The 222,994-nt window shown below is 62.5% G+C and carries 206 protein-coding genes, 4 tRNA genes, 1 rRNA gene, 1 other RNA gene and 3 pseudogenes; 117 read left to right on the forward strand and 98 right to left on the reverse strand.

The genetic code is table 11. From position 1 onward, the window contains the following. Nucleotides 1-89 (forward strand): 5S ribosomal RNA (gene rrf, locus EV686_RS19125); the annotation flags it as partial. Nucleotides 90-291: 202 nt separating this feature from the next. Here rrf and EV686_RS12205 read toward each other — a convergent pair. Next, nucleotides 292-1,119, reverse strand: coding sequence for an alpha/beta hydrolase (locus tag EV686_RS12205; protein ID WP_132477233.1), 828 nt, complete (start codon nucleotides 1,117-1,119; stop codon nucleotides 292-294). Between the two features lie 127 nt (nucleotides 1,120-1,246). Between EV686_RS12205 and EV686_RS12210 the strand changes: the two genes are divergently transcribed. From EV686_RS12210 to EV686_RS12250, 9 genes are all read left to right on the forward strand, one after another. Further along, the gene (locus EV686_RS12210) at nucleotides 1,247-2,341 is read left to right on the forward strand and encodes a FecCD family ABC transporter permease (RefSeq protein ID WP_377748224.1); all 1,095 of its coding nucleotides are present in this window, start codon (nucleotides 1,247-1,249) and stop codon (nucleotides 2,339-2,341) included. Between the two features lie 13 nt (nucleotides 2,342-2,354). Continuing rightward, a complete protein-coding gene (locus tag EV686_RS12215; protein WP_132477234.1) occupies nucleotides 2,355-3,140 on the forward strand; it encodes an ABC transporter ATP-binding protein in 786 nt (261 codons plus the stop codon). Between the two features lie 386 nt (nucleotides 3,141-3,526). Then, nucleotides 3,527-4,708: an ABC transporter substrate-binding protein gene (locus tag EV686_RS12220; RefSeq protein ID WP_132477235.1), complete on the forward strand. Its 1,182-nt coding sequence runs from the start codon at nucleotides 3,527-3,529 to the stop codon at nucleotides 4,706-4,708. Next, nucleotides 4,705-5,376: a 4'-phosphopantetheinyl transferase family protein gene (locus EV686_RS12225; protein ID WP_132477236.1), complete on the forward strand. Its 672-nt coding sequence runs from the start codon at nucleotides 4,705-4,707 to the stop codon at nucleotides 5,374-5,376. The genes EV686_RS12220 and EV686_RS12225 overlap by 4 nt, the downstream gene beginning before the upstream one ends. After that, nucleotides 5,366-7,042, forward strand: a complete 1,677-nt coding sequence (locus EV686_RS12230; RefSeq protein WP_207901762.1) for a (2,3-dihydroxybenzoyl)adenylate synthase — start codon at nucleotides 5,366-5,368, stop codon at nucleotides 7,040-7,042. Before EV686_RS12225 ends, EV686_RS12230 begins: the two co-directional genes overlap by 11 nt. Further along, the gene (locus EV686_RS12235) at nucleotides 7,039-7,293 is read left to right on the forward strand and encodes a phosphopantetheine-binding protein (RefSeq protein ID WP_243650879.1); all 255 of its coding nucleotides are present in this window, start codon (nucleotides 7,039-7,041) and stop codon (nucleotides 7,291-7,293) included. Before EV686_RS12230 ends, EV686_RS12235 begins: the two co-directional genes overlap by 4 nt. An 11-nt stretch (nucleotides 7,294-7,304) precedes the next feature. Continuing rightward, a complete protein-coding gene (locus tag EV686_RS12240; RefSeq protein WP_207901764.1) occupies nucleotides 7,305-11,276 on the forward strand; it encodes a non-ribosomal peptide synthetase in 3,972 nt (1,323 codons plus the stop codon). A 121-nt stretch (nucleotides 11,277-11,397) separates the two neighbouring features. Then, on the forward strand, nucleotides 11,398-12,798 hold the full coding sequence (locus EV686_RS12245) for a YncE family protein (protein ID WP_132477238.1): 1,401 nt from the start codon (nucleotides 11,398-11,400) through the stop codon (nucleotides 12,796-12,798). Between the two features lie 190 nt (nucleotides 12,799-12,988). Further along, nucleotides 12,989-13,354, forward strand: coding sequence for a DUF4870 family protein (locus EV686_RS12250; protein ID WP_132477239.1), 366 nt, complete (start codon nucleotides 12,989-12,991; stop codon nucleotides 13,352-13,354). A 141-nt stretch (nucleotides 13,355-13,495) separates the two neighbouring features. Here EV686_RS12250 and EV686_RS12255 read toward each other — a convergent pair whose 3' ends face one another. After that, on the reverse strand, nucleotides 13,496-13,768 hold the full coding sequence (locus EV686_RS12255) for an SWIB/MDM2 domain-containing protein (RefSeq protein ID WP_132477240.1): 273 nt from the start codon (nucleotides 13,766-13,768) through the stop codon (nucleotides 13,496-13,498). Between the two features lie 359 nt (nucleotides 13,769-14,127). Between EV686_RS12255 and pyrC the strand changes: the two genes are divergently transcribed. Then, the gene (gene pyrC, locus EV686_RS12260) at nucleotides 14,128-15,183 is read left to right on the forward strand and encodes a dihydroorotase (RefSeq protein ID WP_132477241.1); all 1,056 of its coding nucleotides are present in this window, start codon (nucleotides 14,128-14,130) and stop codon (nucleotides 15,181-15,183) included. 39 nt (nucleotides 15,184-15,222) lie between these two features. Here the strand turns inward: pyrC and EV686_RS12265 are convergent, their stop codons facing one another. After that, nucleotides 15,223-15,879, reverse strand: a complete 657-nt coding sequence (locus tag EV686_RS12265) for a DUF2238 domain-containing protein (protein WP_132477242.1) — start codon at nucleotides 15,877-15,879, stop codon at nucleotides 15,223-15,225. A 13-nt stretch (nucleotides 15,880-15,892) separates the two neighbouring features. Next, a complete protein-coding gene (locus EV686_RS12270) occupies nucleotides 15,893-17,692 on the reverse strand; it encodes an ATP-binding cassette domain-containing protein (RefSeq protein ID WP_132477243.1) in 1,800 nt (599 codons plus the stop codon). 77 nt (nucleotides 17,693-17,769) lie between these two features. On the opposite strand from EV686_RS12270, the gene rnpB reads away from it, so the two are divergent. The 16 genes from rnpB to lpxC all read left to right on the forward strand — a co-directional run bounded on the left by rnpB (nucleotide 17,770) and on the right by lpxC (nucleotide 36,648). Beyond that, an RNA gene (rnpB, locus tag EV686_RS12275) (RNase P RNA component class A) lies at nucleotides 17,770-18,165 on the forward strand. Between the two features lie 240 nt (nucleotides 18,166-18,405). Then, a complete protein-coding gene (mraZ, locus tag EV686_RS12280; RefSeq protein ID WP_132477244.1) occupies nucleotides 18,406-18,834 on the forward strand; it encodes a division/cell wall cluster transcriptional repressor MraZ in 429 nt (142 codons plus the stop codon). Nucleotides 18,835-18,841: 7 nt separating this feature from the next. Beyond that, a complete protein-coding gene (gene rsmH / locus EV686_RS12285) occupies nucleotides 18,842-19,915 on the forward strand; it encodes a 16S rRNA (cytosine(1402)-N(4))-methyltransferase RsmH (RefSeq protein WP_132477245.1) in 1,074 nt (357 codons plus the stop codon). A gap of 1 nt (nucleotide 19,916) precedes the next feature. Continuing rightward, nucleotides 19,917-20,213, forward strand: coding sequence for a cell division protein FtsL (ftsL, locus tag EV686_RS12290; protein WP_132477246.1), 297 nt, complete (start codon nucleotides 19,917-19,919; stop codon nucleotides 20,211-20,213). Then, entirely contained in the window at nucleotides 20,210-21,946 is a 1,737-nt protein-coding gene (locus EV686_RS12295) for a peptidoglycan D,D-transpeptidase FtsI family protein (RefSeq protein ID WP_132477247.1), read from the forward strand. The genes ftsL and EV686_RS12295 overlap by 4 nt, the downstream gene beginning before the upstream one ends. Then, entirely contained in the window at nucleotides 21,943-24,732 is a 2,790-nt protein-coding gene (murF, locus tag EV686_RS12300) for a bifunctional UDP-N-acetylmuramoyl-L-alanyl-D-glutamate--2,6-diaminopimelate ligase MurE/UDP-N-acetylmuramoyl-tripeptide--D-alanyl-D-alanine ligase MurF (protein ID WP_132477248.1), read from the forward strand. Before EV686_RS12295 ends, murF begins: the two co-directional genes overlap by 4 nt. A 3-nt stretch (nucleotides 24,733-24,735) precedes the next feature. Then, nucleotides 24,736-25,908: a phospho-N-acetylmuramoyl-pentapeptide-transferase gene (gene mraY, locus EV686_RS12305; RefSeq protein ID WP_132477249.1), complete on the forward strand. Its 1,173-nt coding sequence runs from the start codon at nucleotides 24,736-24,738 to the stop codon at nucleotides 25,906-25,908. After that, complete coding sequence (gene murD / locus EV686_RS12310) at nucleotides 25,905-27,431, forward strand: UDP-N-acetylmuramoyl-L-alanine--D-glutamate ligase (protein ID WP_132477250.1); 1,527 nt, start codon at nucleotides 25,905-25,907, stop codon at nucleotides 27,429-27,431. Before mraY ends, murD begins: the two co-directional genes overlap by 4 nt. Beyond that, the gene (gene ftsW, locus EV686_RS12315; RefSeq protein WP_132477251.1) at nucleotides 27,428-28,621 is read left to right on the forward strand and encodes a putative lipid II flippase FtsW; all 1,194 of its coding nucleotides are present in this window, start codon (nucleotides 27,428-27,430) and stop codon (nucleotides 28,619-28,621) included. Before murD ends, ftsW begins: the two co-directional genes overlap by 4 nt. Before the next feature lie 5 nt (nucleotides 28,622-28,626). Further along, nucleotides 28,627-29,706, forward strand: coding sequence for an undecaprenyldiphospho-muramoylpentapeptide beta-N-acetylglucosaminyltransferase (murG, locus tag EV686_RS12320; RefSeq protein ID WP_132477421.1), 1,080 nt, complete (start codon nucleotides 28,627-28,629; stop codon nucleotides 29,704-29,706). After that, nucleotides 29,703-31,109: a UDP-N-acetylmuramate--L-alanine ligase gene (murC, locus tag EV686_RS12325; protein ID WP_132477252.1), complete on the forward strand. Its 1,407-nt coding sequence runs from the start codon at nucleotides 29,703-29,705 to the stop codon at nucleotides 31,107-31,109. The genes murG and murC overlap by 4 nt, the downstream gene beginning before the upstream one ends. Then, the gene (locus EV686_RS12330; RefSeq protein WP_132477253.1) at nucleotides 31,106-32,068 is read left to right on the forward strand and encodes a D-alanine--D-alanine ligase; all 963 of its coding nucleotides are present in this window, start codon (nucleotides 31,106-31,108) and stop codon (nucleotides 32,066-32,068) included. Before murC ends, EV686_RS12330 begins: the two co-directional genes overlap by 4 nt. Nucleotides 32,069-32,071: 3 nt before the next feature. Further along, nucleotides 32,072-32,866, forward strand: a complete 795-nt coding sequence (locus EV686_RS12335; RefSeq protein ID WP_132477254.1) for a cell division protein FtsQ/DivIB — start codon at nucleotides 32,072-32,074, stop codon at nucleotides 32,864-32,866. Nucleotides 32,867-32,876: 10 nt separating this feature from the next. Continuing rightward, a complete protein-coding gene (gene ftsA / locus EV686_RS12340) occupies nucleotides 32,877-34,103 on the forward strand; it encodes a cell division protein FtsA (protein ID WP_132477255.1) in 1,227 nt (408 codons plus the stop codon). A 164-nt stretch (nucleotides 34,104-34,267) separates the two neighbouring features. Further along, entirely contained in the window at nucleotides 34,268-35,440 is a 1,173-nt protein-coding gene (ftsZ, locus tag EV686_RS12345) for a cell division protein FtsZ (protein WP_132477256.1), read from the forward strand. A 284-nt stretch (nucleotides 35,441-35,724) separates the two neighbouring features. Further along, entirely contained in the window at nucleotides 35,725-36,648 is a 924-nt protein-coding gene (gene lpxC / locus EV686_RS12350) for a UDP-3-O-acyl-N-acetylglucosamine deacetylase (protein WP_132477257.1), read from the forward strand. A 133-nt stretch (nucleotides 36,649-36,781) separates the two neighbouring features. On the opposite strand, the gene EV686_RS12355 is transcribed toward lpxC, so the two are convergent. The 4 genes from EV686_RS12355 to EV686_RS12370 form a co-directional block, all read right to left on the reverse strand. Then, nucleotides 36,782-38,221 (reverse strand): NAD-dependent succinate-semialdehyde dehydrogenase, encoded by a 1,440-nt coding sequence (locus EV686_RS12355; protein WP_132477258.1) that lies wholly within the window; start codon nucleotides 38,219-38,221, stop codon nucleotides 36,782-36,784. A gap of 106 nt (nucleotides 38,222-38,327) precedes the next feature. Continuing rightward, on the reverse strand, nucleotides 38,328-39,152 hold the full coding sequence (locus EV686_RS12360; protein ID WP_132477259.1) for an amidohydrolase family protein: 825 nt from the start codon (nucleotides 39,150-39,152) through the stop codon (nucleotides 38,328-38,330). 28 nt (nucleotides 39,153-39,180) lie between these two features. After that, complete coding sequence (locus EV686_RS12365) at nucleotides 39,181-40,179, reverse strand: NAD(P)-dependent oxidoreductase (RefSeq protein WP_132477260.1); 999 nt, start codon at nucleotides 40,177-40,179, stop codon at nucleotides 39,181-39,183. A gap of 28 nt (nucleotides 40,180-40,207) precedes the next feature. Next, on the reverse strand, nucleotides 40,208-41,254 hold the full coding sequence (locus EV686_RS12370) for a LacI family DNA-binding transcriptional regulator (protein WP_132477261.1): 1,047 nt from the start codon (nucleotides 41,252-41,254) through the stop codon (nucleotides 40,208-40,210). A 302-nt stretch (nucleotides 41,255-41,556) separates the two neighbouring features. Here EV686_RS12370 and EV686_RS12375 point away from each other — a divergent pair, with 302 nt between their 5' ends. The 3 genes from EV686_RS12375 to EV686_RS12385 all read left to right on the forward strand — a co-directional run bounded on the left by EV686_RS12375 (nucleotide 41,557) and on the right by EV686_RS12385 (nucleotide 44,384). After that, complete coding sequence (locus EV686_RS12375) at nucleotides 41,557-42,561, forward strand: TRAP transporter substrate-binding protein (protein ID WP_165972592.1); 1,005 nt, start codon at nucleotides 41,557-41,559, stop codon at nucleotides 42,559-42,561. A gap of 75 nt (nucleotides 42,562-42,636) precedes the next feature. Next, complete coding sequence (locus EV686_RS12380; protein WP_132477263.1) at nucleotides 42,637-43,098, forward strand: TRAP transporter small permease; 462 nt, start codon at nucleotides 42,637-42,639, stop codon at nucleotides 43,096-43,098. Next, complete coding sequence (locus EV686_RS12385) at nucleotides 43,095-44,384, forward strand: TRAP transporter large permease (protein WP_132477264.1); 1,290 nt, start codon at nucleotides 43,095-43,097, stop codon at nucleotides 44,382-44,384. Before EV686_RS12380 ends, EV686_RS12385 begins: the two co-directional genes overlap by 4 nt. Before the next feature lie 188 nt (nucleotides 44,385-44,572). Here the strand turns inward: EV686_RS12385 and EV686_RS12390 are convergent, their stop codons facing one another. Further along, on the reverse strand, nucleotides 44,573-45,049 hold the full coding sequence (locus tag EV686_RS12390) for a DciA family protein (protein WP_132477265.1): 477 nt from the start codon (nucleotides 45,047-45,049) through the stop codon (nucleotides 44,573-44,575). 244 nt (nucleotides 45,050-45,293) lie between these two features. Here EV686_RS12390 and secA point away from each other — a divergent pair, with 244 nt between their 5' ends. The 3 genes from secA to yaaA all read left to right on the forward strand — a co-directional run bounded on the left by secA (nucleotide 45,294) and on the right by yaaA (nucleotide 49,857). After that, the gene (secA, locus tag EV686_RS12395; protein WP_132477266.1) at nucleotides 45,294-48,023 is read left to right on the forward strand and encodes a preprotein translocase subunit SecA; all 2,730 of its coding nucleotides are present in this window, start codon (nucleotides 45,294-45,296) and stop codon (nucleotides 48,021-48,023) included. 145 nt (nucleotides 48,024-48,168) lie between these two features. After that, nucleotides 48,169-48,951, forward strand: coding sequence for a 3-hydroxybutyrate dehydrogenase (locus tag EV686_RS12400; protein WP_132477267.1), 783 nt, complete (start codon nucleotides 48,169-48,171; stop codon nucleotides 48,949-48,951). Nucleotides 48,952-49,086: 135 nt separating this feature from the next. Next, a complete protein-coding gene (yaaA, locus tag EV686_RS12405) occupies nucleotides 49,087-49,857 on the forward strand; it encodes a peroxide stress protein YaaA (protein ID WP_132477268.1) in 771 nt (256 codons plus the stop codon). 87 nt (nucleotides 49,858-49,944) lie between these two features. Here yaaA and EV686_RS12410 read toward each other — a convergent pair whose 3' ends face one another. Further along, nucleotides 49,945-52,209 carry an FUSC family protein gene (locus tag EV686_RS12410; RefSeq protein WP_132477269.1) on the reverse strand — a complete coding sequence of 755 codons (2,265 nt, stop codon included), beginning with the start codon at nucleotides 52,207-52,209 and terminating at the stop codon, nucleotides 49,945-49,947. Between the two features lie 528 nt (nucleotides 52,210-52,737). Here EV686_RS12410 and EV686_RS12415 point away from each other — a divergent pair. The 3 genes from EV686_RS12415 (at nucleotide 52,738) to ilvC (ending at nucleotide 56,094) form a co-directional block, all read left to right on the forward strand. Next, entirely contained in the window at nucleotides 52,738-54,456 is a 1,719-nt protein-coding gene (locus tag EV686_RS12415) for an acetolactate synthase 3 catalytic subunit (protein ID WP_132477270.1), read from the forward strand. 10 nt (nucleotides 54,457-54,466) lie between these two features. Continuing rightward, complete coding sequence (gene ilvN / locus EV686_RS12420; RefSeq protein WP_132477422.1) at nucleotides 54,467-54,958, forward strand: acetolactate synthase small subunit; 492 nt, start codon at nucleotides 54,467-54,469, stop codon at nucleotides 54,956-54,958. A 119-nt stretch (nucleotides 54,959-55,077) separates the two neighbouring features. Next, nucleotides 55,078-56,094, forward strand: a complete 1,017-nt coding sequence (gene ilvC / locus EV686_RS12425) for a ketol-acid reductoisomerase (protein WP_132477271.1) — start codon at nucleotides 55,078-55,080, stop codon at nucleotides 56,092-56,094. A 122-nt stretch (nucleotides 56,095-56,216) separates the two neighbouring features. Here ilvC and EV686_RS12430 read toward each other — a convergent pair whose 3' ends face one another. After that, entirely contained in the window at nucleotides 56,217-57,635 is a 1,419-nt protein-coding gene (locus tag EV686_RS12430; protein ID WP_132477272.1) for an MFS transporter, read from the reverse strand. 271 nt (nucleotides 57,636-57,906) lie between these two features. Between EV686_RS12430 and EV686_RS12435 the strand changes: the two genes are divergently transcribed. Further along, nucleotides 57,907-58,587, forward strand: a complete 681-nt coding sequence (locus EV686_RS12435; RefSeq protein ID WP_132477273.1) for a phosphatidylserine decarboxylase — start codon at nucleotides 57,907-57,909, stop codon at nucleotides 58,585-58,587. A 6-nt stretch (nucleotides 58,588-58,593) separates the two neighbouring features. Next, entirely contained in the window at nucleotides 58,594-59,385 is a 792-nt protein-coding gene (gene pssA, locus EV686_RS12440; RefSeq protein WP_132477274.1) for a CDP-diacylglycerol--serine O-phosphatidyltransferase, read from the forward strand. Between the two features lie 81 nt (nucleotides 59,386-59,466). Here pssA and EV686_RS12445 read toward each other — a convergent pair whose 3' ends face one another. Then, nucleotides 59,467-60,009 carry a hypothetical protein gene (locus EV686_RS12445; protein WP_243650880.1) on the reverse strand — a complete coding sequence of 181 codons (543 nt, stop codon included), beginning with the start codon at nucleotides 60,007-60,009 and terminating at the stop codon, nucleotides 59,467-59,469. A 165-nt stretch (nucleotides 60,010-60,174) separates the two neighbouring features. Here EV686_RS12445 and rpsO point away from each other — a divergent pair, with 165 nt between their 5' ends. Then, entirely contained in the window at nucleotides 60,175-60,444 is a 270-nt protein-coding gene (gene rpsO, locus EV686_RS12450) for a 30S ribosomal protein S15 (RefSeq protein WP_132477275.1), read from the forward strand. Nucleotides 60,445-60,619: 175 nt separating this feature from the next. Then, entirely contained in the window at nucleotides 60,620-62,758 is a 2,139-nt protein-coding gene (pnp, locus tag EV686_RS12455) for a polyribonucleotide nucleotidyltransferase (RefSeq protein WP_132477276.1), read from the forward strand. A gap of 115 nt (nucleotides 62,759-62,873) precedes the next feature. On the opposite strand, the gene EV686_RS12460 is transcribed toward pnp, so the two are convergent. From EV686_RS12460 to EV686_RS12465, 3 genes are all read right to left on the reverse strand, one after another. After that, on the reverse strand, nucleotides 62,874-63,305 hold the full coding sequence (locus tag EV686_RS12460; protein WP_132477277.1) for a hypothetical protein: 432 nt from the start codon (nucleotides 63,303-63,305) through the stop codon (nucleotides 62,874-62,876). Between the two features lie 103 nt (nucleotides 63,306-63,408). Beyond that, nucleotides 63,409-63,552 (reverse strand): hypothetical protein, encoded by a 144-nt coding sequence (locus tag EV686_RS18595; RefSeq protein WP_165972593.1) that lies wholly within the window; start codon nucleotides 63,550-63,552, stop codon nucleotides 63,409-63,411. A gap of 85 nt (nucleotides 63,553-63,637) precedes the next feature. Beyond that, complete coding sequence (locus EV686_RS12465) at nucleotides 63,638-64,450, reverse strand: AraC family transcriptional regulator (RefSeq protein ID WP_132477278.1); 813 nt, start codon at nucleotides 64,448-64,450, stop codon at nucleotides 63,638-63,640. Between the two features lie 275 nt (nucleotides 64,451-64,725). Here EV686_RS12465 and EV686_RS12470 point away from each other — a divergent pair, with 275 nt between their 5' ends. Continuing rightward, complete coding sequence (locus EV686_RS12470) at nucleotides 64,726-66,426, forward strand: 2-isopropylmalate synthase (protein ID WP_132477279.1); 1,701 nt, start codon at nucleotides 64,726-64,728, stop codon at nucleotides 66,424-66,426. On the opposite strand, the pseudogene EV686_RS12475 reads toward EV686_RS12470, so the two are convergent. After that, nucleotides 66,383-66,511: pseudogene (locus tag EV686_RS12475) on the reverse strand (helix-turn-helix domain-containing protein); the annotation flags it as partial. The gene EV686_RS12470 and the pseudogene EV686_RS12475 overlap by 44 nt on opposite strands. Before the next feature lie 87 nt (nucleotides 66,512-66,598). Here EV686_RS12475 and EV686_RS12480 point away from each other — a divergent pair. Continuing rightward, nucleotides 66,599-68,629, forward strand: a complete 2,031-nt coding sequence (locus EV686_RS12480; protein WP_132477280.1) for a DUF4139 domain-containing protein — start codon at nucleotides 66,599-66,601, stop codon at nucleotides 68,627-68,629. A 31-nt stretch (nucleotides 68,630-68,660) separates the two neighbouring features. Beyond that, nucleotides 68,661-69,611: a LysR family transcriptional regulator gene (locus tag EV686_RS12485; RefSeq protein ID WP_132477281.1), complete on the forward strand. Its 951-nt coding sequence runs from the start codon at nucleotides 68,661-68,663 to the stop codon at nucleotides 69,609-69,611. A gap of 45 nt (nucleotides 69,612-69,656) precedes the next feature. Here EV686_RS12485 and EV686_RS12490 read toward each other — a convergent pair whose 3' ends face one another. Together EV686_RS12490 and EV686_RS12495 are read right to left on the reverse strand one after the other, a co-directional pair. After that, nucleotides 69,657-70,778, reverse strand: coding sequence for an NAD/NADP octopine/nopaline dehydrogenase family protein (locus EV686_RS12490; protein ID WP_165972594.1), 1,122 nt, complete (start codon nucleotides 70,776-70,778; stop codon nucleotides 69,657-69,659). Between the two features lies 1 nt (nucleotide 70,779). Next, a complete protein-coding gene (locus EV686_RS12495; RefSeq protein WP_132477283.1) occupies nucleotides 70,780-71,760 on the reverse strand; it encodes a Bug family tripartite tricarboxylate transporter substrate binding protein in 981 nt (326 codons plus the stop codon). Nucleotides 71,761-71,928: 168 nt separating this feature from the next. Here EV686_RS12495 and EV686_RS19130 point away from each other — a divergent pair. Continuing rightward, nucleotides 71,929-72,051 (forward strand): annotated as a pseudogene (locus EV686_RS19130) (type II toxin-antitoxin system RelE/ParE family toxin); the annotation flags it as partial. 50 nt (nucleotides 72,052-72,101) lie between these two features. Here EV686_RS19130 and EV686_RS12505 read toward each other — a convergent pair. Further along, nucleotides 72,102-72,175 (reverse strand) — tRNA-Cys (locus tag EV686_RS12505). 189 nt (nucleotides 72,176-72,364) lie between these two features. Then, the gene (gene pstS / locus EV686_RS12510; RefSeq protein WP_132477284.1) at nucleotides 72,365-73,408 is read right to left on the reverse strand and encodes a phosphate ABC transporter substrate-binding protein PstS; all 1,044 of its coding nucleotides are present in this window, start codon (nucleotides 73,406-73,408) and stop codon (nucleotides 72,365-72,367) included. Between the two features lie 302 nt (nucleotides 73,409-73,710). Here pstS and ubiM point away from each other — a divergent pair, with 302 nt between their 5' ends. Then, the gene (ubiM, locus tag EV686_RS12515; RefSeq protein ID WP_132477285.1) at nucleotides 73,711-74,883 is read left to right on the forward strand and encodes a 5-demethoxyubiquinol-8 5-hydroxylase UbiM; all 1,173 of its coding nucleotides are present in this window, start codon (nucleotides 73,711-73,713) and stop codon (nucleotides 74,881-74,883) included. A 38-nt stretch (nucleotides 74,884-74,921) separates the two neighbouring features. Here ubiM and EV686_RS18600 read toward each other — a convergent pair whose 3' ends face one another. The 5 genes from EV686_RS18600 to EV686_RS12535 all read right to left on the reverse strand — a co-directional run bounded on the left by EV686_RS18600 (nucleotide 74,922) and on the right by EV686_RS12535 (nucleotide 80,322). Next, nucleotides 74,922-75,086 carry a hypothetical protein gene (locus EV686_RS18600; protein ID WP_165972595.1) on the reverse strand — a complete coding sequence of 55 codons (165 nt, stop codon included), beginning with the start codon at nucleotides 75,084-75,086 and terminating at the stop codon, nucleotides 74,922-74,924. Between the two features lie 64 nt (nucleotides 75,087-75,150). Continuing rightward, nucleotides 75,151-76,347, reverse strand: a complete 1,197-nt coding sequence (locus tag EV686_RS12520; RefSeq protein ID WP_132477286.1) for an MFS transporter — start codon at nucleotides 76,345-76,347, stop codon at nucleotides 75,151-75,153. 160 nt (nucleotides 76,348-76,507) lie between these two features. Then, nucleotides 76,508-77,221, reverse strand: coding sequence for a TerC family protein (locus EV686_RS12525; protein ID WP_132477287.1), 714 nt, complete (start codon nucleotides 77,219-77,221; stop codon nucleotides 76,508-76,510). A gap of 379 nt (nucleotides 77,222-77,600) precedes the next feature. Continuing rightward, nucleotides 77,601-78,164 (reverse strand): pseudouridine synthase, encoded by a 564-nt coding sequence (locus EV686_RS12530; protein WP_132477288.1) that lies wholly within the window; start codon nucleotides 78,162-78,164, stop codon nucleotides 77,601-77,603. A gap of 61 nt (nucleotides 78,165-78,225) precedes the next feature. Continuing rightward, nucleotides 78,226-80,322 (reverse strand): TonB-dependent receptor, encoded by a 2,097-nt coding sequence (locus EV686_RS12535; RefSeq protein WP_132477289.1) that lies wholly within the window; start codon nucleotides 80,320-80,322, stop codon nucleotides 78,226-78,228. A 285-nt stretch (nucleotides 80,323-80,607) separates the two neighbouring features. Between EV686_RS12535 and EV686_RS12540 the strand changes: the two genes are divergently transcribed. Continuing rightward, entirely contained in the window at nucleotides 80,608-83,055 is a 2,448-nt protein-coding gene (locus EV686_RS12540) for a membrane-bound PQQ-dependent dehydrogenase, glucose/quinate/shikimate family (protein WP_132477290.1), read from the forward strand. A 122-nt stretch (nucleotides 83,056-83,177) separates the two neighbouring features. Next, a complete protein-coding gene (locus tag EV686_RS12545) occupies nucleotides 83,178-83,558 on the forward strand; it encodes an RNA-binding S4 domain-containing protein (protein WP_132477291.1) in 381 nt (126 codons plus the stop codon). Between the two features lie 9 nt (nucleotides 83,559-83,567). Here EV686_RS12545 and EV686_RS12550 read toward each other — a convergent pair whose 3' ends face one another. Continuing rightward, nucleotides 83,568-83,768 carry a YgaP family membrane protein gene (locus EV686_RS12550; RefSeq protein WP_132477292.1) on the reverse strand — a complete coding sequence of 67 codons (201 nt, stop codon included), beginning with the start codon at nucleotides 83,766-83,768 and terminating at the stop codon, nucleotides 83,568-83,570. Between the two features lie 31 nt (nucleotides 83,769-83,799). Beyond that, nucleotides 83,800-84,132 carry an ArsR/SmtB family transcription factor gene (locus EV686_RS12555; protein ID WP_132477293.1) on the reverse strand — a complete coding sequence of 111 codons (333 nt, stop codon included), beginning with the start codon at nucleotides 84,130-84,132 and terminating at the stop codon, nucleotides 83,800-83,802. Between the two features lie 77 nt (nucleotides 84,133-84,209). Here EV686_RS12555 and EV686_RS12560 point away from each other — a divergent pair, with 77 nt between their 5' ends. From EV686_RS12560 to EV686_RS12575, 4 genes are all read left to right on the forward strand, one after another. Further along, the gene (locus tag EV686_RS12560) at nucleotides 84,210-85,106 is read left to right on the forward strand and encodes an MBL fold metallo-hydrolase (protein WP_132477294.1); all 897 of its coding nucleotides are present in this window, start codon (nucleotides 84,210-84,212) and stop codon (nucleotides 85,104-85,106) included. A gap of 213 nt (nucleotides 85,107-85,319) precedes the next feature. Beyond that, complete coding sequence (locus tag EV686_RS12565) at nucleotides 85,320-86,672, forward strand: NAD(P)/FAD-dependent oxidoreductase (RefSeq protein ID WP_132477295.1); 1,353 nt, start codon at nucleotides 85,320-85,322, stop codon at nucleotides 86,670-86,672. Nucleotides 86,673-86,687: 15 nt separating this feature from the next. After that, nucleotides 86,688-87,044, forward strand: coding sequence for a DUF5368 domain-containing protein (locus tag EV686_RS12570; protein WP_132477296.1), 357 nt, complete (start codon nucleotides 86,688-86,690; stop codon nucleotides 87,042-87,044). A 79-nt stretch (nucleotides 87,045-87,123) separates the two neighbouring features. Further along, nucleotides 87,124-88,026: an alpha/beta hydrolase gene (locus tag EV686_RS12575; protein WP_132477297.1), complete on the forward strand. Its 903-nt coding sequence runs from the start codon at nucleotides 87,124-87,126 to the stop codon at nucleotides 88,024-88,026. A 48-nt stretch (nucleotides 88,027-88,074) separates the two neighbouring features. On the opposite strand, the gene EV686_RS12580 is transcribed toward EV686_RS12575, so the two are convergent. The 5 genes from EV686_RS12580 to EV686_RS12600 all read right to left on the reverse strand — a co-directional run bounded on the left by EV686_RS12580 (nucleotide 88,075) and on the right by EV686_RS12600 (nucleotide 91,450). Then, nucleotides 88,075-88,323, reverse strand: a complete 249-nt coding sequence (locus EV686_RS12580; protein ID WP_132477298.1) for a DUF2789 domain-containing protein — start codon at nucleotides 88,321-88,323, stop codon at nucleotides 88,075-88,077. 148 nt (nucleotides 88,324-88,471) lie between these two features. Then, entirely contained in the window at nucleotides 88,472-88,792 is a 321-nt protein-coding gene (locus EV686_RS12585) for a heavy-metal-associated domain-containing protein (RefSeq protein WP_207901766.1), read from the reverse strand. Nucleotides 88,793-88,835: 43 nt separating this feature from the next. Beyond that, a complete protein-coding gene (locus EV686_RS12590) occupies nucleotides 88,836-89,210 on the reverse strand; it encodes a mercuric transporter MerT family protein (protein ID WP_132477299.1) in 375 nt (124 codons plus the stop codon). After that, a complete protein-coding gene (locus EV686_RS12595; protein ID WP_132477300.1) occupies nucleotides 89,182-90,318 on the reverse strand; it encodes a transglutaminase-like domain-containing protein in 1,137 nt (378 codons plus the stop codon). Before EV686_RS12595 ends, EV686_RS12590 begins: the two co-directional genes overlap by 29 nt. A gap of 223 nt (nucleotides 90,319-90,541) precedes the next feature. Beyond that, nucleotides 90,542-91,450, reverse strand: coding sequence for a LysR family transcriptional regulator (locus EV686_RS12600; protein WP_132477301.1), 909 nt, complete (start codon nucleotides 91,448-91,450; stop codon nucleotides 90,542-90,544). A gap of 175 nt (nucleotides 91,451-91,625) precedes the next feature. On the opposite strand from EV686_RS12600, the gene EV686_RS12605 reads away from it, so the two are divergent. The 5 genes from EV686_RS12605 to EV686_RS12625 all read left to right on the forward strand — a co-directional run bounded on the left by EV686_RS12605 (nucleotide 91,626) and on the right by EV686_RS12625 (nucleotide 97,566). Beyond that, the gene (locus EV686_RS12605) at nucleotides 91,626-93,368 is read left to right on the forward strand and encodes a PHA/PHB synthase family protein (RefSeq protein ID WP_132477302.1); all 1,743 of its coding nucleotides are present in this window, start codon (nucleotides 91,626-91,628) and stop codon (nucleotides 93,366-93,368) included. A 109-nt stretch (nucleotides 93,369-93,477) separates the two neighbouring features. After that, on the forward strand, nucleotides 93,478-93,933 hold the full coding sequence (locus tag EV686_RS12610; RefSeq protein ID WP_132477303.1) for a phasin family protein: 456 nt from the start codon (nucleotides 93,478-93,480) through the stop codon (nucleotides 93,931-93,933). Next, on the forward strand, nucleotides 93,933-94,679 hold the full coding sequence (gene phbB, locus EV686_RS12615; RefSeq protein ID WP_132477304.1) for an acetoacetyl-CoA reductase: 747 nt from the start codon (nucleotides 93,933-93,935) through the stop codon (nucleotides 94,677-94,679). Before EV686_RS12610 ends, phbB begins: the two co-directional genes overlap by 1 nt. A gap of 171 nt (nucleotides 94,680-94,850) precedes the next feature. Continuing rightward, entirely contained in the window at nucleotides 94,851-96,035 is a 1,185-nt protein-coding gene (locus tag EV686_RS12620; RefSeq protein WP_243650883.1) for an MFS transporter, read from the forward strand. A gap of 301 nt (nucleotides 96,036-96,336) precedes the next feature. Beyond that, complete coding sequence (locus tag EV686_RS12625) at nucleotides 96,337-97,566, forward strand: MFS transporter (protein WP_132477306.1); 1,230 nt, start codon at nucleotides 96,337-96,339, stop codon at nucleotides 97,564-97,566. On the opposite strand, the gene EV686_RS12630 is transcribed toward EV686_RS12625, so the two are convergent. From EV686_RS12630 to EV686_RS12645, 4 genes are all read right to left on the reverse strand, one after another. Continuing rightward, the gene (locus tag EV686_RS12630) at nucleotides 97,461-99,470 is read right to left on the reverse strand and encodes an LTA synthase family protein (RefSeq protein ID WP_132477307.1); all 2,010 of its coding nucleotides are present in this window, start codon (nucleotides 99,468-99,470) and stop codon (nucleotides 97,461-97,463) included. The two genes, EV686_RS12625 and EV686_RS12630, sit on opposite strands and share 106 nt — an antisense overlap. A gap of 337 nt (nucleotides 99,471-99,807) precedes the next feature. Further along, complete coding sequence (locus EV686_RS12635) at nucleotides 99,808-101,064, reverse strand: sensor histidine kinase (RefSeq protein WP_132477308.1); 1,257 nt, start codon at nucleotides 101,062-101,064, stop codon at nucleotides 99,808-99,810. After that, nucleotides 101,061-101,771 carry a response regulator transcription factor gene (locus EV686_RS12640; RefSeq protein ID WP_132477309.1) on the reverse strand — a complete coding sequence of 237 codons (711 nt, stop codon included), beginning with the start codon at nucleotides 101,769-101,771 and terminating at the stop codon, nucleotides 101,061-101,063. Before EV686_RS12640 ends, EV686_RS12635 begins: the two co-directional genes overlap by 4 nt. Before the next feature lie 97 nt (nucleotides 101,772-101,868). Then, nucleotides 101,869-102,246 carry a diacylglycerol kinase gene (locus tag EV686_RS12645; protein ID WP_132477310.1) on the reverse strand — a complete coding sequence of 126 codons (378 nt, stop codon included), beginning with the start codon at nucleotides 102,244-102,246 and terminating at the stop codon, nucleotides 101,869-101,871. A 206-nt stretch (nucleotides 102,247-102,452) separates the two neighbouring features. Between EV686_RS12645 and EV686_RS12650 the strand changes: the two genes are divergently transcribed. The 4 genes from EV686_RS12650 to EV686_RS12665 all read left to right on the forward strand — a co-directional run bounded on the left by EV686_RS12650 (nucleotide 102,453) and on the right by EV686_RS12665 (nucleotide 105,977). Beyond that, nucleotides 102,453-102,914 carry a GtrA family protein gene (locus EV686_RS12650; protein ID WP_132477311.1) on the forward strand — a complete coding sequence of 154 codons (462 nt, stop codon included), beginning with the start codon at nucleotides 102,453-102,455 and terminating at the stop codon, nucleotides 102,912-102,914. Beyond that, entirely contained in the window at nucleotides 102,898-103,929 is a 1,032-nt protein-coding gene (locus EV686_RS12655) for a glycosyltransferase family 2 protein (RefSeq protein WP_132477312.1), read from the forward strand. The genes EV686_RS12650 and EV686_RS12655 overlap by 17 nt, the downstream gene beginning before the upstream one ends. Then, a complete protein-coding gene (locus EV686_RS12660) occupies nucleotides 103,929-105,473 on the forward strand; it encodes an ArnT family glycosyltransferase (protein ID WP_132477313.1) in 1,545 nt (514 codons plus the stop codon). Before EV686_RS12655 ends, EV686_RS12660 begins: the two co-directional genes overlap by 1 nt. 153 nt (nucleotides 105,474-105,626) lie before the next feature. Further along, entirely contained in the window at nucleotides 105,627-105,977 is a 351-nt protein-coding gene (locus EV686_RS12665) for a glycine zipper 2TM domain-containing protein (RefSeq protein WP_132477314.1), read from the forward strand. On the opposite strand, the gene EV686_RS12670 is transcribed toward EV686_RS12665, so the two are convergent. From EV686_RS12670 to EV686_RS12690, 5 genes are read right to left on the reverse strand one after another with little or no spacing between them, the layout of a single operon-like run. Beyond that, complete coding sequence (locus EV686_RS12670; RefSeq protein WP_243650881.1) at nucleotides 105,910-106,407, reverse strand: Zn-ribbon domain-containing OB-fold protein; 498 nt, start codon at nucleotides 106,405-106,407, stop codon at nucleotides 105,910-105,912. The genes EV686_RS12665 and EV686_RS12670 overlap by 68 nt on opposite strands. Beyond that, complete coding sequence (locus EV686_RS12675; protein WP_132477315.1) at nucleotides 106,404-107,564, reverse strand: thiolase family protein; 1,161 nt, start codon at nucleotides 107,562-107,564, stop codon at nucleotides 106,404-106,406. The genes EV686_RS12670 and EV686_RS12675 overlap by 4 nt, the downstream gene beginning before the upstream one ends. Next, nucleotides 107,557-108,762, reverse strand: coding sequence for a CaiB/BaiF CoA transferase family protein (locus EV686_RS12680; RefSeq protein ID WP_132477316.1), 1,206 nt, complete (start codon nucleotides 108,760-108,762; stop codon nucleotides 107,557-107,559). The genes EV686_RS12675 and EV686_RS12680 overlap by 8 nt, the downstream gene beginning before the upstream one ends. Before the next feature lie 10 nt (nucleotides 108,763-108,772). Beyond that, the gene (locus tag EV686_RS12685) at nucleotides 108,773-109,759 is read right to left on the reverse strand and encodes a Bug family tripartite tricarboxylate transporter substrate binding protein (protein ID WP_132477317.1); all 987 of its coding nucleotides are present in this window, start codon (nucleotides 109,757-109,759) and stop codon (nucleotides 108,773-108,775) included. Nucleotides 109,760-109,781: 22 nt separating this feature from the next. Beyond that, on the reverse strand, nucleotides 109,782-110,579 hold the full coding sequence (locus EV686_RS12690; RefSeq protein WP_132477318.1) for an enoyl-CoA hydratase/isomerase family protein: 798 nt from the start codon (nucleotides 110,577-110,579) through the stop codon (nucleotides 109,782-109,784). A 127-nt stretch (nucleotides 110,580-110,706) separates the two neighbouring features. Between EV686_RS12690 and EV686_RS12695 the strand changes: the two genes are divergently transcribed. Further along, the gene (locus EV686_RS12695; RefSeq protein ID WP_165972597.1) at nucleotides 110,707-111,573 is read left to right on the forward strand and encodes a LysR family transcriptional regulator; all 867 of its coding nucleotides are present in this window, start codon (nucleotides 110,707-110,709) and stop codon (nucleotides 111,571-111,573) included. A 34-nt stretch (nucleotides 111,574-111,607) separates the two neighbouring features. Here the strand turns inward: EV686_RS12695 and EV686_RS12700 are convergent. From EV686_RS12700 to EV686_RS12715, 4 genes and pseudogenes are all read right to left on the reverse strand, one after another. Beyond that, nucleotides 111,608-112,246: pseudogene (locus tag EV686_RS12700) on the reverse strand (LysR substrate-binding domain-containing protein); the annotation flags it as partial. 95 nt (nucleotides 112,247-112,341) lie between these two features. After that, nucleotides 112,342-113,097, reverse strand: a complete 756-nt coding sequence (locus EV686_RS12705; RefSeq protein ID WP_132477320.1) for a 3'-5' exonuclease — start codon at nucleotides 113,095-113,097, stop codon at nucleotides 112,342-112,344. 10 nt (nucleotides 113,098-113,107) lie between these two features. Next, the gene (locus tag EV686_RS12710) at nucleotides 113,108-114,985 is read right to left on the reverse strand and encodes a DUF294 nucleotidyltransferase-like domain-containing protein (protein ID WP_132477321.1); all 1,878 of its coding nucleotides are present in this window, start codon (nucleotides 114,983-114,985) and stop codon (nucleotides 113,108-113,110) included. A 138-nt stretch (nucleotides 114,986-115,123) separates the two neighbouring features. Next, the gene (locus tag EV686_RS12715) at nucleotides 115,124-116,764 is read right to left on the reverse strand and encodes a BCCT family transporter (protein WP_132477322.1); all 1,641 of its coding nucleotides are present in this window, start codon (nucleotides 116,762-116,764) and stop codon (nucleotides 115,124-115,126) included. 237 nt (nucleotides 116,765-117,001) lie between these two features. Here EV686_RS12715 and EV686_RS12720 point away from each other — a divergent pair, with 237 nt between their 5' ends. From EV686_RS12720 to EV686_RS12730, 3 genes are read left to right on the forward strand one after another with little or no spacing between them, the layout of a single operon-like run. Further along, nucleotides 117,002-117,904: a DnaJ C-terminal domain-containing protein gene (locus EV686_RS12720; protein WP_132477323.1), complete on the forward strand. Its 903-nt coding sequence runs from the start codon at nucleotides 117,002-117,004 to the stop codon at nucleotides 117,902-117,904. Continuing rightward, nucleotides 117,901-118,176: a chaperone modulator CbpM gene (locus tag EV686_RS12725; RefSeq protein ID WP_207901768.1), complete on the forward strand. Its 276-nt coding sequence runs from the start codon at nucleotides 117,901-117,903 to the stop codon at nucleotides 118,174-118,176. Before EV686_RS12720 ends, EV686_RS12725 begins: the two co-directional genes overlap by 4 nt. Before the next feature lie 19 nt (nucleotides 118,177-118,195). Further along, nucleotides 118,196-119,098 carry a DMT family transporter gene (locus EV686_RS12730; protein ID WP_243650882.1) on the forward strand — a complete coding sequence of 301 codons (903 nt, stop codon included), beginning with the start codon at nucleotides 118,196-118,198 and terminating at the stop codon, nucleotides 119,096-119,098. Nucleotides 119,099-119,166: 68 nt separating this feature from the next. Here the strand turns inward: EV686_RS12730 and EV686_RS12735 are convergent, their stop codons facing one another. Then, a complete protein-coding gene (locus EV686_RS12735) occupies nucleotides 119,167-119,784 on the reverse strand; it encodes a hypothetical protein (RefSeq protein ID WP_132477324.1) in 618 nt (205 codons plus the stop codon). A 204-nt stretch (nucleotides 119,785-119,988) separates the two neighbouring features. Next, a complete protein-coding gene (locus EV686_RS12740; RefSeq protein ID WP_132477325.1) occupies nucleotides 119,989-124,719 on the reverse strand; it encodes a PAS domain S-box protein in 4,731 nt (1,576 codons plus the stop codon). A 278-nt stretch (nucleotides 124,720-124,997) separates the two neighbouring features. Between EV686_RS12740 and EV686_RS12745 the strand changes: the two genes are divergently transcribed. Continuing rightward, on the forward strand, nucleotides 124,998-125,678 hold the full coding sequence (locus EV686_RS12745) for a 7-cyano-7-deazaguanine/7-aminomethyl-7-deazaguanine transporter (protein ID WP_132477326.1): 681 nt from the start codon (nucleotides 124,998-125,000) through the stop codon (nucleotides 125,676-125,678). Nucleotides 125,679-125,697: 19 nt separating this feature from the next. Here the strand turns inward: EV686_RS12745 and EV686_RS12750 are convergent, their stop codons facing one another. The 9 genes from EV686_RS12750 to EV686_RS12790 form a co-directional block, all read right to left on the reverse strand. Then, nucleotides 125,698-126,555: a betaine/proline/choline family ABC transporter ATP-binding protein gene (locus tag EV686_RS12750; protein WP_132477327.1), complete on the reverse strand. Its 858-nt coding sequence runs from the start codon at nucleotides 126,553-126,555 to the stop codon at nucleotides 125,698-125,700. Next, complete coding sequence (locus EV686_RS19180) at nucleotides 126,552-128,516, reverse strand: glycine betaine ABC transporter substrate-binding protein (protein ID WP_132477328.1); 1,965 nt, start codon at nucleotides 128,514-128,516, stop codon at nucleotides 126,552-126,554. The genes EV686_RS12750 and EV686_RS19180 overlap by 4 nt, the downstream gene beginning before the upstream one ends. 147 nt (nucleotides 128,517-128,663) lie before the next feature. Next, nucleotides 128,664-129,047, reverse strand: a complete 384-nt coding sequence (locus EV686_RS12760; RefSeq protein WP_132477329.1) for a hypothetical protein — start codon at nucleotides 129,045-129,047, stop codon at nucleotides 128,664-128,666. 102 nt (nucleotides 129,048-129,149) lie between these two features. Beyond that, nucleotides 129,150-129,368 carry a hypothetical protein gene (locus tag EV686_RS12765; protein WP_132477330.1) on the reverse strand — a complete coding sequence of 73 codons (219 nt, stop codon included), beginning with the start codon at nucleotides 129,366-129,368 and terminating at the stop codon, nucleotides 129,150-129,152. Between the two features lie 142 nt (nucleotides 129,369-129,510). After that, nucleotides 129,511-130,389 (reverse strand): amidohydrolase family protein, encoded by an 879-nt coding sequence (locus EV686_RS12770; protein WP_132477331.1) that lies wholly within the window; start codon nucleotides 130,387-130,389, stop codon nucleotides 129,511-129,513. Then, the gene (locus EV686_RS12775) at nucleotides 130,386-131,438 is read right to left on the reverse strand and encodes an NAD(P)-dependent oxidoreductase (RefSeq protein ID WP_132477332.1); all 1,053 of its coding nucleotides are present in this window, start codon (nucleotides 131,436-131,438) and stop codon (nucleotides 130,386-130,388) included. The genes EV686_RS12770 and EV686_RS12775 overlap by 4 nt, the downstream gene beginning before the upstream one ends. A 6-nt stretch (nucleotides 131,439-131,444) precedes the next feature. Continuing rightward, nucleotides 131,445-132,434, reverse strand: coding sequence for a Bug family tripartite tricarboxylate transporter substrate binding protein (locus EV686_RS12780; RefSeq protein ID WP_132477333.1), 990 nt, complete (start codon nucleotides 132,432-132,434; stop codon nucleotides 131,445-131,447). A gap of 86 nt (nucleotides 132,435-132,520) precedes the next feature. Continuing rightward, nucleotides 132,521-133,219, reverse strand: coding sequence for an RraA family protein (locus EV686_RS12785; protein ID WP_132477334.1), 699 nt, complete (start codon nucleotides 133,217-133,219; stop codon nucleotides 132,521-132,523). Nucleotides 133,220-133,295: 76 nt separating this feature from the next. Then, nucleotides 133,296-134,264, reverse strand: a complete 969-nt coding sequence (locus EV686_RS12790; RefSeq protein WP_132477335.1) for a hydroxyacid dehydrogenase — start codon at nucleotides 134,262-134,264, stop codon at nucleotides 133,296-133,298. A gap of 107 nt (nucleotides 134,265-134,371) precedes the next feature. On the opposite strand from EV686_RS12790, the gene EV686_RS12795 reads away from it, so the two are divergent. From EV686_RS12795 to EV686_RS12805, 3 genes are all read left to right on the forward strand, one after another. Continuing rightward, on the forward strand, nucleotides 134,372-135,313 hold the full coding sequence (locus EV686_RS12795) for a LysR family transcriptional regulator (RefSeq protein WP_132477336.1): 942 nt from the start codon (nucleotides 134,372-134,374) through the stop codon (nucleotides 135,311-135,313). Nucleotides 135,314-135,421: 108 nt separating this feature from the next. Next, complete coding sequence (locus tag EV686_RS12800; RefSeq protein ID WP_132477337.1) at nucleotides 135,422-137,212, forward strand: SLC13 family permease; 1,791 nt, start codon at nucleotides 135,422-135,424, stop codon at nucleotides 137,210-137,212. Between the two features lie 215 nt (nucleotides 137,213-137,427). Further along, entirely contained in the window at nucleotides 137,428-138,072 is a 645-nt protein-coding gene (locus tag EV686_RS12805; protein ID WP_207901774.1) for a LysE family translocator, read from the forward strand. A 25-nt stretch (nucleotides 138,073-138,097) separates the two neighbouring features. On the opposite strand, the gene EV686_RS12810 is transcribed toward EV686_RS12805, so the two are convergent. The 3 genes from EV686_RS12810 to EV686_RS12820 all read right to left on the reverse strand — a co-directional run bounded on the left by EV686_RS12810 (nucleotide 138,098) and on the right by EV686_RS12820 (nucleotide 139,094). Beyond that, a complete protein-coding gene (locus tag EV686_RS12810) occupies nucleotides 138,098-138,634 on the reverse strand; it encodes an AAA family ATPase (protein ID WP_132477338.1) in 537 nt (178 codons plus the stop codon). Nucleotides 138,635-138,868: 234 nt separating this feature from the next. Next, a tRNA-Gly gene (locus EV686_RS12815) sits at nucleotides 138,869-138,944 on the reverse strand. A 74-nt stretch (nucleotides 138,945-139,018) separates the two neighbouring features. Beyond that, a tRNA-Gly gene (locus EV686_RS12820) sits at nucleotides 139,019-139,094 on the reverse strand. Between the two features lie 127 nt (nucleotides 139,095-139,221). Here EV686_RS12820 and murB point away from each other — a divergent pair. Continuing rightward, nucleotides 139,222-140,310 carry a UDP-N-acetylmuramate dehydrogenase gene (gene murB, locus EV686_RS12825; protein WP_132477339.1) on the forward strand — a complete coding sequence of 363 codons (1,089 nt, stop codon included), beginning with the start codon at nucleotides 139,222-139,224 and terminating at the stop codon, nucleotides 140,308-140,310. Between the two features lie 38 nt (nucleotides 140,311-140,348). Here the strand turns inward: murB and EV686_RS12830 are convergent, their stop codons facing one another. The 3 genes from EV686_RS12830 to EV686_RS12840 all read right to left on the reverse strand — a co-directional run bounded on the left by EV686_RS12830 (nucleotide 140,349) and on the right by EV686_RS12840 (nucleotide 142,699). Then, nucleotides 140,349-141,311: a zinc-binding dehydrogenase gene (locus tag EV686_RS12830; RefSeq protein WP_132477340.1), complete on the reverse strand. Its 963-nt coding sequence runs from the start codon at nucleotides 141,309-141,311 to the stop codon at nucleotides 140,349-140,351. A gap of 66 nt (nucleotides 141,312-141,377) precedes the next feature. After that, nucleotides 141,378-142,169: a 4-hydroxy-tetrahydrodipicolinate reductase gene (gene dapB / locus EV686_RS12835; protein WP_132477341.1), complete on the reverse strand. Its 792-nt coding sequence runs from the start codon at nucleotides 142,167-142,169 to the stop codon at nucleotides 141,378-141,380. A 23-nt stretch (nucleotides 142,170-142,192) separates the two neighbouring features. Beyond that, nucleotides 142,193-142,699, reverse strand: a complete 507-nt coding sequence (locus EV686_RS12840) for an outer membrane protein assembly factor BamE (protein ID WP_243650884.1) — start codon at nucleotides 142,697-142,699, stop codon at nucleotides 142,193-142,195. A gap of 188 nt (nucleotides 142,700-142,887) precedes the next feature. On the opposite strand from EV686_RS12840, the gene fur reads away from it, so the two are divergent. Beyond that, a complete protein-coding gene (gene fur / locus EV686_RS12845; RefSeq protein WP_132477343.1) occupies nucleotides 142,888-143,322 on the forward strand; it encodes a ferric iron uptake transcriptional regulator in 435 nt (144 codons plus the stop codon). A gap of 83 nt (nucleotides 143,323-143,405) precedes the next feature. On the opposite strand, the gene recN is transcribed toward fur, so the two are convergent. Beyond that, nucleotides 143,406-145,052 carry a DNA repair protein RecN gene (gene recN, locus EV686_RS12850; RefSeq protein ID WP_132477344.1) on the reverse strand — a complete coding sequence of 549 codons (1,647 nt, stop codon included), beginning with the start codon at nucleotides 145,050-145,052 and terminating at the stop codon, nucleotides 143,406-143,408. Between the two features lie 15 nt (nucleotides 145,053-145,067). After that, the gene (locus EV686_RS12855) at nucleotides 145,068-145,967 is read right to left on the reverse strand and encodes an NAD kinase (RefSeq protein WP_132477345.1); all 900 of its coding nucleotides are present in this window, start codon (nucleotides 145,965-145,967) and stop codon (nucleotides 145,068-145,070) included. Between the two features lie 117 nt (nucleotides 145,968-146,084). Here EV686_RS12855 and hrcA point away from each other — a divergent pair, with 117 nt between their 5' ends. The 7 genes from hrcA to EV686_RS12890 all read left to right on the forward strand — a co-directional run bounded on the left by hrcA (nucleotide 146,085) and on the right by EV686_RS12890 (nucleotide 153,055). Then, nucleotides 146,085-147,095 (forward strand): heat-inducible transcriptional repressor HrcA, encoded by a 1,011-nt coding sequence (hrcA, locus tag EV686_RS12860; RefSeq protein ID WP_132477346.1) that lies wholly within the window; start codon nucleotides 146,085-146,087, stop codon nucleotides 147,093-147,095. After that, nucleotides 147,092-148,147 (forward strand): ferrochelatase, encoded by a 1,056-nt coding sequence (hemH, locus tag EV686_RS12865; RefSeq protein WP_377748211.1) that lies wholly within the window; start codon nucleotides 147,092-147,094, stop codon nucleotides 148,145-148,147. The genes hrcA and hemH overlap by 4 nt, the downstream gene beginning before the upstream one ends. Before the next feature lie 96 nt (nucleotides 148,148-148,243). Further along, nucleotides 148,244-148,831, forward strand: a complete 588-nt coding sequence (gene grpE / locus EV686_RS12870) for a nucleotide exchange factor GrpE (protein WP_132477348.1) — start codon at nucleotides 148,244-148,246, stop codon at nucleotides 148,829-148,831. Nucleotides 148,832-148,951: 120 nt separating this feature from the next. After that, nucleotides 148,952-150,865, forward strand: coding sequence for a molecular chaperone DnaK (gene dnaK / locus EV686_RS12875; RefSeq protein ID WP_132477349.1), 1,914 nt, complete (start codon nucleotides 148,952-148,954; stop codon nucleotides 150,863-150,865). A gap of 109 nt (nucleotides 150,866-150,974) precedes the next feature. Then, nucleotides 150,975-152,096, forward strand: a complete 1,122-nt coding sequence (gene dnaJ / locus EV686_RS12880; protein WP_132477350.1) for a molecular chaperone DnaJ — start codon at nucleotides 150,975-150,977, stop codon at nucleotides 152,094-152,096. 262 nt (nucleotides 152,097-152,358) lie between these two features. Next, complete coding sequence (locus tag EV686_RS12885; RefSeq protein WP_132477351.1) at nucleotides 152,359-152,757, forward strand: type II toxin-antitoxin system RelE/ParE family toxin; 399 nt, start codon at nucleotides 152,359-152,361, stop codon at nucleotides 152,755-152,757. Next, entirely contained in the window at nucleotides 152,723-153,055 is a 333-nt protein-coding gene (locus EV686_RS12890; protein WP_132477352.1) for a helix-turn-helix domain-containing protein, read from the forward strand. The genes EV686_RS12885 and EV686_RS12890 overlap by 35 nt, the downstream gene beginning before the upstream one ends. 113 nt (nucleotides 153,056-153,168) lie before the next feature. Here the strand turns inward: EV686_RS12890 and EV686_RS12895 are convergent, their stop codons facing one another. Further along, entirely contained in the window at nucleotides 153,169-155,925 is a 2,757-nt protein-coding gene (locus EV686_RS12895; RefSeq protein ID WP_132477353.1) for a M16 family metallopeptidase, read from the reverse strand. Nucleotides 155,926-156,005: 80 nt separating this feature from the next. Then, entirely contained in the window at nucleotides 156,006-156,638 is a 633-nt protein-coding gene (locus tag EV686_RS12900) for a GNAT family N-acetyltransferase (RefSeq protein ID WP_132477354.1), read from the reverse strand. Nucleotides 156,639-156,774: 136 nt separating this feature from the next. On the opposite strand from EV686_RS12900, the gene EV686_RS12905 reads away from it, so the two are divergent. Further along, nucleotides 156,775-157,773 (forward strand): LLM class flavin-dependent oxidoreductase, encoded by a 999-nt coding sequence (locus EV686_RS12905; RefSeq protein WP_132477355.1) that lies wholly within the window; start codon nucleotides 156,775-156,777, stop codon nucleotides 157,771-157,773. Nucleotides 157,774-157,879: 106 nt separating this feature from the next. Here the strand turns inward: EV686_RS12905 and EV686_RS12910 are convergent, their stop codons facing one another. From EV686_RS12910 to EV686_RS12920, 4 genes are all read right to left on the reverse strand, one after another. Next, nucleotides 157,880-158,302 (reverse strand): DUF1841 family protein, encoded by a 423-nt coding sequence (locus EV686_RS12910; RefSeq protein ID WP_132477356.1) that lies wholly within the window; start codon nucleotides 158,300-158,302, stop codon nucleotides 157,880-157,882. A gap of 21 nt (nucleotides 158,303-158,323) precedes the next feature. Beyond that, nucleotides 158,324-158,674 carry a hypothetical protein gene (locus tag EV686_RS12915; RefSeq protein WP_132477357.1) on the reverse strand — a complete coding sequence of 117 codons (351 nt, stop codon included), beginning with the start codon at nucleotides 158,672-158,674 and terminating at the stop codon, nucleotides 158,324-158,326. 331 nt (nucleotides 158,675-159,005) lie between these two features. After that, nucleotides 159,006-159,179: a hypothetical protein gene (locus tag EV686_RS18605; RefSeq protein ID WP_165972598.1), complete on the reverse strand. Its 174-nt coding sequence runs from the start codon at nucleotides 159,177-159,179 to the stop codon at nucleotides 159,006-159,008. 215 nt (nucleotides 159,180-159,394) lie between these two features. Then, nucleotides 159,395-160,783, reverse strand: a complete 1,389-nt coding sequence (locus EV686_RS12920; RefSeq protein ID WP_132477430.1) for an aminotransferase-like domain-containing protein — start codon at nucleotides 160,781-160,783, stop codon at nucleotides 159,395-159,397. Nucleotides 160,784-160,969: 186 nt separating this feature from the next. Between EV686_RS12920 and EV686_RS12925 the strand changes: the two genes are divergently transcribed. Next, entirely contained in the window at nucleotides 160,970-161,830 is an 861-nt protein-coding gene (locus EV686_RS12925; RefSeq protein ID WP_132477358.1) for a DMT family transporter, read from the forward strand. A 115-nt stretch (nucleotides 161,831-161,945) separates the two neighbouring features. Continuing rightward, nucleotides 161,946-162,851: a DMT family transporter gene (locus EV686_RS12930; RefSeq protein ID WP_132477359.1), complete on the forward strand. Its 906-nt coding sequence runs from the start codon at nucleotides 161,946-161,948 to the stop codon at nucleotides 162,849-162,851. A gap of 23 nt (nucleotides 162,852-162,874) precedes the next feature. On the opposite strand, the gene EV686_RS12935 is transcribed toward EV686_RS12930, so the two are convergent. The 11 genes from EV686_RS12935 to EV686_RS12985 form a co-directional block, all read right to left on the reverse strand. Beyond that, complete coding sequence (locus EV686_RS12935) at nucleotides 162,875-163,684, reverse strand: class I SAM-dependent methyltransferase (protein WP_132477360.1); 810 nt, start codon at nucleotides 163,682-163,684, stop codon at nucleotides 162,875-162,877. A 1-nt stretch (nucleotide 163,685) separates the two neighbouring features. Continuing rightward, entirely contained in the window at nucleotides 163,686-163,838 is a 153-nt protein-coding gene (locus EV686_RS12940; protein WP_207901769.1) for a hypothetical protein, read from the reverse strand. A gap of 258 nt (nucleotides 163,839-164,096) precedes the next feature. Next, the gene (locus EV686_RS12945; RefSeq protein WP_132477361.1) at nucleotides 164,097-164,708 is read right to left on the reverse strand and encodes a superoxide dismutase; all 612 of its coding nucleotides are present in this window, start codon (nucleotides 164,706-164,708) and stop codon (nucleotides 164,097-164,099) included. A 316-nt stretch (nucleotides 164,709-165,024) separates the two neighbouring features. Then, nucleotides 165,025-166,191, reverse strand: coding sequence for a YncE family protein (locus EV686_RS12950; protein ID WP_132477362.1), 1,167 nt, complete (start codon nucleotides 166,189-166,191; stop codon nucleotides 165,025-165,027). Between the two features lie 14 nt (nucleotides 166,192-166,205). Next, nucleotides 166,206-168,731, reverse strand: coding sequence for a TonB-dependent siderophore receptor (locus EV686_RS12955; RefSeq protein ID WP_132477363.1), 2,526 nt, complete (start codon nucleotides 168,729-168,731; stop codon nucleotides 166,206-166,208). Between the two features lie 135 nt (nucleotides 168,732-168,866). Then, on the reverse strand, nucleotides 168,867-169,883 hold the full coding sequence (locus tag EV686_RS12960) for a FecR family protein (protein WP_132477364.1): 1,017 nt from the start codon (nucleotides 169,881-169,883) through the stop codon (nucleotides 168,867-168,869). Then, nucleotides 169,870-170,376 carry a sigma-70 family RNA polymerase sigma factor gene (locus EV686_RS12965; RefSeq protein WP_132477365.1) on the reverse strand — a complete coding sequence of 169 codons (507 nt, stop codon included), beginning with the start codon at nucleotides 170,374-170,376 and terminating at the stop codon, nucleotides 169,870-169,872. Before EV686_RS12965 ends, EV686_RS12960 begins: the two co-directional genes overlap by 14 nt. Nucleotides 170,377-170,496: 120 nt before the next feature. Continuing rightward, nucleotides 170,497-171,204: a hypothetical protein gene (locus EV686_RS12970; RefSeq protein ID WP_132477366.1), complete on the reverse strand. Its 708-nt coding sequence runs from the start codon at nucleotides 171,202-171,204 to the stop codon at nucleotides 170,497-170,499. Between the two features lie 104 nt (nucleotides 171,205-171,308). After that, nucleotides 171,309-172,745, reverse strand: a complete 1,437-nt coding sequence (locus tag EV686_RS12975; protein WP_132477367.1) for an FAD-binding oxidoreductase — start codon at nucleotides 172,743-172,745, stop codon at nucleotides 171,309-171,311. 18 nt (nucleotides 172,746-172,763) lie between these two features. After that, nucleotides 172,764-173,672, reverse strand: a complete 909-nt coding sequence (locus EV686_RS12980; protein WP_132477368.1) for a dihydrodipicolinate synthase family protein — start codon at nucleotides 173,670-173,672, stop codon at nucleotides 172,764-172,766. Nucleotides 173,673-173,867: 195 nt separating this feature from the next. Further along, complete coding sequence (locus tag EV686_RS12985) at nucleotides 173,868-174,923, reverse strand: LacI family DNA-binding transcriptional regulator (RefSeq protein WP_132477369.1); 1,056 nt, start codon at nucleotides 174,921-174,923, stop codon at nucleotides 173,868-173,870. 174 nt (nucleotides 174,924-175,097) lie between these two features. On the opposite strand from EV686_RS12985, the gene EV686_RS12990 reads away from it, so the two are divergent. Continuing rightward, nucleotides 175,098-175,916, forward strand: a complete 819-nt coding sequence (locus EV686_RS12990) for a sulfite exporter TauE/SafE family protein (RefSeq protein ID WP_132477370.1) — start codon at nucleotides 175,098-175,100, stop codon at nucleotides 175,914-175,916. A gap of 400 nt (nucleotides 175,917-176,316) precedes the next feature. On the opposite strand, the gene EV686_RS12995 is transcribed toward EV686_RS12990, so the two are convergent. Both EV686_RS12995 and trxB read right to left on the reverse strand, forming a co-directional pair. Then, the gene (locus EV686_RS12995; protein WP_132477371.1) at nucleotides 176,317-177,027 is read right to left on the reverse strand and encodes a Smr/MutS family protein; all 711 of its coding nucleotides are present in this window, start codon (nucleotides 177,025-177,027) and stop codon (nucleotides 176,317-176,319) included. Then, the gene (gene trxB, locus EV686_RS13000) at nucleotides 177,014-177,973 is read right to left on the reverse strand and encodes a thioredoxin-disulfide reductase (protein WP_132477372.1); all 960 of its coding nucleotides are present in this window, start codon (nucleotides 177,971-177,973) and stop codon (nucleotides 177,014-177,016) included. The genes EV686_RS12995 and trxB overlap by 14 nt, the downstream gene beginning before the upstream one ends. A 44-nt stretch (nucleotides 177,974-178,017) precedes the next feature. Here trxB and EV686_RS13005 point away from each other — a divergent pair, with 44 nt between their 5' ends. From EV686_RS13005 to serS, 4 genes are all read left to right on the forward strand, one after another. Then, complete coding sequence (locus EV686_RS13005) at nucleotides 178,018-180,375, forward strand: DNA translocase FtsK (protein WP_132477373.1); 2,358 nt, start codon at nucleotides 178,018-178,020, stop codon at nucleotides 180,373-180,375. Then, entirely contained in the window at nucleotides 180,365-180,985 is a 621-nt protein-coding gene (lolA, locus tag EV686_RS13010; protein WP_132477374.1) for an outer membrane lipoprotein chaperone LolA, read from the forward strand. Before EV686_RS13005 ends, lolA begins: the two co-directional genes overlap by 11 nt. Before the next feature lie 61 nt (nucleotides 180,986-181,046). Then, a complete protein-coding gene (locus EV686_RS13015) occupies nucleotides 181,047-182,411 on the forward strand; it encodes a replication-associated recombination protein A (protein ID WP_132477375.1) in 1,365 nt (454 codons plus the stop codon). Nucleotides 182,412-182,494: 83 nt separating this feature from the next. Then, nucleotides 182,495-183,832 (forward strand): serine--tRNA ligase, encoded by a 1,338-nt coding sequence (gene serS / locus EV686_RS13020; protein WP_132477376.1) that lies wholly within the window; start codon nucleotides 182,495-182,497, stop codon nucleotides 183,830-183,832. 167 nt (nucleotides 183,833-183,999) lie between these two features. Here serS and EV686_RS13025 read toward each other — a convergent pair whose 3' ends face one another. Further along, on the reverse strand, nucleotides 184,000-184,668 hold the full coding sequence (locus EV686_RS13025) for a GntR family transcriptional regulator (protein ID WP_132477377.1): 669 nt from the start codon (nucleotides 184,666-184,668) through the stop codon (nucleotides 184,000-184,002). Nucleotides 184,669-185,110: 442 nt separating this feature from the next. Here EV686_RS13025 and EV686_RS13030 point away from each other — a divergent pair, with 442 nt between their 5' ends. The 6 genes from EV686_RS13030 (at nucleotide 185,111) to EV686_RS13055 (ending at nucleotide 191,353) form a co-directional block, all read left to right on the forward strand. Continuing rightward, a complete protein-coding gene (locus EV686_RS13030; protein ID WP_132477378.1) occupies nucleotides 185,111-186,313 on the forward strand; it encodes a CaiB/BaiF CoA transferase family protein in 1,203 nt (400 codons plus the stop codon). After that, on the forward strand, nucleotides 186,303-187,088 hold the full coding sequence (locus EV686_RS13035) for an enoyl-CoA hydratase-related protein (RefSeq protein WP_132477379.1): 786 nt from the start codon (nucleotides 186,303-186,305) through the stop codon (nucleotides 187,086-187,088). Before EV686_RS13030 ends, EV686_RS13035 begins: the two co-directional genes overlap by 11 nt. Nucleotide 187,089: 1 nt before the next feature. Continuing rightward, nucleotides 187,090-188,256, forward strand: coding sequence for a mandelate racemase/muconate lactonizing enzyme family protein (locus tag EV686_RS13040; RefSeq protein ID WP_132477380.1), 1,167 nt, complete (start codon nucleotides 187,090-187,092; stop codon nucleotides 188,254-188,256). Between the two features lie 23 nt (nucleotides 188,257-188,279). After that, nucleotides 188,280-189,272 (forward strand): tripartite tricarboxylate transporter substrate binding protein, encoded by a 993-nt coding sequence (locus EV686_RS13045; RefSeq protein ID WP_132477381.1) that lies wholly within the window; start codon nucleotides 188,280-188,282, stop codon nucleotides 189,270-189,272. A gap of 64 nt (nucleotides 189,273-189,336) precedes the next feature. Then, a complete protein-coding gene (locus EV686_RS13050; RefSeq protein ID WP_132477382.1) occupies nucleotides 189,337-189,804 on the forward strand; it encodes a tripartite tricarboxylate transporter TctB family protein in 468 nt (155 codons plus the stop codon). Between the two features lie 46 nt (nucleotides 189,805-189,850). After that, nucleotides 189,851-191,353: a tripartite tricarboxylate transporter permease gene (locus EV686_RS13055; RefSeq protein ID WP_132477383.1), complete on the forward strand. Its 1,503-nt coding sequence runs from the start codon at nucleotides 189,851-189,853 to the stop codon at nucleotides 191,351-191,353. A gap of 94 nt (nucleotides 191,354-191,447) precedes the next feature. Here EV686_RS13055 and EV686_RS13060 read toward each other — a convergent pair whose 3' ends face one another. Next, on the reverse strand, nucleotides 191,448-192,377 hold the full coding sequence (locus tag EV686_RS13060) for an MASE1 domain-containing protein (protein ID WP_165972599.1): 930 nt from the start codon (nucleotides 192,375-192,377) through the stop codon (nucleotides 191,448-191,450). 350 nt (nucleotides 192,378-192,727) lie between these two features. On the opposite strand from EV686_RS13060, the gene EV686_RS13065 reads away from it, so the two are divergent. Beyond that, nucleotides 192,728-192,818 (forward strand) — tRNA-Ser (locus tag EV686_RS13065). 14 nt (nucleotides 192,819-192,832) lie between these two features. On the opposite strand, the gene EV686_RS13070 is transcribed toward EV686_RS13065, so the two are convergent. The 12 genes from EV686_RS13070 to EV686_RS13115 all read right to left on the reverse strand — a co-directional run bounded on the left by EV686_RS13070 (nucleotide 192,833) and on the right by EV686_RS13115 (nucleotide 200,774). Further along, nucleotides 192,833-193,903, reverse strand: a complete 1,071-nt coding sequence (locus EV686_RS13070; protein ID WP_132477385.1) for a tyrosine-type recombinase/integrase — start codon at nucleotides 193,901-193,903, stop codon at nucleotides 192,833-192,835. A gap of 214 nt (nucleotides 193,904-194,117) precedes the next feature. After that, entirely contained in the window at nucleotides 194,118-194,246 is a 129-nt protein-coding gene (locus tag EV686_RS18985; RefSeq protein ID WP_279389469.1) for a hypothetical protein, read from the reverse strand. Next, complete coding sequence (locus EV686_RS13075; RefSeq protein WP_132477386.1) at nucleotides 194,243-194,548, reverse strand: hypothetical protein; 306 nt, start codon at nucleotides 194,546-194,548, stop codon at nucleotides 194,243-194,245. Before EV686_RS13075 ends, EV686_RS18985 begins: the two co-directional genes overlap by 4 nt. Further along, a complete protein-coding gene (locus EV686_RS13080) occupies nucleotides 194,541-195,824 on the reverse strand; it encodes a ParB/RepB/Spo0J family partition protein (protein ID WP_132477387.1) in 1,284 nt (427 codons plus the stop codon). Before EV686_RS13080 ends, EV686_RS13075 begins: the two co-directional genes overlap by 8 nt. Further along, the gene (locus tag EV686_RS13085; protein ID WP_341539337.1) at nucleotides 195,814-197,178 is read right to left on the reverse strand and encodes an RNA-directed DNA polymerase; all 1,365 of its coding nucleotides are present in this window, start codon (nucleotides 197,176-197,178) and stop codon (nucleotides 195,814-195,816) included. The genes EV686_RS13080 and EV686_RS13085 overlap by 11 nt, the downstream gene beginning before the upstream one ends. Before the next feature lie 5 nt (nucleotides 197,179-197,183). After that, on the reverse strand, nucleotides 197,184-197,540 hold the full coding sequence (locus EV686_RS13090; protein WP_132477388.1) for a four helix bundle protein: 357 nt from the start codon (nucleotides 197,538-197,540) through the stop codon (nucleotides 197,184-197,186). Nucleotides 197,541-197,574: 34 nt separating this feature from the next. Next, the gene (locus EV686_RS13095) at nucleotides 197,575-198,171 is read right to left on the reverse strand and encodes an Lcl C-terminal domain-containing protein (protein WP_132477389.1); all 597 of its coding nucleotides are present in this window, start codon (nucleotides 198,169-198,171) and stop codon (nucleotides 197,575-197,577) included. Between the two features lies 1 nt (nucleotide 198,172). Continuing rightward, nucleotides 198,173-198,832: a deoxynucleotide monophosphate kinase family protein gene (locus EV686_RS13100; RefSeq protein WP_132477390.1), complete on the reverse strand. Its 660-nt coding sequence runs from the start codon at nucleotides 198,830-198,832 to the stop codon at nucleotides 198,173-198,175. A gap of 7 nt (nucleotides 198,833-198,839) precedes the next feature. Continuing rightward, nucleotides 198,840-199,034, reverse strand: a complete 195-nt coding sequence (locus tag EV686_RS13105) for a hypothetical protein (protein WP_132477391.1) — start codon at nucleotides 199,032-199,034, stop codon at nucleotides 198,840-198,842. Between the two features lies 1 nt (nucleotide 199,035). Next, on the reverse strand, nucleotides 199,036-199,191 hold the full coding sequence (locus EV686_RS18610) for a hypothetical protein (RefSeq protein WP_165972600.1): 156 nt from the start codon (nucleotides 199,189-199,191) through the stop codon (nucleotides 199,036-199,038). 24 nt (nucleotides 199,192-199,215) lie between these two features. Further along, a complete protein-coding gene (locus EV686_RS13110; RefSeq protein ID WP_132477392.1) occupies nucleotides 199,216-199,707 on the reverse strand; it encodes an Lcl C-terminal domain-containing protein in 492 nt (163 codons plus the stop codon). Between the two features lie 338 nt (nucleotides 199,708-200,045). Then, nucleotides 200,046-200,774: a S24 family peptidase gene (locus tag EV686_RS13115; protein ID WP_132477393.1), complete on the reverse strand. Its 729-nt coding sequence runs from the start codon at nucleotides 200,772-200,774 to the stop codon at nucleotides 200,046-200,048. 575 nt (nucleotides 200,775-201,349) lie between these two features. Between EV686_RS13115 and EV686_RS13120 the strand changes: the two genes are divergently transcribed. The 21 genes from EV686_RS13120 to EV686_RS13215 all read left to right on the forward strand — a co-directional run bounded on the left by EV686_RS13120 (nucleotide 201,350) and on the right by EV686_RS13215 (nucleotide 217,826). Further along, nucleotides 201,350-201,667 carry a DNA-binding protein gene (locus EV686_RS13120; RefSeq protein WP_132477394.1) on the forward strand — a complete coding sequence of 106 codons (318 nt, stop codon included), beginning with the start codon at nucleotides 201,350-201,352 and terminating at the stop codon, nucleotides 201,665-201,667. 797 nt (nucleotides 201,668-202,464) lie between these two features. Beyond that, nucleotides 202,465-204,342 (forward strand): virulence-associated E family protein, encoded by a 1,878-nt coding sequence (locus EV686_RS13125; protein WP_165972602.1) that lies wholly within the window; start codon nucleotides 202,465-202,467, stop codon nucleotides 204,340-204,342. A 330-nt stretch (nucleotides 204,343-204,672) separates the two neighbouring features. Then, entirely contained in the window at nucleotides 204,673-204,867 is a 195-nt protein-coding gene (locus EV686_RS13130) for a hypothetical protein (protein WP_132477396.1), read from the forward strand. Beyond that, the gene (locus EV686_RS13135; RefSeq protein WP_165972603.1) at nucleotides 204,851-205,225 is read left to right on the forward strand and encodes a sigma-70 family RNA polymerase sigma factor; all 375 of its coding nucleotides are present in this window, start codon (nucleotides 204,851-204,853) and stop codon (nucleotides 205,223-205,225) included. Before EV686_RS13130 ends, EV686_RS13135 begins: the two co-directional genes overlap by 17 nt. A 184-nt stretch (nucleotides 205,226-205,409) precedes the next feature. Beyond that, nucleotides 205,410-205,805 carry an HNH endonuclease gene (locus EV686_RS13140; protein WP_132477398.1) on the forward strand — a complete coding sequence of 132 codons (396 nt, stop codon included), beginning with the start codon at nucleotides 205,410-205,412 and terminating at the stop codon, nucleotides 205,803-205,805. Nucleotides 205,806-205,893: 88 nt separating this feature from the next. Continuing rightward, a complete protein-coding gene (locus EV686_RS13145; protein WP_132477399.1) occupies nucleotides 205,894-206,397 on the forward strand; it encodes a P27 family phage terminase small subunit in 504 nt (167 codons plus the stop codon). Beyond that, complete coding sequence (locus EV686_RS13150) at nucleotides 206,394-208,079, forward strand: terminase large subunit (protein ID WP_132477400.1); 1,686 nt, start codon at nucleotides 206,394-206,396, stop codon at nucleotides 208,077-208,079. The genes EV686_RS13145 and EV686_RS13150 overlap by 4 nt, the downstream gene beginning before the upstream one ends. Next, nucleotides 208,076-209,374, forward strand: coding sequence for a phage portal protein (locus EV686_RS13155; RefSeq protein WP_132477401.1), 1,299 nt, complete (start codon nucleotides 208,076-208,078; stop codon nucleotides 209,372-209,374). The genes EV686_RS13150 and EV686_RS13155 overlap by 4 nt, the downstream gene beginning before the upstream one ends. An 11-nt stretch (nucleotides 209,375-209,385) precedes the next feature. Further along, nucleotides 209,386-210,261 (forward strand): head maturation protease, ClpP-related, encoded by an 876-nt coding sequence (locus EV686_RS13160; protein WP_132477402.1) that lies wholly within the window; start codon nucleotides 209,386-209,388, stop codon nucleotides 210,259-210,261. A 2-nt stretch (nucleotides 210,262-210,263) separates the two neighbouring features. Next, nucleotides 210,264-211,472 carry a phage major capsid protein gene (locus EV686_RS13165; protein ID WP_132477403.1) on the forward strand — a complete coding sequence of 403 codons (1,209 nt, stop codon included), beginning with the start codon at nucleotides 210,264-210,266 and terminating at the stop codon, nucleotides 211,470-211,472. 77 nt (nucleotides 211,473-211,549) lie between these two features. Further along, on the forward strand, nucleotides 211,550-211,777 hold the full coding sequence (locus tag EV686_RS13170; RefSeq protein ID WP_132477404.1) for a DUF7302 family protein: 228 nt from the start codon (nucleotides 211,550-211,552) through the stop codon (nucleotides 211,775-211,777). A 2-nt stretch (nucleotides 211,778-211,779) separates the two neighbouring features. After that, entirely contained in the window at nucleotides 211,780-212,067 is a 288-nt protein-coding gene (locus tag EV686_RS13175) for a head-tail connector protein (RefSeq protein ID WP_132477405.1), read from the forward strand. Next, the gene (locus EV686_RS13180; protein WP_132477406.1) at nucleotides 212,067-212,441 is read left to right on the forward strand and encodes a head-tail adaptor protein; all 375 of its coding nucleotides are present in this window, start codon (nucleotides 212,067-212,069) and stop codon (nucleotides 212,439-212,441) included. The genes EV686_RS13175 and EV686_RS13180 overlap by 1 nt, the downstream gene beginning before the upstream one ends. A 47-nt stretch (nucleotides 212,442-212,488) precedes the next feature. Beyond that, nucleotides 212,489-212,641: a hypothetical protein gene (locus EV686_RS18620; RefSeq protein ID WP_165972604.1), complete on the forward strand. Its 153-nt coding sequence runs from the start codon at nucleotides 212,489-212,491 to the stop codon at nucleotides 212,639-212,641. A 2-nt stretch (nucleotides 212,642-212,643) separates the two neighbouring features. After that, entirely contained in the window at nucleotides 212,644-213,156 is a 513-nt protein-coding gene (locus EV686_RS13185) for an HK97-gp10 family putative phage morphogenesis protein (RefSeq protein WP_132477407.1), read from the forward strand. Beyond that, nucleotides 213,156-213,521, forward strand: coding sequence for a DUF3168 domain-containing protein (locus EV686_RS13190; RefSeq protein ID WP_132477408.1), 366 nt, complete (start codon nucleotides 213,156-213,158; stop codon nucleotides 213,519-213,521). Before EV686_RS13185 ends, EV686_RS13190 begins: the two co-directional genes overlap by 1 nt. Nucleotides 213,522-213,581: 60 nt before the next feature. After that, nucleotides 213,582-214,052, forward strand: a complete 471-nt coding sequence (locus tag EV686_RS13195) for a phage tail tube protein (RefSeq protein ID WP_132477409.1) — start codon at nucleotides 213,582-213,584, stop codon at nucleotides 214,050-214,052. 9 nt (nucleotides 214,053-214,061) lie between these two features. Continuing rightward, nucleotides 214,062-214,421: a hypothetical protein gene (locus tag EV686_RS13200; RefSeq protein WP_132477410.1), complete on the forward strand. Its 360-nt coding sequence runs from the start codon at nucleotides 214,062-214,064 to the stop codon at nucleotides 214,419-214,421. Nucleotides 214,422-214,468: 47 nt separating this feature from the next. Further along, nucleotides 214,469-214,699 carry a phage tail assembly protein T gene (locus tag EV686_RS13205; RefSeq protein ID WP_132477411.1) on the forward strand — a complete coding sequence of 77 codons (231 nt, stop codon included), beginning with the start codon at nucleotides 214,469-214,471 and terminating at the stop codon, nucleotides 214,697-214,699. Between the two features lie 458 nt (nucleotides 214,700-215,157). Further along, entirely contained in the window at nucleotides 215,158-217,485 is a 2,328-nt protein-coding gene (locus tag EV686_RS18625; RefSeq protein ID WP_165972605.1) for a phage tail tape measure protein, read from the forward strand. Next, nucleotides 217,485-217,826: a phage tail protein gene (locus EV686_RS13215; protein WP_132477412.1), complete on the forward strand. Its 342-nt coding sequence runs from the start codon at nucleotides 217,485-217,487 to the stop codon at nucleotides 217,824-217,826. Before EV686_RS18625 ends, EV686_RS13215 begins: the two co-directional genes overlap by 1 nt. Here EV686_RS13215 and EV686_RS13220 read toward each other — a convergent pair whose 3' ends face one another. After that, complete coding sequence (locus EV686_RS13220; protein ID WP_132477413.1) at nucleotides 217,827-218,372, reverse strand: hypothetical protein; 546 nt, start codon at nucleotides 218,370-218,372, stop codon at nucleotides 217,827-217,829. 115 nt (nucleotides 218,373-218,487) lie between these two features. Between EV686_RS13220 and EV686_RS13225 the strand changes: the two genes are divergently transcribed. The 4 genes from EV686_RS13225 to EV686_RS13240 form a co-directional block, all read left to right on the forward strand. Beyond that, complete coding sequence (locus tag EV686_RS13225) at nucleotides 218,488-219,219, forward strand: phage minor tail protein L (protein WP_132477414.1); 732 nt, start codon at nucleotides 218,488-218,490, stop codon at nucleotides 219,217-219,219. After that, nucleotides 219,219-220,001: a C40 family peptidase gene (locus EV686_RS13230; protein WP_132477415.1), complete on the forward strand. Its 783-nt coding sequence runs from the start codon at nucleotides 219,219-219,221 to the stop codon at nucleotides 219,999-220,001. Before EV686_RS13225 ends, EV686_RS13230 begins: the two co-directional genes overlap by 1 nt. Further along, nucleotides 219,998-220,660: a tail assembly protein gene (locus EV686_RS13235; RefSeq protein ID WP_132477416.1), complete on the forward strand. Its 663-nt coding sequence runs from the start codon at nucleotides 219,998-220,000 to the stop codon at nucleotides 220,658-220,660. Before EV686_RS13230 ends, EV686_RS13235 begins: the two co-directional genes overlap by 4 nt. After that, nucleotides 220,657-222,994, forward strand: a 2,338-nt coding sequence (locus EV686_RS13240; RefSeq protein ID WP_132477417.1) for a TipJ family phage tail tip protein, incomplete at its 3' end; no start/stop codon positions are given. The genes EV686_RS13235 and EV686_RS13240, both read left to right, overlap by 4 nt.

The raw sequence follows: 222,994 nt of genomic DNA on the forward strand, positions 1-222,994 counted from the left end.
CCACTCCTTCCCATCCCGAACAGGACAGTGAAACGCCTTCGCGCCGATGATAGTGGACGGACGTCTGTGAAAGTAGGTCATCGTCAGGCTCTTATCCTAAACACCCCCGCAAGATCTCTCTTGCGGGGGTGTTTGCTTTTTACCGACAAGAAAACATAAAACCCATTACGCAAAAACGCGTGGCATGCGCTCTGAGAAAGCGAGGCCAGTCCAAACAGGCGCTACAGGCGCCCCCGTATTGAGGCGAGGAAGCTCCCGACTTCAGGCGGGAGTGACTCACACAGCGGAATCCTACGCATTGCGCAGCATCTGCATCAGCCCGTAATGCAGCGCCAGCGGCCATGCGGACCGGTGGGACTGCCCCGGCAGTACCTGGAAGCCGACCTCGAGACCGGGCTTGCTGGACAGTAGTCGAGCGACTTCGCGGTTGCCGGCTATCATGGCGCGTTGCGCACGCACGCGCTCCAGCTCGGCCAGATTCGGCCGTTGCTGCCGGACTTCCAGCGGATTGACGGCCTGCTCGTATTCACCGACGGTGATCAGCAGTTCGCGTCGGGGCGTATCCGCGGGCGGATCATAGGAAAGCGCGGTGCGCTGCAGGTAGCGTTCTCCCCACCAGACCGAGGGGCTGGATGCGATAAAGGACGAGAACAACGGTGTATTGCCGAACAGCGCATATAGCGTGAACAGCCCGCCCAGGGAATGGCCGGCCAGAGTGACACGGGTTTTGTCGAAAACCGCCCGGCTTTCGATGGCGTCAATCAGCATATTTTGCAGAAAATGCAGGAACTGCGGTGCGCCGCCCTGATCTGCCTCGGGCGGGCAGGCTGCGTCTGCTGGCGAGTTGGCCGGTGCCGTATTGCCATGTGGTGTGTAGTCCAGGCGGCGGCGGCTGGCTCCGGGATAATCAACGCTGACCAGAACCGCATCATTGATATAGCCAGGCGGCTGGCAGGCGGCGTGATAGCGGACCTGGGCCATGGCGATGTCGAAGCCTTCCGCACCCAGCAATATGACTAATGGCCAGCCTGAAGACGGCGGCGTGCCTTGCGGCGCGGACATCCGGATGCGATAGGGCGCCATACCGGATGGATGCAGGGTGAAGTCTTCCAGATGCATACGGCAATCATTTACAGAAACATGAGATAATCGCCCATCATAATTCGGCTCTGCCGATCCTGTCGACAATCGTGATTTTTGATTGCATGCCGGGAGCGGCTAGGGTGTTCTTTTGCGAAACACACTCTTGCAACAGCAATCCGACTCCGTACACGAAAAAGAACAGCCGGCGGCGCAAACCTCGGCCAGCGTGCTCACTCCGGAAGCCTATCGCGCCATCCTGCTGCGCAGGTGGATGTGGATTCTCGGACTGCTTGCCGTCATAGCGGTTTCCATCCTGATCGACTTCACGCTGGGGCCTTCCGGCCTGCCGCTGCGCGAATTGCTCGCTACCTTGCTGAATCCCGGTGACGCCGATCCCACCACGCGCGTCATCGTATGGGATATTCGTCTGCCCTATGCGCTGATGGCCATGGCCGTCGGCATGGCGCTGGGGCTGGCCGGGGCGGAGATGCAGACCATCCTGAACAATCCCCTGGCCAGTCCGTTCACGCTGGGCCTGTCTTCGGCGGCTGCATTCGGCGCCTCCCTGGTCATTGTGCTGGACATCGGCATTCCCGGCCTGCCTGTGGAGTGGATGGTGGCGGGCAATGCATTCCTGTTCTCCCTGCTGTCCGCCATGATGCTGCATGCCGTGGCGCGCTGGGGGCAGATGGATGCCTCAGGCGTCGTGCTGTTCGGCATTGCGCTGGTGTTTTCCTTCAACGCGCTGGTTTCCCTGGTGCAGTTCGTGGCCAGCGCCGAGGCGCTGCAGGGCCTGGTGTTCTGGACCATGGGCAGCCTGTCGCGCGCGACCTGGCTCAAGCTCGGCGCCCTGCTGCTGGCGTTCGCCATCATCATGCCGATGTCCATGCGCGACTCGTGGCGCCTGACGGCGATCCGGCTGGGCGAGGATAGGGCGGCAAGCTTCGGCGTCAATGTCAGGCGCGTCCGCCTGCGCGCGCTGGTGCGCATCAGCTTCCTGTCGGCGCTGGCGGTTTCCTTCGTGGGCACTATCGGCTTCATCGGCCTGGTCGCGCCGCACATCGCGCGCGGCCTGTTCGGCGAAGACCATCGCTTCTACCTGCCAGGCAGCGCGCTGGTCGGCGGCGTCATTCTGTCGCTGGCCTCGATCGCTTCCAAGAATATCGTGCCCGGCATCATCATCCCAGTCGGCATCGTGACTTCGCTGGTCGGCATTCCATTCTTCCTTGCGGTGGTGTTCCGCCGCCAACTGCGCTAGGGGGGATGGGAACATGCTGCAGCTCAGCCACCTGAGAGTCGCCTATGGCGACAAGACCATCATCGAGGATCTGTCGGCAAGCGATCTGAATCCGGGGCAACTGATCGCCCTGCTGGGTCCCAACGGCAGCGGGAAGTCGACGCTGCTCAAGGCGGTCGCCGGGCTGATACCGGTGCGCAAAGGCTCCGTGGTCCTGGATGGCCGCGATCTGACCCGCGCCAGTTTCGAGGCCAGGGCGGAGCACGTCGTTTATCTGCCGCAAACCTTGCCTGCCGCCACGCATCTGCGCGTGTTCGAGTCGGTGCTGGTGGCGGCCAATGCCTCGCGCCTGGGCGGCCGCGCCACCGAGGCCGAGATCGAGCGCGTCAATGAGGTGCTGGAGCGCATCGGCATCGCGCACCTGGCATTGCGTTCCCTCGGGCACTTGTCGGGCGGGCAGCGCCAGCTCGTCGGCCTGGCGCAGGCCCTGATCCGCCGGCCCAGGCTGTTGCTGCTGGACGAGCCGCTGTCGGCGCTGGACCTCAACTTCCAGTTCCACGTCATGGATCTGCTGCGGCAGGAAACGCAGCAGCATCAGATGATCACGATCGTGGTGCTGCACGACCTGAATGTCGCCTTGCGCCACACGGACCGCACGCTGCTGCTGCGCTCGGGCAATCTGGTAGCTAACGGGGCGCCGCTGGACGTCATCACGCCCGAATCGCTGGCGTCGGTGTACGGCGTATGCGCGCGCGTGGAGCATTGCTCGCGGGGCAGGCCGCTCATCATGCTGGACGGCCTGGTCCAGTCCGTGCACTGACCACGCGCCAAAGCGCAAGCCTCATCGTTCACGACGAGGTCAAGCGAGGCCAGCCCTTACAGGCGCCGCAGGCGCCCCCGTATTGTGACGAGGAAGCTCCCGACTTCAGGCGGGAGTGACTCACCGCATATCCGGGGGCTTGTCCGCCGCGCCTCGCGGCTTGCATGCGCCTGGGTTCCGCTTGTTTCGCCTGATTACAAGCAGATGCCCGGGGCCGAGTTACCTGTTAAAATGAGAATGCAACCCATTTGTGAATTGCGTGCGATTTGATTCAGCCAGCGTATGTGAGCACTTTGAAGCGTTGTTTCCATTGTTTGCAGCCACTCGCGCATGTTTTGCCGCCGTGGCTGCCCGAGAGCAGCCGCGCTAGGCGGCAATGGTTTTTCATGGCACGCAGATTCATCCATTTCGCGTTTTTCCTGGTATTGAGCCTGTGCGCCGGCATCGCCGGCGCGGCGCGGCAGCCCATCGTCCTGACGGATGTCGCCGGCCGCACGATAACGCTCAAGGCGCCGGCCACCCGCGTGGTGCTGGCGCAGGCGCGGCACTTCCCGGTGCTGGCGCTGCTCCATCCGGATCCCGTGTCCATCCTGGCAGGCTGGTCCGACGAGTTCAAGACTTCGTTCACGAACGACTACGAGCAGTATCGCAAGGTATTCCCCGCGATTGCCAGGATCCCCGTCGTGGGGCGGCATACGCCCGATACCTTCTCCGTGGAAAGCACGCTGGGCCTGAGGCCCGACCTTGTGCTGCTGACTTCCGCGTTTGCCGGCATAGGTCCGGGCATGAAGCCGGAAGACTCCCCCCTGATCCGCGCCTTCGAGTCCGCGGGCGTGCCCGTGGCGGTCATCGACTTCTTCATGGACCCCCTGAAAAATACCGAGATCAGCCTCGATCTGCTGGGCAAGGCGCTCGGTCGCGAAGAGCGGGCCCAGTCCGTGCTGGCCATCTACCGCGAACGCATGGCGCGCATCCGCTCGCGCCTGGACGCGAGTCCCAAGGAGCGTCCCCCGGTATTCGTGCATGCGCATGCCGGCAGCACCGACTGCTGCAACTCGCCGGGCGTGGGAACCTTCAACGACATGATCACGTTCGCGGGCGGCCACAATATCGGCTCGGACGTCATCCGCAACGCCACTGGTCAAATAGGGTTCGAATACATCAACAGCCGCAATCCCGTCGTCTATGTGGCCACGGGCACGGGCGGCGCCAAGCGCACGCGTTCGGGGCTGTCCATCGGCGCGGGAGTCGACGAGCAGACGGCGCGTGACAGCCTGCGCAAGGTGGTTGCCTCGCAAGGCCTGGGCGCGCTTGCCGCCGTGCGTTCCGGCAATGCACACGGTATCTGGCATGGCTTCAACGATTCTCCATTGCACGTCGTCTTCATCGAGGCGCTGGCGCACTGGATTGATCCCGAGCTTTTCCACGACGTGTCCGCGCAGCAGACATTGGACGAACTGAATGCGTTCCTGCCCATTCCCATGCAGGGCACCTTCATGGTGTCGCTCAGCGAGTCCCCGGGTCGTGGTTCCCAATCGGACAAGGCGGCGGAGGCGGCCACGCAATGATCGAACTGACCTTGCTGCGCACGGATGTTTCCGACGGCGTGGCCGATGGCTGCCTGGCCGACCTGACGCAGGATGAACGCAATGCCTTTGCGGGTATGCGCCGCGAGGCGGACCGGCGCAGCCGTGTCGTGACGCGCGCCGTGCTGCGGCGGACGCTTGGGCGCAAGCTCGGCTGCGGGCCGGCCGATGTGCCGCTTTCGCATCTGCCTGGTGGCAAGCCCGTGCTGGATGAGGAGGGCGGCCGGGCCTGGCACTTCAATGTGTCGCACAGCGGAAATATCGCGCTGCTTGCGGTCGCCGACAATCCTGTCGGCGTGGATGTGGAAACACGGATGCATGGCGATCCGGTTGCGATGGCGCGGCAGTTCTTTTGCGCGCAGGAGCAGGAGCGCGTGGCCGGCGCCCGGGATGCAGGCGAGGCATTCCTGGCGATCTGGACGGCGAAGGAAGCCGTCGTGAAAATGACCGGGCACGGCCTGCGCATCGATCCCCGGCGCTTTTGCGTGCCGCATGCGGACACCGCATTCCAGCCCTTGCCGCCGCCATATCCCGTTGCCGAGTGGCAGGATTGCCGGGTGGCCAGTCCGTCGCTGGCTGACTGCAGCATGGCGGTCAGCGTGATGGGCGCCCCGATACAAGAATTGAGAGTCGAGCATTATGAGCACTGACGCATTGATCCCTGTCGTCCAGCAATGGCCGGACGATTTCGCCAAACGCTATCGCGAAGCCGGCTACTGGCGCGGCGAAACCTTCGGCGCCATGCTGCGCGAGCGCGCCGCAAAGTATGCGAACCGCATTGCTCTGGTGGACGACAAGACGCGCTGGACCTATGCCGAACTGGATGCCAGGGCGGATGCCGTTGCCGCCGGCCTGCTGGCCGCCGGGCTGAAGAAAGGTGACCGCGTCGTCGTGCACCTGCCCAATATCGCCGAATTCTACGAAGTCGTGTTCGGCCTGTTCCGGGCGGGCATCCTGCCGGTGTATTGCCTGCTGGCGCACCGCATCACCGAGGTCGAGAATGCGGCCGCCGTTTCCCAGGCGGCCGGCTACATCATGGCGGGCCGCCGCGACGATTTCGATTTCAATGGCCTGGCGCGCGAGCTGCAGTCGCGGCTGCCGGCGGTAAAGCATGTCATCACAGTAGAGCCTCGCGAACAGGCCGATCCGGCCTTCACTGCGCTCGATGATCTGAAGGCCGATGGCAAGGGCCAGCCGCTGCCGGACGACCACGCGCCGACCCTCCCGTCGGATGCCGCGTTCCTGCAACTGTCGGGCGGCAGCACGGGCCTGTCCAAGCTGATTCCGCGCACGCACGACGACTATATCTACAGCGTACGCGAAAGCGCGAATATCTGCGGACTGCACGAGGACAGCGTCTATCTCGTGGCGCTGCCGGCCGCGCACAATTTTCCCATGAGCTCACCCGGCGCGCTGGGCGCATTCTATGCCGGCGCGCGCGTCGTGCTGTCGCAGTCGCCCAGCCCCGAGCATGTGTTCGCCGTCATCGAGCGTGAGCGCGTTACCATGACCGGCCTGGTGCCGCCGCTATTGCTGGTATGGCTGCAGGCCGCGGCCGGCAAGCCTTCGCACGATATCTCCAGCCTGGAAGTCATACAGGTCGGCGGCGCCAAGCTGACGCCCGAAATCGCGCGAAGGGTCAAACCCGTGCTGGGCGTGAAGCTGCAGCAGGTGTTCGGCATGGCCGAAGGGCTGGTCAACTACACGCGCCTCGATGATCCGGACGACATCGTCATCAACACGCAGGGCCGGCCCATCAGCCCCGACGACGAGGTGCTGGTCGTGGATGACCAGGGCAATCCCGTACCGGAAGGCGAGCCGGGCAACCTGCTGACGCGCGGTCCCTATACGATTCGCGCCTACCACAACAATCCGTCGGCCAACGCCCGTTCCTTCACCGAGGACGGCTTCTACCGCACCGGCGACATCGTCAGGCGTTCGCCCGAAGGCTACCTGACGGTGCAGGGGAGGGCCAACGATCATATCAACCGCGCCGGCGAGAAGATTTCCGCCGAGGAAATCGAGGATCACCTGCTGGCCCATCCGCAGGTGTTCGACGCCGCCGTGGTATCCATCCCCGACGAATATCTCGGCGAACGCAGCTGCGCGTTCATCATTCCCAACGGGGAAAAACCGAAAGCCATGGAGATCAAGCGCTGGATACGTTCGCGCGGCCTGGCCGAATTCAAGGTTCCCGACCAGGTGGTTTTCGTGGAGCAGTTCAGCGAGACCGCGGTCGGGAAGATCAGCCGCAAAGAGCTGCGCGCCAAGCTGAGCGCGCAATTGCAGGCGGCTTCCAACGGAGAACAACAATGAGCAGCGATAGCCCGATCACCCTGGACAGCATGCGGCGCGACGTCGCACGCATCCTGCATGAGGACCCCGACGAGGTCCCGCTGGACGAAAGCCTGATCGAGTTCGGCCTGGACTCCATCCGCGCCATGGCGCTGGCCGCGCGGTGGCGCGAGGCGGGGGCGGAGGTCGAATTTTCCGAAATGGCGCAGAAGCCCGAACTGGGCTATTGGTGGGAACTGGTACAGCAGGCCCTTGCGCGGCGCGGGGCATGAGCGGAGTCGACATGCGTCTGGAAGATGGTTGCGTGCTGCCCCTGACGGATGCCCAGGCGGGGCTGTGGTTCGCGCAAAAGCTGGATCCGGTCAACCCGGTGTTCAATACCGGGCAGTACACCGAGATTCGTGGCGGCCTGGATGTGGATGCGTTCCGCCGGGCCGTGGACGAGACCATGGCGGAGTCGCAAATGCTGGCCGTGCGCGTGTTCGAGCGCGACAGCGTGCCGCATCTGCAGTACGACAGCCGGCTTTGCCCCCGGTTGCAGGTCGTGGATCTGCGCGCAAGCGAAGATCCCGTAGGCGAAGCGCAGGCGCGCATGCGCGCGGACCTGGCGCAGCCGGCCGGCCTGGAACAGGGGCTAGGCGTGCAGGAAATCCTGTACGTGCTCGGCGATGCGCATTATTACTGGTTCCAGCGCATCCATCATATCGCCATCGACAGCTACGGCATGTCGCTGATCGACGGCAGGGTGGCGCAGCGCTACCGGCAGATCCTGGAAGGAAGCCAGGACAGCCACGGCGCGCTGGCGCCGCTGAGGCTGCTCATGGACGATGAGCAGGCCTATGCCGAATCAGAGCGCATGGCGCGCGACCGCGAATACTGGATGGAGGCGTTCAGCGGCATCGAGGCCGTGCACAGCCTGTCCGACGGCGTGGCGCTGACCGCGCACGAATTCCATCAGCAGTCGGTCAGCCTGGGGGACGAGGCCAGCGGGCTGCTGCGGCAGCGGGAGGCGTCGTCGGGCGTATCCTGGCCGGACATCCTGTTGCTGTTGTGCGCGGCCTATGTGGGCCGGCTGACGGGTCAGGAGGGTGCCGTCCTGGGCGTGCCCTATATGGGCAGGATGGGCAGCGCGGCGGCGCGCACGCCCTCTATGATGATGAATATCATGCCGGTGCATCTGCCGGTGGATGAAACGGCGGCGCTGGACGATGTGCTGGTCCAGTCCGCCAGGCTGCTGCGCAAGGCCAGGCGGCATGGCAGGTATCGTGGCGAACGCCTGCGGCGCGACCTGGGCCTGCTGGGAGGCAATCGTCGCCTGCATGGACCGCTGGTCAATATCCTGCCCTTCCTGTCCGACGAATCGGTGTTTCCCGGAGCGAAGGCGCGCACGCATGTGATGTGCGCCGGACCGGTCGACGACATGACTTTCACGTTCCGCGCGGATGCGGCTGGCAACGGCCTGCTGCTGATCGTCGAGGCCAACCCGGCCCTGTACAGCGAGGAGGACGTGGCTGCGCACATGCGCCGGTTGCAGGCGTTCCTGCCGGCGGCGCTGGCCGGCAACAGCCTGCGCCATGTGCCGACGCTGACACCGCAGGAGCACGAGCATTGGGTCCATGCCGTCAACGATACGGCGGCCGATGTGCCGCGCACCACGCTGGTGGCATTGATCGACAAGATGATGAAGGCCCGGCCCGAGGCCGTGGCGCTGGAGTTCGGCAATCAGGTGCTGAGCTATGCCGAACTGGACCGCCGGGTCGATGCGCTGACGGCGCTGCTGCAGGGCCGTGGCGTGGGCCGGGGGGATTTCGTGGCGGTCGCCATTCCCCGTTCCGTCGAACTGATCGTTGCCTTGCTGGGCATACAGCGCGCCGGCGCGGCCTATCTGCCGCTGGATACCGGAAATCCGGCATCGCGCCTGGCCGTGATCCTGTCTTCGGCCGAGCCTCGCGCCGTGCTTGCGGTCGGCGAAACCCTGGGCTGCCTGCCGGAGTTCCATACCGTGCTGTGCCTGGACGAGCCGGACCTGGAGGCCGAGGCGGCGTCGCAGGCACCGTTCGCCGATGCCGGCGTGCAGCCGGAGGATCCCGCCTATCTGCTGTATACCTCCGGCTCGACGGGAACGCCCAAGGGCGTGGTGATCGAGCACGATGCCATCGTCAATCGCCTGGAGTGGATGCGCCGGCATTACGGCATCGGTCCCGGCGACCGCATTCTGCAGAAAACGCCGGCGACATTCGATGTTTCCGTGTGGGAGTTCTTCCTGCCGTTCCTGTCAGGCGCCACGCTGGTCGTGGCGCCGCCCGAGGCGCACAGGGATCCCGCATGGCTGGCGCGCATCCTGTGCGAAAGCCGCATCACGACGCTGCATTTCGTGCCGTCGATGCTGGCGGCGTTCCTGGAAGAGCCCACGGCGGCCAATGCACGGCCCGCGCGCGTATTCTGCAGTGGCGAAGAACTGACGCCCGCATTGCGCGACCGCTTCCACCAGATACTGGATGCGGAGCTGCACAATCTGTACGGGCCGACCGAGGCGGCAGTGGACGTCACGTACTGGCCCGCATCGCGGACGGATCAATCGCAGCCCGTGCCCATTGGCTTTCCGGTCTGGAATACCCGCATGTATGTGCTGGACAAGTATCTCAGGCCTGTTCCCGCCGGTATTCCGGGCAACCTGTACATTGCCGGACGGCAATTGGCGCGCGGCTATCTGGGCCGGCCGGACCTGACCCGGCAGCGCTTTGTGCCCGATCCTTTCGTGGGCGGCGGGGCGCGCATGTACGATACGGGCGATATCGCCCGCTGGCGCGCCGACGGAGCGCTGGAGTACATGGGGCGCTCGGACCATCAAGTGAAGATCCGCGGCCAGCGCGTCGAACTCGGCGAGATAGAGGCGGCGCTGGCCGCCGCTCCCGGCGTCGGCCGGCTGGCCGTGCTGGTGCGGGAAGACCGCCCAGGCGACCAGCAGGTGGTGGCTTATGTGGTGCCGGCCGCGGGAGCAGGGCTGGATCACGAGGTGCTGCGGAATCACATGGCGGCGCGCCTGCCCGACTACATGACCCCTTCGGCCTTCGTCGAGCTGCCGGCATTGCCGGTAACGGCCAACGGCAAGCTCGACAGGAAAGCACTGCCCGCGCCGGTGCGCCTGACGCACCAGGGGCGCATGCCGTCCGAAGGCTCCGAGCAGAAGCTGGCTGCGCTGTTCGCCGAGGTGCTCGGGTTGCGTGAGGCGGTCTCCGCCGATGACGATTTCTTCTCGCTTGGCGGGCATTCCTTGCTGGCGGCAAGGCTGGCCAGCCGCATACGCGAAGCGTTCGCGCTGGATGGGCTCAGCCTGGGCGCGGTGTTCGAGCACTCGACGGTGGCCAGGCTGGCACGGCACCTGGATGCCATGGCCTCGCAGCCGGGGCAGGTCTTGCAGGACTCCGCCAACGATGGAGGGTTCGGCGCTGTCGTCAAGCTGCGCGAGGGAGATGCATCGCTGCCGGCACTGTTCTGCGTCCATCCGGCGGGCGGGCTGTCGTGGTGCTATGGCGCGCTGGCGCGCAGCCTGGAGCCGGGGCGTATTGTCTACGGACTGCAGGCGCGCAGCCTGCATGCCGCATCCGAGGCCAATCCGTGGCCCGGCGGGCTGGATGCGATGGCCGAAGATTATGCCGATCGCTTGCTGGAACTGCAGCCCGAAGGGCCGTATCACCTGGCTGGCTGGTCGGTCGGCGGCATCATCGCGCATGCCATGGCGGTCGAGCTGCAGCGTCGCGGGCACGCGGTGGGCGTGCTGGCCATGCTGGACGCTTATCCCAGCGATTGCTGGCGTTCGCAGCCCGAGCCTGCGCCGGACGCCGTGTACAAGGCGCTGCTGCACATCGCCGGATACGACCCGCTTGCGCTGAACGATGTCCCATTGAACCGCGATGGCGTGGTGGAGTTCCTGCGGCGCAGCGGACACCCGCTGGGAGAACTGCCGGACGCCCAGCTCGATGGCGTGATCGGCACGGTGGATGCGAACAACCGCATGGTGCGCAAGCACCGCCACGGCGCGTTTGCCGGGGATGTCCTGTATTTCCGGGCGGCGCTGGATCACCAGGGGCAGAACCTGTTCGCCCATCACTGGGCCCCATACGTCAGGGAGATCGAGGAGCACGCGGTGGCTTCGCTGCATGCGCATCTGACCGGCCTGGCCGCGCTTGCGCAAATCATGCCTGTGCTAAACGCCCATTTGCTGCAGGCGGATGTTGCCGCCGAGGAGGTGTGAGCCGGTCATGCATGTCCATTTCCCGCCTTCGGGCCCATCATTGTCCTGTAGTCCGCTGTCCGTCGCCTTCCGTTCCGGTTTGCCGGGCAGCGCGCCGCTTATTCCTTGAATTGGAGAATCCATGAAAACCCAGAAAAAATACATTTCTGCAGGGCGTTCCGTGTTTCGCCAGGCAGCGGGCGCCGTTGCCATGCTGTCGGTCTCAGCCTCGCTGGCCTTCGCTGCTCCCGTCTTCGACCAGTCCGTCCTGAATTTCCAGGGCCAGGTGTTTTCCCAGGGAGCGCTGCCGGGCGCCGAAGCCGAGGTCAGGGGGCGCGCCTTCATTCCCGGGCAGAAGGTGACACTGAGCCGTGGAGGCGTCGTGCTGAATGACGGCCAGCCTTTCGCCGTCGACGAGAAAGGCGAGTTCTCCGGCAAGATCGCTGTCCCCGCCGACTCTGTGCCGGGCGTTCATCCCGTGGTGGTGCAGGCATCCGGCCCGTCGGCGGCTGTCATCCTGGACCTGAAAATTTCGCCGGACGTGCCCCTGTCGGGCGAGGACAAGTACACGCTGACTTCCAAGCGCCTGGTCCAGGGCCTGTACCAGGTGGCGTACAGCAGCAAGAACGATCGCCTGTTCGTGACGACTGCCGTCGGCAGGCCCCCCGTCAAGGAGTCCAGCCTGCTGAAGGTGAACCCAGCCACGCTGGAAGTCGAGGCAAGCGCCGAGATGGCCCTGGCCAAGAGCCGTGACGACGGACACCGCCTGGCCGTGTACGGCATCGGCCTGGACGATGCGAATGGCAATGTTTGGACGACCAACACGCGCGATGGCGCGGTGGCCGTGTACAAGCAGTCCGACCTGTCGCTGGTCAAGCAGTTCGATTCCGGATTGGTCGACCATGCGCGCGATGTCGCGGTGGATGCCTCCACTGGCAAGGCCTATGCCTCGATGCCGATGGAGAACAAGGTTGCCGTATTCGATATTGCCAAGCTGGAGCACCTGAAGGATGTCGAGATCGATTCCCTGAAGCGCGGCGCCAAGTTCGGCACGTACAGCCTGGCCCTGGATTCCAAGGGCGGCAAGCTCTATACCGTCAGCGGCTCCACGAATGAGGCGGCTGTCATCGACACCAAGACGGATACCGTCGAAAAAGTGTTTGCCATCGATGGCGTGCGCGGCGCCATCGGCGTTGCCGTGGATCCGGCAAGCAAGCGCCTGTTCGTAGCGGCGCAGGGCAGCGACAATCTGGCGATCGTCGATCTGGAAAACGGCAAGACGCTGCACAACGTCGCGGTGGGCGCGGGTGCGCTGAACGTCGCGTTCGACACCGTGACCGGCCATGCCTATGTCACCAACCGCGGTGCGGGTACGGTGACGGTGGTGGATGTCGACGGCAAGATCGTGGCCAATCTGCCCGGCGGCACGTTCCCCAACCATGCCACGCCGGATGGCAAGGGCGCGGTTTACGTCGTGAACAAATCGCGCGGCAAGGACGATCCCCAGGGCGATCGCATCACCCGCATCGAAGTCCGCAAGTAATCGCATGCATGTGCGCACGCTCCGTCGTGCGCATAGCGAAAGACAGGAAAAGGGGCCTTGCGGCCCCTTCTTTGCGTCCGGCATGCGCGGCCTCTCCCTGCGGCTTGCGGCTTCTCGGTTAAAATGCCTGGCGAGGTGCGTCATCCCTGATGCGCACGTGATTCCAATCATGCATACCGGAGGTTTTTCAATGACCCAGGTTACACCCCCCGAGGAGCAGGCCGGCCTGTCCATGCGCCAGCTGACGCACCTGATCTACGGCTTGCTCGCCGCCGCATTGCTCAGCGGCGGCCTGTTCGGCCTTGCCAGCGTCGCCGCCATCGTGCTGGCCTACCTGAAACGTGGCGATGCCGCCGGAACCGTCTACGCCAGCCATTTCGACTGGGTGATCCGCACGTTCTGGTGGGGACTGCTCTGGGTGGCGCTCAGCGCGCTGGCTACGTACATCTTCATCGGCTGGATCACCGGCCTGGTCGCGCTGGTCTGGATCGTCTACCGCCTGATCAAGGGCTGGCTGGCGCTATTGTCCAACCAGGCGCCTGTCGCGGAGTTTTGATCCAGCGTCCCGGAAGGCGGGGCCTGGAGGTCCGGCTTTTTGGCGAGGCTCCATGCAAAATGCCCAGGAATCCATGACCGGATTCCTGGGCATTTTGTTTTCCGGCGCGGCATCCCGCATGGGACGCGGCTGCGGCGGCTATCAGCTCAGATGTGCGTTGACCAGCTTGGTCAGTTCGAACATGGAGACCTGGTCCTTGCCGAACAGGGGACGCAGTTTTGCGTCGGCATTGATGTTGCGTCGGTTCGCGGGATCCTGCAGGTCGTGCTTCTTGATGTATTCCCAGATTTTCTTCGTGACTTCGGTGCGGGGAACAGCGTCAGGGCCAATGACAGCGGCCAGGGTGGCGCTGGGCGTCAGGGGTTTCATGAAGGCGGCATTGGGCTTGCGTGCGGGCTTGTCGGTTGTTGCCATAAGACGGGGCTCCTGAGTGTCAAAGGAATGAAACGAACCCGAGCATAACGTGAGACAAGGCGAAAGACAAAGCGATTTATGCCCGCCGTACAGAAAAAAACGGATGGTCACGCGGTGTTTTTGCGAGTCCCGGCAAGGATTTCGGATTATTGTCTGCCAAATTTATTTCTTCTGTCTTTATCTTCTTTCAATTTCATTCTTAAAGATGGGGGTGGCGACTCAGGGATGTCCCCAGGGCAAAAATCCCCTCCGTGGTGCGCAAAAAGAAGGCATCCTGCATAATTGACGCTTTGCCGCGCCGCCCGGTGGGCGGCCCGCGGAAGGATCCACGGCCTCGACAAGGCAATACAGGGAATGCAATGACGACAAGCTACCGCATCACAAGGCCCGACGACTGGCACCTGCACCTGCGCGATGGGGATATGCTGGACGCAGTGGCGCCGCATACGGCCCGGCAGTTCGGGCGAGCCATCATCATGCCGAATCTGCGCCCACCCGTCACGACGACGGAGCAGGCGCTGGCCTATCGCGGACGTATCGTGGCGGCGCTCGAGCGGGCCGGCATCGGCGCTTCGGAGTTCGAACCGCTGATGACGCTCTATCTTACCGACAATACGCGCCCGGAAGAGATCCGGGCCGCCAAGGCGTCCGGCATGGTGCATGGCGTCAAGCTGTATCCGGCGGGGGCGACGACCAATTCCGATGCCGGAGTGACGGATCTGCTCGGGAAGTGTTCCGCGGTGCTGGAAGCGATGCAGGAAGTGGACATGCCGCTGCTGGTCCATGGCGAGGTTACGGATCCGGCCATCGATCTGTTCGACCGCGAGGCCGTGTTCATCGAGCGCGTGATGCAGCCGCTGCGGCGCAGCTTTCCGGCGCTGAAGGTCGTGTTCGAGCACCTGACCACCAAGGACGGAGTGGACTATGTGCTGTCGGACAGCGGTCCCACGGCGGCGACGCTGACGGCGCATCACCTGCTGTACAACCGCAATGCCCTGTTCCTGGGGGGGATCCGCCCGCACTACTACTGTCTGCCGGTGCTCAAGCGCGAGGTCCATCGCAAGGCGCTGCTGGACGCCGCCACCGGCGACAGCGACAAGTTCTTCCTGGGCACGGACAGCGCGCCGCATGCGCGCGGCCTGAAGGAGCATGCCTGCGGCTGCGCGGGCTGCTATACCGCGCTGCACGCCATGGAGCTGTATGCGACGGCATTCGACTCGGTCGGACGCATGGACAGGCTGGAAGCCTTCGCCAGCCTGAACGGACCGGCCTTCTATGGCCTGCCGCCCAATAAGGGGAGCCTGGTGCTGGAGCGCGGCTCCTATCGCATCCCCGAGGAACTGCCTGCGGGCGGAACTACGGTCGTGCCGCTTGCGGCCGGAGAAGAGCTGGCCTGGAGCGTACGCCAGGCCTAGGCGGCATACGGCCTGGCTGTGCCGCGCGCGGCATCGGCATCAGGACTTCATCGATCCGATCCATTCGCGCGCGAAGTCGCGCCGGGTCGCGCGCGTCAGCCCGGCCGTCGCCAGCATGGCGATCAATGCGCCCAGCGCGGCCAGCGCCATGTCTTTATGGGCGTCCCAGACATCGCCCTGGGTGCCCAGGTACTGCATGCCCAGTTCGCCGCCGAACATGGCGGCCGCGCCCCATTCGATCAGTTCGTACAGGGCGGACGTGCTCAGCGTGACGTCCAGCGGCAGGAAGTAGGCCCAGAAGCCGCGCACCTCGACCACGCGCAGGAAAAATTCGCGGATGGGGTAGGCCAGCAGCAGGCCGTAGCTGAAATGCACCAGCCGGTCGTAATGGTTGCGCTCCCAGCCGAAGAGACTGTTCAGCGTGTGCCCCGTCAGCGCTTCCCACCAGCGATCGTAGGGAACCTCGGAATACGTGTAGTGCGAGCCCAGGGTGTGCAGCGCCAGAAACAGCAGGATCAGCAGCAGCGACGCATTCGAGAAGCGGAACCATCGGCGCGCCAGGACCAGTGCCATGCACAGGGCCAGCACCAGCGCGTTTTCCAGCACCCAGGCGCTGCGGTCGGCCGGGTGGATGGCCAGCGCCGCCCAAAGCACGGCATAGGCGGCGATTGCGGGCAGGATGGGGCGGCGGTTCATAGCAACGGCTTGCCTATTCGTTTTTCTTGGCTTCCAGTACCTGCCAGCGCTCGAACAGGGCTTCGAGCCTGGCTTCGGTTTCCTGGATCTTCGCATTCAGCGCGGCGGCTTCGTCCGGTCCGTCGCGGTACAGGTCGGGATCGGTCAGGGACTCGGCCAGCCTGGCCTGTTCTTCTTCCAGTGCGGCGATCTGGTCCGGGATGGCGTCGAGTTCCTTTTGCTCCCAGGGGCTGATGCGGTTCGCGCGCTGCGGTTTTTCGCGCACGGGGGGCGGATTGTCCTTCTTGCGCTGCGCGGCCTCCGCCGGTTTGTCTGCCCTGGCCGGGCGCTGGGCGAACCATTCGTCGTAGCCGCCCACGTATTCGCTCCACTGGCCGTCGCCTTCGGCAGCCAGGGTCTGCGTGATGACATTGTTCAGGAACGTGCGGTCGTGGCTGACCAGCAGAACGGTGCCGCTGTAGTCCTGCAGCAGTTCTTCCAGCAGCTCCAGCGTTTCGATGTCCAGGTCGTTGGTCGGTTCGTCCATGACCAGCACGTTGACGGGGCGGGCGAACAGCCGGGCCAGCGCCAGCCGGGCGCGTTCTCCTCCGGACAGACTGCTGACGGGGGAGTTGGCGCGCGCGGGCGGGAAGAGGAAGTCTTCCAGGTAGCTCATGACGTGCTTGCGCTGCGAACCAATGTCCACCCATTCGCTGCCGGGACTGATGGTGTCCGCCAGCGTGGCGTTTTCGTCCAGGTTGGCGCGCATCTGGTCGAAGTAGCCCACGGATACATTGGTGCCCAGGCGCACGCTGCCTTCGGTGGGCTGCAGCTTGCCCAGGATGATGTTCAGCAGTGTCGTCTTGCCGGCGCCGTTGGGTCCGATCAGCCCGATGCGGTCGCCGCGCAATATCGTGGTGGACAGGGAATCGATGATCAGCCGCTCGCCGAAGCGATGGGTGATGTTCTCGAGTTCGGCGACCAGCTTGCCCGAGCGCTGCCCCTGGTCCACCGCCAGCCGGACATTGCCGACGCGCTCGCGCCGTTCGGAGCGCTCCCTGCGCAGTTGCTCCAGGCGGCGCACGCGGCCTTCGTTGCGCGTGCGCCGCGCTTCGATGCCCTTGCGGATCCAGACTTCTTCCTGCGCCAGAACCTTGTCGAACTTGGCGTTCTGCTGCGCCTGGGCCTCCAGCCATTGCGCCTTGCGGGCCTGCCAGTCGCTGAAGTTTCCGGGAAAGCTGAACAGCGTGCCGCGGTCGAGCTCGACGATGCGGGTCGTGACCACGTCGAGGAAGCGCCGGTCGTGCGTGATGACGATCACGCTGAAGGGCGCCTTGAGCAGTTGCGCTTCCAGCCAGGCGATGCCGTCGAAGTCCAGGTGGTTGGTGGGTTCGTCCAGCAGCAGCAGGTCGGGCTGCGCCACCATGGCCTGGGCCAGGGCCACGCGCTTGCGTGTTCCGCCGGACAATGTGGCGATGCGGGCGTCCGGGTCGAGGCCGAGCTGGTCGATGAGCGCCTGCGCGCGCGCGGGCCGCTGCCAGTCTTCGGCTTCCAGTCCGCCGTGGCTGATGATGTCGAGGATGGTGAGCGATTCGTCCAGCTCCGGTTCTTGCGTGACCGTCATCACCTTCAGGCCGTTCAGGCGCATGACATCGCCGTCGTCCGGCTCGATGCGGCCGGCCAGCAGCTTGAGCAGCGAGGACTTGCCCGCGCCGTTGCGGCCGATCAGGCCGACGCGCTCGCCCGGATGGATGGTGAACTCGGCACGGTCGAGCAGCGGTACGTGGCCGAAGGCCAGCTGGATATTGGACAGGGAGATAAGCGCAACGGACATCGGCTGAAACTGAAAATATATGGGTGATTGAGGCTGGGCAGCTATTGTCCTATTGTCGCAGGTTACAATGGCTCCGTGGGGCAGGCCGGGCAATCGCGGTGCGCAGCATCGAGGAAGGTCCGGACTCCATAGGGCAGGATAGCGGCTAACAGCCGTCCGGCAAGTCTGGTTCGCCAGGCGAGCCGAGGAACAGGGCCACAGAGACGAGTCTGCAGCGAAGGCATTCGTGCATCGGCACGGCGACTTCCGTGCTGCGCGCCGGGTTTCCCGGCGCGGCGCTGCAGGGTGAAACGCGGTAACCTCTATCCGGAGCAACACCAAATAGGCATGCGCGCGCCTTCGGCGCACAAGGGCGGCCCGTCCGAGCATGCGGGTAGGTGGCTGGAGCGCGCCAGCAATGGCGCGCCAAGAGGAATGATTGCCCGCCGCGTTCGCGCGGCGTACAGAATCCGGCCTACAGGCCTGTCCCACATTCTCATATGTTAGCAATTGAAAAGCTTTTGCCCGCAAGTGGCCGGCGCATCTAATAAACGACTTTCAAAGAGTCGGCCAATTTCTTGATTTCACAGTTGATTTTCTTTTCGCTTTTTCTGCGAACAGGCTGTAAGTGCTTGTTGTCATTGAAAAAAGTGCGTTTTCGCGCTTGACCTGCTTCATCTGTTCCCGTAGAGTGGGAGAAAGTAGGGAATTGTGCAAGAAAGTGGGAGAAATTGGTGTTCCAGGGAAGCAGCGCACTCACGTTGGATGCAAAGGGAAGGTTATCCATACCTGCCCGGCATCGTGACGCGCTCATTTCGCAGGTCGAAGGCCGCCTGACCCTGACACGCCACCCCGACGGCTGCCTGCTGATCTATCCGCGGCCGGTGTGGGAAGTCAAGCGCGCGGAAATCGCCGCGCTTCCCATGGCCGCCCGCCCGCTGCAGCGTCTGCTGCTGGGAGGCGCGCACGACGTCGAGATCGATGGTTCCGGGCGAGTGCTGGTTTCGCCCGAATTGCGCAATGCCGCAGGGCTGACAAAGGAGGTCATGTTGCTGGGCATGGGGAGTCATTTCGAACTATGGGATGCCGCCGCCTGGGCAACGCGTGAGGCCGAAGATCTGGCCAAGGGCATCCCGGAAGCACTGAACCATTTCTCGTTCTGACGCCGCCATGACCGATTTTCATCGTCCCGTGCTGCTGCACCCCACGGTCGAGGCGCTGATCGTTCCAGGTTTCGATGCCAGGCGTCACGTATCGCCCGCCGACCTGTCCGGAATCGCGCCGGTGAGCGGCGTATTCGTCGATGGCACGTTCGGGCGCGGCGGGCATAGCCGGCTGCTGCTGTCGTACCTGTCGGGCGATGCGCGGCTGGTGGTGTTCGACAAGGACCCTCGGGCCATCGAGCAGGCCCGGCAACTGCAGGCTGAGGACGGCAGGGTCGCGGTGGTGCACGATGGGTTTGCGTCCATGCTGGAGCACCTGGAGGCGCTGGGCGTGGAAAAGGTCGACGGCATCATGCTGGATCTGGGTGTGTCCTCGCCCCAGATCGACGATGCAGAACGCGGGTTTTCGTTCATGCGCGAGGGTCCCCTGGACATGCGCATGGACACCAGTCGAGGTTTGACGGCTGCGCAATGGCTGGAAGAGGCCGGCGTGGACGAACTAAGGGAGGTCATAGCTGACTATGGCGAAGAACGGTTTGCTTTCCAGATTGCAAAGGCGATTGTTGCTCGCCGCGAATCACGGCCGCTGCGCACCACGCTCGAACTCGCCGAGCTCGTCGCCAGTGTCGTCCGCACGCGCGAAAAGGGTCAACATCCGGCCACACGCACCTTTCAGGCTTTACGGATTCACCTCAATCGGGAGCTCCAGGAGCTCAAGAGCGCCCTCGCGGCAGCTCTGACCTGCCTGGCGCCAAAGGGACGACTGGCCGTGATCAGTTTTCATTCTCTGGAAGATCGGATCGTCAAGCAGACGATCGCCGCGGCCGCGCGCCCGGCGGCGGCGCTTGCCCGCCTGCCGATCCCGGAGAAGGACATGCCGCGTCCCGTGCTGGAGTCTCTGGGCCGTATCCTGCCCGGCGACGACGAAATCTCGGAAAACCCGCGCTCGCGCTCTGCCGTTCTGCGCGTGGCGCAGCGCACATCCACGCCGTTGCCCGCCGGGGGGGCGGGGGCATTCGTGCCCGGATACGAGCCCGAGGCTCCGACGACGCGCTATCGCGCCGCAAGGGGAGGACGCTGACATGTCGCGCCTCTGCCTGGTCCTCGCCGCATTGCTCATGCTTTCCGCGCTGTCGCTGGTGACAGCGCGTTTTCAGTCCCGCCAGCTGTTCGTGGCGGTGGACCGCCTTGAAAACCGCGCGCGGGAACTGGATACCGACTGGCGCAGGCTGCAGCTCGAGCGGGCCGAACTGGCGCGCAATGTGCGCATTGACGGCGTGGCGCGCCAGGAGCTGCGGATGGTGCCGTCCACGCCGGATCGCGTTCTGTATATCCGGCTGCCGCAAAAACCCGCAGCGGAGCAGGGAGGGCAGCCATGAAGCGCGTCGGTTTCTTCGACAGCCCGGTGCTCAGCGTGCAGGTGCCGCAATGGCGCGCGCGGCTGGTCGCGGTTTGCCTGATGCTCGGGTTCATCGCGCTGATCGCCAAGGCGCTGCATGTGCAGGGCCTGTCTACGGAATTCCTGCAGCAGCAGGGCGAGCGGCGCTACGAGCGCACGCTGGTGCTGCCTGCCATGCGCGGCAAGATCTACGACCGCACCGGTTCCGTCGTGCTGGCATCCAGCGTACCTGTGCGCGCCATCTGGGCCATCCCGGAAGACGCCAAGGGCGCCACGAAAGAACAGTTGTCCGAGCTGGCTGGCCTGCTGGGCATGCGCGTGCCGGATATCGAGCACCGCCTGGCGGATGACAGCAAGACGTTCGTCTATATCAAGCGCCAGGTGGCGGTGGATGTGGCCGACAAGGTCAGGTCGCTGAAAGTGCCTGGTTTCCACCAACAGGCCGAGGTGCAGCGTTTCTATCCGCAGGGCGAAATCGCCGCCCACGTGGTGGGCTTCACCAATATCGAGGACCAGGGCATCGAAGGCATGGAGCTGGCTTTCGACAATGCGCTCGAAGGCACGCCGGGTTCGCGCCGCGTCATCCGCGATCGGCTGGGCCGCGTCATCGAGGACGTGCAGGCGGTCGTGCCGCCCATGAATGGCAAGGACCTGCACCTGTCCATCGACATGGGACTGCAGTTCGATATGTATACAGCCCTGCAGAAAGCCATGGCCGAGCACAGGGCGAACGGGGCCGCCGGCGTCATGCTGGACGTGCAGACGGGCGAGGTGCTGGCGCTGGTCAACCTGCCCACCTACAACCCCAACGATCGGGAAGCGCGCAAAGGCAATGCCTTGCGCAACCGGGCGATCACCGACACGTTCGAGCCCGGTTCCATTGTCAAGCCGTTCGTGGCGGCGCTGGCGCTGGACAACAAACACATTACGGTCAATACCATGTTCGATACCGGCAACGGCCATTATCGCTATCAGGGCTCGACCATCAGCGATGTCAGTCGCAATGGCGTTATCAATGTCGCGGATATCCTGCGCCGCTCCAGCAATATCGGCATGACCATGATTTCCGAGCGCATGACCTCGCAGGAAATGTGGAACAAGTTCACCCAGCTCGGTTTCGGGCGCGCGCCGCAGGTGAGCTTCCCCGGCATGGCGTCGGGGCGGCTGCGTCCCTGGGAGCGCTGGCGGCCCATCGAGCGGGCCACCATGGCCTACGGCTATGGCCTGTCGGTTTCGCTGCTGCAGATCGCCCAGGCCTATACGGCCTTTGCGCGTGATGGCGACATGGTTTCGCTGACGCTGGTCAAGCGCCAGGGCAAGCCCGCCAGCATGCCGGTTTACAGTACGGAGGTCGCCAGGAGCGTGCGCGTCATGCTCGAGGCCGCCGCTGGTCCGGACGGCGCCAAGCTGGCCCAGGTCCAGGGCTATCGCATTGCGGGCAAGAGCGGCACGGCTCGCAAGATCGTCGACGGCAAATACAGCAAATCACAGTATCGCAGTTCCTTCGCCGGCTTTGCGCCGGTATCGCAGCCGCGCATCGTCGTGGCGATCACGATCGACGAGCCGAAGGGGGGCGCCTATTACGGCGGTCGCGTGGCAGCTCCGGTATTCGCAGATGTGGTGGCCGCAGGGCTGCGTCGCCTGGGCGTCAAGCCCGATGCGCCCATTGATTCGCTGGTGGCGTCCATTCCGGCGCGGGAGGTCGTGCAATGACGGCGCCGGCTATGCAGAAAAATGCGGCGAAAGCCGTGGCGTGGCTGAAGGCGCATGTGGCGGATTCGGCCCACTTGGCCATGGATTCGCGCCAGATCGGCGCGGGCGACGTATTCTTCGCCTGCAAGGGCCTCAGTGCGGACGGCCGGCAGCATGCGGCCGCCGCCGTGTCCGCCGGAGCGGCCGCCATCGTGGCGCATGCGCCGCTGGATGACGATGCCGGCGTGCCTGTGCTGGTCCTGCCCGAACTGGCCGCCTGCCTGGGGGAAATCGCCGATCAGTGGTATCGGCAGCCGTCGAAAGACCTGACCGTCATCGCTGTGACGGGCACCAATGGCAAGACCAGCACGGTGCAGTGGCTGGCATCGGCGCTGAACCAGGAGAACGTGGCCTGCGGCACGGTGGGCACGCTGGGCGTGACCCTGCCCGATGGCACGAACCTCGGTGGAGCGCTCACGACGCCGGATGTGCTGGGCCTGCATCGCGGACTGGCGGCGCTGCGCGATGCCGGCGCCGGAGTGGCCGCCATCGAAGCGTCTTCCATCGGTATCGAGCAGGGACGCCTGAGCGGCGTGCGCATCGCCTTTGCCGGCTTCACGAATCTGACGCGCGATCATCTCGATTACCACCTGACGCTGGAAGCCTACCGGGAAGCCAAGCTGGCGCTGTTCCGTTTCCCCGGGCTGCGCGGCGCGGTCGTCAATCTGGACGACGACACCGGCGCCATGATCCATGCACAGGCGGTCGATGCGTTTCCCATCCTGGGCTATACGGTCGAAGGCCGCGAGCAGGCTTCCATCATCGCCTCGGAACTGCAGGTTTCGTCGCGCGGGCAGGTGTTCCAGCTGTCGCTGCCTGATGGCGCGGCCCAACTGGTGACGCCCATGCAGGGCGCGCACAATGTGTCCAATCTGCTGCTGGTGGCGGGCTTGCTGCACCTGCTCGGATGGCCCCTGCAGCGCGTTGCGCGTTCGCTGGCCCGGCTGCAACCGGTTCCCGGACGCCTGCAGGTGGTGGACGCGCCGTTCTCCTCGGGCAGCGACCCGCTGGTCGTGGTCGACTACGCCCATACGCCGGATGCCCTGGAGCGGGCCCTGCTGGCCCTCCGGGAAACGGCAGGCGCCGGCGGAGGCAGGCTCATCTGCATGTTCGGCTGCGGCGGCGACCGGGACGCGGGCAAGCGTCCGTTGATGGGCGCCGTGGCTGCGCGGTTGGCCGACCGGGTCATCGTGACCAGCGACAATGCGCGTTTCGAGGATCCGCGGGACATCATCGACCAGATACTGGCAGGCATGCCGCAGCAGCGGCCCGACGTGATCGTGGAACGCGCGCAGGCCATCCTGCATGCCGTCTGGCAGGCGCGCGCGGGCGATGTGGTGCTGCTCGCAGGCAAGGGCCATGAAACCTACCAGGAAGTGCGCGGCGTGCGCGCTCCTTTCGATGATCGCGAGTGGGCGCGCGCCGCGCTGGCGTGGAAGCAGGCCGGCGGCGTATCCACGGATTCGCGCAGCATCGGGCCCGGACAGATATTCGTCGCGCTGCGCGGCGAGAGTTTCGATGGCCATGACTATCTGGCGCAGGTCGGCGAGGCGGGCGCGCTGGCGGCCGTCGTGGAACGGCGGGATGCCGATGCGCCGCTGCCGCAGCTGGCGCTGGGCGATACGCGCAAGGCGCTCATCCACCTGGCTTCCGCCTGGCGCGGCCAGTTCGATATTCCCGTCATCGCGGTAACCGGCAGCAACGGCAAGACGACCACCAAGGAAATGATCGCCTCCATTCTGCGCGCATGGGTCGGAGAAGACGCCGTGCTCGCCACCCAAGGCAACCTGAACAACGATATCGGCGTGCCGCTGACCGTTCTGCGGCTGCGGGAATCGCATCGCGCGGCCGTCATCGAGCAAGGCATGAATCATCCCGGCGAGATCGCCGTCCTGGCCAATATCGCCAAAGCCACGGTCGCACTGGTGAACAATGCCCAGCGCGAGCACCAGGAGTTCATGAGTTCCGTGCAGGCTGTGGCGCAGGAGAACGGCGCCGTGCTGACAGCGCTGCCCGCCGACGGCGTGGCCGTCTATCCCGGCGATGACGCCTATTCCCGCTTGTGGGGCGCGCTGGCTGACGGTCGGCCGCGCGTGCGCTTCGGACTGCGCGGCGATCTGGAAGTCCATGCGTCCGGCATCGCCGCCAGTGCCGATGGCTCGGCGTTCGATTTGAATACACCCGAAGGCCGCCGCCGCATCGTTCTGCCGGCAGCCGGCGAGCATAACGTGCGCAATGCCCTGGCCGCGGCCGCCTGCGCCATTGCCGCCGGCGCGACCCTGGATGCCGTCGTCGAAGGCCTGCAGGCCTTCCGCCCGGTCAAGGGGCGGCTGCAGCATATCCGGCTGGGGGATTTCAGCCTGATCGACGATACCTACAACGCCAATCCGGACTCGGTGCGGGCGGCCATCGATGTGCTGGCCGGATTGCAGGGCGAGACCCGGCTGGTGCTGGGCGACATGGGCGAGGTCGGCGACGAAAGCGATGCCGTGCACGCAGAGGTGGGGCGCTACGCGAGCGAGCGGGGCGTGGGCTCGCTGTTCACGCTGGGCAAGGCCGCGACGCATGCCGCCGAAGCCTTCGGCGCGGGAGCCCGGGCGTTCGCCGACCGCGAGGCCCTGATCCAGGCGCTGCTGGAGCAGGCGCCCGCCCACATCCTGGTCAAGGGATCGCGCTTCATGCGCATGGAACACGTGGTGCATGCGCTTTGCACGCATGGTTCGAAAACAGAAATAGAAGGAACCTAGGCCATGCTATTGGAAATCGCACGCTGGCTGTCTGATTCGCATATCCGCGCGTTCGGCGTGGTGGAATACATTACGTTGCGCGCCGTGCTGGCGTGCGCGACTTCGCTGCTGATCGGCCTGGTGGCCGGGCCTTATGTCATCCGCAAGCTGACCGAGCTGAAGATCGGCCAGGCCGTGCGCAGCTATGGCCCCGAGTCGCATCTGCAGAAAAACGGCACGCCCACCATGGGCGGCGTGCTCATCCTGATTTCCATCGGCGTGACGACGCTGCTGTGGGCGGACTGGACCAACCGTTTCGTCTGGGTGGTGCTGCTGGTCACGTTCGGCTTCGGCTGGATCGGCTGGGCCGACGACTACAAGAAAGTCGTCAATCGCGATCCGGAAGGCATGTCCTCGCGCCGCAAGTTCTTCTTCCAGGCCGTCATCGGCCTGATTGCCGCGCTGTATCTCAGCTTTGCCGTGTCGGTGCCGGCCAATGCCGACCTGTGGCCCCTGTTCCGCGAGTGGGTGCTCAGCGGATTCACGATGACGCTGCCGGACCAGGCCGACCTGATCGTGCCGTTCTTCAAGAGCGTCAGCTATCCGATGGGCGTGTTCGGTTTCATGACGCTGACATGGCTGGTGATCGTCGGCTCCAGCAATGCCGTGAACCTGACCGACGGCCTCGATGGCCTGGCCATCATGCCGACCGTCATGGTGGGCAGCGCCCTGGGCATATTCGCCTACGTCGTGGGCCGCGTCGATTATTCGAAGTACCTGCTCTTCCCCTATATTCCCGGCGCGGGCGAGCTGATGGTCCTGTGCGCGGCCATCGCCGGCGCGGGCCTGGCCTTCCTGTGGTTCAACGCCTATCCGGCTCAGGTGTTCATGGGCGACGTCGGCGCGCTGGCGCTGGGGGGCGCGCTCGGCACCATCGCCGTCATCGTGCGCCAGGAAATCGTGCTGTTCATCATGGGCGGCGTGTTCGTGGCGGAAACAATGTCCGTCATGCTGCAGGTGGCCTACTTCAAATACACGAAATACCGCTATGGGCAGGGCAGGCGCATCCTGCGCATGGCGCCGCTGCACCACCACTTCGAGGTCGGCGGCTGGAAAGAAACCCAGGTCGTGGTGCGTTTCTGGATCATCAGCATGATGCTGGTATTGATTGGTCTTGCGAGCCTGAAAGTGCGATGAGCGACTATACCTTTCCTTCTCTGCAGGGCGACGGACATATCCTGGTCTTCGGGCTGGGAGAGACGGGGCTGGCCGCGGCCAGGTGGTGCCTGCGTCATGCCGCGCCGCTGCGCGTGGCCGATACGCGCGCGCAGCCCGCGGCGGCTGCGGAGCTGAGCGCGGAGCCGGGCAGCGATGCCATCGACTGGCGCCTGGGCGATGCCGCGTCGGCGCCGGATGTGCTCGACGGCGTGCGCTCGATCGTGCTCAGCCCCGGGCTGTCGCCGCTGGAGGAGCCCGTATCGGGCCTGCTGGAGCGGGCCGGGCAGGCCGGTATCGAGGTCATCGGGGAAATCGAGCTGTTCGCCAGGGCGCTGGCCGACATGGCCGGGCAGGGCTATGCGCCCAAGGTTCTGGCCGTGACCGGAACGAACGGAAAGACCACGGTCACCGCCATGACGCGGCAACTGCTGGAAACGTCGGGCTTCAGCGCCACGGCGGCGGGCAACATCAGCCCCGCGGCGCTGGCCGCGCTGGCGCACGCGCTGGAGTCGGACAGCCTGCCGCAGGTCTGGGTGCTGGAATTGTCCAGCTTCCAGCTGGAAACCACGCGCAGCCTGAAGCCGGATGCGGCGGCCGTGCTCAACCTGACCCAGGACCACCTGGACTGGCACGGTTCCATGCAGGCGTATGGCGCGGCCAAGGCAAGGCTGCTCCCCATGGCGGATATCCGCATCGTCAATCGGGACGATGCGGCGGTACGCGCCATGGTCGAAGACATGGGGACGCTGGATGTGCGCAGCTTTGGCGGCGATTTGCCCGAGCGCGTCGGGGATTGCGGCCTGGAAACCAGCGGCGACGTGATGTGGCTGTGCCAGGCGCAATCCGAGGATTTCGACGTGCCGGCCGCGCCTTCCAGGCGCCGCAAGGCGGCGGAGAAGCCGCAGCGGCCGCAGGGGCGCAATGTCAGGCTGATGCCGGTGGACGCCTTGTACGTGCGCGGGGTGCACAACGCGCTGAATGCGCAGGCGGCTCTGCTGCTCGGGCGGGCCGTGGATGCCGGGCTGGCGCACATGCTGCGCGCCCTGCGGGACTACCAGGGCGAGCCGCACCGGATGGAGTTCGTGCGCAGCATCGGCGGCGTCGACTTCGTGAACGACAGCAAGGGCACCAATGTGGGCGCTACGGTCGCTGCGTTGCAGGGGGCGGAGACGCCGGTTGTCCTGATCGCCGGCGGTCTCGGCAAGGGACAGGATTTCGAGCCGCTGGGGCGCGCCATCCGTGCGCATGCCAAGGCCGTCGTGCTGATCGGCCGCGATGCGCGGCAGATCGCGGCGGTGCTGGGCGACAGCGTGCCGGCGGTCCACGCGGAAACGATGGGCGATGCCGTGAGGCAGGCCCATGCGCTGGCCCAGGAAGGCGACATGGTGCTGCTGTCGCCGGCATGCGCCAGCATGGACATGTTCCGCAGCTATGTGCATCGCGGCGAATCGTTCGTGGATGAAGTGCGCGAGCTGGCGCTGGAACGGGGGGAGGCGGCATGAGCTTGTTTGCGGACCTGACCTCTGGCGTGAACGCGGTGCGTCCCGGACGCACCACCATGCCCAGTTTCGACATGGCGTTGCTGATCGCCGTCGGCACGCTGGTCCTGTTCGGTCTGCTGATGGTGTATTCCGCTTCGATCGCCCTGGCCGATGGCCCGCGCTACGAAAGCTACGGCCGCTACTATTTCGTCATCCGGCATGGCGCGTTCCTTGTGATCGGCATCATGGCCGCCCTGTTCACGCTCTGCGTGCCCATGCAGGTATGGCAGAAAGTGGCGCTGCCGCTGTTCCTGGCCTGCTTCCTGCTGCTGCTGGTGGTGCTGGTGCCCGGCATCGGACGCGAGGTCAATGGCGCGCGGCGCTGGCTGCCGCTGGGGCCCATCAACTTCCAGCCGTCGGAACTGATGAAGATCGCCATCATCCTGTATGCGGCGGACTATACGGTGCGCAAGCAGGAGCACATGAAGAATTTCCTGCGCGGCTTCATGCCCATGGCCTTTTCGCTGATGTTCGTCGGCATGGCGCTGCTGCTGGAGCCGGACCTTGGCGCATTCATGGTCATCGTGGCCATCGCCGTCGGCATCCTGTTCATCGGTGGCATCAACGGCAAGCTGTTTTCCCTGCTGATCGGAGCGATGCTGAGCAGCTTCCTGCTGCTGATCTGGCTCTCTCCCTGGCGGCGCGAGCGCCTGTTCGTCTACCTGGATCCGTGGAATCCGGCCAATGCCTATGGCAGCGCCTATCAGTTGTCGCATTCGCTCATCGCCCTGGGGCGCGGCGAATGGTTTGGCGTGGGCCTGGGCGCCAGTGTGGAGAAGCTGCATTACCTGCCGGAAGCGCATACCGACTTCATTGTGGCGGTGATCGGAGAAGAACTCGGGTTCGTCGGCGTCGTGGCGCTGATCCTGGTGTTCGCCTTCGTGGTCTGGAAGGCATTCGAGATCGGCCGCCAGGCCGTGGCCATGGAGCGCATCTACAGCGGCCTGGTCGCGCAGGGCGTGGGCATCTGGTTCGGCGTGCAGGCCTTCATCAACATGGGCGTCTGCATGGGGCTGCTGCCGACCAAGGGGCTGACGCTGCCGCTGGTCAGCTACGGCGGCTCGGGGCTGGTCATGAACCTGGTGGCGTTCGCCATATTGCTGCGGGTGGACTACGAGAACCGGAACATGATGCGGGGGAGGCGGACATGAGCGACATGAATGCGAAACCGCATACCCTGCTGGTCATGGCCGGAGGCACCGGAGGCCACATCATGCCCGGCCTGTCGGTTGCGCACGAAATGCGCCGCCGCGGCTGGAACGTGGTCTGGATGGGGCATCCGGAGCGCATGGAAGGCAGGCTGGTGCCCGCGCAGGGATTCGAGTTGAAGGCAATGCGGTTCGCGGGCGTGCGCGGCAAGAGTCTGGCCACGCTGGCGAAGCTGCCGTTCACGCTGCTGGGAGCGCTGAGGCAGGCCAATGGCGTGCTGCGCGAGGCAAAGCCGGACGTGGTGCTGGGCATGGGCGGCTATGTGGCCTTCCCCGGCGGCCTCATGTCGTTCCTGAAGCGCGTGCCGCTGGTCGTGCATGAGCAGAACGCCGTGGCGGGGACCGCCAATCGCTGGCTGGCGCGCATGGCGAGCAAGGCGATGACGGGTTTCCCGGGCGTATTGCCGGGCGCCGTCATGGTGGGCAATCCCGTGCGCGACGCCTTCCTGGAAAAAACGGACGTGGAGCAGCGCTATGCGCAGCGCAGCGGTCCGCTGCGCCTGCTGGTGGTGGGCGGCAGCCTGGGCGCGTCCATATTGAACACGGTGGTGCCCAGGGCGCTGGCCTTGCTGTCGCAGGATCAGCGCCCCGTGGTGACGCACCAGTCCGGCGAACAGCATATCGCCGACCTGAAGGCGGCCTATGCCGCGGCGGGAGTGCAGGCGCATTGCGAGGCGTTCATCGACGACATGGCGGCGGCCATGCGCGATGCCGACCTGGTGATCTGCCGGGCGGGCGCCATGACGGTGGCCGAGGTCGCCGCGGTCGGCGTGGCGGCCTTGTTCATTCCGCTGCCGCACGCCATCGACGACCACCAGACGGCCAATGCGCGCTACCTGACGCATTGCCATGGCGCCTGGCAGCAGGCGCAGAACGAATTCACGGACCAGTGGCTGGCCGACTGGCTGCGCGAGCGCAGCCGCGCCGAACTGGCCGGCATCGCCAGGCATGCGCATACCCATGCCATGCCCGAGGCGGCGCGACATATAGCCGATGCCTGCGAACAGGCATCCCGGAGAACTGTGTGAAACATCGAATCCAGAGCATCCACTTCGTAGGTATCGGCGGTTCCGGCATGAGCGGGATCGCGGAAGTGCTGCTGACGCTGGGCTATGCCATCAGCGGCTCGGATCTGGCCGAGTCCGCCGTGACGCGCAGGCTGGCAAGCCTGGGCGCCAGGCTGTACATCGGCCATGATGCCGCCAACGTGGAAGGAGCCAGCGCCATCGTGGTTTCCAGCGCAGTGACGAACGACAATCCGGAAGTGCTGGCGGCGCGCGCCGCGCGCATTCCGGTCGTGCCGCGCGCCCTGATGCTGGCGGAACTGATGCGCCTGAAGCGCGGTATCGCCGTAGCCGGCACGCATGGCAAGACGACGACGACCAGCCTGGTGGCCAGCGTGCTGGCGGCGGGCGACCTGGACCCCACCTTCGTCATCGGCGGCAGGCTGAATTCCGCCGGGGCCAACGCCCGGCTGGGCCAGGGCGACTACATCGTCGTCGAAGCCGATGAGTCGGATGCGTCTTTCCTGAACCTGTTGCCGGTGATGGGCATCATCACCAATATCGATGCCGATCACATGGACACCTATGGCCATGACGTGGCCAGGCTCAAGAGCGCTTTCGTCGAGTTCACGCAGCGCCTGCCGTTCTACGGCAGCGCCATCCTGTGCATAGACGACGCCAATGTGCGCGAGATCATCCCCTTCGTCTCGCGCCCGGTGACCACGTACGGCCTGGGCGAGGAGGCGCAGGTGCGCGCGGTTAACCTGCGCGCCGACGGCGCCCGCATGCGATTCGATGTGCTGCGCAAGGGCGCGGACGGCGATCTGCCCGTGCTGCCGGTCTGCCTGAACCTGCCCGGCAGACACAATGTGCAGAATGCGCTGGCCGCCATCGCGGTCGCAACCGAACTCGGCGTGCCCGACGCCCGCATTGCCGCCGCGCTGGAGTCGTTCAACGGTGTCGGCCGGCGTTTCACGATGATCGGCGACCTGCCCGTGCCGGAAGCGGCCGGAGGCGGCAAGTTCACCGTCATCGACGATTACGGCCATCACCCGGCGGAAATGGCGGCCACGCTGGAGGCCGCGCGCGGCGCCTGGCCCGACCGCCGCATCGTGCTGGCATTCCAGCCGCACCGCTATACGCGCACCCGGGACTGCTTCGAGGACTTCGTGCAGGTGCTCAGCCTGGCAGATGGCGTGCTCCTGACCGAGGTCTATGCCGCGGGCGAGCCGCCGCTGGTGGCCGCCGACGGTCGGGCGCTGACGCGCGCCATCCGCGTGACGGGCAAGGTCGAGCCGATTTTCGTGGACGACGTGGCCGACCTGCCCGATGCCATCCTCGGCTTCGTGCGCGACGGCGACGTCGTGATCTTGATGGGGGCGGGCTCGATCAGCCGCGTGGCCGCCCGCATGGGAGAGCTGGTATGACAACAAAGAACTATGGCCGTGTAGGCGTGCTGTACGGCGGGCATTCGGGCGAGCGGGAGGTCTCCCTGCAGTCCGGCGCCGGCGTGCACCAGGCGCTGCGCAGCGCCGGCGTGGACGCGCATTTGTTCGATACCGGGCGCCATAGCCTGGCGGAGCTGGCGCAGGCCGGCTTCGATCGCGTGTTCATCGCGCTGCACGGCAGGCATGGCGAGGACGGCACGCTGCAGGGCGCGCTGGAGCTGCTGGGCATTCCCTATACCGGCAGCGGTACGCTGGCATCGTCGCTGGCCATGGACAAGGTCATGACCAAGCGGATCTGGGAGCACCATGGCCTGCCGACCCCGGGTTTCGTCGAGCTGCGTGGTGAAAAGGACCTGGATGCCGCCGTCGAACGCCTGTCGCTGCCGCTGATCGTCAAGCCTCCGCACGAAGGCTCCACCCTGGGCGTGGCCCGGATCGACGAACGCAGTCAATTGCTGGAAGGCTATCGCCTGGCTGCCCGCTACGACGACGTCGTGATGGCGGAGCAGTTCATCCGCGGACGCGAGCTCACGATAGCGCTGCTCGGCACGGGCGCCGATGCCCGCGCGCTGCCCATCGTCGAGATCGTGGCGCCCGGCGGCAACTACGACTACGAACATAAATACCTGTCCGACGATACGCAGTACATCTGCCCGGCGGACCTGCCTGCCGACCTGACCGCGAGCATCCAGGACATCGCCCTGCGCGCCTACCTGACGCTGGGCTGCGAAGGCTGGGGCCGCGCGGATGTCATGCTCGATGCGCAAGGCAAGCCCTGGCTGCTGGAAATGAATACCTCCCCGGGCATGACCGGCCACTCCCTTGTGCCGATGGCCGCCAGGGCCGCCGGGATGGATTACGCGCAGCTGTGCCTGGAAATCCTGGCGCAGGCCGGCTGCAAGGTGCAGGGCGTGCCCACCGGAAAGGACGGAGGCTGATCCATGCTCAATGACGCCCGCCTCGTGAACTTCTTTGCCAATACGCTGGCTCTGCTGGCGTTGTTGGCAATGGTCGCGGGCGTCATCGTCTGGGTCGCGCAGCGCCCATTCTTCGCCATTTCGCGCATCCAGATCGAGCCGCTGGATGCCGAGGAGTTCAACTACGTGTCCGTGCCGAGCGTGCAGGCCACGGTGGCGGGTAGGCGGCTGACGGGCAATTTCTTCGCGATCGACCTGGATGACGTGCGCAGCGTCATCGAAACCGCGCCCTGGGTGCGCCGCACGCAGGTGCGCCGCGTCTGGCCGGACACGCTGCTGGTGCAGATCGAAGAGCAGCAGCCGCTGGCGCTCTGGAACGAAGACCAGATGATCAATACCTGGGGCGAGGCGTTCAGCGCCAACCAGGGGGAGTTGCCGGATGATGCGCACCTGCCGCAACTGAGCGGACCGGCGAATTCCGAGCAACTGGTCGTGCAGCGCTATGCGGAACTGGCGCGCTGGTTCGCACCGTTGAGCCTGTCGGTCACCGAGGTCGCGCTGAGCCCCCGGTACGCCTGGGACGTGGCGCTGTCGAACGGCGTGACGCTCAATCTTGGCCGCGACCCGGCAGCGGATGCCGCCGACCTGCAGGGCCGCTCCGGCGCGCTGCCGTTCGCGGCGCGCATCGAAAGTTTCGTGCAGGCCTGGCCTGTGCTGGCGCAGCGTCTGGGGCACCGCCAGATCAGCAGCGCGGATTTACGTTATCCCAATGGGTTCGCCATCACCATGGCGCCTGTTTCATCAAATACTTCTGAGTGAAGCCAATAATATGACCCGTGACATCAAGGACTTGATCGTTGCTCTCGACATCGGCACCAGCAAGGTGGTCGCCGTGGTGGCCGAAATCCTGCCCGAAGGCCGGTTCGAGGTCCTGGGCCTGGGCCAGCACGAGTCGCAGGGCATGCGCAAGGGCGTGGTGGTCAATATCGAGGCTACCGTCAACTCCATCCAGCGCGCGCTGGAAGAGGCTGAGCTCATGGCCGATTGCCAGATCCGCGACGTCTACACGGGGATCGCCGGCAGCCATATCACCAGCTTCAACTCCAGCGGCATGGTGGCGGTCAAGGACAAGGAGGTGACGCAGGCCGACGTGGCGCGTGCCATTGAAACCGCCAAGGCCGTCAACATCCCGACAGAGCAGCAGGTCCTGCATGTGCTGACGCAAGAGTTCATGGTGGACTCGCAGGAAGACATCCGCGAGCCCATCGGCATGAGCGGCCTGCGCCTGGAAGTGCGGGTGCACATTGTCACCGGCGCGGTCAGCGCCGCGCAGAACATCGTGAAGTGCGTGCGCCGCTGCGGCCTGGAGGTGCAGGACCTTATCCTGCAACCCCTGGCCTCCAGCCTGGCCTGCCTGACATCCGACGAAAAGGAGTTGGGCGTGGTGCTGGTGGACATCGGCGCCGGCACGACGGATGTGGCCATCTATACCAATGGCGCCATCCGCCACACCGCGGTGGTACCCATCGCGGGCGACCAGATTACCAGCGATATCGCCGCCATGCTGCGCACGCCGACGCCGGACGCGGAAGACATCAAGCTGCGCTACGGCGTCGCCAAGCAAGTGCTGGCGGATCCCGACGAAATGATCGAGGTGCCGGGACTGGGCGACCGTCCGAACCGCCAGGTCAAGCGCCAGGCGCTGGGCGCGGTGATCGAGCCGCGCGTCGAGGAACTGTTCATGTTCGTGCAGCAGGTGGTGCGCGAGTCCGGCTACGAGGACCTGCTGGCTTCGGGCGTGGTCCTGACCGGCGGTGCATCCCTGATGCCGGGCATGGTCGAGCTGGCGGAGGACGTGTTTCTCAAGCCGGTCCGCGTTTCCGTGCCCGCCTACGAAGGCAGCCTGTCGGACGTCATGCGCAGCCCGCGTTTTTCGACAGTGATGGGCTTGTTGCTGGAAGCCCGCCTGCAGCGCGCGCGCGGCCGCAAGGTGGCGCAGCAGAAGGGCAACTTCCGCACGTTGCTGGCGCGCATGAAGGAGTGGTTCATGAATTAGGGCGCATGCGTCCTGACGGCGGACGGCATTCGCACTGCCCGCCGAAGAAGGGCTTCACACCCGCCGCGAGCCAAGGGCTGGCGCCGATTATGAAGCCGCTTCACAAAAAGCAGTACCGGGGAACTTTTGAGATTGCAGTTTTTTGATATGTGAGGGAATCAACCATGATGAAATTTGAAATGCTCGACACCAGTGCAAGCGGCACTGTCATCAAAGTTGTCGGCGTTGGCGGCGCCGGCGGCAATGCCATCGGACACATGATCCGTTCCAACGTCAGCGGGGTGGAGTTCATCTGCGCCAATACCGACGCGCAAGCGCTGGCCGCCAGCGAAGCGCCCGTCCAGATCCGCCTGGGCCGTACCGGCCTTGGCGCCGGAGCCAAGCCGGAACAGGGCCGCGCCGCGGCCGAGACCGCCCGTGAGGAGATCCGTGCCGCGCTTAATGGCGCGCACATGGTGTTCATCACGGCCGGCATGGGCGGCGGCACCGGCACGGGCGCCAGCCCCGTCGTGGCGGAAGTCGCCAAGGAACTGGGCATCCTGACCGTGGGCGTCGTCACCAAGCCGTTCGAGTTCGAGGGCCGCAGGCGCCTGCAGATGGCGGAGCAGGGTATTGCCGAACTCTCCAAGCACGTGCATTCACTCATCGTCGTCCTGAACGAAAACCTGTACGACTTGCTGGACGAAGACGCCACGCAGGAAGACTGCTTCCGTTCCGCCGACGATGTCCTGCACAACGCCTGCGCCGGCATTGCCGAGATCATCAATGTCGAGGGTAACGTCAACGTCGACTTCGAAGACGTCAAGACCATCATGGGCGAGCAGGGCCAGGCCATGATGGGCACCTCGATCGCCTCGGGCGAGAACCGTGCGCGCGAAGCGGCGGAACGCGCCATCGCATGCCCGCTGCTGGAAGGCGTTGACCTGCATGGCGCGCGCGGCATGCTGGTCAACATTACGGCCAGCCGTAGCCTGAAGATGCGTGAAACACGCGAAATCATGGATACCATCCGCAGCTATGCCGCAGAAGACGCCACCGTCATCTTCGGCACGGCCTACGATGAAGCCATGGGCGACAAGCTGCGCGTGACCGTGGTCGCCACCGGCCTGGGTCGCGGCAACGCGCGTCCGCAACTGGTGCAGAACACCGGCGAAATGCTGCGCACCGGCACGGACAACATGGTTGCGTCCGGCGGGCAGCACGGCGGCCAGGACTATGCCAATGCCGACGTTCCCGCGGTCATCCGCACCCGGGCTTCCGCCCAGGTTCGCGCCCTGGAAACCGCAGGCATGGATCACTTCGACATTCCGGCCTTCCTGCGCAAGCAGGCGGACTGAAACAAAGTGATTTGACCGCCGCTGCGGGCTCTTCCCCGGAGTCCCGCGCGGCAAGCCCTGCATATCAGCAAAGCTGCGCGGCCTCGTGCCGCGCGGCGCAAGGCCGGCCGTCTCCCGCATATTCCCCCGGGAGGCGGCCGGCCGCATATCTATGTAAACGTGTTTCATTGCATTTCTTTTGCTTTTGCAGCCATACCCGCATAAGCAAAGCGGTTACAATAGGGGATAATCCCGGCGTCTCAATGGCTCGATCCATGGCAGGCGCAACCCTAATTCGACAGAATATGCTACGTCAACGAACCATACAGCGATCCATCAGCACCAAGGGGGTCGGCCTGCATTCCGGCCGGCGGGTGGACATCACCCTGCGCCCGGCGGCGCCTGATACGGGGATCGTGTTCCACCGCGTGGATCTGCCCGAGGTCGTCGATCTGCCTGCGCAGGCCAACCAGGTGGGCGATACGCGCATGGCGTCCGTCCTGCAGCAGGGCAATGTACGCGTTTCCACCGTCGAACACCTGATGTCGGCCCTGGCGGGCCTGGGCATCGACAACCTGCACATCGACCTGACCGCCGAAGAAGTCCCTATCATGGACGGCAGCGCCGGCACGTTCGTCTATCTGCTGCGTTCGGCCGGACTGCAGGAGCAGGCCGCGCCCAAGAAGTTCCTGCGCGTCCTGAAAACCGTCGAAGTCCGCGAGGGCGAAGGCGACGCCCTGAAGTGGGCCCGGCTGGAACCCTACGACGGCTACGCATTCTCGTTCTCCATCGATTTCCACCATCCGGCCATCGATTCGACGGCCAATTTCGCCGAAGTCGATTTCGCGACCGATTCCTACGTCAAGACGATCGCCCGCGCCCGCACCTTCGGCTTCGCCAGCGAGGTCGAGGCCTTGCGCGCCGCCGGCCTTGCGCGCGGCGGCAGTCTGGACAACGCCATCGTCATGGATGAATACCGCGTCCTGAACAGTGACGGCCTGCGTTACGAAGACGAATTCGTCAAGCACAAGATCCTCGATGCCATCGGCGACCTGTACCTGATCGGCAAGCCGCTGGTGGCGCGCTACGTGGCCTGCAAGTCCGGCCATGCGCTGAACAACAAGCTGGCCCGCGAGCTGCTGGCCCGCCAGGACGCCTGGGAAATCGTCAGCTACGAATCCGCGGCGACCGCGCCCAAGGCCTTCGGCCAGGAGTGGAAGTTCGCCTGATCCTGCGGGCAGCTTCGCAAACGAAAAATACCGCCATGAAACACGGCGGTATTTTTTTGTCGCCGGGCCGCCCCTAGACAAAAAGCGCCCCCCTTGGGGGGGCGCAGCAAGCCTTCTCGCACGGCAGCCCCTCTCAGTGCATCTGCGTGACGACCTTGGTGTTGAGATAGGCTTCCATGGCTTCCAGCCCGCCTTCCGAGCCGTAGCCGGAATCCTGCACGCCGCCGAACGGCATCTCGGGCAGGCCGAGGCCATGGTGGTTGACGGACAGCATGCCGCTTTCGATATCACGCGACAGGTCGGAGATGATCTTTGCGGAGGCGGTGAAGGCATAGGCGGCCAGTCCGTAAGGCAGCCGGTTCGCTTCCGCGAGCATGTCTTCGTGGGTGGCGTAGCGGTTGACGAGCGCCATCGGGCCGAAGGGCTCTTCGTTCATGGCGCGCGCCGTCAGGGGGACGTCGGTCAGGACCGTGGGTGCGAAGAAGTTGCCGCGATCGCCGATCCGCTTCCCTCCCGTGCGCAGGGTCGCGCCTTGCGCGATTGCGTCCGCCGTCAATTCCTCCATGGCCTGCACTCGCCTGGGGTTTGCCATGGCGCCCATGGTGACGCCTTGATCCAGGCCATTGCCGACTTTCAGTTCTTCCGAAACGGCGACCAGGCCGTCGACGAAGCGGTCGAAGACCGTTTCATGCACGATGAAGCGGGTCGGGGCGATGCAGACCTGTCCGGCATTGCGGTATTTGGAGGCGGCCAGGCGGGTGACCGCCGCGTCGATATCGGCATCCTCGAAGATGAGGGAAGGAGCATGCCCGCCCAACTCCATTGTGACGCGCTTCATGTGCGCGCCCGCCAGCGCGGCAAGCTGCTTGCCGACGGCTGTGGAGCCGGTGAAAGAGATCTTCCTCACGGTCGGATGGGGGATGAGATAGTTCGAGATTTCCGCCGGGACGCCGAATACGAGATTCAGCACGCCGGGAGGAAGGCCCGCGTCCTGAAAGGCATTGGCCAGCGCCGCGCAGCTTGCGGGAGTTTCTTCGGGACCTTTCAGGATGACGGAGCAGCCGGCGGCCAGCGCGGCCGAGATCTTGCGCGTCGCCTGGTTGAGCGGGAAATTCCAGGGCGTGAAGGCGGCGACGACGCCCACCGGCTCTTTGATGACGAGCTGGGATATATTGTCGGCGCGCGCCGGTATCACGCGGCCGTAGGTTCGCCTGGCTTCCTCCGCGAACCAGTCTATGACGTCGGCGACGCTGAGCACTTCGATACGTGCTTCCTTGAGCGGTTTTCCCTGTTCCTGGGTCAGTACTTGCGCTATGTATTCGATACGCTCGCGCAGCAGTCCGGCGGCCTTGCGCATGGCGCGGGAGCGCTCGAGCGCATTGACCTTGCGCCAGACGGCCAGGCCTTTCTCGGCCGCGGCCAGCGCCTCGTCGAGATCGGATGAACGCGCATGGGACAGCGTGCCGATGCGCTCGCCTGTGGCGGGATTGATCACGTCGATGTCTTCGCCGGCGCCCGCGCGCCAGTGTCCATCGATCAGGAGCTTGGTATCTGGGTAGGAATGCGTTGTCATCTATGGGCCCTTTTGAAAGTTGCGGATGGCGCTTCGATGTGTCGATCGACTTACTTCCAATAGTAGCCGAGCCGTTGCGGGATTTCCCGTCTGATTGCCTGTAGCCCTAGAAGCGGTACAGCTCGGCAGGGTTGTCGCGCAGTATCAGATCCATGTCTTCCTGGGCCCTGGTCCATTGCCCCAGCAGCGCGAGCAGGTTCCGCTCGTCGGGCCTGTCCTGCTGCGTCGGGTGGGGCCAGTTGCTGGCCCACAGGCAGCGCTGTGGGTAGGCGTGCGCCAGGGTGCCGGCCAGCCGGCCCACGTCTTCGAATGCGGGCTTGCCTGTGCGCGAGGTCTCGTAGGGAGCGGAAAGCTTGACCCAGGTGTTGCCGCCGTCCAGCAGCCGGCGCAGGGCCAGGAATCCGGGATGATCCGTCGGGACGGGCTCGAGGAACTTGCCGACATGGTCGATGACCAGGCGGCAGGGCAGGCCGGCAAGCATGGGCGCGTATTGCGTCAGGTCGCGCCCGTCCAGCTGCAGGTTGATGTTCCAGCCCAGCGGCGCAATGCGCTCCGCCATGACGGGCAGGTCTTCCCAGCGCATGACTTGCGGCGCGCCGGGCACCAGCATGAAGCGCAGGCCGCGCGCGCCCAGCGCATCGTAGTGCGCAAGATCCGCATCGGAAACATCGACCGGCAATGTCAGGATGGCGCGCGTATTCGCGGGATCTCTCGCCAGGGCTTCCAGCGTGCAGCGATTGTCGAATGCATAGCCGGTGGCCTGCACGATGACCGCGCGGGAAAGCCCCAGCTCCGAACGCAGCGCCAGGTAGTCGTCCCAGGTGGCGTGCGGCGGGGAAACCGGGTTTGCCTGCGGGATGGGGTGGAGGTTCATGTCATAGACATGGATATGGCAATCGCAGGCCAGGTCGGGGATGCGTTTTTCTGTCATGTTCCGTTCGCTCAATTGGCGTGAGGCGTTACCCGGCAAGGAACCGGCTGGCGAATCGATGGGCTTGCCCGGCGTTCAGGGCGTTGGGCGGCATGCGGCCTTCCAGCATGGCGCGCACCTGCTCCACGGTGTCCCAGGCCTGGTGCTCGACGGCTTCCGGCGTGAGGCCTCCGATATGGGGCGATGCGACGACCCGGGGATGCACGGCCAGCGCCGGTGATGGCTTCTGATCCAGCGCCATGCCGACGTCCATGCCTGCGCCGGCTATCTTGCGGGAGTCCAGCGCTTCCAGCAAGGCAGCCTCGTCGATCAGCTCGCCCCGGGATGCATTGATGAAAAAAGCGTGGGACTGCATCAGCGACAGCGCCCTGGCATCGATCAGGTGGTGCGTTTCCGGCGTCGACACGGCCAGGCAGACAACGAAATCGGATTGCGACAGCAGTTCGTCGAAGCCGCATTGCCCGACTCCCTCGGTCTCGATGGACTGGAAGGGGTCGTATGCCTGGACCTTCATGCCGAACGCCAGGCCGAGCGAGGCAAGATAGCGCCCGATGGTGCCATAGCCGATGATGCCCAGGGTCGCGCCGCGCAGCTCGCGCCCCATGCCGACTTCCATGTCCCGGTTCTGGCGGTAGGCCAGGCAGTAGTCCACGATATTGCGCGACAGGTTGATCATGGTGCCGATGATCCATTCCGACACCGATGGGCCGAAGCCGGGCGTGGCCCGCGTCACCAGCACGCCATTGCGGCTGGCGGCGTCGATATCGATGTTGCGCACGTCCACGGCTACGCGACAGAAGGCCGCCAGCCTGGGCAGGCTGTCGAAGACAAGGGCGGGAACGATGGGAATGCGCGCGCCGATGATGACGTCGCAGTCCTGCGCGGCTTCGATCATCTCTTCCACGGAAGGTTCGCCCGGGCCCGAGCTCAGCTTGACTTCGGCGATCTCGCGCAGGGCGGCCAGGGCTTTTTCGCCGTAGTACTGAGTGCGCATTACGGGCGAATGGGTAAGGAATATCTTTGTCATGCTGTCGTATACCGAAGAGAAGAGGGATTCAACGAGCGCCGGGCGGACAGGCCACCGACTGACGCTCGATCAGTGTCGGGGTGAAAACCAGCTCGCTGGCGGCCGCGGAGGGGTCGGACAGGCGCGCGATGGCGCAGTCCACCATGGTCCTGACCATATCGTCGATCGGCATGGCGACGGAAGTCAGCGCGGGCCAGATGTAGTGGGAGATGGCGAAATCGTCCATGCCGATGACGGAAACGTCTTCGGGCGTGCGCTTGCCTGCGTCCCTCAGCCCGGCCATCAGGCCGAATGCCATCATGTCGTTCACGACGACGATGCCGGTGGGGGCGCTGGCCGACCGGCCGATTTTCTGGCCGAGTTCGAAGCCGACCTTGCCGAGTTCGGAATCTCCGTACATGGTGATGCTGCGGCCTTCGATGACCTCGGTTCGTACGGGAACCTGCGCGTTGGCGGCGGCCATGCGAAAGCCGTCTATCTTGGCCTGGCGACTGATCGTCATGCCCGCGGGCATGGCGAAGGCCAGGTGGCGGTGGCCATGCTGGATCAGGTGCGCGGCCGCCAGCCGGCCGGCCTCTATGTTGTCCGGCTGCACGTGGTCGATGGGGACGCTGCTGTCGGGATTGCCGCCCCGGTCATAGCTGACGACGGCCAGGCCGCGGCGAACGGCGTCTTCGACGTGGCGTTCGTCGGCAAGCGATGAAATCAGGATGGCGGCGCCCACGCCAAAGTCGACCAGATCCTGGAACATGCTGGCTTCCTGCCGGCGGTCGCGCTGGGTGTTGCACAGAAGCACGCGATACCCGTAGCGCCGTTGCGCATAGGCTTCGATGGCCGCGGCGATCTGGCCCATGAAGGGGTTGGCGGTGGACGAGACCAGCAGGCCGATCATGGATGTGCGGCCGGTTTTCAACTGGCGCGCGGCGCGGCTGGGGCGATAGTCCAGCTTTTCGATGGCGGCCAGCACCTTGTCGAAGGTTTCCGGGCGCAGGCGGTCGCGTTTCTCGTTGAGTACGTTGGAAACGGAGCTGACGGAAACGCCTGCAAGCCTGGCGACGTCCTGAATGGTGGCCAAAGAAAACCTCCTGTGGCGATGGGCGGGGGCGGTTGGGCAGGAGAGGGCTGCCGGAATGTCTCCGCGGAAAGTAAAACGGTTTAGTCAAACGATATATGAACTATATGTTTAATCTACCATGATCACTATGCCGATGCTACGGAACAGAATTGGTATTTACGCCAATCCCAGGTATTTTTCCTGAATCTAATGGTAAACACTGATTCTGGAATGGTTAATCTGGCTGAAAAAACACAGTATCATGATCGTTAGTAAATCGTTCTACTAAAACGATTTATTTAATTCACAATGGAGACATGACCATGAAGCCAAGGAATTACCTTTCGACCGCCATCAAACTGACATGCGCACTGGCTCTGGCCATGCCCGTCATCGGCCACGCCCAGGCCAAGAAGAAAGAAATCAAAGTCTCGCACGCCCAGCAGGCGACGCTGGATTCCGAGCTGCACATCGCCGCCTGGATCTTCCGCAACTACGTCAACGACAATTCCGATACGCTCAGCGTCACAGTGCATGCCAACAATAGCCTGGGCGAAGAGCGCGCCGTCTACGAGGCCATGCAACTGGGCGCGGGCGCGACCTGCGCGCTGGGCGGCACGGCGATCCTGAACAATTTCTCCAAGCGCGTGGGTGTGATCGACCTGCCGTTCCTGTGGCGCGACTATGCGCACATGAACAGCGTGCTGGACGGCAAGGTTGGCCAGGAGCTGGCTTCGGATCTCGAAAAGACCGGCCTGAAGACGGTGGCCTGGCTGACGAACTGGGGCGTGCGCAATGTCGTGACCTCTTCGAAGTCCGTACGCACACCGGAAGACCTGGCTGGCCTGAAGATCCGCACGATCCAGAGCCAGGTGTACATCGATGCGCTCAACGCCATGGGCGCCAACGCTACGCCGATGGCATTCGGCGAAGTCTATACCGCCATGCAGACCGGCGTGCTGGATGGCTTCGAACACGGCCCCGCAGTCGTCCTGACCGGCAAATACTACGAAGTAGCCAAGCACATAGCGCTGACCAAGCATCTGCTCGGCCCGGCCGTCTTCGCGTGTTCCATGCCCCAGTGGAACAGCCTGACCGACAAGGAAAAGGATGTCATCACCAAGGGCGCCAGGTTGGCCGCGGACATCAACCGCTCCCTGGCCCCGGTGCGTGAACAGCAGGCATTCGATGCGCTGCGCGAGAAAGGCATGGAGATCAACGAGATCGACACCAGCGGCTTCAAGGAAAAGGCCGTGGCGATCCAGGACAAGTTCGCCAAAGAGCGCGGTACGGAAGATCTGCTGAAGATCATTCGCGACGCCCAGTAAGACGGACATAGCTTGAGTCGTGGCGCAGCGCCCTGACCGGACGGCTGGGGCGCTTCGCTGAAACCGGAGACGCCGATGCGTTACATCAATGTTGTCGCACAGCTGCTGCTGGCCATCCTGTTCACGGCCATGCTGGTCGTAGGGGCCCTGCAGGTGTTCAATCGATTTTTCCTGAATGTGTCCCTGAGCTGGAGCGAGGAGTTCCAGAAGTTCGCCTTCGTGTGGCTAGTGTTCATCGCCATTCCGCTGGGATACCTGCGTAATGCGCACTTGTGCGTGGACGTCATCGTGTCGCTGTTTCCAAACGCACTGAGGCGCACGATTGCATTTGTCATCGATGTCATGTGGCTGGCGCTGGGCATCGCCTTCGTGACGCTGACCTGGCGCCTGATGGGAGTTGCGCAGTATCAGCAGAGCGCCGGGCTGGGCATCAGTATGGCGTGGGTCTACGGCGGCATGGCCCTGGGCGGCGCCTATCTGGCGCTGGCCGCGGTTACACGAATTCTTGACGTACTGCGTGGAAAGGTGACGCCATGATCATGATCGCGATTTTCGTGGGCCTGCTGGCGCTCGTTTTCCTGGGCGTTCCCATTCTGCTGGCGATTGCCACGGTCAGCCTGGCGGGCATCGCTTCGGTGGACGGGCTGGTGCTGGCGCTGATGCCGCAAAAGACGTTCGCCATGCTGGATTCATTCAGCTTGCTGGCGCTGCCTTACTTCATTCTGGCCGGCGCAATCATGGCCCGGGGCGGCCTGAGCGAAGGGCTGATCGATTTCTCCCAGAAGCTGGTCGGCCATATCCGAGGCAGCATGGGCCATACGGCGGTGCTGTCGTGCGCGGCAATGGCCAACGTATCGGGCTCGTCCACGGCCGAAGCGGCGGCGGTCGGCTCGCTGACCATCCCGTCCATGAAGGAAAAGGGCTACAACCCCGGCCTGGCGGCATCCATCGTGGCGGCCGCGGCCACGGTCGGCCCCATCATTCCGCCCAGCATGACCATGATTATCTATGGCTCCATGACGGGCGTCTCCATTGGCGGGCTGTTTCTGGCAGGTGTGCTGCCCGGTCTGATGATTGTCGTGCTCCTGATGGCGGTGATCTACGGCTTGTCCTATCTACCGGGGTATCCGGAACTGCGCGTCAAGCTGCCCCGGGCGTCGCTGCGCCAGATCGTCAAGGCGACGGTCGAGGTGTGGCCGGCCCTGCTGGCGCCATTCGTCATCATGGGCGGTATTCTGGCAGGTGTGTTCACGGCGACGGAGGCCGGCGTGGTCGCCTGCCTCTACAGCCTGGCGGTCAGCGTGTTCTGGTACCGCGGCCTGGACGTCAAGACGATCTTCCGCATACTGATCGATGCCGCGGTCACCACAGCCATGGTGGCTGGCGTCATTGGCATGGCGGGAGCGCTGGGCTGGATGCTGAGCTACCTGAACTTCAATGACGTCATGCTGCAGGCCATGAGCGGCCTGACGACGGATCCGTTCATCATGCTGATGATCCTGCTGGGTCTGCTGCTCCTGCTGACCATGCTGCTGGACGGCCTGGCGGTGATCGTCGTGCTGATTCCCACGATCGTCTACATCGGCCAGTCGTTCCAGTATGATCCCCTGCAACTGGGCATCCTGATGATCATGATCACGCAGATCGCAGGCCTGACGCCGCCGGTCGCCATCCTGCTGTTCGTCACGACCAGCATCGCGGAGATCCGCTTCGTGGATACTCTGCGCGCCAGTTGGCCGTTCGTCCTTACGCTGCTGTTTGCTCTGATGATGGTGGTGCTGTTCCCGTCGCTGGCGACCTGGCTGCCGAGCCAGGTGCTTTAGCGGCGAAACAGCGGTCGATGCCTGAACATGCCCGGATCCTGCGATCCGGGCATGTCGTTTTCGGGAAGAGCCTATGACCACGCGCCAAAGCGCAAGCCTCGTCGTTCACGACGAGGTCAAGCGAGGCCAGCCCTTACAGGCGCCCCCGTATCGTGACGAGGAAGCTCCCGACTTCAGGCGGGAGTGACTCACCCGGGGTCGTGGCGTTTGAGCAGCCGGGCGATGGCATCGGCCAGCGGGCCGGGGTGGATGGCTGGCTGGATTTCGGAGAACGCCTGGACGCCGGCCGTTCCCAGCGGGTTGACGGATTTCGGCGGGCGCTGCGGCGCCGTCTGAAGGCGGGCCGCCTGGATCTTGACGGTGATTTCGGTCAGGTTCCAGCCCTTTTCGTTCATTTTCCGGGTGATGGTGGGGGCGAGCTGGCGCAGCTTGGCGGCATGGGCGGCGCTGGGCACGCTGAGCACCATCCGCGCATCCTCGATCAGGGCGACGCGGCAGGCCTGCCCCATGGCGCCGGGGACCAGGCGCTGCAGGGTTTCCTGCGCGGCCAGCAGCCGCCGGGCGGCATCCAGCACCGAGGCCGCGCGCGGCTCCGTCGACAGCCACTGGATGGCGACGCTGGCATCGGCGGACTTCCTGGCTGGATGGTAAGGGAATCGTGACATGGCGCGGCGATGACTGGCTGCCAGCCTGCTGGCGGATGGGCCGGAGCCGGAAAGGACTTTCCGCCATTCTATCGCATGGTTCGGCCATCTCCCCTAATATAGGGCGGTTTGGCATATGATTTGACGCTGGTGCGTTAAACTGTATTGTTTTCCTGCGGCATATGGCCGCCAACCTGTGGTTTATTTGGCATGTGCGGGCGTTGGTCCGGAATGGCCCGGGCCGAGCAGCAACACGGATATACGAATGGTTTCTTTGCTAAAAAAATTGATCGGCAGTCGCAATGACCGCATCCTGAAGCAGTACCGCAAGCAAGTCGCGCAGATCAATGCGCTGGAGCCGTCGCTCGAGGCGCTGGATGACGCCCAGCTTGCCGCCAAGACCACCGAATTCCGCCAGCGCCTGTCCGAGGGCGCTTCCCTGGATTCGCTGCTGCCCGAGGCCTTCGCCGTCGTGCGCGAGGCCAGCAAGCGGGTGTTCGGCATGCGCCATTTCGACGTCCAGATGCTGGGCGCCATTGCGCTGCACAATGGCAAGATCTCGGAAATGCGCACCGGCGAAGGCAAGACGCTCATGGCGACGCTGGCCGTCTACCTGAACGCGCTGCCCGGCAAGGGCGTGCACGTGGTCACCGTCAACGACTACCTGGCGCGGCGCGACGCCGAATGGATGGGGCGCCTGTACGGCTTCCTGGGCATGACAACCGGCATCGTGGTGCCGCAACAGCCCAACGAAGAGAAAAAGACGGCCTATGCCGCCGACATCACCTACGGCACGAACAACGAATACGGCTTCGACTATCTGCGCGACAACATGGAGTACCGCGCGGAAGATCGCCGCCAGCGCGGCCTGCACTACGCCATCGTCGACGAGGTGGACTCCATCCTGATCGACGAGGCCCGCACGCCGCTGATCATTTCGGGCCAGGCCGACGACAACACCGAGCTGTATGTGCGCATGAACCAGGTGCCCGCGCGCCTGATGCGCATGGCCGAGGAGCCCAGGCCGCAGGAGCCCGAGCCCGAAGGCGACTTCTGGGTCGACGAAAAAGGCCAGCAGGTGCACCTGTCCGAGGCGGGGCACGTCAAGGCCGAGCAGATCCTGGCGGAAATCGGCGTGCTGCCCGAAGGCGAGTCTCTGTACGACCCGCGCCATATCTCGCTGGTCCACCACCTGATGGTGGCGCTGCGCGCGCACAACCTGTTCTTCCGCGACCAGCATTATGTCGTGCAGAATGGCGAAGTCGTCATCGTCGACGAATTCACCGGCCGCCTCATGACGGGCCGCCGCTGGTCCGACGGACTGCACCAGGCGGTAGAGGCCAAGGAAGGCGTCGCTATCCAGCACGAAAACCAGACGCTGGCATCCATCACGTTCCAGAACTATTTCCGCATGTACGGCAAGCTGTCTGGCATGACGGGCACGGCCGATACCGAGGCCTACGAATTCCAGGAAATCTACGGGCTGGAAACGGTCATCATCCCGACCAACCGTCCCATGATCCGCCAGGACCAGAACGACCAGGTCTTCAAGACGGACGTCGAGAAGTACAACGCCATCCTGGACGACATCAAGGATTGCCACGAACGCGGCCAGCCCGTGCTGGTGGGAACGACCAGCATCGAGAACTCCGAGCGCCTGTCGGCCTTGCTGGTCAAGGCCAAGCTGCCCCATGAGGTTCTCAACGCCAAGCAGCACGCCCGCGAGGCCGAGATCGTGGCCGAGGCCGGCAAGCCCGGCCACATCACCATCGCCACCAATATGGCGGGCCGCGGCACCGACATCGTGCTGGGCGGCAGCGTGGAGAAGCAGGTCAGCCTGCTCATGGCCGACGACTCCCTGCCGCAGGCGGAAAAAGACGCCCGCATCGCCAAGATCAAGGCCGACTGGGCGCCGCTCAACCAGCAGGTCAAGGAGGCCGGCGGCCTGCGCATCATCGGCACCGAGCGCCACGAATCCCGCCGCATCGACAACCAGTTGCGCGGGCGCGCGGGACGCCAGGGCGACCCGGGTTCTTCGCGCTTCTACCTGTCGCTGGAAGATCCGCTGATGCGCATCTTCGCAGGCGATCGCGTGCGCGCCATCATGGACAGGCTGCGCCTGCCCGAAGGCGAGCCCATCGAGGCGCGTATGGTGTCGCGTTCCATCGAGTCCGCGCAACGCAAGGTCGAGAGCCGCAACTTCGATATCCGCAAGCAACTGCTGCAGTACGACGACGTGGCCAACGACCAGCGCAAAGTGCTGTACGCGCAGCGCAACGAGGTTCTGGAATCCTCCGACGTCTCGGAAACCGTGCACGGCCTGCGCGATGCCACGATGGTGGAAATCGTGCGCATGTACGTTCCCGAGGAGTCCCTGGAAGAGCAATGGGATATCCAGGGCCTGCAGAATACGCTGGAGTCCGACTGGCACATCGAGTTGCCGCTGACGGAAATGCTGGAAAAGGATTCCAGCCTGGCGGAAGACGACATCGTGGAGCGTGTCGTCGAGAAGGCGCGCGAAATCTACCAGTCCAAGGTCGATCTGGTCGGCAAGGATGGCTGGTCCTCGTTCGAGCGTTCGGTGTTCCTGCAGAGCATCGACAGCAACTGGCGCAATCACCTGTCCATGCTGGATCACCTGCGCCAGGGCATCCACCTGCGCGGCTACGCCCAGAAGGATCCCAAGCAGGAATACAAGCGCGAGGCTTTCCAGCTGTTTTCCGGCATGCTCGACCGCATCCGCTCCGAAGTGGTGCGGGTGCTGATGACGGTCCGCATCCAGACGCCGGAGCAGGCCCAGCAGCCCGAGCCTGCGCAACTGGACAACGTCCGCTATCACCACTCCGACTACGACGAGGCGCTCAGCGGCAAGGATCCGGGTCTGGACGGCGCGTCGGGCGCCGCGCAGGGTTCGGTTCCGCGCGTCGGACGCAACGATCCATGCCCGTGCGGCAGCGGCAAGAAGTACAAGCAGTGTCACGGGCGCCTGGCCTGACGCCGGTCTGAGCCTGTCTTTCCCTGTCGGGAGAGGGCGGGCTTTCCGCCGACCGGCAGGCGGCCCCGTCGACGCAGCATGGCGCCGGATCCGCGAGTTTCCCGCGCTTGCCATGATTTGATCAACTTGCATCAAGGAAAATGTCATGCTGAAAGGAAAACGTGCTGTCGTCACAGGATCCACCAGCGGCATCGGCCTGGCCATCGCCAGGGAGCTGGCGGCCAGCGGCGCCGATGTCGTCATCAACGGCTTCGGTGATGCCCGGGAAATCGAAAACGAGCGCAGCCGCATCGAAGCCGAGTTCGGCGTCAGGGCGTTCTACCTGGGCGCCGACCTGATGGATGCGCAGGCGGCGCGCGATTTCATTCAGGCGGCCGCGCGCGAGATGGGAGGCATCGACATCCTGGTGAACAATGCCGGCATCCAGCATACGGACCGCATCGAGAATTTCCCCGTCGAAAAGTGGAACGCCGTCATCGCGCTCAACCTGTCGGCCGTCTTCCATTGCTCGGCGGCGGCATTGCCGCACATGCAGGCTCAGGGCTGGGGGCGCATCATCAATATCGCGTCCGCCCACGGCCTGGTGGCCTCGGAAAACAAGGCGGCCTATGTCGCAGCCAAGCATGGCGTGATGGGGCTGACCAAGGTCACGGCGCTGGAAAATGCGGGCAAGGGCATTACCTGCAACGCGATCTGCCCTGGCTGGGTGCGCACGCAACTGGTCGAACGCCAGATCGAGGCCCTGGCCGAGAAGCAAGGACTGGATATCGAGAGCGCCGCGCGCGAGCTGCTCAGCGAAAAGCAGCCGTCCCTGCAATTCGTGACTCCCCAGCAATTGGGCGCCGCCGCGGTATTCCTGTCGTCCGATGCCGCGGCGCAGATGACCGGCGCGTCGCTGTCGATGGATGGCGGCTGGACCGCCCGCTGACCACGCGCCGATGCGCAAGCCTCGGTCTTCAGGCCGAGGTCAAGCGAGGCAGTTTTTATACGGCGCCGCAGGCGCCCCCGTATTGTGGCGAGGAAGCTCCCGGCTTCAGACGGGAGTGACTCACGAGGTATTGCAATGTTGATGCTGCTTTCTCCGGCCAAGAAGCTGGATTACGACTCCCCCGTGCGAACAGCGCTGCATACGCAGCCGCTGTTCGTGCCGCAGGCCGAAGCCCTGATCGATATTCTGCGCGCCAAGAGCGCGGCCGAGATTGCCGGGCTGATGAGCCTGAGCGATGCGCTGGCCGAACTGAACGTGCAGCGCTACGCGCAATGGCGGCCGGTGTTCGACCTGAACAACTCCCGCCAGGCCATCCTGGCGTTCAACGGCGACGTCTACGAGGGGCTGGATGCGCCCTCGCTGTCCGATGCCAAGCTGAAGTGGGCGCAGGAGCACCTGGCCATCCTCAGCGGCCTCTATGGGGTATTGCGCCCGCTGGACCTGATGCAGCCCTATCGGCTCGAAATGGGCACGCGGCTGACGAATCCCCAGGGCGGTACGCTGTACGCCTATTGGGGCGGCAGGCTGGCGGAATACCTGAACGAGCGCCTGGAATCGCACAAGCAGCCCTGGGTGCTGAACCTGGCATCCGAGGAGTATTTCAAGGCGGTCGACCGCAAGGTATTGAAGGCCAGGGTGGTGCAGGCGGTATTCCAGGATGAAAAGAACGGCGCCTGGAAGGTCATCAGCTTCCATGCGAAGCGCGCGCGCGGCCTGATGGCGCGCTATGTCATCGAAAACCGCATCCAGGATGCGGCGGCGCTGCGAGGCTTCGACAGCGAAGGCTATCGTTTCGCGGCGGATGCGTCGTCGGACGACAAGCTGGTGTTCCGTCGCAAGGCCTGAGCGTCGAATAGTGCGGACAGCCAATGGGGCCTTCGGGCCCCATTGGCGTTTTCAGGGCCGGGGCCGCTCCTTTAGTATTAACAGGCCCTAGAGACCCCGCATTTCCCTCTGGATCAATTGCGCGGCGCGCTGCATCTGCTTCAGCGGATAGGCCAGCGACTCCCACTCCTCCGGGATCGATTGATGGGCGGGCGGCTGCGCATCCTGTCCCGACAGCGCGCCTTCCACATAGGCCAGGGTGGCGGCGATGGTCTCCGGCAGCGTCTTGACCGAAGCCAGTATCGGGATGGCGGCGCTGATCTGGGAGGCCATCATATGGTTCTGGATCAGCAGGCTGTTGAGCTCGGGCACGTTGCGCTGCTTCGATGGCGGCTCGCCCATCATGCGGTAGAACGCCGACGCGAAATTGCTGAATGCGATGTGCACGTTTTTGCGTGCCAGCTTCCATGCGAGTTCGGCCTCCTGCGCGGCCTCGGACAGTTGCAGCGGCTGCGCCGCGGCGTTGCCGCCGGCCTGCAGGGCGTCCTGCATCGAGATGGGAAGATCGGTGCCTTCCATCAGGCCGGGCGCGGTGGTGGCGCGCTCCTGGCGCACCAGCTCGGCGTAGCGCAAGCCCTTGCGCAGGTAGTCCAGGTTGGCTTCCTGCGCCTCGCGGGCCAGCGAGGCCATGCCCGAGTGCTCCCACCAGGGCAGCACATAGCTGCATGCCAGTGCGATCATGCAGCCCAGCAGGGTGTCGAGCAGGCGCTCCCCAATGATCAGTGTCGTGATGGGCGCCATGAAATTGAAGGCCACCAGCACGAACAGGGTATTGAACACAGCGGCCAGCAGGGGGTTGACCAGCACCAGGCTGTTGCCCAGGACGCAACTGGCGACCAGCACGATCAGCAGCAGGTCCTGGTTGCCGGTCAGGTGGAACAGAAGGAAGGACAGGAAGCACCCCAGCAGCGAGCCCAGCAGGCGCCAGCCGTTGCGCTTGCGCGTAATCAGGAAGCCGGGCTTCATGATCAGGATGATGGTCAGCAGGATCCAGTGGCTCTGGGTCGTCAGCGCCGATACCGTGTCGTATCGGTCGCCGACGAGGGACAGCACGCTGGTCAGGCCCATGGCCGCCAGCAGTGCGATGGTCATGCGCAGCGCATAGCGGAAGTGGGCGGAGTCCAGGCGCAGGTTGCTGGCCAGCAGGCCGGGACGCAGCTCCTGGCGCGACAGGAAGCGGCCCAGCGACTTGTCCATGCGCACGTCGACGGCCTGCGCGGATTTATCCGGCGGGCTCGCCAGGCTGGACATGCGCTCCACGATGCGAGTGGCGTTGCGCAGGCGGCGCAGTATCTGCACCAGCAGCAGGTAGATATCGGGCTCCGTGCGGTTCAGGCCCTGGCTGCGGTAGAGCTCCAGCTCGTATTCCAAGGCGCGCAGTTCCGCCTGCACACGGCTGTTGCGCTCCGGCACGCGGTTGCGCGCCACGCCCAGCGAGATGCGGTTGATGTTCTGCGACAGCTTCTGCAGGGCGTCCTGCGCAAAAACCAGGAAATCGCTGTCGGACAGGCGCCTGCGCAGCACCCCGTAGTCGGTATGCGTAGCCACCATGGTGTCCAGCAGATCGATCATATGGATGAACACGTCCAGCAGCATCTGGCGGCGCGTGTCGCTAGCATGGCCGCCCCGGGGGAGCTCGCGCAGCACGATGTCCCGGGCGCTCTGGTGCTTTTCGATCATGTCGGCCTGCACGAGGATCAGCTTGCGATAGCAATCTTCCAGGTCGTTGGCGACATCGTAGAAGCGGGCGCGCGCATCGATGTAGTCGGCGGTGGCGAACAGCGCGATGGACAGGGTGTGCTGTTCTTCGCGATACCAGAGCAGGCGGCTGACCGCATAGCTGAACAGAAAGTAGAAGCTGCCGCCAAGCAGGGAAAACAGCGTGTGGCGCAGCACCTGGCCGGGCTCCATCGGCGTGTGCATGGTCAGTGTCATCAGCAGCAGACAGGCGAAGCCGATCTGGCCGCCGCGCTTGCCGAATACGGTCAGCATGCAGAAGCCGAAACACAGCGAAGGCACCAGGATCCACAGCGCCAGCGGGTGGGCGGAGGCCAGCCCTGTCAGGGCGACCGTGCCGGTTCCGAGCACTACCCCGCCCAGCATTTCGTTGGTCCGGTAGCGCCGCGGGCCGCCCGGCTGGTCGATGAGCGATACGCAAAGCGCTCCCAGGGCGGCGACCATGCCCATGTCGTACAGCTGGAACATCCCTGCCAGGACGATGGCGGGAACCAGAATGCCGATGGCCTGGCGCAGCCCGGCAAACGAGTGATGGCTGTACAGGAAGCGTTCCAGTTGCGGCAGGGAGGATGTCATCTCGCGCTGGCATGGGAGAAGGAGTAGGGCATGGTAACTGATCGTCCGCCGCCGCGCCATGCAATCGGGCGGGAGGCTGGATCGCGGCAGGCCTTGAAATGGGCGGGGGAGGAGGTCCCGGAACCGCTGCCGGCGTGGCTTGAGAACAACCACGCGCGGCATCCGCCATGTTTCGATTTGCTTCCTGCGCTGCATTGCGCTAAATTTGCAGTTTGGCCGTGCGTGCCCATCTTGTCGCGCGGCCATGCAAGCTCTCTGTCCGGGCTATCCGCCCGGTTTTTTGCGCTTTAAAAATCTTGCCTTCGGCCGCGCCAGAAGCGTGTGTTGCCAGGGGCGTTCGTTTCTAACCTTGTGTCCAGGATGGGCACTTGCTAGACATTTCGGCGGGTAAGAGCCGGGTCTGCAAGGCATCTGGGTGGCGCGGCTCCGTGAGTCGCAAAGCGCCAGGCTGTCTTGCCGCCTTGGGTTCTGCCCAGGTTTGGAGCCGACCGGGGTGCAGCTAGCTTTGGTGTTGAAAGGAATATTTCAATGGAACTCAATGGCGCAGATATCGTCGTGCGCTGCCTGGCCGAAGAAGGGGTTGAACATGTGTTCGGCTATCCTGGCGGCTCGGTGCTCTACATCTACGACGCAATCTTCAAGCAAGACAAATTCAAGCATATCCTCGTCCGCCACGAGCAGGCCGCCGTGCACGCGGCCGATGCCTATTCGCGCTCGTCCGACAAGGTAGGCGTGGCCCTGGTCACCAGCGGCCCCGGCGTCACCAATGCCGTCACCGGCATTGCGACCGCCTACATGGACTCGGTGCCGATGGTCATCATCAGCGGGCAGGCCCCGACGCACGCGATCGGCGAGGACGCCTTCCAGGAATGCGATACCGTGGGCATCACGCGCCCATGCGTCAAGCACAACTATCTGGTGCGCGACGTCAAGGACCTGGCCGAGACGCTACGCCGCGCCTTCTACCTGGCCAGGAGCGGCCGTCCCGGTCCCGTGCTGGTCGACATTCCCAAGGACATTACGGTCGCCACCTGCAAGTTCACGCCCAAGCGCGGTCCGGTGCAGCTGCGTTCCTACATGCCTGTGCTGAAAGGCCACCAGGGCCAGATCAAGAAAGCCGTGCAATTGCTGGCGGGCGCCGACCGTCCCATGATCTATGTGGGCGGCGGCGTGGTGCTGGGCGATGCCTCCGCCGAGCTCCGCCAACTGGTGGAGCTGGCCGGCGCTCCATGCACCACCACGCTGATGGGCCTGGGTGCGTTCCCGGCCCGCGATCCCAAGTTCGTCGGCATGCCCGGCATGCACGGCACTTACGAAGCCAACATGGCCATGCAGCACTGTGACGTGCTCGTTGCCGTCGGCGCGCGCTTCGACGACCGGGTCATCGGCAATCCGCGCAATTTCGCGCAGCAGCCGCGCAAGATCATCCATATCGATATCGACCCCTCGTCCATCTCGAAGCGGGTGCGCGCAGACGTGCCCATCGTCGGTCACGTCAAGGATGTGCTGCAGGAGTTCAACGGTTTCCTCGCGCAGGCGCAGGCAGCCGACGCCAAGCGTCCCGACCTGTCCAAGTGGTGGCAGCAGATCGAGTCCTGGCGCGACCGCAAGTGCCTGGACTACGCGAACTCCGACGAGGTCATCAAGCCGCAGTTCGTGATCCAGAAACTGTCCGAGATCACGGGCGGCAACGCTTTCGTGACGTCCGACGTGGGCCAGCACCAGATGTGGGCCGCGCAGTACTACGGCTTCAACGAACCCCGCCGCTGGATCAATTCCGGCGGCCTGGGCACCATGGGCGTCGGCCTGCCGTACGCCATGGGCGTGCAGATGGCCAATCCCGGCACGGACATTGCCGTCATCACGGGCGAAGGCTCCATCCAGATGAATATCCAGGAGCTGTCCACCTGCAAGCAGTATGGCCTGACGCCCAAGATCCTGTGCCTGAACAACCGCTATCTGGGCATGGTGCGCCAGTGGCAGGAGCTCGATTACGGCTCGCGCTATTCCGAGTCGTATGTCGATGCGCTGCCCGATTTCGTCAGGCTGGTGGAAAGCTACGGCCACGTGGGCATCCAGGTCGAGCGTACGGCCGACGTCGAGCCCGCGCTGCGCGAAGCCTTCGGCAAGTACAAGGATCGCCTGGTGTTCCTGAACTTCATCACTGACCAGACCGAAAACGTCTGGCCCATGGTGAAGGCGGGCCGCGGCCTGACCGAAATGCTGCTCGGTTCCGAAGACCTGTAAGGAGAGAATGATGAAACACGTGATTTCTATCCTTCTGGAAAACGAACCCGGCGCGCTGTCGCGCGTGGTGGGCCTGTTCTCCGCACGCGGCTACAACATCGAAACCCTGACCGTGGCTCCCACCGAGGATCCCACGCTGTCGCGCATGACCATCGTCACGATCGGTTCGGACGAAGTGATCGAGCAGATCACCAAGCACCTGAACCGGCTCGTCGATGTCGTGAAGGTGGTGGATCTTTCCGATGGACCGCACATCGAGCGCGAGCTCATGCTGATCAAGGTGCGCGCCGTGGGCAAGGAGCGCGAAGAGCTCAAGCGCATGTCGGACATCTTCCGCGGCCGCATCATCGATGTCACCGACAAGGCTTATACAATCGAGCTTACCGGCGATCAGGGCAAGATCAGCGCTTTCATCGGCGCCCTCGATAGCAGCGCCATCCTGGAAACCGTCCGTACGGGCGTTTCCGGCATCGGCCGCGGCGAGCGTATCCTGAAACTTTGATTTGCATGCGCGGGCCGCGCGGCATGACGCCCCGGCCCGCGCATGGCATCGGCTGTAATACCGGATGTTCCCATCCGGCGGATTTTCAAAAATAACTGTTTAGTTCTGGAGCGAATTACATGAAGGTTTTCTACGACAAGGATTGCGATCTTTCCCTGATCAAGGGCCGCACGGTTGCAATCATCGGCTACGGCTCGCAAGGCCACGCGCATGCACTGAACCTGCATGAGTCCGGCGTCAACGTCATCGTCGGCCTGCGCAAGGGCGGCGCGTCCTGGAACAAGGCCGCCAACGCCGGCCTGAAGGTCCAGGAAGTGGCCGAAGCCGTCAAGAACGCCGATCTGGTCATGATGCTGCTGCCCGATGAGAACATCGCGCAGGTCTACAACACGCAGGTCGCCCCCAACATCAAGTCCGGCGCCACGCTGGCCTTCGCGCACGGCTTCAACGTGCACTACGGCCAGGTCGTGCCGCGCGACGATATCGACGTCATCATGGTCGCTCCCAAGGCGCCCGGCCATACCGTGCGCGGCACCTATTCGCAGGGCGGCGGCGTGCCCCACCTGGTCGCCGTCTACCAGGACAAGTCCGGCTCGGCCCGCGACGTGGCCCTGTCGTACGCATCGGCCAACGGCGGCGGCCGCGCCGGCATCATCGAAACCAACTTCCGCGAAGAAACCGAAACCGACCTGTTCGGCGAACAGGCCGTTCTGTGCGGCGGTACGGTCGAGCTGATCCGCGCCGGTTTCGAGACCCTGGTGGAAGCCGGCTATGCGCCTGAAATGGCCTATTTCGAGTGCCTGCACGAGCTGAAGCTGATCGTCGACCTGATCTATGAAGGCGGCATCGCCAACATGAACTACTCGATTTCGAACAACGCCGAATACGGCGAGTACGAAACGGGTCCGCGCATCATCACGGAAGACACCAAGCAGGCCATGCGCGACGTGCTGAAGGACATCCAGACCGGCGTGTACGCCAAGAGCTTCATCCTGGAAAACACCGCCGGCGCACCCACGCTGACTTCGCGCCGCCGCATCATCGCCGAATCGCAGATCGAACAGGTCGGCGCCAAGCTGCGCGCCATGATGCCCTGGATCGCTGCCAACAAGCTGGTCGACCAGTCGAAGAACTGATCATCGGTCCGAGCCGCGCCGCCGCAAGGCGCGGCAACCGGCCAGCGCAAATACCGCCATGACAATTGGCGGTATTTTTTTGCCTGGCGGATCCGCGAGTGCAGGGGGTGTCGCCGCCTGCCTCAGCTTGCGGCCCGCATTTCCGGGGAAGCGTCGTATGTTCCGCTTTTGCCGTCAGCTGTATCCGGCAAATACGATGCCGCACCCGGCTCGGGAACCGCGTGATTGAATATGTCTTCCATCACGGGCGTGGCCACCTCCACGTCGGGAACCACGGCGGAAAGGTCTTCCATCAGTTCGTGGCCCAGGGCGCCTTGCTCCAGGTCTTCGGTGACTCGCATCTCGGCGCCGACGGGCGTCATCTGCGCGGCGGCCTCGAAGGGGGCGACGGGGATGGGTGCGGGGCGCGCGTTGCGTCGCCAGAGGAAGAAGCCGGTCAGGCACAGATTGAGCACGACAAACGACCAGAACAGCCCTGGTTCGCCCAGCGCGGACATGGCGGGAGTGATGATCAGCGGGCTGACGGCGGAGCCGATGGAGTTGATCAGCAGCAGCCCCTGGATCATGCGCACCAGCGCCCCGGAGGGCGCGCGGTCCGCCGAGTGGCTGACCGCCACCGGATAGATGGCGAAAATGCCCCCGCCCAGCAGGAAGAGCAGCACCAGCAGCAGAGTCGGGGAGTTCGGCAGCAGCACGATGAGCACGGAGAGCGCCGTGCAGAAAATGCCGAGCGCGATCAGCACCACCTGGCGGTCCTGGCGGTCCGACCAGCGACCCACCGGATACTGCAGCACCATGGCGCCCAGGATGGTGCTGGCCATCATCTGTCCGACCTGGAAAACATCCATGCCGATGCGCTGCAGGTAGATGGGCAGCAGAGTATAGACCGCGGCGATCGCGATCCCGGAGCCGAAGCTGCCCATGACGCCGGTGGGTGTCATGCGGATCAGGCGATAGGGCGACAGGGGCTCCACGTGTTCTATCGGGGGAGACACGCGCGGCAGGATCACCATGGGCAATACCGACAGGGAGGCCAGCATGCCGGCGACCATGAAGGGAGCCGTCTCGCCCCAGGCGTCGATCATGCCGAGCTTGACCTGTCCGAGCATGCCCGAGCCGTATAGCGCGATCATGTAGAGCGCCAGCAGGCGGCCCCGCATTTTCTGGTCGCCCGCCAGCAGCATCCAGCTTTCGACTACCAGGAAGACGCCGACGGCCGCCCAGCCGCCGATCAGGCGAAAGGCGAACCACGCCGTGGCGTCGAAGAACAGGCCCTGCAGCAGGATGGTGACGGCGGTGAGGGAGGCGAAGCTGCTGTAGGCCCGGATATGCCCGATACGCACGATCAGGCGGTCGTTGAACATGGCTCCCAGGGTCAGTCCGATGAAATAGGCGGACGACACCAGGCCGATGACGGTGTCCGATGCGCCCGAGGCATCCAGGCGCAGGGCGGTCAGGGAGGAGATAAATCCGTTGCCGATACAGACGACGAACAGGCCGAGCAGAGGGGCCAGCACCATGGCCAGCAATTGCGGCGACATAACGCACTCGTGTAGAAGTTGTCCGGGGGCCTGGGCGTGTCGGGATCGAGCGGCTATCGCGGGCTGTGCCGGGAGGGGAGGATGGCGCAGGATTCTACCTGCAAGCCGGGATGAAAAACAGAAAATGCCGGGCGCGAGCGCACGATATGTATGCGCCGAACAACAGGCGCGGACATGCGCGTGAGGCCGTCCGGCGAATGCGAGGAGGACGGCGGGAGAGGCGGAGGCAGATTCCCGGCTGTTGCGCTTTTCGGTTATTCTTCGTCCTACGATGAATAAACCTCCCTATCCCCACCCTATCATTGCCCGCGAAGGCTGGCCGTTCCTGGCCGGCATCGTGCTGGTGTCCGTGCTGGTCAGCCTGTGGTCGCTGCCCGCTTCCATCCCTTTCTGGATCCTGTCGGTCTTCGTGCTGCAGTTCTTCCGCGATCCGGCCCGCGTGGCGCCCGGCGGCGAACACAACGTCCTGTCGCCGGCCGACGGGCGCATCGTGGCCGTCGAAGAAGTGCGCGATACCTATGCGAATCGCGACGCGCTGAAAATCAGCGTGTTCATGAATGTGTTCAACGTGCATTCGAACCGCGCGCCTGTCACGGGCACGGTCGAGTCCATCGAGTATTTTCCGGGCAAATTCTTCAATGCGTCGCTGGACAAGGCTTCGCTGGAGAACGAGCGCAATGCCATGGTGCTGCGCACGCGCGATGGCCATATCGTTACCGCCGTGCAGGTGGCCGGTCTCGTGGCCAAGCGCATCCTCTGCTATGCCAAGGTTGGGGACTCCCTGTATCATGGTCAGCGATATGGTTTCATCCGCTTCGGTTCACGCGTCGATGTCTACCTTCCTCCGGGGTCCCGTCCGCGCGTGGCCATTGGCGACAAGGTCAGCGCCACCAGTACGGTACTGGCGGAATTGCCCGCCGCTGAAGCACAGCCCAAGCCAACTGCCGAATAGGTCCACATGAACGGAACCTCAGACGAAACCCGGAGCCGGCGCAGCATCTACCTGCTGCCCAACGCGTTTACCACGGCGAATCTTTTTGCTGGGTTCTACGCCGTGGTAATGGCCATGGACGGCCGGTTCGAGGTGGCTGCCATCGCCATTTTCCTGGCCATGGTGTTCGATGGCATGGACGGGCGCGTGGCGCGCCTGACCAACACCCAGTCGGCCTTCGGAGAACAGTACGACTCGCTTTCCGACATGACATCGTTCGGCATTGCGCCGGCGCTGGTCATGTATGAATGGGCGCTGCAGGATCTTGGCCGCTGGGGGTGGCTGGCCGCCTTCATCTACGTGGCTGGCGCCGCGTTGCGGCTGGCGCGTTTCAATACCAATATCGGCGTGGTCGACAAGCGTTTCTTCCAGGGGCTGCCCAGCCCGGCGGCCGCTGCGCTGGTGGCGGGCTTCGTCTGGCTGGCCGTGGACAACAAGTTCTCCGTGCAGGGCGGCGTGCTGGCCTGGACCGCCTTCGCCTTTACGGTCTATGCCGGCCTTGCCATGGTGAGCAATGCTCCGTTCTACAGCGGGAAGTCGTTCGCGCTGGGGCGCAGCGTGCCGTTCTGGGTCATCGTGGTATTCGTGGCGGCTTTCGTCTTTGTTTCCAGCGATCCGCCTCTGGTCCTGTTCGGACTGTTCGTCATCTACGGCCTGTCGGGCTGGGGCATCCTGCTGTGGCGCCTGCGCAAGGCGCGCAAGCTGAGCCGCCGCCGCCAGGAATTGCCGGACGAAGCGCCTCCCGCCGACGGCCAATGATCACTGGTTGGCCGATGGGCCGGCGCAAACTGGCCCATCGGCCATTCATGGACCGGCGCGAAAAGGGCCCGCGCGGGCCCGTCAGGGCATCCTGAAGAAATTGTCGTCCGGGTCGAACATGGGATCGGGGCCCGGATGCATACGGGTGACGTATTCGCCGTCGTTGCCGAAATAGATGTGCATCAGCGAGTTCCACACGCCATTCTGGCGGTAGCGGTAGCTCCAGACGACCTGCCGGACGGAGGGAAGCCCAACCTCGCTGGATTCCGCCGGAGGGCCGAAGGCGCACCTGACGTCCTGCCGGGTCCAGCGTCCGGATTGCACCGTCCGGAATTCCTCATCCGTCAGTACCGGAATCACGCGGCCGACGATGCGGCCGCTGGCGTCAGTGTCGGCGCGCCAGGCGTATTGCCCGGTGGGCTGGGTGCTCCAGACCAGCCGCTGGCCGCCGTCGGGCAGAGGGCAGGACAGCCTCGGCTTGCCCATGACCGCCATGGCCTCGGAAACCGGCGCATCGGGAGGGATGTCGTTGATGCCGGCGCACGCGGCAAGCGCCAGCGCCGGCAGGCACCATAGAAGCTTCCATGCCGGGCGTCCGGGGCCTGCGCTTTGCTGTGTGGTCATATGCGCCTCCTGTCTTTCGGCCGGTTTGGGCCGGCCCGCCAAATACGCTATAATTGCCGCTGCTTTTTCCCCGGGGGAGTGTTCCTGCGGGGCGAAAAGCATTTTCATCATTAAATCACGTCAGGGCACCTCGGCTCTGTCGCCAGTCCAAGAGGATTAAACATCATGTCCGTAGCAGACATCAAGAAGTCTGAAATCGTTTCCCAGTTCCAGCGCGCCCAAGGCGACACGGGTTCCCCTGAAGTCCAGGTGGCCCTGCTGACAGCCCGCATCAACGAACTGACCGGCCATTTCAAGACACACCTGAAAGATCACCATTCCCGCCGCGGCCTGCTGCGCATGGTCAGCCGCCGCCGCAAGCTGCTCGACTACCTGAAGGGCCGCAACCCTGATTCCTACCGCGCTCTGATCGAAAAACTCGGTCTGCGTAAGTGATACCTGGGGCCCTGGCTCCCCATGCTGGAACCGTGGCCGTCGCAGATTCTTGCGGCGGGCGCGGTTTTTTTGTTTGGGGGTCGGGGTCTCTTCAGGATGCAACGTCCCCTGTGGGACAGCGCCGTAGCGCACTGGTTGCGTCGGCGTATTTTCTGTAATTGTAAGGATATCCGTAATGTTCAATAAAGTGACCAAGTCGTTCCAGTATGGTCAGCATACGGTGGTTCTCGAAACTGGCGAGATTGCCCGCCAGGCGTCGGGCGCCGTATTGGTATCCATGGATGATACCGTTGTGCTGGCTACCGTCGTGGCTGCCAAGAAGGCAAAGCCGGGCCAGGATTTCTTCCCGCTGACCGTCGACTACGTCGAGAAGGCCTATGCCGCCGGCCGTATTCCCGGCGGCTTCTTCAAGCGCGAAGGCAAGCCTTCCGAAAAGGAAACGCTCACGTCGCGCCTGATCGACCGCCCCCTGCGCCCCCTGTTTCCCGAAGGGTTCTACAACGACGTTCAGGTCATCATTCACACGGTTTCGGTGAATCCGGAAGTCGACCCCGATATTCCCGCCATGATCGGTGCGTCGGCCGCCCTGGCCATCTCCGGCATTCCGTTCAACGGACCCATCGGCGCCGCACGCGTCGGCTACCTGAATGGCGAATACGTCCTGAATCCCACGGCATCGCAGCTGAAAGAGTCCGCCCTGAACCTGATCGTGGCCGGTACGGAAGCCGCCGTGCTGATGGTCGAGTCCGAAGCGCAGCAACTGCCGGAAGACGTGATGCTGGGCGGCGTAGTGTATGGCCACGAGCAGATGCAGGCCGCCATCAACGCCATCCATGACCTGGTTGCCGAAGCCGGCAAGCCCGAGTGGGATTGGCAGCCCGCGCCGCGCAACGAAACCCTGGCAACCGCCGTTGCCGCCGCCGCCCGTGAAGATCTGCAGGCCGCCTACGAAATCCGCGAGAAGCAGCTGCGCACCGCGCGCCTGCGCGAAGTCTACGCCGAAGTGAAGGCCAAGCTGGACGCGCATGCCGCGGCCAGGGAAGAGTCCGCTCCCGATTCCGTCGAGGTCGAGAACCTGCTGTTCGACCTGGAAGCCGAAATCGTCCGCAGCCGCATCCTGAGCGGCCAGCCGCGTATCGACGGACGCGACACCCGCACGGTGCGTCCGATCAGCATCCGCCTGGGCGTGCTGCCGCGCACGCACGGCAGCGCACTGTTCACGCGCGGCGAAACCCAGGCGCTGGTGGTTGCCACGCTGGGTACCAAGCAGGACGAGCAGATCATCGATTCCATCATGGGTGAATCGCGCGACCGCTTCCTGATGCACTACAACATGCCTCCGTTCGCCACGGGCGAAACCGGCCGCTTCGGCGTACCCAAGCGCCGCGAGATTGGCCACGGCCGCCTGGCCAAGCGCGCGCTGGCGGCACTGCTGCCCGAGCACGCCGACTTCCAGTACACCATTCGCCTGGTGTCGGAAATCACGGAATCCAACGGCTCTTCGTCGATGGCTTCGGTATGCGGCGGTTCGCTGGCCATGATGGACGCCGGCGTTCCCATCCAGGACCACGTGGCTGGCGTGGCCATGGGCCTGATCAAGGACGGCGGCAAGTTCGCCGTGCTGACCGACATCCTGGGCGACGAAGATCACCTGGGCGACATGGACTTCAAGGTGGCGGGTACCGAAAAGGGCATTACCGCGCTGCAGATGGACATCAAGATCCAGGGCATCACCAAGGAAATCATGATGGTTGCGCTGGCGCAGGCCCGCGAAGGCCGTCTGCACATCCTGGGCGAAATGAAGAAGGCGCTCGACGGTTCGCGTACTGAGCTGTCGGAATTCGCACCGCGCATGATCGGTCTGAAGATCAACCCCGAGAAGATCCGTGACGTGATCGGCAAGGGCGGCGCCACCATCCGCGCGCTCACCGAAGAAACCGGCACGCAGATCGACATCAACGACGACGGCACCATCACCATCTCCAGCGCCGACCTGGACAAGGCCCGCGAAGCCGAGCGCCGCATCCGCGAACTGACGGCCGACGTCGAAGTGGGCCAGGAGTACGAAGGCCCAGTGCTGCGCCTGCTGGACTTCGGCGCCATCGTGCAGGTGCTGCCGGGCCGCGACGGCCTGCTGCACATCTCGGAGATCGCCAACTACCGCATCGCCAACATCAACGATGTGCTCAAGGTCGGCCAGTCGGTCCGCATCAAGGTCATCGAAGCCGATGACAAGGGCCGTTTGCGCCTCTCCATGAAGGCCATCGGCGGCATCGAGGCCCAGGGCGGCCCGCAAGGTCCGGCCGCGGAATAAGCCTGGCGGCATTCCGGCGGGCAGCAGTTCCGCCGGATGCGCTTTGCGTATTCATAAAACCCCATCACGGGCTTGCGCCCGCAGATGGGGTTTTTTATTGATCCCTGCTGGCGCGTTACGAGGCGCTTGCGATCTTGCAGTCCTTGAGGATGACGTTGCTGACTGTGGATGCCTGGCCGTTCACTTCCTGCTGCGTTTCCTGGGTGAGCATTTTGCCGTCGACTGTGCCGGCATCGGTGCGGGTGAATTTATTGGTGGTCCATGTGTACCCATTCCCGCGGAACGTGTTGCCGACCATGTCGACGTTGCTGGTGGTGGCACGAGTCAGGTCTATGGCCTGGTTGCGATAGATGACTTTGGCGGCCAGCGGGTCGTCGCCCTGGAATGTGTACTGGACGCTCAGAGGCTGGGTGCTTCCTTGCCCGCATTTGTACTCGACTGTTTGCTGAGACAATTCCCGGGGATTGCTCTCCGGCGTGGACGTAGAGCATGCCGCCAGTCCTGCACATAGGAATACGCCGACTACTGTTGTGAAATTACGGGTCATGGATGGATCCTCTCAAGTTCCAGGCATTTCGCCTGCTCCTGATTTTTTATACCATCGCTGTTACATAGCGCCTGTAAGCGCCGGTGTCGAATTGAAATCCAACTCATTTCATGCCGCCGATATGGCGGTCGGCCCCTGCACCCTCGAGCATCAGTGTGGTTTCCTCGACACGTGCGAAGCGTCCGTTCGCGTCCAGTTCAGCAAATAGATACACCTCTTGCACAACTTTCGCGCCATCTCGCTTCATGACGTGGACACGATGGCGGTCGGCGTAGCGGTTGCCTGCATGTCGTTTTCCTGCGGGTAACGGTAATGATGTGTACTGGCCTTCCTCAAGTTTGTGCTGCAGGTCGGTGTTTCATGAAGGCCGAAGGCGAGTGTCCGAATTGCTTACCGAAGGCTGTGGTGTAGGCGCTGTGGCTGTCATAGCCGCTGGCCAGGGCGACCTGGATAATTGGCATGCCCTGCATCAGCAATGTCAATGATGACATCAGGCGCAGCTGCTGGCGCCATCGTCCGAAACTCATGCCGGTGCCTTTCAGAAAGCGGCGATGAAAGGTTTTTCCTCCCATGGCCAGCTTATCCGCCCAGTCCTCGGCGGTCGCGTCATGGCCCGGGTCGTGGATCAGGGCTTGGCAGACCGCCTGCATCTGCGCATCCCGGGGCCAGGGCAGGTGGAACGGCAGGGGAGGAGGAGCGCGCAGCTCCTCGATCAGCAATTCGCCTAGCAGATGCGCGCGACGCAAGTTTTCCGTCCGACCATCCAGCCCGGTCAGGCTGACAATGATCTCACGAGCCAGGCCGGACACCTGTACGACACGGTCCGATTCGGGCAGCGTCGCGCAGAGATCCTCGCGCACGAACAGACCATGCGCCCGCAAGGCAACGGGGACGAACAGGCGATGGGCCACGCCCGGAAGCAGCCAGACGGCGGACGTGGGCGGCACCAGCCACTGCCCGGTCTCGGTTTCGACTCGCAGCAGCCCCCGGTCCGCATAGATCAGATGGCCTCGGCAGTGCTGGTGCATGGGCACGGCATGTCCTTGCGGATAACGCATGGTCACGCCGGTGACGGGCAGTCTGGAGGTTTCGGCCATGGACAGGTCGAGGGCATGGCCGCCGTCCTCGGAGGAGAAGAATCCCATATGGTCGATTTTGTCCAAAATGAATAAGTAATTGTCTATTTTTATGTAGATAGACAAAACGTGCAAACCTAATATAGAAACACCTGCAACAGAGCTGATCAGTACATGTCTTCGTTCTTCCGTCTTTCGCGCCTGCTACGACTACTGACCTTCGGTCGGGGTCGGCACGAGTCCGTTCGCGTCATGACCCATCCTGATTCCCCCTGACCCCGGCCATCGTCAGCTTGTTCCGAGCCAGGGGAATCGGGTGTCATGGATTTCCCAAGAGAGTTTTTATGCTGACTGATCCCTCCAGAAAATATCGCTCCTTTCCTCCAGTTGCGTTGTCGGACCGTCGATGGCCATCGCGCATATTGACCCAGGCTCCCATATGGCTGTCCACGGATTTGCGCGATGGCAACCAAGCGCTGTTCGAGCCGATGAACCGCGAGCGCAAGCTGCGCCTGTTCCAGGAGCTGGTACGCATCGGCTTCAAGGAGATAGAGGTCGGGTTTCCTTCCGCATCGCGCACCGATTTTGAGATCGTGCGTCACCTGATCGATGCCGATCTGATTCCCGAGGACGTGACGCCGATGGTCATCACGCAGTTGCGCGAGGATCTGATTGCGGAGACGGTGCGCAGTGTCGCGGGCGCGCGCCGCGTGATCGTGCATTTCTACAACGCCATCGCACCGGCCTGGCGCGAAATCGTTTTCGGCATGAGCGTGCCGCAGATCGTCGATATGGTCGAGCGCCATATTGCATTGTTCAAGCAGCTGACGGAGGCCCATCCGCAAACGCAATGGGTGCTCCAGTATTCACCCGAAACCTTCTGCATGGCCGAACTTGATGTGTCTTTGGCTGTCTGCAATGCCGCCATCCGGGCCTGGGACGCCGGACCGCAGCGCCCGATGATCGTCAACCTGCCGACCACGGTGGAAGTGTCCACGCCCAATGTCTTCGCCGACCAGATCGAGTGGATGGACCGGAGGCTGGAGCGGCGCGAACAGATTGTCCTGTCCGTGCATCCTCACAATGATCGCGGCACCGGTGTAGCCTGCGCTGAGCAAGCCCTGCTGGCGGGCGCGCAAAGGGTCGAAGGCTGCCTGTTCGGCAATGGCGAGCGCAGCGGCAACCTGGACGTGGTGACGTTGGCGCTGAACCTGTACACGCAGGGTATCTCGCCGGGCCTGGATTTCTCGGATATTGCTGCAGTTGCGCGTGTGGCCGAGGATTGCACGGCCCTGCCGATCCATCCACGCCATCCCTATGTCGGCGATCTGGTATTCACGGCCTTCTCCGGTTCGCATCAGGATGCCATTTCCAAGGGTTTCGCCGCACAGCAGCCGGATGCCCTCTGGCGCGTGCCTTACCTGCCCATCGACCCGCAGGACCTGGGGCGTACTTACGATAGCATCGTGCGCGTCAACAGTCAGTCGGGCAAGGGCGGTATCGCTTTCCTGCTGCAACGCGATTACGGCATCGTCATGCCCCGTCGCATGCAGGTGGAGTTCAGCGCCATCGTTCAGGCGTTGGCCGATTCCAGCGAAACAGAACTGAGCAGCGAGCGGATCTGGGAAGTCTTCGAGCGCACGTATCTGATGCCGGTGTGCGAGCAGCCTGGTTTCATCTACCGAGCCCACCGCTTGTACGGGCATCCCGATGGTCAGGGCATAGACCTGGAGCTGGCCGGTGCCGATGGCAAGGTGGAGAGCCGCCAGGGCGTAGGCAATGGTCCGATCTCCGCTGCAGTGGCGGCGCTGGGGCTGCCCTTGCGTATAGACAGCTACGAGGAGCGCAGCCTGGGGAGTGGAGCGGATGCCACGGCTCTAGCCATCGTGGAGGCGGCGTGGCCAGGTGTGCCCGGATCGCGCTTTGGCGTGGGGCGGCACGCGAACATCGTCACCGCATCGGTGCTGGCTGTGCTAAGTGCGGCGTCCCGGTTCTCGATGGTCAGCGGTAGAAAGCCGATGGCGTCATCCCGAAATGGCGCTTGAACATGGCGATATAGGCGCTCTGGCTGCTGTAGCCGTGCTCCAGCGCGACCTGGACGACGGGCGTGCCGTCCGCCAGGCTTTGGAGGAGATAATGCTCCATGATGCCTTTTGACACATTCCGGTGATCCCGACATGCCTACAATGGCGGCATCGTGTACAGGGGAACCCAACCATGAGTCTTCAGCCGTCTTTTTCCGTTCGCATGCCCGTCCTGGCCTTCATGCTGGCGATCGCCTGGCAGGGGGCGAATGCGCAGCAGGCAATCCAGGCCGGCCAGGACCGGATCGAGTCCCTGCGCCTGTCTTCCGGCGGCGTGGCCGAGGTGCATCGCCGCATTTCGGTGGATGATGCGTCCAGCGTGCGCCTGAACGTGCCCGTGGCGCAGCTGGACGATCTGCTCAAGAGCCTGGTCGTGCGCGATCCGAACGGCAGCGTAACCGGTATCGTGCTGGATGGCCTGGCTCCTCTGGAAGAGACGTTCGAACATCTGCCGTTCGGTCCCGCCGACCTGCAATCCCCGGCAAGCCTGGCCGCCCGCCTGCCGGGAGCGGCCGTGCGGGCGACGTCCGGAGGCCGTACCGTGGAAGGGACGATTCTGGGCGTGACGGAAGCGGCGGACGCGTCCGTGGGAGAGGGCGGGCGACCTGCTCCGTTGCTGTCGGTCCTGGCGGCCGATGGCAGCGTGCAGACCTTGCGCCTTGGCAATGACAGCGTGATGGAAATACTGGACGAGGAGTTGCGCAACCAGTTGCAGGCGGCGCTTGCGGTCAGCCGGGAGCACCGCAACGAATCGGTCCGGAGCGTGAAGATTTCCCTGGACGGCAAGGGCAAGCGGGACATCGATCTGAGCTATGTCGTGGCGGCGCCCGTCTGGAAAAGCACGTATCGCCTGGTGACCGACGCATCGGGCAAGGCCAGGCTGCAGGCATGGGCCGTGCTGGAGAATGCCAGCGGGCAGGACTGGAAGGACGTGTCCGTGACATTGACCTCCGGAGCGCCGGTCATGCTCTCGCAGCGTCTGCTGCAGCGCTATTGGAACGATAGGCCTGAGGTCCCTGTCGCGGTGGGGGCGGCCGAAGCGCCGCGCGTGGACATGTTTGCCCAGATGGAACCCAGGGACAGGGCCGATGTGCAGATGGAGATGGAAGCACGCAGCAGCGCGAAGCGCATGGCCATGGCGCCTGCGCCCGCTCCCGCCATGGCGGCCAGCGCTTATGGCGGCGGGGCCGGCAGCGCCGGCGTTCCCGAGGCGGCGGCCCAGGAAGGCCAGACCAGCGTGAGCTATACCTTGCCGGCGCCGGTTTCGGTGGCGGCGGGGCAGACGCTGTCCGTGCCGTTCTTGGACGCCAGCCTGAAGGCGGAGCAGGTTTCCGTGTTCCAGGCGGATCGTGGCAAGGTGCACCCCGTGGCAGGCGTCTGGCTGAAGAACAGCACGGAAGGCAGCCTGCCGCCGGGTATTCTGACGGTCTATGACCAGCAAGCCGGCCACATCGGGGATGCGCAACTGGCCGGCCTGCCGGCGGGCGAATCCAGGCTGGTGTATTTCGCGGAAGACCGCAAGGTCGAAGTGCGCGCCGACACCAGGCCGCAGGAACAGGTGTCGGAAGTCAAGGTCAGTCAGGGCGTGCTGCACATCACGCGCCAGCTGCGCCGTGAAACCACCTATACGATCAAGGGCGCGTCGGATGCCGACCGGACCGTGCTGATCGAGCAACCCAGGCAGCAGGGGTGGGAGCTGAAGTCCGAATCTCTGGCAGGCAGCACCGCCGCGCATTATCGCCTCAGGGCGCAGGTGCCGGCCGCCGGACAGGCGCAGGTCAAGGCCGTGCTGCAGCGTACGGACGAGCAGACCATGCGGCTGCTGGATGCCGATGCCGACCGCCTGCTGTACTGGTCCGGCATCGCTTCGGACAGCAAGGCGGCTGAGCGGCTGAAGACCTTGGCCGACCTCAGGCGCGAGCTGGCCCAGGCCCAGCAGCGCGAGGCCGAGCTGGCCGACGAGCACGAGCGCATCGTCGCCAACCAGTCGCGCATCCGCGAAAACCTGTCCTCGGTTCCCGCCGACAGCTCGCTGGGCCAGCGCTACCTGGGCCTGCTGGCGCAGGAGGAAGACAGGATCGCCGCCGTGGCGCAGGAAGTGGAGCAGGCCCGCAAGCAGACGGCGGAGCGCCGCAAGGCCATGGAGACCGCGCTGGCGCAGTAGGGGCGGGGTGTCTGCCGCTATACTTTGCGGCATGACGCAATCCACCTACCGAATCATTTCCGCCTTGCGCATGCGCCAGTTCGAGTTGCTGTGCGTGCTGGCGGAAACCGCCAATATGCGGCAGGCGGCGGAGCGCTTGCATCTGAGTACCGCCGCCGTCAGCAAGAGCCTGGGGGAAATCGAGCACCAGTTGGGCATGACCCTGTTCGTGCGCCACGCGCGCGGGCTGGTGCCGACGGCGGCGGGCAGCACGCTGGTGCATCGCGCACGCGCCCTGCTGTCCGAAGTGGCGTTGCTGGCGGATGATTTGCGTGACGAGCGGGAGGGGCGGCACGAGGTGCTGCGCATCGGCGCGCCGCCGTTCGTGGCCTGGACCATGCTGCCCGGCGTGCTGTCGGAAATGCGCAAGGATGACGCCGGGCACTCCCTGCAGATCATCGAGGGCAGGCTGGCCGACATGCAGCAGCGGCTTATCAATCATGAGATCGATGTGCTGCTGACCATGAATACGCCTTCGGAGCTCGGGCAACTGGACAGCGAGAGGATCGTCATCCAGCCCATCTGCGACGAGCATTGGCTGGTGGTGTGCAGGCCTGGGCATCCGGCGCTGGCGGAGCTGGATGTCTCGCAGCCCGTCTGGCCGCAGCTTAGAAAGCAGGACTGGATATTGCCGCCGCGGCCGACGCAGTCGCGCATGATGTTCGAGCAGTGCCTGCTCGACCACGGCCTGGCGCCGATTGCGCCGGCGATCGAATCCACCAATGCCATCACCAACTTGAACCTGGCGCGCGCCGGGCATGGCCTGACCCTCATGGCGCAGCGCACGGTACAGGCCAATCTCGATGACGGCTCCCTGGTGCGCATCGATGCGCCTGGCCTGCCGGCTATCCCTATCGTGCTGGCGCACAAGATCGATACGCTGCGCCGGGAAACCGTGCAGCGATTCTACGAGGCTGCGCTCAGGCGATTAACCCGGAAGTAGGGAGGGGGCTTGCCTGCTTGCGCTCCGGCATGCCGCCTTGGTTTGTCATGCGGGGAAGGCTTCCCTGCTGGTGTCTTGACCGGAGTCACACCGTGGACCGGCGTTTCCCGCCAGCGCAGCCAGCGCCCGGGCATCGGGCAGCAGCGCGTCCAGCAGGAAGTTGGCATTGCGCAGGTCCCTGTCATAGACGATCTCCAGCACCGTGAGCGCGCTGCTGTGCGCGGTACAGGGGATGCCGGCCAGCTGCGCCAGGCGTTCTTGGAAAGCCAGGCCGAAGGGCATGTCTTCCAGCACGTACCTGTGTTCCAGGCGCTTGGGGCCGAGAGGGCCTTTGCCGGCGGCTTCGATGGCTGCGGCTATCTCATGCAGCGGACCGAGCGGGACATGGTAGGAGCGGTGATAGTGCTCCGCCAGCGAGCGCAGCGTGAAGCCGAAGTGGGCGCCGATGGCCAGCCGCTCGTCGTCCAGGCGCTGCGCCAGCCTGCCGACTTCGATGCCGAAGCAGCCGAACAGCGGCCAGTCTTCGCCGCGCACCATGCGGCTGAGGTTCGGGATGACCTCGGCCGCGTGCGCGATCGGATTGATGTTGGCGATGGCGCTGGCCAGCGGGCTGGCGTCCCTGACGAAGCGCGCGCCCAGCATGTGTTCGCTGGCTTGCAGCAGCGCCGCACCGTCTTCGGGCCGGGCGCTGGACAGCCCGATCGCGCCGCGCAATTCGTTCAGGTGCAGCCTGCCGTCCGCCTCGAAATGAGCAGTGGTGGCGGTCGTGCTCCAGCCGCCGACGCGCAGGCGCTTGCCGAGGGCCTGGGCCTGATCCGACAGCCAGAGCGTCACCAGCGACAGGGCGCTGCTGACGAGTACCGTCTGTCCGCTGCGCAGATGCGGCAATGCGTCGGGCAGGATGTCCTGGTACAGATTGCCGGGCAGGCAGATGATGATTTCATCGAAATCAGTCAGCAGGCCCAGATCGTCGAGCCAGTCTACGCAGACTTCCGCGTCCAGCGCCCCCTTGGTGCGGAAGTACGCCTTGCCGTTGTCGATTCTTACCCGGCTGCCCGTGGGCGACCACAGTGCGGCCTCGCGTCCCTGGGCGGCCATGTGAGCGGCGGTCGCGCAGCCGATCGGACCCGCGCCGAGAATGGCGGCTTTGCGCTTGGAAGCTGTCATGTCAATCCAGCGTGATGTTGCGGGATGAGATGATGTCTTTCCAGCGCTGCTGTTCTTCCGAGACATACTTGCCCAGGCCTTCCGGGCCCTCGTTGCGGGGAATCACTCCCTGGCCGGTCAGTTTGTCGAGCAGCGCCTGATCCTGCATGGCGGTATCGACGATGCCATGCAGTCGCTTCACGACGTCGACAGGCGTATCGATGGGGACGAACATGGCGAAGGTCGTCGTGGCCACGAAGTCCTTGACGCCGGATTCGCTCAGGGTGGGAACGTTGGGCAGCAGGTTGGAACGCTGCGTGCTGCTGACGCCCAGTGGGTTCAGGCGGCCTTCCTTCAGCAGCGGCAGCGCCACGCCCAGGTCCAGGAATGCAACGTCCACTTCTGATGCGGAGACCGCCACGGTAGCGGGCGAACCGCCCTTGTACGGGATGTGCGACAGGTTGATGCCGGTCAGGGCCATGAGCATTTCAGCCGCCATGTGGCTGGTCGAGCCATTGCCGCCGGAGGCCACGTTCAGCACGCCGGGCCGCGCCTTGGCTTTTTCCAGCAGATCCGACAGGGTCTTGATGCCGGAGTTGGGGCTGGAAACCAGCACCAGCGGGCTTTCCGCCACCAGGGAAACAGGCGCGAGATCGCGCTGCTGGTCGAAGGGCAGCGAGGGGTACAGATGAGGGGCGATGGCGAAGGTGCTGTTGGTGGCCAGCAGCGCGGTGTAGCCGTCGGCGCGCGACCTGGCGGCCTGGCTGTGGCCGATGGTGCCGTTGGCGCCGGCCTTGTTCTCGACGATGATGCTCTGGCCCGCGGCCTTTGCCATGGACTCGCCCAGTTGGCGCGCCAGCAGATCGGTCGCCCCGCCGGCAGACCATCCGACCACGATGGTGATGGCGCGGGAAGGAAACTCGCTGGCCGCCGCGGCGCCCTGAAATGCCGTGAACAATAGGCCGCAAAGCGCCATGACCGCGCGCCGATGAAGTGAACGCATGCTGCTCTCCTGTGTATGTGATTCAGTCTCGAAGCAGTGTATGCAGCACGGGCGGGAGGTCAAACCGAAAAGTATTCAAGAGGCGTTAACGAACGGTAGATGAGAAGACGATAGGTGTGATATTTCGCGGCGCTGTGGCTGGCAGGTATGGCTGCGTTCAACTAGGATATCGTCACCTACTGCGCAGGCCTGGCGGCATTTCCGCATCGCGGTGCCCAGCGTGATGATATACGCCCTAGTCTGCGGATTACACATTATCGCAAGCGCGCCGTGATTGCTTTCGACATTGAGACCAGAATGAAAAAGGACCTGCGCGCAACACGCAAGTCCTTGATTTCATTTGGAGGCGCAACTCGGAATCGAACCGGGGTACACGGATTTGCAATCCGCTGCATAACCACTCTGCCATTGCGCCGATGATACCCGTCTGGCATCCGGCGAACATCCATGATGTTCATGTCAGACCAAAGCGAGTAACGAAAAATTATACCTCATTTGGTGCAGAATTGCATGGCGTAGAGAACATGCATAAAAAAACCGGCGCTGCCGAGGCAGTGCCGGTTCGGTGTCCGCCGCTCCGCGAAAGAGCGGCGGGGAAGAGAGATTACTTCCAGACGGCCTGGCCGTTGCTGTCCTTGATCTCCGAGCTCCAGACCGAGCGGATCTGGTTGGTGACGGCTTCCGGCAGGGGCACGTAGTCCAGTTCAGTCGCCATGGCTGCGCCGTTCTTGAAGGCCCAGTCGAAGAATGTCAGGACGGCCTTGCCTTGCTCCGGCTTGTCCTGCGTCTGCGGCACCAGGATGAAGGTGGCGGCAGTCACGGGCCAGGAGGCGTCGCCCGGCTCGTTGGTCAGGACCACGCCCATGCCGGGCGCGCTGTTCCAGTCCGCGTTGGCGGCAGCGGCGGCAAAGGCTTCGCCGCTGGGCTGCACGAATTTGCCTGCGCTGTTCTGCAGTTGCGTCCAGGACAGGTTGTTCTGCTTGGCGTAGGCGTATTCGACGTAGCCGATGGAGTTCTGCAGCTGCGAAACGTAGGCGGCGACGCCTTCGTTGCCCTTGCCGCCCTGGCCGGTGGGCCACTTCACGGCCTTGCCTTCGCCGATCTTGGCCTTCCAGTCTTCGGAGACCTTGGACAGGTAGTTCGTCCACAGGAACGTGGTGCCCGAGCCGTCCGAACGGTGCACGATGATGATGTCGGCGTCAGGCAGTTTCAGGCCATTGTTGAGGCCGGTGATGGCGGGATCGTTCCAGCGCTTGATCTTGCCCTGGAAAATGTCGGCCAGCACGGGACCGCTCAGCTTGAGCGCGCCCGGCTCGATGCCGCGGATGTTGACGACGGGCACGGCGCCGCCGATGACGGCGGGGAACTGCACCAGCTTGTTTTCCGCCAGCTTGTCGCCGCTAAGGGGATCGTCGGTCGCGCCGAAGTCGACGGTCCTGGCGATGATCTGCTGCTGGCCGCCGCCCGAACCGATCGACTGGTAGTTGACCTGGTTGCCGGTGGCCTTGTGGTATTCGGACGCCCACTTGGCGTACAGGGGATAGGGGAAGGAAGCGCCGGCGCCCGTGATGTTGGCGGCCTGGACGCTCAGAGCCGCGGCGCTGAAAGCGGCGGCGATGGCGATTTTCTGGAAAGCGGATTTCAGCATTGTGCAATCTCCCACAGGGGTCGGTTGTGTGTTGTCGAGACCTGCATGTTAGAGAGCGCGAATGTCAGTTTCATGACGGTAATATTTCTGTTTTATGACCACGCGCCAAAGCGCAAGCCTCAGGCTTCGGTCCGAGGCCGGGCCAGGCGCTCGCCAAGGATGGATGTACTGCGGTTTGATCTGGCTCAGGAGATGGCGCGATGCCGTCGGGGGCATGGGGCCTTGAGCCTGTGTCATGAGGTACTATCCTGCCAGTCGGCGCTTGCCGCGGCAGGCGAGTCCGTAAAGCGGAGAATTGTTCAGTGAATGTCGATGTAGCGATCATTGGTGCCGGACCGGCCGGCCTTTGTCTTGCGCATGCCTTGTCCGGCAGCGGCTTGTCCGTGCTCATCGTGGAGCAGCAGGACCGAGGCGTGCTTGCGGATCCGGCCTTCGACGGCCGGGAAATCGCGCTCAGCCATCCTTCGCAGCGTATCCTGGAAAGCATGGGGATCTGGCAGCGGTTCGATCCGGCCGACGTATCCCTGCTGCGCGATGCGCTCGTCCTCGATGGGCCGGTGCCGAAATCCATGTTCATCAATGCGGGCGATGCAGGCCACGACAGGCTGGGGCACCTGGTTCCCAATCACCTGATCCGACGCCATGCATGGGAAGCGGTAGAACAGGCCGGCAAGGTCCAGGTCATGGACAATACCAGGGTGGATGCGATCCGGCAGGGAGGCGACAGCATGGAGCTGGCGCTGAACAATGGGCAGACGATATCGGCCAGGCTGCTGGTTGCGGCCGACAGCCGCTTTTCCGAAACACGCCGCCAACTGGGCATCGGTGCGCACATGCATGATTTCGGCAAGGCCATGATGGTGTGCCGTTTCGATCATGAGATTCCGCATAACCATACGGCGCTGGAGTGGTTCGGCTATGGGCAGACCATGGCTCTGCTGCCGCTGAACGGCAATTGCGTATCGGTTGTGCTGACCCTGCCGCAGCAGGAACACAAGGTCTTGATGGCGATGGACGATGCTTCTCTGGCGGACCATATTCGAGATCGCATGCAGAACCGCCTGGGCCGCCTGGCGGTCGCCAGTTCCAGGCACCTGTATCCCCTGGTCGGCGTCTACGCCAGCCGATTCCATGGACATCGCTTTGCGCTGGCAGGCGACGCCGCCGTGGGCATGCATCCGGTAACGGCGCACGGCTTCAATTTCGGTCTGCAGAGCGTGGAGCGCCTGGCCGGCGCGGTCAATGCCGCCCATGCTTCCGGGCAGGACATCGGTTCGCCCGCCGTGCTGGAGGCTTATGCCAAGGCGCATCGCAAGGGAACGCTGCCGCTGTATCTGGCGACATTCGCGGTCGCCAATCTGTTCACCAACGACCATAGGCCCATGCGCATGCTGCGCCGCGCTGCCCTGGCGGTGGCCGAGCGGGCGACCCCGTTCAAGCGAGCCATCATCGGCCATCTGACCCAGGCAAGGTAGGCGCGGCGGATTCTACTGCAGCAAAAGGGCCGCCAGGCTCAGAAGCCGCACAGCGCGGCAATGTTTTCCCATTGCAGCCGCAGGTCCGTGCTCAGGTATCCGGCAAAAGACAAGGCAAGAACGGCGGCCAGCAGCACCCAGCCCGCTGTGCGGAGGGCGCGCGACAGCTTGCGGCTGTCTTGTGGATGCTGTTGCGTGGTCATGTGCGTATCCCGATGATAGTAGGCAAGGTTTACCACGAATGCCGCTCCCGAGGCCAGAGGGCGATCAATGGGCCGGCGCCAGTTGCAGAGGTTTTTCACGGATGGGCAGGCACAGGGCCGCGGCCATCAGCGACAGCGCAATGCCCGTCATCCAGACGGAGTCGTAGTTGCCCGAGGTGCGATAGGCATATCCGCCCATCCAGACGCCGATGAAACTGCCGATCTGGTGGCCCATGAAGGCGATGCCCGACAGGGTGGCGGCATAGCGCAGGCCGTAGATCTGCCCGATCAGGCCCTGGGTCAGGGGGACGGTGCCCAGCCAGAACAGTCCCATCCATGCCGCAAATGCATAGAGGACGGCGGGAGACAGGGGCATGACGAGCAGCATGGCCATGCCGACTCCGCGCAAGGCGTAGATCGCGGCCAGCAGGCCTTTCTTGCTGCGATGTGTGCCCAGTTTGCCGGCGTAGAAGGAACCCAGCACGTTGAACAGGCCGATCAGCGCGATGGCGATGGCGCCGTGCGTGGACGACAGGCCTTTGTCCATGACATAGGCGGGCAGGTGCAGCGTGATGAATGCGGTGTGGAATCCGCAGACGAAGTAGCTCCAGAACAGGAAATGGAAAGAGGCATGTCCCAGCGCCTCCCGGATGGCGGCCGACAGGGATTGCGTCCCGGTGTGCGCCGCGGGACGGCCGCGCAGGATCCATGCCAGCGGAATGCCGGCCGCCACGAACATGGACAGGATCCACAGCGCGCCCGACCAGTCCAGGGTGGAAATCAGTACCTGTCCGGTCGGGACGATGGCGAACTGGCCCATGGAGCCTCCAGCGCTTGCAATGCCCATGGCCGTGCTGCGGTAGGCCGGCGGCACGGAGCGGGCGACGACCGGCAGGATGATGGGGAAGGTAGTGCCGGCCTGGCCGAGCCCCACCAGTACGCCCGCTGTCAGGTACAGCGTGAGCTCGTCGCCGGCAAAGCGCATGCCGATCAGGCCGGCGACGTAGAACAGGGCGCCGAGCGCGATGGTCTTGCCCGAACCGTAGCGGTCGGCCAGCACGCCCATGAAGATCGCGCCTGCGCCCCAGACCAGATTCTGGATGGCGAACGCCAGGGAAAAGACATCGCGTCCCCAGCCGAACTCCAGCCCCATGGGCTGCATGAACAGCCCGAAAGTGGCGCGCACGCCGAGCGAGAGCAGCACGATGAATGCGCCGACGAATACGATGCGCATTGAAAAGGATTCGGTCTGGGGTTGCATGTTGGTTCTGGTTTTCCGGGGGAGCGGGAGCCGCCAGGCTCGCATGCCCGAATAGTATCACCGTCCCCTGCGGAAAAGCCGCGGGCCCGAAAACAGGATGCTTTCGGGCCCGCGAAGTGTTGCGCGTCAGGCGCGCATGGCAGTTACTGCATGACTGGCATCAGGCTGCCGCGTCGGAGGTTTTGTTGGTCTTGCGGGCAGCCAGCCAGCGGCCCACGACGACGATCAGGACTGCGCCGGCGACTTCGGCGGCGATCTTGAACGCAGTGGAGGGTTCGCCGAACCTCTCGACCAGGAAGATATCGGTCACCAGCATGCCGCCGGCGATCCAGCCCAGCAGGGCGGCGCCGAAGGTGACGACGAGCGGGAAGCGGTCGATCAGCTTCAGGACCAGCGTGCTGCCCCAGATGATGATGGGCACGCTGACGACCAGACCGAAGATCACGAGGCCGATCTGGTGGTCGGGGTGCGCGCCCTGGGCGGCGCCCGCGATGGCGATGACGTTGTCCAGGCTCATGACGAAGTCGGCGATGATGATGGTCTTGATGGCCGACATGATGGTCGCGCCGCCCTGGATGTTGTCATGGCCCTCATCCTCGGGAACGAGCAGCTTGATGCCGATCCAGACCAGCAGCAGCGCGCCGACGATCTTCAGGAACGGGATGGAGAGCAGTGTGAGCGCGAAGGCGATAAGGACCACGCGCAGGATGATGGCGCCGGCGGTGCCCCAGAGAATACCCTGCATGCGCTGTTTCGTCGGCAGGTTGCGGCAAGCCAGCGCGATGACGACGGCATTGTCGCCGCCCAGCAGGATGTCGATCAGGATGATCTGAAATACGGCAGCCCAGCTCAGGGTTTGCAAAAATTCAAGCATGAAGATTCCTGGAAAAGGTGTGTGATTTGATGCCTTTTGGGTAGCGCCTAGGCAAAAAAAAGGCCTGTCACCGGCGGGCACAGACCTTTTTCTCTGGATGGAGATAGACCTTTGCCCTTGGGTGGCAAGGTCTTGCTTGCAACATGCTGGATGTTGCCCGGACACCGGGCGCAGCCGCCCTAAGACCGCTGACCGTAATGACGATGCCTCGGAAGTAAGCTACTCCCCTTGATAGGCGCAAAGTTTATTCGACTGCGGATAAAAGTCAAGCTGAAATAGCGGAATTTAGGGAAGATACTGATGTGTTAGCGAGATGTTGTCGCCTGATCGGGAATTTGTGCAAAACCGCGCGTCGCCGGCATCTCCGGTGCGGGAGGGCTCACCAGTCCCCAGGAAAAGGGGTTTCCACCCACTCTCCGGGTTGCAGATCTCTCAGGGACCATGGACCGATACGGGTGCGGACCAGCCGCAGGGTGGGCAGTCCCACGGCGGCGGTCATGCGCCGCACCTGGCGGTTGCGCCCCTCGCATATGGTCAGTTCCAGCCAGTGCGTCGGCACGGTCTTGCGAAAGCGTACCGGCGGGTTGCGCTCCCATAGGTCGGGAGGATCGATGGCGCGCGCTTCGGCGGGCAGGGTGGGGCCGTCTTTCAGGATCACGCCCTGCCGCAGTTTCTGCAGCTGTTCCTGCGAAGGCGTGCCTTCCACCTGAACCAGATAGGTCTTGGGCTGCTTGTGCCTGGGATTGGAGATGCGGGCCTGCAGCCGTCCGTTGCTGGTCAGCAACAGCAGTCCCTCGCTGTCGTAATCGAGTCTTCCCGCCGGGTAGACGCCCGGGACTTTCACGAAGTCGCCCAGTGTCTTTCTCCCCTGGTCGTCGGTGAACTGCGTCAGTACCTGGAACGGCTTGTTCAGCAGCAAGAGGCGAGGGCGGACTGGAGGCATGGCGGAACCTGCGGCACGAAGAGAGGGCAGGATACCACCCTTCTTCGTGCTGTATCGGGCCTCAGAAACGATAGCCCGCGTTCAGCGATACGGCCCAGTTGCGCCCGGCGGCGGGCTCGTAATAGCGCCCATTGCCTTCGTTGACGATAACCGAGCCCGCGTAATGCCGGTCGAACAGGTTGTCGACCCGGACAAAGGCATCCAGGTCCCAGTCGGAGCGGCGCAGGCGATAGCCGGTATAGAGGGCCGCCACGCCATAGCCTGGCGCGGATGCCGTGTTGGCCGAATTGGCCTGTATGCGGCTCTGGGCCCGCCATTCCATTCCGGCCTGCCAGCCCTGTTCGGGCGCCCATGCCAGACTGGCATAAGCGTTCTGGCGGGCGACGCCGGGAATGCGCGTGCCGTCGGTTCCCTGCGGATTGCGCAGCCGGGCATCCAGCCAGGTATAGCTGGCCTGTGCGACGAGGTCCCCGGCGACCCTGCCCGACCAGGACAGCTCAATGCCATGGCGGCGCGTATCTCCCGCATTGCGGAAAGTTGCGCGTCCGCCTCGCGATCCCGCGCTGACGATCTCATCGTTGGTATCTATCCGGAACAGCGCGGCTGTCAGCAGCCCTCCCAGAGCATTGTGCTTGACGCCGATTTCATAGTTGTTGCTGGAGGAGGGTTGCAGGGCGAAGTTCAGTCCCGGCTGCTCGTCGGGGCGGTAGGACAGTTCGTTGAACGTCGGTGTTTCGAAGCCGCGGCCCGCAGTGGCATACAGGCTGGTGTCCGGCGACAGGGCATAGCGCAAGGCGATCACCGGCAGCCACTGCTGGTAGCGCGCGCTTCCGCTGTCGTCGGGATTGCCGGGCCGGATGTAGTGGTCGCGCGAGCGGAAATGCACGGTGCTGTAGCGCAGTCCGGCATCCAGCGTCCATCGCTCGTCGATTTCCAGAGAAGCCTGCAGGTAGGGATCCAGGTTCCACAGAGTATTGGACTCGTCCCGGCGCAGCCCGCCCTTGACGCCCAGTTGCCCGGGAGCGCCGGCCGGTCCGGTGAAATTCTCGAAGCCTTGCCTGTGTTCTTTCATGTGGTCGTAGGCGACGCCGCCGACGAGGGTCAGGGGACGTCCTCCCAACTGGCTGCGCGCGGTCCAGCGCAGGTCCAGCCCAGCATAGTCACGGCCCAGGTCGATGACGCCGCCTGCGTGCGTCGGCGCTTGCTGCACGCTGTAGGGGATGGCCTGGTATTGCACGGTCTTGCGCTGGCCCGCATAGGCGATGGCCTGAAGCGTATGGCCGCCGGCCAGAGGCTTTTCGTAGTTCAGCCCGAGCTGCGACTGGCGCACGGTCTTGCGCGTATCGTAGAGCAGCGCATTGGATGCGACGCCGCGCGGATTGTCGCGGAAGTCCTCCTCCGTCAATCCCAGCGGGTCGTCCGCCTCCATGTCCACGTGATTGGCGATCAGCGTCAGCGCGCTGTCGTCGGCGAACTGGAAGCCCAGGCGGGCGTTGGCCAGCGTCTTGCTCGTCTTGCTGTGGTCGCGATAGCCGTCCAGCGTCATGCGGCTGGCGCTGAGGTTGTAGTCCGTCAGGCCCGTGGCGAGATCCGTCCCGCCGCTGGCCTGCAGGCCGTAGCGCCGCAGATTGTCACTGCCTGTCAGCAGGCTTGCGCCCACGCGGGGCCTGCCTTTGCCGGGCGCCGTCGCGACCTGGATGATGCCGCCTGACGAATTGCCGTACACGGCGGAATAGGGGCCGCGCAGGACTTCTACGCTCTCCGCCGACGCCAGGTCGATATTCGAGAGCTGGCCCTGGCCGTCCGGCATGGTGGCGGGGATGCCGTCCACATAGATGCGCACGCCGCGGATGCCGAAGGTGGAGCGAGCGCCGAAGCCGCGAATGGAAACTTGAAGATCCTGCGCATTGTTGTTGCGGTTCTGCGCCTGGATGCCGGGAACGGCGGCAAGGCTTTCCGAGAGATGGATGCCCGGCCTGCCTTGGAGCAGATCCTGTCCGTCGATGCGGCTGATCGAGGCGGGAGTGTCCAGTGAGGAGCGGGGAGTGCGCGTGCTTTGCACCAGTACGGGTGAAAGTTCGACGGTTTCCGCAGGTTGCGCCGCGGCAGCCTGGGAGAAACCTTGGGTCAGCGCAAACGCCAGCACGGCAGTGGGCATGGCCGCCCTTGCATGTCCAGGGGCGTTTTGAGCCGCTTCCGCCCGAAGCCGGGAGGCGGTTGGATTCAGGGCCGGTTGCCGGAAGCGGAGAGGGTCTTGTCGCACAATAATTGTATCAAATGAAAACAAGTCGTATTTACATCTATTGTACTAAGGGAAAGAGTAGAATTCTGCATGTGGAATCAATGATAGTTACATTTAGTGTATGCAAGTTCCTATATCGTCTTCGAGTCCCTGTCCCCGCCCCTGATGGGGCGGCTGTTTGAATGACGAAGAGAGGTATGTATGGCTGAGGAAAAACACCCGGCTCCAGCGCAACGGCACTGGATACTGGCGATTTTCGGTATCGTGCTGGCGTTGATCGGGCTTGTGCTGCTGATCCGGGGTGCGACGCTGGCCCTGCTTGGCGGTTCATGGTACTACGTTGCGTCCGGTGTGCTGCTGGCGGCGTCCGGCGTGCTGCTGGCGCGGCGCAAGGTCGCGGGAGCATGGTTGTTCGCGGTGGTATTTGCGGGAACCGTGGCCTGGTCCCTGTGGGAGGTCGGGCTTGCATTCTGGCCGCTGGTGCCGCGGCTGGCGCCCGTGCTCGTGCTGGCGCTGATCCTGGCGCTGCTGTTGCCCGCGCTGACGTTCGGGCGGGTGCGCCGGAGCGCCCATGTCCTGGCGGTGGTATTGCTTGTCGCCCTGGCGGCCGGAGGCGCCGCCATGTTCAAGCCGCATGGCGTTGTGCAGAATCAGTTTGCTGCGGCTGCGGTCGGCGGACAGGGCGATAAGCCGGGCAACTGGCAGTTTTACGGCAATGAGCCCAGCGGCACGCGCTTCGCCGATGCGAAAGAAATCGACAAAGAGAATGTGGCGGACCTGGAGGTGGCCTGGACATTCCGCACCGGCGAGGTCGCCGGCAAGGGCGCCGAGTTCCAGAACACGCCGACGCAGATCGGCGACACCGTCTATGTCTGCACGCCGCTGAGCAAGGTATTTGCGCTGGATGCGGAGACCGGCGAGCAGCGCTGGACTTTCGACCCGCAGACGCAGGGAACGCAATTCTGGAACCGATGCCGCGGCGTCGGCTATTACGAGCCGTCCGCCGTGACGCATCCGGTACGTACGGGCGATGCCGCGCAGCAGCAGACGGATGGCGCGCACATCCATGGCGATGGCGCGGCGCAATTGTCCGTCCCCAGGCCCGAGGAGCCGGCCGGCGTGTGCACCCAGCGCATCGTGCTGACGACGGTCGATGCCCGCCTGATCCAGGTCGACGCCAAGACCGGCAAGCCATGCGAAAGCTTCGGCGACAAGGGCTTCGTCGATCTCAAGGCCGGCATGGGCGACGTCAAGCCGCATTTCTATTACCCGACTTCCACTCCGACCGTGGTCCGCAACCTGATCGTGATCGGCGGCTGGGTATGGGACGGCAAGGAAGTGGGCGAGCCTTCCGGCGTCATACGCGCCTTCAATGCCGATACGGGCGAACTTGCATGGGCATGGGATCTGGGCAACCCCGATGTGACTGGGCTGCCGCCCGCGGAAGGCTATACGCGCGGCACCCCGAACATGTGGTCCACGCCTGCATTCGACGATGAGCTGGGTCTCATCTACCTGCCGCTGGGCAATGGCACGCCGGACTTCTGGGGCGGCCATCGTTCCGAGGCCATGAATGAGTACGCTTCTTCCATCGTGGCGCTGGATATCGCCACCGGCCGCGAGCGCTGGAAATTCCAGACCGTGCATGCGGACACCTGGGACTACGACGTAGGCACGCAGCCCGCGCTGTACGACATCCCCGACGGCAAGGGAGGTGCGACGCCTGTCGTCATCCAGGCCACCAAGACAGGCCAGGTCTTCGTGCTCGACCGAAGGGACGGCACGCCTGTGGCCCAGGTGGAAGAGCGCCCCGTGCCGCAGCGCCATGCCGAGGGCGATATCGTTGCCCCGACGCAGCCATTCTCTGTCGGCATGCCTTCGTTCGGCGGCGATGTGCTGGCGGAGAAGGACATGTGGGGCGCGACGTTCTTCGACCAGCTGGAATGCCGCATCGCTTTCCGCAAGCTGAACTACGAAGGACCCTATACTTCGATCATGCCGAACGAAACGACGCTGATCTATCCGGGCTACTACGGCGGCATGAACTGGGGCGGGGTCGCCGTCGACGAGCAGCGCGGCTTGCTGATCCTGAACGACATCCGCATGCCGCAGATTGCAATGCATGTTCCGCAGGGGAGCGCGACACCCGAGCAGATCGCGGCATTCTCGCTGGATGGCGCCGTTCATAACCAGGCCGGGACGCCGTACTCCACGATTCGCGGCGGCTTCTATTCCGCGCTGGGCGTGCCTTGCCATGCGCCGCCATGGGGCACTCTTTCCGCTGTCGATTTGAAGACGGGCAAGCTCGTGTGGCAGCGTCCCGCAGGCTCCATCGAGGACACCCTGCTCAAAGGTGTGCGCGTCAAGGCTCCGATCCCGGTGGGAATGCCGACATTGGGCGGCCCGATCGCAACGTCGTCGGGCCTGGTGTTCTATGCGGGCACGCAGGACTACTATCTGCGCGCCTTCGATGCCGAGACCGGCGAGGAGCTGTGGAAAGGCCGCATGCCGGTCGGGGCGCAGGCCGCGCCCATCAGCTATATCTCGCCCGAAACCGGGCGCCAGTTCGTCGTGATCGCCGCAGGCGGCGCACGCCAGTCTCCCGATCGCGGAGACTATGTCATCGCCTACGCGCTGCCGAAGAACTGAGCCGTTGCCGTAGTGCAGGCTCCGCCCTGAGGGGGCGGGGCTGCGCTATCATCCGGAGGGACGCTGCCAGCGTCCCTTTTGTGTTCATCGGCGCATTCAGATGCATCCGGGAAAATACGACAATGGAAAAAATGCGGCTGGACAAGTGGCTGTGGGCGGCCCGGTTCTACAAGACGCGCAGCCTTGCCGCGCAGGAGATAGGCAAGGGAAGGGTGCTGGTCAATGATGCGCCGGCCAAGCCCGCGCGCGAGATCATGACCGGGGATTGCATCCGGATCAGGAAGGACGATCCGGAAATTGCCGTGCATGTCCGTGCGCTCAGCTCCGTGCGAGGGCCGGCTCCCGCGGCTCGCCTGCTGTATGAAGAAACGCCAGAAAGCATCGAACGCCGCGAGGCTGCGGCGCAGTTGCGCCGCATGGCGCCGGAACCCGCGGCCAGCCTGACCGCGGGCCGTCCGACCAAGCGGGACCGCAGGCAATTGAGCCAGATGCGCGGCCGCTGATGCCTAAGCTTAGCTGCGATCCGATTTCAACGGGCAGGTGCTGGCGCCAAGCATCGTGTACAGGGGGCAGAACCTGAACAATCCCGTCAGCAGGGGAATCACGCCCAGCCAGCCCCACCAGCCGACGGTGCCGGTAGCCGCCAGGGCGATCAGGACAAGACCCGCGACGATGCGCAGGATACGGTCGATACCGCCTACATTGGATTTCATGAGCTTTCCTTGTTTGTGAGTGGTTAAGGGGTCAAGGACAGAAAATGGACTTGAGCGTGGCGATCAGCTTTTCGACATCCGGGTTGTCGATGCGGTAATGCAGGGTTTGCGCCTCGCGGCGGAATGCGATCAGGCCTTCTTCGCGCATTTTGGCCAGATGCTGCGACAGCGCGGACTGGCTCAGCGGCACGTATTCGAGCAGGGCGCCCACCGTCATCTCTTCGTATTCGATCAGCAGGCACAGCACCAGCAGGCGATGCTCATTGCCGACCGTGCGCAGCAGTGCGGCTGCGCGGGCTGCGCCTTCCTGCATGAACTGCCGGCCGGCTTCATTTTCGGTAGCGTATTTATGTGGTGAAATCATCGATTGATCTTGCATTGTATTTAAGTTTTTCCTAATTTAGCATAAACTAATAAAAAACACAGGCCCTTGAGGATGTCATGAGTACAGCAGTCCAACCACAAGTCCAGGCGTTTTTCGATGAGTCGACCAATACGGTCAGCTATCTGGCGTGGGATCCGCAAACCAGGCAGGCGGTCGTCATCGATCCCGTGCTGGATTATGACCATGCCAGCGGCAAGGCTTCGGTGCGCTCGGCCGATGGTATTCTCGCCGCGGCCAGGAACCAGGGTCTGACCATTGCCTGGATTCTGGAAACGCATGCGCATGCGGATCACCTGAGTGCGGCTCCCTACCTGAAGCGCCATACCGGCGCGCCGGTCGCCATCGGCGAACACATTCGCAAGGTGCAGTCGATTTTCCGCCCTGTGTTCAATCTGGACAACGTATCCTGCGATGGCAGCGAGTTCGACCGGCTGTTGCAGGATGGCGAAACGCTGCAAGTCGGCGGCATGCACATCGAGGTCATGGCTACGCCAGGCCATACGCCTGCGTGTGTGTCCTATCGCATCGGAGATTCCGTATTCGTGGGAGACACGCTGTTCATGCCGGACTACGGTACGGCCCGTGCGGACTTTCCCGGAGGCTGTGCGAAAACGCTCTACCGCTCGATTCGCCGTCTGCTGTCGCTGCCGCCCCGGACGAGACTGTTCATGTGCCACGACTACAAGGCGCCCGGACGCGATACCTATGCGTGGGAAACCACGGTGGAGCAAGAGCGCATGCACAACGTCCACGCGCACGATGGCGTGGGCGAAGAGGAGTTCGTCGCCATGCGCGAGCGCAGGGATGCCACGCTTGCGGCGCCGGCCCTGTTGCTGCCATCCATCCAGGTCAATATTCGCGCGGGAAAACTGCCTGCGGCGGAATCCAATGGTGTCCGATATTTGAAAGTGCCCGTCCGTCTGGACGGCGGAGAGGCGGCAAGGCCTGCATGATTTTCCCGCTTCCCGGCCGTTTTGCAGGCCGGCTGTCAGGTGGGCAGGCTGGTTGACGATGTTGCAGTGATGCTGTGAAGCGTTGGCGGGCGAGACATTCCACGCCTGCGGCGGAAGTGGAACGTACAGGACGAGATGCCGTCGAGAGTGATGGCAGGGGCTTCTTCATGCCTGTTTTTGTGACAAAAATTATCTTTTGGAATAAAACATAACATGAAAAAAGAACGGAATATCCTCTTGGATGAGGCGTTCGGCAGCGTGTCCGACCCTCGGCGCAGGGCTGTGCTCATGCTGGGTGCAGTTGGTCTTGCCGGCGTTGCGCTCAAGCCGGGCCCGGCCGCGGCGGAAAAGGTGCGCAGCCAGGCGCATATCGTCGTCGTTGGCGCCGGAGCCGGAGGCCTTGCGGCGGCGTCCCGGTTGTCGTCGTTGCTGGATGGCGCAAAAATCACCTTGATCGATGCCCGCAAGCGGCACTTGTACCAGCCGGGTTTCACGCTCGTGGGCGCAGGTGTCAAGCAGAAGGAGTATGTGATTTCCGAAACCGCCGAATACATACCTGCAGGAGTCGAGTGGCTGGAGACCAGGGTTGCCGAAATCGATCCGGACGGCAATAAGGTGGTGACGGAAACCGGACAGTCCATTGCCTACGACTTCCTGGTCGTGGCGGCGGGCCTGCAGCTGGAATACAGCCTGATCGAGGGCATGGACGAATCCCTGATCGGCAAGGAAGGCATCGGCAGCATCTACCACAGCCCGGAGGGCGCGCAGGCTACCTGGCAAGCCATGTCCGCTTTTGCCGACAAGGGCGGGCGCGGCATATTCCTGCGTCCCGCGACGGAAATGAAATGCGCCGGCGCGCCGCTGAAGTACACCTTCCTGACGGACGATCATCTGGTGCGCAGGGGGAATCGAGGCAAGGCCGAGATCGTCTACAACGCAAACAACAAGGTGTTGTTCAGCGTGCCTATCGTATCGGAGAAAGTGCGGATGCTGTTTCGTGAAAGAGGCATCCGCGTCAATTACGAGCGTGTGCTGCAATCCATTGATCCCGGCAGGCGCATCGCCACGTTCCGCACGCCGGATGGCACGGAGGAACAGGACTATGACTTCATTCACGTCATTCCTCCCATGCGCGCGCCCGATGCCGTGCGCAACAGCCAACTGACCTGGCGGCAGGGCGCCTGGGCGGACGAGGGCTGGATGGAGGTCGACAAGGGTACCCTGCGCCATGCACGCTATCCGAACGTGTTCGGCGTGGGCGACATTGCCGGCGTCCCCAAGGGCAAGACGGCCGCCAGCGTGAAGTGGCAGGTGCCGGTGGCGGTGGAGCATCTGGTGGCCGACATCGCAGGCAAGACGTCCGATGCCTTGTACGAAGGCTATACCTCGTGCCCCCTGATCACCCGGCTGGGCCGGGCGATGCTGGTCGAGTTCGACTACGAGAACAATCTCGTGCCGTCGTTTCCCGGCGTGATCGCGCCTCTGGAAGAACTGTGGGTCAGCTGGGTCATGAAGACCATGGCGCTGAAGCCGACCTACATCAGCATGCTGCGCGGCCGCGCTTGAACTTGGGAGAGAACAATGAAAGACATGGATCCTTTGATTCTGCTGGCCGTATTCCAGGAAATGCTGGGACCGTTGCTGTGGGTCCTCCTGGCCATCGTGTTGTTCGCCACCCTGTCTTTTGCGGTGCTGGTGTGGCGCGAGCGCGGACTGTCCGCCCGGCGCATGCTCAGGGCGCAGGTGCTTGGCATTCCGGGCGGAGTTCTCGCGCTGGTGTTGATGGCGCAGGTTTCGTCGTCAGGCTTTACCGATGCCGGCGGACCTGCGGACTGGCTCCTGATCGCGCTGGTCTTCGGTCTTGGGCTGATCGGCTCGACCGTGCTGTTCTATGTGGTCGGCGGATGGCGAACGTTGTGGCGGGGCAGGGCGGGCTGAGCATGTTGCGTAGCCGCGGGAACCGAATGGCATAATCATGCTCTAACCATGCTGTGGGAATTTCCAGATTGTTTCAGGCATGAAATTGCAATTGCCGCTCTTGCGCAGAAGGGCGTGGATACTGCTGTCGCTGTTCTTCGCTGCGATACTGGCGGTGGGCTATGTGTCGCTGGATCGCTGGCAGCGCGACCTGATATTTTCCGTCCAGACCGACGTGCGCACCTGGTGGCGCGAGCCGTTGCCGGACACGGAAATTTTCGATCTCGCCATGCCCAGCGGCGAACATGTGCGTGCCTGGTACTGGCAGCATGAAGACCCTGACGCCCCGACTGTGCTGTATCTGCACGGGGCGCGCTGGAACCTGAATGGCAGCGCGTTCCGCTTCGAGCAACTGACGCGATTGGGCTTCTCGGTACTGGCCATCGACTACCGGGGATTCGGCGAGTCTTCGCCCCGGCTGCCTTCGGAGCGATCCGCACGCCAGGATGCATGGCTTGCCATGCAGGAGCTTATGCGCCGCCAGCCGCAGCCCGAGCGCCGATTCATCTATGGCCACAGCCTGGGCGGCGCCATCGCCATCGACCTGGCGACGCGCCTGGACGATTCAGAGTTCGCGGGCCTGATTGCCGAATCGACTTTTACCCGTATTCAGGACATGCTGGCTTTGCAGAGGTGGGGCAATATTCCCGGCCTGCGCTGGCTGGTGACGCAGTCCTTCGATTCGAGGTCGCGCCTGGCGGAATTGAACCGGCCGCTGCTGTTGATCCACGGAACCGCGGATCGCACCGTGCCTCATGAAATGAGCGATCTGCTGTACACGGCTGCCGCCCGGGCGCCGCGCCCGCCCAGCGGCCTGCTGAAGATCGACGGGGGATCGCATTCGGGTTCGGGCAGGGTTGGGGCCGCATATGCCGATCCGGTCAGGGAGTTCGTTCAGACTGCCGGCGCCATGATGCTGCAGCGACAGACTGCGCTGCGATAGCGTTCTTGCGCAATGCCTTGGGCGGCAACGGGTTTCCGTATACTACCGCTACGCTTTCCCCTTGACAGCGTCTTCATGCAATGACTCGTTGAGCTGATCCACGATGGTGGTCCAGGCGGCGTCGGCCTTGAGCGCCTCGGCCAGGAACTGCTGTTGTCCTTCGTTCCAGAAAGGCGCGTCGGCGATCATCACGTCGGCGGGCAACTGATGGCTGGCAATGAAGTCCGCAATGGCCTGTTCATCCGCATCCAGGCCCAGTTGAAGAAAAAGATTGGTCATGCGCGGTTCCGTACTCATGGCATTCTCCTTGGCTCCTGTTGAATCGGGGATGTACGGAACCATGATAGCGGCTTTGCCGGAGATTGCGAAACACGGCGGACAGCGATGAGCGCAGACCGTCCGGCAGGCCGGGTTTGGAGGCGGGCCGTGGGCGTGGAGAGTCCAGTCAGGACTTGCCGCCGGCGGAAGCCGCAACCGGCGCCACCGAGCGAATCGTTCCCTGGTAGCCGGTCTTTTCGATTTCCGCCAGCAGCGTTTCCAGCGGATAGCCTTCGGGCACGATGACCACGGCCTCATTGTTTTTCAGCGAAGCCTTGGCCTTCTCGACTTCAGGCAGGGAGCGCAACGCCTTGTTGATGGCCGTGACGCAAAGAGAGCAGGTCATGCCTTCGATGTGGATAGTGACGGATTGCGCGGACGGCTCCGCACCGAACGCCATAAAAGGCCAAAGGCACAGGGCGAAGACGAGATGTTTCAGCCGGTTCATGATCATGCGACTCCAGAAATGCATCGACGCGTCTGCGGCCCGTTCAGTCCAGCAGCCACGGCAGGACAAAAGGGTAGGACAGCAGGGCGAGCGCCAGCAAGGCGGTGGCCCAGAAATAGACATGCAGGCGCCTGCGCGAATCCTGCCGCGCGCACACGGGCCGTTTTGAAATATACAGCCGGAAGAACGCGGCGCCCAGGCACAGCAGGGCGATCGCGGCCATGGGGGCCTGCAGCCAGCTCAAGCCGTTCAGCCCGGACAGCGCCGCGGCGGAAATGCCGAATACCAGATACAGCAGCGGCGCGGCGCAGCACAGGCCGGCGGCCAGGGAAGCCAGCAGCGCTGCGCCCAGCCCCCACCGGACGGCGGCGGGGGCTGGCTCGATCGCGTCAGGCCTGTTCTTCGGAACTGTATGCATAAGTGAAGGCGGCCGCGTCGTAGTAGTCCAGGGGATCGCCGTCCGCTTCGGCATAGGGATAGCCGAAGTTGTTCAGCGGACCGATCTCCGGCTGCGGATCCAGCAGGAAATCCCTGCCGTAGTTGAAACCCACCCAGTTCATGTCCCAGTTGCCGAACAGGTAGTCGTTGACGGCCTGGACGCCGGCATCGGCGTGCTTCTTGTTTTCCGTCAGGCGCATCTTGGTAACGTCGGCGGGATCGCAAGGCACCCAGCCGAATCCCGCCAGGTAGAACTGCGCGCGGCAATGCTGGCCGCCGGTGACGTTGGAATTTCCATTTTCATCCGCCGAGCCGAATGCGGTCTTGGAATAAGGTTCCAGCACGCCGGGGCGGCCCAGGCGGATGCCGAACATTTCGCGCGCGGGAATGCCGGCGGCGCGCGCAAGGGCGACGAACACGGAGCTCATGTCCGTGCACTTGCCGTAGAGCTTGCCGCTGGTCAGGATCTCGCCGACGTCGCCCGTGCCGCAGCCGATGACGCTGTTGTCGCGTTCCATATTGGCGGCGACCCAGTCATGGATCAGGCGCGCCTGCTTCAGTGGGTTGGTTTCGGAACCAATGATGCGGTCCGCGTATTCCTTCACGATGCCGTCGATCTGGATATGACGGCTTGCGCGCAGATAGATATCCAGCTCGGCCGGGTACTGGATCTGTGCAGGAGGCTGATAGCCGTCCAGAAGGCCTTGCCTGGCCGGTTCCCAGTCCCAGGTTTCGATCAGCATTTCCACCTTGAGATTCATGGGACCCTTGCAATCGTCCCAGCGCGCCAGCAGGGTCTTGGCGTTGAACTCGTTGTCGCTGGCGAGATAGGCTTGCTGCGCATCGCCCGACCACTGCAGCTGCCGCAAGGACTGGAAGGGAGCGGCATCTTCCGGGATAGGAATCCACAGCTGCATGGCTCCGTCGGAGCCCTCGGGCGCCTTGAGAGCGTAGGTTTGCGTCAGGCGGAAACGGCGCGAGCCTTTTGGGGCCGGCTCCTGGCTGACTTGCGCGTGCGACAGGATAGGGGCCAGGGCGCCGGCTGCGCCCAGCAGCGCGGTGTTGAGAATGAATGAGCGTCGGTTCATGTCTGTTCTTTCTTGTGTTGTCGGGCCTGTTCGTGTTCCAGACAGGCGAGCGGAAACGCACGCCTGTCTGCCGCAGCAGCGCCGGAATCATTGAAAAGAGGAATGTCAGGGCCCGGAATATGCGAGAACGATAGTGCGCAATCCAGAATGGACACCTGGCCAGCCCGCACGGGTGCAGTTGCTTCCGCCAGAACAGCGGACGCGGGCGGCCACCAGACAGCGGCTATTTTACACCCTGGGGACGGTATCGCAATGCCTCGACGAGCAGCCTCATCGCCTGCGAGGGCTGCCGGCGGTTAGGGTAGTAAAGGTGATAGCCCGACCACAGCGGGCACCACTCTTCCAGCACGCGCACCAGGCGGCCGGCGGTGATATGCGGCCGGGCCAGCGATTCCGGGACATAGGCCAGCCCAAATCCCGCGATGGCGCCTTCAAGCACTTCATACATGCTGTTGAAGACGAGCTGGCCGTTCGTCCGGACGTTGATGGCCTTGCCTCCCTTTTTCTTGAACTCCCACACGTAAAGCCCTCCGTGCGTCGGCAGGCGCAGGTTTACGCATTGATGGGAGACCAGTTCATGGGGTGTGCCGGGCGACGGGTTCCGGGAGAAATATGCCTTGGATCCGACCAGCGCGAAGCGTTCGTCCGGACCAATGCGGATGCCGATCATGCCTTGCGCCAGTTGCTCTCCAAACCGCACTCCGGCGTCATAGCGTTCTGCGGAGATATCGCTCAGGCCGTAGTCGCAGATCAGCTCGACCTTGATGTCCGGATATCGGGGAAGAAACGCCGCCAGCCTGGGCCAGAGTATCGTCCGGATCGCATGATCCGTTGCCGTGACGCGGATGGTTCCGGCGGGCTTGTCTCGGAAATCGCTCAGCGCCTGGACCTCGGCGTCGATTTCCGCCATCTGGGTGGAAATGTTCCGGTAGAGCCGCTCGCCAGCCTGCGTGGGAGACACGTTGCGGGTCGTGCGCGTCAGCAGGCGGATCCCCAGGTTGGCTTCGAGCGTCTTGATAGTGTGGCTCAGCGCCGATTGCGAAACGCCCAGTCGCGCCGCCGCCCGCGTAAAGCTGCCTTCCTGGGCGACAGTCACGAATGCAAGCAGACCAGTGTAGTTGTCGCGCGGCATTCATGAAACTCCTTCATGGGTGAAGGGGGATTGTATCGGACAAGAGTTCTTCTCAAACACCATCTGGATAGCAAGGTCTGCCGAGCGCGGGACCGGACGCTGCTGTATCATTGATACATACGGCTGAACGGTCGTTTGCCTTCAGCCTCGACATCTTGATCCTGGGGGTAACGCGATGGTCCTGCAACCCGGCGAACGATCAGACAGGCTGAAGGCGCTGGACGCGTCTCTGCGGGCCGCATGGGCCCGGACCTGGGTTTCCATATCGCCAGAATCCCAATGGCTGGCCTGGACGGACTGGGCCCGGCATCTCGCCATCAGCCCCGGCAAAAGCGTGGAACTGGCCGACCTGGCGCTGCGCCAGTGGGCGCAAAGCATCCACGGCACGTGCACGGTACTCGATCCGTCTTTCGGCAACGAGGCGACGGGCGCCGCCGCGAACGACAGGCGCTTCAAGGATCCTGGCTGGGATCAATACCCTTTCAGCGCGTTCCGCTGCGCTTTTCTGGGACAGCAGCAGTGGTGGCATGCCGCGACGCATGGCGTCGATGGCGTGGAACCTCATCATGAACGACTCGTCTCCTTCTGGGCCAAGCAGTGGCTGGACATATTCTCGCCCGGCAATTTCATCACCACTAATCCAGTCGTTCTTGAGCGCACCCTCCAGGAAGGTGGAGCCAATCTTTCGCGCGGGTTCGGCTATTTTCTGGAAGATGCTCGTGCGTGGCTGACGCAAACGCCGCCTGCGGGGGCTGAACAGTTCGAGGTCGGGCGCAACGTCGCCATCACGCCGGGCAAGGTAGTGCTGCGCAATCGCCTGATGGAGCTGATCCAGTATGCTCCTTCCACGGAAAAGGTTCACGCCGAACCCATACTGATTGTGCCTGCGTGGATCATGAAGTATTACATTCTGGATCTGTCCCAGCACAATTCCCTGATCAAATACCTGGTGGATCAGGGGCATACCGTATTCTGCATTTCCTGGAAAAACCCCGATGCGGACGACCGCGACATGGGGATGGACGACTATATCGATCTTGGCTGGCGCGCCGCCCTGGACGCTGTCAGCACCATCGTCCCGAACCGGAAGATTCATGCCACCGGATATTGCCTGGGTGGCACGCTGCTTGCTATCGCCGCCGCGGCCATGGCGCGCGATGGCGACGACAGGCTGGCGTCATTGAGCCTGTTCGCGGCCCAGACCGATTTCAGCGAGCCCGGCGAACTGGGGCTGTTCATCGACGAAGCGCAAATAACATTGCTTGAAGCCCAGATGGCGGAAAGAGGTTATCTGCGCGCGGGCCAGATGGCCGGCGCTTTCCAGATGCTGCGTTCCTACGATCTGCTCTGGTCCCGCCTGACCAACAAGTACCTGCTCGGGGATCGTCAGCCGATGAACGACCTGATGGCATGGAATGCCGATGCCACGCGCATGCCGGCGAAGATGCATTCGCAGTATCTGCGCCGGCTGTTCCTGAACGACGATCTGAGCAAGAACCGCTATCCGGTGGATGGCCGCCCGGTCTCCCTGACCAATATCGTCCTGCCGATATTCTGCGTGGGAACCACGACCGATCACGTGGCTCCCTGGCGCTCGGTCTACAAGCTCCATCATCTTTCACCGGCTGAGATCACCTTCGTCCTGACCAGCGGCGGCCACAATGCCGGCATCGTCAACGAGCCGGGCAGGCCGCGCCGGCATTATCAGATATTGACGCGTGCGGAGGGCGAAGCCCATCTTACGGAAGACGAGTGGCTGGCGGCCGCTCCCATGCATCAAGGTTCCTGGTGGACGTCCTGGGCCGAGTGGCTGAAGGCGCATTCGGGATCTCTCGTGTCGCCGCCGCGCATGGGCGCCTCGAGGCATGGTTACAAAGTATTGTGCGATGCTCCCGGAACATATGTGATGGTCAAATGATCAAAGGAGATGAGCGGTGACCCTGTAAAAAGAGCTGAGAAGAATTATTTTGCAGGAAGTTCTTCACTCCGCCCCAGCCGGGGCTTTCCATGACCAGAAGGATACTGCCATGAACGTCGAATCCATCCCCCTGGCCTTGTACAAGGCCAATATTGAACTTCAACTGCGCATCTCCCGGCTGCTGCAGGAAAACGGCCACCACTGGCTGGAGTCGATGCAGCAGTCCAATGCCGAGAACATTGCGGAGACGACAGCCGAGATCGAAGGGCTGCTGCGATCTGCGAACTGGCAGGCGCTGGCGACGCTGCCGGTGGAAAGCTTCTGGCGACAATTCCAGAACCGTGTGGGAGATACCCAGACGATCAACCAGCTCGCCGTCAAGAATCAGGCCGCATTCATGGCTGGCGTGCAACAGGCGCTGGAAAGCTGGCAGAAGGCGGTGGCCGAAACATTGAATACTGGCGATTCCGAGCAATCGCTTCCTGATATCTTCGCGCAATGGGGCGCAGCGTGGCCGCCGGCTGTCGGATCCCGCAAGAAAACGGCCAGAAAAGGAGCGAACTGATGAGCGCGGGCAAAAGAACGGCTCTGGTGACAGGGGGCATGGGAGGCCTGGGCGAAGCCATCGCCCGGGCATTGCATGACGCCGGCCACGCGGTACTGGTGACGCATACGCGCAGCGACGAAGCCGCAGCCGAATGGCTGGCCAGGCAAAGCGCGGATGGCTACACCTTCAGTTCGTACAGGGTGGATGTATCGGACTGGGATTCCTGCCTGCGCATGGCCGAACATATCGCGGCCGACGGCCATGCCGTGGACATCCTGATCAATAACGCCGGCATCACGCGCGACGCCACTTTCCGCAAGCTGGACAAGGCGAACTGGGATGCAGTGCTGCGCACCAATCTGGACTCGGCATTCAACGTCACCAAGCCGTTCATCGACGGCATGGTGGAGCGAGGCTGGGGGCGCGTGGTCAATATCTCCTCGATCAATGGCAATAAGGGCCAATTCGGGCAGACCAATTATTCCGCCGCCAAGGCGGGCCTGCACGGATTCACCAAGGCGCTGGCGCAGGAGGTGGCACGCAAGGGTGTGACGGTGAACACCGTGTCGCCCGGCTATCTCGAAACCCAGATGGTGATGGCGGTGCCCGAGGACGTACGCAAGCAGATCATCGCCGGCATTCCCGTGGGCCGCCTGGGGCATCCATCGGAAATCGCGGCGCTGATCGCCTTCATCGTCAGCGATGCGGCTGGATTCATGACTGGCAGCAATGTGTCGATGAACGGCGGGCAGCATATGTATTGAATACGCTGCGTACTCTATAATCCATGACATCTCTGGACTGTACTGGATAGCGTATCCGGTACGAAAATAGAAGAGGGAACCCGGCAAGTCATTGTCAGGGGCCCTCTTTTCGTTCATTTTGCAAGGGACGACTGTAGAGGTTTCATGAAAAGCACCGCACCTACTTGGCTTATGCCTGTAGTGGCTATCTTCGCCTTACAAACAGCCTCAGCGTTCCTGTCCCGACTGATCCCCATCGTTGCGCCAGCGATTGCCGAAGAGTTCGGCTGGAACGGCAGCTCCATCGGCTATCTGAGCGCCAGCAATGCTCTGGGCGGATTGGTCTTCCTTGTTGCAGGCTCTTCGTTGCTCAGGCAGATCGGCGGAACGCGCATGCTGCAACTGCTCTTGATCCTGGGTGCCGCCTGCATGGGATTTTTCCTGTATCCCAGCATGGGCATCGCCCTGGCGGTCTGTTGTGTCATGGGCATGAGCAACGGCGCGGCGAATCCGGCCGGCAGCGAAGTGCTGCAACGATTTTCCCCTCCGGGAATGCGCAACCTCATGTTCTCGATCAAGCAGGCTGGGGTTCCTCTGGGCGGCATGATGGCGGGGCTGTTCGTTCCCGTGGTCATTGCGCTGGCTGGATGGCGGTTCTCCCTCTTCGTGTTTGCATTCCTCGTGCTGCTGCCGACCGTTCTTACCTGGAAGCTGAGCGCTGTCCTCGATGAAACGAGCAAAGTGGAGAAGCGCTCCGGTTCCTGGATGCCGACTATGCAGTCGCTGCGCATCTTTGTCGCACCCCTGACATCGATCACGCAAGACAGGGGCTTGCTGAAGATGTCGATCGTGGGAAGCCTCTTTGCCGTGCCCCAGAGCTGCTGGTTTGCATTCACCGTCATCTATCTGGTCGACGGGCTGGGCTTCTCCCTGAGCCTGGCGGGCGTGGTATTTGCGGTGATGCAACTGGGCGGCGTGTTCGGCCGCATCGCATTGGGGTGGATTTCCGATTACTTGCGTTCGTCCACCGCAACCCTGTCAATCGCCGCGCTTTTCTCAGCGGTGACGACGGTACTGCTGGGATTGACCACTCCCGAATGGCCGCTGTGGTCCATTATTGTGCTGGCCTTGATTTCCGGCTGTACGACGGCCAGCTGGAACGGGGTGCACATTGCGGAAGTGGCCAGGCGATCGCCTCCCAACTTGATCGCGGAAACATCGGCGGGAGCCGCCATACTGGTCAGCGTGGTGAATATCGTGGCCCCGACCGTTTTTGCCATACTGGTAGCGACCACCGGCCGCTACGATATCGCCTTTCTATGCGTGGGAGTATGCGCGCTTCTTGTGCTGGTGATTTTGCCTAGAGATCGGCGCTGATCGCGCTTGATTGGATCCGATATCGTCCAGCCGACCCATTCCAGCTGCCATCTGGCAAGTCCCGGCCGGTGGCCGGGGATGACCCTGGTTCGCGCATTGCGCGCATCGCGTCACTCCGGGGAATAGATAAAAATCATATGGGCGCCAAATAAATGCCAGGCGGCCCCGATATAAGCGCCAAAGATTAAATAAGCATAAGCTAATGTCCATTAGTTAGGTGGCGGGGTCTTATCGCGCAGGGCGTTGTTGGCGCGGCAATTATGAGAAAAGGCTGTCGCGCCATGTAATGGACCGGGAAGAAATGACAGACAACAATACCAATCCGGGCGGCAACCCTGCCCCAGTGCTGCCCGACAACATCCAGAACGGAAACATTTGGCGCTTATCCATTGCCCAGGCCCTGGCGGGCGCGAATGCGACGGTCGTATATGCCACCGGCGCCATTATCGGGAATGCGCTGGCGCCTACGCCCATGCTGGCGACCCTGCCCATTTCCATTTTCGTGGTGGGCATGGCGGCATGCATCCTGCCGGTGGGGGCCGTAGCCAGGAGGCATGGCCGGCGCGCCGCTTTCCTGGTGGGAACAGGGGCGGGGGCGCTGGCCGGGCTGCTGGGCATGCTGGCCGTCATCGTGGGCTGGTTCTGGCTGTTCTGCCTGGCGACGTTCTTTGGCGGCAGCTATGCGGCGGTGGTGCTGTCCTTCCGTTTTGCAGCCGCCGATGGCGTAGAGCCGAAAAAGCGTCCGCGAGCGCTGTCGCTTGTCATGGCCGGGGGCGTGGCTGCCGGGGTGGTGGGTCCGCAACTGGTGACCTGGACTATGGACCTGTGGCCGCCGCACATGTTTGCGGCGACCTTTCTTGCACAGGCCGCGGTCGCAGTGATGTCGGCGTTCGTCCTGCTCGGCGTGAAGCTGCCCATGCCTACAGCGGAGGAAATCGCCGGAGGACGGCCGCTTGCCGAAATCGTGCAACAGCCGAGGTTCACTGCCGCGGTCATCTGCGGGGCTGTCTCCTATTTGCTGATGAATTTCCTGATGACGGCCGCACCGCTGGCGATGCATATAGTCGGGCATGCACAGGAATCCGCCAACCTGGGGCTGCAGTGGCACGTCATTGCGATGTATGCGCCCAGCTTCTTCACCGGCAGCCTGATTTCGAGATTCGGCGCGGGCCGCATCGCGGCGCTGGGGCTGGTACTGACCGGATTTTCGTCCGTCGTCGGTTTGCTGGGCATCGATGTGATGCATTTCTGGTGGACTTTGATCCTGCTGGGCGTAGGCTGGAATTTCGGCTTCCTTGGCGCATCCGCGATGGTGCTGGAGTGCCACCGGCCCGAGGAAAAAACACGCGTGCAGTCGCTCAACGACTTCATCGTCTTCGGCGTGATGGCCATCGGATCGTTCCTGTCAGGCGGGCTGTTGTCCGCTTATGGATGGGATGCGGTGCTGTGGGTGTCTTTCGTGCCGCTGGCGCTGGCTGTCGTGGCGCTTGTGCTGGCCATGCGCAGGACGTCGGCGGCTTCCGCTGAATAAGAGGATGTGCTTTGCCGGGTTTCCGGCTGTAGGCGCGGCAGGGTGTAGCAGTTATTTTCGTATACCCAGGACGGCCACAGGGCATGGCTCAGTGCCTCCTTCAGGAAATCATCGTCTACGGCCTGGGGCGTATATGAAGCGGGAGCCGCGTAACGGTATTGTGTAGGCCGCCGGTGCGGCTCCAGTACGATAAGCCTATCTCCCTTGAGATAGCCGTAGTTTTCTCCATACTGCATCATGGCTCGTCCACCCCCGGCGCAAGTCAGGTCGTGCCCTATCATGGGGTGCTCGCTGCGGATTCCGATCAGGGAAAGCAGCGTGACGGGCAGATCGATCTGGCTGATGATTCGGTTGTCCCTGCGCGGCTGGATGCCGGCGCCAAGAATGAGGGCTGGAATATGGAAATGGCGCAAAGGCACCAGATTGGCCCCGAATACGCGTGAGTCGTGGTCAGCCGCAACAAGAAATACGGTGTTGCCCCAGTAGCTGGAGGCTTTGGCCTTGTCGAAGAATCGCCCCAGCGCCCAATCGGCGTATCGGACTGTATTCTCGACGCTTGCAGGATCACCGTCCGGCTCGATCCGTCCCGCAGGATATTCCCAGGGAGAGTGGTTGCTGACGGAGAATGCGAGGGTAAAGGTCGGCTGCTTCGATGGGGCGCTAAGGAGAGTGTCCAGCTTGTCGAACATATCCTCATCTGAGGCTCCCCAGGTTCCGACGAAGGCCGGCGTTTCGAATGTATGGATGTCGTGCAGCTCATCGAATCCGTTGCCCAGGAAGAAGCTTTTCATATTGTCGAAATGGGCTTCGCCTCCGTAAATGAATCGCGACAGGTAGCCGTGCTGTCTGAGTAATTGGGCGAGTGTGAAGAAATTGCGCTGTGCTCCGGACAAGCGTAGGACAGCTTCCGAAATGGTCGGCGGGAAGCCCGCGACAAGCGCTTCCAGGCCACGGACGGAGCGCGTTCCCGTGGCGTAGGCCCGGGTGAAGCTCCAGCCTTCATCCGCAAGCCGGTCCAGGCAAGGAGTCAGGCCGCTGCCACCAAGATTTGCGACATACTGGGCTCCCAGGCTTTCTTCGACGATGATCACTACATTCAGCGCCGTTGTGCTTTTGACAGTGGGTTCGTGGATATGCAGTGATGGAATTTTCGGGTTCGAAGGGGCGATTCCGGCACAGGAGTTGATCGTCTGGCTGAGCTGCTCGCTGTCCAGTGCGCCGTAGACGTCGGCAGCCGAGCGCTCGTTCTTGAGGCTGTAGATGGCGTACAGGACGTTGTAAAGCGAATTCAGCGGCAGGGTGTTGAGCATGCCGTCGCTGCAGTAGGCGACACTGGATGGATTGATGGGACGGTGTCCCAAGGTGCCGCGTATGGCCAGGAAAATGATCGGGGCAGCAATCAGGCTGTACAGTGCGCTTTGCCACCATGAAAGCTGGGTTTCGGCCATGGTCTGGCCGAAAAGCCGGTATCCCGTCCAGCCGAGAAGCGTAATGAGGAGAAAGGCGCCGGCAAGGGCGGCTTTGTATCCTTTCCACAGCATGCCGAGCACCTCCTTGGGGTGCTTGAGGTATTCGACATAGAGGCGGTTGGGGCGGGTGTCATACTCAAGAATGAACTGCGGTGTCGAGACCTCCAGCAGCACGAGCAAAAGCCAGGCCGCCATGAACCAGGCTGCGGAAATGGCGCCGGCCGCTTGATGATGCCCCAGCCAGGGGGCCAGAAGTGCCGGAATTCCTGCCAGCATGGCGATCTGGGCCGCATCGATGCGCAAACCTCCTTTGACGATCGGCCATAAGCCTCCGGCCGCTTGAGTGCGTTGCCATTGCCACGCGGACAGCATCAGGCGGCTCAGTGTCAGCAGGCCAAAGCTTGCGGCGATAAATACGAAGGTTTGCTCGCGCATGAAAGACGTCGGTTATGCAATGCAATGTTTGAGGCTGAGTCGCGCACATGGAATATGTGCGGCGTCATCGGGGCCTGGAACTGGATCCCGTTTCATGTGCCGGGATGGGACGACGATACGAAGCCAGGCGGCAAGAATTCGTCAAAGAAAAATCAAGAATTCATCAAGCCGTGAAGGATCGCGGGAGGGGAGTGCGCAAGAGCGTTCGGAAGAATCCGGGTGTAAGAAAGCCTGGAGCATGGCCGGCTGGGGCGGCTACCCATGCATGTGAGGCGTGACGGCGACTGTGTGGCGAAGGATGAAGGCGCAGCGTTATTCGGCGCTCGGGCGGGTCTTGTTAGGGTCTCAGCCGGATTCTTGTTCCGTTGCTATCCGTCTGGGCGATCTCCAGTTTCCAGCCCAGTCTTTCAGTCATCAGCGTTACGATATAAAGGCCCAGCCCGCTGAGTGCCGCTCCGTTGGGGGAGATTTTCTTTTGTCCCAGAAGAATGGCTTGCTGGTCGGCGGTCAGGCCTGTTCCCCGGTCTTCGATTTCTATGGCATTTTTCGATACTGTGACCCGGATATCTTGATGGGTGTGCTGTAGAGCATTTTGAATGAGATTGCGCAGCAGCATGCGCACCATGACGGGGTCCGTGCTGACCGTCAGGAAGGACTCCGTCTCGAGCGTCACCCGGTCGCCCGCGCGATGGCTGATCTTCAGGTCATCGATCACTTGCTGTATGACGGGGGCCACGTGAACGATTTCCGGAGTCTGGTCGCCAGGCTCGCGTCGCGCCAGCCGGAGCAGGACGTTGACGTTATCCCGCATTTCGTCGCATGACCTGCGTACGCGCTTCAGAGTGGCCTGGTCGTTCGGATGCAGCTGGTTGCGCAGCTCCAGGATGTCGAGCGCCCCGCACATGACGGCGATGGGAGTGCGAAGCTCGTGGCTGGCCAGGCTCAGGAGGGATTGCTCTCGCCGCACGTAGGACTCGAGCTCGTCCAGGAATCGGTTGAATGTCGTGGCGATGGAATGCAATTCGGCATCGGTGTAATCGGTTTCCATGCGGGGCATGTTGGCTCCCACCGGAATCCGGCTGATGCGTTTGGACAGCAGGGTCAGTGGCCTGGCGATATGCCTGGTGCTCAATGCGGCAAGCACCAGGCTGAGTGCGATAATGATCAGCGCAATGACGATCAATGCAATCTGGAACAGGGCCTCCCTGTCTTCGAAGTGCGTAATGTCCTTGGCGACGTAGAGCAGGCCCGTTTCGATTCTCTTGACCGTCACCAGATAGGTCTGGCTGCCGAGTTCAATCTCTGCCGAATAGTTCTCAGGCAAGCCGCGAAAGATCGGAGGCAGGGCTGCGGGATGGGGCTGGCCCGTGGGGATGAAGACGACGGCGATATTCGGCGTATCCCACACAAGCGTTTCGTCGCTCTTGTTGTTCATGAGTATGAAGTCGCGCTCTTGTGCGAACTCCACTTCGAGCATAGTGTGTTCGAGGTCTTCGTTGACCAGCAGCACCGTCGCAACCATGGCGATCACACTGATCACGCTGACCAGCAGTATGCTGCGATAGACCTTGCGGGAGATCGATTTCAGGCTCATGGGGATTTCGTGCCCGGCGCGATAAGCCTGTAGCCGCGGCTGTGCATGGTTTTGATCATGGAATATTGAAAGGCGCTTTGCAGCAGTTTCCTGAGCGAGTAGACATGCGTGCGCAGTGTGTTCATGTCCGTTTCCCGCTCTCCCCAAACCCGGTCCTGCAGCTCGGTGTATGACAGAAAGTTGGGATATGCCTTGATCAGCTCTTCGAATATCCGTGCGGCCGTTCCGGAAAGTTCCAGCTGTTCTCCGCCATCGGTGCGGACCGTGAATGTGCCTGGATTGAAATGAATTCCTGGAATGCTGATTTCCGGCGTATTCGAGAACCCCGTCTTGCGCCGATACAAGGCTTCCACTCTCAATTGCAGTTCGCGCAGATTGAACGGCTTGACGAGGTAGTCGTCCGCGCCCACGGCGAAGCCCTGTTCTTTGTCATGCAACTGATCCTTGGACGTCATGATGATGACCGGCGTCGAACAGTGAATGTCGTTGCGGATGCGGCGGCATACTTCGAACCCGGAGAGTCCGGGCAACATGATATCCAGAACGATCACATCGTATTCGTTGGTGGCGATCAGGTGGATCGCCGTCAAGCCGTCGGGTGCAAAATCGAGTATGTATCGGCTGTCGTCGAAGAATTCCAGCAGGTTGGTGGCGAGGCCGGTATGGTCTTCCACGACCAGCATTCGTATGGTGCGTTTCAGAGGCATGATCGCTTATTCCGGCATGATGGAAAAATGGTACAGCCGCCTGGGGCGCGCATGGCCGGAATACTATCAAGTATTCATCAAGAAAATATCAAATACCCTACAGCCAGCGGCTTCCGATGACGCCAATCCATACCAGGGCGGCCAGGCCCAGCGATAACAGCACGGCGGCGCTGCCGATATCCTTGGCACGCCCCAATAGAGGTTGATGTTCGATAGAGACCGCGTCGGCAAGCGTCTCGAGCGCGGAGTTAAGCAGTTCCACGATCAGTATGACCATCAGTACACCTATCAGCAGCACGGCTTCGAGCAGGCTGCGGCTGATCCAAAGCGCAACGGGGATCGCCGCTGCGGTCAAAAGCAATTCCTGCCGGAATGCCGCTTCCTGCCGGAACGCTGCTGTCAGCCCTTGTATCGAATAGCGCAGTGCGTTGCGCAGGCGGGCGAGTCCGCCTTTGCTTTTGTAGGAAGAGTGCATAAAGGGATGGATCCTGTGCTTGCCGGAAAAATCCTGTGAAGAATAGCGCACATTATCCGAACGTCAAAGCGTATGGAGAGGCTTCTCGATCCCTGTTGCTTCTTTCTTTGGAGCCGGGGCGATATCTTGATGATTTCTTGATTTTTACTGGATGAATTCTTGCTGCCGACGCTCGTATTCTTGTCTCTTCGCAATCATTGCATCGAATGAGCGCCGTCTTGAAATCGATTCTTCCTTCCATGCAATCCGCCCGTGCGGTCCGGATTGCCAATTGTCCGGTCGACGCATCCGCTGCTGTCCAGGCAGGCAGGTTTCTGGCGTCCGGCGGATCTTCCACCCTTATGCATTGGGCCGCTATGGGGCTGCTTGTCCAGGGCGGCTTGTCGCCCTTGTTATCCACCGCGATCGGCGCTTTCACTGGCGCAGTCTCCAACTATTTCCTCCAGTTCTACTGGGCTTTCAACGGCAAGGGCGTCCACGGCAGTTCCATGCCGGTCTATGCCTTTACGGTAATCCTGGGCGGGTTGCTCAATGCCGGGCTATTCCACCTCCTGACTGCTCTAATTCATGTTGGCATTGTCCCGGCGCAGATCTTCTCCACTGCAGCAGTCGCAGTCATGAATTTCGTCATTTACAAAAGGATCGTGTTTCATGAACGCATTATTTGATCATTGGCGCCTTGAAATTCCAGGAAGCCGGATACCGGAGCTGTCGATCGTGATCCCGCTCTATAACGAGTATGAGGTCATCCCGATGATGCATGAGCGCTTGACGGGCGTGCTTGCAAGTCTGGGTGTTTCTTATGAACTGCTTCTGGTCGATGATGGAAGCTGCGATGGCACCCCAGGCCTGATGAGCCAACTGGCGGAAGAAGATCCCGCCGTGGCGGCCGTATTCCTGAGCAGAAACTTTGGCAAGGAAGCTGCACTGACGGCGGGCATCGAGCATGCAGCGGGTAGCGCAGTCATCATCATGGATGCCGACTTGCAGGACCCGCCGGAGCTCATCCCGCAAATGTTCCAGGCATGGAAGGGCGGCGCCGACGTTGTTTGCATGCGCCGCCGCTCAAGGGCGGGAGAGGGCTGGCTCAAACGCTGCAGCGCCTATCTTTTTTACCGTGTGCTCAATGCCGTCAGCGATGTGGATATCCCGGCCGATACCGGGGACTTTCGCCTGCTCAGTCGTAAGGCCGTCGAAGCATTGAAAAAACTGAACGAACGGAATCGCTACATGAAAGGGCTGTTCGCCTGGATCGGCATGCCGACCGTGGTTATCGAGTATGACCGCATGCCGCGGGCGGCGGGAGTCACCAAGTGGGATTATCTGGGCTTGTTCAATCTGGCCTTTCAGGGGGTGACTTCCTTTTCGACGGCTCCTCTCCGGCTGGCCATGGCCGGCGGTCTGTTGACGGCGTTTTTCGGTGTGATTTTTACTGCATGGATCGTGGTTAAAACACTTGTCCTGGGGGAGGCGGTGCAAGGATATCCCTCGCTTGTTTCGATGATGGCGATTCTTGGCGGCGTTCAGTTGCTGTCCATCGGGCTGCTTGGCGAATATATGGGTAAAACCTATTACGAAGCCAAGCAGCGTCCCGTATATCTGGTGCGCGAGGTCGTGGGCCGGGGAAGGCGCCCGACGCATGCGGCAGGCATCCATTCCACAGCGTTCATGGCGGAGGAGTGATGCGACTCGCGCGTAAAGATGCATGGCTGATCGTGGTTTTGCTGTTGCCGCTTTTTTCCATGGCCGTGATCCCTTTCTACGATACGAGCGAACCCCGCTATGCAGAGATCGCCAGGGTCATGGCCCGGTCGGGAGACTGGATTACTCCCTGGTTCAGCCCTGATCTTCCGTTCTGGGGAAAGCCGCCTCTTTCATTCTGGGCGCAAGCCCTTTCCATGAAAGCGTTCGGTATCAACGAATTTGCCGCGCGCTTTCCTTCCTGGCTATGCTGGCTCCTGTCCAATGCGCTGCTTTTTGCAGGAGCGCGATCGCTGTATGGGCGGCGCGTTGCTTTGCTGGCCGCGACTGTCTACAGCACAGGCACGCTTGTCTATATCGGTTCCGGCGCGGTGCTGACGGACCCATTTCTCGCGTTTGGCACGACCTTGTCCCTGGTATCGTTTGCCATAGCGGTGAAAGATCGGAAGCCTGTCTTTGCGGGAGCCGGAGAGCCGCAGGAAAAGTTTGCCGGTGCGTCGGGGGCGCCAGGATCCTGGTGGTGGCGGTATGGATTTTTCGCAGGCCTGGCTATCGGTTTGCTGGCGAAAGGGCCTTTGGCCGTTGTGATCGGCATGGCGCCGGTGCTGGTCTGGCACATGTGCAACCATAAGACCTCCGCATTGGCGACTGCCCTGCCTTGGGCGACCGGACTGGCTTTGACGGCGGTGCTGAGCCTTCCCTGGTATATCCTGGCGGAACTCAAGACGCCGGGATTCCTGGACTATTTCATCGTCGGAGAGCACTGGCTCCGTTTTCTTGATCCAGGCTGGAGCGGAGACCTGTACGGGACGGCTCATCGACAGCCGTACGGCATGATATGGCTTTACTGGCTGATGGCGTCTTTTCCCTGGGGCGTGCTGATGCTGGCGCTGTTGATGGGCTCGTTGCGCAGCTCTCGTCTGCGTTCGGCGCTCAGGGCGACAAGCAGCCGCCCGCTTTCCGGGTATTGGCTGGCGGGCGCCTTGTTCACGCCGATCTTCTTTACATTCGCCGCCAATATCCTGTGGACTTATCTGTTTCCCGCCATGGCTGGATTCAGCATTCTCGTCGCGATCTTTCTCGATCGGATGGATGGGCTGCCTGGATTTTCCAGACGTATGCAACTGACGATCGCAGGCATTGTGCCTGTCGCGCTGCTGGGATTGAGCGTCATTGCCTGGGTCAGTCCCGACCTGTATCTGCGCAGCACTGAACGCGGCCTGGTGCGTTATGTCATGCAGCAGGGTGAGCCCGTCTCTTCGTTGCATTATTACGGCAAGCCGCCTTTTTCCGCGCGATTTTATTCGGCGGGGCAGGCCAGGGAAATGACGCAAGGCAAACTGAGACAGGCGACTGCAAGCTGTGCGCCGTTTTACCTGGCGATACCCAAAGACCAGCAGAAAGCCGTCGCGGAGACTCTTGGCAGGCCACTCGATCCGCTTTACGTCAATAAACGCTATGTGCTCGTCAGAATATCGACTGGCGGGGCGGATTTGCGGCAGGGATGCCTGAAGGGACTTCCATAGCCGGAAAGCGATTGAAATAGCTTATACACACAGTATCTCAATCTGCAAGACTGATACACGCCTTGGGTGCTAACTTCTTGTCCAGCCGGACATTTCCGGTTCCACCCGATACATATGCGGCATTGCAGTGATAGCCAGCACAGGAGAATCATCATGACTATCGCCAAACGAATTATTCAAGCTGTTCTCGCGGGTGCGCTTGCCCTGGGCGTCAGCACGGCGGCGCTGGCCGACAAGCAGGGCCGCAATACCATCATCGGCGCAGGGTTGGGCGGCGCCGCCGGGGCGCTGATTTCAGATGGCGATCCCTGGGTCATACTGGGCGGAGCTGCTGCCGGAGGCGTATTGGGGCACGTCATCACGGATGACGATGACCGCGGCAGGAACCGTCATCATTGGAAGCATGACCGCAGCTACAATAAATACTACAAACGGGCTAACTATCGAGGCCATGACAAGCACCGTGGCGGCAAACATTGGCACAAGAAGCATCATCGCCATTGAGCGAGAGACGAGGGTCGGATTCTTCGCTCAACTGGAAGCGGGGCAGCATCTTGCCTGAAAAAGACTCATAGACCATGCGCACCTTTTTCCCGATCCAATCGCCGTCGGCAGGCTCGCCGCCTGCGAGATTGGATACGAGCACCGCGCCCTCTTCGATCTGAACGGCAATGACATTGTAGGGAGCGGGATATTCAGGCAGATAGCTGCGGTGGAACCGTGTCCAGGACAGAATCTTCCCGCGGCCGCTGATCGTCTTCCACGTCAGGTCAAACCGGAAACAGGACGGGCAGCAGTTCGCGGGCGGATAGATGGCTTTGCTGCAGGCATCGCAGAACGGAAGCGCCATTGCCTCGTTGTCGATGCTCGCCCACATCCTGTCGTCCAGCAGCCCGCTGACGGGGGATGGAAAAGTGTCTGGCTTGTTCATCATGCCTTATCCGCAGTCATTACGATGGATACGGTCTTTCCCGCAATATCCGAGGTGTAGTGCGCATGCTGGGCGCCCATGATCTGCCGCGCCCCGGCCTGGCCCCGGAGCTGCCGCACGCATTCCACATAGTGGCCCCAGCCCTGCATATACGAATCCGAGAGATGGCCGCCGCTCGTATTGGTCGGAAGCCGCCCGCCCGGGCCTATGCCTTGCTCGCGAAGGAATTTAGCCGCATCGCCTGCCTGGCAATAGCCATAGCCCTCGAGCGCGAGGACGACGTGCATGGAAAAGCTGTCGTATACCGAAAATACGTCAATGTCGCCGTGGCTCACATTCGCCATGGAAAATGAGGCCTCGCCGGCGAGTTTCTGGGCGTCGCGATAGAAATCCGTCAGCCGGGGCTCCAGGCTGGTCGAGCCCTGGTTCAGGTCATAACGACCGAAACCGGTGACATGCACCGCCGGTTTCGCCATGCGTTTCGCCCGCCCGGCCGAGGTCACGATCAATGCCACTCCGCCGTCATTGACCATGCAGTAGTCGAAGAGGCGCAGGGGTTCGCAGATGTAGGGCGCCGCCAGATATGCATCGATGTCGATAGGCTTGCCAAGGATCGCTTCCGGATTCAGGGAGGCCCATTTCCTCTGGCTGACCGCAACCAGGCCGAGATCCTTGTCCTTCATGCCGCTCGCGTGCATGTAGGCGTTCGCGGTGAGAGCATAGAGCGCTCCTTGCGAAGTGAGCCCCCACGGCGTGTGATAGACATAGGCCAGGAAAAGATCGCCGCCCATCGCCTGAGGGCCGCCGTACTGGACCTTGTTCGAGCGCTGGTTGTTGCCGTAGACCAGCGCCACTGTTTCCGCCATGCCGGATTCGATCGCGGCGATCGCCTTGAGCAGCGCGGTCGGCGCGTCGGACTGGTCGCCCCATCGCGGGTCGATGCCCAGGACTTCCGCCGTTCTTTCGTAGGCGGTCGCCTGGCCGACGATCAGGCCATCGATATCCCTGCGTTCCAGGCCGGAGTCGGCAAGGGCGTTCCGCAGGGCGATCGCAGCGTAGCCGTATTGGTCGCAGCACGCCTGTCCCTGCCGGACGGCATGCCAGTCGGCGACCCAGTCGGTTTTGCCGATCCCTACGATGCTGCATCGTGCTTCAGGCATGCACAGCTCCGCTCATGGCTATTCGGGACTGAAGGAGCGCTTCGATTTCCGGCGTGTCATATCCCGCCTCGCGCAGTATCTCGACCGTGTGCTCGCCGAAATCGGGCGGCGGCATCGATGGACGCTGCCGCACTGCGCTATTGATGGGAAACGCGGGAACGCGGAATTGATTGCCCGTGCTCGTCGTCAATGTCTCTACCAGCTTGAGGTGCGCCATTTGAGGGTTGCGTTCGAGATCGCGATAGGTGGCAACCGATCCGCAGATGATGTCGGCCTTCGACAGCAGTTCGAGCCACTCATCGACCGTACGCTTGGCAAATGCTTCCTGCAGCAGGCTGCGCATCAGCGCGCGGTTCCGGACTCTTTCATCCAGATTGGCCAGCAGGGCAAGCTCTGGCGCATCGCCGATGCCGAGAACTTCGCAAAGCCGCTCCCAGCGGCCGCCATTGTAGGCCGCGACCATCAGCCAGCCATCGGAGGCTTCGAATGCTTCATTGGGAGCGGCGTAAGGCGCGGCGCTGCCGGCCTTGATCGGCAGGCATTGCGACCCGAAGTATTCGGTGAGGGCGGACTGCTGCAGGGCGATGGCCGAAGCAAACAGGCTCACGTCCAGAAATTCTCCCTCGCCCTTGCGCTCCCGCTGAAACAATGCCGCGAGCACGCCCACCGTGGCCACGATACCCGCAGTGACGTCCACGACGGGCGCCTGCACCTTGCATGGTTCCTGGTCGGGAAAGCCGATCAGGCTCATGAGGCCTGATTCCCCCTGGATAATGCCGTCGACGCCCGGCTTGGCTGTCGCCGGCCCCGTTTGCCCAAACGCGGACACAGAGCAGTAAACCAGGCCGGGATTCTCTTTCTTCAGGTCTTCATGGCCTAGTCCCAGCTTGCTCATGACGCCGGGACGGAAGCTCTCGATCAGTACGTCCGCACTGGCCGCCAGTCTGCGAACCGCCTGAAGTCCGGCCTCGGACTTCAGGTTCAGGACGATGCTGCGCTTGTTCCGGTTGAACGCGACATAGATGGGGCTTTCATCGAGCACCCAGGGCCGGCCCAGCGTGCGTCCCAGATCTCCCGAGGGGGATTCGATTTTGATGACATCCGCTCCCATGTCGCCCAGGTACATCGAGCATGTGGGGCCGGCGCCGATCTGGGAAAAGTCGATGACGCGGATGCCATCCAGGCTAGTATTCAGCAATTGCGCACCCTCACTCGATCTTGATGCCGACGTCTTTGATGATCCTGGCCCACTTGGCCTCGTCGGCATTCATGACGGACTGCATCTCTTCGGCGTTGAGATAGCGGGTTTCGTAACCGAGCTCGGCCAGCTTCTGCCGGAACTCGGCGGAATCGGTGACGCGCTTGAGCGCTTCGGTGAGAGTCGCAACCACATCGTCGGGCGTTTTCGCCGGAGCCAGGATGCCGTACCATGTCGAGGATTCGTACCCGGCGACGCCCGCTTCGGCCATGGTGGGAACCTGCGGCAGCAGTAAGGAGCGGGCGGTACCGGTTACTGCGATCGCATTCAGGCTTTGTGCCTGGACATGCGGAGCGACTGCGGGCAGCGTGCCGAATGCGAGCTGGATATGGCCGCCGAGCGTGTCCGCGATGGCCGGACCTGAGCCACGGTAGGGGATATGCGTCAGCTTGGCGCCGGTCAGGACGCTGAACAGTTCCGCCGACAGGTGCTGCGGCGTGCCGTTTCCCGGCGTACCGTGGTTGAGTTGCTCGCCTTTGACTTTGACGGTCTGCAGAATGTCGTCGACGCTCTTCAGGCCTGTGGATGGATGGGATACCAGCAGGAACTGCACGTCGGCGACCATGGCGACCGGACGCAAGTCCTTGTGCAGGTCGAAGCCGACATTCGAATAGAGCGATGTATTGATGACGACCTGGTTGGATGCGATTGCGATCGTGTAGCCGTCCGGGGCGGAGCGCGCCGCCGCCGCAGTGCCGATATTTCCGCCGGCCCCGCCTTTGTTTTCGACAACGACGGGCACGTTCAGCTCTTTGGACAGATAGTCGCCCACGAGCCGACCGACCTGATCGTTGCCGCCGCCCGGAGGGAAAGGCACGACAAGGGTAATGGGTTTGGTCGGGAATGCCGATGCCGAGGCCGAGGCCAGCAACGGCATCAGCGTGAAAACGGCCGCCGCCGCCCGTTTCAACAAACGATTTTTATTCAGTGGTTTCACTGTAGTCTCCTGGTGGTCAACCTTAACAGCCCTTGAACCGGGGCTTGCGTTTTTCGGCGAAAGCCTTGCGGCCTTCGATGCGATCCTCTGACGCGTGAAGATGGCCCCAGACGAGTTCTTCGATCTCGAGCGCCTCCTTGACCGGCAGGTCGAGCGCTTTTTGCGACAGGTACTTGATTGCGCGAACGGCCAGCGGCGCATTGGCGGCGATGTCCGACGCAATGGCTTGGGCGCGCCGCAGCAAAGGTTCATCCGCCACGACTTCGCTGACGATTCCATAGGCATGCGCGCTATCCGCATCGATGATTTCGCCCGTCAGCAAAAGGCGCATCGCTGTCGACCGGGGCAGGGACTGCAACAGGCGCTGGATGCCGGAAACCGCCGGAATGCTGCCGACGCGCGGTTCCGTCAACCCGAAGCGGGCGTTGGGCGAGCAGATGCAGATATCGGCGTTGAGCGCCAGTTCCATGCCGCCGCCGACCGCCACGCCGTTCACCGCGGCAATGACGGGCTTGCCGATGCCCAGCCGGGGCAGCGAGATATTCCGGATATAGAGCGGATGCTTTTCATCGATGTTCCGGTCGAACATGCCGGAAACATAGGGCTTCGCGGGCAGGGTTTTCTTGAGATCGGCCCCTGCGCAAAATGCCCTTTCTCCCGCTCCGGTGAGGATGGCGACGCGCAGCTCGTCATCGCCGTCGAACCTGAGCAAAGCATCACGCAGATCGAGCATGGCGGACGGATCGAGCGCGTTCATGCTCTCGATCCGGTTCATGGTGATCGTGACGACACTCCCGTTTTTCGCGTATTCAATACCCATGCGGCCGGACCTCGCGCTTTCTGCTTGTTCTTGAAGTAGGTCGTATGCTACGTTTCAAGTTATATTCAAACAATCAATTTATTTTCATAGTTAAATATTTAAATAATTTATGTTTAAGCCAAGCCTCGTGCATCTGGAAACCGCTGTCTGGATTTCCCGTCTCGGGTCGTACGCGGCGGCGGCCGCGCAGCTCAATACGACGCAGCCGACGGTGTCTTCACGGATCAAGGAGTTGGAAGAGCGCCTGGGCATCCAAGTGTTCGAGAAGACGGGCCGGCGCATGGTTCTGACAGTGAAGGGCAGAACGTTGGTCGACCGGTGCGCGCCCCTTCTCGACCGGATGGAAGGCGTGCTGAGAAGCGTGACCGATACGCGGGACATGCACGGCACCTTGCGTCTCGGCTGCGGGGAGATTTTCGCGATGACCAAGCTGGCAGGCATCATGAAACGCGCCAGAGAAGCATTCCCGAACGTCAACTGGGAGATCGATGTCGACCTGACGATCAACCTGAAGAGCAAGCTTCAGCGCGCGGCGCTGGATATGGCGATCATGGTGTCGACCGACGATGACGTCAGCCAGGCGGCAAGCCTGAGCAGGCTGAATCTGGCATGGATGGCGGACATGGCGTTCGCGAAGGAGAACGATCTCGGGCATGGCCGGGAGGATCTGGCGCGCGTGCCAGTATGGACCCTGTCACGGCCATCTCTTCAATATGGCCTGACAGCGGCGTGCCTGCCGGATCCCAGGCAGAGCCACAAACTGAATACCTGCAATCACGTCAAGTCCCTCATCGAGGTCGTTGCTTCAGGAGCCGGGATCGCAATGTTGCCAGATACATTGATCGAGGGCGATTCGAAGTATGGCTCTTTGATGCGGATATTCCCCGACCTCGATCCGGTTCCTATCGAGTTTTATATGGCCAAGCGCAGCGATACGCATGACAGTCTCGTGTTCGAGGCCTTCGATTTCATCAGCCTGAATACGTGCGACTGATACGCCGCCATTCTTCACCATAGTTTCGGCTTGCCTAAGTTGTCACTCGCAGCGCGTTGACGACCAGCGAGAATGCCGTCGAGGGCTGGCGCCGGCTCGGGTAGTACAGGTAATACCCCGGGAACGGCGCGCACCAGTCTTCCAGGACCCGGACCAGACGGCCTTCCTCGATGTGGGGCGCGAATTCCTCTTCGGGCAGAAATGCGATGCCCAGTCCCGCCAATGCGGCATCAACCATGCTGGGGGACGTGTTGAAGATCAGTTGCCCGTCCACCCGCACGTTCAACGGCTGCCTGCGACGCTCGAAATCCCAGATGTAGAGTCCGCCAGCGGTCTGCATGCGCTGGTTGATGCAGTTGTGCTCGAGTAGGTCGCGCGAATTCTTGGGAATCGGATGGGTGGCGAAATACGCCGGCGAAGCCGCGACCGCCATTCGCAACGGCGGTCCGATGGGGACTGCGATCATGTCCTTGTCGATGGTGTCTCCCATGCGACCCCCGGCGTCATAGCGGTCGGCCACGATATCCCTGAATCCGTAGTTGATGTCGAACTCTATCTTGATGTCGGGATAGTCGAGCAGCAGTGGCGTGAGCTTGGGCAGCAGCGTGGACCGGAGAATGTGCTCGCCGCAGGTGATGCGCACCGTGCCGGCAGGTTTGTCGCGCATGTCGGTCGACTCCAGCGAATACGGCAAGCACCTGGATGGCCGCCGCTATTACGTCGGCATGACCATCAAGTATTGACGCATCCGCAGCGTGAGTGTGATTGTCACAGCCACAATGCCCGCAGCGGAGTTTGCGGCGAGAATCGATGCGCCACTTGCGCTTGCAGAAGCTCCGCGCTGGCCAATGCATCGGTCAATGCATGGTGGGCGCGATAGCGCGGCAGCCGGTATCGGGCTCGACTCTGGGCCAGCCGAATCGATACTGGCCGTCTCCGCCGGCCCAGCAGAAGAGTCAGCAGACTTGGCCGCTTGCGGTGCAGTCTGGCTTCGAGCTCCATGGTGTCGATGACAGGGAATTCGATGCCTTCGCCGATGCGTGTTTTGAGTGCGACATCCAGAAAGCCGCGTTCGATACCGCGGCAATGCACCACGACGACACGCCCCGCCAACGCCTGCAGCAGCTCGCCGAGAATCGCGTCCAGGTCCGGCGCCGTTTCGATTTGCGCATGTGTGATCGCATGGATCGCCACTGACTCGGGAGTCAGCTCGACTTTGGGGTGCACCACCCAGTAGCGCGATGCGCTCGACTGGATGAGCGCCAATGTCATCGGTACGACGCCGATGCTGACGATTCCATCGCGCATCGGGTCGAGGCCGGTGGTTTCCACGTCCAGCGCGGCCATCGGCACGTCCTGTAAAAGACTGTCCCCGGACGGCATGCCCTGCGCATAAAAGGCGCGAAGGCGGGGATCGCGCGCCGTCTCCGCCAGCTCTGCAAAACGCTGCGCCCAATCGGGCGTTTCCGGAGCGGCAGCGCGGCGTTGGATGCCGGTCGGTTTCAGATCGCTCAGATATAGCATCGCGTCGCGCTCAGTTGGTTCGTCCAGGCTGGTAGCGGTATTTGAGGAATTTCTGCGCATTGCCCAGGATGAGGAAAGCATCGCGCAGGCTTTTGCGCTCGAATTCGGATAATTGTTCGGGATCGATGCTGTTGTCAGGTTCATTGCCTGCAGTAAGGTCTTCGGCCTGGCGGCGCGCCCGCACCGTGGAGATGAATTCAAGTGCGTCGTACAGGTCCTGCCCGCGTCCCAGCGGCAGGATGGCGGCATCGATGATTTCACGCAGGCGTTCGAAGGAGTTGAGCGCTTGCGAGCCGATCGCCAGCGCGTGCACGCGAATCAGGTCAGCCAGCGGTCCGGTGCCGCGGCGCTTGATGTTGATTGCGCTTGTATGGCGGCCGTCGGATTCTACGACGAAATCCTTGAAGAAACCCAGCGGCGGCGTGCGCTGCAAGGCATTGCGAGCCATGCAGGCGAGGAAACGCGAGTTGCCCTTGGCCTTGCGCGCAATCAGCTCGCGCAGGCGCTGCGCCCATTCGTTGCGGCCCCAGACGCCATCGAGATCGAAGAAGATGCCGGCGTGAAGCAGCGATACAGGTGTCGGGCGTTCGATCCAGTTGGTAAACAGCTGCTCCCAGGCCTTGAGCGGCTGGCGCCATTGCTCATTGCTTGCCATGATGCCTCCGGTGCAATAGCTGTAGCCGCAGCGTGCCAGCCCGTCGCAAACGAAGGTTCCGAGCGCCTTGAAGTAAGCATCATGCTGCGCCGGGTCGAAGCGGTTGTCCAGCACCAGAGCGTTGTCCTGGTCGGTGACGATCAACTGCTCCTGGCGCGCCATCGAGCCGAGAGCCAGAAAGCAGTAAGGCACGGGAGGCGGGCCGAGCTCTGCTTCGGCAAGCTCCAGCAGGCGCTGCTTGAAACCGCGCCCGATGGCCGCCATTGCGCCGCCTATCATATGTGCGCTGGCGTCTTCGTTCACCATGCGGGTGAAACAGGCACGGACGTCCGGCACCAGCGCAGCAAGCTCGTCCACTGTCTGCGCCCTGAAAATGCTGCCCACCACGAACAGACTGTTGCGCGATTCGTAGCGGATGATGTCCGACAGTGCGACGATGCCGATGGGGCGCTGGTGCTTCATCACCGGCAGGTGATGCACGTTGTGGCGCAGCATTGCCAGCATGGCTTCGAATACCAGCTGGTTGTGAGCGACCGTGACCACCCCGGGGGTCATGATCTCGGCCACTGGAGTGCCGTAGTCCAGGCCTGGCGCCAGCAGGCGGGTTCGCAGGTCGCGGTCGGTGAGGATGCCTGACAGCAGCGGCAACTCGGGTATCTCGGGGTTGTCGTCCACGATCAGCAGCGAGGACACGCCTTCTTGTGTCATGCATTGCGCCGCCTCGCGCGCGCTTGCATCGCTGCCCAGCGTCACAGCTTCGCGTCCGACCAGGGTATCGACGGTGGCGGACAGCTGGTCGTTGGCGTCTTCGCGCTGCGACATTACCTGCCGCAGCCGCGTGCGGTCCTCTATCTCTACATGATCCGCGAAAGTTTCGTGTCTGTCGAATAATTCCAGGAACACCTGCTGCGGAATCAGATAAATGAGCGAATCTTCCAGAGCCCGTGCCGGAAAGCGCACACGGCCGTTGCGCAGCAGGCCGAACTCGCCGAAATACCCGCCTTCCGTCAGCCTGTTGTACAGTCTGCCATTGCGGCGGAAGACTTCCACCGCACCGCTGCGAACCACATACCAGAACTCGGATGGCTGGTCGAACTCGACAATTTGCTCGTCCGCTTTGTAATAGCGTACATCGATGGCCGCGGCCGCCTGCTCCAGGGCCTCCTGCGGCAGCGCATCGAAAGGCGGGTGGGCGCGTAGAAAATCGAGAATTTCAAGCTGTTCGATCTGCATGGTGCGAAGAAGGGAGTGATGTAGGCCCGGGATCGTGCTTGCGGGATGGTCATGCCGCTAAATGTACAACGGGGCGGCGATATATCGCCGCCCCGCAAGTCTAGTCGTCTTCTTGGCCAGAAGCCAGAGGCGAGAGCCCTAGCGTCGCGGCTCCGATGCCAGGCCCTTGATGATCGCCACGCACGCGGCCAATAGTACGATGGTAAACGGCAAGCCGGTCGACACCGCCATCGCCTGCAGGGCTACCAGCCCGCCTCCGAGTATCAGTACAATGGCCACCAGCCCTTCGAACACTGCCCAGAACACGCGCTGAGGCACGGGGGCATCGACCTTGCCTCCGGCCGAGATCACGTCGATGACGAGCGAACCCGAGTCGGACGAAGTGACGAAGAACACCACCACCAGGATGATGGCGATGAACGAGGTTATCTGCGCCAGCGGCAGCGCGTCGAGCATCATGAACAATTGCAGCGGCAATTCGGCATTGAGCGCGGCTTCGTAGCCGTTGCGCACCACTTGGGCGATGGCGGTTTCGCCGAATGTCGTCATCCACAATATGCAGGCCAGCGAGGGGACGATCAGCACCGAAACGATGAACTCGCGCACCGTGCGGCCGCGCGAGACGCGCGCGATGAACATGCCGACGAAGGGTGACCAGGATATCCACCATGCCCAATAGAAAGCGGTCCAGCCTTGCAGGTAGTTGGTATCTTCGCGGCCCACCGGGTTGGACAGCGCAGGCAGGTACTGCAGATAGGCTCCCAGATTGGCGAAGAAACCGCTGAGTATGTTCAGAGTTGGTCCGACGGCTATTACGAACAGTAGCAACAGCGCCGCCAATGCCATATTGATTTCGGACAGGCGCTTGACGCCCGCATCCAGTCCGGCGACGACCGAGAACAGCGCGATGGCTGTAATGCCAATGATGAGTACGATCTGGGTGGTGGTGCCTTCCGGTACGCCGAACAGGAAATTCAGGCCGGAGCTGGCTTGCGATGCGCCAAACCCCAGAGAGGTCGCCAGGCCGAACAGCGTTGCCAGCACGGCAAGGATGTCGATGACGTGCCCCGGCCAGCCCCAGATCCGCTCGCCCAGCAGCGGGTAGAACACTGAGCGGACAGTCAAGGGCAGCCCTTTATTGAACGAAAACAGCGCCAATCCAAGCGCCAGCACGGCGTAGATCGCCCACGGGTGCAGCGCCCAGTGGTAGAGCGTTGCGGCCATGCCCAGGCGCGTGGCGGCCTGCGCATCGCCGGCCGCGGCGCCGAGCGGCGCCCAGTCGGTGCGTACCCCATTTTCTATTTCGACGCCACCAAGCGCGGTGCTGAAGTGTGTCAGGGGCTCGGATACGCCGAAGAACATCAATCCGATGCCCATGCCTGCGGCGAACAGCATCGAGAACCAGCCGATATAGGTGTAGTCGGGCTTGGCTTCGGTGCCTCCCAGGCGCACCCTGCCCAGCGGCGAGAAGGCGACGACCAGGCATATCAGTACGAAAAAGTTACCGGCCACGAGGAAGAAGCCGTCGAGACTGGAGGTCAGCCAGTCTTTCATGCCGCTGAACAGCGACTCGACCTGATCGTGAAAGCCCAGCGTCAACGCCACGAACAGAACCACCAGCCCGCCTGCGACGCCGAATACAGGGTTGTGGATATCAAGGCCGAAGGGGCCTATGTTGACAATGACGTTGTCCTGGCCGACCTGATAGTCGGTATCGATGGGGTTGACCTCCCCATCCGGGATCATTGGGTCTTTTATCTGTGGTTTTTCTTCTGCCATCCGTTATTCCTTGCAACCCCCCCAGGTAGGGCCGGCATTATCATTTCTACAAGAATGTTTTACTGGGGATAAGGTTTCTAGTCTAACAATTACTCGGGAGAGTGTCACGGATTGCATTCTGCGTTGCCTGGCGAATGAGGCAACTCAGCGTGGTGATGCTGAATGTGAGCTCGCGTCCATTCGCATCATCACTGTGCTAATCTGAGCACCATTCGTGACGTTCTCGCGAGGCTCATCGTGCAGGATCCCTATCAGGTGCTCGGCGTGGCGCGGACAGCGTCGATCGACGAAATCAAGAAGGCTTATCGCGGCCTGGCCAAAAAGCTGCATCCGGACTTGAATCCGGGCGACAAGGCGGCTGAAGATAAATTCAAGAATGTCTCTGTGGCCTACGGATTGCTCAGCGATCCGGAAAAGCGCAAGCGCTTCGATGCCGGAGAAATCGACGCCAGCGGAGCGGAACAGCCCACACGCCATTTCTATCGCGATTTTGCTTCTGCCGGCCAGGAAAACCCCTATACCAGTGATGCGGGCTACGCAGATTTCGCCGACGATGATGTGTTTGCCGATATCCTGCGCCGTAGCCGCGAGGCCTACGCCAACCAGCGGGGCGAAGACCTGCTGTACGGCTTGTCCATCCGTTTCGTCGAGTCCGTGACGGGGGTGAGCAAACGGATTACGCTGCCGGACGGCAGCACGCTGGATGTCACGATTCCGCCTGGCATGCTCGATGGCCAGATGCTGCGCCTGAAGGGAAAAGGAGCGCCCGGTCGCGGCTCCGGCGGGCCGGGAGATGCACTCATCAAGGTCGAGGTGCTGCCCGATCCGCGTTTCAGGCTGGATGGAGCCAATGTCATGGTGGAACTGCCGGTGTCGCTTTCCGAGGCAGTGCTGGGGGGCGAAGTGCGAGCCCCGACCCCGACGGGCGATGTCATGCTGACAATACCCAAGCACTCCAACAGTGGCACTACCTTGCGCCTCAAGGGCAAGGGCGCGCCGCGCCGCGAGGGAGGATTCGGAGACGAACTCGTCAAGCTGAAAGTCGTGCTGCCGAAAGCACCGGATCCCGAGCTTGACGCGTTCGTCGCCAATTGGGAAAAGGGCAAGGCCCACAATCCGCGCGAAGGTGAATCATCATGATCATGACCAAACAGGAATTTCTGATCAGAACAAACCTTCAGGAACAGACCCTGGAGTTCTGGCTGGAGCAGCAGTGGCTCATTCCGGATGCAACGGCCGCTGACGTCCGCTTTTCCGAATGCGATATCGCGCGGGCCTCCTTGATACAGGAACTGCAGCAGGATCTTGGCGTCAACGACGCGGGGATCGAACTCGTCTTGCATCTGATGGATCAGCTTCACGGCGCACGGCAGGCGCTGAGCCTGTTGCGAGACTCGCCGCGCGTCAAGTGAATTCTGATGGGCCGATACATTGCCGTCTATCTATAAAGCCTACATTCTTCTGGCGCTGACCACTCTCTTCTGGGCCGGCAACTCGATCGCCGGCAAGTGGGCGATCGGCCATGCTTCACCGATGGTTCTTGTCAGCTTCCGCTGGATGAGCCTGATGGTGCTGTTGTACTTGCTGAAAAGAGAGCAGATTGCGGCGGACTGGGGTGCGATCCGGCTGCGGCTGGGCTACCTGCTGTTGCTGGGCGCATTCGGCTTCACCGTATTCAGCGTTGCGCTTTATTATGCGCTGCTGTACACCACCGCGATCAATACCACCATACTGCAGGGAAGCATGCCGCTTTTCGTGTTTGCAGCAAGCTTCATTTTCTTTTCCAGCCCGGTAAGCCTGAAGCAGGCGGCAGGCTTTGCCTGTTCTTTCATCGGCGTGATCATCATTGCGGCGCGCGGCGAGCTTGCCAATCTGCTCTCCTTCAGTATCAACTTCGGCGATGCACTGATGTTCGTCGCCGTGCTTTCCTATGGAATCTATACCGCTGCCTTGCGCAGCAAGCCCCAGGTGCATTGGACGAGCCTGATGTTCATTCTTTGCCTGGGCGCTACCTTGTCGTCCCTCCCGATGCTGGCGTTCGAGGCGGCCCAGGGCAAGACCATCCTGCCGGATGGACAAGGCTGGATGGTGATCGCATACATCGTCATCTTTCCTTCTCTGATCAGCCAGGCCTTCTATATCCGGGCGGTGGAGCTGATCGGCTCGAACCGGGCCGGCCTGTTCATCAACCTGCTGCCGGTATGGGGGGCTTTGCTGGCGGTGACTTTGCTTGGAGAGGAGTTCCGTCTTTATCATGCGGCCGCGCTGGCGATGATCATGGCGGGAATCGGTTTTGCCGAATATCGCGGGAAAAAATCGCGCCAGCGCGCGTGATGCCAGTCTCGGCTGTTACGCGCAGGGCTGCGCTTTTGTGGAGTGGCCGATCATCCAGGCAGCGTGACCTACCGGGCCTGGGCGCCGCCCAGCCATCGCAGGTAGGCGGAGCGGGTTGTTTCGGACACGGAGTCCAGCACCTGTTGGTGAGTGACCTTGTGCCGTACCGCCAGGCGTGCATTGGCCACGGTGCGCGATTTGCAGAACCAGTGGCAGCTGTGCTGCAGCAGGTAAAGCTCGGCTGACAGGTGATAGGCGCGGCTCTTCGGATCCAGGCCGCCCGCGTTATCCACCACATGGCGCAGGCCCGCGGCATGGATGCCCAGCAGCTCGCGGAAATCCCGTGTCATCGCTGGAAGAAAGCGCTCGATATAAGGTACGCAGAACGAGAGCACTCCCATGCCGGCGGCCTGTGCGCTTTCCTTTTGCATGGCGTTGGCCAGCGACTGCACCTGGGCCGCTGCCGATCGTTCGGTCTGGGCGAAGGTTTCCAGTACATGGAGCTGGCGGGCCTCCGTCTCTTCGTGGATGGCGCGGGTATAGCCTTGCGTCAGCGTTTCCATATGGCGCTCTAGCTGAAGCTTGGCCAAATGGCGTCCCAGCAAGGCGATATGCGCACGCTGGTAAAGCACGCGCAGCACCAGCCATGCGGCGGCTATCGTCAGCAGGGTTGATGCAATGTCCATTGTCCGCATTCCTTCGTTGTCCGGCGATATGCCGCGGCACGAAAAACAAAAGGCTCAAACCGAGGTTCGGGCCCTGGAGAAATCCTGAAGCGGGAGATGATACACGTATCGGGTCGGGAGTATCGTCTCTTTGGCCATCGTGGCCCGATCCGGTTATGTCATTGCGCAGCGGGATGAACTGGCTGGCCAGGATGCTGATCGCCGCTACCAGCGCGAATTATTTGATTGCGGCGTGAGAGGCTCGACCAGGCGGGACCATACGAGCTCCTGCAGGTTTCGCAGGGCGTTGGCCGCACAAGTCAGGTGACGTTCGGCCTCCGGGGTAAGCCCCGCGTCCCGGAAGGAGTTTATGGCGGCGATCCCTGCCGCGTATATATCCCCCTCATGCGCTTGTACGGTGCGCCAGAGGCTTTGCATTTCGGCATTGGCCTGAAGCTGTGCGGCAAGGCCGTAGGTTCTGAAATTCCAGTCCGGAATTTCGATGGCTTGTCCACGGAAATACTGCTCGAGGGCGGCGACCCAGCCGGCGTATCCGGAAAGGTTGGCGATGAACTGATAGAAGTACGGGGATATCGGAGCAACGTCTTTCCAGGAAGGGTCCGGCTGCCATTCTTCGAGCCAGGTTTCCAGCGCATCGATATCCAGGGGCGGAGAAATTGCGTAGCCTTGCGCCCTCACGCATCCCAGGCGCAACAGCATTTCGGCATGCTGTGCCGTTTCTACGCCTTCGCCGATGACGGATACGTCGAATGATTGGGACAGGCTGACCACTGCTTGCACGATGCTCATGTCTTCCTTGTCAGTCAGCATGTCCTGCACGAACTCCTGGTCGATTTTCAGTTCATCGAATGAAAGGTGCTTGAGGTAAGACAAGGAAGAGAATCCCGTCCCGAAATCATCGAGGGCAATCCGGACACCCAGTTGCTGTATCTTGTTGAGGGTTCTGGTCGCTTCCGACAGATCATCGATGAGGATATTCTCGACCACTTCCAGAGTCAGCAGATCGGGAGGGGTGTCGGCATGCTGCTGGAGAATGTCATACAAGGTGCCCAGAAAGACGGCCCGCAGGCTTTCCTGAGTCGGAATGATCGTGTTGACGCTGATTCCCAGGTCGTGGCCCTGGCTGCGGATTCGCTCCAGATCGTTCAGGGCTTGGGAAAGCACCCACTTGCTCAGGACCAGGCCGAGCTGCTCATGCTCCTGTATCAGATCGAGGAATTTGTCGGGATACAGCAGTCCGGCGGTCGGATGATTCCAGCGCACCAATGCTTCCATTCCCAGCACTCGGCCTGTAGACATGTCCACCTGCGGCTGATAGTGCAGAACCATTTCCCTGTCCTCGATCGCCTGGCGAAGCTCCGCTATGCGCGCATTGCGAAGGATGATGGAGCGCTCGAATTCCGCATCGAAGTAAACGATCTGGTTCTTGCCATGCTGCTTGGCTGAATACATGGCCTGGTCCGCCTGCCGCACAAGCTGATCCGCGTCGACTTCGCTTTCCTGGGGATAGAACGTCACTCCGAAACTGGCAGTCAGCCGCAATGCCTTGCCATCGAGCACGACCGGGTCGCGCATCGCGGCCAGCAATCGCTCGAATACAACAGGGTGGCCGGGCGCGGCGGATTTCTGGTTCTGAAGAATCAGCACGAATTCGTCGCCTCCGAAACGGGCTGCGACATCCCCTTTGCGCAGGATGGACTGAAGGCGGAGGGCGACGCTTTGCAGGTAGCGGTCGCCGACCTCATGGCCATGTCCATCATTGATGGCCTTGAATTCATCCAGATCGATGAATACGACCGCGAAAGGCGCGTGAAGGTACTTGAATCTGGAGACTGCCTGGTGCAGGGTCTCGGATACAGAGGATCGGTTGGGCAGTCCTGTCAGTTGATCATAGAACGCGACGTGCTTGAGCTTTTCCTCGTAGCTCAGCCGTTCGGTGATGTCCGTCACATTGGCAATGTAGTTCGCCAGCGCGTCATCACTGTCCTTGAGCGCTGTGATGCGGAGTTCAATCGGATAGAGTTCGCCGGATTTTTTGCGGTTCCAGATTTCACCCACCCAATGCCCTTGCGTTGCCAACTGCTCCCGCATCGCCCTGTAGAAGGCTTTGCCGTGCCGTCCGGAATGCAGCATTGAAGGAGTCCGGCCGAGCAACTCGTCCCGGCTGTAGCCGGTAATCTCGCAATACCGGTCGTTTACCTCGATGGCGACGGCATTCCTGTCCGTGATGACGACGCCATCGTAGCTGTGGCTGAATACTCGCGCGAGCAACTCCAGGCGCTGCTGCGCCAGCTTTTGCGCAGTCAGGTCGACATCGACGCAGTAGAACTCGAGTTCCCCGGTAGGGGAGCGCCGGATGATCTGGCTTGAAAGAACGGATTTCCTCCAGCCTTGCTTATCGCGGACCACTATTTCCATCGGCTCGATCGCGGCTTCCCCGGCGATCCAGCGGTCTAGAGTCTCGGAGAAAGCCGCTTGCTGATCCTGGGGAATGAGCAGGTCGATCAGGCTGCGCCCCACCGCCTCGGATGCGGAGTAGCCATATATCACCTCGCTCCCCTGGTTCCAGAATATGACGCGCTTGTCCTGGTCATATCCTTGTACGGCCACGTTGGGCAAATGCTCCAGAAGTCCGCGGAACCGCGCTTCGCTCTGGGCCAGCGCCTGTTGCGCCAGCACTTTTTCATTGATGTCGATGCTGACCGCCAGTATGCGCAGCACGCCGTCGATCCTGATTGGCTCCAGCGTCACGGATTGCCAGAAAACCCTTCCCGCGGGAGTGATCGAGCGCCATTCAAAGCTCTGGCGCCCCTCGAGGACCGCCTTGCGATTCCATTCCAGCGCATCCTGCGGACTGAAGGGTTCTGGCTGATTCCAGATATTGATCTCCTTCAGCTCCTCCAGCGTTTCGACCCCATGAAGCCGGCAAGCCTGCTTGTTCGCCTCGAGCATCGCACCCGTCTCTGGCTCATGCATGGTGATCGCAACCGGCAGTTTTTCGAACAATTCCCGGAAGCGGTGCTCGCTATCGCTCAGGGCGGCCTGTACGCGTTTCAAATCCGTGATCTCGATCGAGATCACCGCCGTTCCGAGGAGATCGCTGGTGTTTTCATCGAACACCGGAAAATACCGGGAACGAAACTGGCGATCGCGGCCCCGGGCGTCTGGAAAGAGATCCTCGACCAGGAAGCTCTCGCCACGCTTGAGTTGCAATGCCCGCCGGTTGTGTCTGCAATAAGAATCTATATAGCCCTGGGCGAGCCCCTGGCCGAATATCTCGGCGTCTGTTCGGCCAATCACTTCGTCGATTGATTTTCCAATGATTTTCAGGAACCCGCGATTTACGGTTCGATACCGTAGATCGGTATCCAGGAAGATCACCAGATCCTCTGAGTTGTCGATCAGGGTTGCATGAAGCTGAAGTTCCTGTTCGAGTTGCTTGCGGTGCGTGATATCCAGCAACACGCTATTGATGTGCGTGACCGTCCCGCTCTTGTCCCGGGTCAGCCAACTGAAGTTTTCGACCCATATCCAATGCCCTCGTCCGTGACGCACCCGATAAATCTGCCGATACTCATCAGGGCCGTGGGCGATGTAGGCGGCTATCTCTCGTTCAATGCCATCCACGTCGTCCGGATGAACCAGCGTGTGGCAAACCACATGGCCGTTTTCGAAGTCTTCCGCCTTGTATCCGAATCTCTCGATGGTCGGGCTTACATACTGAATCGGCCATCCAGGCTGGTTGGCCCATCGAAGCGCCACGATAGGAGACTGGCTGATGATATCCGACAGTTGCTTCACTTCCCGATGAGTCTGCTCCAGCCCGGTCACGTCATGATGAACGCCTACCATCACGGCTCCTTCGGCAGGATGGCGGTGAATCAGGCGCGCGCGCGTCTGTACCAGCACCCAATGCCCAGCCTTGTGCCGCATGCGGACGTGCGTATCGTAGTATTCCAGCTTTCCGTCGAGGTACTGCCTGATCAGTTCCCTGGCTTCGGCCAGATCTTCCGGGTGGGCCAGCCGCTCCCAGGTTCCAATCGTGATCGGCTCGAGCTCTTTGCGGGCATAGCCCAGCATGTTCGCCCAAGTCTCGTTGATTTCCATATGTCCGGCGTTCATCCACCAGATCCAGGTCCCGACGCCGGCGCCCTCTACGATGATATCCAGATTGTCATGGACCCGGGCAAGTGCAAGACGGTCGATTTCCTTCCAATGGAGATTGGCGAACATGCGAGCCAGGGTTTCGAGCAGGCGTATATCTTCCCCGCTGTACTGGCGGCGATGCCTGACCGAGTCGAAGCCAATGAAGCCGATGCACTGGGCGTCGGCCATGATCGGCACCGTAATCAGGCTTTTGATGTCCTGCGCCGCAAGTTCTTGCCGAAAATCCGGATTGGTCAGATTCGAGGCATCGTTCATCACCACCGGTTCGCCGCGCTGATGCGCAGCGAGCCACCTGTCTGCGTGCAGATCGTTGATCGGAAAACAGGAATGGGAGTGGGTCTGCGCGCTGATCCCCGGGGCGCACCATTCATACCGGTAATGCGCCAGGCCGCGGCCGAAGTCATATTCGAACACATAGGCGCGATCGGCACCCGTGAACTGGGCTACATCTCTCAATGCGTCGGTAATCCGGCCTTCCAGCGCTTCGGAATCATTGTGGATGAGCGTGGTGGCAATCCGCGCCATCAGTTCTGAAAACGGGAGTTTTCCATCGGCGCAGCGGTCATACAGATCGGCTCGGGCGAACAGGCCCTGGGCGACATTAACGGCCATTCCCTGTTCGCAAAGAGAGCCGAGGCTGGCGGCAATCTGTGGCTGTGTGCAAGCGAGACCGGCGCTTTTCAGTATCGACGCGAGATCATCCAGGCAGATTGGTCGACCGTCGGCAGGCAGCCTGTACAAAACATTCAGGTTCAGCAGATCGCTCATCTAAATCTCAGTTGCTTGAGACAGGATTGTACGGTAATCGGTTTGACGGTCGGAGTCCATGCAGGCTATCACCTGTTGTGGAGCAGTTGTAACAGGCGCGGGCCGCAATGGCCGGTGGCGTGGAAGACGGGTGCGTCCTGGGGGGGCGATGCCCGGAGCGCATTCTGGTTGAACAAGGCTGCTGGCCTGCTCTTCAGGGGTTCAGCGTACAATACTTGCCTGCTTGCTTGTATCTTTTTCCAATGGGTTCCCTAACCCCATTTATCAAAAAGGCCGTCATGACTCCCATTTCCGTCCCGCATTCGCGGGTGCCGCTCTATCTTTCCCTGCTCGTCGCGTTTCACACGCTCATCATTATCTCCAGCAACTATCTGGTGCAGCTGCCGATCGATCTGTTCGGTTTTCACAGCACCTGGGGAGCGTTCAGCTTTCCCTTCATTTTCCTGGCCACCGACCTGACCGTGCGTCTGATCGGCAAGACGCAGGCGCGCAGTGTGATCGCGCGCACGATGGTTCCGGCGTTGATCGCTTCTTATGTGGTGTCGGTGCTGTTTCATGAAGGCCGATTCAATGGCCTGGACGCGCTCGGCGAATTCAACGCCGTCGTGTTCCGCATTGCTTTCGCGAGTTTCGTCGCCTATGTGCTCGGGCAGTTGATGGACGTGCATGTGTTCGACCGCGTGCGACGCAGTACCGTGCAGTGGTGGGTGGCTCCGGCGGCGTCTTCAGTCTTCGGTCAGGCGCTGGATACGGCGGCTTTCTTCAGTGTCGCCTTCTGGCGCAGCAGCAATCCGTTCATGGCGGCGAATTGGGTGGAAATCGCTGTGGTCGATTATGTAATCAAGCTGCTGGTCAGCCTGTTGCTGTTCGTGCCGCTGTATGGGATTGCGCTGAATGCCATCGTCCGGTTCCTCCTCAGGAGCCATACGTTCGACAGCAACGCCACGCCCGGCGCTTGAAAGTATTGCAACGACTCTATCAAAACGGCGGCTGTTGTCTTGTATCCGATTGATGATGCCGTACCATGAAGCGCTCCACATACTCATTGGCCGGATGGTTGCGGATGTCGTCCGGGCTCCCCACCTGCTCCACCTTGCCATCGCGCAGGATGACAATGTTCTGGCCCAGGCGCAGGGCCTCTTCGATGTCGTGCGTAATGAAGACGACGGTCTTCTGCAGCCGCTGCTGCAAGGCCAGCATCTGGTCCTGCATGTCGCGGCGTATCAGCGGGTCCAGGGCCGAGAATGCTTCGTCCATCAGGAGGACGTCGGCATCGGTCGCCAAAGCGCGCGCCAGCCCCACTCTCTGGCGCATGCCTCCCGATAGTTCGTCGGGATAGTTTTTTTCATAGCCGAGCAGGCCTACTCTCTCCAGCCAGACAGCGGCCGCCTCGCGGGCCTGCTTCTGGCTTTCGCCGCGCACGTGCAGGCCGAACGCCACATTGTCGATGACGTTGACGTGCGGCAGCAGGCCGAAGTTCTGGAACACCATGCTGACGCGGCGTCGGCGTAGTTCGCGCAGCTCGGGCATGCTCAAGTCCAGGATGTTGCTGCCGTCGATCAGGATCTGACCGGCCGAGGGATCGATCAGGCGATTCAGATGCCTGACCAGGGTGGATTTGCCTGATCCCGACAAGCCCATGATGCAGGATATCCGGCCGGCGGCAAGTCTTGCGCTGACCCCGGCCAGGCCCACGTTGCAGCCGGTTTCGGCCTGGACGCTGGCTTTGTCGGCACCCTGGCGCAATAGCTCGACTGCCTTGGTCTCCCGGGGGCCGCCTTCGCGAGGCCCGAAGACCTTGTACACGTCGCATATCTCTATTTTTGCGTCGTTCATCGCAGTTTCTCCCGCGACGGATCAGGCCGCTGCCGGCGCGGCCGCCCGTAGGCCTGGGTGATCCGGTCTATGACGATGGCCAGTATGACGATGGCTGCTCCAGCCTGCAGACCACGGCCCACATCCAGCGTCTGAATGCCCGCCAGCACATCCTCGCCCAGGCCGCGCGCACCGATCATGGACGCCACCACCACCATGGCCAGCGCCATCATGGTGGTCTGATTGATTCCTGCCATGATGCTGGGCCGGGCCAGCGGGAGCGTGACCCGGGTCAGCATTTGCCAGCGGGTGACTCCGAAAGCCTGCGCGGCCTCCATGACGTCGGGGTCCACCTGGCGCAAGCCGAGCGTGGTCAAGCGGATCAGCGGCGGCACCGCATAGATGATGGTGGCGAACAGGGCCGGCACCTTGCCCAGGCCGAACAGCATCAGCACCGGAATCAGGTACACGAAGCTGGGCAGGGTCTGCATGATGTCCAGCACGGGTGTCAGAATCCGGCGCAGGATGCGGCTGCGCGCGGCGATGATGCCTATCGGTACGCCCAGCACGATGGACACCAGTGTCGATACCAGCACCAGAGCGAATGTCTGTATGAGCTTGTCCCACAAACCCAGGGCGCCGACCAGGTATAGGCAGGCGGCGTACAGTACCGCCGCTACCGGCTTGCGTGTGGCGTGCCACGACAGCGCGCCGACCAGCAGCAGGAATATCCAGGGCGGAATCGCCAGCATCAGGCGCTCGACGGGCAGCAGCAGACGGGTCAGCATGAAGTCGCTGACCTGGCGGAATACGCCGCCGTATTCCTTGACCATGCCCATGAGTTGCCGGTTCACAAAAGCGGCGGCGGACCAGTCCGGGAAGATGCCGCCGCCCGCCGTCGCTTCTGCGGCGGTATCCGGCGCGCTGGCGGGGCTATCGGAAGGTTCGATCATGCCCAGCGCCGACGACACGCGCGCGCTTGCGGCCGTTGGTAGCCAGGCCCGCCATACGTCGGGGTGCTCGCGCAGGAACTGGTCGGCCATGGCCTCGCCGTTCTTGCGGGTCTCGGTCATTTCCAGAATCATGCGGTTCAGCAGCGCCGGCTCGAACTGGAGCTTTTCGAAAAATGCCACCAGCTCGGGATTCCGCTCGGCGAAGGGGGCGGATGCGGCCACCGAAAGCTGCGCCCGCAGAAAGTCGGAGGAGCAAAGCTCGCCCTGGCCGGTGACGATGGTGTCCCAGCACGCCTTGTCGAAGGGATCCTGCTCTATCTTGTGGAACTTGTACTTGGCCATCAGGCCCGCGGGCTGCCAGTAGTAGAACAGGATGGGCCGGCCCCTGTCGTAGGCTGAGCTGATGGCTGCATCCAGCGCGGCGCCGGTGCCGGCGCGAAAGTTGGTGTAATCATTCTCCAGGCCATGCAGCTGCAGCAGCCGGCTGTTGGTGTTTTCGCAGACCCAGCCCGATGGACAGTTGAGAAAACGCCCCTTGCCGGGATCTTCGGGGTCGGCAAAGAGAGATTTGTACCGTGGCAGGTCGCGCCAACTGCGCAGGTCGGGAGCCGAGGCCTCTATCCCCCGTTCGGGGTCGCCATGGACCACATAGTGGGGAACATACCAGCCTTGTTCCGCTCCGTCGGTCAGGGTATCGCCCACAACTTCGACTTTTCCCTGTTCGATCGCCTCTTCGATGATGGGAGACCTGCCGGACCATATCTCCGCGATGATCTGCAGATCGTCCTGCACCAGGGCCGATTCGATAGCGGCTGAAGCGCCGGGTACGATCTCCGTCGCGCAGCCGTAGCCCGAGGCGAGCAGCTTGCGGACGACATGGGTGGTGAACGAAGCGCTTTCCCAGTTGAGGTCCGCCAGCCTGACGGGTTGCCCGTCATTGCAGGATGCCGTCTGCCCCTTGGCTGTCAACGGCAGCGTGCAGACCAGGCATATGGACGCCAGTGCGAGCACACGCGGCAATTTTCCCATTCGGATCGACTCCTTTAGCGGCTCTTGCGCAATCAGCCTCCCTCATATTGTTTTTTTAATGGATTGCGGCGTCATGCTCCCACAGTTTAGCCTTGGCGCCGCCGGGCTACAAAACGTCCGCGTTTTTCGGGCCGATGCTGCGGAAAATCAGCGGGATGTCAGGCCGAGCTCCACGCAATCGGAGCCGCAGCTTCCCGGCGCTTTGGGCTCGGGGGAGGGGGAGGAGCGGTGCAGGACCGCCCGCGAGGGTGTGATCCGCAGCGATTCACCGATAAGAGCTGCCTGGCCGTCGACGATCAACGAGTAGCCCGCTTCGGATTCCGGCGGCCAGACCAGTCCGACGTCGGGTCGTGCAAGCGCGTTCGCACGAGTGCGGCGACCCACACGATCTATGACCAGGTCGCCGCCGTCCAGCGCCACGGCCGCCTGGACCACATGCGGCGGGCCTTTATCGCTGTTTGTCATCAGATAGGCGAAGCGGTAACGCGTGATGACGCTTTCCAGGCTCTGCAATTCGACCGGAATACTCATGATCTGCCCTTCCTTCGTATTTCGTTTTCACGCAGCCCTGCCGGAGGGTTTTCCATCTGCCATTGGCCAGGGCGTTGACGCTCCGTGCGACAAGGCCGGCGCTTATTTGCGCCGACCTACGCCTATCACCACGAGACCGGCCACGATGGCCAGTACGCTGGCCCAGGGGGGGATGAAGACCGATTTCTCTGTTTCGGCGGTCGCCTTGACCGAGCCGATCTGAAGCACGGTCTCTTCGGATGTGTAGCTGAAACCCTGGTAAACCAGGGCAATGGCGCCCAGTGCAATCAGCACGGCACCGACGATAACGGCGGGTTTCATCGGGATCCTCTTCTGGTCGTGATGATGCCAGGAAGATAGCACATCGGAAGGCCGCCAGGTGTCCTGGCAGTATTTGAAATCCCCATTCTTGCCCCCGCTGTGCTCCACACGCCAGGCCGGCCCACGGCCGGATGGCCGGCAGTTATTGCGAGGCTCGTTCGAATCCGTATAGCTCGCAAGGGTTGTCGGCAAAGATCATCCGGCGGGTCTGGCCGGTTTCCATCCAGTCGTAGATCAGGTCCTGGATCAACGCATCGTCCGGTGCCGTTCGTCCAGGATTCACAATCGCGGAAACATGCGGCCAGTCGGTACCCCAGAGCATTCGCTGCGGCGCGGCCTTGATCCACTCGCGTACCAGTACGCCGGCATCCGCGTAGGCGGGTTCGCCATCAACGCTGTCGTGGTTGAGCCCGGAAATCTTGATCCAGGCGCGCCCGCCGTCGACCAGCCTGCGCAACACGTTCCAGGCTGGGTGAGACAGTGCGTCTGGCTGGGGAATGCGGCCCAGGTGGTCGATGACCAGTGTCGCCGGCAGTTCGGCCAGGTGTTTTTCCAGCGCGGGATAATCGCGTCCCAGTGCATGGATCTGCACGTGCCAGCCGAGGTCCGCGACCCTGCGGGACAGCTTCTGCATCTGTTCTATTCCAGCCCCTGCCGGTCGCGCGAGATTGAAACGGATGCCGCGCACGCCTGCCGAGTCCAGCGCTTGCAGCTCGTCCGGCGAAGTGTGTTCGTCGATCACTGCCACGCCGCGGGCACTGCTCCCGAAGGAGGCCAGGGCTTCGCGCAGGCAGGCATTGTCGGTACCGTAGCTGGACGGCTGAACAATGACGCTGCGGCTGACTCCCAGGCGCTCGCGCAACTGGGTATAGTCCCGTACCGTGGCGTCCGGGGGGCGGTAGTCCGCCTCGGGATGGTAGGCAAAACGCGTGTCGTAGATATGATGATGGCAGTCCACGCTGCCTGCGGGCAAGATGTGACGGGCGGATTCGGTTCCGCCAGACCAGGGAGCTGCCGTCATGATATGTCCTTCGTCCGAGGCTTGATTGTTGCGGATGTGGCGCCATTCCGGGTGTTCAGCAGCGCTGCCGCCCGATAAGCCTGCTGTGGATTCACCGCGCCTTCGGGCCAGTTGCCGGCAGCCAGGGCGGCAACCTGTCGTACGGTATCCATTACCTGGTGTTCTCGAGCTTCCGCCGTCATGCCGCCGACGTGCGGCATCAGCACTACATCGGGGCGGTTCTCGAAGATCGCCGAGGGTTTCTGATCCGCGGCCCGCCCCACATCCAGGCCCGCGCCGCGCAGGCGGCCTTCGTTCAGGGCAGCCAGCAGGGCGTCTTCGTCCACGAGTTCGCCGCGCGCCAGGTTCAGGAAGCAGGCATGCGGTTGCATCATGCGGAAGGCGCAGGCGTTCATCAGATTACCGGTTTGCGGTGTCGATGCCGCCAGGCACACGACATAGTCGGATTCGGAAAGCAGCGTTTCGAACGCGGCGCCGTGCTCGCCGAGCTCCTCAGGTGGCAGGAAGGGATCGTACGCGCGCACGATCATGCCCAGTGCGGCGGCGTGCCGGGCCAGTGCGCGGCCGATCCGGCCAAAGCCGATGATGCCCAGTCGCGTCCCTGCGATCTGCCTGGACTTGGCGACGACGGGCATATGGCCTTGCGCATATTCATGGCGAGCTTTCGAGATGCCGCGAGCCAGATCGAAGATCATTGCAAGAGCAAGCTCTGCGACGGCGGTGGAGAAGCCCGCGCTGGCGCGCGTGACCAATATGCCGTGCTCCGACGCTGCCGGTACATCGATGGTGCTGATGTCTACTGCGCCGCGCAGGAATGCCGACAGGTGCTGCGCGTGCGCAAAGGTTTCGCGGCTGCCGGCAACCGAGCGGTGGGCAATGATTACCTGACAGCCTGCGCTGGCATCGGCCAGTTCGCGGCCGGCCAGCACGCGGCCTGTGGTGTTGCGCACGACATCGGCATGGGCCTGCAGCGCCTTCAGGCCAGACTCGCTGTAGTAGCTGCCGAGCTCGTCGTCGGTGTAGGCAAGGAATACCTTGAGTCGTTCCATGGCGCATCAATCCAGTGAAATGCCGTTCTTGCGTATGAGTTCGACCCAGCGTTGCGTGTCGGTCTTGATGTATTCGGCGAATTCCTGAGACGAGCTGACGAATGGCAGCATGCCGATCTCCGCCAGGCGTGTTACCAGTGCGGGATCCGTCAGCGATTTGCGAAGGGCTGCGTCCAATGTCTCGACGATCCGGGGAGGCGTCCCGGCCGGGGCGAACATGCCGACCCAGGTATTGGCATCGAAGCCGGGCAAGGTATCGCTGATGGCGGGCAGGTTCATATCGACGATTTTTCCTGCGTCAGGCGCGCCGCTGATGCCCAGCGCCATGATTCTGCCGGCCTTGACGTTGCTGATGGTGGCCGGCACGGTATCGAACATCATGTCCACCTGCTTGCCCAGCAGGCCCGTGGTAGCCAGCGACGGGCTGCGGTACGGTACGTGAAGCAGGTCGATTCCAGCCATCGATTTGAACATTTCCGCGGCGAGGTGGCTGGTGGTGCCCGGGCCTCCCGAGCCGTAGGTGTATTTTCCGGGCTCTGCGCGAGCCTTGTCGATGAGTTCCTGGATGGTCTTGACGCCTATGTCGGGGTTCACGACCAGGACCAGAGGGCCGCTGGCCACGCCGGAGACAGGCGCGAAATCCTTTACGGGATCGTAGGGCAGGGACTTGTACAGGCCGACGTTGATGGCGTGCGTGCTGATCGTGCCCAAGAGCAGGGTGTAGCCGTCCGGCTTGGCGCGGGCCGCCGCCTGGGTGCCAATGACACCTGCTGCCCCTGCGCGGTTCTCTACGACGATGGGTTGCCCCAGCTCGACCGACAGTTTGTCGGCCATCAGCCGGGCTGCAATGTCGGTGAATCCCCCTGGCGCGAAGGCGACAATCAGGTTGATGGATCGGGATGGCCACTGTTCTGTCGCGGCGAACAGCGGCGCAGGTCCGGCGGCCAGCGCGAATAGGGATGACTTCAGCAGGGTGCGGCGGTTTGGTTTGAACATGGTGTCTCCTTGTGAGTTCTTTTGCGGGGAAGGGCGGAGCGGGCGTTGCCTGCCGCCCTGGGTTTTGATGTGTGCATCCCTAAGGTTCAGACTGGCAGGCCCTTGGCCCGGAGAATGGCGTCGAAGCGTTCGGGATCCGCCGTGCCGGTGCGGTTGGCCTCGCGGATTTGCGCTTCCTTGCGCAGATGCTGACGTGTTTTTTCCAGGACGCTTTGCGCCTGATCCGCCGGTATGGCGATGACTCCGTCGGCATCGCCGACGATCAGATCACCCGGCATGACGGCCAGCCCGGCCACGGACACCGGAACGTTGATCTCGCCCGGACCGTCCTTGCTGGGGCCTCGGTGCGTATGGCCGCGCGCAAAGATGGGCATGCCGTCTTCAGCCCACTCGCACAGGTCGCGGATGGCGCCGTCGATGACCAGCCCGGCAAGTTGCCGGGCGATGCAGCTCGTTCGCATCAGCCCTCCCACCAAGGCCTGGCTGATGTCTCCCCCGCCGTCGACGACCAGCACGTCGCCGGGTTGCGCCATCAGCAAGGCTTTGTGGATCATCAGATTGTCGCCGGGACGGACGCGCACGGTAAGCGCCTGGCCTGCCATCGTCGTGTCCAGCCTTGCATGATATTGGCGAAGCCCGATGGTGCCGATGTTGCGGCTCATGGCATCGCCGATGCCTGCGACCGGCAGGGTTCCGAAGGCTTCGACCAGAGCCGCGTCCAGGCGCGCGGGATTGGGGTTGATGCGATAGCCGGGCGGCCAGTCGGCAGGGGAGGGTGTGCTCATACTGTCTTTCCTTGGAGATGCGTGTCGTGGATTGCCGGGCCGGCGAGCGGCTCGGAGTTTGCGGGACCGGGTTTAATCAAAGGATATGCGGGTTGACGCAGCGCCCGGGATCGGGAGGATTGCCTGTCAGATGGCCCATGACGTTCTCGGCCGCGCCTTGCGCCATCAGTGCAAGGGCCGCCGGCGTTGAGCCGCCTACGTGCGGCGTCAGCACCACGTTTTCCAGGGAGGTCAGCGGACTGCCGGCAGGCAGGGGTTCGATCTCCATGGTGTCCAGGCCGGCCGAATGCAGGTGGCCATTGCGCAGGGCTTCGATCAGGGCGGTTTCGTCCACCACCTCGCCGCGCGCGGTATTGATGAGAATGGCTCCCTTCGGCAGGCGCTTCAGCCGCGCGGCATCCAGCAGCCCGCGCGTGCCGGGGGTCAGCGGCACATGCAGGCTGAGGACGTCCGATCGCGGCAACAGGGTGTTCAGGTCGTCGGCGCGCTCGACACCGGGCACGGGATTGCTGGCCGGGAATGCCGGATCGTATGCGATCACGCGCATGCCCAGCGCTTGCGCCGCCCGGGCGACGCGCTGGCCGATCTGCCCATAGCCCAGCAGTCCCAGGGTCAATCCATCGAGCTGGCGGCCGTCCTGGAGCCTGTGCCAGTGGCCGTCGCGCAGTGACCGGTCCATGGAAGGGATGCGGCGTGCGGCGGCGATCATCAGGCCGATAGCCATTTCCGCGACGGAGGCGGCGTTGGCTCCGGGAGTCGCATAGACCAGCACGCCTTGGCGGCTGGCCGCCTCTACGTCGATATTGCTGACTCCCACGCCATGCTTGGAAATGACTTTCAGGGTGGGGCATGCCTGTATGGCTGCGGCCGTCAATGACACGGTCCGCGAGATGACAGCATCGATGGGTTCCGATGCCATGATGCGGGCGGCTTCCTCCGCGGAGTCTGCCTGATCGAGGTAGATCACGCGCGCTCCATGTTTTTCCAGCACTGCGACGCCGGCTGGATGCAGCTTGGGCGCGGTCACGAAAACGGTATGGGACATCGGGGCGTACTCGTTATTGGGAGAGCAATTATTGGTCTTGGAATCAATAACTGTCTATTTGATAATATTCATTATTTGTTCACTTTTAGTTATTGAATGGGGGTGCCGTGGATATTCATCTCAGGGATTTGCGCTATTTCGAAGTCCTGGCGGATATGCAGCACCTGGGGCGTGCGGCGGAGCAACTGGGCCGCAGCCAGCCCGCGTTGACCAAATGCATAGATCGCCTGGAGGCGATCATCGGCAGCCCCTTGTTCGAACGGACCGGCCGGGGCATCCGGCTCACGCGCGTGGGCGAGGTGCTGCGTTTGCGCGCCAGGATGCTGCGCGACAACGCAAGCGAGGCAATACGCGAAGTGAACGAATTCGCAAGCGGACGCTTTGGCCACGTGCGGCTGGCCAGCGGTCCCATCGCCGCCGATCATTTGCTGCCCGAGCTTTGCCATCTTGCCCTGGCCGAATGCCCGGACCTGAACATAGAAATCGAGATAGGGCCTACGTCCACATTGCGAGGTCAATTGAAGGATGGGGAAATAGACATACTGATAGGCCTGACCGCGACCGGCGATCCCGATCTGGTGGCCGTACCCATCGTCAACGATGCGGTGGTGGTGGCGGCAAGGCGCGACCATGCCATCTTCGGGCGCAAGAAAGTGACGCTGGAGTCCCTGCTGGAATATTCGTGGGCGCTGCCGGCCCCGACCGTACCCAGCCGTCAGTGGCTGGAGTCGGTGTTCACGGCCGCGGGCCTTTCCCGCCCGCATGTGCAGATCGAAACGAGCGCTTTACCGTTGCTGCCCCATATGATCGCCCGGACCGATCTGCTGAGTTTCGTATCGCGCCATACCCTGGCGCTGCACCAGGGCAGGATGCTGCGCGAATTGCCATTGCCGGCTACGACGTTGAACCGCACCCTGGGCGCCACGTACCGCAAGGCTGGCTATCTGTCGCCGGCGGCAGAGCGAGTGCTCGAAATCTTCAAGACCAACGGCGCGCGATTGTTTGCGAATGCCATGGGTGATGCGGCGCAAGGTTGCAAGAATCGATAAAGTCGTCGAAGATGCTCAACTAGCCGGGGTCTCACGTACGACCGTTGCAGGTATGGCGGCCCTTGCCAGAGGCGATACGAAGCGCCATCGCTTTCAGGAAATCGAGGGATGACCATAGAAATAGTGCTGGTGTTGTGCATTGCCCTGGCGGCGATCGTGTTGTTCGCTACGGAAAAGCTGCGCATGGACACGGTAGCCCTGCTCGTGCTGGGCGGCCTGGCCGTAGCGGGGCTGGTGACGCCCGAGCAGGCCGTCAGCGGCTTCAGCAATCCGGCCACGATCACGGTGGCGTCCATGTTCGTGCTGGCCGCCGGCCTGCAGAACAGCGGCGCATTGTCGGGCATAGGCCGCCTGCTCGGCCGGGCAAAATCCCCTTTTCTTTTTTTGCTGGTGCTGTTCGCCGTATTGGCGGTGGTGGCGCCGTTCGTCAACAATACCGCTGTCGTGGCGGTATTCATGCCCATCGTGATGACAGCGGCCTCCGGCATCGGCATGCCGGCTTCCAAGGCGCTGATCCCTCTGTCCTATGTATCGCAGATGGCGGGGGTATGCACCCTGGTCGGCACCTCGACCAATCTGCTGGTCAACGGCATGGCGAAAGACCTGGGCCACCCGGGTTTCAGCATGTTCGAGTTCACGCCGCTGGGCGTGATCTGCATGGCTGCGGGATGTCTCTATTTGCTTACCTTCGGGCGCTGGCTGTTGCCCGATACCAGCGCCTCCCAGATGGTGGAGAATCACGAGCTGGGCAAGTACGTGACCGAGCTGAGGGTGATGCCGGAATCTTCGCTGATCGGCGTGTCTATCGAGGAAGCCAAGCTGGGCGAAACTTTCGGCGTGTATGTGATGGAACTGCTGCGGGACGACGAGGAAGTGTGGTCGCCGCGTTCCCAGGTGCTGCAGGAGGGCGACGTGCTGCTGGCTCGCGGGGACTGGTCCAAGCTGGACGAGTTGCGCCAGGAGGCCGGGCTGGAGCTGAACCCGCAATTCAAGCGCCGACTGCGCCGCATGTCGGTGGACGGCGACAAGGAATCCGAACCCGTATCGCAAGTGGTGACCGAGGTGATGATTGCGCCGCGCTCGCGCCTGGTGGGCAGCACCCTGACGATGCTGGACTGGCGCTGGCGGCATGACGCTATCGTGCTGGCCATCCACCGGCGCGGCCAGGTCTTGCGCGAACAGCTCAAGGATGTGAGGCTTAACGTCGGCGATGTGCTGCTGATGCTGACGACGGAGCCCGAGATGGGTGCGCTGCGCCAGGACAGCAACCTCATCGTGCTGTCCGAGCGCGATGCCCAGCCTGCCCGTGGCTGGCGCGCGCCCTTCGCGCTGGCGACCATGGCGGTGGTGATTACCGTGTCCGCGCTGGGCTGGCTGCCGATTTCCATCACCGCCCTGGTGGGGGCCGTGGCCATGACGCTGGCGGGCTGTCTCGATGCCGACGGCGTCTACGATGCCATCGACTGGCCCATCATCATCCTGCTGGCCGGGCTGATGCCACTAGGCGTGGCCATGAGCGAGACCGGCGCTGCCGAGTTCATCGTGCAGAACACGATAGGGCTGGTCCGGGAGGCTGGACCGCTGGTGGTGCTGGCTGTGCTCTACCTGATGGCGCTGCTGCTGACAGAGTTCATGAGCAATGCGGCGGCGGCCGTGCTGCTTACGCCCATCGGCATGTCCACGGCCAGAATGCTGGATGTGGATCCTACGCCCTTCCTTATCGCGGTTACCTTCGCAGCTTCCACCAGCTTCGCCACGCCCGTGGGCTATCAGACCAATACCATGGTGTACAGCGCCGGCGGCTATCGTTTCGTGGACTTCCTGAAGGTGGGGCTGCCTCTGAACCTGATTTTCTGGGTGCTGGGAGTGATATTCATCCCCAGGTTCTGGCCCTTCTGAGCCGCTCACGGATGAAATGCGCGAGTTCCCTGGATGTCACGGGCCCGCAATCCTTGTAAATTGCGGCGAGGTGGATGCCAGCCTCCGATCGGGGCGGCCTTGTTCAAGAAGTGTGTATGCTGTTCTTATGCATAGACATCCTTTTTCAACTGATCTTAAAATTTCAGGCAAGTGCCTGCTTGAGAGGCATGCCAGACACACCACAGGAGTACCTCGTGTCGCCAGAAATGTTTCTGCTGTTTGTGCCTGCCTGCTTTGCATTGAACATGGCGCCAGGTCCGAACAATCTGCTTTCCGTCTCTAACGCCAGTCGCTTCGGCTTCGCGGCAGCCTGTGTGGCTGGCATCGGCCGTTTGGTTGCGTTTGTCGGCATGATTGCCATTGCGGCCTCGGGGCTTGCTGTGGTGTTGCAAACCTCGGCTTTGGCCTTCACTGTCATCAAGGTGGCGGGAGCGTTGTATCTATTCTATATGGCCTTGCAGCTTTGGTTCGCCCCAGTGAACGCAGTGCAAGAGAGCGTCGACGCCCGTGATATGCGAACTTTCAACCTGTGGCGTTTGGCCAGGCAGGAATTCCTGATTGCAGCAGGCAACCCAAAGGCAATCCTGATCTTCACCGCGTTTCTGCCGCAATTCGTCAACTCGGCAGAAGCCGCCGCGCCGCAATTCTTCATCCTTGGGCTGCTTTTCCTGGTGCTCGAATGGATTGCCATTGCCGCTTACGCTTATATGGGAGCGTACTTGGGAAAATGGTTTGCCTTGCCTGCACGTAAGCGTTTGTTCAACAGGACGTGCGCCTCATTGCTGGGTGCCGCCGGTTTCGGTTTGCTGCTATCAAAGAAGGCCGTAAGTGCAGCATAACCAGCCAAAGCTGCTGCGTAGCAGCTCAGCAACTCTCCAAGGTTTCTAGCACAAAGTCGGCGCGCTCTGCCGCACCGATCTTTGGCAAGACAGATATCGTATATCCTAGCACTGGATAGGCATGCTGGAGTCGTTCGAATTCAGCTAGAGCAGCATCCATGCCGTGACGGCGTTCCTTGTCCTGCACATAGATTTCAGGCCACGGTGGGGCCAGAAAGACGCACGGGTGATAGCGGTGCGCTTGGCCGAGTGTCTTCAGGGTGGGCTCGCCCGTCAGTGCTTGAAGTGCTGCAGCTGCATCGATCAGGCTGCGGTCGAAGAACACGCGCGGCGCGTTGCTTCGTAGAGCATTGGCATGATCCTCCAAGGCGGCGGTGATGACCCTGCGCAGAAATGCAGCTATGTCGATCCACGGCAAGGCATGGCCGCCGGTGCGTGTTTCCTCTTGGACAATGCGCCGCCCAGGTTCTTCAACCACGATATGACCGCGTCGTCCGAGTTCAGCCAGCAATGTTGATTTGCCGCCACCTGAGCAGCCGGAAATGATGATGAAATGGTTCATGAGGTCGGCATCCGTTTCAAACTTGAGTAAGTCAGGTATCTAGGTGCCTAGAGACATGCGCTTCTACGTGGCCTGCCAATAGTAGCGAAAGTGCCGCGACTTGCGGTCCTGCGATTGTGTGGCTGTAGGCGGGCGTCGGTGGATATCGCTGGACGAAAAAAAAACCGAAAACAAAGTTTTCGGCTTTCTTTCAATTATCTATGGACGTTGGTGGATGTCCATGGACAAAAATCCTGGAGCGGGAAACCGGTCTCGAACCGGCGACCTCAACCTTGGCAAGGTTGCGCTCTACCAACTGAGCTATTCCCGCATTTTGGTCTTTGCAGGATCGGGTAAAGACGGAATTCCGCAGCTGACAGACTGGATGTCCATACAAGAAGAATCTGGAGCGGGAAACCGGTCTCGAACCGGCGACCTCAACCTTGGCAAGGTTGCGCTCTACCAACTGAGCTATTCCCGCGCTTCCGATCTTTACAAGATCAAGCAAGACAAAGATTATAAGCCTGCTTTTGTATTTTTGCAAACGGCAATTTCGCTTGTGTTGCTGAGCCGTACTTTTTCGTGCGCGCTGCTTCTGTAGTCGCCAGATGCTGACAATATACAATGCAGCCGTATCGTCTCCACGCATTGCCTGTGTCCTTCTATCCGTCGTGAATACCCTGGATTCCTCTGATCTCCCCGTCCTCCTGCCGAACACGCTTGGCCTGTCCTCGCAGGCGAGACGCGCGCAACGGCTTTCAAGCCTGCAGCAGTTGCCGGCGCTGGTCGATTGGGTACAGGAGCAAGCCGAGGACGCGTTCGTGCTCGGCGGGGGCAGCAATGTGATCCTGCCGCCGGACGTCGGTCGTCCTGTCGTGCTCGTGCAGAATAAGGGAGTGCGACTGTTGCGGGAGACGGCAACGGCCCGCATCGTGGAGGCGCAGGCGGGGGAGGTATGGCATGACTTTGTGTCGGTCACGCTGTCTCAGGGCTGGGCCGGGTTGGAGAACCTGGCCCTGATCCCCGGCACGGTGGGCGCAGCGCCGGTGCAGAACATTGGCGCCTATGGCGTGGAACTGCAGCAGCGCGTGGATAGCGTGTTGGTCTGGGATTTCCGTGAGGCGCGTCAGGTCGAGCTTTCGGCCGCGGACTGCGGCTTCCGGTATCGCGACAGTATTTTCAAGCAGGCGGGCAACGGGCGCTGGCTGATCCTGGCCGTGCGTTTCGCCCTGCCTCTGGACTGGACGCCAGTGCTGGATTATCCCGATCTGCGCAAGCATCCCAGGTTGGCGGATGTTTCCGCCGTCATGCCCCGGGCCGTGTTCCAGGCGGTATGCGAGATCCGTCGCGCGAAGCTGCCGGATCCTGCGGTGTTGGGCAACGCGGGCAGCTTCTTCAAGAATCCGTTGGTGGAAGGGGCGCAATTGCAGGCGCTCAAATCACGATATCCGGCCATGCCGTCCTATGACCAGGGCGGTGGCTGGCACAAGGTGGCGGCGGGCTGGCTCATCGAGCATGCGGGCTGGAAGGGCAAGCGCCTGGGGCCTGTAGGGATGCATGAACGTCAGGCGCTGGTCCTGGTGAATCATGGAGGAGCGGCTGCGGAAGACGTGCTGGCGCTGGAAGCGGCGGTGCGGGCCGATGTGCAGGCGAAGTTCGGTATAGCGCTGGAGCGCGAGCCGGTCCGCGTGGAATGATCTATTGGAGGCTGAGTTCCTTAGGCGCAGGCCAGACCTTACAACGTCAGAATGATCTTCCCGGTATGCGCGTTGCTTTGCATCAGCTCGATCGCAGCCTGAGCGTCGGATGCGTTGAATACACGGTGGATCAGCGGAACGATGCCGCCTTCGCGGAAGAAAGGCAGCGCGTCCTTTTTCATGTCGCGCACCAGCTCGGCGCGTTCCGCCGGCGTGCGGTATTTGTTGGAGACGCCGAAGACCGACAGGCGCTTGGCATGCAGGCTGGCCAGGTCGATCTGGCTGCTCTTTGTGCCGTCCACATGGCCGACGATGGCCAGGCGGCCTCCGATGGCCAGGCTTGCCAGGCAGTCTTCGAACAGGCTGCCGCCCACGATATTGATGGCCAGTTGCACGCCTTTACCGCCGGTGGACTCCTGAACTTTCTGGGCGAATCCGGGGCCGGCCGCGAGCAGCGGGACATCCAGCCCGTGAGAGAGCAGCGCGTCCAGTTTTTCCTGGCGCGTGGAGGTGCCGATGACGCGGGCGCCCATGGCCTTGGCGAGCTGCATCGATGCGATGCCCACGCCCGACGGCACGCCGGTGATCAGTACGGTGTCGCCGCTGCCGACGGAGCGATGCCAGAACAGCATGTCGTAGGCCACGGTGAAGACCAGCGGGATGGCGGCGGCCTGCGTCCAGTCCAGGTGAGCCGGCGCATGCATGGCCTCGTGCTCGTCCATGGCGACCTGTTCGGCGCAGCCGCCTTCGCAGCGTCCCATGACGCGGTCGCCCACCTGGAATTCGCGCACGTTCTTGCCGACGGCGATGACTTCACCCGCGGCTTCGTTGCCGAAGCGCTTGGACTGGCCTTCGGGTACCTTGCCGGCAAGCTCGCCCCGGTTCAGCGAGGTAGCGCGTACGCGCACGAGCAGTTGGGTGTCCGATATTTCCGGAGGGGAAACGTCAAGCTCGGTGATCCGGAATCGGCCTTGCTCGGAATGGATGGTGCTGGCTCGCATGGATGTCTCCACAATCTGTCGTTGCGCGTGGCTGGAATGTACTGCTTTCCTTGCTGTCCGGAGCGCTCAGCCTGCCAGCACGTCCTGCATGTTGAACAGGCCCGTGCTCTTGTTTGCCAGGAAGCGCGCCGCCCTCAGGCTGCCTTGCGCGTAGGTGGCGCGGCTGCTGGCTCGGTGCGTGATTTCGATGCGTTCGCCTTCACCGCAGAAGAATACGGTATGGTCGCCCACGAGATCGCCGCCGCGCACGACGGAAAACCCGATCTGGCCGTCCTTGCGTGCGCCGGTGTGGCCGTGGCGGGCCCAGTCGGCGATGTCCTCCAGGGACTTGCCCCAGGCGCCGGCGACGGCTTCGCCCATGGCGAGGGCGGTGCCGGAGGGGGCGTCGACCTTGTGCTTGTGGTGGGCTTCGAAGACTTCAACGTCATAGCCGCTATCGAGCAGCTTTGCGGCCAGCTGCAGCAGCTTCAGCGTGGCATTGACGCCCACGCTCATGTTGGGCGCGAAGACGATGGCGATCTGCGTGGCGGCTGCCTGGATGGCCTGCTTGCCCTGCTCGTCGAAGCCGGTGGTGCCTATGATGCATTTGACCTTGTGGCGTACGCAGGCTTCCAGATGCTCCAGCGTGCCTTCGGGGCGGGTGAAGTCGATCAGGCAGTCGGCATTGGCCAGGGCATCCAGGTCGTCGGTGATTTGCACGCCAGTGGCCTGACCGAGGAAGGCGCCGGCGTCCTGGCCGATGGAGGGGGATCCTTTGTAGTTCAGGGCGGCGGCCAGGGTCAGGTCGGAGCTGTTTAGCACGGCCTCGATGAGCATGCGGCCCATGCGCCCGTCGGCGCCGGCGATTGCGATACGCATATGATGTCCTTTGCTTGCTTGGTTCACCGCAGGGGCTCGGCGGGCATCTGACCCGGCTGGGTGATGATGACGGGAGAGGGCACGGCGCGCGCGTCGGCTTCAGGCTGTTCTTCGCCTTGAGAGGACGAGCCGGAGGCGCCTGTCTGTGCTTCAGGGGCGGCCGATGCGGAAGCCGAGCCGGGAGTGACGCCGGTGTCGGTGCGCTGGAACGGCTGGCGATCGGGCTGTTCGTCTCCGGCCCAGCGGACCAGTACGTTGTCCTCGAACCAGACGGTAAAGCGCCGCGCCTGCTCGTCGCCGTAGCCGGGTTTGTGGAAATAGGGGTAGTCCCAGCGGTCGGCGTGGAAGACGTCCTGCAGGGTCGGCGTGCCGAGCAGGAAACGCACCTGTTCGCGGCTCATGCCCTCGCGCAGCATGGATACCTGCTCGGAAGTGATCCAGTTCCCCTGCTGCACGTCGGCGCGGTAGGGAAAGCCCCATTTTGTGCCGCCGCAGGCCGTCAGCGCCAGCGTCAGGGCGCCGACAACCAGTCCGGTGCGCAGGAAAGAGGGTAAAGATGTCGCATTGGTAAGCACGGGTACCCCTGTATATTGATCGGCCAAAACCGTTATCATAAAGGCAATAAGAATAAAAACGCATCAGCGCCAGTTAGGGCCGGCACACAAATTTGTGTATGATCCGGCCGCTTCCAGTTATACGTCCACGGGGCATTTTAGCTATGAACGACCAGAATGAGCTCAAGAACATGGGATTGAAGGCGACTTTCCCGCGCCTGAAGATCCTGGATATTTTCCGCAAGGCGGAGCACCGCCATCAAAGTGCAGAAGACATTTACCGCACCCTGATCGCTGAGCAGGTGGACATTGGCCTGGCGACGGTCTATCGCGTGCTGACGCAGTTCGAGCAGGCTGGCATCCTGGTGCGCAGCCAGTTCGACGGTGGTAAGGCTGTGTTCGAGTTGAACGACGGCGACCATCACGACCACCTGATCTGCACGACGTGTGGCACCGTGGTCGAGTTTACCGACACCGATATCGAAAAGCGCCAGCACAAGATCGCCAAGGACAATGGCTTCGCGCTCGAAAGCCACACCATGCTGCTCTACGGCATCTGCGGCAAATGCCGTGAAGCCGGGGAAAAGGCGGGCAGGTAAGCCTGCTTTCCGGCCGGCTTGGGCGAAAGCGCCGCGAGCCGGGCCAGCATCATGCCAGGCCCTCCCGCCAGGGGGGGTGATCGCTACAGGCCCAGCATTTCCCGGGCGTGTCGGCGCGTGGTTTCCGTGATTTTCAGGCCGCCCAGCATGCGGGCGATTTCGTCCGTCCGGGCGGCATCGTCCAGGGGTTCGATGGACGATGAGGTCTGTCCGTCGGTGGTCTGCTTGCTGACGCGGAAATGATGTTGCCCGCAGGCGGCCACCTGGGGCAGGTGCGTTACGCAAAGCACCTGATGGCGCTGGCCCAGCTCGGCGAGCAGCCGGCCGACAACCTCGGCGACGGCCCCGCCGACGCCGGTATCGACTTCGTCGAAGATCAGGGTGGGAACCCTGGCGGCCTGGCTGGCGATGACAGACAGGGCCAGTGACAGCCGCGCCAGCTCTCCGCCGGACGCGACTTTGGCCAGGGGGCGCGGCGCGGTGCCGGCATGGCCTGCGACCAGGAATTCGATGGTCTCCAGCCCATGGGAAGAGGCGGGCGCTTCGTTCAGCGCAATGTCGAATGATCCGCCTTGCATGGCCAGGGTCTGCATGGCTTGCGTGACGAGCGCCGACAACTGCTTGGCCGTCTTGCGGCGCTTCTTGCCCAGTTCGGCGGCAAGGCGCCGGTATTCGGCCTGCGCGGCATCCAGCTCCTGTTGCAGCGCCTCGATGTTGCTGGCGGCCTGGGTGGCGGCCAGCCGGGTTTCCAGTTGCTGCTGCAGTTGCGGCAGCTCCTGCGGCTCGACGCGGAATTTGCGGGCGGCGTCGAACAGGCTGGACAGGCGCTGCTCCAGCTGCGCCAGGCGGTCGGGATCGGGTTCGAGGCGGTCCAGGTAGCTGTTCAGGTCGGACGCGGCTTCCGCCGTGGCGATACGGGCGGACTCGATGGCGTCGTAGACGCCTTGCAGTTGCGGGTCGTGGCGCAACTGCTGCTGGATGGCGTGGGCGGCGGCGTCGAGCAGCCGACGGGCGGAGGTTTCGTCGTCGTCCAGCGCGTTCAGCGCCTGGCCGGCGCCGTCGAGCAGCGCCTGGGAGTGCGACAGGCGGCTGTGCTCGCTGTCCAACGCCTGCCATTCGTCCGGCCCCAGCGCCAGCCGGCTCAGTTCTTCCAACTGCCATTCCAGGCGTTCGCGCTCTTCGTTCAGCGAGGCGGCGTCGCGTTGTGCCAGCTCCAGCGCCTTGCCGGCCTGGGAGCAGCGTTGCCAGGCTTCGCCCACCTGTCGCGCCAGGTCCAGATGTCCGCCCTGCGTGTCCAGCAGATCGCGCTGGCCCGAGGCTTTCAGCAGGCTCTGGTGGGCGTGCTGGCCGTGGATGTCGACCAGGCATTCGCTGAGTTCGCGCAGTTGGCTGACGGTGACGGGGCCGCCGTTGATATAGCAGCGGCTGCGCCCCTGGCTGTCGATGACGCGCCGCAGGATGAGCATGCCGTCTTCCGTCGCGATGTCGTTGTCCTCCAGCCAGTCGGACAGCTTGCCGGGAATGTCGAAGACGGCGCTGATGTCTGCGCGTTGCGCGCCGTTGCGCACGGCGGAGGCGTCCGCGCGTGCGCCCAGCGCGAGGGACAGGGCGTCGACGAGAATGGATTTGCCCGCGCCGGTTTCACCGGAAAACACTGTGAATCCGGATTCGAACGGTATTTCCGCTTCTTCGACAATGACGAAATCACGGATGTGCAGGGTGCGCAGCATGATGGAAAACGAGGGCTATTCGATGTCGTCGGAGGGTTGCGGCATGCGGTTCCAGTGCAGCTTGCGGCGCAGCGTGGAAAAGAAGCTGTAGCCGGTGGGATGCAGGAAACGGATGGCGTTGCGCGAGCGGCGCACGTCGATGCGGTCGCCCGCCTGGCATTCGGACCAGGTCTGCATGTCGAAGTGCACGCTGGCGCCGGATTCGACGCGGCTCAGTGACGTGATGGTGGCGCTAAGGGTGCCGCTGTCGGGCAGCACGATAGGGCGGTTCGACAAGGTCTGCGGAGCTACGGGCACCAGCAGGATGGCGTTCAGGCTGGGATGCAGGATGGGGCCGTTGGCCGATAGCGCATAAGCCGTCGAGCCGGTCGGCGTGGCGATGATCAGGCCGTCGGCGCGCTGGCTGTGCATGAACTGGCCGTCGAGCTCGATGTGCAGCTCGATCATGCCGCCCCGCCCCGCGCGGTTGATGACCACGTCGTTGAGCGCCACGCCGGAATACATGACCTTGTCGCCCCGCATGACCCTGCCTTCGAGCAGGACGCGCTCTTCGGCTTCGTATTGCCCATGCAGCACGCTGGACAGGGCGTCGACGGCGCTGTGCACGGGGATGTCGGTGATGAAGCCCAGGCGGCCGTGGTTGATGCCGATCAGGGGGACGCGCGAATTGGCGAGCTCGCGCGCTGCGCCCAGCATGGTGCCATCGCCGCCCATGACGATGGCGAGGTCGGCCTGTTCGCCGATTTCCTTGTAGGTACACACGGTGAATTCGGCGACTCCCGTGTTGTGCGAAGTGGCGGCTTCGACCAGCACGGTACAGCCCTCGGCGCGGAGAGCCTGGGCAAGCCGGCGCAAGGGAGCGTCCAGCCCGGTGTCCTGGTGCCTGCCTATGATGGCGACGGTACGGAAATGCATGTGTCCGGGACCTTGTGTTTTGAAATAGGGACCACAATATCCGGATTATAGGGGGGGCGCGCAGGCAAAATCCGCAAGATGTGACCTTTATCGCTCAGGATTGCATAAAATAGCGCCATGGATGAAAGAGCCAATGCACTGCTCAAGGCGCTGGTCGAGCGCTATATTGCCGATGGACAGCCGGTAGGATCGCGCACGCTTTCCAAAATGTTCGACCTGTCTCCGGCGACCATCCGCAACGTCATGGCGGATCTCGAGGAGCTGGGCCTGATCCACAGCCCGCATACTTCGGCCGGCCGGATTCCCACGCCGCGCGGCTACCGCCTGTTCGTGGATCGCCTGCTGTCGGCGCGGCGTTTCGAGGTTCTGCCGGAAGAGCAGGTGCGGCAGCTGTTCCCGGCGACGGAGCCGGTGCGCGCCGTGAATACGGCGGCGGCCCTGCTGTCGAACCTGTCGCAATTCGCCGGCGTGGTGCTCACGCCCAAGCGCTCGCAGGTGTTCCGCCAGATAGAGTTCATCCGGCTGTCCGATACCCGCATCCTGCTGATCATCGTCACACCCGACGGCGACGTGCAGAACCGCATACTGTTCGTGTCGCGAGACTACCAGCCGCAGGAACTGCTGGAGGCCAGCAACTTCTTCAACCAGCATTTCGCGGGCATGTCGTTCGAGCAGGTGCGCCATACCATGGCCAATGAGTTGGCCACGCTCAAGGAAGACATCTCCCGCCTGATGCAGGCCGCCGTCGAGGCCGGCACCGCCGAGCCGGATTCCGACGAAACCGTCGTCATCTCCGGGGAAAGCAAGCTGCTGGACGTTTCCGATATCGCTTCCGACATGCAGCGCCTGCGCCGCATGTTTTCCATGTTCGAGAAAAAGACCGACCTGCTGCATCTGCTGGATGTGTCCACCAAGGCGCAGGGCGTGCAGATCTACATCGGCGGCGACTCCCACCTGGTGCCGATGGAAGACGTTTCCGTCGTCACGGCGCCGTACGGCGTCGACGGTCAGGTCGTCGGCACGCTGGGCGTCATCGGCCCTTCGCGCATGGCGTACGAACGCGTCATCCCCATAGTCGACATCACGGCGCGCCTGCTGTCGAATGCATTGAGCCACAACACACAGTGAATCTTTTCCCTTCGCGCTACCTGCCGGAAGCCCCGGACCCCGACGCCCTGAGCGCAACGCCCGCGCCCCTGCCCAAGGGGCCGACGGGCATTCTCGTCGTCAATCTGGGCACGCCCGACGAGCCCACGCCCAAGGCCATACGACGCTATCTGCTGGAGTTCCTGTCGGATCCCAGGGTGATCGAGCTGCCGCAGTGGCTGTGGCAGATCATTCTGCGCGGCATCGTGCTGGTGCGCAGGCCGCATCACCTGGCGCCGCGCTATGAGGAAATCTGGCACGAGCGCGGCTCGCCCCTGCTGGTCTGGAGCCAGGCCCAGGCGGACGGCGTGCAGCAGCGGCTGCGGGCGCAGGGGCTGGACGTGCGCACCGCCGTGGGCATGCGCTATGGCAATCCTTCCATCGCCAGCGCCATCGACGCATTGCGCAGCCAGGGGTGCGAGCGCATCCTGTGCGTACCGCTGTATCCGCAGTATGCGGCCAGCACCACGGCCACGGCTGTGGATCACGTGGCGCGCCATGCGGCAAGGCTGCGCAACCAGCCGGAACTGCGCTTCATCAAGCGCTATCATGCCGATCCGGGCTATATCGATGCCCTGGCGAGACAAGTGCAGGCTTACTGGGCTGCGCATGGCAAGCCCGAGCGGCTGCTGCTCAGTTTTCACGGTTTGCCGCGCGTCACCGTCGAGCAGGGCGACCCCTATCATCGCGACTGCATGGAAACCCTGCTGCTGTTGCGCCAGCGCCTGGGCGAAGACGGCGACCGCGTGCACGTGGCCTTCCAGAGCCGTTTCGGCGCCCAGGCGTGGCTGCAGCCCTATACCGAGCCGCTGCTGCGCGAATGGGCGAAGCAGGGCGTAGGCAGCGTGGACGTCATGTGCCCCGGCTTCCTGGCGGATTGTCTGGAAACCCTGGAAGAGATCCAGATGCAGTGCCGCGACGCCTTCCTGGAGGATGGCGGCAAGCAGTTCCGCTACCTGCCGTGCCTCAACGATGACCCGGTCTGGGCCGATGCGCTGACCGAAATCGTGCGTCGTCACATGGCGGGCTGGTAGAAAAAAGCGATATTTCTTGTTTTTGCGTCTTGAAATGGGGGCATCCGCCCCCATTTTCCGTTGCATTGAACTGAAACTTTAGTTGTGGAGAACCGTATGTCGGCGTCAAACCAGAAGCAGAACCCCGGCCAGGAAGCCGCTCCCGTCTCGCCCTCCGAGGGCGAGGAGCAAACGGCGCAAACGGCATCGCAGGACGAGGCGGTCCAGCCGGAGCAGAATCTGGACGTCCTGCTGGCCGAGGCACAGGAACAGCTGGCGCAATATCACGAACAGCTGCTGCGCGCCAAGGCGGAAACCGAGAACATCCGCCGCCGCGCCACCGAAGACGTGGCCAAGGCGCGCAAGTTCGGGATCGAGGGTTTCGCCGAAAGCCTGGTGCCCGTGAAGGACAGCCTGGAGGCCGCGCTGTCGCAGCCGGACCAATCTCCGGAAGCCTGGAGGGAAGGCGTGGAGACCACGCTGCGCCAGCTGGCGGCGGCTTTCGAGCGCAATGCGCTGAAGGAAGTGGCTCCGGCGCCGGGAGACAAATTCGACCCGCACCAGCACCAGGCCATTTCCTCGGTGCCGTCTCCGCATCCGGAAGGCACCGTGGAGCAACTGCTGCAGAAGGGCTACACCATCGCGGATCGCGTCCTGCGTCCGGCGCTGGTCATGGTGTCGTCCGGCCAACAGGATGCGCAATAAGGCGGGCGGAAGCGGGAATTGCGCTGCGCGGGGCTTGAAATCCCGCCGGAGGCCCCCAGCTAGATTCCATCGAGTTATTTCACTTTCAAATATTCATTTCTAAGCAAGGTTACAGAGATCATGGGCAAAATCATTGGTATTGACCTTGGCACCACGAATAGCTGCGTTGCCGTCATGGACGGCAACAGTGCCAAGATCATCGAAAACGCTGAAGGCGGCCGTACCACGCCGTCCATCGTGGCATACATGCCCGACGGCGAAATCCTGGTCGGCGCGCCCGCAAAGCGCCAGGCCGTCACCAACCCAAAGAACACGCTGTTCGCCGTCAAGCGTCTGATCGGCCGCAAGTTCGATGAAAAGGCCGTGCAGAAAGACATCAACCTGATGCCTTACAAGATCGTCAAGGCAGACAACGGCGACGCCTGGGTCGAAGCCCAGGGCAAGACGCTTGCGCCTCCCCAGGTGTCGGCCGACGTGCTGCGCAAGATGAAGAAGACCGCCGAGGACTACCTGGGCGAAGAAGTGACCGAGGCCGTCATTACGGTCCCGGCCTACTTCAACGACAGCCAGCGCCAGGCCACCAAGGACGCCGGCCGCATCGCGGGCCTGGAAGTCAAGCGCATCATCAACGAGCCGACGGCGGCCGCGCTGGCGTTCGGCCTGGACAAGACCGAAAAGGGCGACCGCAAGATCGTGGTCTATGACCTTGGCGGCGGCACGTTCGACGTTTCCATCATCGAAATCGCCGATGTCGATGGCGAGAAGCAGTTCGAGGTGCTGTCCACCAACGGCGATACGTTCCTGGGCGGCGAAGACTTCGATCAGCGCATCATCGACTACATCATCAGCGAATTCCAGAAGGAAAGCGGCGTCGACCTGTCCAAGGACGTGCTGGCCCTGCAGCGTCTGAAGGAAGCCGCCGAAAAGGCCAAGATCGAGCTGTCGTCCGCGCAGCAGACCGAAATCAACCTGCCGTACATCACGGCGGATGCCTCCGGTCCCAAGCACCTGAGCCTGAAGATCACGCGCGCCAAGCTGGAAGCCCTGGTCGAGGAACTGATCGATCGCACGATCGAGCCCTGCCGCATCGCCATCAAGGATGCCGGCATCAAGGTTTCGGAAATCGACGACGTCATCCTGGTCGGCGGCATGACGCGCATGCCCAAGGTGCAGGAGAAGGTCAAGGAGTTCTTCGGCAAGGATCCGCGCAAGGACGTCAACCCCGACGAGGCCGTGGCCGCCGGCGCAGCCATCCAGGGCGCGGTTCTGGCCGGCGACCGCAAGGACGTGCTGTTGCTCGACGTTACCCCGCTGTCGCTGGGTATCGAGACCCTGGGCGGCGTCATGACCAAGATGATCCAGAAGAACACCACGATCCCGACCCGGTTCTCGCAGGTGTTCTCCACGGCCGACGACAACCAGCCGGCGGTGACCATCAAGGTGTTCCAGGGCGAACGCGAGATCGCGGCCGGCAACAAGGCGCTGGGTGAGTTCAACCTGGAGGGCATCCCGCCAGCGCCGCGCGGCTTGCCGCAGATCGAGGTCACGTTCGACATCGACGCCAACGGCATTCTGCATGTCTCGGCCAAGGACAAGGGCACGGGCAAGGAAAACAAGATCACCATCAAGGCGAACTCCGGCTTGTCGGAAGAGGAAGTCGAACGCATGGTGAAGGACGCCGAGGCCAATGCCGAGGAAGACCACCGCATGGCCGAACTGGCGCAGGCGCGCAACCAGGCCGATGCGCTGGTCCACTCCACGCGCAAGTCGCTGCAGGAATACGGCGACAAGCTGGAGGCTTCCGAAAAGGAATCCATCGAGGCAGCCATCAAGGAGCTCGAGGATACCCTCAAGGATGGCGACAAGGCGGCCATCGACGCCAAGGTGGAAGCGCTGGCTGCGGCCTCGCAGAAGCTTGGCGAGAAGATGTACGCCGATGCGCAGGCGCAGGCCCAGGCCGCGGCGGATGACGCCAAGCCGGCGGATGAGAATGTGGTCGACGCCGACTTCAAGGAAGTCAAGCGCGATCAGTAAGGTGCGGTAGCGACGTACCTGCCCGGTTTCTGGCGATATGCCGGGAATCGGGCATTCTCGTTTGAAGGAATACCTTATTCAAGGGCGTCACTGACGCACAGAGCAACACATGGCAAAACGCGATCTATACGAAATTCTCGGCGTGGCGAAAAATGCGTCCGACGATGAACTGCGCAAGGCTTACCGCAAGCTGGCGATGAAGTACCATCCGGATCGCAATCCGGACAGCAAGGAAGCCGAGGAAAAGTTCAAGGAGGCCAAGGAAGCCTACGAGATTCTTTCCGATGCGGAAAAACGCAGCGCCTACGACAGGTTCGGGCATGCCGGCGTTGATCCCAATGCCGCGGGCATGGGCGGAGCGGGCGGGGCCGGTTTTGCCGATGCGTTTGGCGACATCTTCGGTGAAATCTTCGGCGGAGGCCGGCGCGGGGGCGGCGGTCCCCAGGTCTATCGCGGTTCCGACCTGAAGTACACGCTGGACATCAGCCTGGAGCAGGCGGCCAACGGCTTCGATACCGAAATCCGGGTGCCCAGCTGGGAAAACTGCGAAACCTGCCACGGCAGCGGCGCCAAGCCGGGCACGCAGCCGCGCACCTGCAGCACCTGCGGCGGCAGCGGCGCCGTCCGCATGCAGCAGGGCTTCTTCAGCGTGCAGCAGACCTGCCCCACCTGCCACGGCACGGGCAAGGAGATTACGGATCCTTGTCCATCGTGCGATGGCGTCGGCCGCATCCGCAAGAACAAGACGCTGCAGGTCAAGATCCCGGCAGGGATCGACGACGGCATGCGCATCCGCTCATCGGGCAATGGCGAGCCGGGAGTCAACGGCGGCCCGCCGGGCGACCTGTATGTGGAAATCCACATCAAGCCGCATGGCATCTTCCAGCGCGACGGCGACGATCTGCACTGCGAACTGACCATCCCGTTCACCAAGGCGGCGCTGGGCGGTCCGGTGGAGGTGCCGACGCTGACGGGCAAGGGCGAGATTACGCTGCCTGAAGGCACGCAGACCGGCAAGACCTTCCGCTTGCGCGGCAAGGGGATCAAGGGCGTGCGCGCCAGCTATCCGGGCGACCTCTATTGCCACGTGGTAGTGGAGACGCCGGTGCGCCTGACCGACGAACAGAAGAAGATCCTGCGGCAGTTCGAAGAGTCGCTGGAAACCGGCGGCAAGAAGCATTCGCCCAACAGCGAATCTTGGACGGATCGGGTCAAGAATTTCTTTTCCTGATTTCGCATAGGACTGCATGCACGCGGCGCCCCAATGGCTGGAGAGATATTCAGCCATTGGGGCGTCTTCATTTCTAGGCGGCTTATTGAAAGGAAGCGCCGCTGGGGATGGCGGGGTATTTTTGTCATCTGAAAGGAAGACTCCTGGTAACGGCTATGGTGAAATCAGGCTTCTGGCAGGCGTAGCTCACAGAGCAGATACTCTGTCATGAATCGAGCTGTATGTTCATGTGCTATAGTTTTACATGCCATAGAGATGCGTCGTGCAGATTTTCAAGACCAGAGGGGTGGCGCGATTTACCCGGCGTGAGCAAATTGCGGACTCCAGCCTGCAGGCAGCCATCGAGCGAGCGGCACGTGGTTCCATTGATGCGGATTTGGGCGGTGGCCTTATCAAGCAGCGCGTGGCGCGTCTTGGGCAAGGTCGATCCGGAGGTTTTCGGATGATCATCGCTTATCGCGAGGCCACTCGAGCAGTGTTTTTATACGGGTTTGCCAAGAGCGATCTTGCCAACATCAGCCATGATGAATTGCGAACCCTACGCACTCTTGGAGCAAACTGGCTTGCAGCTTCGGCAGAGGTCGTTGGGCAAGCGTTAATCGACGGTGATTTGCAGGAGATTGCACATGGCGACGAACAAATCAGGCCGCCTTGCCGATGAGCTTTTGGAAATGGCCGATGTACAGCGTCGGCTGGGGGTCATGGATGAAGCTACGCATCGGAAAATCACGGCCCGCCACTTGGGGCCGGATGCATTGCCTACCGCTGAGCCCATCACTGCCGCCCAAGTTCGGGAAGTGCGCGCTAAGGCGCATCTCAGCCAGGCTGCGCTTGCCCGCTATCTCAATATGACGACGGGTTATGTATCGCAGCTCGAACGCGGCGCGACACAGGCCAAGGGGCCAGCCCTTGTCCTGCTGAATGTTATCCGGCGCAAGGGGATCGAGGCGCTTCTTTGAAGCTCATGGCTTACAAGACCAGTTCCAGGACTTCGCCTGGCAAACCATCAAAGTCCAGGGAACCGAATTTTGTCAGCGTAAGTTTCATGCGAGCGCTCCCTGGTATTTGACACTTATTGCTTGGCTTGGTCCGATGCCAGCGCGGACGCCATGTCATCGGGCTTGAGATAGGCGCGCAGCACGCGGTCGACGTCGGCCTTGGTCAGCGCGGCGATGCGCTTGTCCATTTCCGCCGACCAGGCGAAGGTGCGATCCAGGTCCATCAGGTGCATCCATGTGCCGGCGAGAGCACCGTCCTGGGCGCGGGCCAGCTTGCGGTAGTTCAGCAGCGCCTGGACGCCGGCCTGGATTTCCTCGTCGGAAAAGCCTTCCTTCAGCGCCGTGTCCAGTTCCTGGGCGATGACCTTCTGCAGGCGCTCGCTGGTATCGGGGGCATGGATGGCCTGCACCGACAGGCTGCCCGAAGGCTCGTGCGCGGAAACCGACAGACTGCTGCGTACGTCGTAGGAAAGGCCGTCCTGCACGCGCACGCGATTCCACAGGCGCGAGGTGGCCGAGCCGCCCAGCAGGTAGTTGGCCAGGATCAGGGCGGGATAGTCGGCATCAGTATCCTGCAGCTTCACCGGGAGGCGGGCCATGTAGAACGCATTGGCCTTGCCGGGGGTATCGATCCGCAGATGGACGGGCTTCACAGTGTGGTATGGGTTGGACAGCCGTGTGTAGGAGGGGGCGGCCTGCCATGACTGGAAGCCTGTCCGCAGCGCCTGCGTGACGGCTTCCGGGTCCATGTCCCCGACAGCGGAAAACAGCATATTGCCGGCGCCGTAGAACTCCTTGTGGAAGGCTTTCAGGTCATCGGCGCTCAGCGCTTCGATGCGCTTCATGCTTTCTTCGAACGTGGGGGTGTAGCGCGGATCGTCCGCCGGCCAAGGATTGTCGTGGCGTGCCAGCGCCTGGCGCGCCAGGGCCGAAGGCTCGGACTTGGCATTGCTCAGGGATGTCAGCGCGCGGCGCTTGTAGCGTTCGAGCTCGGCGGCATCCAGGGACGGGTTCCGCAGGATGTCGGCGACCAGGGCCAGGGTTTCGGGCAGGTGCTGACGCAGGGTGGAAATCTGCACGCTGACGGAGCCGGCGCTGCCGCTGAATCCGACGTCGGCCTGCAGCGCGGTGAAGCGGTCCTGGATTTCCTGGCGGCTCAGGCTGGCGGTGCCGTGGTCCAGCAGGGCCGCCGTTGCTGCGGCGACGCCGGACTTGCCTTTCAGGGAGTCCGCATCGCCGAAGCGGACCAGCAGGCTGGCCTCCACGCGGTTGCCTCGGGTCGGCTTGGTCAGCAGGGCCGTGCGGATGGAGCCGTGATCCAGCTCGATGACGCCGCGCTGCGTGCTGGCGTCGATGTTTTCCGGGCTGGCATCGAATGCGGCGGCCGAGCCTGCGTTTTCCTTGCCCTGGTAGCCGTCCAGCAGCGCCTGCAGGTCCGTGGCCGGCGCGGCGGGCGCGCGCAGGGGTTCGGGCGTCGGCAGGTAGGTGCCTTCCGTCCGGTTCGATTGCACCAGGCGGGCGGCAAGCACGCGCTGGACGTCGTCCAGCGTTACGGTTTCGACACGGTCGCGCTGCAGGAACAGCAGGCGCCAGTCGCCGGCTGCCGCGGCTTCGGACAGCATGGAGGCCAGTGCTGCCGGGTCTGAAGTACCTTGCTGCCAGCCGGTCAGCCATTTGCTGCGCATGCGCTCCAGGTCGGCTTCCTGCAGGGATTCGCTGGCGAGCTTTTCCAGCGTTTCATTGAGTGTCTTGCGGGCCTTGTTGATGTCCATGCCGGCTTCCAGCTGGGCGCCGAACAGGGCGTAGCCCGGGTAGCGCTGGCTGGAAGCGAAGCCGAAGGCGGAGGATGCCAGGCCGGGTTCCACCAGCGCCTTGTACAGGCGGCCGGACGGCGTATCGCCAAGCGCGGCGATGCCGAGTTCGAAGGCCGCGCTGTCGGGATCGGCGGCGGACAGTCCATGGAAGAACGAGGCGACGATAGGCGTGCCGCCCTGCCTGCGCACCGTGACGCTGCGCTCGCCGTCCTGCACGGGTTCGACCGTGTATTCGCGCGGCAACTGCCGGTCGGGGCGGGGAATGGGGGAGAAGGCATCGTCGATGACCTTCAGCACGCTTTCCGGGTTGAACTTGCCCGAGACGATGAGGACGGCATTGTCGGGCTGGTAGTATTTGCGGTAGAACGCCCGCAATTGCTCGATGTCCACGTTTTCCACATCGGAGCGGGCGCCGATCACGCTGCGGCCATAGCTGTGCCATTGGTAGGCGGCGGCCTGCATTTGCTGCATCAGGATGCGGAACGGGCTGTTCTCGCCTTGCTCCATCTCGTTGCGCACCACGGTCATTTCGGCATCCAGGTCTTCGCGCAGGATCAGGGCGTTGACCATGGTGTCGGCCTGCCAGCGCAGATACCATGCCAACTGCTCGGGATCAGCGGCGAAGGATGCATAGTAGTTGGTGCGGTCGTTCGATGTCGTGCCGTTGGCGCTCAGGCCGCGGCGGGAGAATTCCGCCAGCGCATTGCGCAGCGTAGGCGTGCCGCGAAACAGCATGTGCTCCAGCAGGTGGGCCATGCCGGTCTGGCCGTAGTTTTCATGGCGGGAGCCGACCAGATAGGTCATGTTCACCGTGACGCTGGGCTTGGCCTCGTCAGGCGCCAGCAGGACGCGCAGGCCGTTTTCCAGGCGATATTCGGTGACGCCTTCGACGCTGGACTGCATCTGCACCGATGCAGGCAGGGCAGCCGTGCCGGCCGTTTTGGATAGCGCGGTGGCTGAAATGAGCATGGTGGATGACAGGAAAAAAGAAAGCGCAAGCTTGATGGAAGACTGCATCGAGACATGTCCTCTCGGAAGAAAAACACAGGCTGCATGATAGCAGCCTGCCAAGTTGGACTACGGGTGGGGAGGTTGGTTCAAGTGTCCGCTGCCAGCCTCTGCAGCAATTGTTTCTGCACACCGGACCATTCGTCGGCCAGCAGGCTGTACATGACCGTGTCCCGCACGGTACCGTCGCGCCGCAGCGCATGGTGGCGGATGACGCCGTCCTTTCTTGCTCCCAGGCGTTCGATGGCGTTCTGCGATGCGAGGTTGAGAATGTCGGTGCGCCAGCCGACGACGCCCGCGCCCAGGGTCTGGAAGGCATGCTGCAGCAGAAGCAGTTTGCATGCGGTATTGACATGGGTGCGCTGCCAACGCCTGGCGTACCACGTGTAGCCGATCTCCAGCCTGGCCACCGAAGGGATGATGTCGTGATAGCGCGTGGTGCCTATGATGTCTTCGCTGTCGGTTTCCTCGACGACGAATGGCAGCATGTGGCCGGCCTTCAGGCCTTCCAGCGCGAGTGCGATGTATTGGGCGGCCTGGCCGGGGGCGGGGGCCGAGGTGACATTCAGTTTCCATAGTTCTCCGTCGGCGGCCGCGGACTCCAGCGCTTCGGCGTGTTCGGGCTGCATCGGAGTCAGCCTGACGCCGTATCCTTCGAGCGTAATGGGAGCGGGAGGCTGCTGGAATCCCGTGGAGTTCCTTTCGGTGGCGGAGGCTGGCATGGCTTCGGTTCCTGTCGGAGGTTCGTGCTTGCGTCTGAATGCGTCGGCGCCATGCCATCGTAACAGGGCATCCGGCCCTTCGGAAGGTTTGCTATAGTGAGCCGGTGAAGAATATCAGGCATTCGAGGGAGTATCGATGGTAGCGCTATCCATTCTGGATCTGGCACGGGTCGCCGACAACACGAGTCCGCGCATGGCATTGGACAATGCGCGTTCGCTGGCCGGGCTGGCGGAGCTTTGCGGCTACCACAGGTTCTGGGTTGCCGAGCATCACAACATGCCGGGCATCGCCAGCGCCGCGACTTCGCTGCTGATCGCGCATATCGCCGCCGGCACGCAGACGATCCGCGTGGGAGCGGGAGGCATCATGCTGCCCAACCATGCGCCGCTGATCGTGGCGGAGCAGTTCGGCACGCTGGCGCAGCTGTTTCCCGGCCGCATCGATCTGGGGCTGGGGCGCGCGCCGGGCACGGACCAGGCCACGGTGCGGGCATTGCGCCGCACGGCCATGTCCGCCGAGCATTTTCCGCAGGACGTGCTGGAATTGCAGGCCTATTTCAGCAAGGAAGCTGCGGATTTCAGCGTGCAGGCGGTGCCTGCCGCGGGTACGGAGGTGCCGATCTGGATACTGGGATCCAGCACCTATGGCGCCTCGCTGGCGGCCGAGTTCGGCCTGCCGTATGCATTTGCCTCGCACTTTGCGCCGGATCAGCTGATGACGGCCCTCCAGGTCTATCGCAATCGTTTCAGGCCTTCGGAGCATTGCTCCAGGCCTTATGTCATGGTGGGCGTGAACATCATTGCGGCGGATACCTCGGCGCATGCGCAGTATCTGTCCACTACGGCGAAGATGTCGTTCACCGATCTTCTGCGCGGCGTGACGCGTTTCAGCAAGCCGCCCATCGAGGACATGGATGCGTACTGGAACGAGGCGGAGGAGATGCGGGTCAGGCAGATGCTGGCGTGCTCCGTCGTAGGCGACCGGGAGCAGGTGCGCGTCGGCATCGATGCGCTGGTGGAGCAGACCGGGGCCGACGAACTGATGGTGGTGTCGGACATCTACGATTTCCAGGAGCGCCAGCGCTCCATCCAACTGATCGCGGAAAGCATGGGCATGGCGCCGGCGTTCGTCTGAGCCTCTGTGTTTGCAGTGATCGCCTGCTGTGGCGCAAAGCCCTCCAGGCACATTGGAAGGAGCCGAGGGTGCTTTTTGCCACAGCAGGCTGGAATGCGAGGGGCAGTCAGCGGATGTGCTTGCGGATAAGCTCGAGATAGCTGTCGTTGTCCAGCGGCTTGCCCAGGCGCTGGGCTTCCCAGACGACCTGTCCCAGGCTTTCCATGATGATGTGCACGGCCTGGTGCTCGTCGTGTGTTGCCAGCAGTTGCTGGTAGGCGGCCCGGATGCCCGGCGGCTGATCGACGGACAGTTGCTCGGCGATGGCGAGATGCATCGACAGGTGCAGGAAGGGGTTGGTGCGGCCTTGCTCCACCGTGTATTCCGCTTCCAGCGCTTCGGGGCTTTCCAGGTCAGCGTGGTATTCGGGATGCTGCAGCGCCCAGTCGACGGCGATGCTTTCCAGCGGTGTCAGCACTTCCCTGGACTTGTGCTTGCGCCAGGCTTCTGTAAAGAACTGGCGGACTTGTTCGCGGGTGGGGTTGAACATGGCGTATCGGTGTCTGAACGGTCAGTGATGGTTGCGCAGGCGGGGGCTGATGGTGATCTCGTCGATCTGGGCGCTGAAGTTGGCCAGCAGGAATTGCGCCAGCGCGCCGTGCAGGGTGGCGTAGATGGCCTGGCGGTTGTCCGTATCGGCCGTCTTGTGGTTCATGCCGAAGAACACGACGGGATCGCCAGATTCGTCTTCGTTGACGCCGACCTTGAAGAAGGCCGCGCCGGCAAGCGGCTCGGTTGTGTGGTGCAGCTCAAGGGTGGCTGCGTTCAGGTGTTTCCACGAAGTGACCGCACCGGTATCGATGGCCTTCAGTATGCTGGCCACCAGCGCTTTGGGCTGCTTGGTATAGACGGCGAGTGCCATGATGGCTCCAGAGTTGATACAGCCGCCATTGGAACATAAATGACGGCTGTATCAGCGCGGCCATGCCGCCCTGGCTCCGCTGCGCGGTCCACCTCGCGGCCTGCATGCCGCTCGGATTCGCTAGGCATAGAACAGTCCTCAGGACTGTTCTATGTCCGGCTCCGCTGCGCGGTCCACCTCGCGGCCTGCATGCCGCTCGGATTCGCTAGGCATAGAACAGTCCTCAGGACTGTTTTATGTCCGGCTCCGCTGCGCGGTCCACCTCGCGGCCTGCATGCCGCTCGGATTCGCTAGGCATAGAACAGTCCTCAGGACTGTTCTATGTCCGAGCTCATCCCCCGCAGCCGCCGCAGCAGCCGCCTTCGGCGTGGACGTCGCGGGCGGGTTCTTGCGTGTCTGCGTCATTGCGGGTCTTGCGGGAGATTTCGGTGGCTTCCGCGGCGTTGCCTGCGGCCTGTTCGTTGCGGTCGGTTTCCGGAGTGCGGGAAAGGGAGGAGGCTTGCATGGAGGGAGTTCCTGTGGGTTGCGATGAGTGGCCTGGGCGGCATGAGTGCGTCGGTATCGAAGCGCTCATGTGCGCGAGCGACGTCCGCCATTTTATGGGGGAGGGGTGCGGAACCACGGAATAACCGCATGTCGAAAATGGTGACGCCAGGGGACTCCGGGCGTATGCGGGCCGAGGGATGGAAGAGCCGATGCGGGCTCGTCCTGGACGCCTGGCTATGCTGCCTGGGACAGCGTCCGCGACAATACGCTGAAGATGCGCTCGTCGCCGCATTGGGCTACATTGAAGCGTAGAAATCCGCTTGCGCTCAGGGACTGGCTGAAGACGTTGCCCGGCGCCAGCACGACGCCCTGCTTCAGGCAGGCGCGGGCGATGCCGGCGGCATCGATGCCGTGAGGGAGCTGGCACCAGAGGAACATGCCGGCTTGCGGGACGAGCCAAGGGACGATGCCCAGCCTGCCCAGTCGCGCAACGGCGGTTTCCATGGCGGCCGCCAGCCGGTTGCGCAGGGCCTCCAGGTGCTTGCGGTAGCCGCTGTCGGTCAGGGTGGACAGCATGGCTGCCGCGGCAAGATGGCCTCCGCCGAAAGCGGTGGCGATCTTCAAGTCGGTCAATTGGTCGATCCAGTCTGCGCGGGCGGCGATGTAGCCGCAGCGCAGCGAGGCGGAAACGGTCTTGGAGAAACTGCCGATGTGGATCACGTTCGACAGGCCGTCGAATGCCGCCAGACGGGGAGCGGGATGGATTTCGAAGTCGGCAAAGATGTCGTCTTCCACAATGATCAGCCCGGCGCTGTCGGCCAGCTTGAGCAGGCGGTGGGCCGTGAGCGGCGACAGGATCGCGCCGGTGGGATTGTGGATGCCGGAATTCGTGATGTACAGGCGGGGCTTGTGCTGGCGCAGTGCCGTTTCGAAGGCGGCCGTGTCCGGGCCGGAAGGAGTCATGGGAATGCCGGTGGCCGTGGCGCGGTGGGCGCGCAGCAGGGCATGGAAGTTGAAATAGCAGGGGTCGTCCACCAGCACGGTGTCCCCGGGTTCCAGCAGGAGCCGGCAGATGAGGTCGATGGCTTGTGTGCTGGAATCCGCCAGCAGGATCTGGCGGGGCGGGGCCTCGATATCCAGCGCGGCCATGCGCCGCGCCAGCAGCTGGCGCAACTCGGGCAGGCCCTGCGGCGTGGCGTAGTCCACCAGCCTGGCGTTGCGGGACTGCGCCAGGCTGCGCAGGGCGCGGCGCATGCCGGCTTCGTACATCCAGTCGTCGGGCAGCCAGCCGCAGCCCGGCTTCAGCGTATCGGGACCGGCTTCCAGCGCCTGGCGCGATACCCATAGCGGGTCGATGGCGCGGTCCGCGCGCGGCTCGATGTCCGACAGCGCCAGCGGCGGCATGGGGCCGCAGACATAGAAGCCGGATCCCTGGCGGGCGCGGATGACGTTTTCCGCCGCCAGCCGCTCGTAGGCCTCGACGACCGTGGAGACCGAGAAACCCAGTGTCTTGGCCAGGGCGCGTACGGAAGGAAGGCGCGTCCCGGGAGGGTAGGTGCGCGAGGTGATCCTGGACTGGATGGTCTGCATGACCGTTTCTATGCGTGTCGGGCTTTGGGCCATGGCGGTGACTTCCTGGCGGCGATATGACTGTATTGCTGAAATATGCATAACAGTTTCTGAAAATTGTACTGTATTGTGCATGGCGCGGCGGGTGTCTTCCGTGGTGAACTGCATGCAGGCCGCGAGGTGAGGCGCAAGCCGAAGGCGCAGCGTGGGGGCATATTTTTCATTCATGGAACAGATTCAATGGAAACGACGACGCGGGGCTGGTGGAATGGTTTTGCCGGGGTCCTGATATTTGCCGGATCGCTGCCGGCGACCCGCGTGGCTGTCCTGGATTTCGATCCGGTTTTTCTCACCGTGGCAAGGGCGACCATCGCCGGTATTCTGGGATTGTGGATGCTGCTGATGCTGCGTCAGCCCAGGCCCGGGCGCGAAATGCTGCCCGCGCTGGCGGTCGTGTCGCTGGGCGTGGTGCTTGGATTTCCGCTGCTGTCGGCCCTGGCGCTGTTGCACATGACTTCCGCCAATGCGCTGGTCTACCTGGGCCTGCTGCCTTTGTGCACGGCCATTTTCGGGGTCGTCCGCGCGGGCGACAGGCCGCGTCCGCTGTTCTGGCTGTTTGCCTTGCTGGGCAGCGCATTCGTCGCCGCGTTCGCGGCGCAAGGAACCGCGGACGCGTCGCTGGAAGGCGGGCTGCTGATGCTGGGCGCCTGCATCGTATGCGGCCTGGGCTACGCAGAAGGCGCGCGATTGACGCGTGTGCTGGGCGGATGGCAGGTGATCAGTTGGGCGCTGGTGCTGGCCTTGCCCATCATGCTTCCCCTGGCTTTCTGGCTCATGCCGGCGTCGTTTTCCGGCATCCGTCCGGATGCGTGGTTCGGCCTGGCCTATGTATCCCTGTTCAGCATGCTGATCGGTTTCATTTTCTGGTACCGGGGGCTGGCCCTGGGCGGGATCGCGGCGGTGAGCCAGCTGCAGCTGATACAGCCCTTCTTCGGGCTGGCACTGGCGGCAGTGTTGCTGAACGAGACGGTGAGCGGGTCGATGCTGCTGGTGACGCTGGGAACGGTGGCATGCGTGGCGGGCGCCAAGCGATTCGCGTGAGAGCCTGATCCTCGCGCAGTCGGCGGCGGGGACTTCGTCCTGGCGTGGATCTATACTGCGACCTTCGGCCGGCAAATGCCGGCCGCGACTTTTTTCGCTACCCTACGGACACAGTATGGATCTCGCCTGGCTCTGGGTTCCCGCAACGATTTTCGCCGCCGCTGCTCAGGCGGGGCGCAATGCCGTGCAGCGCGGATTGACCCAGACGCTGGGTACCCTGGGAGCGACTCAGGTCCGCTTCATCTACGGCTTTCCCTTCGCACTGCTGTTCCTGGCGGTGGCCGCCGGCATTGCGGACACTCCGCTGCCTGGCGTAAACGGGCCTTTCCTGGCTTATGTGGCGGCGGGAGCCGTGGTGCAGATTGCCGCCACTGCCCTGATGCTGGCCGCCATGCGCGACCGGGCCTTCGTAGTGGTGACGGCCTGGACCAAGACCGAGCCTGTGCAGGTGGCGGTCTTCGGCTTCGCCATTCTGGGCGACCCCTTCACTCTGATGGGGGCCGCCGCCGTGGTGGTGGCGACCCTCGGCGTGATCCTGATGTCGGTCCGCACAGGCATGGCGCACGAGGCGCGCGCGGCGGGCTGGCGCCCCACTGTGCTGGGCCTGGTCTCGGGCGCCGGCTTCGCCCTGGCGTCGGTCAGTTTCCGGGGGGCCATCCTGTCGCTGGAGGAGGGGCCGTTTTTCCTGCAGGCGTCATGGAGCCTGGTCTGGTCCCTGGGCATGCAGGTGGTGATGCTGGCCCTGTGGATGCTGCTGTTCCGTCGTGATCTGTTGCGGCGTTGCCTGGCCGCCTGGCGCGTTTCGATCTGGGGAGGTTTGCTGGGCGCAGCCGCTTCGCAAGGATGGTTCCTGGGCTTTGCCCTGACTTCGGCGGCCAATGTGCGCACGCTGGGGTTGCTGGAAGTGTTGTTCGCCCAGGCGCTTTCGTACCGCGTATTCTCCCAGGGGGCGACGGGCAGGGAATGGGCAGGCATCGCGCTGATCATCGCCGGGGTGGGCATGCTGCTGATGGCCGCCTGACGGCTTGCCACCGGTGTGTGTGATCAGTGCGCGTTGGCGGCACGCAGCTTCGGGACTTGTCCTTTTACCGCATTGGCGCGGGCGTCATAGGTGATTCTGCCGGAGGCGTCCGCCGGGAGGCGGTCACGCACCCGGGTCTTGAGCGTGGCCAGGTCGTCGTCCGCCATGGTTGCAAGCGTCGGTCCGACGCTTGGCGCTCCGAGCGCCGTTTCCCAGAAGTCGGCGAAATCGGCAAACGTGCGCCGCACGTCTATGCCACGCGTTTCAATTTCGACCAGTCCGGCGCCAGCCCATAAATCCTGCATGACGTTCATTCGCGATGCGTCGGGGCTTGGCGGCGCTGGCACGGCAATGCCAAGCCCGCGTATTTCCGCCAGCAGCATTTCATAGGGAAAACCGCCGCCGGGCATGTCCCACGCGTAAGCGGCCACAGTGCCGCCGGGACGAACCACTCGGCCCATCTCGACGATGCCTCTGGCCGGATCCGGTACGAAGAAGATAACTAGTGGCATCACTGCCAAATCGAATGTGGCATCAGGGTAGGGCAGCGCCATGGCATCCCCTACGCGGAACTGCGCGGTCCGCAATGCGGGGCGCCCACGCGCGTAGGCGAGTTGTTCTCCGGATGGGTCTATGCCGTGCACCGACGCCGGGCTGCACCGTTCGATGAGCAATTCGGTGAAGGCCCCGTTGCCGCAGCCTACGTCCAGCCATTGCCGGGTCGGCTCCGGAGAGAGCCAATCGAGGAAGGTTGCGCCCGCGAGCTGGCTCCACTTGCCCATGTATCGTTCGTAGGCGGCGCCATTGTTGAAGCGGATTGCGTTTGTCTGCATATCATTCATCATTGGTTCGTAGTTCGTAGAGCGCGTAGAAAGGCACGCGCAACAACAGCCTGGACAGCGGTCCGAGGAACGAATATGGCAAGCCGTAGCCTTCCATCACGCGATGGGCGGCGGCGAGCCGCCAGCGGAATGCGCAACGTGTCACTGACTGCGTGCGCCGCCACGGCAGCGCCGATGGGCGGACGGCTCAAGCTTGCTGCGGGGATCTCTTGTGTTTCGCCAGTGTCGCCGGCCATGGAGAAGTCCATCCCAGAGAGTGAATAAGAATATTATAAATAGGAATTATTCTCTTTTGTGGGTATGCTCTTCCAATGGACACATGAAAAAGCCCCGCAGGGGGTTCTGCAGGGCTTTGAACACACGCGTCATGGCTGGGTTGCCGTCAGGCGGCAACCCGCATCATTCAGGCCAGGGCTGCTTCGTAGCGGCGAGCGACTTCCGCCCAGTTGATGACATTGTAGAACGCAGCGATGTACTCGGGGCGGCGGTTCTGGTATTTCAGGTAGTAGGCGTGCTCCCATACATCCAGGCCCAGGATGGGGGTGTTGCCGGACGTGAACAGCGGGTTGTCCTGATTGCCGGTGCTTTCCACCACCAGCTTCTTCTGGGGGGTGACGCTCAGCCAGGCCCAGCCGCTGCCGAAGCGGGTCAGCGCAGCCTTGGTGAAGGCTTCCTTGAAGGCGTCCAGGCCGCCCAGGTCGGCGTCGATGGCTGCCGCCAGCTTGCCTTCGGGGGCGCCGCCCTTGGGCGACATGACGGTCCAGAACAGGCTGTGGTTGGCGTGGCCGCCGCCATTGTTCTGCACGGCAGTCTTGATATTGGCTGGCAGGGAGTCCAGCTTGCTGATCAGCGCTTCGACCGGCTGGCCGCCCAGGTCGGTGCCTTCCAGCGCGGCGTTCAGATTGTTGATGTAGGTCTGGTGATGCTTGGTGTAATGGATTTCCATTGTCTGTGCATCGATGTTGGGTTCCAGCGCATCGTAAGCATAGGGGAGGGCTGGCAGGGTATAGCTCATCTGAATTCTCCGAATGACAACAAAGGAAAGGATGCATCGCTCATGCCTGCAGCGATGCATCATGGTTCACTTCCGGGCCGCTTGCGGCGCAATGCCTGAAGAGGCGGGGAACCTTGCATGCAGTATATTAGAAACCGTTCCCGTATGCTCGATTCTCTCTGTTTCCATGTTTGACCACGAGCCTATGCGCAAGCCTCGCCCTTCAGGGCGAGGTCAAGCGAGGCAAATTTTAAATACGGCACCGTAGGTGCCCCCGTATTGTGGCGGAGAAGCTCCGGCCGATACGGCCGGAGTTCTTCACGGCTGCCGGGAGGAATCACAGTGGCGCGGGAATGCGCGCGACGGTTTCATCGCGCAGCCTGCCTGTCGTCATGTCATTCTTGACGGTCACGAACAATGTACTGCCGGACGCATCCATGGACAGGCTGTTCGGATGTTCGGGCAGCGCATACGAATGCAGCATCGACAGCGTGCGGCTGTCGAGCACAGACACGGTGCCGGCGAGCCGGTGCGTCACATACAGGAGGCCGTGCGCGGCGTCCAGGTGCAACGCCAGCGGACCCTCGGGCACGGCGGCGCTATGCACCAGGCGGCCCGTCCGCGCATCCAGGATGACGACCCGGCTGCCCTCTCCCTGCGATACGAAGCCGGGAACTTCCGTCTGCTGGATTTTCCGCATTTCCGCCTGCCCCTGGTCCGTGAGGATCAGGTGGCCGCGTTCCTGGTCGAACGCCAGGTTCAGCGGCTGGTCGGCATGCGCGGGATACTCCTGCAGCCGCTGCTGCGACTGAGCGTCCAGGACGATGATCCGGCCTTCCATGTTCGAGACATAGAGCCTGTTTCCCTGCGGATCCAGCGCGATCCCGGTGGCGAATGTGCCCAGGCCGGGCACAACGTTCACCAGTTGCAGTGACTGCGTGTCCACGACATACAGCGCGCTGTCGCGCAGGCCTGCGCCCAGCGTGTAGAGGCGCTTGCCCGGCGCGTCCACGAGCAGCTTGCGCAGCTTGTGCGGATAGCGCGTCACGCCCTTCGCATCAGTGCTGCCCTGCGCCAGCTGCAGTGTCGCCACCAGTGCATTGCTGCGCGTATCCAGGACGGATACCGACGCATCCAGCGGGCTGCTCACATACAGGCGGCCGTTCCCGTCATCGAGCGCCAGGCCGGTGCCCATGCGGGGCAAGTCGATGTGCGCCTGCGCTTCCAGTGTTTCCGGGTTCAGCCGGTAGATGCGCGGCGGTACGATGGGTTCTACCCGGCCGGATCCGGCGGAGACGACGAACAATGCGGACTGCCGGTCGCTGTAGGCTAGCTCATAGAGATTGCGTGCCAGCTCGGTCTGGCGTACCGTCGCGGCCTCTGTGGAGGATGTCGCAATCTGCGTGACCGGCGCGCAGGCTCCCAATGACAGCGCCAGCGCAAGAAGCGCCGCCAGCCGAAGGCCGGCTGGCCGGGATCGGGTCTTCCGGAATACGGATGTCATGCGTTTCTCCCGTCTTACCAGCGATAGCGCAGCGTGGCCAGCACGACCCGGCCCTGGCCGAAGTAGCATTGGAGCGGACCCTGGCAGTAGCCGACATAGCGCTTGTCGGCCAGGTTGCTGGCCGTCAGGCGCAGGCTCAGGCCGTCGAGCGCGGGCGAACGCGGGCCGAAATCATAGTTCAGCGCGGCATCCCACAGCGTGTGCGCAGCGATGCGCTGGGTGTTGGCGGCATCGCCGTAGCTCTTTCCAACGTAGCGTGTTCCGGCGCCTGCGGACAGTCCTTGCAGCGGCCCTTGCGCGAATTGATAGTTCAGCCACAGCGACGCCTGCTGGCGCGGCACCATGACGAGTTCATTGCCTTCGGTGGATACACCTCCCGCATTGGCGTTGGCCTTGGTGACCTTGGACTGGTTATAGGCATAGGAGGCCACCAGGTCCAGATTGTCGTTCAGGCTGGCCTTGGCTTCCAGCTCCACGCCGCGCAACCGCGCTTCGCCCGTCTGTACGCTGAAGCCCGTGTGTCCGGGCCTTTCGTCCGGTGTGAGTCCATTGCGCTGCACCAGCTCGAAAGCCGACAGGGTCACGAGGCTATTTCCGTCCGGCAACTGGTACTTGATGCCGGCCTCCATCTGGCGGCCCTTCATGGGCTTGAACATTTCGCCGAAGTAGTCCGAGCCATCCAGCGGTTCGAAGGAAGTGCTGTAGCTGACGTAGGGCGCCAGTCCCATGTCGAAGCGATAGCCCAATCCGACGCGTCCGGTGAAGGCGGTGTCCGTCTGCGTGGCAGACGACGGTGCCGGCAACTGGTTGCGGGTGCGCGCGGAAGAGCGGTCGTAGCGGCCGCCCAGCGTCGCGAACCAGCGGCCGTAGCGGATCTGGTCCTGGAAATAGCCGCCGACCTGTTCCCGCTTCTGGCGGTAGTCGATGCGGGGAATCAGGTCGGGAACGGGCTGGCCGTACTGCGGGTCGTACAGATCCAGCGGCGTGCCGTACAGGCCGGACGCGAAGTTGTAGGTGTTGTCGATGTGCAGGTAGTCCACGCCCAGCAACAGCGTATGCTCGAGCCCGGCGGTATTGAAGACGGCCTGCAGGTTGGTGTCCAGGTTGATGGTGTCCGCGTCGCCCTTGCCGTGCGAGGCGACGCGGGACAGGAAGCGCTGGCTGGGATCCAGCATATAGCCCGGGCTGGCGGTCGTGTCCACTTCGACGCGGGACCATTGTCCGGATTGCTCCACCCGCCAGGTGTCGTTGAAGCGATGCGTGAACTTGTATCCAACGGCCGCCTGCTTGCGCTCGTATCCGTCGAAATCGGGCTCTCCGGGATAGCGGTTGGTGGGAAATTCGCCGTTGGGGTTGGGCAGGTGGGTGCCTGCCGCAGGCAGGGGTGCGTAATCGGAAATGGTGCGGTCGCGCTGGTAGTGGCCGAACACCAGCAGTTCCGTATCCGCGCTCGGCTTCCACTGGAACGACGGAGCGATGAACTCGCGCTTGTCATAGCCGTAATCCACTTCGCCGTCCGCATCGCGCGCCAGGCCCGTCAGGCGCACGCCGAACTGGTCGTCGCTGCCGAAGCGTTCGGAGATGTCCAGGCCCAGTTGGCGGCGCTTGTGGGTGCCGCCCTGCACCTGCACCTCGCGCAGGGATCCGGCGACCGGGCGCTTGCTGACCATATTGACCAGGCCGCCGGGCGTGCTTTGCCCGTACAGCATGGAGGTCGGGCCTTTCAGCACTTCGATGCGCTCCAGGCCGTAGGGCTCCATGCGCAGCATGGCGAAGCTGTGGGCGCCGTAGGGCAGACGCGCGCCATTGTAATTGTGGCGCAGATAGAAGCCTCGGCTCTGCAGCGTGTCGCCGCGGCTGTCGCTGTCTCCGAACGTGGGAATCACGCCGGGCGTGTAGCGGGTGGCCTCGATAATGCTCTGTGCGCCGCGCGCTTCGATTTCTTCGCGTCCGATCACATTGACGGTCTGCGGCATTTCCAGGATGGGCGTGGCGGTCTTGGATCCTGTTGTCGTCCAGGTGGCGACATAGCCTTTGACCTGGACTGTATCGTCGGCTTGGCCGGTGACCGTGATCCGGTCGAGCTGCGTCGCGGAATCCTGGCGTGACAGCGTGATCGTGTCGCCGTTGCGCCGGTAGGTCAGCGGTGTGCCGCGCAGCAGGCGCGCCAGCGCTTCCTCAGGCGGCAGGCTGCCGGATACGGCGGACGCCATCAGGCCGTCGACGATCTCCTGCGCGTAGAAAATCTGCAGCGAAGTCTGCTCTCCCAGTTGCAGCAATGCCTTGCCCAGGGGCTGGGCCGCGATGCGGATCTGGCGCGGCGCGTCCTGCTCCGCCGCGGCCAGCGGCGGCATCAGGGCCGACGACGCGGCAAGCGCGATCAGCAATGCGGAAATACGCTTGCGCCCCGAGCGGGTGTTGCTTCTGGAAAGCATGGCCGCCTCATGCGGTTTCGTGCAGATATGGTTCACTTGGTCGATCCTGTTCTGGTTGGAAGCCGGCCTGGCGGCCGGCACGACAGGCCCACGCCATATCGACATGGCGCGGCTCCTCAACAGGCAGATGCGCGAGAAGGGTGTGAACCACAATGAGAATGAGGATAATTTAGAAATAAAATGTATCTTTCCGGGGCGATATCGGGCGGAGGCTCATTGCATGGAGCGGATCCCATGCAGTCAGCGCGCCCGCAGCAGGACGGTTCCGGTCGGAGAACGTTGGATCGCCACGGGTGCAATGAGCGGCAGCGCGTCCAGGATGGATTCGGGTCGGTCGATATCGAATACGCCGGCAATGCGGTATTGCGCCAGGTCGCCGGGCTCCAGCAGCAGAGGACGTTCCAGGTAGCGATTGACTTCCTTGACGGCCTGCGCAAGGGGCTGGTTCTCGAAGATGATCTTGCCGCGCTGCCAGGCCAGTGCATTCGACGCATTGACGGCATAGGGAACGCCGAGGCCGGGTCCATCCCCGAGGCCGATGCCCTGACCCGCCACGAGATCGTGCGTTTGCGCGTTCCACCAATGGCCGCTGCGGACCCTGACCGAGCCCGATTCCACTACGACTTGCATCTGGGCGGGTTCGCGACGGACATTGAACCGGGTGCCGATGACAGACACGGTGCCCAGGCCGCCGTCGACCACGAAAGAGCGCTGGGGATCGGAGCTTACCGTGAACAGGGCCTCGCCCTGGTGCAGCAGTACTTCCCGGCGCGAATCCTGCAGTTTCACCGTCAGGCGCGTCGCCGTATTGAGATCGATCAGCGAGCCGTCGGGCAACGAGATCTGGCGCCGTTCGCCCTGCGCGGTGGCGAATTCGGCCTGGTAGCGTACGGGGTCCCGCCAGAAGGACCGGCCTGCGGTTGCGATGAGCGCCAGCGCACAGCCGCCCGCCAGGCCCATGAACAGGCGGCGCGACAGTTGAGAACGGCCTGTCGCGGCCATGGCGGGAATGGATGCGGCGGGTGGCGGCGCCATCAGGCTGCGCAGCCTGTCTTCCGGAATGTCCAGCGTGGCGTCCCAGAAAACGCCCAGGTTGCGGTAGTGGCGGCCATGCTCGGGATCCTGGGTCAGCCATGCTTCGAAGGCTTGCCGGTCCTCCCGGGTGGCTTCGCCCGAATGCATGCGGGCGAACCAGCGGGCGGCGAGTTCTTGCGCCTGGGCGTCTCCGGGGCCGAGGCTGTGGTCAGTATGGCGCATAGTGCTGCAGTCGCTCGTGAAGATGCCGTAATGCGCGTGTCATGTGCTTTTCGACCATGCTGCGCGAGATGCCCATGTCTTCGGCGATCTCCGTGTGCGTCCATCCTTCCAGGCGATGGAGGATGAATGTCTGGCGGCAGGAAAGCGGGAGCTCGGACAGGGCCAGCCACAGCGCATCGTGCAGTTCCTGCGTCCGGGCGGACGATTCGGCGGAGTCGGTGACGGGATGATCGTGGTCGGCCAAGGCATGCAGCGGCAGCATGTCCAGCACCTTGCGGTGCCTGTGCCGGCCCGCCATGCCGTTTGCGGCGCTGCGGGAGAGATAGGCGCGCGGATCCTTGATCGTGCCGTCGCCGTTGACAAGAATCCTGACGGCTGCGTCCTGCACGGCATCCTGGGCGTCATCGTGCGCGCTGCCTTTGCGCCGCCAGATGTGCAGCAGATTGCTGTACTGCGCAAGCCAGCTTTTCTTGGGCGGAGGGCGGACAGGCATGAAGCAGGGCCGGCGGGAATAGAAAACGAGCATTATTACAAATCATTCTCATTTTCACAAATGGCATGCCCTGGCGCCATCCGGCCGGTATCGATGAACGGAGAATGCCCTGGATCGGCACTATTTGAACAGTCCGGGCAGTGCCTGCTGCAGGTTGGATGCGCCCTGGGGCAGCGCGAATCGATTGTCCGCGACGGCCGTCGTATCCAGGCGCTGCAGGGTCAGGTCGTTGCCGAAGCGCAGCAGGCCGAGCTTGCGGGAGCGGACTTCCTGGGTCAGTTGCTCGACGCCTTCCTGGCCGGTGTTGGCGGCGACCGCATGGATGGTCTGCGCCAGTTCCAGGAGCCGGCCTGTCATGGCCGCCAAGGCGGAATTGCGTGTCATGACGACTTCGACCATGCGCTCTTTGCCGTTGCCGTCGGTATAGACGAGTTCGTGCACGCTGCCGGAGATGCCGCCGACGGTTTCCTTGCGTTGCGTATCGGTCAGGCGTACGAATCCGCTGATATCGCGCGTGTATTTGTCCAGGTCCAGCAGCTTGCCTCCCATGGCGCCGCCGGTGTGTTTGGCGAGCTGGAGCATCTGGACCGCGTCCATGACCATCTGGCGGCCGCCGGCGGTGGAGACGGCGTAGATGCGCTGGTCGCGGGCGATCAGGTAGCCGCCTTTGTCCGGCTCGGTGCCTGCGCGCAGTTTGTCCTGGGCTGTTTCGATGACGACGGCGGCATCCTTGGCGCCGGAGGCGGAGAATGTGGCCGTGGCGGCATGCGTCGCGGCGGCGCCTAGCAGGCAGGCGGCGAGCAGTGCTGGTCGAAGAATACGTTGCATAGTGGGAGCAGCCTCTTTCTTTGCTGATGAGGGCGGCCGAGATGTCTGATGCCGCCGAATATGCGCTTATTGTCGTGCTTGTCGGCGGGTTTGTGTGTTACAGACTATAAGGAATGAGGGGGCGCGATCACGCGACCGGGGTTGAGGCGGTTGTCGGGATCCAGCGCCTGTTTGATCCGCTTCATCATGGCGATTTCCAGCGGGGACTTGTAGTGGGCGATGCTGGAGACGCGCAACTGGCCGACGCCGTGTTCGGCGGAGATGGAACCGTTCATCTGGGTGACGACGTCGTAGACCGCGCGCGAAATGGTTTTTTCGTTGTCGCGCATGGCCTGGTAGGCGGCGGCGTCGGAACCGGCGGGGGCGGACACGTTGTAGTGCAGGTTGCCGTCGCCGAGGTGGCCGAAGACGAAGATGCGCCCCCCGGGCAGTTTGGACTGGACGGCAGCCGCGCCTCGTTCGATGAATTCGGGGATGCTGGAAATGGGCAGCGAGATGTCGTGCTTGATGTTCTCGCCGTCGGCCGCCTGGGCTTCGGGCAGGTGATGGCGGATCTGCCAGAACGTGGCCGATTGCGAAAGCGACGAGGCGATGGCGGCGTCGAGGATGATGCCGTCTTCGAACGCCGTGGACATCAGGTGTTCGAAGCGTTCCGCGGCATGCGCTTCGCCCTCGGCATCGCTGGATTCCAGCAGGACGTAGTAGGGCGCGTCGGTGGCGACGGGGTTGCGCATCTGCGGGGCGTGCTTCAGCACCAGTTGCACGGATGCGCCGCAGATCAGCTCGAACGCGGTCAGGCTTGCGGACAGCTGCTGTTGCGCAAGGGCCAGCAGGCGCACCGCGCTTTGCGCGTCGGGCAGGGCGGCGAATGCCGTCATCTGGGCGGCGGGCTGGGGATACAGCTTGACGGTGGCCGCGGTGATGATGCCCAGCGTGCCTTCCGAGCCGACGAACAGGTGCTTCAGGTCGTAGCCTGTGTTGTCCTTGCGCAGTCCGCGCAGGCCGTTCCAGATTTCGCCGTCGGCCGTGACCACTTCCAGGCCCAGGCACAGGTCGCGGGCGTTGCCGTAGCGCAGCACCTGGATGCCGCCGGCATTGGTGGCCAGGTTGCCGCCCAGCGTGCAGCTGCCTTCGGCCCCGAGGCTCAGGGGAAACAGGCGCTGTTCCCTGGCGGCGGCTTCCTGGACGTGCTGTAGCACGGCTCCGGCTTGCGCCGTGAGCGTGTTGTTGTAGGGGTTGACCTCCAGGATGCGATTCATGCGCTGCAGGGACAGCACGATGTTGGGCGTGTGCGCGCTGTCGGGGATGTTGCCGCCCACGAGGCCTGTGTTGCCACCCTGGGGATAAATGGTGACGTTGTTCTTGACGCACCAGCGCACGACGGCGGCGACGTCTTCGGTGCTGTCCGGCTGCACGACTGCCAGGGTGGTTCCGGTCCAGCGCTTGCGGAAGTCGCTCAGGAAGGGTTTGACGTCGTCTTCGGCGTGCAGCAGCCGTCCCTGGAAGCTGCCGCGCAATGAGTCGATAAGGGCTTGTTGCATGTCGTGTGGTCCTGTAGATCAGTTGCCCAGCGCGGCAAGCGCCTGTTGCTGGTGCGCGAGCAGCATGTCGATTTCGGCATGGGCGCGGGCGTCCAGCGCGGGGCTGGGGCTGCGCATGCCCGCGTGCTTCAGCGCGCCGCGGCGGCGCATGACTTCCTTGCGGACAGCTACGCCCCACTGGCTCTGGTTTTCGTAGCTGAGCAGGGGCAGGTAGCAGTTATACAGCTTGTGGGCTTCGTCCGTCTTGCCGGCGGTGTAAAGGTTGTAGACGCTGGAGAGCATTTCGGGATGGGAGAACCCGGCCATCGGCCCGTCGATGCCGCGGCCCAGTTCCAGCGGCAGGAACATGGCATTGTTGCCGGTCAGGATGGCGACGCGCCTGCCGGGCAGGTCGCGCAGCCTGGTGATCTTGGTGATGCTGGGAATGTCTTCTTCCTTGATGACCTGGATCTGCGGGTGGCGCTCGATCAGCTGGGCGATCACGGGAACGGACATCCAGACGCCGGTGGAGAAGGGGAAGTCCTGCAGCACGATGGGCACGTCGCCAATGCGCTTGAAGACGGCTTCGAAGTAGTTGAGGATGTCCTGGTCGGTGCGCAGGCCGTTGGGCGGGGCGATCATTACGCCGCTGGCGCCGTCGTCCATGACGCGCTTCGTCAGCTCGTCGAGCTGCGCGATGCTGGGATTGCTGACGCCCACGATGACCGGCTTGCCCTGCGCGCGGCGGATGAAGCGGTTGGCGACCTGCACGGATTCGCCGAAGGTCAGCTTGTTGGATTCTCCGGACACGCCCAGTACCGTCAGCCCGCTTGCGCCGTGCGAGAAGTAGAAATCGGTCAGCGTATCGACGCTTTCCAGGTCGATATCGTCGTTTTCCTTGAAGGGGGTTTGCGCAATGATGTAGACGCCTTTGGCATTGGACAGCATGGGTGTGTCTCCAGTCGGGGATTTCGGGTTCGGTATGGGCAAAGCAGAAATATTAGCGCTAATATTTTACAGAGGCAACAGGTGGGAAGACGGGAGTGCCTCCGTGCAACGGCGGCGGAAGCTATGGACGGAACAGCCGGATTGGCAAGGCCTGGCCGGGGCGCGAGGCGACGCTGGCGCCTGGAGGCGCGCGGGTCAGGCGCTGCCGCGCCGGATGAGCTGGAAGCCGATGTCCACGATGGGCTGCTCGACCGGCCGGCCCTCGACGCGCTGGACGATGTAGTTGCCCGCCCTGGCTCCGATATTGGAGCCGTCGATGCGGACCGTGGTCAGGGCGGGCGTGGTGGCGGCGGCCAGGGGATGGTCGCCGAAACCGATGACGGCGATGTCTTCAGGAACGCGCCTGCCATGGGCGGCGGCCTCCAGCAGCACGCCCATGGCGATGATGTCGGTGCTGCAGAATACGGAGTCGACCTTCGGCTCGCGCGCCAGGATGTCGGCCATGGCCTTGCGGCTGTCGCCCAGGGGGACCGGCGCCTTGCAGATGACGGAAACCGGCTCGGCCATGTCCGGCGCCAGCCAGCCTCCGCGCAGCGCGGCATCCCGGAAGCTGTTGGCGCGCCTGGAGGCGCGGGGGTCGTCGCCCAGGACCAGGGCGGGCCGGCTCCTGCCGCTGGCCTGGAGGAAATCGGCCACGGCCGCGCCGGACGCCTCATGGGAAAAGCCGATGAGCATGTCGACCGGGTTGTCGCACAGGTCCCAGGCCTCGATGACGGGGATGCGGCTGGATTTCAGCAGGTGGCGCGCCTCCTCCGTGATGACCAGGCGCATCAGGACGATGCCGTCAGGCTGGCGGCCCAGCACGTTGGAAAGCGTGCGGTATTCCTGTGCCGGATCGTAGGCGTTCTGGACAAGCATCATCTGGTAGCCGTGCCGCTCCAGCGTGTCGCCCAGGACCTGCAGCGTTTCCAGGAAGACCGGGCTACTGATGGCGGGAACGATGACGGCGACCAGGCGGCTGCGCCCGGAGGCAAGGCCGCCGGCCAGCAGATTGGGAACGTAGCCTGTCTTTGCGATGGCTTCGCGGATGAGGGCGACCGTTTTTTCCGGCACGTTCTCCGGCGTGTTCAGCACGCGGGAAACCGTATGCATGGACATGCCGGCGGCGCGCGCGACGTCCGCGATCGTCACGCGCCCGGTGCCGCGCCGCGGCCGGCGTTTCTGGGCGAGGGACTGCGGTTCGTCAGTCATGGCGTGGGCGTTGCCTGCGTGGAGGGCGGAAAAAGGCGGATGCCGGGGCATCCCGGAGAGACGGAATCTTCGCGGCTGATTATAGCGATTCGGACAGAAACGCCATCAGGGCGGGCGCTTGAGGCTACACTTGCATTCTTTTGCATCTTTCCATATTCATTGCGGGTGGACTCTATGCTGCTGGATCCTTTGGTTATCGTTGGCCTGTTGCTGCTGGGGTGCGGGGCGGGTTTCATGGCGGGGTTGCTGGGCGTCGGCGGCGGCATGATCATGGTGCCGTTCCTGACCGCCTTCATGTCGGGTCAGGGCATGGAGGCCGGTATCGCCGTCAAGATGGCGATCGCGACATCGATGGCGACCATCATGTTCACCTCGCTGTCCAGCGTCAGGGCGCACCACAGGCGCGGCGCCGTGCGCTGGGATATCGTCCGCAAGCTGGCGCCGGGCATCGTGATCGGCAGCCTGGTGGGCAGCATGGGGATTTTCGCGTTTCTGCGCGGCACCTGGCTGGCGCTGTTCTTCGGCGTGTTCGTGGCGTTTTCCGCCACGCAGATGCTGCTGGGCAAGAAGCCCAAGGCCTCGCGCCAGATGCCCGGCACCGTCGGACAATTGGCGGCGGGCGGCGGCATCGGCATGATCTCCGGGCTGGTGGGCGCGGGTGGCGGATTCCTGAGCGTACCGTTCATGACCTGGTGCAACGTGGCCATGCACAATGCGGTGGCGACCAGCGCCGCGCTGGGATTCCCCATCGCCATCAGCAATGTGCTGGGCTATGTCATCGGCGGAATCGGCGCCGAAGGCCTGCCTGAATGGTCGCTGGGCTATGTCTGGCTGCCCGCCCTGGGCATCATCGTGCTGGCCAGCGTGATGACGGCTCCGCTGGGCGCGAAGGCCGCGCACGGCCTGCCCGTATCGAAGCTGAAGCGTATTTTCGCGATGGTGCTGTATGCGCTGGCCGCCTATATGCTGTGGAAGGGCCTGCAGGGAAGCTGAGGAACGAAACGCTCTTTCGAGGGGCGGCAAGCAGGTGCAGGCCTGCGCGACGAGAGGGCGTTTTCCGGGTTTGTGACGCTTTATGAGGCAAGATCATGAGCAAATTGCCCAAACCTAGTGCATTCCCTAAGTGTATTACGCGGAAACATGGTGCAGAATTCGTCACATGCAGGTGAGGAGACGACAACAGCTCTTAAAGAGCGACGCCGCAAACCAGCGGAATAACGATAAAACCATAATAGGCAGTGCCCGATAAGAACAAGAAGAACAAAAGCCGACAGCGATGTCGGCTTTTGTCGTTTTGGACGGCTCTTTTTGTCGCCAGGGCCGCGCCTGGGTGCACAGCGCCCCTTGAGCGGCAGCCCTTGCGGCGCCGGGCATTGTTCTTTTTTCGGACAGGTCAGGCCGGGGCCGCGGTCAGCAGGACCTGGACGGCGCCCGCGCCGCCGTCTCGCTCGGCGCACTCCGCGTAGGCCTGCACTTCGGGCCATTGCGCCAGCCAGCGCCGCACGGTCTGCTTCAGGACAGCCGTGCCGTCGCGCGAGCCATATCCCTTGCCATGAACGATGCGCACGCAGCGGACCCGGTGCTCTGAGCAGGAGTTCAGGAAGGCGGACAGGCGCTCCCAGGCCTGGTCCTGGGTGGCGCCGTGCAGGTCCAGGCTGGCCGACGGCGGCCATTTGCCGCGCTGGAGGTCGCGCAGTACATCGGGGCCGACGCCGGGCTTGAGAAAGCGGGAGTCGTCCTGGTCCAGCCCGGCGGGCGCGAACTGGTGCGACAGGCTGGCGGATGGAGCGGTGTTTTCGCCTGCGGCGCGCAGCCTGCGCTGGCGCAGTTCGTGCGCCGATGCGGCCGGCCGGGGGCGCAGGACCTGTCTGCCGGCCGGGTCCAGGCGCTGCGCAGTTTTCACGGCCTGGCGGAATAGGGCGAGATCCTGAGACGTTACGGGAGCGTCGCAGGCCGAGGGCGGCTTGCCGGTTTCGTTGGGCGATCGCGCGTGCGCGGCCTTGCCGGTACCGGCGGACCCGGGCTTCTCCGGGGTCTGCTGTTCCGCCTGGCGGCGCAGGCGCTTCAGGTCGGCCAGCCCGAAGCGGGATTTATTCGCCTGCATTCTCCAGCCACCGCTGTGCGTCCAGGGCCGCCATGCAGCCCGTGGCCGCGCTGGTGATGGCCTGGCGGTAGACGTGGTCCTGCACGTCGCCCGCGGCGAACACGCCGGGCACGGAGGTCATGGTGGCCAGGCCGTCGCGGCCGCAGCGGGTGACGATATAGCCGTTCTCCATGTCCAGCTGGCCCTGGAAGATATCCGTATTGGGCTTGTGGCCGATGGCGATGAAAACGCCGGTGACGGCCAGGTCCTGGACTTCGCCGGTCTGGTTGTTGCGGATGCGCGCGCCGGTGACGCCCGAATCGTCGCCCAGGACTTCCTGCAGTTCGTTGAACAGCTGCAGGCGGATATTGCCGTTTTCGACCTTTTCCATGAGCTTGTCGATCAGGATGGGCTCGGAGCGGAATTTGTCGCGGCGATGCACGAGCGTGACGGTGCGGCAGATATTGGACAGGTACAGCGCCTCTTCGACGGCCGTATTGCCGCCGCCGACCACGACGACGTCCTGGTTCTTGTAGAAGAAGCCGTCGCAGGTGGCGCAAGCGGAAACACCCCGCCCGTGGAAGGCGCTTTCCGAAGGCAGGCCCAGGTATTGGGCAGAGGCGCCGGTGGCGATGATGAGCGCGTCGGCAGTGTATTCGGCGCCCGTGTCGCCGTGCAGGCGGAAGGGGCGCTGGGACAGGTCGATGCTGGCGATATGGTCGAACACGATTTCAGTGTTGAAGCGTTCGGCATGGGCCTGGAAGCGCTGCATCAGCTCCGGACCCTGCACGCCGCTGGCGTCGGCCGGCCAGTTGTCGACGTCCGTGGTGGTGGTCAGTTGGCCGCCTTGTTCCAGCCCTGTGATTAGCATGGGATTGAGGTTGGCGCGGGCGGCGTAGACCGCTGCCGTGTAGCCCGCGGGGCCGGAGCCCAGGATCATGACTTTGGCGTGTTTTGGGGAACTCATCAGTGAAACATCCTAAGTATCGATGCGGCAATTATAATGAGTCCATGGCTAGACTTCCTGTTTCCTCCTCCAGAGGCTCGCGCAATGTGCGCAATGGCCCGTCCCCGCTGCAATCCCGGCTGTCATCGCTGCTGCGCGAAGCGCGCTGGATCGTGTTCGCCGCGCTCGCCGTCTGGCTGGCGCTGGTGCTTGCCAGCTGGAACAAGACCGATCCCGCGTGGTCGCAATCGGTGCCCGGCAATATCGTCCATAACCGCGGCGGCGCCCTGGGCGCCTACGTGGCCGACCTGCTGCTGTTCCTGTTCGGCTACTCCGCCTGGCTGTGGGTGGTGCTGCTGGGCCAGCGGGTGCTGGCGGGCTTTTATCGCCTGACCGCTTTCTTCTCGCCCGGCGAAAAGCCGGATGAGCTGCCGCGCCTGCACTGGGAGGCCGGCGTCGGCTTCTTCTTGCTGCTGGTCGGCTGCATGGGCCTGGAGGCCCTGCAGTTCAGCGCCAGCGCCGCGCACCTGCCCGCCGGAGCGGGCGGACAACTGGGCAGCCTGCTGGCCCAGGCGCTTTCCGTGGCGGTGGGCAGCACGGGCTGCACCGTGCTGCTGCTGGCCTGCATTGCCGTGGGAGCCAGCCTGTTTTTCCGTTTTTCGTGGCTGTTCGTCTGCGAGCGCGTCGGCCTGGCGCTGGAGAAGCTGTTCCGCAAGCTGCTCGAATTGCGCACTGCCTACCAGGACCGCAAGGTCGGCGTCGTCAAAAGCGCCGAGCGCAGCGAAACCGTTGTCGCCAAGCAGGAAATGCTCGTGCACGAGCAGCCCGTGCGCATCGAGCCAGCCATTACGCAGGTGCAGAAATCGGTGCGCGTCGAAAAGGAAAAACAGAAAACGCTGTTCACCGCGCCGCTGGAGCATGGCGGCAGCGGCGACCTGCCGGCCATCAGCCTGCTGGACGCGCCTGAGGAAAACCAGGAGACCGTCTCCGCGGAAACAATCGAATTCACCTCGCGCCTCATCGAGAAAAAGCTCTCCGACTTCGGCGTGAAGGTGGTCGTGGTGGCGGCCCAGGCCGGCCCGGTGATCACCCGCTACGAAATCGAGCCGGCCACCGGGGTCAAGGGTAGCCAGATCGTCAACCTGGCCAAGGACCTGGCGCGGGCGCTGAGCCTGGTCAGCATCCGCGTGGTGGAAACCATCCCGGGCAAGAACCTGATGGGCCTGGAACTGCCCAATCCGCGCAGGCAGATGGTGCGCCTGGCGGAGATCATCGGCTCGCAGACCTATCACGCCAGCACCTCGCCGCTGACCATGGTGCTGGGCAAGGACATCGCCGGCAATCCGGCCGTGGCCGACCTGGCGAAGATGCCGCACCTGCTGGTGGCGGGTACCACGGGCTCCGGGAAATCGGTGGGGATCAACGCCATGCTGATCTCCCTGCTGTACAAATCCGACGCCACGCAGGTCCGCCTGATCCTGATCGATCCCAAGATGCTTGAAATGAGCATCTACGAAGGCATTCCGCACCTGCTGGCGCCGGTCGTCACCGACATGCGCCATGCCGCCAACGCGCTGAACTGGTGCGTTGCCGAAATGGAAAAGCGCTACCGCCTGATGAGTAAGCTGGGCGTGCGCAACCTGGCCGGCTATAACGCCAAGATCCGTGACGCGCAGAAGCGCGAAGAGCCCATTCCCAATCCGTTCTCGCTGACGCCGGATGCGCCGGAGCCCCTGTCCACGCTGCCCATGATCGTGGTGGTCATCGATGAACTGGCCGACCTGATGATGGTGGTGGGCAAGAAGATCGAAGAACTGATCGCCCGCCTGGCGCAGAAAGCGCGCGCGGCCGGCATCCACCTGGTGCTGGCGACGCAGCGGCCCAGCGTAGACGTGATCACCGGCCTGATCAAGGCCAACATTCCCACGCGCATCGCCTTCCAGGTATCGTCCAAGATCGACTCCCGCACGATTCTCGACCAGATGGGTGCGGAAACCCTGCTGGGACAGGGCGACATGCTCTACATGCCGCCGGGAACCGGCCTGCCAGTGCGTGTGCACGGCGCCTTCGTGCACGACGACGAAGTGCACCGCGTGGTCGAATATCTCAAGACGCAGGGCGAGCCCGACTATATCGACGGCTTGCTGGAAGGCGCGCTCGAGGGAGAAACGGGCGATGGCGTCGGTGGCGTGACCGGCTTTGCCGATGCCGAGTCCGATCCACTCTACGACCAGGCCGTCGAGGTCATCCTGAAGAACCGCAGGGCATCCATCTCCTCGGTGCAGCGCCATCTGCGCATTGGCTACAACCGCGCGGCAAGGCTGCTGGAGCAGATGGAGCAGGCGGGGCTGGTGTCCTCCATGCAATCCAATGGCAACCGTGAAATTCTGGTACCCGCAGGGAGCGCATCCGATGCTGATTAAAAAACTTTGCGCAGCCGCCGTTCTGGCGGCGGCGCCGCTCATGGCGCATGCCGCCGATGCCGTGACGCAGCTGCGCCAGTTCGTCAATACCGTCACTTCCGCCAGCGGGTCCTTCGTGCAGGAACAATCCTCGGCCGAGCGCCGCACGTCCTCCCAGTCCGGCGTGTTCTCGTTCGAGCGGCCGGGCAAGTTCCGCTGGGACGTGCAGAAACCGTACGAGCAACTGACGGTTTCCGACGGCAAGCGCGTCTACCAGTACGATCCCGATCTTGCCCAGGTGACGGAGCGCAGCGTTGACGCGTCTGTCGGCGCCTCGCCCGCGGCCATCCTGTTCGGCTCGGGTTCGTTCGACGAGTCGTTCAACGCCCAGGCCTTGCCGGATGCGGACGGCATGCAGTGGATGCGGGCCACGCCCAAGCAGGGCGATGCCGGTTTCGAATACGTGGACATCGGCTTTCGCGACGGCATGCCAGCCCGGCTGATGCTGCTGGATGCGTTCGGCCAGACGACGAGGATCGAGCTGGGTGGAATCCAGTCCAATCCGAAGCTGCCTGCCTCTGCATTCCGTTTCCAGGCCCCGGAAGGCACGGACGTCGTGCGCATGCCCTGAGCGGCAGCCGGAACAGCGCCGCCGCTGGCGCGCGCCGAAATCATTTTCCCGCCTGATCCCTATGCCCGATACTCCCGACCTGTTTTCTTCCACTGGCTTCAACGCCGGCACGCCGCTGGCGGAACGCCTGCGCCCGGCCGTGCTGGACGACGTCGTCGGACAGAAGCACCTGCTGGGTCCGGGCAAGCCCCTGCGCGTCGCTTTCGATTCGGGGCGGCCGCATTCCATGATCTTCTGGGGGCCGCCCGGCGTCGGCAAGACGACGCTGGCGCGCCTGATGGCGGCGGGCTTCGATGCCCAGTTCCTGTCCATTTCCGCCGTGCTGGGCGGGGTGAAGGATATCCGCGAGGCCGTGACCGCCGCGCAGGTGGCGCGCGCCCAGGGGCGGCGCACTATCCTGTTTGTCGACGAGGTGCATCGTTTCAACAAGGCGCAGCAGGATGCTTTCCTGCCCTATGTGGAAAATGGCCTGTTCACCTTCATTGGCGCCACCACCGAAAATCCTTCGTTCGAAGTGAACTCGGCCTTGTTGTCTCGCGCCAGGGTCTATGTGCTGGAACCCTTGTCCGCTGAGGATCTGCAAGAACTGGTCGGCAGGGCGGAGCTTGCCTTGAACGCACCGCCGGGCGACGGCGCGGATGCGCCCGCGTCCATCGCCTTCACGGAAGACGCGCGGGCGCAGCTGGCCGCGTGGGCCGACGGCGACGCCCGCCGCTTGATCAATGCGCTGGAAGTGGTGGCGGAATCCGCCCGCTCCGCGGGACGGACGCAGGTGGATCCCGAATGGTTGGAGACGGCGCTGTCGCAGAATCTGCGCCGCTTCGACAAAGGGGGCGACGCCTTCTACGACCAGATCAGCGCCCTGCACAAGTCCGTACGCGGCTCGGACCCGGACGCCTCGCTGTACTGGTTCACGCGCATGCTGGACGGCGGCGCGGATCCACGCTACCTGGCGCGCCGCATCGTGCGCATGGCGATCGAGGACATCGGCCTGGCCGATCCGCGCGCGACGGAAATCGCGCTTAACGGCGCCGACGTGTATGAACGCCTGGGTTCGCCGGAGGGCGAACTGGCGCTGGCGCAGGCGGTCGTCTACCTGGCTTGCGCCGCCAAGTCGAATGCGCTTTACATGGCCTATTCGCAGGCGCGCCGCTATGTGCAGGAGCACGGCTCGGCGCCGGTGCCACTGCATCTGCGCAATGCGCCCACCAAGCTGATGAAGGCCCAGGGCTACGGCAAAACCTATCGCTATGCGCATGACGAACCGCACGGCTATGCGGCGGGCGAGCGCTATTTCCCTGATGGCCTGAATGCCACCTTCTACCGTCCGGTCGATCGCGGGCTGGAGGGTAAAATCCGCGAGAAGCTGGCCTTTCTCAGGGAGCTGGACGGCCAGGCGCGCAAGGAAAAATCCGGCAAGGAATGAACTGGAACCACTCTTGCACGCGCCGTCTCCCTGTCATTTACCCATTATTCTTTCTGCTCACTACTGGAAACCGGTAATCAACCATGTTAGATCCCAATCTGTTGCGTAAAGACCTTTCTGTCGTCGTGCAGGGCCTTGCGCGCCGCGGCCTGGCGTTCGACACCGAACGCTTCAACGACCTGGAGGCCCGGCGCAAGGCCGTGCAGGTGGAAACCGAAAACCTGCAGGCGCGCCGCAACGCCATCTCCAAGCTGATCGGCCAGAAAAAATCCAAGGGAGAAGACGCCAGCGCCGAAATGGCCGAGTCGCAGCAGATTCCCGCGCAACTGAAAAAGCTGGAAGACGACCTGGCGCAGATCCAGAAGGAACTGGCGGATTGGCTGATGACACTGCCCAACCTGCCGCACGCCTCGACGCCCGAAGGCGCCGACAGCGACGACAACGTCGAAGTGCGCCGCTGGATTCCGGGCGCGAAGGATGCCGACGGCAATCCCGCGCCGCTGAGCTTCGAGCCCAAGGACCACGTTGCGCTGGGCGAACCGTTTGGCCTGGATTTCGAGACAGCCCGCAAGCTGTCGGGTTCGCGCTTTGTGCTGCTGCGCAGCCAGATTGCCCGCCTGCATCGCGCGCTGGCGCAATACATGCTGGACCTGCAGACATCCGAGCATGGCTACAGCGAGTGCTACACGCCCTACATCGTCAACAGCGCCACGCTGTTCGGCACTGGCCAGTTGCCCAAGTTCAAGGACGATATGTTCTGGGTCACCAAGGGCGGACAGGGGCTGGATGCGCCGGAAGGGGAAGAGGCCGGCGCCAGCGACGAGCTTTACCTGATTTCCACCTCCGAAATCACGTTGACGGGTACGGTTCGCGACGAGATCCTGCCGCAGGCCGACCTGCCCCTGCGCCTGACGGCGCATACGCCGTGCTTCCGCTCCGAGGCGGGTAGCGGCGGGCGCGATGTGCGCGGCATGATTCGCCAGCACCAGTTCGACAAGGTCGAGATGGTGCAGATCACGCATCCCGACCAATCCTATGAAGCGCTGGAACAGATGGTCGGACATGCGGAGACCGTGCTGCAGCGCCTGGGCCTGCCGTATCGCGTGATGGCTTTGTGCACCGGCGACATGGGTTTCAGCGCCGCCAAGACCTACGACCTGGAAGTCTGGCTGCCGGCGCAGAACACCTGGCGTGAAATCTCGTCCGTCTCCAATTGCGAAGCGTTCCAGGCGCGCCGCCTGCAGGCCCGTTTCCGTCCGGAAAAGGGCAAGCCGGAATACGTGCACACGCTCAATGGTTCCGGATTGGCGGTCGGCCGCGCCCTGGTGGCCGTCATTGAGAACTACCAGCAGGAAGACGGCAGCATCGTCGTGCCGGAAGTCCTGCGTCCGTACATGGGCGGCGTCGAACGTCTGGCCTGATCGTCTTTTTGATGAGTTTTGCAGAGGCGGCACGGCGATGGCCGTGCTGCCTCTTTGCCTTTGGGCCGAGCACTCGTGCCGAGCGTCGGCAGGCAGAATTCAGCGCCGGGGCTGATGGAAAAGGCGGAGCGGACGCCGGAGGCAATCCGTAGCGCTTGCGCCTGGTCTCAGAAGCGCTCGAAATCCGACATGTTTTCGATCAGCCGCTGTTTGCCTGCCAGGACGTGCTGTTCGGCCAGTTCGCTGGCCTTGGCGGCGTCGCCGGCGATGATGGCCGCCAGGATGGCGCGGTGTTCTTCGTTCGAGCGCACCATTTTGCTGGTGTAGTTGAAGAAGCGCCGGCGGAAGAAATGCAGCTCGTTGACATAGGCCTCGTAGGCCTGCGCTGCGTGCCGGTTGTTGCTGTATTCCAGCAGGCGATCATGGAATGCCAGGTTCAGGTCGTAATACCGGTCGTGGTCGTGCTGCTCGGTAGCGTCTTCCATTTCCTGGATCAGCCCTTCGAGCACCTGGCGGCGTTCCGGAGTCAGGAATTCCGTGGTGCGCCGGGCGGCGAAGCCGAAGATAAGCGCGCGCAGGTCATAGCTTTCCAGCATGTCGCGAAAGGACATTTCGCGCACGAACATGCCGCGATGCGCGATGGATGTGACCAGACCCTTGCCGGCCAGGATGCGGATGGCTTCGCGGATGGGGCCGCGGCTCGTGCCCATGCGCGTGGCCAGCGCCGCTTCGTTCAGGCGGCTGCCCGGCGCCAGTTCGCCTGAATAGATCATCCTGCGCAGTTCATCGGCCACTGTCGTGGCCAGCAGTGGAGGGCGAGTGTCGGAGGCTGACATGGATGAAATGGAAAGTCCTGAACGGAGCCGTCTGCTTGTTAGGCGGACGGGAGTTGAGCACAAGCGCGGCCACTGATGGAGGCCCGCCGGCGGAGGCCAAGTATAGCGTATGCCTGGGAAAAACCTTGCCCTGGCGCATCACCGCCCGGTTCTGCATGCAGACCGGAATACCTGGAACGTATTCACATCATAGCTTAAGTGAAAACACTATAACAAAAATCGTTGACACTTTTATTTGATCTGAATACTATTTTAATCACGGATCTGGCAGAAAGCCGTTGCTTGTCAAGGCGATTGCCAGGGTGTTTTTGCCGCCGGGCCGCTCCAAGGCAAAAAGCGCACCTCTTTGGAGGAGCAAGCCTAAGGCGCAGCGTGGGGGCCTTCTGTAAAACGTCTCGCGCGCCTGGCGGCGCAGGGCGTATCCAAGGATTGTGATCTGGCGATGAATCAAGAAACTCTGACTGCTTCCGCTCTGCCGCTGTCCGGCGTGCGTGTATTGGACCTGACCCGCGTGCGGGCCGGCCCCACCGCCATCCGCCAGCTGGCTGACTGGGGCGCCGACGTGATCAAGATAGAAGAGCCGGTCAATCCCGAGACCGAAACGGAAATGGGCGGAATGCGCCTGGGGCCGGACTACCAGAATCTGCAGCGCAACAAGCGCAGCATCACGCTGAACCTGAAGGACCCGGAAGGCGTGGCGCTCTTCAAGCAACTGGTGAAGGATGCCGACGTGGTGGCCGAGAACTACCGGCCCGACGTCAAGACCCGCCTGGGAATCGACTACGAAACCCTGCGCGCAATCAATCCGCGCCTGATCTATGCCAGCATCTCGGGGTTCGGTCAGGACGGCCCCTATGCCAGGCGCCCCGGCTACGACCAGATCGTGCAGGGCATGGGCGGGCTGATGTCCATCACGGGGCTGCCCGGCCAGGGGCCGGTGCGCGCCGGTATTGCCATTTGCGATACCACGGCGGGCCTGTATGCGGCGTTCGGTATCGTGATGGCGCTGTTCGAGCGCACCAGGACCAATCTGGGTCAATGGGTGCAAGCTTCCCTGCTGGAGTCGGAACTGGCCATTCTCGACCTGCAGGCCGCGCGATGGCTGGTGTCGAAAGAGGTGCCGACGCAGGCGGGCAACAATCATCCCACCATGATTCCGACAGGTCTGTTCCAGGCCAAGGACGGTTACATCACGCTGCAGGTGCCGGGCCAGGTCATGTGGGAGCGTTTCTGCAAGGCCATGGAGCGCGAGGACTGGCTGGACGATCCGCGCTTCCGCATGAATCGCGATCGTTCCAGGAACCGCGTGGAACTGAACAGCCTGATCACGGAGATATTCAGCGAACACCCGCGCGAATACTGGATCGAGCGCCTGAACAAGGCGGGCATTGCCTGCGGCGCGGTCAATTCCATCGACGAGGCCTTTGCCGACCCGCAGGTGCGCCACCTGGGCACCGCCATTCCCGTCAAGCATCCGCAACTAGGCGACATCGCGCTGGTGGGCCAGCCCATCCGCACCGATCGCCATCGCGCAACCGTGCGCTCGGTCGCGCCGATGCCGGGCGCGCACAATGAGGAAATCCTGTCCGGCCTGGGTCTGGATGCCGCTGCAATTGATGAGCTGAGGAGCCGCCATGTCATCTGAAGAATATGTTCCTTCCCTGCGATTGCAGAGGGACGCCCGCGTCGCGACCTTGACGATCGCGCATCCCAGGCGCCTGAATGCAATGACGTTCGAGATGTGGGAGTCGATTCCCCGGTTCCTGAAAGAGGTGGCCGAAGATCCGGAGCTGCGCGTGCTCGTATTGCGCGGCGGCGATGAAAAGGCCTTCTCATCGGGGGCGGATATATCCCAGTTCGGCGAACGCCGCAGCACGGAAGAGGGCGTGCGCCTGTGGAACAGCACCGTCCAGGCCAGCGTGGCCCAACTGGCGGAGTTTCCCAAGCCGGTGGTGGCCCTGATCAGCGGTATTTGCTACGGAGGCGGATTCGGCCTGGCCCTGCACTGCGACCTGCGCTATGTCGTGGGCGAGGCGGCTTTTGCCATTCCGGCAGCCAAGCTGGGCATAGGCTACTACCCGAGCTGGCTGCGTCGCCTCACGGCGCTGGTGGGGCCGGCCGCCGCCAAGGAGATCATGTTCGCTTCGCGCCGCTACGACCAGGCGCAGGCCCTGAGGCTGGGGCTGATCAATGACGTGCTGGACGAAGCGGCCGCGTGCGACATGGTCGAGCGCATCGGTGGCCTGGCGCCGTTGAGCCACCGGGCCAGCAAGATGGCGATAGAAGAGGCCGTGGTGCCGGGCGCATACGGCACGCAGGCTTGCGAGGATGCCGTGCTCGAATGCTTCCACAGCGAGGATTACAAAGAAGGCCGGGCCGCTTTCCAGGAAAAGCGGCCCGCACTTTTCAAGGGGTGCTGACATGAAAATCGCGGATATCCGCTGCAGTTTGCACCGGCACGAGATCGACCTGCCGGGAATTGGAAAATCGATTGAAAGCCGCATGTTCGTGTTCGTCGAGGTAGAGACGGACGACGGCCTTTCGGGTTTTGGCATCACCGGCTCTATGCTGCCGTGGGCGGTGATGGCATGCATCGAGCATCATCTCAAGCCCGCGCTGGTGGGCATGGACGTGCTGCATACTGATGCTATCCATGCCAAGGTGTGGAAGCAGCTGAACAGCCGTACCTATACCGGCGTGATCTCCAATGCCTTGTCGGCCGTGGACATCGCGCTGTGGGATATCCGGGGCAAGAAGGAAAACCGTTCCGTGCACGAGCTGCTGGGCGGCTATCGCGACTGGGCGCCCACCTATGCCACGTTCGGCTATCCTTTCTTCGACGAGGACCAGTTGGCCGAGTATGCGCGCAAGTTCATCGCCGATGGCCATCGCATGTTGAAGATGGTGGTGGGGGGCGAGCCCACGCGCACCTGGCGCGATGACGTGCGGCGCGTGCGTGCCGCGCGCGAGGCTGCCGGCCCCGACGTAGCGCTGATGATCGACGCTAACTGCTATTTCGATCCGAACGAGGCGCGGCTCCTGTGCCGCGAGATCGAGGACTGCAATGTGCACTGGTTCGAAGAACCGCTGCATCAGAACGATGCGCGGGCGCTGGCGGACTTGCGTGCGCATACCTCCATTCCGATCGCTGCCGGCCAGATGGAGGGTCACCGATGGCGCTACCGCGAACTGGTGGTGAATCATTCGGTCGATGTGCTGCAGCCCAATGTGCTGTACAACGGGGGCTTCACCGAGTCGCTGAAGGTGGCGCACATGGCGCAAGCCTTCAACCTGCCTCTGGCCAACGGCGGCGGCTGGCCCATCTTCAACATGCATCTGCTGTGCGGGGTGCTCAATGGCGGGCCGGTCGAATTTCATTACGGCATGTGGCAGACGGGGCGCCATTTCTTCGACGGTACTCCCGATCCAGTGGATGGCCGCATGCAGTTGTCGGGCCGTCCAGGCCTAGGTTTCACACCCAACCGCGATCACCTGCGCGATGCACGGATCACGGATCCCCAGAAAAGCCGCTTCGACGGCCGCGACGGGCATGGCTATTTGTTGCGCGACGCCATCGGCCGTCCCTAACGCATCTATTGGAGGAGACATCAATGAAAGACACTAATCAATATATCCGTTCCACTTCCGCCATGCGCAGGCTGGTCCTGCATGGCCTGCTCGGCGCCGCGCTGGGGCTGGGCGCGGCAGCGCCGGCCGCGGCGGCCGACTATCCGGAGAAGAACATACGCTTTGTGATCCCTTTCGGAGCCGGAGGCGGCAGCGACGTGCTGGCGCGCACCATCGGCGGCGTCATCAAGGACCTCAACCTGACGCCGGTGGACTTCATCTACGAGAACCTCCCGGGCAGCAGCGGTGCGCGCGGCTACCGCGACGTGGCTCGCCGCCAGGGCGACGCCTATCAACTGGCCACCGTCAGCGTCAGCTTCTTCACCACGCCGCTGCTGGGCGGAGCGCCGTTCAAGCTGGAAGACTTCACGCCGGTGTCTGCCATTGCCATGTCGCCGTACGTGCTGGTGGTCCGTCCCGACAGCAAGATCCAGAAGCTGGAGGACCTGAAGGAACAGGAACGCCTGACCACTGGCTCTGTCGGCGTGGTGTCCGATGCGCGCCTGCTCGCGGACATGATGAGCGAGGAAATGAAGGTGCGTGTGGACGTGGTGCCGTTCGACGGCGAGGGCGAGATCATCACCGGCGTGCTGGGCGGCCACATCGACTTCATGTGGGGCAACCTGGGTGAAATCCTGCCGCAGATCGAGGCCGGTACGATGCGGGCCATCGCGGTCAGCACCGGCGAGCGCCTGGCGGCGCTGTCGGACGTGCCTTCCTTCAAGGAAAAGGGCTATGACGTCGAGCATGTGATGCTGCGCGGCGTGGTGATGCCCAAGGGCGTGCCCGACGATGTCGTGAAGTACTGGGAGGGCGTGTTCGAGAAGGTGGCCGCCAGCGACCTGTGGAGGGAGCGCTATCTGGACCGTTTCAAGGAACAGCCGCGCTACGAGGGCGCCGAGCAGTTCGCCAAGTCGCTCAAGCAGACTCGGGACGACTACGCTGCGATCCTGAAGAAGCTGGATCTGTTGAAATAAAGCGGGATAGAGCGGGCGGCCTTTGGCCGCCCGCTCTGCCTGCGCATCCCGGCATAACGCTATCATGAACATTCATACCCTGGATAAAGTATTTGCCCTGCTGCTGTTCCTGCTGGGGATCTACATCACGACGACATCCGTCGAGTACGGCTACATGCAGGGCACCACGCCCGGACCCGGCTTCTTTCCGTTCTGGGTGGGGCTGCTGATCGCCGGTCTGAGCCTCGTCAATGTCGTGCGCAGCATCGCCCGGCGCGAGACGCTCGACAATGAGATCGATGTGCCCGGCGTCATCAAGTCGGTCATCATTTCCCTGCTGTTGCTGGCTTTCGTGATGTTCAGCGAAGAGATCGGCATGCTGCTGGGCTGCTTCATTCTGGTGCTGCTCATTGCCTGGGTCATCCAGCCGCGCTGGAGCCGCACGTTCACGCTGAAAATCGTCGCCACCGCCGTACTGTTTCCCTTGCTGGCGTATCTGGTTTTCGGCGTTTATCTCAACGTGCCGGTCCCGCTGGGGACGTGGTTCTCATAGTCCCGTCCACGCATAAACGACAGAACAGAAATCAGGAGCAGACAACGTGGAATCCCTATCGCTTTTAATCGGAGGCATCGCCGACGCACTGACAGTCTCGGTGCTGGTCGCGACGCTGGTGGGCGTACTGGTGGGCCTGCTGGTGGGCGTGCTGCCAGGCCTGGGGCCGGCGGCGGGCACAGCCATCATGCTGCCGGTGGCCATCAGCTTTGGCGGCGTCGAGGCTATCGCGGGCCTGGGCGGCATTTATTACGGTGCCATGTTCGGCGGCGCTGTGACTTCGATTCTATTGGGCATCCCGGGGGAGTCTGCCTCCGTGATGACAGTCATCGATGGACATGCCATGGCCAAGCAGGGCCGGGCTGGCGAGGCGCTGGGCGTGAGCGTGTTTTCGTCGTTCATTGGCGGCATGCTGGGGCTGGTATTCATGTCTTTCCTGGCTGTCACCATCGCCAGCGTGGCGCTGAAGTTCGGTCCGACCGAGATGACGGCGGTGATGGTGTTCGCCTTCTCCCTGGTCAGCGTGCTTGGCGGGCGCAATATGATCAAGGGCTTCGTGGCCTTGTTCATCGGCATCTGGATCGGCATGATCGGCATGGATCCCGTCGGCGGGCCGATGCGCTATACCTTCGGCCAGGTCGACCTGATCGACGGCGTGGACTTCACGATCATCGCCGTGGGCATCTTCGGCCTGTCCGAAATCTTCCTGAGCCTTTCCGACAAGGCCAGCAGTGCGTCGAGCATGATGACCTACAGCTTCCGCCAGCTGCTGCCGCGCGTCGGCCACATGATCCGCTGCAAGACGGCGGTGGCTGTCGGTTCGGTGATTGGCTTCGTCATCGGCGTGCTGCCCGGCGTGGGCACTACCGCGGCAACGATGCTGGCGTATGCGGTGGCGAAGAAGATCGCGCCCAACGCCGAGGAATTCGGCCATGGAGCGATGGAAGGCGTGGCCGCGCCCGAGGCTTCCAACAACAGCGCGGCCTATGTATCCATGGTGCCGATGTTCACGCTGGGCATTCCCGGGTCGGCGACCACCGCCATCATGCTGGGAGGCCTGCTGATGATAGGCCTGCAGCCGGGCCCGCTGCTGTTCCAGAACCACCCCGACTTCGTCTGGACGGTGTTCGGCAGCTTCTGGCTGGGCAACGTGATGCTGCTGGTATTGACGCTGCTGCTGATCCCTTTCCTGGCAAGCATCGTGTTCGTGTCCACGGCCATCCTGTATCCGGTCATCATCGGCTTCATTCTGTTCGGTGTGTTCTCCATCGATTATTCGATGTCGGATGTGCTTATCGCCCTGTTGGCGGGCGTCGTGGGCTACGTGATGCTGAAGCTGGACTATTCGCCGGTGCCGCTGGTGCTGGGCCTGGTGCTGGGGCCGCTGCTGGAAAACAATATCCGCCGGACCATGATCCTGTCCGAAGGCAAGCTGTCGGTCTTCTTCGAGCGCCCCATCGCTCTGCTGTTCTTTGTGGCTGCCGCGCTGGTGATCGTGGCCCCGCTATTCATTCGCAAGCTGCGGAAAAAGGACCTGGCCGCCACCTGAACGCGCAGTATCTCGCCGCGCCCTTCCGGTTCTGTCGGAAGGGCGTTTTCTTGCGAGCTTGGAGTCCGCTCTTGCTGCATCCGACGCTGATATGTCAGGGCTGGCTGGTACGCTGGAAGGCGCTATGCGTCGATATGAGCAGCGGCAGCATCAGGATGAGTATGGCCAGCAGACGCATCACGATGATCTGGCTCACCTGCATGCCATCGGCCAGATTCAGTTGACCGCTCCAGGCGAAAGTCATGAGCCACAGGCTGAACGCCAGCGTCAGCAGGGAAGTGGAAAAAACGGAGTAGCGCGCGGCACACCAGAGCAGCGCCAGCAAGGGAAGCAGCGTCATGGCCTCGGGCGTGCCGATATGGATGCCCAGGACGGCAAGGGCGCACAGCAAGAACAGGGGCAGCAGATTACCCTTCGAGCGCGTCCCGTACGGCGCTGGGCTCCTGAGCAGTTCCCGCCATCGGGACGGGTCGGGGATGGTCAGCATGGCGGGCAATATGGCGATGAAGTTCAACAGCTCGTTGCTGAACCACAGGCTGAAGCCGGCCAGCGACGATAGGCCGATGATGAAAGGGGCCGAGCCGGCGCCCGCGATAGCCCCCGCCAGTGCGGCGCCTATCGAAATCACGACCAGGCGCAACATGGAGCTGGGCTGCGCCAGCTTGCGATGGATGGATGGTTGCATCTGGGATAGAAGATAGCCTGCGGCGATACCCACCATGTGCGATGAAGTCAGCCACAACGTGGACAGCATGGTGCTTTCGACGATCAGGTCCGCGATGCACAGGCCGGCTGTAGCCGCCAGCCAGCCATGGATATCAGCTAGCCGCGGCCAGCGCAGGAACAGGCCGAGCAGCAGGGCGTTGGCGGGCCAGAACAAGGCCAGCGCGCCATGGGGGCGCGTCAGTATGCCCAGCAGCGCCGCAAGCAGCGCGCAGCAAAAGACCAGGATGGTTTCGCCCGCGATCCGCCATTCGGTCGGAGGAGTGGGGGCGTGCGGTGGATTAGTGTGCGTGCTGTGCATGATGAAAGCAAAGAGGGCCCGGCATACATGCTTTGCATACTGATAGCTGACAGTGCGCTGCATGTTCCATATAAAGTGGAAATCAACTGACGTTTTGTTACTTTTGAATTTCTGTTGCTTTACAAAATTTGACGTAGGCTCAGGAATCAATCCCTGCCGTTTTGCGGAAGGGCAGATGACTTGGTATTGCTATCAAATGAAACACAATGTTTAATTTTATATGAACAATATTTCCTTGCGTGCAAGGTGATGGAATTTTTATGCGGGCGAAGACAGCATTTGGCGCGACAGAATGATTTCTGCTATGATGCTCGACTATGCTGAAATCGCAACGGTTCCGGCGTAGTCGCGGACAGGTGGCAGAGTGGTCGAATGTACCTGACTCGAAATCAGGCGTACGTGATAAGCGTACCGTGGGTTCGAATCCCACCCTGTCCGCCATTTAGTCAATGATATCAAGCTGCTACGGCAACAAGGGCGCAATCCTCGTTGCCGTTTTTTTGTGCTTGCTCTTGGTCGTGTGACCAAAACGTGACCGCCCCGGCGTGGCTGGCTAAGTGGCTGGGAGCCAGGTGTGCGTACTTCATCACCATCTCCAGCGTCTCCCATCCTCCCAACTGTTGCAGCACCAGCAAGGGCGTTCCTGCCTGTGCGTGCCAGCTTGCCCAGGTGTGCCGGATGTCGTGAAACCGGAAATTCTGGATTCCCGCATCGGTGACCGATTGGCGGAACATACGGTCATCGCCACCGCGAATGCGCCGACCGTTGCGCATAAGCACGTAGCGCCCGTCAGCGCCTTTCCTGCGCTGCAGGACGGCCATGGCATCATCGTTTAGTGGGATCGTGCGTGATCGTCCGGACTTCGCCCGGTCGGCATCAACCCAGGCCGTTCTGGCTGGTAGGTTCACGTGAGACCATTCCAGCCCGTAGATTTCATCCTCACGCATGCCTGTGGCGAAACCCAAAATGCAGGCGTCGCGCAGCCATTCTTGCGGAACGGTCTGGATCAGCTTTGCGGCCTCGCCACGTGGTATCCAGCGGACGCGGCGTTTAGGCTCCGGCAATGCTGGCAACTGCGGCGCCCGGGCAATCCAGCCCCAGGCGGCGCACATGTTGAGCATGGTGCGGATGCAGGCCAGGTAACGGTTCTTTGTTGCTGGCGTCAGCGGTTCCGGGCCACGCTTCTTGTACGTCTTGTGAGTGGGCAGGGCGTCCAGCACGTGAGCGGTCGAGATATTGGCAACCGGTATTCGGCCTAGGTGTTGCCGCCAGTATTCAACGTAGCGCACCTTGGACTCGTAGTCGGCTTGTCCTTCGTATGCCGCCAGAAATCGTAGTGCGGCCTCGTCGTAGCTGCGGTCGGCCTGTTCGCCTAATTTATGTTGTCGCCAGAGCTGGGCTTTCAGGCGGTCGTGATATTCCTGCGCTGCTTTTTTGTCCGGCGTGCCAGTAGAGCGTCTAATTCGCTGGCCGCTTGGCGTGCGGAAATCGATCCACCAAACCCCATTACGTTGTCGGATTGGCATGTGTCTGTACTCCTGTGCGTGCCAACCGACGCTATCCGAGTGACGTTGTAGCGCGGCTGGCTAAGTTCCGCAAGCCTGGATGGCCAGATCCTCCAGATACGGGATCCGGGCAGGCGGAAGCCCAACTCATGGCGGCGGGCAAAAATTGTTTGATAGGAAAGGTTCAGCCGCTCGGCGGCTTCTTTGAGGGTGAGGGCTTTTTCGTCGTTCACGATCAACCTCCCGGCAGATGCCGATCCAGGCGGCGAATCGCCGCATCGCAGAGCTTGCGCAGGCCCATCAACGGCCCCATAAGCATGATCCGGGCGGCGGTGCCGAGCACCCATTTGGCGTCTGATTTCATTGTTCGCTCCCTGCCGCCCGTGCGGCAAGTTCGCCGGCGAGAAAGTCGTCATAGTCCCGGCCTTCGGCGTGGGCGCGAATCCAGCGCTCATACTCGGCGGCCACCTCGGCGTTTGTGGAATCCTGCCAGCTGACCTGGGCGGCGATGTTGTTCCGCTCGATCTCCTGGCCAGCATCGATGCCAGCGCGCCAGTCTGGTTGCTGTTCTGCTCTGAGCGCCTTGATCTCGGCTGCAGCCTCCCGCATGATGTCGCTTGTGGGAGTGGCGAGAAGGCGGTCTACGATGTCCGCTTTTTTACTCATGATGGGCCTCCTTCTGTTGCGGAATAAGCGGCCTGGTGCTCGGGTTGAGCTCCTCGCGCAGCCATCGGTAAAGGTGACGGCAGGCCTGCTGTGTCCTGTTGTGGTCTGGGTGCCTTTTCATGGCGTCGATAATGACCTCTTCCAGGTTCCGGGCGGCAGATAACAATGCGGCAGTTGCCGTCGAATAGGCCGGATCTGAAAGTGATGGGTAGCTTCCTCCGCCTCCGCCGGTGGGAAGCGAGTAATTGACGCTGCTGCGCCAGCAGTCGTTTCTCCTCGCTATCCTGATTTCAAGCGCGGAGTTGAAAATTGGAGGGCTGTATATCGTCGCAACATCGACAAAGACACCGTGCTCGTTCGGTTGCATTTCTGGAACTATGCGCTCCCACTCCGAATTGCATTCATTGTGGTACCTCATGAGCTCGGCCAGGTGTTCGTCTATCCTGAGCAGGTCAATCGTTGATAGCTGCAAAATGCCTTTGCCGAAAGCTGGTTCTATTTCCTTTGGCGGCGTGGGCTGTTGATCATCAGGTTCTGCTGCAGGTGGCGATGAGGTGCGGGGTGGCGTCGGCAAGTGTTTTTTTGTTGCCTTCGACTTACCAGCGTCATGCGCAACCCTGACTGCCTCCTGCAGGCGCTTGGCTGCGGCCTCCGGATCGCTGCGCAGCTCTTGCATGGCGAGCGTGGCCGCGACCTGGCCGCTTGATACCAGGTCGCGGATGGGCTTCTCTGCGCCGACCAACAACAGCAGGCCGTCGATGTAGTTCTTGCTGAATCCCAAGCGCTGCGCGATGGTTTTTTCGTCCAGGCCCATGCCGAGCAGCCGTTTGCACACCATGCCGATTTCCATCGGCGCGAGCGGCCGGCCTTCATTTGATTTCACGAGCGCTACTGTCAGGTCCTCCATCGAGGATCCTGCAGGCTTGATCACAACCGGCACGGTCTCTATGTTGTGGCCGCGCTCAATGGCACGCATGACGGCAGCAAGGCGGGTGTGTCCATCAATGACATAGATGATGTTCTCGCCGTCTTTGCGGGCCACGTATCCGGCAATGGGGCGGTCAGAGTAGTAGCCGTTTTCGATAATCGATAGCGTGATCGACTCGATGTGCTCATCGTATTCCGGCGTATTCTGCCGTACGTTGAAGCCTTCCATGACATGCAGCAGTCGGGGATCGACTTGCCAGAGATCTGCCGATCTTGCGCCAGCGGACTTCATGGCTGCTTTTGTATTGCCACGCGCAGGCGCCGTGGTCAGATCGAGTTCAGCGTTCATGCTGTTTCCTCCGGTAGACTTTGGATATGTCGCCTGCCACGCAGTGGCCGCGACGGCGTAGAGTGTTTGCGATGCGGGTGGCGTCAGCGTGGCCGTGGGATGCCTGACTGGTCAGCCCTAGATAGCTGTTCCCGGCCTCGAACAGATTCACGGAAGGCATCGACCGCAGCCGAGAAACGGCAGCATTGGCAGTCCTGGGGCGTACGGTGCGCCGCCACGGCCGGATCACCTGGCCGACGAAATCAATGCCGTGCTCGATGGGCTGCAGGACGGTTTTCGTCGGGTTAATGAACAGGCGCAGGCGCTGCGTCAGGAACTCCTGGATGAGCTCGTATGCCTCCAGCAGGTACGCTGGAGACTCGTGCAACAGAATGAAGTCATCCACATAGCGCACGTATCTGCAGCGCAGCTGGTGCACCACAAACTGATCCAGGGCGTTGAGGTGGACATTGGCTAGAAACTGACTATCGAGGTTGCCGATCGGCAGACCATGATCGTCAGGCGCGTTGAACAAGCTCTTGTGGGGCGGCACCAGGTCCAGATTGCCGCGCACGTCGACGTTCGTGCGTGGGTCGTGGAACAGGATGGTTTCGGCTAGGTCACGCCACCATCCCCGCGGCAGCTTTTCGCAGAGCTGGCCGAATACGATTTCCTTGCTGATGCTGACGAAAAAGTTACTCAGATCGCACTGCAAGAAAAATGCGCGCTTGCTCCAGTTCTGCGTGATGCTGCGCACGTCGCTCTCCAGGCGCGTAGCAGCATAGAGCGTGCCTCGGCCAGGGATGCAGGCCGAGCTGCCAGCGACGAAGCCGGCGATAAAGCGGGGCGCGACATGGTTGTAGAGCAGGTGATGAACGACGCGATCACGATAATCTGCTGCCCACACCTCCCTTGGGCGCGGCCTGGTGATGACAAAGCAGGTCGATTTCCCGGGCCTGTATCGGCCTGAAATCAGATCCTGGTGCAGCTCGTACAGGTTGCGCTCCTGGTGCAGCTCGAACGCGATAGCGCTCTTGGTGTTGCGCTTGCGGCGGCGGCAGTCGCGATGGGCTGTCACCACATCGCAGAGTGCGGGTTGGGTTGAATCTGCGGACGGCACGGACACGGCCTGTGTTGTTCTTGTTGTTGATGTTCTGGTTGCCGTTGTTGAAGGACTGGTACCAAGCGTTGTGGGCCGAGTACTGCGTTTATTCGCGCAAAACACGTCGCCGGACCGAAGGTTATTACCGATCAGTTCGGAAACTGCGCCAGACCTGCCCTGACTGCTGCCAGCGGTATCTGTGATGCGCATGGCACCGGCCTTGTGAGCCGATGGCGCGACCAGATTCAAGTTGCGTACTGTCGTGACGGCCATGGCGATCACGCTCCTGACGCATTGCGTTGTTGGCTACGCCGCCATCCGCCGGCCTGGTTGCCGACCCTCGCGCATACATCGGCCGCACGGGCATACTGCCTGTCAGACAGAATTCCCTCATCAAGGGATAGTCGGAACAGGATCTCTGCAACGTGCAGCTGCTCCAGCAGCTCGTCGAGGATCTCGATCTTGCGCCGCGCTGCGTTCGCCCTGGCAATGAGAACAAGCATCGACAGGCATGCGTCGTTGATGCGCGTGGCGATGCCTCGTTGATGCCTCGGATAGTGCCTGGTCAGGGATGCAGACATACGCAAGAGATCTTGCGCCAGCTTGTATACGGGTAGGTGGTTGTGGATAGCCATAGCGGTAATCGGCGCCACGCGCCGAATAACTAAATTACTGAATGATTAATCTGCGGACGGCACGGACACGGCCTGTGCTGCTCTTGTCGATGATGCCCTGGTCGCCGTCGCTGAAGGACTGGCACCAAGCGTTGTGGGCCGAGTACTGCGTGCTTGTCCAGTACCAGGTCTTTTGGAACAGGTGCCGGCAGGTCGCTCGGCATAGCGAGGATTCGGCCTGGGCCATCAGATACCAGTCGGCGAATTGATCACCGGCATTGGCCTGGTGGATTGCCTGCGCAGCCGGGTGGTCATGCTTGGAATCAACAAGGGCGCGAGTATTGGCCCGGCCGTCCCATATTGATGTCGCTCCAGGCTCTTCCTTTCCATATGCTCCCCAGGGCTGGTCCCCGATATCCGTGGCCTCGGGGCCGACGATCAGGTGATAGAGGGTGCCGTCGTCTCCGCGCATGATGCCTGCGTAGGTGCCGCCCTGCTCGGGCCAGTTCTGGCCCGGCAGGGGAACATTGAGCAGGGCCGGATCCGGACTGGGGTTAAGATCTGGCGGTGGGGGAGAGATAATGGCCAGCAATTGGCGCAGCAGGTCTTGATCTGCCTCGATGCGTGTGGTGCTTTCGATAACGGTAGTCATGTCACTCTCCTTGTCGTGAGCGTTCGTCGGTGCGGTCGATGAGAGTGCGCACTGACAGGGACGCCAGGCGCACGATGGAATCGTTGTTTTCAATGGTCGCGTCGGTATGAATCAGGCCGACTTCCGTTTCTGACTGGTGATCAGCACGCGCAGCGTCAGCGGAATTTCGCTGGATCATCCATACGTCTCCGTCGTAGTGACGGATCAGGTCTGCTTCGTTGGTGAAGCGGACATCGGTGACGATGATTCGGCGGAATCCGCGGCGCATTGCGTCGTTGATTTTTTCTGCGGCACGGTCCAGCCAGTAGGCTGGGTTTTGGGCGCGGCGGTACTCGGTGCCCCACCAGCGCATGATTTCCCTCGGGGTCCTGGCGGCGCTGATGTTCTCGCCCCTGGATGACATCAGGCGGATGAAGTCCGCGTCAGCGCATCGACCGATAGCCAGGCCGATGGTTTTTTGCTCCTTGTCCTCCCTGCTGAAAATGGCAGGATCCACGCCGAAGCTGTGGACGATTTCCGCCCGGACGGCATCGGCGAATGCCAGCCGATAAAAACTAAATGCTTCGCACAGAATGTCGGCGCAAGTGTCCTTGCCTGCGCCGGCTCTGCCGCAAAGGCCCAGGACCATATATGGCCCCTCGTTGTAGGGTGTTGGTTTCATTGTTCGCTCAATCAATGTCGCCGGCGGCGAGTCGTTTGTGATCGATGGGCGGCGACTTTTTGCGCTGCTTTTCCAGCGCAATCGCCGTGTTGCGGAGGGCCAGGGCGAGGGCTTTTGACTGCAATGCCGCGGCCAGACTTAGGTTGATGCCCGATACGCGCAGCGCCTCTATGAGCTGTTCGCGGGTGGCATCGGGCCGCATGTCAGAACCCCACGGCAGCGCCGATGCTCATGACGATGTAGAGCCCGTACAGGACTACACCGGCTGCGGCGACAGCGGTTGGGGGGATATCGTCCTTTTCGGACTTGCGCATCGATACCTGGTACCAGATGCGCTGCAGGCGTTTGAGCAGACTCATGGCAAGCCCTCCGGAATGACTGAATTACTGAATAATTAATCTGCGGACGGCACGGACACGGCCTGCGTAGCTCTTGTAGTTGATGACCTGGAGGCCGTTGAGGAAGGACTGGAACCAAGCGCTGTGGGCCGAGTACTGCGTGCTGGACCAGTACCAGTCGTCGGTCTGGAAGAGGTGGGGGACCGTTGCCCAGCACAGCGCGAGTTCGCGTTGGGAGGGGAGGTAGAACGGGGCGGATTCGTTGCCAGCGTTGAGTTTGGAAATTAGTTCCAGAACATCAAGGTCGGAATCGGATGCCACCAGTTCCTGTGTGTTCAGGAGGCCATCCCAGCGGGAGGATGCGCCGTTGATGGATTTGCCGTAGCAGCCCCATTCGGAGACATCGGTATCCGTGGCGGGGTCATTGGGAACCACCAGGACGTACCGTGTGCCGTCGTCGCCACGCATGATGCCTGCGCTGGTGCCTTCGAGTTCGGGGACGGCCTGTCCGGGGAGATAGATTTGCGGTGTCTGCATGACAGCTCCTTGATGTCAGATCACCACCTGCACCCGGTGTAAGGCCCCGGTTCTATCGAATACCCTGAAGATGTGAATGAAGTGCCAGGATGCCAACACCTGGCTGCAGGTGATGGTGACTATAGTAGCAAGTCGCTACTATACAGTCAACAGCGAATTGCTACCAATTGGGCGAAATAAGGGTAAACCATGGATCTTCGAAGAGAGTCCAGGCCTAACAAGGCTGAGTCTGTGACGTTGGCTGGGCCAAATGGGGGGGAATCGTGGACCCGATCTCGTTGTTTTAAGTTGTTTTGATCGGGGTTGTGTGGGTTGGAATCGTCGGTATTTAGGTGCGGCTAAAAGTCTTCGCTACGCCAGACTTTCAATACACGACCGAACACCTCCATGTCCATGTCGGACTGGATGATCCAGTCTCTGTATGCTTGATTCTCGGAAATTGCGAGTAGGCCGGTGCCTGGTACGCGTTGTAGTCGCTTGATAAAGCCTTCATCCCCAACCCGGAAGAAGTAGACAGCATCGAACTCGACGGACTTCACGCCGGCATCAACTATCAGCGGATCCCCTGGATTGAACATCGGGCGCATGCTGTCACCAAATCCGGTCACCACACACAGGTTCCGCGCGGAGGTAAACCCTCGGACGTTCTTCTCGAGCCACTCTTTGCTGACGTCTAAGCGCTCAATTATTCCCGGCTGATCGCGCAGAATTGTGCCTGTCCCCATAGATCCCCCAGTGTTGTACCGGGTAATCGTAACAATTCCTGTTTTTTTATCCAGTAGGGAAAGCCCCGGAATTGTCGCTGTTTCGTTTGTTGCGTCAGCGTCCCATAGCTCCGGGTGTGGCAGGTCAATCCAGTACGGATCGTGCCCTAGCGCTCTTGCTATCTTGGCTGCTACCGAGTCACCCAGTTTTCTTGGGTTTTTATCCTTGCCGCTCTGAAAGCCCTGGACAATTTGCTCTAAGTACTTCTTGCTGCACTCTGCTCGTTCTGCCAGTGCGGCCGTGCCTCCGAAAAATCGGATGGCGTACTTGAGGTTGTGCAGGCGAATTTCTCTATTGTCCATATCTTCTAATAGTAGCAATCAGCTACTCGCTGGCATACCAGCAATTCGCTGTTGACGGAACGGTAGCGAGTCGCTACCATAGGTGGCATGAGCACATTGTCCGACCTTTATTCCAAAGAGGGACCTTCTCTCTTTATCAGGCTCCACGAGGCTACTGGAGCGAACCCGAAATACCTCTACCAAATAGCGGTGGGTATTCGACGGCCTTCGCCCGACATGGCCCGTCGCTTAATTAAGGCTGAGCCGTCATTGACGCTCGATGGGCTCTTATTCGAAGGGCGTTCCTAATGGCAGATTCCTACCGTCTGGGGCGGTTCTTCGTTTTTATTTTGATAGTCCTCCAAGTCAAGCGACTGGAAGACGGAGCAAAGCAGGTCATCGGAAACATGATTTCTTCCAGTGATCTGCATGCAGATTTCAGCGGCTTTGCGCATTAAGCGTTCTGTCCGTGTGGTGGTTGCGGGGGTCATAGGTTGGCTCCTTGTTTGGCGGAGATGGCTGAGGGGCCATCGATGTCAGCAGTGTGCGCCGATGCATACGCATTGGCACGCAGCGTTTTTTGCAGAGGGTTGCAGATGATTGATTCGTCGAATTCAGTTCCAACAAAACCCCGGCTCACGGTCGAGCGTGTCCTGCGTGACGCGCTGACCGACCCGCGCCGACGGGACGCCATCAGCACGGCCGCTGGATGGAAAGATGCGTCCAGCGCCAGCAGTAGGGTGCTATCCGGTCAGCAAGGACTCCAGCTCGACCGACTAGATGCTGTGCTGCTAGCGGCCGGCCTGACCGTCGTGACGCCCGGTTATCTGGACTGGCTGTCCAAAGGTGCCGTGATGGGCGCGAACTGCTGGTGCGAACGAAATTCCATGGGTGCGTGCGGTGCGAACTGGTGAACGGCATATAGAGCGTCGGTCTCCTGGGAGGCCGATCGGAGAAGTCGCGGAATCCATCCTTGAGGCGCTGCGTGAGCATCCGCGCACGGTGAGGCAATTGGCGCTTAAGCTGAAGTGCGCAGTCCCTGTCGTGGATGAGTCATGCCGGCGCCTACGTGCCGCAGAACGCATCAAGGTTGCCGAGCTGGTGCGCGTCGAGGGGTCGAACCGAAGAGTTGCGGTCTACCAGATAGCAGAGGATGGCAGCGATGCAATTCCTGCCCCATCCCTACTTTTCGGGGGGCGGCATGGCAGACGATAAACTGGATTTTCAAGGGATCGCGGACGCTGCCCTGAACCGCGCCGAGGAGCTTGTGGCTGATTGGCTGCCGAACGGCAATCGTGCGGGGCATGAGTGGCGGTGTGGAAACCTGCGGGGTGATGCGGGCCGCTCACTGTCGGTCAATCTGAGTACAGGCGTGTGGGCGGACTTTTCGTCTGGAGAGAAAGGCTCCGACCTGATATCTCTGTACGCGGCAATCCATACAGGCAACAACCAGGGCCAGGCCGCCAGGGAACTGTCGCAACGGCTGGGTGTGGTTGGCTCGTCGTCTCCTGCTAAAAAAAATCCTGTGCGCAAGTCGTCCGAGTGGTCGCCGATCCTGCCTGTGCCTCCTGGTGCATCAATCCCGCCAGTTGCGCATGCAGTCCGAGGGCGTCCCTCCCATACATGGGCCTACAAGGACTCGGCCGGCGCGATCCTGGGCTACATCCATAGATTCAACACGTCGGATGGCGGGAAAGAGGTCCTGCCGTGCGTGTATGCCCAGGACAGCACAGGACGCAGGGATTGGCGTTGGATGCAGTTTCCGGTACCGCGCCCGCTCTACGGACTGCATGATATGTCCGGTCGCGACTATGTCCTGGTGGTCGAGGGTGAAAAGTGCCGCGATGCGGCGGCAGCGGCGTTTTCGCATGTTTACGATGTCGTGTCCTGGCCCGGCGGCGGTAAAGCAGTCAGCAAGGCCGACTGGAGTCCGCTGGCTGGCAGGAAGGTCATCATATGGCCGGATTGCGATGCCAAGGTCGACAAGATCTCTGGCGATCTGCTGCCGGAGATGCCGGAGAAAGGCCGGCAGACGCAGCCGGGCATCAAGGCCGCCGAGGATGTCGCAAATATCCTGCTGGGGATCGGTTGCGTCGTCAGGATCATCAAGGTGCCTGCGCCAGGCGCGGTTGCCGACGGGTGGGATGTGGTCGATGCATTGGACGATGGCCGGACCCCGGACGAGCTGCTGGCCTGGATTCGTGCGAACTTGAGAAAGCCGCAATGCCAACAGGATCCGGATCCAGTCTCCGGCATTCCTGATCAGGATCACGTTCCCGACTCTGCCTCTACCCCTGGACCCGCTGACGCGGACAGATACTGGAAGGATTCGCTCATCTGCCGGCCCAGGGGCGGCTTTGAGGACTGCAAGGAGAATGTCGCCCTAGCCCTGGAGCGATGCCCGGAGCTGCGCGGCATGGTTGGTTTCAATGAGTTTTCCGGGCGGATAGAAAAGCTGCGGCAACCGCCCTGGGACAGCGTGCCGGGAGAATGGACCACGGACGATGACCTGGAGTTGAGCATGTGGCTCGGTACCAGGGCCGGGCTCCTGTTTCGATCGACAGGCACGATCAGCGAAGGCGTGCGCCTGGTCGCAACTCGGAACAAATACCATCCAGTACGCGAGTATTTGATGGCGGTGGAAAAACGCTGGGATGGGCAGGAGCGTAACAGCCTATGGTTGCATCGTTATCTCGGCGCCGAGGAAAACGAATACACGGCCCTGATCGGCCGGTTGTGGCTACGCCAGGCGGTTCGACGCGTGCTCTATCCTGGCTGCAAGGCCGACTACGTGCTGATCCTGGAGGGTAGCCAGGGCGCCGCCAAATCCACGTCACTACGCGTCCTGGGCGGAGAATGGTTCTCCGATGCGCCGCTGGACATGAACAACAAGGATGCGTATCAGCAGATCTTCGGTGTCTGGATCTACGAGATCGCAGAACTCGACGCGTTCAATCGCGCCGAGGCGACGCGAATCAAGGCCTTCCTGACGCAGAACAACGACAGGTATCGGCCTGCCTATGAGCGCAGAACCATCACACAGCTGCGCCAGACAGTGTTCGCTGCTACGACCAATTTTTACGAATACCACAAGGATCCGACAGGCAACCGGCGATTCTGGTCAGTGCTGTGCGGGAAGATCGACATACCGGCCCTGCAGCGCGACCGGGACCAGCTGTTCGCGCAGGCGGTAGCCGAGGTGCTGGCTGATGAGCGTGCGTACCCGACGCGTCAGGAGGAGCAAACACTGATCGTTCCCGAGCAGCAGATGCGCGAGATTGTCGACCCTTGGATGGAGGTGATTGCGATCTGGCTCAACGAACCGGAGCAGGCCATAAAGAGCCGGTTCACGTCCGCAGACATTCTCATGGGCGCGATCAAGATGGAGATCTCCAAGATTGACGGGCAGCGCTCCGCAACCACCCGTGTCGGCTCCATCATGATGCGCCTGGGCTGGCGGAAGATCCGTGAGAGCGGTGGATTGCGGACGTATTTTTATGTGCGGCCGTCAGTGCCGCCAGCGCAACAGCAGGCCGGCAGCGACAGCCGGTATTCGATGGTGGATGAGGATGCTGATCTGCCTATCTGATCTCTCTATCGGCGCGAAGCCGGTCAACCTGACGCACAACCAGGGATGGGTGGCGATGAGACGCGTGCGCGCGTTTCCGTCTAACCCGAAAAGGTTGGCCGTCAGGTTGGACGGCGGAAAGCCGCATAAACATTGGCCCCGTCCAACCTCCTAACCTTTTCTCGGATTTCCTACGCACATGCGCATACGTGTGCGCGTAACGTGCGTGCGCACTGTTTTCGATCTGTATTTATTTTTTTACTGGTAATGGTTAGGAGGTTGGACGGGGCCAATGTTTATGCGGCTCTCAAGCGTCTAACCCTCCTGTCCAACCTTTTTGAGGTTAGACGAGTGAGCAAGAATCTTCGCGAGGAAATGCCCGAGACGGCTGCCTTTATCGATCGGCTTCGGCAAACCTTCGGCGCGGAGTCGATCAACCGGCAGATACGCGCAGGAATGAATGGGCAGCCAACGTTCTATGCGAAGGAGAACGGGCATGAGATCGGGACAAAGTGGATCAAGGGGAAGGATGATGCAGCGAATTAAATGGATAGATATGCGGCTCCAGGCCTGGGCGCAGTGGCGTGCGGGATCCTGCGGCTATCGGAGCCCGAACTACGAGTATGACGGAGATGCGCCGAAGGCGGGTAGCGTCGTGGAGTTCAATGCCGAGCAAGAGGCGGATGCAATGGAGATCGATGCAGCGGTTGCTCAGCTGCCGGAGGACCTGCGTAAGACGGTGGTTGCGCACTACACATGGGAGGGCGGAATGGATCAGGTGGCGGAAAAGCTGCGCGTCACCAGGGCGACGATCCACCGCAGGCTATGCCACGCCGACATTCGCATCAGCGATTGGCTGGACTGGAAGCGGCAGCACGAGCAGAAAAAATCGCGTGTCGCGTAAAAACAATTTCGTGGGTTATACAAAGTAGGGCAGAATACGCTACATTCCAGCGGTCGTTGCGACTCGCTACTAAATTCAAAAGGCTCGGGCTCACTGCTCCGGGCCTTTTTCATTGGGCAACCCTCCGCGAGCTGCGACGCGCTCCTTACGCCTGGCCCGGGTAAATCGCAGCAGGGCAAGAACAATGGCACGACAATCCCCCAAACCATGCATGCATGCTGGCTGTGGAACGCTGGTGTACGACGGCAGCGGTTATTGCGTCAAGCACGCGGGCGATGCGGAAAAGGAATGGATCAAGGCTTCAGACGAGTCCGGTCGTGGCGGTAGACCATGGCGACGGCTGCGTGATCAGGTGCTGCGTCGTGATGGGTACCTGTGTCAGTGTGAGGATTGCGCTAAGAAGCCCGTACCGCTGGTGGCGCATGAGGTGGACCACATCGACAACACGCGCGGCTCGGATGGCCGTTTGAGCGACGATCCGGACAACCTTCGCGCCATCAACCGGGATTGCCATCGCAGGAAAACCCAGCGCGAAGCCGCGGCCGGTCGAAAGGGAGGGGTGGGTCGAAAGTTCGGGTGATCCTGCCGGACACCCGCCGCCCAGTCTTTTTTCGCGCACGACAGATTTTTGAAGAGGGGGGGGGTCAAGATGGCCTCCCTGGATTCACATGAGCACACATCTTTACCCAGTCCCATCAGGCGCTGCGGTTGGGGATGGTGCGCCTGCTGATAACGTGGCGTCCGAAATCCCCAGGCCGCTTGCAAAGCTGACGGCAAAAGAAAAGGCGCTGTGGGAGCACGTCACACAAGCGTTGCAGGAGTATGGGCTGATCCATCTGACGGACGCTATGACGATCACGGTCATCTGCCGGACGTTCGCTCGGTGGGTTGATACCGAGGAGCAGTTGACGAAGTTCGCCAGGGAGCACGGCGGTAGCTACATCGTCAAGACGCCGAACGGATATGAGCAGCCGCACCAGCTTTTCTATGCTGCCCGGACGCTCAAGCGCGAGTTGCTGTCCTGGTTGCCCGAAGCGGCGCTGACGATACCCTCGTTCCAGAAGGTGATGGGCGAACGGGCGTTCCCAGGCCAGCCGACGTTGCCGGGCATTGAGGATCCGGTCGAGGCGCATCGCCGTCGCCGTGTCGCGGCAGGCCTGCGATCGGTATGAGCGCCGCCCAGGTGTCCCGGTCGTTCGACTGGGATGCGTATGGCCGTAAGGTCATGGCCGGCGAGATCCCGGTCTGCAAGTGGATTCGGCTGGCTGTCGAGCGTCACTACCGGGATCTGGAAACCTGCCATGCGCGCGGGCTGTACTTCAGTGAAGATCTGGCACAGCATGCTCTGGAGTCGTTCCTGTTCCTGCGGCACTCCAAGGGAGAGTGGGCAGGTCAGGCGTTCGAGTTGTCGGACTGGCAACAGTTCTGGGTGGCGCTGGCCTTCGGCTGGATGAGGGCGGACGGCACACGGCGATTCCGCGAGATATGGGAAGAAGTCCCCAGGAAGAACGGTAAGACCACGAAGCTGGCCGGCGTTGGACTTTACCTCTTTGCGTTCGATGGCGAAGGCGGCGCGGAGGTCTATAGCGCGGCCACGAAGATGGACCAGGCCAAGATTCTGCACGGCGAGGCGCAGCGTATGGTCCAGGCGTCGCCTTACTTGCGTCGCGCCATCGGCATCAGGCTGAATGAGATGTACGACCCGCGCCCGGGCCGCGCCGACAAGCTGGTGCCGCTGGGTCGCGACGCAAAGAGCCTGGACGGTCTGAACCCTCACGCCGGGCTGCTGGACGAGGTGCACGCGCATCCGAACCGCGAGCTGTACGACATCATCAAGTCGGGGATGGGGGCCAGGCGGCAACCGATGATCTGGCAGATCACGACGGCGGGCTTTGATCTGTCGTCGTTTGGGTACTCGCAGCATGAGTACGCCACGAAGGTGCTCGAAGGGATCTTCGAGGATGACGAGCTGCTGGTCATCATCTACACCGTCGATCATCCGGAGCGTTGGGATGATCCGGTGGAGTGGGCCAAGGCAAACCCGAACTTGGGCGTTTCGGTGTACGAGGAGCAGCTGAGGGCAATGGTGGAGCGGGCACGGCGCCAGCCCACTGAACTACCGAACCTGCTGACCAAGCGCCTTAACGTTTGGGTACGCGGTGGCTCGCGTTGGTTGGGTGCTGAGCAGTGGGCGGACTGTGGTGATGTCGGCCTGCGTATCGAGGACTTTGTCGGCCAACCGTGCTGGATCGGCCTGGACCTGGCGGAGAAAAGCGACATTGCGGCGTTGGCCATTGTGTTCAAGCGACCCGACGGAGGCTATGCGGTGATCTTCCGTCTTTACCTGAACGAGGATCAGGCGCACGCGCCGGAGAACCGGCACTTCTATGGCTGGGAGCAGTCTGGCCACCTGATTGTGACGCCGGGCAACGCGACGGATTTCGACGTGATCCGTGCCGACCTGCAGGAGCTGGCTCGGACGCACCAGGTGCAGGAGGTCGTATATGACCCGAAGTTCGCAACTTATTTTGCAACCAAGTTGGCGGATGAGGACGGCATCCTGATGGTGGAGATGCCGCAGACGTCGGCCCGGTTCACTCTGCCCATTGTGGAGATTGAGAACCTGGTGTTGACGCAAGACCTGGCGCATGACGCCAACCCGGCCGTGGCATGGATGATCAGCAATGTAGTGATGCGGGAATCCAAGTTTTCCGGCTTGCGGCATCCAACGAAGGAGAAGCCGGAAAACAAGATCGATGCGCCGGTGGCGCTGATCATGGCCATGGGCCGGGCGCTGAGCTGTGATGCTGAGCCTGACCTGAGTGATTACTTCAACAACGCGGTGACTGGATGAAACAGAAAGCGCAGAAGGTGGGCCGGATCCGGGCAGCAGTGCTCGGCTGGCTGGGCGCCCCGTTTGGCCTCACCGATGTGGATGCCTGGGCAAGGTTGGGGGCGACCAGTTCGGCAGGCGTGAGTGTCAACGATCAGAATATTCTGCGCTTGTCAGCGGTTTGGGCGTGCGTGCGACTGATCTCCGAAACCATCGGCACGCTGCCTCTGGGCATGCATGAGCGCACGCGTGACGGCAAGCGTCCGGCGCCGCAGCATCCATTGCATTTCATTTTGGGCGCGCAGCCCAATGCCGACACGGTGTCGTCTGTACATTGGGAGTCCGTCGTATCCGCCATGCTGCTGCGCGGCAATGCGCAGTGCGAGAAACTGATGGTGGGCGATCGTGTTGTAGGGCTGCAATTCCTCTATCCGAATCGCCTGTCAATCACGCGCAAGGCTGATGGAAATGAAGAGTACCGCTACACCGAGGACGACGGGCGACAGCGCATCATTCCCGCTGCTCGTATATGGACGATCCCGGGCTGGTCCCTGGACGGGAAAACCGGTGTGTCGGTGATCCATTACGGGGCTCAAGTTTTCGGCGCCGCTCTGGCGACGGATGAAGCCGCCAGCGGCACATTCAGGCGCGGCTTGATGCCCACGACGTGGTTCAAATACCCCAAGGTCATGAAGCCGGACCAGCGCAAAGAGGCGCGGGAGTTCATTGAAGATCGCCTGTCCGGGGCCGTGAATGCGGGAAAGCCAGCAATCCTAGAAGCTGACATGGAGGTCGGCACGCTGGGGATCAATCCGAAGGATGCGCAGCTCCTGGAGTCGCGGGCATTTAGCGTCGAGGAGATTTGCCGCTGGTTTCGGGTTCCGCCCTGGATGGTGGGGCATACAGACAAGTCGACCAGCTGGGGTACCGGCATCGAGCAGCAGATGATCGGGTTTCTCGTATTTACGCTGGGCCCATGGCTCAAGCGCATCGAGCAGAGCATCGTCAAGGATTTGCTCACGCCGGCCGAGCGCCTGCGCTACTACCCCAAATTTGCCGTGGAAGGGCTGCTGCGTGCCGATAGCGCGGCGCGGGCGGCGTTCTATAGCGTGATGGTCAACAACGGCATCCTGACCCGCGACGAAGTTCGGGAACTGGAAGACCGGCCACCGATGGGCGGCAACGCTGCGGTGCTGACCGTGCAGACCGCCCTGGCGCCGCTGGATAGCCTGGGCAGCAACACTGCAGACCAACAGGCCCGCGCCGCGCTGGCCAACTGGCTGAAAGACATGATGGCCGAATCGGCCGAAACCTGAAGGATATTCACATGAGTAACAAAAGCCTTCCGGCTGCACCGGGCGGTCGTCCCCGCGCGTCTGCAAAGACGTTTATCGCGCCCGCGGTGTTCGACCGCTGGGATCCTGGCATTCAGGCGGCAAGCAATGACGACGCTGATCGAACCATCACGATCATGGATGTGATCGGCTACGACTGGTGGACGGGAGAGGGAGTGACGGCCAAACGCGTTTCCGCCGCACTGCGGCACATGGGCGCCGGTCCAGTGACCGTTGTCATCAACAGCCCCGGCGGTGATGTGTTCGAGGGATTTGCCATCTACAACCTGTTGCGAGACCACCAGGGCGAAGTGACCGTGAAAGTGATCGGGCTGGCTGCATCGTCAGCATCGATCATCGCTATGGCTGGCGACACCATTCAGATTGCCCGAGCGGGTTTCTTCATGGTGCATAACTGCTGGACCATCGCCATCGGCAATCGCCACGAGCTGCGTGGCCTCGCTGACGACATGGAACCGATAGATGCGGCGATTGCTGACATCTATGTCGCGCAGACCGGTATTGACCTGAAGGACATCGAAAAGCAGATGGACAGCGAGACCTGGATCAACGGTAGCGCTGCGGTCGAGCAGGGTTATGCCGATGAACTGCTTTCCGCCGATCAGACTACCAAGTCGGACGCCAAGGCCTCGGTCAGTGCCGTGCGCCGCATTGAGGCCTCCTTGCGTGCCACCGGCATGCCTCGCAGCGAAGCCCAACGGCTTATCTCAGATTTCAAGTCCAGCCTGAGCGATTCGGCTGGCGGCGGTGCGCGTGATGCCACCGAACGCGGCCTGCGCGATGCGGCCGCACTCAGTACCACCGCCGCATTGGCGGCATCACTCACCAATATTTTGCCTACGAGGTAATCATGACTCCCGAACAGCAGATCGAACAGATCAATGCCAACCTGAAGACGGTTGGCGACCAGCTCAAAACCATGGCTGAAAAGGCCGATGCCGACATGAAGAATCGCGGCACTCTCGATCAGCAACTGCGTGCCGATATCGACAAAACTCTGACGACGCAGGGCGAGCTGCTTGCCCGCCTGTCCACCGCTGAGCAACTGCTGGCGAAGGTTCAGAACGGTGGCGGCGCTCCCGGACAACCGCAATCCATCGGCGCCAAAATCACCGAAAGTGAGGATTTCAAGGCGTTCTCGGCCAACCCCAAGGGTGACTTTAAGATGTCCGTCCAGGCTGCGGTAACGAGCGATGGCGCATCGGCTGGCGATCTGATTGTCCCTGATCGCATCCCTGGCATCCAGGCTCCGGCGCTGCGCAGGCTGACCATCCGTGACCTGATCTCGTGGGGGCGCACTTCCAGCAACGCTGTCGAGTATGCGCGTGAATTGGTCTTCACCAACAATGCTGCGCCAGTAGCGGAAGGCGCACAAAAACCGGAATCTGACATCACTTTCGAAGCTACCCAGGCGCCGATTGTGACCATCGCACACTGGATTCCCGCGTCAAAGCAGGTGATTGCAGACATTCCAATGCTGCAGTCCTACATCGACGGTCGCCTGCGGTACGGACTGAAGTTCAAGGAAGAGGCACAGCTTCTCAAGGGTAGCGGCGTTGGCCTGAACATCAATGGTATTTACACGCAGGCATCTGCCTACGCTAACCCTGGTGTTCTGGTCCAGGCAGAAACCCGCATTGACCGCCTGCGTCTGGCGCTGCTGCAGGTGGAGCTGGCCGAGTATTGGGCGGACGGCATTGTGATCAGTCCGCTGGACTGGGCCGCCATCGAACTGACCAAGACCGACAACAACGCCTATCTGTTCGCCAACCCGCGCGCACAGAATCTTCCTGGTCTGTGGGGGCGCAACGTGGTTCCGACCCAGGCCATGGACATGGGAGATTTCCTGGTTGGAGCTTTTGGCGGCGCGCTGGCCGTTGAAGGATGGGACCGCGAGGATGTCACGGTCGCGATCTCCGAGCACGATCGTGACAACTTCGTGAAGAACATGCTCACGATCCGCTGCGAAGAGCGCGTCGGTCTGACGGTCTATCGGCCCCAGGCCTTCGTTAAGGGCGACTTCGATGGAATCGACGCCGATCCGGGCACTGGCGGCTGATTGCCGCAACACCAGAGGGCCAACCATCGGGCCGCGCTGTCTTCGGATGGCGCGGCCCTTTCCATTTGGAGAGCACCATGAAGATCACCGCGAAAGCAACATTCGTTCACGGCAGCACGACTTTCAAGCGCGGCGCCACTGCCGAGGTGTCTGAGGCCACCGGCCAGGCTTTGCTGAATGCTGGCCTGGTGCGCGAAGCCAGCAAGGCTGACGAGAAACCCGCGTCGAAGCCCGCCACCAAGCCTGCGACAAAGCCAACCACAAAGCCCGACACGGCATCAGCGAAGGCAGAAAGCAAGGAATAACCATGTCGGTCATCAAGCTGGCCGTGGCCAAGGGATACCTCGATGTCATCCATAACGCCGACGATGCGAAGCTGCAGGCGCTGCTGGACGGCGCAGAGGACGAAGCCGCTCAGTATATGAACAAGGCGCTGGATGACCTCAGCACGGATGACGGCCTTCCTGGCAGCGTGGTGCTGGGCGTCATGCTGCTGTTGCAGGCTGCTTACCAAGCAACGCCGGACGATGCCGAAAAGCTGCGGCGGGCTGCTGAAGTGAAGTTGGCTCCGTACCGCTGCGGCTGGGGGGCGTGATGCTGGCGCATCGACTTCGACACCGTATTACGTTCCAGCGTAACGAGCCGGCTCAGCGCGACGAGAACAACGTGCCGATTCCCAACTCTGGCGGCTGGCAGACGGTCGTGCTGGCAGATGGTACGCGCTTGGAGAACGTGCCCGCCGAGGTGCTTACTGGCCCAGGCCGGGAGTTTCAGGGCGGTGCAGCTACTCAGGCGGAAGCCTCGGCGCGCATCAATCTCCGGTGGTTCCCGGCGTCCGAGCGTGACATGGCCGTCTGGCGCGTCTTGTGGGATGGCCGGGTCTACAACATCACGTCGGCAGAAGCCGACGTTACCGCCCGTAGGGAATGGCGTTTGCGCGTCGTGGACGGGCCGAGCGAGGGGCAATGATGAGCAGAAACCAGATGCCGCCACGGCGGAACCCTACCCCCCGGAAGATGAAGCCATCGCAACTGGATCGCATCGAAGCCAAGCTCGATGCGCTGCTGGATATCCTCGCCGAAGACGTCGGAGATGAGGGGGTGCGGTACGACCTTGACGGCAATCCGCTCAAAGGCGGCGAGCGTGACGAAACCCAATCTTTGGACTGAGCATGAAAATCATCATGAGCGTGCGGGGTCTGGATGGCGTGCTGGAGACGCTGCAGGCCTTACCTGCTGAAGTCGTCTCGAAGAAAGGTGGTCCAGTAAAGCTGGCCCTGGCGAAGGCCGCCCGCGTGATCCGCGCTCAGGCAGTTGCAAACCTCACGGCGACAATTTCCTCTACTCAGGACAGCGAGTCCACGGGGTTGTTGGCCAAGAACGTCATTGTGACTCGTGGCAAGGAGCCGCACGGTACGAAGGGCGAGCGCTACCTGGTGCGCGTGCGCCGCAAAGCCTACGACGGCGACAAGCTCGGCCGCCGACAGAAGGCGGGAAAACGTGTCACGACTCACAAGACGGCCAGCTTGAAGGAATACGGATCCAGCCACCAGCCGGCCACGCCTTGGCTGCGTCCTGCCGTCCAGCAGAAGGGGCAGGAAGCAATCGATGTATTCACGGCCGACCTGAATAAGCGTATCGACGCCACGGTCAGGAAGCTGGCCCAGCAGAACAAGGGGAAGTGATGCTTGCACCGATCTACCAGACCATCAGTACATCAGCGGTTCAGGCCATTGTCGGTGATCGACTCTACGGCAAAGGCATGGCGCCGCAGAATACGCCCACTCCATACATCACCTGGTTCACGGTGACAGGCGATCCGTACTTGAACCTGAGCGAAGCCCCGCACGCGGACAGCGATGCCATCCAGATCGATTGCTGGGCTGGCCCCGCTGACGACCAGGAGGGCGTCTGCAACCAGTTGGCCGCGGCAGTACGTGATGCATTGGATGCCGCCGGCCAGGCTTGCCGAATCATCATAGATACCCGTGAAGCCGACACCAAGCTGTTTCGCATCGGCCTGCAGGTCGATTTCATCCATAACCGATAACCCGGTGCTTTGCCGGATTGCATCGCCGCCGCTGGCGGTTTTTTTTATTTGGAGTCCACCATGACTGTGAAAACGCAGGGCACTCACCTGTACTTCCTCAACACGCTTGAATCCACCGTTGCGCTGGTCAAGCTGACTTGCCCGACTGGAATCTCCGGCTTGGGTGGCGCACGCGATCAGATCGATTCGACCTGCCTGGATGACACTGATGATCGTCGGTACGTTGCCGGTCTGGGCAATCCCGGCCAGGTTTCGGTACCGTTCAATCTGCACCCCGAGGATGCCAGCCACCAAGTGCTATTCGACTTGAAAGAATCGGGCGAGACGTTGAGCTGGATCATCTGCTTGTCCGATGGTACAGCCGTTCCCACACTGACCGATGATGAGATCACGCCGCCGACCGGCCGCACCTCAGCCGAATTCCAAGCGTTCGTCCAGGACGTGAATATCGATGCCGCCACCAATGACATCGTGAAGGGCACGCTCACGCTGCAGCGCAGCGGAAAAGTGACCTGGAATTGGAAGGCGTAAGGAGGCGACATGGATCCCATTCTTGATGAAGCCAACTTTGTCAGCGAAGACATTCATGAGCGAGAGGTCGAGCTCGGCGACGGGAAGAAGCATCTGTTGCGTTTCAAGCGTTTGCCAGGCGTCGAGTATTACGCCTTCGTGACTGCGCAGCAGTCCCGAGATGATGATACTCGCGCGCGTGCAGTGGCAAGGCTTGTATCAGTCTCGCTGGTGGATGCTGTTGGTGATCGCGTTCTGTCGGTCGAGAGAGCGGCGGCGTTGAAGGACAGCGTACTTAATCGTCTGCTAGCGACCATCAACAAGATAAATCAGGGGGGCGACGGAAAAAAGTCTTCGACGCCGGAAGTGACCGATACTTCTGGCACCTGATCGCGCTGTCGCTCGGCGGCAGGACGGTCGTCGAGTGGCAGGCGTCGATGTCCTACGTTGAGTTTTGCGACTGGGTGGCCTTTTACGTTGCACATCCCTTTGATGATGAGCACCGCTACCACAGGCCGGCAGCACTGATCGCTCAGTCATTGGCGGGCGGGGAAATGAACGAGAAGCTGCGCTGGCTGAAAGGAGCGATTGTCGATGATGATTCCATGATTGATGGCGAATTCTCCGAAGCCGATCGGCGCACCATTGCTGCGCTGAGTGCGCCTTAATCGTGATGTATGATTTCCGTATCGTTTTGTTTCGGAGGGGGACGGAAGTGGCAAGCATCATGATGTTGTTTTCAGTATTGGCCCCGTTCTGGTTTTTGTTGGCGTGGCTTGCTTGCGCGATATTTGCGGGCCATCTGGCGGGGGAAAAGGGACGATGCACGGGTTGCTGGTTCTTGTGGGGAATTCTGTTTGGCCCTATATCGCTTATCGCTGCTGCGGGGTTACCCATTAAAGCTGTTGCTAGTGCATCGGGGTTTATGGTGGATCGATCTACGCAGATCCAAGAAAAGCAAGATAGATCTGCGCTGGTGAGGGAGATCGGAGCGGATGTTTCGCGAAGCCCTTTTTTTTGGATAATCGGATCAATAATATTGGCCGTTATTGTGAGTTTCTGGATAGGAAAATAATTCCAATCCGAACAAAGCCCGCTTTGGCGGGTTTTTTATTGGACGTTCGATATGGCTACAGCCGGCTCCATTGTTGTTGACCTGCTCGCCAGGACGGGCAGCTTCGAAACCGACATGAACCGTGCCGCGCGCGCAGCAAAGCGTGCCGGGAGCGAAATTTCCACATCGTGGGGTAAGGTTCAGACCTTAGTTGCGACATCCATCGCGGGTATATCAGCAGTCGGAATCTTCCAGAGGGTCATATCGGAAACGCGTAACTTCGAGCAAGAGCAGGCGCAGCTTGCTGCCGTTCTCAAATCCACAGGCAATGCAGCAGGCTTCAGTCGAGATCAACTGAACGATATGGCAAGCGCCATGTCCAGGTCGTCGTTGCTGACGGGAGGGGAGATTTCCCAGGCCCAAACAGCACTGTTAGCGTTCACTGGGATTGTGGGAAACCAGTTCGCCGAAGCCCTGCAGGCAGCGGTCGATATGTCTGCGCGCACAGGCATGAGCGTTGCGTCAGCAGCAGAAACTATTGGCCGCGCCCTTGATGTGCCGTCGAAAGGCCTGGCGGCCCTGAGCAAGCAAGGATTCCGCTTCACCGACGATCAGAAGAAGCTGGCCGAGCGACTTGAGGCAACAGGGAAAACTGCCGAAGCGCAAGGCATGATTCTTTCCGCGCTGAAAGAATCGTATGGAGGAGCGGCGGCGGCTGCTAGAAATACATTCGGCGGGGCGTTGACCGGACTGCAAAATACGATCAGCGACCTGATGAGCGGCGGTGATGGGAGTCTTGATGGCGCAAGGGACGCAATCAACGATTTGACGGGAGCGCTAGAAAGCGAAGACACCAAGAGGGCTTTTGCTGAATTCGTTAGGATGGTGACTGATGCCACGACCAAGATGGTCGAGTTTGCGGCAGCGTCTCGGTTTGGCTGGGCTGGGATGCTTGGCAATCTTGAGATCGGCATGTTTTCTACCGATGATGCGGAAGGAAAAATAAAGCGTCTCCGTGCAGAAATAGAAGACACGAAAACAGCAATGGAAAATGCTGGCGACGTTAATTCTTGGGTGTTTCAACAGGGGATCAACTTCAAGGAGGGGCAGATAGCGGCGTTGGAGGCGCAAATCAAGGCCGCGGAGCGAGATTACGTTCAGAACAATTTTGTTGGCCCGATGTTGCCAACAACGCTGGATCCGATCAGCATTTCCCCTTCCGGCAGGAGCAGTGGCTCCACCAAAAAGCAACTGGACGAAGGCACAAGATACATCCAGCAACTGAACCAGCGCATTGCCCTGCTTGGCAAAGAAACCGAGCACGAGCAACTGCTGGCCCGCATTTCAGCAGGAACCCTCAAGTTCAAAACGCCTGAGATGGAGAAGCAGGCGAAGTTGCTTGCTGAACAACTAGATCTCAGCCAGCGCCAGATTGAGGTCGAGGAGGTGCTGAAAGGCCTCCGCACTCAGCAATCCGTCACCCAGCTCCAGTTCATGCGCGACCTGGAATCCTTCGGCCAGGGCGACCGGATACGGGAGCTGAACGCGGATCTGGCTAAGGTCGAAGATCGTTACCGCAGCCTGATCGAAGCGCGCCGGAATTCTGCTCAAGGGCTGTCGGATACTGAGCTTGAGCAGATCCGCGAGTCGCTGCAAGTCGAACTCGACATGGTGCGCGACTTCCACGAGAAGAAGCGGGCCATAGAGCAAGATGGGGCGCTCGGTGCCATTGATGCATTGCGCAACTACGCAGACGAAGCCGCGAACGTGTACGACTCCATGGGCCGGATGGTAAGCGGTGCCTTCCGGGGAATGGAAGACGCGCTCACGAACTTCGTCACAACCGGCAAGTTGGACTTCAAGAGCCTAGCCGACAGCATCATCAAGGACATGGTTCGGATTGCCATACAGCAGTCGATTACCGGGCCGCTGGCGGGGATGATGTTTGGCGCTTTCTCTGGTCCAGCGGCGCCGGCCGGCGTCACGCCTGGAGTGAACTGGACTTTCTCGTCTGGCGGATATACCGGCGACGGCGGCAAGTACGAACCTGCTGGCATCGTCCACCGGGGCGAGGGTGTTCTGAATCAGGAGGAAATCCGGGCGCTGGGCGGGGAGAGCGGGTTCAATGCGCTGCGCCGGGCGATTCGCACCGGGCATGCGGCGGGCGGGATGGCTGGGCGGCCGATGCTACCTCCATCAGCTCCCGCTTCGGGCCGCGCCAACGTCAATGTCACTGTCAACGTAGCAAACGGCCAGAGCCAAACCCAAGCGCCTGCTGGCTGGGAGGATTTCGCCAAGGAGATTGGCGATTTTGTGGACGCACGAATCCGTGAGCGTGAAATCAAGTCCCAGCGCCAGGGCGGGCTGGCTTGGCAAGCGAAGCAGGGGGCATTTGGCTGATGGCATACGAAACTTTTACCTGGTGCCCACGCACCGACCCGGATGGGAAAAGCACATTCCGGGTTCTGTCTGCTCAGTTCGGCGACGGATATGCGCAAGAGGTAGGCGATGGCATCAACAACGAAACGCGGTCCTGGCCGCTTCAGTTCGTTGGGTATGACACGGAAATCCAGCCAATCCGGAACTTCTTGAGGCGTCACGCGGGATTCAAGCCGTTTTCCTGGACTCCTCCCATGGAGACAGAGCCAGGACTGTTTGTTGTGCGCGAGTTCAGTCTCAGGCCAATGGGCGGGAAGGTCTATACGCTTGCCGCTACATTTGAAGAGAGGTTCGCGCCGTGACTAATTCAGCTCTCCAGACTCCAGAAGCTCAAAGAATCGTTGAGCGTGAGAAATCAATATCCGGTGATGAGCCTCAGAAACGGCCCGTAGATCCATGCATACGAGCAATCGCCGATCGATTTCGGGCCGCAGGTAAAAGTGCCTGTATGTCATTCGACAACTTTCCTCCAGCAGATGTCGTATTCCCTCGGTCTGAGACTCAGCACGCTCAAGGAAGTGTTTCCACTTCTGCTCAAATTCCTGCGGCCAATCCGTGCTCCTGGCTAACTCAGCGTAGCGAATCGTGAGCTCAAGATAAGAGTAATACAGGCCATCGTCTTCTATGCCTGCAGCACAGCCCAGGGTCATGAAACAGCCCACAGGCCTATTGAGATACTTGATCAGGGGTCTCAGGCCGTTGGCATCTGTGGCTTCGTGGATGGAGTCGATCTTGTGGGGCTGGCTGATGAGATCAAAAGCCCCGTTATTGATCTCGCCATCCTCGCGCCGTTCTTCAGCGTGAAACGGCCAGCCTTGGAAGCGGTTTGATTCTCGGTCTTCTTTCATGACGCCTGATCTTGTGAGTAGGACTCTGTAACTTACCTTGCGCCCGCCTTTAGTGGAACTGGACAAAAACACAGGCATGCCTACTGCTTAGTAGGATTTTTTATTGAGGTCAGGAATGATCCTTGAGGACGTACAAAAGCTAGTTCCAGGCAATCTGGTCACACTCTACGAGATCGACTGTACGGGCATTGGCGGCGATATCGAGCGGTATCACAACCACAACGACGGTGAGATCGTCTGGCAAGGCAACGTCTACTACCCGTGGGCGATTGAGGCAAAGGATTTCGAGCGCACAGGCGATGGCCAGCAGCCCAACCCGACGATCACTGTCAGCAACATTGGTACCGACGATGAAGGCGAGCCAATTACCGGCGTGGTGACGGCGCTGTGCCTGGCGCTGGATGATCTGCGCGGAGCGACACTGATCCGGCGCCGGACATTTGCGAAGTACCTGGATGCGGTTAATTTTCCTGATGGGAATCCGGGCGCGAACCCGAACGAGCACCTGCCCGATGAGCGTTGGATCATCAGCCAGAAGCAGGCGGAGACGCCGGAGTTGGTGACGTTTGTGCTGTCGTCGCCGCTGCAGTTCGATGGCGTCCAGCTTCCGCGCCGCCAGGTTATGGCCGGCATGTGCTCCTGGCTGACGATGGCCGGGCCTGAGGGCGGATATAGGGGCGCTTGGTGTGGTTATACGGGATCGGCAATGTTTGACCGAGACGGCAACCCTGTGACGGATCCGAGCCAGGATAAATGTGGCGGTCGGGTATCCGACTGCAAAAAGCGGTTTGGAGAGTGGCAACCGCTGAGTTTTGGTGGCTTCCCGAGCGCGGACAGGGTGAGGTGATGAGGCTATCAGCAAGCATCAAGCGGATCATCGAGCGTCATGCCCTGGCGGACTATCCCCGCGAAGCCTGTGGCCTGATCGTTGCCTCCGGCGACAAGCAGCAGTATGTGCCGTGCCGCAATGTGGCAAGCCACGGCCAGGACTTCCGCCTGCCGGCGGAGGATTATGCGGCCGCCGAGGACCAGGGCCAGGTGCTGGCCGTCGTGCATTCTCACGTAGACCGCGACCCGATGCCGACGGAAGTCGATCTGGTGTCCTGCGAGGCAACTGGTATGCCCTGGCACATCGTGTCAGTAGGGCGGCACGCCGGGGACGACATGCCTATTGTGCGCGACTGGCATTCGTTTGCACCGTCCGGATACGTGGCGCCCCTGGTGGGCCGAACGTTCCACCATGGCAGCCTTGACTGCTACGGGCTGATTCGGGATTTCTTTACCCGAGAAATCAGCATCGAGATTCCAGATTTCGACCGGCCGGACGACTGGTGGATGAAACCGGAGCACGGCGAGCTATACCTTGAAAACTTCGAGGCCGCAGGATTCGTGCGCGTTGATGACGGCCCGCGTTACGGGGATGTGGTCCTGATGCAATACCGCAGCGACCGAACAAACCACGGCGGCGTCTACCTGGGTGATGCCGAACTGAAAACGCAGCCCGGCCTGCATCCGGTGCCTGGCGCCATGCTGCATCACGCGATGCCCCGGCTATCGGAGCGGGTGATGTATGCCGGGTACTGGCGGGACATCACCAGAATGATCGTGAGGCACAGAGACTTGCTATGACTGATATTGCGCTGAATCAGCCCGCGGATGCGGGTTTTTTTTCGCCCGGAGAGAGGGTGCGAACGGTGCGTCTTTATGGTCGCCTGGGTGCGACCTTTGGCCGAGTGCATCAGTTTGTCTGTAGCGATACGGCGGGCGCAATCCGGGCGCTCTGCGCCATGGTGCCTGGCTTTCAAAAGTTTTTGCTAGAGAGCAAGGATAAGGGGCTCGGATACACCGTATTCATCGGCCGAGAAAACATTGGCGAAGACATGCTGCAGACCCCGCCGGGCGACGAGGATATCCGCATTGCGCCTGTGATCCTCGGATCTGGTCGTGGCGGCTTTTTCCAGATTGTTCTGGGTGCTGCGCTGATTGGAGCCGCATTCCTGACCGGCGGCGCATCCTTGGCTGCTGGAAAGCTGGCGTTCTCTGGTCTCATGGGTCAAATGGCATTCGGCATGGGCGTAGCCATGGTGCTCGGTGGGGTATCCCAATTGCTCACTCGCCAGCCGCAAGGCATTACTGGCGTCGAGTCGCCCGATAACGGCGCCAGCTACAACTTCAACGGCCCGGTCAATGTGACCGCCCAGGGAAACCCGGTACCGGTCCTGTACGGCGAAATGATTGTCGGCTCGGTCACGGTGTCTGGCGATATGTATTCTGAGGATCAGCAATGACGGTGGTTGTGGAAGATCGTCGCGGTGGCCTGCGCATCGTCGGTTCAGGCGGCGGCGGTAAGGGTGGTGGCGGAAGCGCTCGCACGCCCGTAGAGCATCCGGACAGCCTGCACAACACGTCCTATGCGGCCGTGCTGGACGTGATCGGCAACGGGGAAATGGCTGGGCCCGCGCATGGATCTGATGTGCTGCGCGACATCTACCTGAACGGCACGCCGATCCAGAATGCAGACGGGACCCTGAATTTCCGCAATGTGCAGGTTGAATACCGAGTCGGCACTCAGGATCAGGAACATATTCCGGGATTCCCGGCATCGGCAAACGTCACGTCTGTTGGCACTGAGGTAACGACGCTGCAGCCGTGGGTGCAGGCATTCAGCAATTCGGATTTGTCCGCGGTGCGCGTGAGCATCCATGCGCCGCGGCTGATAAAGGCGATTGAGTCTGGTGGGAATCTTGGTGATCGAGTCGGCCACAAGGTCGAGTACGCAATTGACCGATCTGTTGGCGGCGGCTCGTATGTCGAGGTCGTGCGCACCAGCCTGGACGGCAAGACCATCAACGGATACACGCGTACCCACCGAATCGAACTGCCGGCCGGCGCGTCTAGCTGGGCTGTGCGCGTGCGGCGCATCACGCCGGATTCGACATCCAGCTCGGTCGAGGATGACATCTATGTGCAATCCTATGCCGAAGTCATTGATGGAAAGTTCCGCTACCCGATGACGGCGCTCGTTGGCATCAAGATCGATGCCGAGCAGTTCCAGTCGATCCCGACGCGGGCCTATCACTGGCGTGGGCAGATCATCCGCGTGCCGAGCAACTATGATCCGCAGACGCGCACCTATTCCGGCGTCTGGGACGGCACGTTTAAGCGAGCCTGGTCGAATAATCCCGCCTGGGTGTACTTCGATATCCTGACCAATAAACTGTATGGGCTGGGCGAGCGCATCGACGCCAGCATGATCGACAGGTACGCGCTGTATCAGATCGGCGCGTACTGCGACCAGATGGTGCCGGATGGGCTGGGCGGTACTGAGCCGCGCTTTGCCTGCAATGTGTACCTGCAATCTGCCGCCGACGCGCTGCGCGTGCTAAATGACCTGACAAGCGTATTCCGAGGCATGGCCTACTGGGCGAATGGGCAGGTCGTGGCTGTAGCAGACATGCCTGGCGATCCGGTGTACACGTACACCAACGGGAATGTCATTGATGGCCGCTTTGAATACACGGGCGCTGACCTGTCTACGCTCAAGACCGTGGCGCTTGTCAGTTGGAACGACCCCAGCGACTTCGGCCGCTCGAAGGTCGAGGTTGTCGAGGATGAAGACGGCATCCGTCGCTACGGCATCCGAAAAACCGAGGTCGTGGCATTTGGCTGCTCGTCGCGCGGTCAGGCCCAACGCGTTGGCTTGTACCACCTGTACACATCACGCATGGAGACGGGCGGTGTGGCGTTCTCCGTGGGCCTGGATGGCGTCATCCCGCAGCCCGGCAGCATTGTTAAGGTGGCTGATCGCAACCGGGCAGGGCGCCATATTGGCGGGCGTATCCGGCAGGCAACAGCCAGCACCGTCACCCTTGATCGCGATCACCCGATCAAAGTGGGCGATTCACTGACTGTCAACCTGCCTGACGGCACAGCGCAGTCGCGCCCTGTGTCCCTGGTGTCGGATCGTGTCGTGACGGTCAATCCGGCGTTTTCACAAGCGCCGGCCGTCGAAGCCGTATGGGCTGTGGATGCCGACGACCTGGTGACACAACATGTGCGCGTGATGTCCGTCAAGGAAAACGACGGCATCACGTTCACCATGTCCGGCGTCTTTCATCATCCGGGTAAACATGCCGCTATCGATTCGGGCGTGAGGCTCGATCCGTTGCCGGTGTCGGTTGTGCCTCCCAGGGTGCAGCGTGCGCCGACGAACGTCCAGATCAGCCAGCACCATACGTTCCATCAGGGAACGACGCGGCATTATGCGGAAATCTCATGGGATGCGCCCGAGCATGCCGTGATGTATGACGCGCAGTGGCGCCGAGACAATGGCGACTGGGTGCAGGCTCCCCGCACAGGCACGCGCCTGATCGAGATCCCGGACATCTACGCTGGCCTGTACGTCGTGCGTGTTCGGGCAATCAACAGCCTGGATGTTCCGTCGCTATGGGCCTATTCGGATGCGACCGAGCTGGATGGGCTTATTGGGGAGCCACCAACCGTAACGGGGATTACGACGCAGTCAATTCCGTGGGGGATCATTGTCTCCTGGTCGTTTCCGACCGGCCCGAACATTGTCGAGCGCACGGAGATCAGGTACAGCACGACATCGAGTTTTGCTG

This window comes from Paracandidimonas soli, assembly GCF_004342005.1.
In the GTDB taxonomy this organism is placed as follows: domain Bacteria; phylum Pseudomonadota; class Gammaproteobacteria; order Burkholderiales; family Burkholderiaceae_B; genus Paracandidimonas; species Paracandidimonas soli.

Bases quoted from the DNA above. Each gene is read 5' to 3' on its own strand.
- EV686_RS12555 (WP_132477293.1), bottom strand. From the start codon at position 84,132: ATGATTTCACCACATAAATACGCTACCGAAAATGAAGCCGGCCGGCAG.
- EV686_RS12895 (WP_132477353.1), bottom strand. From the start codon at position 155,925: ATGCAGTCTTCCATCAAGCTTGCGCTTTCTTTTTTCCTGTCATCCACC.
- EV686_RS12745 (WP_132477326.1), top strand. From the start codon at position 124,998: ATGACTCCCATTTCCGTCCCGCATTCGCGGGTGCCGCTCTATCTTTCC.
- EV686_RS12530 (WP_132477288.1), bottom strand. From the start codon at position 78,164: ATGCCTCCAGTCCGCCCTCGCCTCTTGCTGCTGAACAAGCCGTTCCAG.
- EV686_RS13235 (WP_132477416.1), top strand. From the start codon at position 219,998: ATGACTGATATTGCGCTGAATCAGCCCGCGGATGCGGGTTTTTTTTCG.
- EV686_RS12270 (WP_132477243.1), bottom strand. From the start codon at position 17,692: ATGTCCGTTGCGCTTATCTCCCTGTCCAATATCCAGCTGGCCTTCGGC.
- EV686_RS13075 (WP_132477386.1), bottom strand. From the start codon at position 194,548: ATGAGTAAAAAAGCGGACATCGTAGACCGCCTTCTCGCCACTCCCACA.
- EV686_RS12295 (WP_132477247.1), top strand. From the start codon at position 20,210: ATGAAGCGCGTCGGTTTCTTCGACAGCCCGGTGCTCAGCGTGCAGGTG.
- EV686_RS12570 (WP_132477296.1), top strand. From the start codon at position 86,688: ATGAAAGACATGGATCCTTTGATTCTGCTGGCCGTATTCCAGGAAATG.
- EV686_RS12560 (WP_132477294.1), top strand. From the start codon at position 84,210: ATGAGTACAGCAGTCCAACCACAAGTCCAGGCGTTTTTCGATGAGTCG.
- secA (WP_132477266.1), top strand. From the start codon at position 45,294: ATGGTTTCTTTGCTAAAAAAATTGATCGGCAGTCGCAATGACCGCATC.
- EV686_RS12925 (WP_132477358.1), top strand. From the start codon at position 160,970: ATGGAAACGACGACGCGGGGCTGGTGGAATGGTTTTGCCGGGGTCCTG.
- EV686_RS13030 (WP_132477378.1), top strand. From the start codon at position 185,111: ATGAATCAAGAAACTCTGACTGCTTCCGCTCTGCCGCTGTCCGGCGTG.
- EV686_RS13200 (WP_132477410.1), top strand. From the start codon at position 214,062: ATGGATCCCATTCTTGATGAAGCCAACTTTGTCAGCGAAGACATTCAT.
- EV686_RS18985 (WP_279389469.1), bottom strand. From the start codon at position 194,246: ATGAAATCAGACGCCAAATGGGTGCTCGGCACCGCCGCCCGGATCATG.
- murB (WP_132477339.1), top strand. From the start codon at position 139,222: ATGCTGACAATATACAATGCAGCCGTATCGTCTCCACGCATTGCCTGT.
- ftsA (WP_132477255.1), top strand. From the start codon at position 32,877: ATGACCCGTGACATCAAGGACTTGATCGTTGCTCTCGACATCGGCACC.
- EV686_RS13070 (WP_132477385.1), bottom strand. From the start codon at position 193,903: ATGCCAATCCGACAACGTAATGGGGTTTGGTGGATCGATTTCCGCACG.
- EV686_RS12380 (WP_132477263.1), top strand. From the start codon at position 42,637: ATGCGTTACATCAATGTTGTCGCACAGCTGCTGCTGGCCATCCTGTTC.
- EV686_RS13225 (WP_132477414.1), top strand. From the start codon at position 218,488: ATGATCCTTGAGGACGTACAAAAGCTAGTTCCAGGCAATCTGGTCACA.
- EV686_RS12705 (WP_132477320.1), bottom strand. From the start codon at position 113,097: ATGCTATATCTGAGCGATCTGAAACCGACCGGCATCCAACGCCGCGCT.
- EV686_RS12590 (WP_132477299.1), bottom strand. From the start codon at position 89,210: ATGCATACAGTTCCGAAGAACAGGCCTGACGCGATCGAGCCAGCCCCC.
- EV686_RS12400 (WP_132477267.1), top strand. From the start codon at position 48,169: ATGCTGAAAGGAAAACGTGCTGTCGTCACAGGATCCACCAGCGGCATC.
- EV686_RS13035 (WP_132477379.1), top strand. From the start codon at position 186,303: ATGTCATCTGAAGAATATGTTCCTTCCCTGCGATTGCAGAGGGACGCC.
- EV686_RS13045 (WP_132477381.1), top strand. From the start codon at position 188,280: ATGAAAGACACTAATCAATATATCCGTTCCACTTCCGCCATGCGCAGG.
- EV686_RS12725 (WP_207901768.1), top strand. From the start codon at position 117,901: ATGATCATGACCAAACAGGAATTTCTGATCAGAACAAACCTTCAGGAA.
- pnp (WP_132477276.1), top strand. From the start codon at position 60,620: ATGTTCAATAAAGTGACCAAGTCGTTCCAGTATGGTCAGCATACGGTG.
- EV686_RS13150 (WP_132477400.1), top strand. From the start codon at position 206,394: ATGAGCGCCGCCCAGGTGTCCCGGTCGTTCGACTGGGATGCGTATGGC.
- EV686_RS12920 (WP_132477430.1), bottom strand. From the start codon at position 160,783: ATGGCCCAAAGCCCGACACGCATAGAAACGGTCATGCAGACCATCCAG.
- EV686_RS12735 (WP_132477324.1), bottom strand. From the start codon at position 119,784: ATGGACATTGCATCAACCCTGCTGACGATAGCCGCCGCATGGCTGGTG.
- EV686_RS13050 (WP_132477382.1), top strand. From the start codon at position 189,337: ATGAACATTCATACCCTGGATAAAGTATTTGCCCTGCTGCTGTTCCTG.
- EV686_RS12750 (WP_132477327.1), bottom strand. From the start codon at position 126,555: ATGAACGACGCAAAAATAGAGATATGCGACGTGTACAAGGTCTTCGGG.
- EV686_RS12710 (WP_132477321.1), bottom strand. From the start codon at position 114,985: ATGCAGATCGAACAGCTTGAAATTCTCGATTTTCTACGCGCCCACCCG.
- EV686_RS13100 (WP_132477390.1), bottom strand. From the start codon at position 198,832: ATGAAACCAACACCCTACAACGAGGGGCCATATATGGTCCTGGGCCTT.
- recN (WP_132477344.1), bottom strand. From the start codon at position 145,052: ATGCTGCGCACCCTGCACATCCGTGATTTCGTCATTGTCGAAGAAGCG.
- EV686_RS12625 (WP_132477306.1), top strand. From the start codon at position 96,337: ATGACAGACAACAATACCAATCCGGGCGGCAACCCTGCCCCAGTGCTG.
- EV686_RS13170 (WP_132477404.1), top strand. From the start codon at position 211,550: ATGAAGATCACCGCGAAAGCAACATTCGTTCACGGCAGCACGACTTTC.
- EV686_RS12765 (WP_132477330.1), bottom strand. From the start codon at position 129,368: ATGAAACCCGCCGTTATCGTCGGTGCCGTGCTGATTGCACTGGGCGCC.
- serS (WP_132477376.1), top strand. From the start codon at position 182,495: ATGTTAGATCCCAATCTGTTGCGTAAAGACCTTTCTGTCGTCGTGCAG.
- EV686_RS18625 (WP_165972605.1), top strand. From the start codon at position 215,158: ATGGCTACAGCCGGCTCCATTGTTGTTGACCTGCTCGCCAGGACGGGC.
- EV686_RS18605 (WP_165972598.1), bottom strand. From the start codon at position 159,179: ATGCAAGCCTCCTCCCTTTCCCGCACTCCGGAAACCGACCGCAACGAA.
- EV686_RS13185 (WP_132477407.1), top strand. From the start codon at position 212,644: ATGAAAATCATCATGAGCGTGCGGGGTCTGGATGGCGTGCTGGAGACG.
- EV686_RS12650 (WP_132477311.1), top strand. From the start codon at position 102,453: ATGAGCGCCGTCTTGAAATCGATTCTTCCTTCCATGCAATCCGCCCGT.
- EV686_RS12790 (WP_132477335.1), bottom strand. From the start codon at position 134,264: ATGTCCCATACCGTTTTCGTGACCGCGCCCAAGCTGCATCCAGCCGGC.
- EV686_RS12580 (WP_132477298.1), bottom strand. From the start codon at position 88,323: ATGAGTACGGAACCGCGCATGACCAATCTTTTTCTTCAACTGGGCCTG.
- EV686_RS12980 (WP_132477368.1), bottom strand. From the start codon at position 173,672: ATGCTGTCCAATGCCAAAGGCGTCTACATCATTGCGCAAACCCCCTTC.
- mraY (WP_132477249.1), top strand. From the start codon at position 24,736: ATGCTATTGGAAATCGCACGCTGGCTGTCTGATTCGCATATCCGCGCG.
- EV686_RS12975 (WP_132477367.1), bottom strand. From the start codon at position 172,745: ATGCAACAAGCCCTTATCGACTCATTGCGCGGCAGCTTCCAGGGACGG.
- EV686_RS12990 (WP_132477370.1), top strand. From the start codon at position 175,098: ATGCTGCTGGATCCTTTGGTTATCGTTGGCCTGTTGCTGCTGGGGTGC.
- EV686_RS12460 (WP_132477277.1), bottom strand. From the start codon at position 63,305: ATGACCCGTAATTTCACAACAGTAGTCGGCGTATTCCTATGTGCAGGA.
- murG (WP_132477421.1), top strand. From the start codon at position 28,627: ATGAATGCGAAACCGCATACCCTGCTGGTCATGGCCGGAGGCACCGGA.
- EV686_RS13165 (WP_132477403.1), top strand. From the start codon at position 210,264: ATGACTCCCGAACAGCAGATCGAACAGATCAATGCCAACCTGAAGACG.
- EV686_RS13080 (WP_132477387.1), bottom strand. From the start codon at position 195,824: ATGAACGCTGAACTCGATCTGACCACGGCGCCTGCGCGTGGCAATACA.
- EV686_RS12775 (WP_132477332.1), bottom strand. From the start codon at position 131,438: ATGGAACGACTCAAGGTATTCCTTGCCTACACCGACGACGAGCTCGGC.
- EV686_RS12760 (WP_132477329.1), bottom strand. From the start codon at position 129,047: ATGAGTATTCCGGTCGAATTGCAGAGCCTGGAAAGCGTCATCACGCGT.
- EV686_RS12595 (WP_132477300.1), bottom strand. From the start codon at position 90,318: ATGAACCGACGCTCATTCATTCTCAACACCGCGCTGCTGGGCGCAGCC.
- EV686_RS12915 (WP_132477357.1), bottom strand. From the start codon at position 158,674: ATGGCACTCGCCGTCTATACCAAGCAGCCCAAAGCGCTGGTGGCCAGC.
- EV686_RS12410 (WP_132477269.1), bottom strand. From the start codon at position 52,209: ATGACATCCTCCCTGCCGCAACTGGAACGCTTCCTGTACAGCCATCAC.
- EV686_RS12250 (WP_132477239.1), top strand. From the start codon at position 12,989: ATGACCCAGGTTACACCCCCCGAGGAGCAGGCCGGCCTGTCCATGCGC.
- EV686_RS13195 (WP_132477409.1), top strand. From the start codon at position 213,582: ATGACTGTGAAAACGCAGGGCACTCACCTGTACTTCCTCAACACGCTT.
- EV686_RS13155 (WP_132477401.1), top strand. From the start codon at position 208,076: ATGAAACAGAAAGCGCAGAAGGTGGGCCGGATCCGGGCAGCAGTGCTC.
- EV686_RS12430 (WP_132477272.1), bottom strand. From the start codon at position 57,635: ATGTCGCCGCAATTGCTGGCCATGGTGCTGGCCCCTCTGCTCGGCCTG.
- EV686_RS12890 (WP_132477352.1), top strand. From the start codon at position 152,723: ATGGCGACGAACAAATCAGGCCGCCTTGCCGATGAGCTTTTGGAAATG.
- EV686_RS12225 (WP_132477236.1), top strand. From the start codon at position 4,705: ATGATCGAACTGACCTTGCTGCGCACGGATGTTTCCGACGGCGTGGCC.
- EV686_RS13005 (WP_132477373.1), top strand. From the start codon at position 178,018: ATGGCTAGACTTCCTGTTTCCTCCTCCAGAGGCTCGCGCAATGTGCGC.
- EV686_RS12910 (WP_132477356.1), bottom strand. From the start codon at position 158,302: ATGTTCAACCCCACCCGCGAACAAGTCCGCCAGTTCTTTACAGAAGCC.
- EV686_RS13230 (WP_132477415.1), top strand. From the start codon at position 219,219: ATGAGGCTATCAGCAAGCATCAAGCGGATCATCGAGCGTCATGCCCTG.
- EV686_RS12640 (WP_132477309.1), bottom strand. From the start codon at position 101,771: ATGCCTCTGAAACGCACCATACGAATGCTGGTCGTGGAAGACCATACC.
- EV686_RS12495 (WP_132477283.1), bottom strand. From the start codon at position 71,760: ATGCGTTCACTTCATCGGCGCGCGGTCATGGCGCTTTGCGGCCTATTG.
- EV686_RS12265 (WP_132477242.1), bottom strand. From the start codon at position 15,879: ATGAACCGCCGCCCCATCCTGCCCGCAATCGCCGCCTATGCCGTGCTT.
- EV686_RS12485 (WP_132477281.1), top strand. From the start codon at position 68,661: ATGACGCAATCCACCTACCGAATCATTTCCGCCTTGCGCATGCGCCAG.
- hrcA (WP_132477346.1), top strand. From the start codon at position 146,085: ATGGATGAAAGAGCCAATGCACTGCTCAAGGCGCTGGTCGAGCGCTAT.
- EV686_RS12240 (WP_207901764.1), top strand. From the start codon at position 7,305: ATGCGTCTGGAAGATGGTTGCGTGCTGCCCCTGACGGATGCCCAGGCG.
- EV686_RS12480 (WP_132477280.1), top strand. From the start codon at position 66,599: ATGAGTCTTCAGCCGTCTTTTTCCGTTCGCATGCCCGTCCTGGCCTTC.
- rsmH (WP_132477245.1), top strand. From the start codon at position 18,842: ATGACCGATTTTCATCGTCCCGTGCTGCTGCACCCCACGGTCGAGGCG.
- EV686_RS12985 (WP_132477369.1), bottom strand. From the start codon at position 174,923: ATGACTGACGAACCGCAGTCCCTCGCCCAGAAACGCCGGCCGCGGCGC.
- EV686_RS13120 (WP_132477394.1), top strand. From the start codon at position 201,350: ATGATTGATTCGTCGAATTCAGTTCCAACAAAACCCCGGCTCACGGTC.
- EV686_RS12740 (WP_132477325.1), bottom strand. From the start codon at position 124,719: ATGAGCGATCTGCTGAACCTGAATGTTTTGTACAGGCTGCCTGCCGAC.
- EV686_RS12230 (WP_207901762.1), top strand. From the start codon at position 5,366: ATGAGCACTGACGCATTGATCCCTGTCGTCCAGCAATGGCCGGACGAT.
- EV686_RS12540 (WP_132477290.1), top strand. From the start codon at position 80,608: ATGGCTGAGGAAAAACACCCGGCTCCAGCGCAACGGCACTGGATACTG.
- pyrC (WP_132477241.1), top strand. From the start codon at position 14,128: ATGACGACAAGCTACCGCATCACAAGGCCCGACGACTGGCACCTGCAC.
- EV686_RS12900 (WP_132477354.1), bottom strand. From the start codon at position 156,638: ATGCCAGCCTCCGCCACCGAAAGGAACTCCACGGGATTCCAGCAGCCT.
- EV686_RS13160 (WP_132477402.1), top strand. From the start codon at position 209,386: ATGAGTAACAAAAGCCTTCCGGCTGCACCGGGCGGTCGTCCCCGCGCG.
- EV686_RS13110 (WP_132477392.1), bottom strand. From the start codon at position 199,707: ATGCAGACACCGCAAATCTATCTCCCCGGACAGGCCGTCCCCGAACTC.
- EV686_RS12355 (WP_132477258.1), bottom strand. From the start codon at position 38,221: ATGACAACGCATTCCTACCCAGATACCAAGCTCCTGATCGATGGACAC.
- EV686_RS12205 (WP_132477233.1), bottom strand. From the start codon at position 1,119: ATGCATCTGGAAGACTTCACCCTGCATCCATCCGGTATGGCGCCCTAT.
- EV686_RS13175 (WP_132477405.1), top strand. From the start codon at position 211,780: ATGTCGGTCATCAAGCTGGCCGTGGCCAAGGGATACCTCGATGTCATC.
- EV686_RS19180 (WP_132477328.1), bottom strand. From the start codon at position 128,516: ATGGGAAAATTGCCGCGTGTGCTCGCACTGGCGTCCATATGCCTGGTC.
- EV686_RS12375 (WP_165972592.1), top strand. From the start codon at position 41,557: ATGAAGCCAAGGAATTACCTTTCGACCGCCATCAAACTGACATGCGCA.
- EV686_RS12385 (WP_132477264.1), top strand. From the start codon at position 43,095: ATGATCATGATCGCGATTTTCGTGGGCCTGCTGGCGCTCGTTTTCCTG.
- EV686_RS13015 (WP_132477375.1), top strand. From the start codon at position 181,047: ATGCCCGATACTCCCGACCTGTTTTCTTCCACTGGCTTCAACGCCGGC.
- EV686_RS18620 (WP_165972604.1), top strand. From the start codon at position 212,489: ATGAAGCCATCGCAACTGGATCGCATCGAAGCCAAGCTCGATGCGCTG.
- EV686_RS12960 (WP_132477364.1), bottom strand. From the start codon at position 169,883: ATGCGCCATACTGACCACAGCCTCGGCCCCGGAGACGCCCAGGCGCAA.
- EV686_RS12520 (WP_132477286.1), bottom strand. From the start codon at position 76,347: ATGCAACCCCAGACCGAATCCTTTTCAATGCGCATCGTATTCGTCGGC.
- lolA (WP_132477374.1), top strand. From the start codon at position 180,365: ATGCTGATTAAAAAACTTTGCGCAGCCGCCGTTCTGGCGGCGGCGCCG.
- yaaA (WP_132477268.1), top strand. From the start codon at position 49,087: ATGTTGATGCTGCTTTCTCCGGCCAAGAAGCTGGATTACGACTCCCCC.
- EV686_RS12660 (WP_132477313.1), top strand. From the start codon at position 103,929: ATGCGACTCGCGCGTAAAGATGCATGGCTGATCGTGGTTTTGCTGTTG.
- dnaJ (WP_132477350.1), top strand. From the start codon at position 150,975: ATGGCAAAACGCGATCTATACGAAATTCTCGGCGTGGCGAAAAATGCG.
- EV686_RS12365 (WP_132477260.1), bottom strand. From the start codon at position 40,179: ATGACAAAGATATTCCTTACCCATTCGCCCGTAATGCGCACTCAGTAC.
- EV686_RS12670 (WP_243650881.1), bottom strand. From the start codon at position 106,407: ATGATGAACAAGCCAGACACTTTTCCATCCCCCGTCAGCGGGCTGCTG.
- EV686_RS12575 (WP_132477297.1), top strand. From the start codon at position 87,124: ATGAAATTGCAATTGCCGCTCTTGCGCAGAAGGGCGTGGATACTGCTG.
- EV686_RS12935 (WP_132477360.1), bottom strand. From the start codon at position 163,684: ATGCAGACAAACGCAATCCGCTTCAACAATGGCGCCGCCTACGAACGA.
- EV686_RS12955 (WP_132477363.1), bottom strand. From the start codon at position 168,731: ATGTCGATATGGCGTGGGCCTGTCGTGCCGGCCGCCAGGCCGGCTTCC.
- EV686_RS12995 (WP_132477371.1), bottom strand. From the start codon at position 177,027: ATGCAGGCGAATAAATCCCGCTTCGGGCTGGCCGACCTGAAGCGCCTG.
- EV686_RS12620 (WP_243650883.1), top strand. From the start codon at position 94,851: ATGCCTGTAGTGGCTATCTTCGCCTTACAAACAGCCTCAGCGTTCCTG.
- EV686_RS13095 (WP_132477389.1), bottom strand. From the start codon at position 198,171: ATGACTACCGTTATCGAAAGCACCACACGCATCGAGGCAGATCAAGAC.
- murD (WP_132477250.1), top strand. From the start codon at position 25,905: ATGAGCGACTATACCTTTCCTTCTCTGCAGGGCGACGGACATATCCTG.
- EV686_RS12565 (WP_132477295.1), top strand. From the start codon at position 85,320: ATGAAAAAAGAACGGAATATCCTCTTGGATGAGGCGTTCGGCAGCGTG.
- lpxC (WP_132477257.1), top strand. From the start codon at position 35,725: ATGCTACGTCAACGAACCATACAGCGATCCATCAGCACCAAGGGGGTC.
- EV686_RS12830 (WP_132477340.1), bottom strand. From the start codon at position 141,311: ATGCGAGCCAGCACCATCCATTCCGAGCAAGGCCGATTCCGGATCACC.
- EV686_RS12545 (WP_132477291.1), top strand. From the start codon at position 83,178: ATGGAAAAAATGCGGCTGGACAAGTGGCTGTGGGCGGCCCGGTTCTAC.
- pstS (WP_132477284.1), bottom strand. From the start codon at position 73,408: ATGCTGAAATCCGCTTTCCAGAAAATCGCCATCGCCGCCGCTTTCAGC.
- EV686_RS12605 (WP_132477302.1), top strand. From the start codon at position 91,626: ATGGTCCTGCAACCCGGCGAACGATCAGACAGGCTGAAGGCGCTGGAC.
- EV686_RS12585 (WP_207901766.1), bottom strand. From the start codon at position 88,792: ATGAACCGGCTGAAACATCTCGTCTTCGCCCTGTGCCTTTGGCCTTTT.
- EV686_RS12390 (WP_132477265.1), bottom strand. From the start codon at position 45,049: ATGTCACGATTCCCTTACCATCCAGCCAGGAAGTCCGCCGATGCCAGC.
- EV686_RS13040 (WP_132477380.1), top strand. From the start codon at position 187,090: ATGAAAATCGCGGATATCCGCTGCAGTTTGCACCGGCACGAGATCGAC.
- EV686_RS13145 (WP_132477399.1), top strand. From the start codon at position 205,894: ATGAGCACACATCTTTACCCAGTCCCATCAGGCGCTGCGGTTGGGGAT.
- EV686_RS18595 (WP_165972593.1), bottom strand. From the start codon at position 63,552: ATGAAGCGAGATGGCGCGAAAGTTGTGCAAGAGGTGTATCTATTTGCT.
- EV686_RS12235 (WP_243650879.1), top strand. From the start codon at position 7,039: ATGAGCAGCGATAGCCCGATCACCCTGGACAGCATGCGGCGCGACGTC.
- EV686_RS13190 (WP_132477408.1), top strand. From the start codon at position 213,156: ATGCTTGCACCGATCTACCAGACCATCAGTACATCAGCGGTTCAGGCC.
- EV686_RS12675 (WP_132477315.1), bottom strand. From the start codon at position 107,564: ATGCCTGAAGCACGATGCAGCATCGTAGGGATCGGCAAAACCGACTGG.
- EV686_RS12465 (WP_132477278.1), bottom strand. From the start codon at position 64,450: ATGGGATTCTTCTCCTCCGAGGACGGCGGCCATGCCCTCGACCTGTCC.
- EV686_RS13025 (WP_132477377.1), bottom strand. From the start codon at position 184,668: ATGTCAGCCTCCGACACTCGCCCTCCACTGCTGGCCACGACAGTGGCC.
- EV686_RS12245 (WP_132477238.1), top strand. From the start codon at position 11,398: ATGAAAACCCAGAAAAAATACATTTCTGCAGGGCGTTCCGTGTTTCGC.
- EV686_RS12360 (WP_132477259.1), bottom strand. From the start codon at position 39,152: ATGACAGAAAAACGCATCCCCGACCTGGCCTGCGATTGCCATATCCAT.
- dnaK (WP_132477349.1), top strand. From the start codon at position 148,952: ATGGGCAAAATCATTGGTATTGACCTTGGCACCACGAATAGCTGCGTT.
- EV686_RS12715 (WP_132477322.1), bottom strand. From the start codon at position 116,764: ATGGCAGAAGAAAAACCACAGATAAAAGACCCAATGATCCCGGATGGG.
- EV686_RS12220 (WP_132477235.1), top strand. From the start codon at position 3,527: ATGGCACGCAGATTCATCCATTTCGCGTTTTTCCTGGTATTGAGCCTG.
- EV686_RS12970 (WP_132477366.1), bottom strand. From the start codon at position 171,204: ATGCAACGTATTCTTCGACCAGCACTGCTCGCCGCCTGCCTGCTAGGC.
- rpsO (WP_132477275.1), top strand. From the start codon at position 60,175: ATGTCCGTAGCAGACATCAAGAAGTCTGAAATCGTTTCCCAGTTCCAG.
- EV686_RS12415 (WP_132477270.1), top strand. From the start codon at position 52,738: ATGGAACTCAATGGCGCAGATATCGTCGTGCGCTGCCTGGCCGAAGAA.
- EV686_RS12630 (WP_132477307.1), bottom strand. From the start codon at position 99,470: ATGCGCGAGCAAACCTTCGTATTTATCGCCGCAAGCTTTGGCCTGCTG.
- EV686_RS12610 (WP_132477303.1), top strand. From the start codon at position 93,478: ATGAACGTCGAATCCATCCCCCTGGCCTTGTACAAGGCCAATATTGAA.
- EV686_RS12645 (WP_132477310.1), bottom strand. From the start codon at position 102,246: ATGCACTCTTCCTACAAAAGCAAAGGCGGACTCGCCCGCCTGCGCAAC.
- ftsL (WP_132477246.1), top strand. From the start codon at position 19,917: ATGTCGCGCCTCTGCCTGGTCCTCGCCGCATTGCTCATGCTTTCCGCG.
- EV686_RS13060 (WP_165972599.1), bottom strand. From the start codon at position 192,377: ATGCACAGCACGCACACTAATCCACCGCACGCCCCCACTCCTCCGACC.
- EV686_RS13115 (WP_132477393.1), bottom strand. From the start codon at position 200,774: ATGGACAATAGAGAAATTCGCCTGCACAACCTCAAGTACGCCATCCGA.
- EV686_RS12535 (WP_132477289.1), bottom strand. From the start codon at position 80,322: ATGCCCACTGCCGTGCTGGCGTTTGCGCTGACCCAAGGTTTCTCCCAG.
- phbB (WP_132477304.1), top strand. From the start codon at position 93,933: ATGAGCGCGGGCAAAAGAACGGCTCTGGTGACAGGGGGCATGGGAGGC.
- EV686_RS12335 (WP_132477254.1), top strand. From the start codon at position 32,072: ATGCTCAATGACGCCCGCCTCGTGAACTTCTTTGCCAATACGCTGGCT.
- ftsW (WP_132477251.1), top strand. From the start codon at position 27,428: ATGAGCTTGTTTGCGGACCTGACCTCTGGCGTGAACGCGGTGCGTCCC.
- dapB (WP_132477341.1), bottom strand. From the start codon at position 142,169: ATGCGTATCGCAATCGCCGGCGCCGACGGGCGCATGGGCCGCATGCTC.
- EV686_RS13205 (WP_132477411.1), top strand. From the start codon at position 214,469: ATGTCCTACGTTGAGTTTTGCGACTGGGTGGCCTTTTACGTTGCACAT.
- EV686_RS12690 (WP_132477318.1), bottom strand. From the start codon at position 110,579: ATGGGTATTGAATACGCGAAAAACGGGAGTGTCGTCACGATCACCATG.
- EV686_RS13105 (WP_132477391.1), bottom strand. From the start codon at position 199,034: ATGCGGCCCGATGCCACCCGCGAACAGCTCATAGAGGCGCTGCGCGTA.
- EV686_RS18610 (WP_165972600.1), bottom strand. From the start codon at position 199,191: ATGAGTCTGCTCAAACGCCTGCAGCGCATCTGGTACCAGGTATCGATG.
- EV686_RS12600 (WP_132477301.1), bottom strand. From the start codon at position 91,450: ATGCCGCGCGACAACTACACTGGTCTGCTTGCATTCGTGACTGTCGCC.
- EV686_RS12445 (WP_243650880.1), bottom strand. From the start codon at position 60,009: ATGACCACACAGCAAAGCGCAGGCCCCGGACGCCCGGCATGGAAGCTT.
- EV686_RS13090 (WP_132477388.1), bottom strand. From the start codon at position 197,540: ATGGCTATCCACAACCACCTACCCGTATACAAGCTGGCGCAAGATCTC.
- EV686_RS12470 (WP_132477279.1), top strand. From the start codon at position 64,726: ATGCTGACTGATCCCTCCAGAAAATATCGCTCCTTTCCTCCAGTTGCG.
- EV686_RS12855 (WP_132477345.1), bottom strand. From the start codon at position 145,967: ATGCATTTCCGTACCGTCGCCATCATAGGCAGGCACCAGGACACCGGG.
- EV686_RS12330 (WP_132477253.1), top strand. From the start codon at position 31,106: ATGACAACAAAGAACTATGGCCGTGTAGGCGTGCTGTACGGCGGGCAT.
- EV686_RS12785 (WP_132477334.1), bottom strand. From the start codon at position 133,219: ATGAGCACACCCTCCCCTGCCGACTGGCCGCCCGGCTATCGCATCAAC.
- EV686_RS13140 (WP_132477398.1), top strand. From the start codon at position 205,410: ATGGCACGACAATCCCCCAAACCATGCATGCATGCTGGCTGTGGAACG.
- EV686_RS12665 (WP_132477314.1), top strand. From the start codon at position 105,627: ATGACTATCGCCAAACGAATTATTCAAGCTGTTCTCGCGGGTGCGCTT.
- EV686_RS12550 (WP_132477292.1), bottom strand. From the start codon at position 83,768: ATGAAATCCAATGTAGGCGGTATCGACCGTATCCTGCGCATCGTCGCG.
- EV686_RS12435 (WP_132477273.1), top strand. From the start codon at position 57,907: ATGAATAAACCTCCCTATCCCCACCCTATCATTGCCCGCGAAGGCTGG.
- EV686_RS12490 (WP_165972594.1), bottom strand. From the start codon at position 70,778: ATGACAGCTTCCAAGCGCAAAGCCGCCATTCTCGGCGCGGGTCCGATC.
- EV686_RS13215 (WP_132477412.1), top strand. From the start codon at position 217,485: ATGGCATACGAAACTTTTACCTGGTGCCCACGCACCGACCCGGATGGG.
- EV686_RS12525 (WP_132477287.1), bottom strand. From the start codon at position 77,221: ATGCTTGAATTTTTGCAAACCCTGAGCTGGGCTGCCGTATTTCAGATC.
- EV686_RS12780 (WP_132477333.1), bottom strand. From the start codon at position 132,434: ATGTTCAAACCAAACCGCCGCACCCTGCTGAAGTCATCCCTATTCGCG.
- ilvN (WP_132477422.1), top strand. From the start codon at position 54,467: ATGAAACACGTGATTTCTATCCTTCTGGAAAACGAACCCGGCGCGCTG.
- EV686_RS18600 (WP_165972595.1), bottom strand. From the start codon at position 75,086: ATGACCACGCAACAGCATCCACAAGACAGCCGCAAGCTGTCGCGCGCC.
- EV686_RS13220 (WP_132477413.1), bottom strand. From the start codon at position 218,372: ATGAAAGAAGACCGAGAATCAAACCGCTTCCAAGGCTGGCCGTTTCAC.
- EV686_RS12810 (WP_132477338.1), bottom strand. From the start codon at position 138,634: ATGAACCATTTCATCATCATTTCCGGCTGCTCAGGTGGCGGCAAATCA.
- EV686_RS12635 (WP_132477308.1), bottom strand. From the start codon at position 101,064: ATGAGCCTGAAATCGATCTCCCGCAAGGTCTATCGCAGCATACTGCTG.
- EV686_RS13180 (WP_132477406.1), top strand. From the start codon at position 212,067: ATGCTGGCGCATCGACTTCGACACCGTATTACGTTCCAGCGTAACGAG.
- pssA (WP_132477274.1), top strand. From the start codon at position 58,594: ATGAACGGAACCTCAGACGAAACCCGGAGCCGGCGCAGCATCTACCTG.
- EV686_RS13135 (WP_165972603.1), top strand. From the start codon at position 204,851: ATGATGCAGCGAATTAAATGGATAGATATGCGGCTCCAGGCCTGGGCG.
- EV686_RS12905 (WP_132477355.1), top strand. From the start codon at position 156,775: ATGGTAGCGCTATCCATTCTGGATCTGGCACGGGTCGCCGACAACACG.
- murF (WP_132477248.1), top strand. From the start codon at position 21,943: ATGACGGCGCCGGCTATGCAGAAAAATGCGGCGAAAGCCGTGGCGTGG.
- ftsZ (WP_132477256.1), top strand. From the start codon at position 34,268: ATGATGAAATTTGAAATGCTCGACACCAGTGCAAGCGGCACTGTCATC.
- EV686_RS12770 (WP_132477331.1), bottom strand. From the start codon at position 130,389: ATGACGGCAGCTCCCTGGTCTGGCGGAACCGAATCCGCCCGTCACATC.
- EV686_RS12655 (WP_132477312.1), top strand. From the start codon at position 102,898: ATGAACGCATTATTTGATCATTGGCGCCTTGAAATTCCAGGAAGCCGG.
- EV686_RS12930 (WP_132477359.1), top strand. From the start codon at position 161,946: ATGGATCTCGCCTGGCTCTGGGTTCCCGCAACGATTTTCGCCGCCGCT.
- EV686_RS13085 (WP_341539337.1), bottom strand. From the start codon at position 197,178: ATGGCCGTCACGACAGTACGCAACTTGAATCTGGTCGCGCCATCGGCT.
- EV686_RS12965 (WP_132477365.1), bottom strand. From the start codon at position 170,376: ATGCCTGTCCGCCCTCCGCCCAAGAAAAGCTGGCTTGCGCAGTACAGC.
- EV686_RS12215 (WP_132477234.1), top strand. From the start codon at position 2,355: ATGCTGCAGCTCAGCCACCTGAGAGTCGCCTATGGCGACAAGACCATC.
- EV686_RS12255 (WP_132477240.1), bottom strand. From the start codon at position 13,768: ATGGCAACAACCGACAAGCCCGCACGCAAGCCCAATGCCGCCTTCATG.
- grpE (WP_132477348.1), top strand. From the start codon at position 148,244: ATGTCGGCGTCAAACCAGAAGCAGAACCCCGGCCAGGAAGCCGCTCCC.
- trxB (WP_132477372.1), bottom strand. From the start codon at position 177,973: ATGAGTTCCCCAAAACACGCCAAAGTCATGATCCTGGGCTCCGGCCCC.
- EV686_RS12800 (WP_132477337.1), top strand. From the start codon at position 135,422: ATGACCATAGAAATAGTGCTGGTGTTGTGCATTGCCCTGGCGGCGATC.
- EV686_RS12945 (WP_132477361.1), bottom strand. From the start codon at position 164,708: ATGAGCTATACCCTGCCAGCCCTCCCCTATGCTTACGATGCGCTGGAA.
- fur (WP_132477343.1), top strand. From the start codon at position 142,888: ATGAACGACCAGAATGAGCTCAAGAACATGGGATTGAAGGCGACTTTC.
- ilvC (WP_132477271.1), top strand. From the start codon at position 55,078: ATGAAGGTTTTCTACGACAAGGATTGCGATCTTTCCCTGATCAAGGGC.
- EV686_RS12950 (WP_132477362.1), bottom strand. From the start codon at position 166,191: ATGACATCCGTATTCCGGAAGACCCGATCCCGGCCAGCCGGCCTTCGG.